General features: G+C 62.7%; 197 protein-coding genes, 3 tRNA genes, 3 rRNA genes and 1 riboswitch (1 of these 204 running past the window's edge). Of the genes, 102 read left to right on the top strand and 101 right to left on the bottom strand.

Annotation, left to right across the window (positions count from 1 at the left end; translation table 11 throughout):
* The 7 genes from PMI20_RS01015 to madM all read left to right on the top strand — a co-directional run.
* Positions 1-140 carry the 3' portion of a malonate decarboxylase subunit delta gene (locus tag PMI20_RS01015; RefSeq protein WP_007932573.1) on the top strand. Its footprint begins 160 nt before the window's first position, so only the last 140 of its 300 coding nucleotides appear in the window; the start codon falls outside the window, past its left edge; it ends in the stop codon at positions 138-140.
* The gene (locus PMI20_RS01010; protein ID WP_007932572.1) at positions 133-984 is read left to right on the top strand and encodes a biotin-independent malonate decarboxylase subunit beta; all 852 of its coding nucleotides are present in this window, start codon (positions 133-135) and stop codon (positions 982-984) included. The genes PMI20_RS01015 and PMI20_RS01010 overlap by 8 nt, the downstream gene beginning before the upstream one ends.
* Positions 981-1,784, top strand: a complete 804-nt coding sequence (gene mdcE, locus PMI20_RS01005) for a biotin-independent malonate decarboxylase subunit gamma (RefSeq protein WP_007932571.1) — start codon at positions 981-983, stop codon at positions 1,782-1,784. Before PMI20_RS01010 ends, mdcE begins: the two co-directional genes overlap by 4 nt.
* A 5-nt stretch (positions 1,785-1,789) precedes the next feature.
* On the top strand, positions 1,790-2,410 hold the full coding sequence (locus PMI20_RS01000; protein ID WP_007932570.1) for a malonate decarboxylase holo-ACP synthase: 621 nt from the start codon (positions 1,790-1,792) through the stop codon (positions 2,408-2,410).
* Positions 2,407-3,342, top strand: coding sequence for a malonate decarboxylase subunit epsilon (mdcH, locus tag PMI20_RS00995; RefSeq protein ID WP_007932569.1), 936 nt, complete (start codon positions 2,407-2,409; stop codon positions 3,340-3,342). Before PMI20_RS01000 ends, mdcH begins: the two co-directional genes overlap by 4 nt.
* A gap of 66 nt (positions 3,343-3,408) precedes the next feature.
* On the top strand, positions 3,409-3,825 hold the full coding sequence (gene madL / locus PMI20_RS00990) for a malonate transporter subunit MadL (RefSeq protein WP_007932568.1): 417 nt from the start codon (positions 3,409-3,411) through the stop codon (positions 3,823-3,825).
* A gap of 1 nt (position 3,826) precedes the next feature.
* Entirely contained in the window at positions 3,827-4,591 is a 765-nt protein-coding gene (gene madM, locus PMI20_RS00985; protein ID WP_007932567.1) for a malonate transporter subunit MadM, read from the top strand.
* A gap of 99 nt (positions 4,592-4,690) precedes the next feature.
* On the opposite strand, the gene PMI20_RS00980 is transcribed toward madM, so the two are convergent.
* Positions 4,691-5,608 carry a LysR family transcriptional regulator gene (locus PMI20_RS00980; RefSeq protein WP_007932558.1) on the bottom strand — a complete coding sequence of 306 codons (918 nt, stop codon included), beginning with the start codon at positions 5,606-5,608 and terminating at the stop codon, positions 4,691-4,693.
* Between the two features lie 153 nt (positions 5,609-5,761).
* Between PMI20_RS00980 and trhA the strand changes: the two genes are divergently transcribed.
* Positions 5,762-6,379 (top strand): PAQR family membrane homeostasis protein TrhA, encoded by a 618-nt coding sequence (gene trhA / locus PMI20_RS00975; RefSeq protein ID WP_007932543.1) that lies wholly within the window; start codon positions 5,762-5,764, stop codon positions 6,377-6,379.
* A 124-nt stretch (positions 6,380-6,503) separates the two neighbouring features.
* Here trhA and PMI20_RS00970 read toward each other — a convergent pair whose 3' ends face one another.
* Positions 6,504-7,418, bottom strand: a complete 915-nt coding sequence (locus tag PMI20_RS00970; RefSeq protein WP_007932541.1) for a LysR family transcriptional regulator — start codon at positions 7,416-7,418, stop codon at positions 6,504-6,506.
* A 107-nt stretch (positions 7,419-7,525) separates the two neighbouring features.
* Here PMI20_RS00970 and PMI20_RS00965 point away from each other — a divergent pair, with 107 nt between their 5' ends.
* The 3 genes from PMI20_RS00965 to PMI20_RS00955 are packed head-to-tail and all read left to right on the top strand — an operon-like array spanning position 7,526 to position 10,075.
* On the top strand, positions 7,526-8,767 hold the full coding sequence (locus PMI20_RS00965) for a D-amino acid dehydrogenase (protein WP_007932540.1): 1,242 nt from the start codon (positions 7,526-7,528) through the stop codon (positions 8,765-8,767).
* 27 nt (positions 8,768-8,794) lie between these two features.
* Positions 8,795-9,145, top strand: a complete 351-nt coding sequence (locus PMI20_RS00960) for a RidA family protein (RefSeq protein ID WP_007932539.1) — start codon at positions 8,795-8,797, stop codon at positions 9,143-9,145.
* Between the two features lie 27 nt (positions 9,146-9,172).
* Positions 9,173-10,075 carry a transporter substrate-binding domain-containing protein gene (locus PMI20_RS00955; RefSeq protein ID WP_007932538.1) on the top strand — a complete coding sequence of 301 codons (903 nt, stop codon included), beginning with the start codon at positions 9,173-9,175 and terminating at the stop codon, positions 10,073-10,075.
* A 109-nt stretch (positions 10,076-10,184) separates the two neighbouring features.
* Here PMI20_RS00955 and PMI20_RS00950 read toward each other — a convergent pair whose 3' ends face one another.
* Positions 10,185-10,904 (bottom strand): 16S rRNA (uracil(1498)-N(3))-methyltransferase, encoded by a 720-nt coding sequence (locus tag PMI20_RS00950; RefSeq protein ID WP_007932537.1) that lies wholly within the window; start codon positions 10,902-10,904, stop codon positions 10,185-10,187.
* A gap of 94 nt (positions 10,905-10,998) precedes the next feature.
* On the bottom strand, positions 10,999-12,405 hold the full coding sequence (locus tag PMI20_RS00945) for an adenosylmethionine--8-amino-7-oxononanoate transaminase (RefSeq protein ID WP_007932536.1): 1,407 nt from the start codon (positions 12,403-12,405) through the stop codon (positions 10,999-11,001).
* Between the two features lie 280 nt (positions 12,406-12,685).
* Here PMI20_RS00945 and PMI20_RS00940 point away from each other — a divergent pair, with 280 nt between their 5' ends.
* A complete protein-coding gene (locus PMI20_RS00940; RefSeq protein ID WP_007932535.1) occupies positions 12,686-13,237 on the top strand; it encodes a cytochrome b in 552 nt (183 codons plus the stop codon).
* Between the two features lie 32 nt (positions 13,238-13,269).
* Positions 13,270-13,869 carry a YceI family protein gene (locus tag PMI20_RS00935; protein WP_007932534.1) on the top strand — a complete coding sequence of 200 codons (600 nt, stop codon included), beginning with the start codon at positions 13,270-13,272 and terminating at the stop codon, positions 13,867-13,869.
* A gap of 107 nt (positions 13,870-13,976) precedes the next feature.
* On the opposite strand, the gene rhlE2 is transcribed toward PMI20_RS00935, so the two are convergent.
* The 5 genes from rhlE2 to ahcY all read right to left on the bottom strand — a co-directional run bounded on the left by rhlE2 (position 13,977) and on the right by ahcY (position 20,539).
* Positions 13,977-15,833, bottom strand: a complete 1,857-nt coding sequence (rhlE2, locus tag PMI20_RS00930; RefSeq protein WP_007932533.1) for an RNA helicase RhlE2 — start codon at positions 15,831-15,833, stop codon at positions 13,977-13,979.
* A gap of 225 nt (positions 15,834-16,058) precedes the next feature.
* Positions 16,059-16,874 (bottom strand): substrate-binding periplasmic protein, encoded by an 816-nt coding sequence (locus tag PMI20_RS00925; protein ID WP_007932532.1) that lies wholly within the window; start codon positions 16,872-16,874, stop codon positions 16,059-16,061.
* Between the two features lie 55 nt (positions 16,875-16,929).
* Positions 16,930-18,012, bottom strand: coding sequence for a hypothetical protein (locus PMI20_RS00920; protein ID WP_007932531.1), 1,083 nt, complete (start codon positions 18,010-18,012; stop codon positions 16,930-16,932).
* Positions 18,013-18,094: 82 nt separating this feature from the next.
* Positions 18,095-18,940, bottom strand: coding sequence for a methylenetetrahydrofolate reductase [NAD(P)H] (metF, locus tag PMI20_RS00915; protein ID WP_007932530.1), 846 nt, complete (start codon positions 18,938-18,940; stop codon positions 18,095-18,097).
* Positions 18,941-19,129: 189 nt separating this feature from the next.
* A complete protein-coding gene (gene ahcY / locus PMI20_RS00910; RefSeq protein WP_007932528.1) occupies positions 19,130-20,539 on the bottom strand; it encodes an adenosylhomocysteinase in 1,410 nt (469 codons plus the stop codon).
* 22 nt (positions 20,540-20,561) lie between these two features.
* A riboswitch (S-adenosyl-L-homocysteine riboswitch) is annotated at positions 20,562-20,668 on the bottom strand.
* 197 nt (positions 20,669-20,865) lie between these two features.
* On the opposite strand from ahcY, the gene PMI20_RS00905 reads away from it, so the two are divergent.
* Both PMI20_RS00905 and PMI20_RS00900 read left to right on the top strand, forming a co-directional pair.
* Positions 20,866-21,270, top strand: a complete 405-nt coding sequence (locus PMI20_RS00905) for an acyl-CoA thioesterase (RefSeq protein ID WP_007932525.1) — start codon at positions 20,866-20,868, stop codon at positions 21,268-21,270.
* 100 nt (positions 21,271-21,370) lie between these two features.
* Positions 21,371-22,258 carry a formate/nitrite transporter family protein gene (locus tag PMI20_RS00900; protein ID WP_037036221.1) on the top strand — a complete coding sequence of 296 codons (888 nt, stop codon included), beginning with the start codon at positions 21,371-21,373 and terminating at the stop codon, positions 22,256-22,258.
* On the opposite strand, the gene PMI20_RS00895 is transcribed toward PMI20_RS00900, so the two are convergent.
* Positions 22,252-23,511: a cation:proton antiporter gene (locus PMI20_RS00895; protein WP_007932521.1), complete on the bottom strand. Its 1,260-nt coding sequence runs from the start codon at positions 23,509-23,511 to the stop codon at positions 22,252-22,254. The genes PMI20_RS00900 and PMI20_RS00895 overlap by 7 nt on opposite strands.
* A 181-nt stretch (positions 23,512-23,692) precedes the next feature.
* Positions 23,693-24,862, bottom strand: a complete 1,170-nt coding sequence (locus PMI20_RS00890) for an MFS transporter (RefSeq protein WP_284171230.1) — start codon at positions 24,860-24,862, stop codon at positions 23,693-23,695.
* A gap of 209 nt (positions 24,863-25,071) precedes the next feature.
* On the opposite strand from PMI20_RS00890, the gene PMI20_RS00885 reads away from it, so the two are divergent.
* Positions 25,072-25,905 carry an EamA family transporter gene (locus PMI20_RS00885; protein ID WP_007922348.1) on the top strand — a complete coding sequence of 278 codons (834 nt, stop codon included), beginning with the start codon at positions 25,072-25,074 and terminating at the stop codon, positions 25,903-25,905.
* A gap of 36 nt (positions 25,906-25,941) precedes the next feature.
* Complete coding sequence (locus PMI20_RS00880) at positions 25,942-26,328, top strand: MAPEG family protein (RefSeq protein WP_007922347.1); 387 nt, start codon at positions 25,942-25,944, stop codon at positions 26,326-26,328.
* A 51-nt stretch (positions 26,329-26,379) separates the two neighbouring features.
* Here PMI20_RS00880 and mltA read toward each other — a convergent pair whose 3' ends face one another.
* Positions 26,380-27,555 carry a murein transglycosylase A gene (gene mltA, locus PMI20_RS00875; protein ID WP_007922346.1) on the bottom strand — a complete coding sequence of 392 codons (1,176 nt, stop codon included), beginning with the start codon at positions 27,553-27,555 and terminating at the stop codon, positions 26,380-26,382.
* Between the two features lie 128 nt (positions 27,556-27,683).
* Between mltA and PMI20_RS00870 the strand changes: the two genes are divergently transcribed.
* Positions 27,684-28,133, top strand: coding sequence for a c-type cytochrome (locus PMI20_RS00870; protein WP_007922344.1), 450 nt, complete (start codon positions 27,684-27,686; stop codon positions 28,131-28,133).
* Between the two features lie 52 nt (positions 28,134-28,185).
* Here the strand turns inward: PMI20_RS00870 and PMI20_RS00865 are convergent, their stop codons facing one another.
* From PMI20_RS00865 to PMI20_RS00850, 4 genes are all read right to left on the bottom strand, one after another.
* The gene (locus tag PMI20_RS00865; RefSeq protein ID WP_007922342.1) at positions 28,186-28,581 is read right to left on the bottom strand and encodes a DUF1090 domain-containing protein; all 396 of its coding nucleotides are present in this window, start codon (positions 28,579-28,581) and stop codon (positions 28,186-28,188) included.
* A gap of 97 nt (positions 28,582-28,678) precedes the next feature.
* Positions 28,679-30,364 (bottom strand): NAD-dependent DNA ligase LigB, encoded by a 1,686-nt coding sequence (ligB, locus tag PMI20_RS00860; protein ID WP_007922340.1) that lies wholly within the window; start codon positions 30,362-30,364, stop codon positions 28,679-28,681.
* A gap of 245 nt (positions 30,365-30,609) precedes the next feature.
* A complete protein-coding gene (metK, locus tag PMI20_RS00855) occupies positions 30,610-31,800 on the bottom strand; it encodes a methionine adenosyltransferase (RefSeq protein WP_007922339.1) in 1,191 nt (396 codons plus the stop codon).
* Between the two features lie 19 nt (positions 31,801-31,819).
* Positions 31,820-32,815 carry an ArsR/SmtB family transcription factor gene (locus PMI20_RS00850; protein WP_037033913.1) on the bottom strand — a complete coding sequence of 332 codons (996 nt, stop codon included), beginning with the start codon at positions 32,813-32,815 and terminating at the stop codon, positions 31,820-31,822.
* Positions 32,816-33,088: 273 nt separating this feature from the next.
* On the opposite strand from PMI20_RS00850, the gene tkt reads away from it, so the two are divergent.
* The 6 genes from tkt to fba all read left to right on the top strand — a co-directional run bounded on the left by tkt (position 33,089) and on the right by fba (position 39,453).
* A complete protein-coding gene (gene tkt, locus PMI20_RS00845; RefSeq protein ID WP_007922335.1) occupies positions 33,089-35,086 on the top strand; it encodes a transketolase in 1,998 nt (665 codons plus the stop codon).
* 184 nt (positions 35,087-35,270) lie between these two features.
* Positions 35,271-36,326 carry an erythrose-4-phosphate dehydrogenase gene (epd, locus tag PMI20_RS00840; RefSeq protein ID WP_009045982.1) on the top strand — a complete coding sequence of 352 codons (1,056 nt, stop codon included), beginning with the start codon at positions 35,271-35,273 and terminating at the stop codon, positions 36,324-36,326.
* Between the two features lie 42 nt (positions 36,327-36,368).
* Positions 36,369-37,532 carry a phosphoglycerate kinase gene (locus PMI20_RS00835; protein ID WP_007922318.1) on the top strand — a complete coding sequence of 388 codons (1,164 nt, stop codon included), beginning with the start codon at positions 36,369-36,371 and terminating at the stop codon, positions 37,530-37,532.
* A 31-nt stretch (positions 37,533-37,563) separates the two neighbouring features.
* Positions 37,564-37,782 carry a hypothetical protein gene (locus tag PMI20_RS00830; protein WP_007922316.1) on the top strand — a complete coding sequence of 73 codons (219 nt, stop codon included), beginning with the start codon at positions 37,564-37,566 and terminating at the stop codon, positions 37,780-37,782.
* Positions 37,783-37,842: 60 nt separating this feature from the next.
* Entirely contained in the window at positions 37,843-38,172 is a 330-nt protein-coding gene (locus tag PMI20_RS00825) for an MliC family protein (RefSeq protein WP_007922315.1), read from the top strand.
* 216 nt (positions 38,173-38,388) lie between these two features.
* The gene (gene fba, locus PMI20_RS00820) at positions 38,389-39,453 is read left to right on the top strand and encodes a class II fructose-bisphosphate aldolase (protein WP_003229012.1); all 1,065 of its coding nucleotides are present in this window, start codon (positions 38,389-38,391) and stop codon (positions 39,451-39,453) included.
* A gap of 166 nt (positions 39,454-39,619) precedes the next feature.
* On the opposite strand, the gene PMI20_RS00815 is transcribed toward fba, so the two are convergent.
* Positions 39,620-40,291, bottom strand: a complete 672-nt coding sequence (locus PMI20_RS00815; protein ID WP_007922313.1) for a polysaccharide lyase family 7 protein — start codon at positions 40,289-40,291, stop codon at positions 39,620-39,622.
* Positions 40,292-40,610: 319 nt separating this feature from the next.
* On the opposite strand from PMI20_RS00815, the gene PMI20_RS00810 reads away from it, so the two are divergent.
* From PMI20_RS00810 to PMI20_RS00800, 3 genes are read left to right on the top strand one after another with little or no spacing between them, the layout of a single operon-like run.
* Positions 40,611-42,734, top strand: coding sequence for a putative bifunctional diguanylate cyclase/phosphodiesterase (locus PMI20_RS00810; RefSeq protein WP_007922311.1), 2,124 nt, complete (start codon positions 40,611-40,613; stop codon positions 42,732-42,734).
* A 42-nt stretch (positions 42,735-42,776) separates the two neighbouring features.
* On the top strand, positions 42,777-43,289 hold the full coding sequence (locus PMI20_RS00805) for a M48 metallopeptidase family protein (protein WP_007922309.1): 513 nt from the start codon (positions 42,777-42,779) through the stop codon (positions 43,287-43,289).
* Between the two features lie 20 nt (positions 43,290-43,309).
* Positions 43,310-43,606: a winged helix-turn-helix domain-containing protein gene (locus tag PMI20_RS00800; RefSeq protein ID WP_007922307.1), complete on the top strand. Its 297-nt coding sequence runs from the start codon at positions 43,310-43,312 to the stop codon at positions 43,604-43,606.
* A gap of 66 nt (positions 43,607-43,672) precedes the next feature.
* On the opposite strand, the gene PMI20_RS00795 is transcribed toward PMI20_RS00800, so the two are convergent.
* A complete protein-coding gene (locus PMI20_RS00795; protein WP_007922299.1) occupies positions 43,673-44,125 on the bottom strand; it encodes a GNAT family N-acetyltransferase in 453 nt (150 codons plus the stop codon).
* Between the two features lie 275 nt (positions 44,126-44,400).
* Between PMI20_RS00795 and PMI20_RS00790 the strand changes: the two genes are divergently transcribed.
* Positions 44,401-45,138, top strand: a complete 738-nt coding sequence (locus PMI20_RS00790) for a substrate-binding periplasmic protein (protein WP_007922297.1) — start codon at positions 44,401-44,403, stop codon at positions 45,136-45,138.
* Between the two features lie 108 nt (positions 45,139-45,246).
* Here PMI20_RS00790 and yccS read toward each other — a convergent pair whose 3' ends face one another.
* The 9 genes from yccS to betI all read right to left on the bottom strand — a co-directional run bounded on the left by yccS (position 45,247) and on the right by betI (position 59,449).
* Positions 45,247-47,439, bottom strand: a complete 2,193-nt coding sequence (gene yccS / locus PMI20_RS00785) for a YccS family putative transporter (RefSeq protein ID WP_007922296.1) — start codon at positions 47,437-47,439, stop codon at positions 45,247-45,249.
* Positions 47,440-47,811: 372 nt separating this feature from the next.
* Positions 47,812-48,990 carry a BaiN/RdsA family NAD(P)/FAD-dependent oxidoreductase gene (locus PMI20_RS00780; RefSeq protein ID WP_007922295.1) on the bottom strand — a complete coding sequence of 393 codons (1,179 nt, stop codon included), beginning with the start codon at positions 48,988-48,990 and terminating at the stop codon, positions 47,812-47,814.
* 157 nt (positions 48,991-49,147) lie between these two features.
* Positions 49,148-50,485 (bottom strand): ATP-dependent RNA helicase DbpA, encoded by a 1,338-nt coding sequence (gene dbpA / locus PMI20_RS00775; RefSeq protein WP_238437657.1) that lies wholly within the window; start codon positions 50,483-50,485, stop codon positions 49,148-49,150.
* A gap of 213 nt (positions 50,486-50,698) precedes the next feature.
* A complete protein-coding gene (gene mdtD / locus PMI20_RS00770; RefSeq protein WP_349775292.1) occupies positions 50,699-52,219 on the bottom strand; it encodes a multidrug transporter subunit MdtD in 1,521 nt (506 codons plus the stop codon).
* 16 nt (positions 52,220-52,235) lie between these two features.
* Positions 52,236-53,573, bottom strand: coding sequence for a TldD/PmbA family protein (locus tag PMI20_RS00765; RefSeq protein WP_007925972.1), 1,338 nt, complete (start codon positions 53,571-53,573; stop codon positions 52,236-52,238).
* Positions 53,573-55,015 carry a TldD/PmbA family protein gene (locus PMI20_RS00760; protein ID WP_007925973.1) on the bottom strand — a complete coding sequence of 481 codons (1,443 nt, stop codon included), beginning with the start codon at positions 55,013-55,015 and terminating at the stop codon, positions 53,573-53,575. Before PMI20_RS00760 ends, PMI20_RS00765 begins: the two co-directional genes overlap by 1 nt.
* Positions 55,016-55,411: 396 nt before the next feature.
* Positions 55,412-57,115 carry a choline dehydrogenase gene (gene betA, locus PMI20_RS00755; RefSeq protein ID WP_007925974.1) on the bottom strand — a complete coding sequence of 568 codons (1,704 nt, stop codon included), beginning with the start codon at positions 57,113-57,115 and terminating at the stop codon, positions 55,412-55,414.
* A 154-nt stretch (positions 57,116-57,269) separates the two neighbouring features.
* Complete coding sequence (betB, locus tag PMI20_RS00750; protein ID WP_007925976.1) at positions 57,270-58,742, bottom strand: betaine-aldehyde dehydrogenase; 1,473 nt, start codon at positions 58,740-58,742, stop codon at positions 57,270-57,272.
* 113 nt (positions 58,743-58,855) lie between these two features.
* Entirely contained in the window at positions 58,856-59,449 is a 594-nt protein-coding gene (betI, locus tag PMI20_RS00745; protein ID WP_007925978.1) for a transcriptional regulator BetI, read from the bottom strand.
* A 425-nt stretch (positions 59,450-59,874) separates the two neighbouring features.
* Here betI and betT point away from each other — a divergent pair, with 425 nt between their 5' ends.
* Positions 59,875-61,872, top strand: a complete 1,998-nt coding sequence (gene betT, locus PMI20_RS00740) for a choline BCCT transporter BetT (protein WP_007925980.1) — start codon at positions 59,875-59,877, stop codon at positions 61,870-61,872.
* Between the two features lie 230 nt (positions 61,873-62,102).
* Here the strand turns inward: betT and choV are convergent, their stop codons facing one another.
* From choV to PMI20_RS00725, 3 genes are all read right to left on the bottom strand, one after another.
* The gene (gene choV, locus PMI20_RS00735) at positions 62,103-63,281 is read right to left on the bottom strand and encodes a choline ABC transporter ATP-binding protein (RefSeq protein WP_007925983.1); all 1,179 of its coding nucleotides are present in this window, start codon (positions 63,279-63,281) and stop codon (positions 62,103-62,105) included.
* Positions 63,278-64,123 (bottom strand): choline ABC transporter permease subunit, encoded by an 846-nt coding sequence (gene choW / locus PMI20_RS00730; protein WP_007925985.1) that lies wholly within the window; start codon positions 64,121-64,123, stop codon positions 63,278-63,280. Before choW ends, choV begins: the two co-directional genes overlap by 4 nt.
* A gap of 66 nt (positions 64,124-64,189) precedes the next feature.
* The gene (locus PMI20_RS00725; RefSeq protein ID WP_007925988.1) at positions 64,190-65,137 is read right to left on the bottom strand and encodes a choline ABC transporter substrate-binding protein; all 948 of its coding nucleotides are present in this window, start codon (positions 65,135-65,137) and stop codon (positions 64,190-64,192) included.
* A gap of 426 nt (positions 65,138-65,563) precedes the next feature.
* Between PMI20_RS00725 and PMI20_RS00720 the strand changes: the two genes are divergently transcribed.
* Together PMI20_RS00720 and gbdR are read left to right on the top strand one after the other, a co-directional pair.
* Positions 65,564-66,940: an L-serine ammonia-lyase gene (locus PMI20_RS00720; RefSeq protein WP_007925990.1), complete on the top strand. Its 1,377-nt coding sequence runs from the start codon at positions 65,564-65,566 to the stop codon at positions 66,938-66,940.
* 558 nt (positions 66,941-67,498) lie between these two features.
* Positions 67,499-68,593, top strand: coding sequence for a choline metabolism transcriptional regulator GbdR (gene gbdR, locus PMI20_RS00715; RefSeq protein WP_007925992.1), 1,095 nt, complete (start codon positions 67,499-67,501; stop codon positions 68,591-68,593).
* Here gbdR and aac(6') read toward each other — a convergent pair whose 3' ends face one another.
* The 7 genes from aac(6') to choX all read right to left on the bottom strand — a co-directional run bounded on the left by aac(6') (position 68,594) and on the right by choX (position 74,567).
* A complete protein-coding gene (gene aac(6'), locus PMI20_RS00710; RefSeq protein WP_007925994.1) occupies positions 68,594-69,040 on the bottom strand; it encodes an aminoglycoside 6'-N-acetyltransferase in 447 nt (148 codons plus the stop codon). It lies immediately after the preceding gene.
* Positions 69,041-69,102: 62 nt separating this feature from the next.
* On the bottom strand, positions 69,103-69,363 hold the full coding sequence (locus PMI20_RS00705) for a hypothetical protein (protein WP_007925996.1): 261 nt from the start codon (positions 69,361-69,363) through the stop codon (positions 69,103-69,105).
* 381 nt (positions 69,364-69,744) lie between these two features.
* Complete coding sequence (locus PMI20_RS00700; RefSeq protein WP_007925998.1) at positions 69,745-70,908, bottom strand: gamma-butyrobetaine dioxygenase; 1,164 nt, start codon at positions 70,906-70,908, stop codon at positions 69,745-69,747.
* A gap of 23 nt (positions 70,909-70,931) precedes the next feature.
* Complete coding sequence (locus PMI20_RS00695) at positions 70,932-71,408, bottom strand: thioesterase family protein (RefSeq protein ID WP_007926003.1); 477 nt, start codon at positions 71,406-71,408, stop codon at positions 70,932-70,934.
* Between the two features lie 147 nt (positions 71,409-71,555).
* A complete protein-coding gene (locus tag PMI20_RS00690; protein WP_007926344.1) occupies positions 71,556-72,521 on the bottom strand; it encodes an L-carnitine dehydrogenase in 966 nt (321 codons plus the stop codon).
* A 140-nt stretch (positions 72,522-72,661) separates the two neighbouring features.
* The gene (cdhC, locus tag PMI20_RS00685; protein WP_007926345.1) at positions 72,662-73,549 is read right to left on the bottom strand and encodes a 3-dehydrocarnitine:acetyl-CoA trimethylamine transferase CdhC; all 888 of its coding nucleotides are present in this window, start codon (positions 73,547-73,549) and stop codon (positions 72,662-72,664) included.
* 73 nt (positions 73,550-73,622) lie between these two features.
* Complete coding sequence (gene choX / locus PMI20_RS00680; RefSeq protein ID WP_007926346.1) at positions 73,623-74,567, bottom strand: choline ABC transporter substrate-binding protein; 945 nt, start codon at positions 74,565-74,567, stop codon at positions 73,623-73,625.
* A 193-nt stretch (positions 74,568-74,760) separates the two neighbouring features.
* Between choX and PMI20_RS00675 the strand changes: the two genes are divergently transcribed.
* Entirely contained in the window at positions 74,761-75,708 is a 948-nt protein-coding gene (locus PMI20_RS00675) for a GlxA family transcriptional regulator (protein WP_007926347.1), read from the top strand.
* Positions 75,709-75,797: 89 nt separating this feature from the next.
* On the opposite strand, the gene PMI20_RS00670 is transcribed toward PMI20_RS00675, so the two are convergent.
* The 4 genes from PMI20_RS00670 to PMI20_RS00655 all read right to left on the bottom strand — a co-directional run bounded on the left by PMI20_RS00670 (position 75,798) and on the right by PMI20_RS00655 (position 77,383).
* Positions 75,798-76,214 (bottom strand): DUF3010 family protein, encoded by a 417-nt coding sequence (locus PMI20_RS00670; RefSeq protein WP_007926348.1) that lies wholly within the window; start codon positions 76,212-76,214, stop codon positions 75,798-75,800.
* Positions 76,215-76,247: 33 nt separating this feature from the next.
* Positions 76,248-76,616: a helix-turn-helix domain-containing protein gene (locus PMI20_RS00665; protein WP_051003931.1), complete on the bottom strand. Its 369-nt coding sequence runs from the start codon at positions 76,614-76,616 to the stop codon at positions 76,248-76,250.
* Complete coding sequence (locus tag PMI20_RS00660) at positions 76,555-76,809, bottom strand: type II toxin-antitoxin system RelE family toxin (RefSeq protein WP_007926350.1); 255 nt, start codon at positions 76,807-76,809, stop codon at positions 76,555-76,557. Before PMI20_RS00660 ends, PMI20_RS00665 begins: the two co-directional genes overlap by 62 nt.
* 172 nt (positions 76,810-76,981) lie before the next feature.
* The gene (locus PMI20_RS00655) at positions 76,982-77,383 is read right to left on the bottom strand and encodes a lysozyme inhibitor LprI family protein (protein ID WP_007926351.1); all 402 of its coding nucleotides are present in this window, start codon (positions 77,381-77,383) and stop codon (positions 76,982-76,984) included.
* A gap of 227 nt (positions 77,384-77,610) precedes the next feature.
* Between PMI20_RS00655 and PMI20_RS00650 the strand changes: the two genes are divergently transcribed.
* The 8 genes from PMI20_RS00650 (at position 77,611) to PMI20_RS00615 (ending at position 87,594) form a co-directional block, all read left to right on the top strand.
* Positions 77,611-78,588, top strand: a complete 978-nt coding sequence (locus PMI20_RS00650) for a dipeptidase (protein ID WP_007926352.1) — start codon at positions 77,611-77,613, stop codon at positions 78,586-78,588.
* A 144-nt stretch (positions 78,589-78,732) separates the two neighbouring features.
* Positions 78,733-79,263 carry a DUF5943 domain-containing protein gene (locus PMI20_RS00645; protein ID WP_007926354.1) on the top strand — a complete coding sequence of 177 codons (531 nt, stop codon included), beginning with the start codon at positions 78,733-78,735 and terminating at the stop codon, positions 79,261-79,263.
* A gap of 15 nt (positions 79,264-79,278) precedes the next feature.
* Positions 79,279-81,339, top strand: a complete 2,061-nt coding sequence (dgcA, locus tag PMI20_RS00640) for a dimethylglycine demethylation protein DgcA (protein ID WP_007926356.1) — start codon at positions 79,279-79,281, stop codon at positions 81,337-81,339.
* A 163-nt stretch (positions 81,340-81,502) separates the two neighbouring features.
* Positions 81,503-83,452, top strand: a complete 1,950-nt coding sequence (dgcB, locus tag PMI20_RS00635) for a dimethylglycine demethylation protein DgcB (RefSeq protein ID WP_007926357.1) — start codon at positions 81,503-81,505, stop codon at positions 83,450-83,452.
* The gene (gene etfA / locus PMI20_RS00630) at positions 83,452-84,672 is read left to right on the top strand and encodes an electron transfer flavoprotein subunit alpha (protein ID WP_007926362.1); all 1,221 of its coding nucleotides are present in this window, start codon (positions 83,452-83,454) and stop codon (positions 84,670-84,672) included. The genes dgcB and etfA overlap by 1 nt, the downstream gene beginning before the upstream one ends.
* Positions 84,673-84,688: 16 nt before the next feature.
* Entirely contained in the window at positions 84,689-85,459 is a 771-nt protein-coding gene (gene etfB / locus PMI20_RS00625) for an electron transfer flavoprotein subunit beta (protein WP_007926363.1), read from the top strand.
* 1,212 nt (positions 85,460-86,671) lie between these two features.
* On the top strand, positions 86,672-87,292 hold the full coding sequence (locus tag PMI20_RS00620) for a hypothetical protein (RefSeq protein ID WP_007926364.1): 621 nt from the start codon (positions 86,672-86,674) through the stop codon (positions 87,290-87,292).
* A 23-nt stretch (positions 87,293-87,315) separates the two neighbouring features.
* Positions 87,316-87,594, top strand: a complete 279-nt coding sequence (locus PMI20_RS00615; protein ID WP_007926365.1) for a hypothetical protein — start codon at positions 87,316-87,318, stop codon at positions 87,592-87,594.
* A gap of 65 nt (positions 87,595-87,659) precedes the next feature.
* Here PMI20_RS00615 and gbca read toward each other — a convergent pair whose 3' ends face one another.
* Positions 87,660-88,955: a glycine betaine monooxygenase oxygenase subunit gene (gene gbca, locus PMI20_RS00610; protein WP_007926366.1), complete on the bottom strand. Its 1,296-nt coding sequence runs from the start codon at positions 88,953-88,955 to the stop codon at positions 87,660-87,662.
* 330 nt (positions 88,956-89,285) lie between these two features.
* On the opposite strand from gbca, the gene gbcB reads away from it, so the two are divergent.
* The gene (gene gbcB, locus PMI20_RS00605) at positions 89,286-90,386 is read left to right on the top strand and encodes a glycine betaine monooxygenase reductase subunit (RefSeq protein ID WP_007926368.1); all 1,101 of its coding nucleotides are present in this window, start codon (positions 89,286-89,288) and stop codon (positions 90,384-90,386) included.
* Between the two features lie 129 nt (positions 90,387-90,515).
* On the opposite strand, the gene PMI20_RS00600 is transcribed toward gbcB, so the two are convergent.
* The 4 genes from PMI20_RS00600 to PMI20_RS00585 all read right to left on the bottom strand — a co-directional run bounded on the left by PMI20_RS00600 (position 90,516) and on the right by PMI20_RS00585 (position 94,952).
* Positions 90,516-91,340 (bottom strand): SDR family oxidoreductase, encoded by an 825-nt coding sequence (locus tag PMI20_RS00600; RefSeq protein WP_007926369.1) that lies wholly within the window; start codon positions 91,338-91,340, stop codon positions 90,516-90,518.
* A gap of 137 nt (positions 91,341-91,477) precedes the next feature.
* On the bottom strand, positions 91,478-92,302 hold the full coding sequence (locus PMI20_RS00595) for a nitrilase-related carbon-nitrogen hydrolase (RefSeq protein WP_007926370.1): 825 nt from the start codon (positions 92,300-92,302) through the stop codon (positions 91,478-91,480).
* Positions 92,299-93,744, bottom strand: a complete 1,446-nt coding sequence (locus tag PMI20_RS00590) for a purine-cytosine permease family protein (protein ID WP_007926371.1) — start codon at positions 93,742-93,744, stop codon at positions 92,299-92,301. The genes PMI20_RS00595 and PMI20_RS00590 overlap by 4 nt, the downstream gene beginning before the upstream one ends.
* A gap of 167 nt (positions 93,745-93,911) precedes the next feature.
* On the bottom strand, positions 93,912-94,952 hold the full coding sequence (locus tag PMI20_RS00585; RefSeq protein ID WP_007926372.1) for a threonine aldolase family protein: 1,041 nt from the start codon (positions 94,950-94,952) through the stop codon (positions 93,912-93,914).
* A gap of 224 nt (positions 94,953-95,176) precedes the next feature.
* Here PMI20_RS00585 and PMI20_RS00580 point away from each other — a divergent pair, with 224 nt between their 5' ends.
* The 9 genes from PMI20_RS00580 to PMI20_RS00540 all read left to right on the top strand — a co-directional run bounded on the left by PMI20_RS00580 (position 95,177) and on the right by PMI20_RS00540 (position 106,306).
* Positions 95,177-95,920, top strand: a complete 744-nt coding sequence (locus PMI20_RS00580) for a TraX family protein (protein ID WP_007926373.1) — start codon at positions 95,177-95,179, stop codon at positions 95,918-95,920.
* Between the two features lie 447 nt (positions 95,921-96,367).
* Positions 96,368-97,621 carry a serine hydroxymethyltransferase gene (glyA, locus tag PMI20_RS00575; RefSeq protein WP_007926375.1) on the top strand — a complete coding sequence of 418 codons (1,254 nt, stop codon included), beginning with the start codon at positions 96,368-96,370 and terminating at the stop codon, positions 97,619-97,621.
* A 23-nt stretch (positions 97,622-97,644) separates the two neighbouring features.
* Positions 97,645-98,895 carry a sarcosine oxidase subunit beta family protein gene (locus tag PMI20_RS00570; RefSeq protein WP_007926378.1) on the top strand — a complete coding sequence of 417 codons (1,251 nt, stop codon included), beginning with the start codon at positions 97,645-97,647 and terminating at the stop codon, positions 98,893-98,895.
* 14 nt (positions 98,896-98,909) lie between these two features.
* Positions 98,910-99,239, top strand: coding sequence for a sarcosine oxidase subunit delta (locus tag PMI20_RS00565; RefSeq protein ID WP_007926380.1), 330 nt, complete (start codon positions 98,910-98,912; stop codon positions 99,237-99,239).
* Positions 99,236-102,253, top strand: a complete 3,018-nt coding sequence (locus PMI20_RS00560; protein ID WP_007926382.1) for a sarcosine oxidase subunit alpha — start codon at positions 99,236-99,238, stop codon at positions 102,251-102,253. The genes PMI20_RS00565 and PMI20_RS00560 overlap by 4 nt, the downstream gene beginning before the upstream one ends.
* A gap of 133 nt (positions 102,254-102,386) precedes the next feature.
* Entirely contained in the window at positions 102,387-103,019 is a 633-nt protein-coding gene (locus PMI20_RS00555) for a sarcosine oxidase subunit gamma (RefSeq protein ID WP_007926384.1), read from the top strand.
* A 114-nt stretch (positions 103,020-103,133) separates the two neighbouring features.
* Complete coding sequence (gene purU, locus PMI20_RS00550; protein WP_007926386.1) at positions 103,134-103,991, top strand: formyltetrahydrofolate deformylase; 858 nt, start codon at positions 103,134-103,136, stop codon at positions 103,989-103,991.
* 220 nt (positions 103,992-104,211) lie between these two features.
* The gene (fdhA, locus tag PMI20_RS00545; protein ID WP_007931017.1) at positions 104,212-105,411 is read left to right on the top strand and encodes a formaldehyde dehydrogenase, glutathione-independent; all 1,200 of its coding nucleotides are present in this window, start codon (positions 104,212-104,214) and stop codon (positions 105,409-105,411) included.
* Positions 105,412-105,733: 322 nt separating this feature from the next.
* On the top strand, positions 105,734-106,306 hold the full coding sequence (locus tag PMI20_RS00540) for a DUF2780 domain-containing protein (RefSeq protein ID WP_007926015.1): 573 nt from the start codon (positions 105,734-105,736) through the stop codon (positions 106,304-106,306).
* On the opposite strand, the gene yihG is transcribed toward PMI20_RS00540, so the two are convergent.
* On the bottom strand, positions 106,307-107,194 hold the full coding sequence (yihG, locus tag PMI20_RS00535; RefSeq protein ID WP_007926017.1) for a 1-acylglycerol-3-phosphate O-acyltransferase, YihG family: 888 nt from the start codon (positions 107,192-107,194) through the stop codon (positions 106,307-106,309). It lies immediately after the preceding gene.
* Between the two features lie 310 nt (positions 107,195-107,504).
* Here yihG and rloA2 point away from each other — a divergent pair, with 310 nt between their 5' ends.
* From rloA2 to creD, 4 genes are all read left to right on the top strand, one after another.
* The gene (gene rloA2, locus PMI20_RS00530) at positions 107,505-108,005 is read left to right on the top strand and encodes a retropepsin-like aspartic peptidase RloA2 (protein ID WP_007926027.1); all 501 of its coding nucleotides are present in this window, start codon (positions 107,505-107,507) and stop codon (positions 108,003-108,005) included.
* Positions 108,006-108,074: 69 nt separating this feature from the next.
* Positions 108,075-108,755: a two-component system response regulator CreB gene (gene creB, locus PMI20_RS00525; RefSeq protein WP_007926028.1), complete on the top strand. Its 681-nt coding sequence runs from the start codon at positions 108,075-108,077 to the stop codon at positions 108,753-108,755.
* Positions 108,755-110,176 carry a two-component system sensor histidine kinase CreC gene (creC, locus tag PMI20_RS00520; RefSeq protein WP_007926029.1) on the top strand — a complete coding sequence of 474 codons (1,422 nt, stop codon included), beginning with the start codon at positions 108,755-108,757 and terminating at the stop codon, positions 110,174-110,176. Before creB ends, creC begins: the two co-directional genes overlap by 1 nt.
* Before the next feature lie 274 nt (positions 110,177-110,450).
* Positions 110,451-111,827 carry a cell envelope integrity protein CreD gene (gene creD, locus PMI20_RS00515; protein WP_007926030.1) on the top strand — a complete coding sequence of 459 codons (1,377 nt, stop codon included), beginning with the start codon at positions 110,451-110,453 and terminating at the stop codon, positions 111,825-111,827.
* 203 nt (positions 111,828-112,030) lie between these two features.
* Here creD and PMI20_RS00510 read toward each other — a convergent pair whose 3' ends face one another.
* Complete coding sequence (locus PMI20_RS00510; RefSeq protein ID WP_007926031.1) at positions 112,031-112,660, bottom strand: glutathione S-transferase; 630 nt, start codon at positions 112,658-112,660, stop codon at positions 112,031-112,033.
* Positions 112,661-112,771: 111 nt separating this feature from the next.
* Here PMI20_RS00510 and PMI20_RS00505 point away from each other — a divergent pair, with 111 nt between their 5' ends.
* A complete protein-coding gene (locus PMI20_RS00505; RefSeq protein ID WP_007926032.1) occupies positions 112,772-113,194 on the top strand; it encodes a hypothetical protein in 423 nt (140 codons plus the stop codon).
* Here PMI20_RS00505 and PMI20_RS00500 read toward each other — a convergent pair.
* The 7 genes from PMI20_RS00500 to PMI20_RS00470 form a co-directional block, all read right to left on the bottom strand.
* On the bottom strand, positions 113,172-113,360 hold the full coding sequence (locus PMI20_RS00500) for a hypothetical protein (RefSeq protein WP_007926033.1): 189 nt from the start codon (positions 113,358-113,360) through the stop codon (positions 113,172-113,174). The genes PMI20_RS00505 and PMI20_RS00500 overlap by 23 nt on opposite strands.
* Positions 113,357-114,490 (bottom strand): PepSY-associated TM helix domain-containing protein, encoded by a 1,134-nt coding sequence (locus PMI20_RS00495; RefSeq protein WP_037034736.1) that lies wholly within the window; start codon positions 114,488-114,490, stop codon positions 113,357-113,359. Before PMI20_RS00495 ends, PMI20_RS00500 begins: the two co-directional genes overlap by 4 nt.
* A 63-nt stretch (positions 114,491-114,553) precedes the next feature.
* On the bottom strand, positions 114,554-116,983 hold the full coding sequence (locus PMI20_RS00490; protein ID WP_007926035.1) for a TonB-dependent siderophore receptor: 2,430 nt from the start codon (positions 116,981-116,983) through the stop codon (positions 114,554-114,556).
* Positions 116,984-117,151: 168 nt separating this feature from the next.
* Positions 117,152-118,138: a FecR domain-containing protein gene (locus tag PMI20_RS00485; RefSeq protein WP_007926036.1), complete on the bottom strand. Its 987-nt coding sequence runs from the start codon at positions 118,136-118,138 to the stop codon at positions 117,152-117,154.
* Positions 118,135-118,653, bottom strand: coding sequence for an RNA polymerase sigma factor (locus tag PMI20_RS00480; protein ID WP_007926037.1), 519 nt, complete (start codon positions 118,651-118,653; stop codon positions 118,135-118,137). Before PMI20_RS00480 ends, PMI20_RS00485 begins: the two co-directional genes overlap by 4 nt.
* Before the next feature lie 125 nt (positions 118,654-118,778).
* Entirely contained in the window at positions 118,779-119,486 is a 708-nt protein-coding gene (locus PMI20_RS00475; protein ID WP_007926038.1) for a 3'-5' exonuclease, read from the bottom strand.
* A complete protein-coding gene (locus PMI20_RS00470) occupies positions 119,483-121,423 on the bottom strand; it encodes a putative nucleotidyltransferase substrate binding domain-containing protein (protein WP_037034739.1) in 1,941 nt (646 codons plus the stop codon). Before PMI20_RS00470 ends, PMI20_RS00475 begins: the two co-directional genes overlap by 4 nt.
* A 253-nt stretch (positions 121,424-121,676) precedes the next feature.
* Here PMI20_RS00470 and PMI20_RS00465 point away from each other — a divergent pair, with 253 nt between their 5' ends.
* On the top strand, positions 121,677-122,123 hold the full coding sequence (locus tag PMI20_RS00465) for a response regulator (RefSeq protein ID WP_007926041.1): 447 nt from the start codon (positions 121,677-121,679) through the stop codon (positions 122,121-122,123).
* 113 nt (positions 122,124-122,236) lie between these two features.
* Here the strand turns inward: PMI20_RS00465 and PMI20_RS00460 are convergent, their stop codons facing one another.
* Positions 122,237-124,426, bottom strand: a complete 2,190-nt coding sequence (locus PMI20_RS00460; RefSeq protein WP_007926050.1) for a malate synthase G — start codon at positions 124,424-124,426, stop codon at positions 122,237-122,239.
* 550 nt (positions 124,427-124,976) lie between these two features.
* Here PMI20_RS00460 and PMI20_RS00455 point away from each other — a divergent pair.
* The gene (locus tag PMI20_RS00455; protein WP_007926052.1) at positions 124,977-125,495 is read left to right on the top strand and encodes a glycine cleavage system transcriptional repressor; all 519 of its coding nucleotides are present in this window, start codon (positions 124,977-124,979) and stop codon (positions 125,493-125,495) included.
* A 225-nt stretch (positions 125,496-125,720) separates the two neighbouring features.
* Here the strand turns inward: PMI20_RS00455 and rarD are convergent, their stop codons facing one another.
* The 5 genes from rarD to PMI20_RS00430 all read right to left on the bottom strand — a co-directional run bounded on the left by rarD (position 125,721) and on the right by PMI20_RS00430 (position 131,629).
* On the bottom strand, positions 125,721-126,608 hold the full coding sequence (gene rarD, locus PMI20_RS00450; protein WP_007926054.1) for an EamA family transporter RarD: 888 nt from the start codon (positions 126,606-126,608) through the stop codon (positions 125,721-125,723).
* Positions 126,609-126,830: 222 nt separating this feature from the next.
* Positions 126,831-127,805, bottom strand: coding sequence for a serine/threonine protein kinase (locus tag PMI20_RS00445; RefSeq protein ID WP_007926057.1), 975 nt, complete (start codon positions 127,803-127,805; stop codon positions 126,831-126,833).
* A 148-nt stretch (positions 127,806-127,953) separates the two neighbouring features.
* On the bottom strand, positions 127,954-129,855 hold the full coding sequence (locus PMI20_RS00440) for a PhoX family protein (RefSeq protein ID WP_007926058.1): 1,902 nt from the start codon (positions 129,853-129,855) through the stop codon (positions 127,954-127,956).
* Positions 129,856-130,059: 204 nt separating this feature from the next.
* Positions 130,060-130,824 (bottom strand): TOBE domain-containing protein, encoded by a 765-nt coding sequence (locus PMI20_RS00435; protein WP_007926060.1) that lies wholly within the window; start codon positions 130,822-130,824, stop codon positions 130,060-130,062.
* A gap of 64 nt (positions 130,825-130,888) precedes the next feature.
* A complete protein-coding gene (locus PMI20_RS00430) occupies positions 130,889-131,629 on the bottom strand; it encodes a ComFC family protein (protein ID WP_007926061.1) in 741 nt (246 codons plus the stop codon).
* 91 nt (positions 131,630-131,720) lie between these two features.
* Here PMI20_RS00430 and bioB point away from each other — a divergent pair, with 91 nt between their 5' ends.
* From bioB to PMI20_RS00380, 10 genes are all read left to right on the top strand, one after another.
* Entirely contained in the window at positions 131,721-132,776 is a 1,056-nt protein-coding gene (gene bioB / locus PMI20_RS00425; RefSeq protein ID WP_007926062.1) for a biotin synthase BioB, read from the top strand.
* A gap of 135 nt (positions 132,777-132,911) precedes the next feature.
* Complete coding sequence (bioF, locus tag PMI20_RS00420; RefSeq protein ID WP_007926064.1) at positions 132,912-134,090, top strand: 8-amino-7-oxononanoate synthase; 1,179 nt, start codon at positions 132,912-132,914, stop codon at positions 134,088-134,090.
* Entirely contained in the window at positions 134,083-134,814 is a 732-nt protein-coding gene (locus PMI20_RS00415) for an alpha/beta fold hydrolase (RefSeq protein WP_007926065.1), read from the top strand. The genes bioF and PMI20_RS00415 overlap by 8 nt, the downstream gene beginning before the upstream one ends.
* Complete coding sequence (gene bioC, locus PMI20_RS00410) at positions 134,807-135,619, top strand: malonyl-ACP O-methyltransferase BioC (RefSeq protein WP_007926066.1); 813 nt, start codon at positions 134,807-134,809, stop codon at positions 135,617-135,619. The genes PMI20_RS00415 and bioC overlap by 8 nt, the downstream gene beginning before the upstream one ends.
* Entirely contained in the window at positions 135,616-136,296 is a 681-nt protein-coding gene (gene bioD, locus PMI20_RS00405) for a dethiobiotin synthase (RefSeq protein ID WP_007926067.1), read from the top strand. The genes bioC and bioD overlap by 4 nt, the downstream gene beginning before the upstream one ends.
* Positions 136,297-136,403: 107 nt before the next feature.
* Entirely contained in the window at positions 136,404-136,700 is a 297-nt protein-coding gene (locus tag PMI20_RS00400; RefSeq protein WP_007926068.1) for a hypothetical protein, read from the top strand.
* A 301-nt stretch (positions 136,701-137,001) separates the two neighbouring features.
* Positions 137,002-138,807: a phenylacyl-CoA dehydrogenase gene (locus PMI20_RS00395; protein WP_007926069.1), complete on the top strand. Its 1,806-nt coding sequence runs from the start codon at positions 137,002-137,004 to the stop codon at positions 138,805-138,807.
* Between the two features lie 218 nt (positions 138,808-139,025).
* Positions 139,026-140,318, top strand: coding sequence for a GGDEF domain-containing protein (locus PMI20_RS00390; protein ID WP_007926070.1), 1,293 nt, complete (start codon positions 139,026-139,028; stop codon positions 140,316-140,318).
* 90 nt (positions 140,319-140,408) lie between these two features.
* Positions 140,409-142,205 carry an acyl-CoA dehydrogenase C-terminal domain-containing protein gene (locus PMI20_RS00385; RefSeq protein ID WP_007926071.1) on the top strand — a complete coding sequence of 599 codons (1,797 nt, stop codon included), beginning with the start codon at positions 140,409-140,411 and terminating at the stop codon, positions 142,203-142,205.
* A gap of 201 nt (positions 142,206-142,406) precedes the next feature.
* Positions 142,407-144,185 (top strand): acyl-CoA dehydrogenase C-terminal domain-containing protein, encoded by a 1,779-nt coding sequence (locus PMI20_RS00380; RefSeq protein ID WP_007926073.1) that lies wholly within the window; start codon positions 142,407-142,409, stop codon positions 144,183-144,185.
* A 237-nt stretch (positions 144,186-144,422) separates the two neighbouring features.
* Here the strand turns inward: PMI20_RS00380 and PMI20_RS00375 are convergent, their stop codons facing one another.
* Positions 144,423-145,352 carry a LysR family transcriptional regulator gene (locus PMI20_RS00375; protein ID WP_007926075.1) on the bottom strand — a complete coding sequence of 310 codons (930 nt, stop codon included), beginning with the start codon at positions 145,350-145,352 and terminating at the stop codon, positions 144,423-144,425.
* A gap of 102 nt (positions 145,353-145,454) precedes the next feature.
* Here PMI20_RS00375 and PMI20_RS00370 point away from each other — a divergent pair, with 102 nt between their 5' ends.
* From PMI20_RS00370 to PMI20_RS00350, 5 genes are all read left to right on the top strand, one after another.
* Complete coding sequence (locus PMI20_RS00370; protein ID WP_007926077.1) at positions 145,455-146,153, top strand: MOSC domain-containing protein; 699 nt, start codon at positions 145,455-145,457, stop codon at positions 146,151-146,153.
* Positions 146,150-147,433: an aspartate aminotransferase family protein gene (locus PMI20_RS00365; RefSeq protein ID WP_007926079.1), complete on the top strand. Its 1,284-nt coding sequence runs from the start codon at positions 146,150-146,152 to the stop codon at positions 147,431-147,433. Before PMI20_RS00370 ends, PMI20_RS00365 begins: the two co-directional genes overlap by 4 nt.
* Positions 147,434-147,709: 276 nt before the next feature.
* Positions 147,710-148,081 (top strand): type II toxin-antitoxin system RelE/ParE family toxin, encoded by a 372-nt coding sequence (locus PMI20_RS00360; RefSeq protein WP_007926081.1) that lies wholly within the window; start codon positions 147,710-147,712, stop codon positions 148,079-148,081.
* Positions 148,059-148,379, top strand: a complete 321-nt coding sequence (locus PMI20_RS00355) for a helix-turn-helix domain-containing protein (RefSeq protein ID WP_007926083.1) — start codon at positions 148,059-148,061, stop codon at positions 148,377-148,379. The genes PMI20_RS00360 and PMI20_RS00355 overlap by 23 nt, the downstream gene beginning before the upstream one ends.
* A gap of 132 nt (positions 148,380-148,511) precedes the next feature.
* Complete coding sequence (locus PMI20_RS00350) at positions 148,512-148,670, top strand: YqaE/Pmp3 family membrane protein (protein ID WP_003228885.1); 159 nt, start codon at positions 148,512-148,514, stop codon at positions 148,668-148,670.
* Positions 148,671-148,720: 50 nt separating this feature from the next.
* Here PMI20_RS00350 and PMI20_RS00345 read toward each other — a convergent pair whose 3' ends face one another.
* The 10 genes from PMI20_RS00345 to PMI20_RS00300 form a co-directional block, all read right to left on the bottom strand.
* Positions 148,721-150,562 (bottom strand): S9 family peptidase, encoded by a 1,842-nt coding sequence (locus tag PMI20_RS00345; protein WP_007926084.1) that lies wholly within the window; start codon positions 150,560-150,562, stop codon positions 148,721-148,723.
* Positions 150,528-151,700: a pyrroloquinoline quinone biosynthesis protein PqqE gene (gene pqqE / locus PMI20_RS00340; protein WP_007926087.1), complete on the bottom strand. Its 1,173-nt coding sequence runs from the start codon at positions 151,698-151,700 to the stop codon at positions 150,528-150,530. Before pqqE ends, PMI20_RS00345 begins: the two co-directional genes overlap by 35 nt.
* Positions 151,672-151,947 (bottom strand): pyrroloquinoline quinone biosynthesis peptide chaperone PqqD, encoded by a 276-nt coding sequence (pqqD, locus tag PMI20_RS00335; RefSeq protein ID WP_007926090.1) that lies wholly within the window; start codon positions 151,945-151,947, stop codon positions 151,672-151,674. Before pqqD ends, pqqE begins: the two co-directional genes overlap by 29 nt.
* Positions 151,944-152,696, bottom strand: coding sequence for a pyrroloquinoline-quinone synthase PqqC (pqqC, locus tag PMI20_RS00330; RefSeq protein WP_007926092.1), 753 nt, complete (start codon positions 152,694-152,696; stop codon positions 151,944-151,946). The genes pqqD and pqqC overlap by 4 nt, the downstream gene beginning before the upstream one ends.
* Positions 152,697-152,818: 122 nt before the next feature.
* Positions 152,819-153,730 carry a pyrroloquinoline quinone biosynthesis protein PqqB gene (gene pqqB, locus PMI20_RS00325; RefSeq protein WP_007926093.1) on the bottom strand — a complete coding sequence of 304 codons (912 nt, stop codon included), beginning with the start codon at positions 153,728-153,730 and terminating at the stop codon, positions 152,819-152,821.
* 71 nt (positions 153,731-153,801) lie between these two features.
* Positions 153,802-153,876 carry a pyrroloquinoline quinone precursor peptide PqqA gene (gene pqqA, locus PMI20_RS00320; RefSeq protein WP_009045898.1) on the bottom strand — a complete coding sequence of 25 codons (75 nt, stop codon included), beginning with the start codon at positions 153,874-153,876 and terminating at the stop codon, positions 153,802-153,804.
* Positions 153,877-154,032: 156 nt separating this feature from the next.
* Positions 154,033-156,495, bottom strand: a complete 2,463-nt coding sequence (gene pqqF, locus PMI20_RS00315; RefSeq protein ID WP_007926095.1) for a pyrroloquinoline quinone biosynthesis protein PqqF — start codon at positions 156,493-156,495, stop codon at positions 154,033-154,035.
* A 48-nt stretch (positions 156,496-156,543) separates the two neighbouring features.
* Positions 156,544-157,338, bottom strand: a complete 795-nt coding sequence (locus PMI20_RS00310) for a carbon-nitrogen hydrolase family protein (RefSeq protein ID WP_007926096.1) — start codon at positions 157,336-157,338, stop codon at positions 156,544-156,546.
* A 109-nt stretch (positions 157,339-157,447) separates the two neighbouring features.
* On the bottom strand, positions 157,448-159,130 hold the full coding sequence (locus PMI20_RS00305; RefSeq protein ID WP_007926097.1) for a flavin monoamine oxidase family protein: 1,683 nt from the start codon (positions 159,128-159,130) through the stop codon (positions 157,448-157,450).
* A gap of 236 nt (positions 159,131-159,366) precedes the next feature.
* A complete protein-coding gene (locus PMI20_RS00300) occupies positions 159,367-159,828 on the bottom strand; it encodes an Lrp/AsnC family transcriptional regulator (RefSeq protein ID WP_007926099.1) in 462 nt (153 codons plus the stop codon).
* Positions 159,829-160,049: 221 nt separating this feature from the next.
* Here PMI20_RS00300 and PMI20_RS00295 point away from each other — a divergent pair, with 221 nt between their 5' ends.
* The gene (locus tag PMI20_RS00295; RefSeq protein WP_007926101.1) at positions 160,050-162,416 is read left to right on the top strand and encodes a glucose/quinate/shikimate family membrane-bound PQQ-dependent dehydrogenase; all 2,367 of its coding nucleotides are present in this window, start codon (positions 160,050-160,052) and stop codon (positions 162,414-162,416) included.
* 82 nt (positions 162,417-162,498) lie between these two features.
* On the opposite strand, the gene PMI20_RS00290 is transcribed toward PMI20_RS00295, so the two are convergent.
* The 6 genes from PMI20_RS00290 to rpsU all read right to left on the bottom strand — a co-directional run bounded on the left by PMI20_RS00290 (position 162,499) and on the right by rpsU (position 172,094).
* Complete coding sequence (locus PMI20_RS00290; protein ID WP_238543430.1) at positions 162,499-163,284, bottom strand: WaaZ-like lipopolysaccharide core biosynthesis protein; 786 nt, start codon at positions 163,282-163,284, stop codon at positions 162,499-162,501.
* Positions 163,285-163,573: 289 nt separating this feature from the next.
* Positions 163,574-163,650, bottom strand: a tRNA-Ile gene (locus PMI20_RS00285).
* 15 nt (positions 163,651-163,665) lie between these two features.
* Complete coding sequence (locus tag PMI20_RS00280) at positions 163,666-167,409, bottom strand: bifunctional diguanylate cyclase/phosphodiesterase (protein ID WP_007926104.1); 3,744 nt, start codon at positions 167,407-167,409, stop codon at positions 163,666-163,668.
* A gap of 121 nt (positions 167,410-167,530) precedes the next feature.
* On the bottom strand, positions 167,531-169,378 hold the full coding sequence (rpoD, locus tag PMI20_RS00275) for an RNA polymerase sigma factor RpoD (RefSeq protein ID WP_007926106.1): 1,848 nt from the start codon (positions 169,376-169,378) through the stop codon (positions 167,531-167,533).
* A 67-nt stretch (positions 169,379-169,445) separates the two neighbouring features.
* Positions 169,446-171,410, bottom strand: coding sequence for a DNA primase (dnaG, locus tag PMI20_RS00270; RefSeq protein ID WP_007926107.1), 1,965 nt, complete (start codon positions 171,408-171,410; stop codon positions 169,446-169,448).
* A gap of 468 nt (positions 171,411-171,878) precedes the next feature.
* Positions 171,879-172,094, bottom strand: coding sequence for a 30S ribosomal protein S21 (gene rpsU / locus PMI20_RS00265; protein WP_002551877.1), 216 nt, complete (start codon positions 172,092-172,094; stop codon positions 171,879-171,881).
* Between the two features lie 200 nt (positions 172,095-172,294).
* Here rpsU and tsaD point away from each other — a divergent pair, with 200 nt between their 5' ends.
* Complete coding sequence (gene tsaD / locus PMI20_RS00260) at positions 172,295-173,320, top strand: tRNA (adenosine(37)-N6)-threonylcarbamoyltransferase complex transferase subunit TsaD (protein WP_007926109.1); 1,026 nt, start codon at positions 172,295-172,297, stop codon at positions 173,318-173,320.
* Positions 173,321-173,361: 41 nt separating this feature from the next.
* Here tsaD and plsY read toward each other — a convergent pair whose 3' ends face one another.
* Positions 173,362-173,931: a glycerol-3-phosphate 1-O-acyltransferase PlsY gene (gene plsY, locus PMI20_RS00255; RefSeq protein ID WP_007926112.1), complete on the bottom strand. Its 570-nt coding sequence runs from the start codon at positions 173,929-173,931 to the stop codon at positions 173,362-173,364.
* Positions 173,932-174,005: 74 nt separating this feature from the next.
* Here plsY and folB point away from each other — a divergent pair, with 74 nt between their 5' ends.
* Together folB and folK are read left to right on the top strand one after the other, a co-directional pair.
* On the top strand, positions 174,006-174,359 hold the full coding sequence (gene folB / locus PMI20_RS00250) for a dihydroneopterin aldolase (RefSeq protein WP_007926118.1): 354 nt from the start codon (positions 174,006-174,008) through the stop codon (positions 174,357-174,359).
* A complete protein-coding gene (gene folK / locus PMI20_RS00245) occupies positions 174,350-174,868 on the top strand; it encodes a 2-amino-4-hydroxy-6-hydroxymethyldihydropteridine diphosphokinase (protein WP_007926120.1) in 519 nt (172 codons plus the stop codon). The genes folB and folK overlap by 10 nt, the downstream gene beginning before the upstream one ends.
* A 67-nt stretch (positions 174,869-174,935) precedes the next feature.
* Here folK and PMI20_RS00240 read toward each other — a convergent pair whose 3' ends face one another.
* The 11 genes from PMI20_RS00240 to PMI20_RS00190 form a co-directional block, all read right to left on the bottom strand.
* A complete protein-coding gene (locus tag PMI20_RS00240; RefSeq protein WP_007926121.1) occupies positions 174,936-176,165 on the bottom strand; it encodes a multifunctional CCA addition/repair protein in 1,230 nt (409 codons plus the stop codon).
* Between the two features lie 64 nt (positions 176,166-176,229).
* A complete protein-coding gene (locus PMI20_RS00235; protein WP_007926122.1) occupies positions 176,230-177,792 on the bottom strand; it encodes a SpoVR family protein in 1,563 nt (520 codons plus the stop codon).
* On the bottom strand, positions 177,789-179,060 hold the full coding sequence (locus PMI20_RS00230) for a YeaH/YhbH family protein (protein WP_007926123.1): 1,272 nt from the start codon (positions 179,058-179,060) through the stop codon (positions 177,789-177,791). Before PMI20_RS00230 ends, PMI20_RS00235 begins: the two co-directional genes overlap by 4 nt.
* Before the next feature lie 188 nt (positions 179,061-179,248).
* A complete protein-coding gene (locus tag PMI20_RS00225) occupies positions 179,249-181,171 on the bottom strand; it encodes a PrkA family serine protein kinase (protein ID WP_007926124.1) in 1,923 nt (640 codons plus the stop codon).
* 295 nt (positions 181,172-181,466) lie between these two features.
* A complete protein-coding gene (glpE, locus tag PMI20_RS00220; protein ID WP_007926125.1) occupies positions 181,467-181,796 on the bottom strand; it encodes a thiosulfate sulfurtransferase GlpE in 330 nt (109 codons plus the stop codon).
* Between the two features lie 32 nt (positions 181,797-181,828).
* On the bottom strand, positions 181,829-182,710 hold the full coding sequence (locus PMI20_RS00215; protein ID WP_007926127.1) for a symmetrical bis(5'-nucleosyl)-tetraphosphatase: 882 nt from the start codon (positions 182,708-182,710) through the stop codon (positions 181,829-181,831).
* Positions 182,710-183,090 carry a Co2+/Mg2+ efflux facilitator ApaG/CorD gene (apaG, locus tag PMI20_RS00210; RefSeq protein WP_007926128.1) on the bottom strand — a complete coding sequence of 127 codons (381 nt, stop codon included), beginning with the start codon at positions 183,088-183,090 and terminating at the stop codon, positions 182,710-182,712. The genes PMI20_RS00215 and apaG overlap by 1 nt, the downstream gene beginning before the upstream one ends.
* Before the next feature lie 122 nt (positions 183,091-183,212).
* Positions 183,213-184,031, bottom strand: a complete 819-nt coding sequence (rsmA, locus tag PMI20_RS00205; protein WP_007926129.1) for a 16S rRNA (adenine(1518)-N(6)/adenine(1519)-N(6))-dimethyltransferase RsmA — start codon at positions 184,029-184,031, stop codon at positions 183,213-183,215.
* Complete coding sequence (gene pdxA / locus PMI20_RS00200; protein WP_007926130.1) at positions 184,028-185,017, bottom strand: 4-hydroxythreonine-4-phosphate dehydrogenase PdxA; 990 nt, start codon at positions 185,015-185,017, stop codon at positions 184,028-184,030. Before pdxA ends, rsmA begins: the two co-directional genes overlap by 4 nt.
* Positions 185,014-186,330, bottom strand: a complete 1,317-nt coding sequence (gene surA / locus PMI20_RS00195) for a peptidylprolyl isomerase SurA (RefSeq protein WP_037034744.1) — start codon at positions 186,328-186,330, stop codon at positions 185,014-185,016. Before surA ends, pdxA begins: the two co-directional genes overlap by 4 nt.
* Positions 186,311-189,112, bottom strand: a complete 2,802-nt coding sequence (locus tag PMI20_RS00190) for an LPS-assembly protein LptD (RefSeq protein ID WP_007926139.1) — start codon at positions 189,110-189,112, stop codon at positions 186,311-186,313. Before PMI20_RS00190 ends, surA begins: the two co-directional genes overlap by 20 nt.
* A 130-nt stretch (positions 189,113-189,242) precedes the next feature.
* Here PMI20_RS00190 and PMI20_RS00185 point away from each other — a divergent pair, with 130 nt between their 5' ends.
* The 3 genes from PMI20_RS00185 to PMI20_RS00175 are packed head-to-tail and all read left to right on the top strand — an operon-like array spanning position 189,243 to position 191,705.
* Positions 189,243-190,268: an aminoglycoside phosphotransferase family protein gene (locus tag PMI20_RS00185; RefSeq protein ID WP_007926143.1), complete on the top strand. Its 1,026-nt coding sequence runs from the start codon at positions 189,243-189,245 to the stop codon at positions 190,266-190,268.
* Positions 190,265-190,936, top strand: a complete 672-nt coding sequence (murU, locus tag PMI20_RS00180) for an N-acetylmuramate alpha-1-phosphate uridylyltransferase MurU (RefSeq protein WP_007926144.1) — start codon at positions 190,265-190,267, stop codon at positions 190,934-190,936. The genes PMI20_RS00185 and murU overlap by 4 nt, the downstream gene beginning before the upstream one ends.
* Position 190,937: 1 nt before the next feature.
* Positions 190,938-191,705: a TerB family tellurite resistance protein gene (locus PMI20_RS00175; RefSeq protein ID WP_007926146.1), complete on the top strand. Its 768-nt coding sequence runs from the start codon at positions 190,938-190,940 to the stop codon at positions 191,703-191,705.
* Between the two features lie 106 nt (positions 191,706-191,811).
* Here PMI20_RS00175 and PMI20_RS00170 read toward each other — a convergent pair whose 3' ends face one another.
* The gene (locus tag PMI20_RS00170) at positions 191,812-192,810 is read right to left on the bottom strand and encodes an alpha/beta hydrolase family protein (RefSeq protein ID WP_007926148.1); all 999 of its coding nucleotides are present in this window, start codon (positions 192,808-192,810) and stop codon (positions 191,812-191,814) included.
* A 74-nt stretch (positions 192,811-192,884) separates the two neighbouring features.
* Between PMI20_RS00170 and PMI20_RS00165 the strand changes: the two genes are divergently transcribed.
* From PMI20_RS00165 to trpE, 10 genes are all read left to right on the top strand, one after another.
* Positions 192,885-195,278, top strand: a complete 2,394-nt coding sequence (locus PMI20_RS00165; protein ID WP_007926149.1) for a PAS domain-containing sensor histidine kinase — start codon at positions 192,885-192,887, stop codon at positions 195,276-195,278.
* 55 nt (positions 195,279-195,333) lie between these two features.
* Entirely contained in the window at positions 195,334-195,963 is a 630-nt protein-coding gene (locus tag PMI20_RS00160) for a response regulator (RefSeq protein WP_007926150.1), read from the top strand.
* Positions 195,964-196,215: 252 nt separating this feature from the next.
* Positions 196,216-197,340, top strand: coding sequence for an ABC transporter ATP-binding protein (locus PMI20_RS00155; RefSeq protein WP_007926151.1), 1,125 nt, complete (start codon positions 196,216-196,218; stop codon positions 197,338-197,340).
* Positions 197,341-197,384: 44 nt separating this feature from the next.
* Positions 197,385-198,428 (top strand): ABC transporter substrate-binding protein, encoded by a 1,044-nt coding sequence (locus tag PMI20_RS00150; protein ID WP_007926152.1) that lies wholly within the window; start codon positions 197,385-197,387, stop codon positions 198,426-198,428.
* Between the two features lie 68 nt (positions 198,429-198,496).
* Positions 198,497-199,744 (top strand): ABC transporter permease, encoded by a 1,248-nt coding sequence (locus PMI20_RS00145; RefSeq protein WP_007926153.1) that lies wholly within the window; start codon positions 198,497-198,499, stop codon positions 199,742-199,744.
* A gap of 13 nt (positions 199,745-199,757) precedes the next feature.
* Entirely contained in the window at positions 199,758-200,582 is an 825-nt protein-coding gene (locus PMI20_RS00140) for an ABC transporter permease (protein WP_007926154.1), read from the top strand.
* Positions 200,583-200,714: 132 nt separating this feature from the next.
* Positions 200,715-201,863, top strand: a complete 1,149-nt coding sequence (locus PMI20_RS00135; protein WP_007926155.1) for an iron-containing alcohol dehydrogenase — start codon at positions 200,715-200,717, stop codon at positions 201,861-201,863.
* Between the two features lie 79 nt (positions 201,864-201,942).
* Positions 201,943-202,617: a ribulose-phosphate 3-epimerase gene (rpe, locus tag PMI20_RS00130; RefSeq protein ID WP_007926156.1), complete on the top strand. Its 675-nt coding sequence runs from the start codon at positions 201,943-201,945 to the stop codon at positions 202,615-202,617.
* Positions 202,614-203,432: a phosphoglycolate phosphatase gene (locus PMI20_RS00125; protein ID WP_007926157.1), complete on the top strand. Its 819-nt coding sequence runs from the start codon at positions 202,614-202,616 to the stop codon at positions 203,430-203,432. Before rpe ends, PMI20_RS00125 begins: the two co-directional genes overlap by 4 nt.
* 70 nt (positions 203,433-203,502) lie before the next feature.
* A complete protein-coding gene (gene trpE / locus PMI20_RS00120) occupies positions 203,503-204,984 on the top strand; it encodes an anthranilate synthase component I (RefSeq protein ID WP_284171073.1) in 1,482 nt (493 codons plus the stop codon).
* A 66-nt stretch (positions 204,985-205,050) separates the two neighbouring features.
* Here trpE and estP read toward each other — a convergent pair whose 3' ends face one another.
* Positions 205,051-206,961, bottom strand: coding sequence for an esterase EstP (gene estP / locus PMI20_RS00115; protein ID WP_007930169.1), 1,911 nt, complete (start codon positions 206,959-206,961; stop codon positions 205,051-205,053).
* A 408-nt stretch (positions 206,962-207,369) separates the two neighbouring features.
* Here estP and PMI20_RS00110 point away from each other — a divergent pair, with 408 nt between their 5' ends.
* From PMI20_RS00110 to PMI20_RS00095, 4 genes are all read left to right on the top strand, one after another.
* Complete coding sequence (locus PMI20_RS00110) at positions 207,370-207,963, top strand: aminodeoxychorismate/anthranilate synthase component II (RefSeq protein ID WP_007930170.1); 594 nt, start codon at positions 207,370-207,372, stop codon at positions 207,961-207,963.
* A 9-nt stretch (positions 207,964-207,972) separates the two neighbouring features.
* On the top strand, positions 207,973-209,022 hold the full coding sequence (gene trpD, locus PMI20_RS00105) for an anthranilate phosphoribosyltransferase (RefSeq protein WP_007930171.1): 1,050 nt from the start codon (positions 207,973-207,975) through the stop codon (positions 209,020-209,022).
* Positions 209,019-209,855, top strand: a complete 837-nt coding sequence (gene trpC, locus PMI20_RS00100) for an indole-3-glycerol phosphate synthase TrpC (protein WP_007930172.1) — start codon at positions 209,019-209,021, stop codon at positions 209,853-209,855. Before trpD ends, trpC begins: the two co-directional genes overlap by 4 nt.
* Positions 209,856-209,922: 67 nt before the next feature.
* Positions 209,923-210,624, top strand: coding sequence for a lipoate--protein ligase family protein (locus PMI20_RS00095; RefSeq protein ID WP_007930173.1), 702 nt, complete (start codon positions 209,923-209,925; stop codon positions 210,622-210,624).
* On the opposite strand, the gene crp is transcribed toward PMI20_RS00095, so the two are convergent.
* A complete protein-coding gene (crp, locus tag PMI20_RS00090) occupies positions 210,621-211,265 on the bottom strand; it encodes a cAMP-activated global transcriptional regulator CRP (protein ID WP_007930174.1) in 645 nt (214 codons plus the stop codon). The genes PMI20_RS00095 and crp overlap by 4 nt on opposite strands.
* A gap of 236 nt (positions 211,266-211,501) precedes the next feature.
* On the opposite strand from crp, the gene PMI20_RS00085 reads away from it, so the two are divergent.
* Entirely contained in the window at positions 211,502-211,924 is a 423-nt protein-coding gene (locus PMI20_RS00085; RefSeq protein WP_007930176.1) for an OsmC family protein, read from the top strand.
* An 82-nt stretch (positions 211,925-212,006) separates the two neighbouring features.
* Here PMI20_RS00085 and coq7 read toward each other — a convergent pair whose 3' ends face one another.
* The 6 genes from coq7 to hemJ all read right to left on the bottom strand — a co-directional run bounded on the left by coq7 (position 212,007) and on the right by hemJ (position 216,525).
* Positions 212,007-212,654 (bottom strand): 2-polyprenyl-3-methyl-6-methoxy-1,4-benzoquinone monooxygenase, encoded by a 648-nt coding sequence (gene coq7, locus PMI20_RS00080; protein ID WP_007930179.1) that lies wholly within the window; start codon positions 212,652-212,654, stop codon positions 212,007-212,009.
* Between the two features lie 125 nt (positions 212,655-212,779).
* Positions 212,780-213,118, bottom strand: coding sequence for a histidine triad nucleotide-binding protein (locus PMI20_RS00075; protein ID WP_007930180.1), 339 nt, complete (start codon positions 213,116-213,118; stop codon positions 212,780-212,782).
* Positions 213,119-213,197: 79 nt separating this feature from the next.
* Positions 213,198-213,986: an SDR family NAD(P)-dependent oxidoreductase gene (locus tag PMI20_RS00070; protein ID WP_007930181.1), complete on the bottom strand. Its 789-nt coding sequence runs from the start codon at positions 213,984-213,986 to the stop codon at positions 213,198-213,200.
* Between the two features lie 129 nt (positions 213,987-214,115).
* A complete protein-coding gene (locus PMI20_RS00065; protein WP_007930182.1) occupies positions 214,116-214,997 on the bottom strand; it encodes a DUF805 domain-containing protein in 882 nt (293 codons plus the stop codon).
* A 92-nt stretch (positions 214,998-215,089) separates the two neighbouring features.
* Positions 215,090-216,058 (bottom strand): NAD(P)H-dependent flavin oxidoreductase, encoded by a 969-nt coding sequence (locus PMI20_RS00060; RefSeq protein WP_007930184.1) that lies wholly within the window; start codon positions 216,056-216,058, stop codon positions 215,090-215,092.
* A gap of 35 nt (positions 216,059-216,093) precedes the next feature.
* Entirely contained in the window at positions 216,094-216,525 is a 432-nt protein-coding gene (gene hemJ / locus PMI20_RS00055) for a protoporphyrinogen oxidase HemJ (RefSeq protein WP_007930191.1), read from the bottom strand.
* A 134-nt stretch (positions 216,526-216,659) separates the two neighbouring features.
* On the opposite strand from hemJ, the gene argC reads away from it, so the two are divergent.
* Together argC and erpA are read left to right on the top strand one after the other, a co-directional pair.
* Positions 216,660-217,694 carry an N-acetyl-gamma-glutamyl-phosphate reductase gene (gene argC / locus PMI20_RS00050; protein WP_007930193.1) on the top strand — a complete coding sequence of 345 codons (1,035 nt, stop codon included), beginning with the start codon at positions 216,660-216,662 and terminating at the stop codon, positions 217,692-217,694.
* A gap of 167 nt (positions 217,695-217,861) precedes the next feature.
* Entirely contained in the window at positions 217,862-218,212 is a 351-nt protein-coding gene (gene erpA / locus PMI20_RS00045; RefSeq protein WP_007906865.1) for an iron-sulfur cluster insertion protein ErpA, read from the top strand.
* 67 nt (positions 218,213-218,279) lie between these two features.
* Here the strand turns inward: erpA and PMI20_RS00040 are convergent, their stop codons facing one another.
* On the bottom strand, positions 218,280-219,371 hold the full coding sequence (locus tag PMI20_RS00040; protein WP_007930195.1) for an anhydro-N-acetylmuramic acid kinase: 1,092 nt from the start codon (positions 219,369-219,371) through the stop codon (positions 218,280-218,282).
* Between the two features lie 2 nt (positions 219,372-219,373).
* Positions 219,374-220,804 carry a peptidoglycan DD-metalloendopeptidase family protein gene (locus tag PMI20_RS00035; RefSeq protein ID WP_007930198.1) on the bottom strand — a complete coding sequence of 477 codons (1,431 nt, stop codon included), beginning with the start codon at positions 220,802-220,804 and terminating at the stop codon, positions 219,374-219,376.
* A gap of 211 nt (positions 220,805-221,015) precedes the next feature.
* Here PMI20_RS00035 and tyrS point away from each other — a divergent pair, with 211 nt between their 5' ends.
* The 6 genes from tyrS (at position 221,016) to rrf (ending at position 227,933) form a co-directional block, all read left to right on the top strand.
* Positions 221,016-222,215 (top strand): tyrosine--tRNA ligase, encoded by a 1,200-nt coding sequence (gene tyrS / locus PMI20_RS00030; RefSeq protein WP_007930201.1) that lies wholly within the window; start codon positions 221,016-221,018, stop codon positions 222,213-222,215.
* A gap of 551 nt (positions 222,216-222,766) precedes the next feature.
* Positions 222,767-224,303, top strand: a 16S ribosomal RNA gene (locus PMI20_RS00025).
* Positions 224,304-224,368: 65 nt separating this feature from the next.
* Positions 224,369-224,445: transfer RNA gene (locus PMI20_RS00020), tRNA-Ile, on the top strand.
* Positions 224,446-224,471: 26 nt separating this feature from the next.
* Positions 224,472-224,547, top strand: a tRNA-Ala gene (locus PMI20_RS00015).
* 239 nt (positions 224,548-224,786) lie between these two features.
* Positions 224,787-227,678 (top strand): 23S ribosomal RNA (locus tag PMI20_RS00010).
* Between the two features lie 139 nt (positions 227,679-227,817).
* A 5S ribosomal RNA gene (gene rrf / locus PMI20_RS00005) occupies positions 227,818-227,933 on the top strand.
* Together the 16S, 23S and 5S rRNA genes with 2 tRNA genes alongside form the textbook arrangement of a ribosomal RNA operon.
* Positions 227,934-227,981 lie beyond the last annotated feature (48 nt).

The following is a 227,981-nucleotide window of genomic DNA, read 5'->3' as shown; positions in this document are numbered from 1 at the left end:
GCTGGCAGCATCTGTTCGAGCGCATGTTCGACGGCCAGACGCCGCCGGCCCTGAGCATCGATATCCATGATTTTGGCGCCACCCCGGGCGTGGTGCGCTTGCGCCTGGAGCAGGGCTTCGAGGAGATCGGCCATGACTGACAGCGCCCGTTTGCTCAACAAGCACAGTTTCGTCGAACTCGGCGCCCGGCAGCGCGCCAAGGCCCTGCTCGACGCCGGCAGTTTTCGCGAATTGCTCGACCCGTTCCAGCGCGTCATGTCGCCGTGGCTGGCGCGCCAGGGCGTGGTGCCCCAGGCCGATGACGGGGTGGTGATCGCCAAGGGCCGCATCGATGGCCTGCCGGTGGTGATCGCCGCCATCGAAGGCGCGTTCCAGGGCGGCAGTCTCGGCGAAGTCGGCGGGGCGAAGATCGCCGGCGCCCTGGAGTTGGCGGCCGAAGACAACCGCAAGGGCATTGCTACCCGCGCCGTACTGCTGCTGGAAACCGGTGGCGTGCGCCTGCAGGAAGCCAACCTCGGGCTGGCGGCGATTGCTGACATTCACGCGGCCATCGTCGACCTGCGCCAGTACCAGCCGGTGATCGGTGTGGTGGCCGGCAGCGTCGGCTGTTTTGGCGGTATGTCGATTGCCGCCGGGTTGTGCAGCTACCTGCTGGTGACCCAGGAGGCGCGCCTGGGCCTCAACGGTCCGCAGGTGATCGAACAGGAAGCCGGCCTCGAGGAATACGACTCCCGCGACCGACCCTTTATCTGGAGCCTGACCGGCGGCGAGCAGCGTTTCGCCAGTGGCCTGGCGGACCGCTATGTGGCCGACGATGTGGCGCAGATCCGCCAACAGGTCGGCGAACTGTTGGCCCAGGGCCTGCCCAGCGCGCAACGCAGCCGGCAGGCCGAGCTGTACCTGCAACGCCTGGCCCGGCTGGACAGCCATCCACAGATCGACCCGGCGACGGTTCGCCAGCTGTATCGAGGAGACCGCTCATGAGTGCTTATTCCCTGCGGGGCCTGCATTGGTTCACGGCTCTGAGCGCGGGCGCCGCCCCGGTAGCGGGTTTGCCGGCCTCGTTGAAGGTGGCGGACGCCACGCTGGAGCAGCAACCGGTACGGTTTATCGCCGTGGTCGCCGACCCGGCCAACCCTTTTGTGCGGGCGCGCAATGGTGAGGTCGGCCTGCTGGAAGGCTGGGGCCTGGCCAAGGCGGTGGACGACGCGATCGAGGCCGACCGTGAGCAGAGCGTCAAGCGCGCGCTGATCGCCATAGTCGACGTGCCGAGCCAGGCCTATGGGCGTCGCGAAGAGGCCCTGGGCATCCATCAGGCCTTGGCCGCGGCCGCCGACAGCTATGCCCGGGCCCGGCTGGCCGGGCATCCGGTGATCGGCCTGCTGGTGGGCAAGGCCATGTCCGGGGCCTTCCTGGCCCACGGTTACCAGGTCAACCGCCTGATCGCCCTGCGCGACCCGGGGGTGATGGTGCACGCCATGGGCAAGGCGTCGGCGGCGCGGGTCACCCTGCGCAGCGTCGAGGAACTGGAGGCCCTGGCCGCCAGTGTGCCGCCCATGGCCTATGACATCGACAGCTATGCCAGCCTCGGTCTGCTCTGGGAAACCTTGTCGGTCAGCCAGATCGAACAGCCGACCGCCGACGACCTGACCCTGGTACGGCAATGCCTGGGCCAGGCGATTGCCGATGCACGGGCCCATGGCCGCGATCTGTCGGGACGCCTGGGGGCCAGCAACCGCGGCGCTTCCAGCCGGGTCCGCCAGCTGTTGCGCGAGCAGTGGTGAGTGCCATGACCAGCGCCTTGCTGCCCCATGACCTGCTGTGGGGCCTGTCCCCTCGGCAGTTGCCCGCCGATGCCCCGGCCTGGGCGGTGGCGGCCATGGCCGCCGGGCAACCGGTGGTGGTGCGCCGTGCGTTGACCGCGCCCGGGCAGGTGGCGGTGGGCGTGCGTGGGCGGCTGCGGGAACAGCGCTACGGGACGCTGATGGCGGTGGCGGCCATCGAGCGCCGGGTGCGCCCGGAAGCGCTGTGCCATGTCGAGTCGGATCGGGCCTGGCCAGCACTCCAGGCACTGGCTCGGTTGCGTGAACCCCTGGATGCCCTCGGCCTGGCCTGGGGTGTCAGCGGCAGCGCCGGTTTTGAGCTGGCCAGCGGCGTGCCGGCGCTGCATCGACACAGCGACCTGGACCTGATCCTGCGCACTGCGCAGCCCATGGACCGGGTCGAGGCCCGGGCGTTGCTGGCGCTGCTCGACGCCGCCGTCTGCCCGGTGGACCTGCAATTGCAGACACCCAACGGCGCCGTGGCCCTGCGCGAGTGGGCCGGGACATCGGCGCGGGTGCTGCTGAAAAGCGCCAGCGGCGCGCGGCTGGTCGGCGATCCGTGGCAGGCCCTGGAGCAGGTGGCGTGAGCAGCCTGCTGGTGTTTCCGGGCCAGGGCGCGCAGCAGCCGGGGATGTTGCATCGGCTGCCGCCCAGCGCCCTGGCCGAGGCCTGCCTGCGACAGGCGAGCGAGGTCCTGGGCGAGGATGCCCTGGCCCTGGATTCGCCCCAGGCCCTGGCGACTACCCGGGCGGTGCAGTTGTGCCTGCTGATCGCCGGCGTGGCCCATGCCCGGGTGTTGCTGGAAAACGGGCCGGGCGCGGATTACGTGGCGGGCCTGTCGATTGGCGCCTATCCCGCTGCGGTGGTGGCCGGCGCCCTGGATTTCGGCGATGCACTGCGCCTGGTCAGCCTGCGCGGCGAGCTGATGCAGCAGGCCTACCCACAGGGTTATGGCATGACCGCGATCGTCGGCCTGCAACTGGCGACGGTGGAGGCCTTGCTGGCCCGGGTGCACCGCCCGGACAACCCGGTGTACCTGGCCAATATCAATGCCGATAGCCAGGTGGTGATCGCCGGCAGCGATGCCGCCATGGCCCAGGTCGCCGAGCTGGCCCGGGGCTGTGGTGTCGGGGTGGCCAAGCGTCTGGCGGTCAGCGTGCCGTCCCATTGCCCGCTGCTGGAGCAGCCGGCCCAGGCCCTGGCCGAGGCGTTCGCCAGGGTGGCGTTGCAGCCGCCGCGCCTGGGTTACCTGAGCGGCAGCCGGGCGCGGCCGCTGCGTACGCCGGAGCAGTTGCGCGACGACCTGGCGTTCAACATGTGCCGGGTGGTGGATTGGCGCGGCACCGTGCAAAGCGCCTATGAGCGCGGCGTGCGGCTGCAGATCGAACTGCCGCCCGGCGCGGTGCTGACCGTTCTGGCGCGCCGGGTGTTCGAACAGGGCACCGTGATGGCCTGCGACGGGGCCCGGCTCGACACCTTACAGGCGCTGTTGCGTGAGGAGGGAAACCGCCAACCCTAGACACCGACTCAAGCTGGCGAAGCACAAGAACAACAACTTCGACGATGCACTTTGAGGACTACAACAATGATTATTTACGGTGTGGCGCTGCTGGCGATCTGTACGTTGGCAGGGGTGATTATCGGTGACATGCTCGGCGTCCTGCTGGGGGTGAAATCCAACGTCGGCGGTGTCGGCATCGCGATGATCCTGCTGATCTGCGCGCGGCTGTGGATGCACAGGCACGGCGGCATGACCAAGGACTGCGAGATGGGCGTCGGCTTCTGGGGCGCCATGTACATCCCGGTGGTGGTGGCCATGGCTGCGCAACAGAATGTGGTCACCGCCCTGCACGGCGGCCCGGTAGCGGTGCTGGCGGCCATTGGTTCGGTGGTGCTCTGTGGTTGCACCATCGCCCTGATCAGCCGCACCAACAAAGGCGAACCGTTGCCGGACGAACCGGACGCTGTCGCCCCTGGTGCCGCTGCGGCAGGGGGACGCTGATATGTGGGATCTGATCGAGAAAGGCCTGGAACACAACGGCCTGGTCACCGCTTTCGCCTTCGTCGGCGTGATCATGTGGGTCTCGGTGCTACTGTCCAAGCGCCTGACGTTCGGCCGGGTGCACGGCTCGGCCATCGCCATCGTCATCGGCCTGGTGCTGGCCTGGGTTGGTGGCACTGTCACCGGTGGGCAAAAGGGCCTGGCGGACCTGGCGCTGTTCTCCGGCATCGGCCTGATGGGCGGCGCCATGCTGCGCGACTTCGCGATTGTCGCCACGGCCTTCGAGGTCCAGGCCACCGAGGCACGCAAGGCCGGGATGATCGGCGCTATCGCGCTGTTTCTCGGCACGGTGCTGCCGTTCATTGTCGGGGCGAGCATCGCCTGGGCCTTCGGCTATCGCGATGCGGTGAGCATGACCACCATCGGCGCCGGCGCGGTGACCTACATTGTCGGTCCGGTGACCGGGGCGGCGATCGGCGCCAGCTCCGATGTGGTGGCGCTGTCCATCGCCACGGGGCTGATCAAGGCGATCCTGGTGATGGTCGGCACGCCCATGGCGGCGCGCTGGATGGGCCTGGACAACCCGCGTTCGGCGATGGTCTTCGGCGGCCTGGCCGGCACCGTCAGCGGGGTGACCGCGGGCCTGGCGGCGACCGACCGGCGCCTGGTGCCCTATGGCGCGCTGACCGCGACCTTCCATACCGGGCTGGGTTGCCTGCTCGGGCCTTCGTTGCTGTATTTCATCGTGCGCGGGTTGGTGGGGTAGGGCGGCTGGCTTCATCGCGAGCAAGCTCGCTCCTACAGAGGTATACGGTCTCTGCAGGAGCGAGCCTGCTCGCGATAGCGCTCGTGTAAACACCGCGCTTTATGTGTCTTGCCGGTTGGCATACATCCGGCACTCGGCCAGCAGCGCCAGCAGGTTCGGGTCGCGCTCCTTGGCCTTGAGGAACACCACGCCGATATGCTGTTGCAGCCGGTAGCGCGCCTGCAGCGGAATCAACTTCACGCGGTTTTCGTACACCGCGGCAATCCTTCCCGGCAGCAGGGCATAGCCCACCCCCGAACTGACCATGCTCAGCAGCGTGAAGATGTCGTTGACCTGCATCGCCACCTTCGGCTCGAACCCCGCCTGCTTGAACACCCGCACCCCGTCCTGATGGGTGGCGAAGCCCTGGGTCAGGGTGATGAAGGTCGCATCGCGCACATCGCTGAGGTCGACTTCCGCCTGCCGGGCGAACGGCGAGTCGGCCGGCGTGGCGAGGAAGATATCGTCGGAAAACAGCGGGATCTGCTCGCAGTCCGGGTCGCTGACGCTGTCGTCCAGGGACACCAGGATCGCGTCGACCTCCATGTTCTTCAGCTTGTACAACAGGTCGATGTTGGAGCCCAGGATCAGGTCGATATTCAGCTCGCTACGGCGCAGCTTCAGGCCCATGATCAGCTGCGGCACGGTCTTCACCGTCAATGAATACAACGAGCCGAGCTTGAAGCGTTCCGCCGAGAACCCGGCTGCTTCGCGGGTCAGGCGCACGCTTTCGACCACGTCCTGGATCAGCTTCTGCGCCCGTTCTTCTAAGACGAAGGCGCTTTCCAGCGGTGTCAGGTTACGTCCTTCATGCTTGAACAGCGGGCAGCGCAGGGCGCTTTCCAGGGAGTGAATGGCCCGGTGCACGCTGACATTGCTGGTCTGCAACTCGGCGGCGGCGCGTGCCAGATTGCCGGTGCGCATGAACGCCAGAAACACTTCGAGCTTTTTCAGGGTCAACTCTTCATCGATCAGCATGATGGGCGCTCTTATTCGAATGCTTCGATTGTGCCTGCCGGGTCATGACTTGGCTGGAGGTTTTTTCGTCCATGGCTTTATTTGGAAACATTGCGCTTTCAGGCTACAGGCCTGAGCCTTGCGCAGATTTTCGCCTTGGGAGGTGAGTGGCACATGTATCACGGGGAAAGACTCAACGCCTGGACGCATCTGGTGGGCGCGATTGCGGCACTGGTCGGGGGGATCTGGCTGCTGGTGCTGGCCAGCCTCGACGGCAGCCCTTGGAAAATTGTCAGCGTGGCGATCTACGGCTTCACCTTGCTGGTGCTGTACAGCGCCTCGACCCTGTACCACAGCGTGCGCGGGCGGGCGAAAAGCATCATGCAGAAGGTCGATCACTTCTCCATCTACCTGCTGATCGCCGGCAGCTATACGCCCTTCTGCCTGGTGACCCTGCGCGGGCCCTGGGGCTGGACGCTGTTCGGGATCGTCTGGGGGCTGGCACTGATCGGCATCCTGCAGGAGATCAAGCCGCGCTCCGAGGCGCGCATCCTGTCCATCGTGATCTACGCGGTGATGGGCTGGATCGTGCTGGTGGCGGTCAAGCCGCTGCTGGCGGCCCTGGGCCCCGCCGGCTTTGCCTGGCTGGCCTCGGGCGGGGTGCTCTACACCGTGGGCATCATCTTCTTCGCCCTCGACAGCCGTTTGCGCCACGCCCACGGGATCTGGCACCTGTTCGTGATCGCCGGCAGCCTGCTGCACTTCGTGGCGATCTTGTTCTACGTGCTCTGATCGGCGACCGCGTTATCGTTCATCGCGAGCAAGCTTCGCTCCTACAGAAGAACGCGAAGTTTCAGGATCTGCGCCGTATCTGTAGGAGCGAAGCTTGCTCGCGATAAGGCCCGGCAGGGCCGCTTCAATCCCCGGTCATCAACCGATCCAGCTGCTCCTGCGCCCGGCCGCCGAAGATCTCCAGCAGGCTGCTCAAGGTGTGCGGCAACGCCTCCGCCACGCGGGTCACGGCATACAGGGTGATCGGCAGCGCCGGGGTCAGCGGGCGAATCGCGGTGCTGGCGGGCGAGGCGCCGAGGGCGGTGAAGGGGTCGATCACCGCCAGCCCGGCCCCGGATTCGACCATGGCCCGGGCCAGGGAGTAGGTCTGCACAGCGATGCTGACCCGCGGCGCCGGTTCCACGGCTTTCAGGTAACCGTCGAGTTTCGCCGCCAGCGGGTCGGCGCTGGACAGGCCGATCAAGGGCGCCCCCGCCAGCTCCATCAACGGCAGCGGCGTGCCCCTGGCCGCCTGGGGCCAGTAATCCAGCGGCGCCAGCGCCACCAGCACCCCGCTGGCCAGGGCCTGGGCGGTCAGTCCCGGATGATCCGGGCGTTGCAGGGTCAGGGCCACATCGATCTCGCGCATCAGCAGGTTCTGCACCAGCTCGCGGCTGTGGGCGCTGGACAGCTCGCAGACGATGTCCGGGTAGCGCCGGGTCCACTGGTTGATGGCCGGCGGCAACAAGGACAAGGCCAGCGCCGGCGTGGCGCCGATCCGCAGGCTGTGGCCCGGCTCGCGACGCAGGCTCTGGGCCAGGCGCCGCACCCCTTGCAGGCTTTCGCTGACCTTGTCGACCTCGCGCTCCAGCTCCAGGGCTTCCGGGGTGGCCTGCAACTTGCCCTTGACCCGCAGGAACAGCGGGAAGCCCAGCTGCTGCTCGGCGTGCTGCAAGACCTTGGTCACCGCCGGCTGGGAGACGTGCAGCAGTTGCGCCGCGCCGCTGATCGAGCCGGTCTGGCGGATGGCCTGGAAAATCTCGATATGGCGCAGTCGCATGATGAGTCCATAACCTTTGTTTATGGGTGGTCCATCTTTATTCATTGTCCCGGGCCTGTCACCTGGTCCTAACCTGAAGCCCGCTCAACAAGGCTTTAAGGACTGACATGGCACAGCGGGTTTGCATCATCGGCGGCGGGGTCATTGGCCTGGCCAGCGCCTACGCCCTGGTTCGCGAGGGGTTCGACGTCAGCCTGGTGGAGGCGCGCGACGCCTTCGCCAGCCAGACCAGCTTCGCCAACGGCGGCCAGCTGTCGTACCGCTACGTGGCGCCGCTGGCCGATGCCGGCGTGCCCTGGCAGGCCCTGGGCTGGATGCTGCGTGGCGACTCGCCGCTGAAGCTGCGCCTGCGCCTGGACCCGGCGCAGTGGCGCTGGATGGCCGGGTTCCTGGCGGCCTGCCGCGGCTCGGTCAACCGCCGCAACGGTGCCCATCTGCTGCGCCTGGCACTGCTGAGCCAGGCCACCTTGCAGAGCTGGCGCGAGGAGGACCGGCTCGACGGTTTTCACTGGCGGCGCAACGGCAAGCTGGTGACCTTTCGTGAAACCACGAGCTTCGAGCACGCCCGCCACGGCCTGGCCGATCCGCGCCAGCAGCAGGTGCTGTCCGCTGGTGAATGCACGGAACTGGAGCCGACCCTTGGTGGCGCGCCCTTTGTCGGCGGCATCTTCACCCCGGACGAAGAAGTGGCCGACTGCCACGCCTTCTGCCAGCAACTGGTGGCGCGGTTGCAGGCTTCCGGCCGCTGCCAGCTGCTGACCGGGCGTCAGGTCACCGGTATTCGTCAGGCCGGCGGCCAGGTGCAGGCCATCGAGCTGGGCGACGAGGTGCTGGCGGTGGACCAACTGATACTCGCCGCCGGTCATCGCAGTGGCGAACTGGCGTTGCCCGGGCTGAAGCTGCCGCTGTACCCGCTCAAGGGCTACAGCCTCAGCGTGCCGATCGGCGCGGGGCACCGGGCGCCGGAAATCAGCATCACCGACTACAACCGCAAGATCGTCTATGCGCGGATCGGCCAGCAGCTGCGGGTGGCGGCCATGGTCGATATCGTCGGTTTCGACCCGGCCCTGGACCCCAGGCGCCTGGCCCTGATACAGCGCCAGGCCCGGGAAACCTTCGCCAATGCCGGTGACTACGATGCCGCCATCGAGTGGGCCGGCATGCGCCCGGCGACCCCCAGCGGCGTACCGCTGATCGGCGCCACCGGCTACCGCAACCTGTGGCTCAACCTCGGCCATGGCGCCCTGGGTTTCACCCTGGCCTGTGGCAGCGGGCGCCTGCTGGCCGAGCTGATCGGCCAGCGCCGCACTTCCATCGACATGCAGGGGCTCGAGCCCCATGCCGCCTGATTTCTTTCGCGTACAAGGAGCTGTCCCATGACCATCCAGCGTCTCCACAGCAATGACCGCCTTAGCGCTGTCGTGGGTTTTGCCGATCTGCTGTTCCTGTCCGGCCAGGTGCCGGGCCAGGCCACCGATGCCGCCGGCCAGACCCGCGAAGTGCTGGCAAAGATCGACGCCTTGCTGGCCGAGGCCGGCAGCGACAAGGATCATCTGCTCAGTGCGACCCTCTACCTGAAAAACATCCAGCAGGACTTTGCCGCGATGAACGAGGTCTGGTCGGCCTGGCTGTCCCCGGGCCAGGCGCCAAGCCGCACCACGGTGCAGGCCGCCCTGGCGCGCCCGGACATCCTGGTGGAAATCACTGTCATCGCGGTTCGCCGCTAACGCCTTCACCCACAACGGAGAATAACAATGCAAAAAATCACGTTGCTCGGCTGCACCCTGGGCCTGTTGCTCGGCTCCCCGCTGTACGCCAGCGAGGCGCCGCTGACCGGCACCCTGGGTAAGATCGCCACTGCCGGCAGTATTACCCTGGGTTATCGCGATGCGTCGGTGCCGTTTTCCTACGTGGGTGACAACAGTGGCAAACCCATGGGCTATTCGGTGGACCTGGCGAGCAAGGTCGTCGAGCGCATCCGCGACAAGCTGGCGCTGCCGCAACTGGCGGTGAAGTACAACCTGGTGACGTCGCAGACGCGCATTCCGCTGGTGCAGAACGGCACCGTGGACCTGGAATGCGGCTCCACCGGGGTGACTGCCGAACGGCAGAAGCAGGTGGCGTTTTCCTACGGCTTCATCTACGTCAAAGGCCAGTTGCTGACCGCCAGGGACAGCGGGATCAAGAGTTTCGCCGACCTGCGCGGCAAGAACGTGGTGACCACCGCCGGCACCACTAACGAGCGTTTCCTCAAGAGCTACAACGTCGAGCACAAGATCGACATGTTCGTGATCAGCGCCAAGGACCACGGCGAAGCCTTCCAGATGCTGCAATCGGGTCGCGCCGCGGCGTTCTACATGGATGACGCGCTGCTCTACGGCGAACGGGCCAAGGCCCGCGATCCGCACAACTGGGTGGTGGTCGGCGAGGAGCAGTCGCGGGAAATCTACAGCTGCATGGTGCGCAAGGACGATCCGCAGTTCCTGGAGCTGGTGAACGCCACCCTGGCGGACCTGTACCGCTCAGGGGAAATCAACGGCATCTACCAGCGCTGGTTCGAGCAGCCGATTCCGCCCAAGGGCCTGAACCTGGAATTCCCGATGACCAGCGAGCTGAAGGCGATCATCGCCAAACCAGTAAGCGATCCGGTGGAGTAAGCGTTGAGTGGCCTCTGTAGGAGCGAGGCTTGCCCGCGAAGCGTTTTGTCTGACTCACCGCAGCGCCACCATCGCCGGCAAGCCTGGCTCCTACAGAGGCGGGGACGGGTTAGAAGTCGCCCCACAGCTGTTGGGCTACCGCCAGCGCTACCACTGGCGCGGTTTCGGTGCGCAGCACCCGCGGCCCGAGGCGCGCCGGCAGGAAGCCCGCACCCTGGGCCTGGTCCACTTCGGCATCGGACAGACCGCCTTCCGGGCCGATCAGGAATGCCAGGGTCGCAGGCTTGGCGTGGCTCACCAGCGGCTCGGCCACCGGGTGCAGCACCAGCTTGAGGTCGGCCTGGGTCTGCTTGATCCAGTCGGCCAGCAGCACCGGCGGATGAATCACCGGCACCCGTGAGCGCCCGCATTGTTCGCAGGCGCTGACGGCCACCTGGCGCCAGTGGGCCAGGCGCTTGTCGGCGCGCTCATCCTTGAGCCGCACCTCACAGCGCTCGCTGAAGATCGGGGTGATTTCATTCACCCCCAGCTCGGTGGCCTTCTGAATCGCCCAATCCATGCGCTCGCCCCGGGACAGGCCCTGGCCGAGGTGGATCTGCAGCGGCGACTCGACCTGCCCGGCGAAGCTTTCATCGAGCCGGACCACCACGCGTTTCTTGCCGACTTCCAGCAGCGTGCCGCGAAATTCGTTGCCCGAACCGTCGAACAGCTGCAGCGCGTCGCCCTCGGCCATGCGCAGCACGCGCCCGATGTAGTGGGCCTGGGCTTCCGGCAGCTCGTGCTCGCCGAGGCTCAGGGGGGCGTCGATAAAGAAGCGGGACAGTCTCATGGTGGTTCTCTGGGGAAAATTCGGTTCGAGGTGGGTCAATGGATCTTTGCGTCAAGCCCGCCTCTGCAAAACGGCGGGCTTGCCGGCGAGGGGCTCAACCCGGATCGCGGAAGCCTGGGTGGAAGTCCTTGGGTACCGCCACGCTGACCTTGTCGTTGGTAGCAATGTCGATGCCTTCGCTGGCAACGATGGCGAGGAAGTCGATCTGCTCCGGGGTGATCACGTAGGGCGGCAGGAAATACACCACGCTGCCCAGCGGACGCAGCAGGGCGCCACGCTCCAGGGCGTGCTGGAAGACTTTCAGGCCACGGCGTTCCTGCCACGGGTAGGCGGTCTTGCTGGCCTTGTCCTGGACCATCTCGATGGCCAGCACCATGCCGGTCTGGCGTACTTCGGCAACGTGCGGGTGATCCGCCAGGTGCGCGGTCGAGCTGGCCATGCGCTGGGCCAGCGCCCGGTTGTTCTCGATGACGTTGTCCTGCTCGAAGATATCCAGGGTCGCCAGCGCTGCCGCACAGGCCAGCGGGTTGCCGGTGTAGCTGTGGGAGTGGAGGAAGGCGCGCAGGGTCGGGTAGTCGTCGTAGAAGGCGCTGTAGACTTCGTCGGTGGTCAGGCACGCGGCCAGCGGCAGGTAGCCGCCGGTCAGGGCCTTGGACAGGCAGAGGAAGTCCGGGCGGATGCCGGCCTGTTCGCAGGCGAACATCGTGCCGGTACGACCGAATCCGACGGCGATCTCATCATGGATCAGGTGCACGCCGTAGCGGTCGCAGGCCTCGCGCAGCAGCTTGAGGTACACCGGGTGGTACATGCGCATGCCGCCGGCGCCCTGGATCAGCGGCTCGACTATCACCGCGGCAACGCTGTCGTGGTGTTCCGCCAGGGTCTGCTCCATGGCCGCGAACATGTTGCGCGAGTGTTCCTCCCAGCTCATGCCTTCGGGGCGCAGGTAGCAGTCCGGGCTCGGCACCTTGAGGGTGTCCAGCAGCAGGGCCTTGTAGGTCTCGGTGAACAGCGGCACGTCGCCCACCGACATCGCGGCGATGGTTTCGCCGTGGTAGCTGTTGGTCAGGGTGACGAAGCGCTTCTTGTCTTTCTGGCCGCGGTTGAACCAGTAGTGGAAGCTCATCTTCATCGCCACTTCGATGCACGACGAACCGTTGTCGGCATAGAAGCAGCGGGTCAGGCCTTCCGGGGTGATCTGCACCAGGCGCTCGGACAGCTCGATCACCGGCTGATGGCTGAAGCCGGCGAGAATCACGTGCTCCAGTTGATCGACCTGATCCTTGATGCGCTGGTTGATGCGCGGGTTGGCGTGGCCGAACACGTTGACCCACCAGGAGCTGACCGCGTCGAGGTAGCGCTTGCCTTCGAAGTCCTCCAGCCACACACCTTCGCCGCGCTTGATCGGGATCAGCGGCAGCTGCTCGTGGTCTTTCATCTGGGTGCAGGGATGCCATAACACCGCGAGATCGCGTTGCATCCACTGGTTGTTGAGGCCCATGTTCAGTCTCCTGGAGGCGGCTCGAAGTACGCGAGCAAACAATCGCGCAAGCCTATGCAATGCCAGGCCGTGTCACAACCCATTGCATGCCTGGAAGGGCGAATTGGTCGCGGTCGCAGGACGGTCTGTCACGTTTTTCCCCCGTAGACCTTAATGCCTGGTTAATTTAGTGTTCGTAGGATCAACATCGTATTTCTCGATATTTCAAAGCGAAAATTTCCGCTTTAATTCGATAGTTAAATCGATAGTCTTGGGCAGCAGTTCTTACAGGATTCAAGTGATGCAGCTAGGTAACTCTTCTTCCCGCTACGGCTGGGTAAGCATTTTTCTGCACTGGAGCGTGGCGCTGGCAGTCTTTGGATTGTTCGCCCTGGGCCTGTGGATGGTCGGCCTGGATTACTACAGTGCCTGGCGCAAAGATGCGCCGGACCTGCACAAGAGCATTGGCTTGACGTTGTTCGCGATCATGTTGCTGCGGGTGCTGTGGCGCTTTGTCAGCCCGCCGCCGCCGGCACCGGCCAACCACGGTCGCCTGACGCGCCTGGGCGCCACCTTCGGCCATGCCTTCCTTTATCTCAGTCTGTTCGCTGTGATGATTGCCGGTTACCTGATTTCCACCGCAGACGGTGTCGGGATTCCGGTGTTTGGCCTGTTTGAAATTCCTGCCCTGGTTTCCGGACTGCCGGACCAGGCAGATGTGGCCGGCGAGGTGCATCTGTACCTGGCCTGGGCCCTGGTGATCTTCGCCGGGGTGCATGCTCTGGCTGCCTTGAAACACCACTTTATCGATCGTGACGCGACCCTGGCTCGTATGCTGGGGCGCAAAGCCTGATGCTCAACCTCGACTCAAAAGGAATAGAAAGCATGTTGAAAAAGACTCTCGCCGCTCTGGCAATCGGTTCTGCTCTGCTGTCTGCCGGTCAGGCGATGGCCGCGGACTACGTGATCGACAAGGAAGGCCAGCACGCCTTCGTCGACTTCAAGATCAGCCACCTGGGCTACAGCTTCATCACCGGTACCTTCAAGGACCTGGACGGCAAGTTCAGCTTCGACGCGGCCAAGCCTGAAGACGCCAAGATCGAAGTCAACGTGCGCACCGCCAGCGTGTTCACCAACCACGCCGAGCGTGACAAGCACGTCAACAGCAAGGACTTCCTGGAGTCGGGCAAATTCCCTGACGCGAAGTTCGTTTCTACCAGCGTCAAGCCAACCGGCAAGAATGCTGATGGCAAGCAGACCGCCGATGTGGCTGGCGACCTGACTTTCCACGGTGTGACCAAGCCTATCGTGGTCAAGGCCACCTTCCTGGGTGAAGGCAAGGATCCATGGGGCGGCTACCGTGCCGGTTTTGAAGGTACCACCAGCATTAGCCGTAAAGAGTTCAACAAGGACGGGATGGATGTTGGCCCGCAGTCCGACACCGTTCAGCTGTACATCACCTTCGAAGGTGTGAAAGCGAAGTAATGCTTCGCCTGTAGCTGCAGCCTCGCAGGCTCGGCAGCGGCTACAGAGAACATAAAAAAACGCCCCTGATCGCGAGATCAGGGGCGTTTTTTATTGTCGCGAAAACTTCAGCGATTGCGGGTCAGCAAGGCTGGTTTCTCGCCACGTGGACGGCTTGGCAGTTGATCGAGCTGCTCGGGTGTTGGGAAGCGGTCGGCTTTCGACTCCTTGTGCATGATCTTCGGCTGGTTGCCGCGCGGGTTCTGCACCGCCGGCTCCTGGCGCGCCTGGTCGTCACGGGCCGGACGACGATTGCGCGACTCTTCGCGACGGGCCTGGCCGTCACGTGGAGCGCCGCTGCGTGGGCCGTTGCGCTTGGCAGGCGGGGTGCCGGTGCTGGCACCGTTGCTGGTGCGCGGACCGCCGGAGCGACCCTGGCCGCCGCTGCGTGGCGCGTTGCTGCTGGTTGCACCCTGGGCTGGCGCGCCAGGACGACGGCCGCGGCCCTGGTTGTTCTTGTTCTGGTACGGGCTGACGTAGTCGGCGCGATTGCCGAAGTTGTCCACGTCGTCGTCCAGGAACTCATCCGGGGCGCGGTCGGCGCGTGGCGTCGGCTGGCGCTGTTCGCGGGCCGGGGTGCCTTCGCGAGGCTTCTGCTCACGGGCCGGGCGGTCGCCGCGAGCGGCCGGTTTGTCCTTGCCCTTGTCCTTGCCTTTGTCTTTACGACCGCCGCCGCCACCGCCGCCATTCGGACCGTCGCCACGCGGGCCACGGGAGTTGCGTGGGTTACGCACGTCCGGACGCTCGCGCACTTCCGGTTTCTCGGCTTCCACGGCGCTGGCATCGAAGCCCATCAGATCGCCGTCGGGGATCTTCTGCTTGGTCATGCGCTCGATGCTCTTGAGCAGCTTCTCTTCGTCCGGCGCGACCAGCGAGATCGCTTCGCCCGAACGACCGGCACGGCCGGTACGGCCGATACGGTGCACGTAGTCTTCGTCGACGTTCGGCAGCTCGAAGTTGACCACGTGTGGCAGCTGGTCGATGTCCAGGCCTCGGGCGGCGATATCGGTGGCGACCAGGATCCGCACTTCACCGGCCTTGAAGTCGGCCAGGGCCTTGGTGCGGGCGTTCTGGCTCTTGTTGCCGTGGATGGCGACGGCGGTCAGGCCGTGCTTGTCCAGGTACTCGGCCAGGCGGTTGGCGCCGTGCTTGGTGCGGGTGAAGACCAGCACCTGTTCCCAGGCGCCGGCGGTGATCAGGTGGGCCAGCAAGGCGCGCTTGTGGCTGGCGGCCAGGCGGAACACCCGTTGCTCGATACGCTCGACCGTGGTGTTCGGTGGCGTGACTTCGATGCGCTCGGGGTTGTGCAGCAGTTTGCCGGCCAGGTCCGTGATGTCCTTGGAGAAGGTCGCGGAAAACAGCAGGTTCTGGCGCTTGGCGGGCAGGCGCGCGAGGACTTTCTTCACGTCATGGACAAAGCCCATGTCGAGCATGCGGTCGGCTTCGTCGAGCACGAGGATTTCCACGTGGGACAGGTCGACACTGCCCTGGCCGGCCAGGTCGAGCAGGCGGCCGGGGCAGGCCACCAGCACGTCGACGCCACGGGCCATGGCCTGAACCTGTGGGTTCATGCCGACGCCGCCGAAGATGCAGGCACTGACGAACTTCAGGTCGCGGGCATAGACCTTGAAGCTCTCGTGCACTTGCGCGGCCAGTTCGCGGGTCGGGGTCAGGACCAGTACGCGCGGTTGGCGCGGGCCATGACGCTGGGATTTGTCCGGGTGACCGTTGGGAAACAACCGTTCCAGGATCGGAAGGGCGAAACCGCCGGTTTTACCAGTACCTGTCTGTGCCGCGACCATCAGGTCGCGACCTTGCAACACGGCGGGAATGGCCCGCTGTTGCACCGGAGTAGGCTGGGTGTAGCCGGCGGCTTCGATGGCGCCGACTAAAGCCTCGGAGAGACCGAGGGAAGCAAAGGACATGAGTAATCCTGTTTTAGTGAGGGCTTGGCCCAGAGGGATAGTCTTGCCTGGCGCGAATGGCGTTTAAGAGGACGCAATCCCGTCCGGTCCTGCTGGCTCCTGAAGGCTCATCGGCGAGGGCTCGCGCGGGCCTTGTGGCTGCGCTGTAGCGGTATCGAGATGCCTTGAACAGGATCGAGCGTCCGGGCGTGAGCCTGGCGGGAAGGCCGGAGTATAACAGAGCAATCAGTGTGCGCTGCTTTCCTGCTGCTCAACGGTTTTGCGCGGTGTGCCGGGCGGCATTGCGCTTGAGTCGGCGATGGCCGGCGCCGCGCCATAGCGGGCGCTCAGTTCGGCGTAGGCCGGTTCGCGCTTGAAGCGCTTGAGTTCTGCGCCGAAACGCTGCACCAGCAAGTCCATGCCGGCATTGCGCCGCACGGCCAGAAACTGGCTCTGGCGGCTGATGACCACCGGATTCTCGGTGATCTGCTGGCGAATGTTCAGTTGGTCGAGCAGGTGCTGGCCGACCCGTCGATCGGTGATCAGCAGGTCGATACGGCCGCGCAGCAGCTTGCCGAAGTTGGCTTCGTGGGTCGGCGCCGGTTCGTGCTTGAACAGGGTGGATTCCCTGAAGTCCTGGCTGTACAGGTAGCCGGGGGAGGTGCCCACGGTCAGCCCGCGCAAGTCTTCCAGGGTACGGAACGGAAAGGGCCGGGCGTTGGTATAGAACATCACGAACTCGACGTCCGACAGCGGCTCGCTGGGGTAGAGCAGGCTGCTTTCGCGTTCGTTGCTGTGAAAGATGTCCAGGGCACCGTCGGCCTGGCCCTGTTCGAGCATGGCCAGGCAACGTTTCCAGGGCAGGAACTGCCATTCGACTTCGATCCCCAGGCGCTGGAAGACGATGGCCGTGGTTTCGTAATCCAGGCCCTGGGCCTTGCCCTGTTCCTCATAGACATAAGGGGCCCAGGGCTCGGTGACAATGCGCAGCTTCTCGCCATGGGCGGTGAGGCTCAGGCAAGCGCAGATAAAGGCTGTCAGCAGCTGGGCAATGACGGGCATCGCTGGAGATTACGACGGGAGGTCGTCCAATGCTAGAGGCCGTCTAGCTCAAGCCTCAGTCAGCCTTTGTCTCGATCAGATGCAGGTAGATGGCCTTGCGCCGCTGGCCCAGTACCAGGCGAATCACCGGGTGGTTGAACCAGCGCTCGAGTTGATGGCTGTTGAGCGGTTTTCTCAGGCGGCCTTCGGCGTTTTCCCGGGCTTTCTCCCACCAGACCGGGGCGCAGGCCTGGTCGAATTCGTTGGTGTGGCGGTAGCAGCCGTAGAGGATTTCACGCATGAACTGCCGCTGGTGCCCGGGCAGGGCCAGGGTCACGATCTTGTAGGCCAGGCGTTGCAACGCCGGCGGGCGTGGCAGGGTCGCGGTGACCAGGCGGGTTTCGTCCAGGGCGACGCCGCTGGTAGGCGCTGCGCCGTGCTTGTCCAGCCAGGCCTTGATCTTGGCGCGAAACAGCTGCTTGCGGCTCCAGTAGTGGTGGATCAGGTCGGGGCATTCGCGGACTTTCTTGGTGCGATAGGCCGCCACCGACAGGCAGAACTCTTCGAGGGTGTAGGCGCCGTTGGCCAGCGGGTACAGCTCGTCCATCAGGGCGATGGAGCGGTCCAGCACATCGGCGTCCGCGCGGTGCAGGCCGATCACGCCGGAGTTCAGCAATGGCATCTGGTCGTCGGCGAGTTTGCGTTCCTGCAGCAAGCTGGCCAGGGTCTGGTAGAGGCCGGACTCCTTGTTGGCGCCGTAGCACATGCCGAATGCGTTACACAGCAGGGTGCCGGGCTGGATGCGGCGAAACAGCTCCAGCGGCGAGCAGTGGAAAAAGGTATCGGTGTCGATCAGCAACGCCAGTTCGGACTCTTGCAGCACCTGCTGCATCACCACGTGCTTGGCGCGAAAGTGGTAGCCGTGTGGGGCGATCCAGGCCTGGCGGGTGTTTTCGTCCAAGGGGCGCACGCGCACAGGCAGGTCGCGGTAAGGCGCGGGATTGTCGGTGAAGACCTGGATATCGAGGGCTTTGCCCGGTGTTTCGCGCAGCCCGGCCAGAGCGCTGGCAATACTGAACGCGGCTTCCTGGTGATAGGTCGCGGCGCCGTAAACCAGATAGATCAATTGTGGGCGTGCTGCGGTGCTGCCTGTGGACATCTACGGCGATCCTTCGGATGTATGGGGGTTAAAAAAAAGGCCCTGGATTTCGCCAAGGCCTTTTTCCGATGCTGTCGGGCGGTTAACGCGGCAGCTTCAGGTTGTTCCAGACGGCCAGGCTTGGCTCGGCTTGGTTCAGAGTATAGAAGTGCAATCCTGGCGCACCGCCTTGCAACAAACGCTCACACATTTCGGTGATGACCTGTTCGCCGAACGCCTGAATGCTTTGGCTGTCGTCGCCGTAGGCTTCCAGTTGTTTGCGGATCCAGCGCGGGATTTCCGCGCCGCAAGCGTCGGAGAAACGCGCCAGCTTGCTGTAGTTGGTGATCGGCATGATGCCGGGCACGATCGGGATGTTCACACCCATTTGTTGCACGCGTTCGACGAAGTAGAAATAACTGTCGGCGTTGAAGAAGTACTGGGTGATCGCACTGTTGGCGCCGGCGTTGGCCTTGCGCACGAAGTTGTTGAGGTCGTCTTCGAAATTGCGCGCCTGTGGGTGCATTTCCGGATACGCCGCCACTTCGATGTGGAAGTGATCGCCAGTCTCTTCACGAATGAAGCTCACCAGGTCGTTGGCGTGACGCAACTCGCCGCTGGCCATGCCCATGCCCGAAGGCAGGTCGCCGCGCAGGGCGACGATACGGTTGATGCCGGCGGCCTTGTATTGGGTCAACAGGCCACGCAGGTCGGCCTTGCTGTCACCCACGCAAGACAGGTGCGGTGCGGCGGGGATCTTCACTTCGCTTTCGAGCTGCAGCACGGTGTTCATCGTGCGGTCGCGGGTCGAGCCACCGGCACCGTAGGTGCAGGAGAAGAAGTCGGGGTTGTAGCTGGCCAGCTGGCGGGCAGTGGCGAGCAGTTTTTCATGCCCAGCATCGGTCTTGGTCGGGAAGAACTCGAAGCTGTAGCGACGATCTTGGGACATGGAGGAAACCTCCAGCTACAAGCTGCAAGCCACAAGCTGCAAGAGTAGCGGAGGTGCGCTCAGCTCTTGTGCCTGGAACGGGCTGCTTGAAACTGTTTAAGCAAATAGGGACGAAGCCGAAAGCTTCGAGCGGCAAGCACGGCTTGTGGCCTTTGCTTGCCGCTTGAAGCTCAAGGCTTGCAACTGCTCTTAGTACCGGTAAGCGTGCGGCTTGAACGGGCCTTCGACGGTGACGCCGATGTAGTCAGCCTGCTGCTTGGTCAGTTGGGTGACCACGCCACCGAAGCCGCGGACCATTTCCAGGGCCACTTCTTCGTCGAGTTTCTTGGGCAGTACTTCAACGGTCAGGCGCTCGGCTTTCTGGGCTGGCGACAGGTCGGCGTACTTCTGGCCGAACAGGAAGATCTGCGCCAGAACCTGGTTGGCGAACGAACCGTCCATGATGCGGCTTGGGTGACCGGTGGCGTTGCCCAGGTTCACCAGGCGGCCTTCGGCCAGCAGGATCAGGTAGTCGTCGTTCTGGGCGTCGAAAGCGCCTGGGCCGGTGCGGTGAATCTTGTGCACCTGCGGCTTCACTTCTTCCCATGCCCAGTTCTTGCGCATGAAAGCGGTGTCGATTTCGTTGTCGAAGTGACCGATGTTGCAGACAACGGCGCGCTTCTTCAGGGCCTTGAGCATGTTTGCGTCGCAAACATTGACGTTACCGGTGGTGGTCACGATCAGGTCGATCTTGCCCAGCAGGGCCTTGTCGATGCTCGCTTCGGTGCCGGTGTTGATGCCGTCGATGAACGGCGAAACCAGTTCGAAACCGTCCATGCAGGCTTGCATGGCGCAGATCGGGTCGACTTCGGAAACCTTGACGATCATGCCTTCCTGGCGCAGGGACTGGGCCGAGCCCTTGCCCACGTCACCGTAGCCGATGACCAGCGCTTGCTTGCCGGACAGCAGGTGGTCGGTACCGCGCTTGATCGCATCGTTCAGGCTGTGACGGCAGCCGTACTTGTTGTCGTTCTTGCTCTTGGTCACCGAGTCGTTGACGTTGATGGCCGGGATCTTCAGCTCGCCCTTGGCCAGCATGTCCAGCAGGCGGTGCACGCCGGTGGTGGTTTCTTCGGTCACGCCGTGGACGCGATCCAGCACCTGCGGGTACTTCTTGTGCAGCAGCTCGGTCAGGTCGCCGCCGTCGTCGAGGATCATGTTGGCGTCCCAAGGCTTGCCGTCCTTGAGGATGGTCTGCTCCAGGCACCACTCGTACTCTTGCTCGGTCTCGCCTTTCCAGGCGAATACCGGGATACCGGCGGCAGCGATGGAGGCAGCGGCCTGGTCCTGGGTCGAGAAGATGTTGCAGGACGACCAGCGTACTTCGGCACCCAGGGCAACCAGGGTTTCGATCAGCACGGCAGTCTGGATGGTCATGTGGATGCAGCCGAGAATCTTCGCGCCCTTGAGCGGTTGTTCAGCGGCGTACTTGCGACGCAGACCCATCAGGGCCGGCATCTCCGATTCGGCGATGATGGTTTCGCGACGGCCCCAGGCGGCCAGGGACATGTCGGCGACTTTGTAGTCGGTAAAATCTGCAGGCGTGATGACAGCGCTCATGAAGAGCCTCCATTCGTAAGTATGCGAATGGGCGCCGTTGTGCGTTTAGTGACTGACCGAACCATCACGGCCAGACAACGCCCCATCCGAGCCTGACAGGTCGAACCTGCTGCAGCGCCCCTCGGACAGGTGGCGGGAAAACGGTATCAGGTGATCGTTACCGTTTTGAAACGGAGGCGATTATAGCCGTCTGCCAGCGACTTCCCAAGGATTTCTGTCGGACGATGATCGAACGGTTATCGCGACCATAGTAGAAGCTCAATAGAGCTCTGCGCCGGGGTCTGCCATGATGCCGGCATCAATCGGCAAGACGGTCAGGAGTGAGTATGAATTTCCACACCCGCAAATGGGTAAAACCCGAAGACCTCAACCCCAACGGCACGCTGTTCGGTGGCAGCCTGTTGCGCTGGATCGACGAAGAAGCGGCGATCTACGCCATCGTCCAGCTGGGCAACCAGCGCGTGGTCACCAAGTACATTTCCGAAATCAACTTCGTCAGCGCCTCGCGCCAGGGCGATATCATCGAGCTGGGCATCACCGCCACCGAGTTCGGCAGGACCTCGATCACCCTGACCTGTGAAGTGCGCAACAAGATCACCCGCAAGAGCATCCTCACCGTCGAGAAGATGGTCTTCGTCAACTTGGGCGAGGACGGCTTGCCGGCTCCTCACGGTCGTACCGAGATCCGGTACGTGAAAGACCAGTTCAAGGACGACGAGCCCATCGCCTGACCGCTGTGGGTGTGAGTCTGCCTGCTCCTGCATGAGGGCACTGAACGAGCCCTGAACCCCGGATGTCGTACCTGACAAGGTACCCACAGGTTCAGGAGCCATTAACGTGCAGACAGACGGCAAGACCCCGGGCCTTTCTCCCGAAGAGCAGCACGACGTAGACAAGAACCAGCCGCCCCGCGCGGCGGTCTTGCACGAGATCATCCGTACCCAGGGCGACAAGGAGCTGGAGCGCAGCGTCGCAGCGCTCTGGTGGTCGGCCCTGGCCGCCGGCCTGACCATGGGCCTGTCGCTGATGGGCATGGGCCTGCTCGACTCGCGCCTGCCCGACGGCGAAGGGTTCAAGGTGATTGCCAGTTTCGGTTACTGCGCGGGGTTCCTGGCGGTGATCCTGGCGCGCCAGCAACTGTTCACCGAAAACACCCTGACGGCCGTGCTGCCGATCATGAGCAAACCCACCCTGGGCAATTTCGCGCGCCTGTGCCGCTTGTGGGGCGTGGTCCTGGTGGGCAACCTGTGCGGCACGCTGCTGGTGGCCTACGTGATGCTGCACCTGCCGATTTTCGACGCCAGGACCGACCTGGCCTTCCTCGATATCGGGCGTAAGGTCATGGAGAACGATGCCGGGCAGATGTTCGCCAAGGGCATCGTCTCCGGCTGGATGATCGCCACCATGGTCTGGATGATCCCGTCCATGGAGAGCGCCAAGATGTGGATCATCATCCTGATCACCTACCTGATGGCCCTGGGGGACTTCACCCATATCGTGGTCGGTTCGGTGGAGGTCTCGTACCTGGTGTTCGCCGGCGAGTTGCCGTGGCGGGATTTCTGGTGGGTGTTCGCCGGGCCGACGCTGGCGGGGAACATCATCGGCGGCAGCTTCATCTTCGCCCTGATCAGCCATGCCCAGGTGCGCAGTGAAAGTGGCCTGCCAAAAACGACTGCGGACCCTGGGCGGGTCCGCGATCGATCAAAAAACGATCAGTGAGCGTCCTGGGTGACCGCCGGTGCATCCTGGGTGACATGGCGCACCAGTTTGCCGATGGTCAGGCCCTGCAGGAGGATCGACGACAGCACCACGATGTAGGTGATGCTCAGCACCAGGTCGCGCTCCGGGCCCAATGGCAGGGCCAGGGCCAGCGCCACCGAAACCCCGCCGCGCAGGCCACCCCAGGTCAGCACCCGGATAGTGCCGCGGGGCACGCTGCGCCAGCGGCGTAGCAGGACGATGGCCGGAGCCACGGTGAGCAGGCGCGACAGCACGATCGCCACCGCCAGCAGACTCGCGGCCAGCAGGTGCAGCCAGTTGAACGGCAGCAGTAACAGCTCCATGCCGATCAGGGCGAACAGCAGGGCGTTGAGCATGTCGTCGAGCAGTTCCCAGAAGCCGTCCAGATAACGCCGGGTCATGTCGTTCATCGCCAGGTTGCGCCCCAGGTTGCCGATGATCAGGCCCGCCACCACCATCGCGATCGGTGCCGAGACGTGCAGTTCGCTGGCCATCGCCGAGCCGCCGATCACCAGGGCCAGGGTCAGCATCACCTCGATCTGGTGTTGCTCGATGCTCTTGATCATCAGGTACACCAGGTAGCCGATCAGCCCGCCGAACACCACGCCGCCGATGGCTTCATGGGCAAACAGCAGGGCGGTGGCGCCGACGGTCGGGGTTTCGCCGAGCTGGGCGATACCCAGCAGCACGGTGAACACCACCACCGCGGTGCCGTCGTTGAACAGCGACTCGCCGACGATGGTGGTTTTCAGCGGCTTGGAGGCGTTGGCGGTACGCAGCACGCCAAGCACCGCGATCGGGTCGGTCGGCGAGATCAGGGCGCCGAACAACAGGCAATAGAGGAAGCTCACGTGCCAGCCGAACAGGCCGAAGATCCAGTAGGCCAGGCTGCCGATGACGAACGTGGCGATCAGTACGCCGACCGTGGCCAACAGGCCGATGGGCCAGCGATAGCTACGCAGGTCGTTGAGGTTGACGTGCAAGGCGCCGGCGAACAGCAGGAACGACAGCATCCAGTTCATCAGCAGGTCGCCGAAGTCGATCTGGCCGATCAGCTGTTGCACATGCTCTTCCAGGCCGGGATAGCCGAGGAAGCTCAAGCCTTGCAGCAGCAGGGAAAACAGCAGGGCGGTGACCATCACCCCGATGGTCGGCGGCAGGCCGATGAAGCGGAAGTTGACGTAGGTGAGCAGGGTGGTCAGGCAGATGAAGGCGGCAACGAGTTCAAGCATCCGGAGTCCCTTGGATAGAAACGTGAAAAGAAAGCCCGAAAGCCATCGAGCAAGGGTTTGATGGGCCACTGGCGGCCCGGGGCACACCGACAAGGAAAGTTCAGATTCTTCTGTCGGTGAGCCGGTCGGCCAGTGCGCGGTTCTGCAGGCGACCGTGGGTCAGTCGCGCGCTCGTCGGGGCTCAGCCGGATACATTGATCGCGGCCGCCTGGCGACGTTGCAGGTGAATGAACAGCAGTGCGGTCAGCACCGTCACTCCGCCGACCAGTGCGCCGGTCCACGGCAGGTCGGCCAGGTCGGCGCCGCTGGCGACGACCAGCCCGCCGATCCAGGCGCCGGCGGCGTTACCCAGGTTAAAGGCGCTCTGGTTCAGGGTCGAGCCCAGGTTGGGCGCTTCATGGGCCTGGTCGATGATCAGCAATTGCAGGATCGGGCACAGGGCGAAGGCGAAGATTCCCCACAGTAGCAACGTGATCGCCGCCGGGATCAGCAGATGGCTGGTCTGGCTGAACGCGGCCAGCACCAACACCACGGCCAGCGCCATGGTCACCAGCGACGGCAGCAGGCGGCTGTCGGCCAGGCGGCCGCCGAGCATGCTGCCGGCCGTCAAGCCGACGCCGAACAGCAGCAACATGATGGTCACGCCATGGGGGCTGACGCCGGTGACGTCCTGCAGGATCGGCGCGATATAGGTGAAGACGCTGAACAGGCTGGTGGAGGCCAGCACGCTCATGCCCAGGGCCAGCAGCACGTTGGTCTTGCCCAGGACCTTGAACTCGCTGGCCAGGTTGGCCTTGTCCATGGCGATGTGCCGGGGCAGCCAGAACCACTGGGCAATGGCGGCGAGTACCCCGATCACCGACACCGCCCAGAAGGTCGAGCGCCAGCCGGCGTATTGCCCCAGTGCCGTGCCCAGCGGCACGCCGAGCACATTGGCCAGGGTCAGGCCGGTGAACATCATGGCGATCGCCTGGGCGCGTTTGTTCGGCACCACCAGGCTGGCGGCGACCACCGAGCCGATGCCGAAAAACGCACCGTGGCACAGCGCGGTGATCACCCGCGCGGCCATCAGCGTGGCGTAGTTCGGCGCCAGCGCGCAGAGCACGTTGCCGAGGATGAACATCAGGGTCATGCCCAGCAACGTGGCCTTGCGCGGCATGTTGGCGGTGCCGACGGCGAGGATCGGCGCGCCGAACACCACGCCCAGGGCGTAACCGGTAATCAGCAGGCCGGCATGGGGAATGCTGACGGACAGGTCGCGGGCGACATCGGGCAGCAGGCCCATGATGACGAATTCAGTGGTACCGATGCCGAAGGCGGCAACAGCCAGTGCGAGCAAGGCGAGTGGCATGCGAGGATTCTCTGTCTGTAGTCTTGACGCCCTGATCAGGCATACGCATGCCGGCATTGCTCCTCCATCGGATCAGGTCCGGCGGATCGGGCAGCGGCAGGAATTATTGGAATGGATATGCGCAACTGAGTGCGGCGTGGTCGGCGTCAGTATAGACAGCCGAGGCCCTTAGGTGAATCGATTCTCTTATCGCAAACAGGGAGTGTGAGGTGCTGGCGACAACTCTGGTTCTGGTGGCGGCGCTGCTGCATGCGGCGTGGAATACCCTGATCAAATTCAGTGGCGAACGGTTATTGGTGGTGGCCTGCATGGACAGCGTCGCCTTGTTGTTCGTGGCATTGATGTTGAGGTTCGTCGAGTGGCCGCCGCTGCAGATCTGGCCGTGGATCCTGGCGTCGGCGGTTTTCGAGTTGCTCTACCGCTACCTGTTGATCCAGGCCTATCGAGTCGGCGACCTGGGTCTGGTCTACCCATTGATGCGCGGTCTTTCGCCCCTGGTGGTGCTGGCCCTGACCCTGATCTTCGCGGGCGAGGTGCTCAGCCCCCAGCAGATCCTCGGCATCCTGTTGATCCCTTTCGGCATGCTGTGCCTGCTGTGGCAGGGCGGTGGCGGCGACCGCCTGCCATGGTCGATGTTGCCGGTGGTGGCGCTGATCGGCCTGTGCATCGGTTGCTACACCTTTATCGACGGCCAGGCATTGCGCCGCTGGTCCCATCCGCTGGATTACCTGGTGTGGGTGACGCTGCTCAGCGCCTGGCCCTTTCCGTTGCTGGCGCTGCTGCGCAAGCGTGCGGCCTTCAGCCTGTTCTGGCGCGAACAATGGAGGCTGGGGTTGAGCGTCGGATTCTGCGTATTGTTCAGCTACGCTCTGGTGCTGTGGGCCATGCAGCTGGGATCGATCGCCGAGGCGGCGGCGCTGCGGGAAATCAGCGTGATCCTGGTGGTGTTGTTCGGTATGCGTTACCTGAAAGAACCTTTCGGCCGACCTCGGCTCTTAGCTTGTGGGCTGGTGCTGATCGGCATGCTGGTGATGAAGTTCTGACCCCGCTCCCCTCATGACTTTAAAAAGGACTCTGCCATGACCGTCGCTTTCTGGTGTGTATTGATCGCCATCTTCCTGCCGTACCTGTGCAACAGCATCGCCAAGTTCAGCGGGGGCAACTTTGGCCTGCGGCAGAACCATGACCCGCGGGCCTACCTCGAAACCCTCGAGGGTTTCGCCCGGCGGGCGCAAGCGGCGCAGCTCAACAGTTTTGAAGTGACCCCGGCCTTTGCCGCGGGGGTGATCATCGCCCACATCGCCAACGTCGCCGAACTGGTGACCATCGATGTGCTGGCGGTGCTGTTCATCACCAGCCGCCTGCTGTACATCATCTGCTACCTGGCGGACTGGGCGATCCTGCGGTCGCTGGTGTGGTTCGTCGGCATGGCGCTGATTGCCAGCTTCTTTTTCGTTTCTATCTGATCTTCGTCACTACTGCCGCCGCCTCTCGACGAGGCGGCAGCGGTGCCAGGGCTATTTGCTGTCGGTGACTTCAGGCACTTTCGGCAGCGTGGCGCCCTTGGGCCAGAGCATCCAGATCTGGCCCTGCTGTTTCATGTCTCCCGCCAGTTGCCCGGCCGCGTCGCCGGTACCCCAGAACAGGTCGGCGCGAACTTCGCCGGCGATCGCGCCACCGGTGTCTTGCGCCGCCACCGGACGGATCAGGCTGCTGCCATCCGGCCGGGTGGTGGAAAGCCACAACAGGCTGCCCAGGGGGATCACCTTGCGGTCCACCGCCACGCTGTAGCCGGAGGTCAGCGGTACGTTCAGCGAGCCGCGCGGGCCTTCATTGCTGTCCGGGTTGCGGTTGAAGAACACGTAGCTGGGGTTGCTGCCCAGCAGTTCCGGGATGCGATTGGGGTTGGCCTTGGCCCAGGCCGCGATGGTGCCCATGGTCACGTCTTCTTTCTTCAGCTCGCCCTGATCCACCAGCCAGCGGCCGATGGGACGGTACGGGTGGCCGTTCTGGTCGGCATAACCGATGCGCAACTGGCGCCCGTCTTCCAGCTGGATACGACCCGAGCCCTGGATCTGCAGGAATTGCAGGTTCATCGGGTCGGTCAGCCAGGCGATCACCGGCGCCTTGACCCCCTTGGTCTCGATGGTCGCGGCATCGTCGTAGGGTTTCAGCACCCGGCCTTCGAGGCGGCCGCGCAGGCGCTTGCCCTTGAGTTCGGGATAAATGCTGTCGAGGGCGACGATGATCATGTCTTCCGGCACGCCATATACCGGTACTGACGCGGCCTGGGTCTGGGTCAGGCTGCCCGGATAGACCGGCTCGTAGTAGCCGGTGATCAGGCCGTTGCTGCTGCCACTGGCCGAGCGCAGGCCGTAGACGTCCAGGTGCTGCTTGAGAAAGCTGCGGACATCGAGGGCGGTGAGTGGCACATTGGCCGCCGTCGCGCAGGTCGGGCCCCACACCGGGTCGGCTTTCAGCCGGGTGCAGGCACTGCGCCAGGAACCGAAGCCGGCCAGCAGGTCGTCGTCGGACACAGTGGGCAAGGCTTCCCAACTGGCGCTGGTATAGGTGGCGATAGCGTGAGGCTGGGGTGGCTTGCCGACTTCGCCGCCATTGCATCCGGCCAGCAGGATCGCGGTCGGCAAGGCCCAGGCCAGGTGTCGACGCCACAGCTTGAAACGGGTGTTCATTGGGTACTTCCTTTGCGGCTTGCCTGGGCGCATGGCAGCGTCAGGCAATCCATATTGTTAATAGGGCTATTGGTCTTTGCCGGACAGGCGAGGATACTGGCGGCCGTTTCCTGTGACCCGAAGCCACCATGACGCTTAAAAGACTCTCTGTTGTATTGCTGGCCTGCCTGACGTTGTCCGCCTGCGGCGGTGTCGACCCGAACTCCCCGCTGGGTCAGCGCAAGGCGATCTTCAAACAGATGCTCAAGACCGGTGAAGACCTGGGCGGCATGCTCCGTGGGCGTATCCCGTTCGACGGCCCGCGCTTTACCGAAGGCGCGATCAAGCTGGACAACCTGTCCCACGAACCCTGGAAGCACTTCCCGCAGGTCAAGGAACAGGAGCACAGCAGCGCGACTGACGATGTCTGGCAGAAGCAGGCACGTTTCCAGGAACTGGCCCGCACTCTCGAGGCGGCCACCGGTGAACTGGTCATCGCCAGCAAGGTCCAGCCGTACAAGGCCAGCAACCTGGGGCCGGCGGTACAGAAAGTCGAAGATGCCTGCAGCGCCTGCCATAAAGAGTTTCGCGATCACTGATCCTGTCGCCTGAGGTGTCTGCGGCGGGCACATCTGCCGCAGCGGCTCGAACTTACTTGTCCAGTTCGTCGAGGGCTTCCTGCAATTCCTTGCGGGACTCGGCCAGCTTGTCCTTGCGCTTGTTGATCTTCTCGGCGTCGCCTTTTTTCATGGCCTTGTCCAGGTCGGTCTGGCGCCGGCTGACTTCATGCTTGGCGTCCAGCACCTTGTTTTCGCGTTCCTTTTTCAGCGAGGCGTCGGTGCAGTTCGTGGTGGCTTCGCTCAGGGCTTTTTCCAGGCCGGCCTGTTGTTCGCTGTTGCCGTGGGCCTTGGCCTGTTCGAGCTGGGTGCTGATGGCCTGGCGCTTGGCGGCGCAGCCGGTGAGTTCCGGGGCCTGCTCGGCGGCCATCAGGGCTGGGGTTGTCAGGGCGAATGCGGCGAAGAGGGTGAGCGGTGCAAGAAATTTCATAAAGGCTCCATGTGAAAAGATGAATAGCAGGAGTGGGGCGACGGGCTGTTTGAGCCATCTGCGTCCCCGGGGTTCAACGCCGCCGGCTGTAAAAGCCTCAGAAGCCTTCGATTCCGGCGGCACGTAATTCTTCACTCAAGGCCAGGACCTGCGGATCGCGGAAAAAGGCGCTCAACTGAGCGGCGCGTCCCGGGCCGATAGCGCTTTGGGCCTGCCATTGCTCGGTGGTTCTGGCCGCCAGCGCCGCCCAGCCATCTTCGAGCCTGGCGTCGCCGGTCGGTGGCAGTCCAAGGGCTTTGAGCCAGCGATGAAACGGCTGCCGGCGGGCGCTGTGCAGGCTGCTCAGCAAACGCGCGATGCTGCGTTCGCCAAGGCCGGTAATGTTAGCAAGCTCTGCAGGCTCAAGGGTCAACCAATCGACCAAGCCGTTGATCAGTCCGGCGTCCACCAGCTTCTCCCAGGTGCCGGCGCCGACATGGGGCAGGTCCAGCCCGGATTTTCCGCTCAGCCAGGTCAAGCGTGCGAGGAACTGGCTCTCACAGCCGGGCAGGGGGTGCCAGCAACTGAGCGCATGGAAGGCCGAGGCATCCGGAACCTGCAGCGGAACACGCTGGGGCGTGCGCAGTATCACCGCGTTCAGGCGCGGGACGGTCAGGCCGGCGAGGCTGATCGACACCTGATCGCCAGGGCGGATATCCAGCTTTTGCCAGCGCGGCAGCGAGCCGACGCTGACCCGCCTGATCTGCCGGTCGTCGAGCAGGACCGGCTCCAGTTCGAGCATCGGGGTGATCCGGCCAGTGCGGCCGATCTTGAAGTCGACCTTGCGCACCCTGGCCAGGGCCTGGGCGAACGGGTACTTCCACGCGGCGATCCAGTAGGGCGCCTTGGCCTGCCAGCGTTGCGCCTCTGGATGTCGGCTCTGGCGCAGGACGATGCCATCGCTGGCGAAGGGCAGGGCCGAGCGATACCAGTGCTCTCGCCAGTGCCGGACCTCGGCGAACGTACTGACGCGCTGGCTGTATTCGCTGCTGTGGGCAAACCCCAGGGCCTTGAGGCCGGCCAGGCGCTGCGCCAGGGTGCTCGGGCCTTGGGGCCAGTCCCAGACGAACAGGCCGATCCGGCTGGCTTGCCGAGGGTCCAGCTGGTTGCGCGCCAATAGGCCGGCGACCTGGCCGCGGGCATTCAGGCTGCCGGCCTTGGCCTGTATGTGATCGTTCTGGCGCCAATAGAGCTCGCCCTGTAGCAGCAGGTCCCGCGGTTCGGGCAGGCGTTTGGGGATGGCGCTTATCAGTTGCGCGGGCCCGGTCCAGTCCTGGCCCTGAAGGCCATCCCCGCGGCTGATGGCTTGCTGAAAGCGTCCCTGGCGATAGATCAGGGTCACGGCCACGCCGTCGATCTTGGGCTGTACCCAGACCTCCTCGCGCCCGGCGAGCCACTGGCGTACGGCACTTTCATCGGCCAGTTTCTCCACGCCGGTATGGGGAATGGGGTGCGGGACAGTACCGCGTGCGGTGCGTAGCGGGTTGGCGCGGTCTGCACTGACGGTGGGGAAACAGCTTTGCCAATGTTCGAGCCGGGCGCGGGACTGGTCATAGAGCTCGTCAGTCACCGGCGACAGGCCTTCACGGTGGTAGCTGTCGTCCCAGCGATTGATTTGCTGTTGCAGGGTGGCCGTTTCGGTTTGCGCCTGGGCAGGTGTCCAGTCGGGGCACGGGCTGGCGGCGCTCGGCAGGGCGATGGCGCTCAGGAGGACTGCGGCCAATAGCGTGGCTCTGTAGGGCATGGGGAGCATCCTTGCTCGGGGAGTCAGGCTGCAGGCTAGAGGGGTGGGCGGGAGGGAGAAAGGGCGTATGGATTGCCGGGTATTTCGCGGGCTGGTTGGACGATGCGCCAGTTTTTTCGCGAGCCGCCTTATACCCCTGGGAATCAGGCTGACCCCGTAGGAGCGCCCTGCAAATCATGAAACCTTCAGCCACAAAAAAGCCCCGCAAGGCGAGCCGTGCGGGGCTTGGGTAAGCGCTGCCGGGATTACAGGTTGGCAGCGGCGCGCAGGGCTTCGGCGCGGTCGGTCTTTTCCCAGGTGAAGGTGGTGAAGGTGTCATCACCCACGGTCTTGGTTTGCGGGGTACGGCCGAAGTGGCCGTAGGCCGCGGTTTCGCGGTACATCGGGTGCAGCAGGTCGAGCATGGTGGTGATCGCGTACGGACGCAGGTCGAACACTTCGCGCACCAGCTTGATGATCTTGTCGTCGCTGATCTTGCCGGTGCCGAAGGTGTTCAGCGAGATCGAAGTCGGTTGCGCCACGCCGATGGCGTAGGACACCTGGATCTCGCAGCGCTCGGCCAGGCCGGCGGCGACGATGTTCTTGGCCACGTAACGACCGGCATAGGCGGCCGAACGGTCGACCTTCGATGGGTCCTTGCCGGAGAACGCGCCGCCGCCGTGACGGGCCATGCCGCCGTAGCTGTCGACGATGATCTTGCGACCGGTCAGGCCGCAGTCGCCGACCGGGCCGCCGATGATGAACTGGCCAGTCGGGTTGATGTGGAACTGGGTGTCCTTGGACAGCAGTTCGGCCGGCAGCACGTGCTTGACGATCAGTTCCATCACGCCTTCGCGCAGGTCTTTGTACGACACGTCAGGGTTGTGCTGGGTCGACAGGACCACGGCGTCGATGCCGACCACCTTGCCGCCTTCGTAGCGGCAGGTGACCTGGGACTTGGCATCCGGACGCAGCCACGGCAGCAGGCCGGACTTGCGGGCTTCGGCCTGGCGCTGCACCAGTTGGTGCGAGAAGGTGATCGGGGCCGGCATCAGCACGTCGGTTTCGTTGCTGGCGTAGCCAAACATCAGGCCCTGGTCGCCGGCGCCCTGGTCTTCAGGCTTGGCGCGGTCGACACCCTGGTTGATGTCGGGGGACTGCTTGCCGATGATGTTCATCACGCCGCAGGTCGCGCCGTCGAAACCGACGTCGGAGCTGGTGTAGCCGATGTCGGTGATGACGTCACGAACGATCTGCTCCAGGTCAACCCAGGCCGAAGTGGTGACTTCGCCGGCGACGATGGCCACGCCGGTCTTGACCAGGGTTTCCACCGCTACGCGGGCGTGCTTGTCCTGGGCAATGATGGCGTCCAGCACCGCATCGGAAATCTGGTCGGCGATTTTGTCCGGATGCCCTTCAGACACGGACTCGGAGGTGAAAAGGGAGTATTCGCTCATCTCGACGGTTTCCTAAAATTTACCGATGGTGAGTGTCGCCAGCCGGTCGCTGAAAGTGGCGGACCTGGATCTGGAAACCATTACGTAAACCTACATACAGACTTTCTCCGGGAACCAGTCCCGCAGCGGTGGCCCAGCGGGCCAGATCATCCTGGTCAAACCCCAGCCAGAGATCACCGCAGGCCTCCCTGGCCCAACTCTGGTTGTGGCTGCACAACTCTGTCACTAACAGGCTGCCGCCCGGTTGTAGCAAACCGGCCAGGCGCTTGAGCGCATCGGCCGGCGCGGCGAAATGGTGCAGGACCATGTTCAGCACCACGCAATCGGCCGCCAGGCTCACGCCATTCAGTGCATCGGCCAATTGCAGGCTGACGTTAGCCAGCGTTTCGCGTTCACAGACCTGGCGTGCCAGTTCGAGCATGGCCGGGCTGTTGTCCAGCGCGGTCACCCGGGCGAAACGACGGGCCAGTTCCGGCAGGAAACTGCCATCCCCGGGGCCGACTTCGATCGCCGTGGCGGTGTCCGTGAAGTTCAGTTTGTCGAGCAGCGCCAGCACGCTTTCGCGGTACTGGGGCAGTCCTGCGATCAGGTCCTGCTGGGCGCGAAACTTCTCCGCGACCCGTGAGAAAAAGTCCTGGCTGGCGGCCGCCCGCTGGCGGTGCACCAGGCCGATACGCGATTGCACTTCGCCGGGCAGCGTCAGGTTGTCCACTTCATCCAGCAGGGCGGCGTGCAGCCTGCCGCCCAGCAGTTCGGTGTGGGGCAGGGCGCGCCGGTAGAAGATCGCGTTGCCTTCGCGGCGGGTTGCCACCAGGTCGGCCTGGGCCAGGACCTTCAGGTGGTGGCTCATGCCGGATTGGCCGATGGCGAAGATCTGTGCCAGTTCCAGTACGCCGAACGAGTCGTTGGCCAGCGCGCGCAATACATTCAGCCGCAGCGGGTCGCCGCCGGCCTTGCACAGGGCTGCCAGCTCGTCGCAGTCGTCATGGTTCATGGAGGGCGCGCGTAAATTCATAAGGCCAGCAGTCTAGTGACGCACCCCCAACCTCGCAAGATCAATATCAAAAAGTTTTGATATTGCTCGATAGATGGCACTTAACGCAGGTCCCTGGGTTCTACAAACGAACTGCGGAATGGTTTCATCAGGCGATTGCCCCTTTATCGACCGGAAAAACGCGCCAGAGTCATTATCTGTCATTGCCCCCGCCTACCGGCTGAGGGAAAATGCACGCCTTTTTCCGATTCGTTTTTATTCAACCCGACTTAGATAACCCCCAGGAGATCAGCGATGCCAAGCCGTCGTGAGCGTGCCAACGCCATTCGTGCCCTCAGCATGGATGCCGTGCAAAAAGCCAACAGCGGCCATCCCGGCGCCCCTATGGGGATGGCTGATATCGCCGAAGTACTTTGGCGTGACTATCTGAAGCACAACCCGAGCAATCCATCCTTCGCCGACCGTGACCGCTTCGTGCTGTCCAACGGCCACGGCTCGATGCTGATCTACTCGCTGCTGCACCTGACCGGCTACGACGTCACCATCGACGACCTGAAGAGCTTCCGCCAGCTGCACAGCCGCACCCCGGGCCACCCGGAATTCGGCTATACCCCGGGCGTCGAGACCACCACCGGCCCGCTGGGCCAAGGCCTGGCCAACGCCGTGGGCTTTGCCCTGGCGGAAAAGGTCCTGGCGGCGCAGTTCAACCGTCCCGGCCACAACGTCGTCGACCACCACACCTACGTGTTCCTGGGCGATGGCTGCATGATGGAAGGCATCTCCCATGAAGTCGCTTCCCTGGCCGGCACCCTGGGCCTGGGCAAGCTGATTGCCTTCTACGATGACAACGGCATTTCCATCGACGGCGAAGTCGAAGGCTGGTTCACCGACGACACGCCAAAGCGTTTCGAAGCCTACAACTGGCAAGTGATCCGCAACGTCGACGGTCACGACCCGGAAGAGATCAAGACCGCAATCGACACCGCGCGCAAAAGCGAGCAGCCGACCCTGATCTGCTGCAAGACCACCATCGGTTTCGGCTCGCCGAACAAGCAAGGCAAGGAAGACTGCCACGGCGCGCCACTGGGTGCCGAGGAAATCGCCCTGACCCGCGCCGCGCTGAAGTGGAACCACGGCCCGTTCGAAATCCCGGCCGACATCTATGCCGAATGGGATGCCAAGGAAGCCGGTCGCGCCGTCGAAGCCGAGTGGGACCAGCGTTTCTCCGCCTACTCCGCCGAATTCCCCGAGCTGGCCAACGAACTGGTGCGTCGCCTGAGCGGCGACCTGCCGGCCGATTTCTCCGAGAAGGCCGATGCCTACATCGCCGAAGTCGCGGCCAAGGGCGAAACCATCGCCAGCCGTAAGGCCAGCCAGAATGCCCTGAACGCGTTCGGCCCGCTGCTGCCGGAATTCCTCGGCGGTTCGGCCGACCTGGCCGGTTCCAACCTGACCCTGTGGAAAGGCTGCAAGGGTGTCAGCGCCGAAGACGCCAGCGGCAACTACATGTACTACGGCGTTCGCGAGTTCGGCATGACCGCCATCATGAACGGCGTGGCCCTGCACGGCGGCCTGGTGCCTTACGGCGCGACCTTCCTGATGTTCATGGAGTACGCACGCAACGCGGTACGCATGTCGGCCCTGATGAAGCAGCGCGTGATCCATGTCTACACCCACGACTCCATCGGTCTGGGCGAAGACGGCCCGACGCACCAGCCGATCGAGCAGATCGCCAGCCTGCGCTGCACCCCGAACCTCGACACCTGGCGTCCAGCCGATGCCGTGGAATCGGCGGTGGCCTGGAAAAACGCGATCGAGCGCAAGGACGGTCCTTCGGCGCTGATCTTCTCCCGCCAGAACCTGCAGCATCAGACCCGCAATGCCGTGCAGATCGCCGAAATCAGCCGCGGCGGCTACGTGCTCAAGGACTGCGCAGGCGAGCCTGAGCTGATCCTGATCGCCACCGGTTCCGAAGTCGGCCTGGCGGTGCAGGCATTCGACAAGCTGACCGAGCAGGGCCGCAAGGTGCGTGTGGTGTCCATGCCATGCACCAGCGTGTTCGATGCCCAGGACGCCGGCTACAAGCAGTCGGTCCTGCCGCTGCAGGTCAGCGCCCGTATCGCCATCGAGGCCGCTCACGCGGACTACTGGTACAAGTACGTCGGCCTGGAAGGTCGCGTCATCGGCATGACCACCTACGGCGAGTCGGCGCCTGCGCCGGCCTTGTTCGAAGAGTTCGGTTTCACCCTGGAAAACATCCTGGGTCAGGCCGAAGAGCTGCTGGAAGACTAAAAAAGCGCGAATGCGGTGGCCTCTGGTCGCCGCATCACTTTGTAGGAGCGAGCTTGCTCGCGATGGTCGTCAACGATAACGCTAGCTATCTGGATAACCGCGTCGTCCTGAAGTCCATCGCGAGCAAGCTCGCTCCTACAATGGTTTTGTATCGCTCATGAAGTTGTCGGCTAACGAGAACCCCATGCCTCAACCGCGTCCCTACAAAGTTGCACTCAACGGCTACGGCCGGATCGGTCGTTGTGTCTTGCGTGCCCTGTTCGAACGGGGGGCTGCGGCCGGGTTCGAGATTGTCGCGATCAACGATCTGGCCGACATGGCCAGCGTGGAATACCTGACACGTTTCGACTCCACCCATGGCCGGTTTCCCGGCGAAGTGAAGGTCGACGGCGACTGTCTGCATATCAATGGCAACTGCGTGAAGGTCCTGCGCAGTGCCACCCCCGAAGGCATCGATTGGGCGTCCCTGGGCGTCGATCTGGTGCTCGAATGCTCCGGCGCCTATCACACCCGTGAAGACGGCCAGCGTTTCCTCGACGCCGGTGCGCCGCGGGTGCTGTTTTCCCAGCCGATGGCCAGCGAGGCGGATGTCGACGCCACCATCGTCTACGGCGTCAACCAGGACTGCCTGACCGGTGACGAGCTGCTGGTGTCCAACGCGTCCTGCACCACCAACTGCGGCGTGCCGCTGTTGCGCCTGCTGGACCAGGCCATCGGTCTGGAATATGTGTCGATCACCACCATCCACTCGGCGATGAACGACCAGCCGGTGATCGACGCCTATCACCATGAAGACCTGCGCCGCACCCGTTCGGCGTTCCAGTCGGTGATCCCGGTGTCCACCGGTCTGGCGCGCGGTATCGAACGGCTGCTGCCGGAACTTGCCGGGCGAATTCAGGCCAAAGCTGTGCGCGTGCCGACCGTCAACGTGTCCTGCCTCGACATCACGATGCAGACCGTGAGCGATACCGACACCGGCGAAGTCAACCGGATCCTGCGCGAGGCCGCCACCAGCGGCCCGCTCAAGGGCCTGTTGGCCTATACCGAGTTGCCGCACGCCAGTTGTGATTTCAACCATGATCCGCATTCGGCGATCGTCGATGCCAGCCAGACCCGTGTTTCCGGCCCGCGGCTGGTGAACATCCTGGCCTGGTTCGACAACGAATGGGGTTTTGCCAACCGAATGCTGGACGTTGCAGGACACTATCTGCAAACAGCCGCACCCAAAGCTGTCTCTTAACTTCCCGTTTCCAAAAAAACAGTAACCCAGGAATTGCGACCCATGACCGTGTTGAAGATGTCCGACCTCGATCTGCAAGGTAAGCGCGTACTGATCCGCGAAGACCTCAACGTCCCAGTCAGGGACGGTGTTGTCACCAGCGATGCGCGTATCCTGGCTTCGCTGCCGACCATCAAGCTGGCCCTGGAAAAAGGCGCGGCCGTGATGGTCTGCTCGCACCTCGGCCGTCCGACCGAAGGCGAGTTCTCCGCCGAGAACAGCCTCAAGCCAGTGGCCGACTACCTGAGCCGTGCCCTGGGTCGTGAAGTGCCGCTGGTGGCTGACTACCTGGGCGGCGTCGACGTCAAGGCCGGCGACATCGTGCTGTTCGAGAACGTGCGCTTCAACAAGGGCGAGAAAAAGAACGCCGACGAACTGGCCCGGCAATACGCCGCCCTGTGCGACGTGTTCGTGATGGACGCCTTCGGCACCGCGCACCGCGCCGAGGGTTCGACCCACGGCGTGGCCAAGTTCGCCAAGGTCGCCGCTGCCGGCCCGCTGCTGGCTGCCGAGCTGGACGCGCTGGGCAAGGCCCTGGGCGCCCCGGCCAAGCCGATGGCGGCCATCGTCGCCGGCTCCAAGGTGTCGACCAAGCTCGACGTCCTCAATAGCCTGAGCCAGATCTGCGACCAACTGATCGTCGGCGGCGGCATCGCCAACACCTTCCTCGCCGCTGCCGGTCACCCGGTCGGCAAGTCGCTGTACGAGCCGGACCTGCTGGATACCGCGCGCGCCATCGCCGCCAAGGTCAGCGTGCCGCTGCCGGTGGACGTGGTGGTGGCCAAGGAGTTCGCCGAAAGCGCGACCGCTACCGTCAAGCTGATTGCCGAGGTGGCGGCCGACGACATGATCCTGGACATCGGCCCGCAAACCGCGGCGAACTTCGCCGAGCTGCTGAAGTCGTCGAAGACCATCCTGTGGAACGGTCCGGTCGGCGTGTTCGAGTTCGACCAGTTCGGTAACGGCACCAAGGTGCTGGCCCAGGCCATCGCGGAGAGCGCGGCGTTCTCCATCGCCGGCGGCGGCGACACCCTGGCGGCCATCGATAAATATGGCGTGGCCGAGCAAATCTCCTACATTTCTACCGGCGGTGGCGCTTTCCTCGAATTCGTCGAGGGCAAGGTGCTGCCGGCGGTCGAAGTCCTGGAAAGCCGGGCCAAGGCCTGAAGCCCCAATGGCCAGGCAAGGGAGTGTTCATATGGTCAAGACGTTACCGCTGTTGATCGTCGCGGGCTTGCTGGCCGGTTGCGGTAGTCAGCCTGCCCAGTCGGAGCCCGAGTCGGGAGAGCCTGAGAGAGGTTGCTATCAGGCCGACTGGCAGGCCGAGACTGCGCCGGTGATCAACAAGCGCATGGGACCCGATGGTCTGGACAAGTACGAGACTCCAGCCAAGGCCAAGGAACATGGTTGCCCTTGACGGGTCTGATTCGATAACGCGTTGTGCTGGCGGCCGTGGGCCGTCAGCCGAGGAACACCGATGAAAGGCTTTATCGCCGTGGCTGCGCTGGGATTGCTGGCAGGTTGCGCCAACTTCGACCTGTTCAAGCCGGCCGAGACGGACAACTGGACGACCTGGGTATGCGACAGCCAGGCGCAAGTGGTCTGGCGCTACACCGACAGCAGCCGCAAGGAAGTCGATGTGCGGTTGGGCGGGGCCGATCAGGTCTATCGCCTGAAGCTGGAGCCGAGCGGTTCCGGTTCGCTGTACAGCAACGACATGCTGGCGTTTCACGAAAAAGGTGACGAAGGCCTGGTTTACTGGGTCGCCACCAACGATTTGATCGGCCGCGGCTGTAAAGCGCCGTAGGCCTGTAGGAGCGAGCTTGCTCGCGATGATCGTCAACGATAACGCCATCCGTCTGGATGATCGCGTTGTCCCGAAGCCCATCGCGAGCAAGCTCGCTCCTACAGTAGTAATAATGCCGGCAGGCCGGGTTGACCCCCGATCTGCAATCACTTGAATAGCAGCCGCCGCTACGGCAGGCTTGCACGATTAACGACCCTCGACCGGGAGAGATACACAATGGCACTCATCAGCATGCGCCAGATGTTGGACCACGCAGCCGAATTCGGCTACGGCGTTCCAGCCTTCAACGTCAACAACCTTGAACAGATGCGCGCCATCATGGAAGCAGCTGACAAGACTGACTCTCCGGTGATCGTCCAGGCTTCGGCCGGTGCCCGCAAATACGCCGGCGCGCCTTTCCTGCGTCACCTGATCCTGGCGGCGATCGAAGAATTCCCGCATATCCCGGTGTGCATGCACCAGGACCACGGCACCAGCCCTGACGTCTGCCAGCGTTCGATCCAGCTGGGCTTCTCCTCGGTCATGATGGACGGCTCTCTCGGCGAAGACGGCAAGACCCCGACCGACTACGAGTACAACGTTCGCGTGACCCAGCAGACCGTGGCCATGGCTCACGCCTGCGGCGTTTCGGTGGAAGGCGAGCTGGGCTGCCTGGGTTCCCTGGAAACCGGCATGGCTGGTGAAGAAGACGGCATCGGCGCCGAAGGCGTGCTGGACCACAGCCAGATGCTGACCGACCCGGAAGAAGCCGCGGACTTCGTCAAGAAGACCCAGGTCGACGCCCTGGCCATCGCCATCGGTACCAGCCACGGTGCCTACAAGTTCACCAAGCCGCCTACCGGCGACGTACTGGCTATCGACCGCATCAAAGAGATCCACAAGCGCATCCCCAACACCCACCTGGTGATGCACGGTTCGTCTTCGGTTCCGCAAGAGTGGCTGGCGATCATCAACCAGTACGGCGGCGACATCAAAGAAACCTACGGCGTGCCGGTTGAAGAAATCGTCGAAGGCATCAAGTACGGCGTGCGCAAGGTCAACATCGACACCGACCTGCGCCTGGCGTCCACCGGTGCGATGCGTCGCCTGATGGCCACCAACCCGAGCGAGTTCGACCCGCGCAAGTTCTTCGGCGCCACCGTGACCGCCATGCGCGACGTGTGCATCGCCCGTTACGAAGCCTTCGGCACCGCTGGCAACGCCTCGAAGATCAAGCCGATCTCCCTGGAAGCGATGTTCCAGCGTTACCTCAAAGGTGAGCTGAACGCCAAGGTCAACTAAGCCTTTGTGTTGAACGAAAAAGCCCGCAGCGATGCGGGCTTTTTTGTGTCTGTGGCAAACACCTCATCGTGCAGGAGCGAGGCTTGCCCGCGACGAGGGCCTGACATTCGCCATGGATGTCGCCAGGCAGACCGCTATCGCGGGCAAGCTTCGCTCCTACAGAAGATCAGGTTTCGTTGTGATCGATATCCAGCTTGTAGAAGGTCACCTTGCCGCCTTCGGTGGTGTAGCCGGTGTTGTCCTGCACGTACACCCCGGCCTTGAAGTACAGCGGCTTGTCGCGCCAGGTGCTGCTGAGCTGGGTGTCCCATTGATAGCCTGCGGCGCTGACGCCCAGGGCACCGCCCGGGCTCAGGTGGATCAGGTAGGAGAACTCGCGGTCCAGCGGCACGTTTTCGGCGACGATGATCACCCGGCTATCGGTATCGTCCGGATGCATGCGGACCTTGGCGACTATGTTGCCGCTCTGGGTGGTGGTCTTGTACTGGTACTCGACCTTCACCAGGGGCTTGGTGCTGTTGTAGGCGTGGATCTGGCCGATGACGATCTTGCCCGTGGACGGCACCTGGTTCACCGCCAGGGTGGCGTAGAGCAGGTTGTCGGCTTCCGGGTAGGTCCAGTTCTTCAGGGTGCCGTTGGAGTAGGTTTCCCGCAGCTCGCTGCGCGGGTAGATGGCGTTGGCGGTGCGGGAACCGGTGACGGGCGACCAGAAGAACAGGGTGCCGGTGTCGGAATGGAAATATTGATCCTTGAAGCCATCCACCAGTCGGGGGGTGTCGATAGTCGCCGGTGGACTGCCTTCGGGAATGCTCAGATTCCAGGTTGCGAGGTCGATCATAGTCAAAGCTTCCCGATTTGATGCCGGATAAAAAACCGACAAAGGCTTTAGCCTGCGCTTTTGAAGGCGATCTTTATAAGCGTAGAAGGGGCTTTTGTTAATGCCCGTCCGGCGGATAATTGGCGTCAACCATCTGTCGAAAAAACACATCCACCGGTTTCAGCAGCTATGGGGCTGACCGTTAGTCGGGTGCCTCGGGCTTTGGCTAAATGATGGCGCTGTGACAGCTTCTGCTTTGTTGGATCCAGGTCTAGAGTGAAGTCTCAGTATTTGTCCGGTCTTGTTCGCAGGCCGACCCTACACAGACAAGAGAAGCAGCATGGAATGCGCGCAAACTCGGCCAGGTGAAGCCCGCTCGGTCTTACTGATTGTTGATGATTACCCCGAAAATCTGCTCAGCATGCGTGCACTCCTGCAGCGCCACGACTGGCAGGTCATGACCGCCGCCTCGGGTGTCGAGGCCCTGGGTCTGTTACTGGAACACGACATCGATCTGGTGTTGCTGGATGTACAGATGCCGGAAATGGACGGTTTCGAAGTCGCCCGCTTGATGCGCGGCAGCCAGCGAACCCGGCTGACCCCGATCATTTTCCTCACCGCCAACGAGCAGTCCAAGGACGCGGTGATCAAGGGCTACGCCAGCGGCGCGGTGGATTATCTGTTCAAGCCGTTCGATCCGCAGATCCTCAAACCCAAGGTGCAGGCGCTATTGGAGCAGCAGCGCAATCGCCGCGCACTGCAGCGCCTGAGCCATGACCTGGAGAGTGCCAGGGCCTTCAATGCCTCGGTGCTGGACAACGCCGCGGAGGGGATTCTGGTGGTGGATGAGGGCGGGGTCATCCGCTTTGCCAACCCGGCGATTTCCCGCTTGCTCAACGCTCCGGTGAATGAGCTGGAGGGGGCGTGGCTGCTCGACTATCTGCAAAAGCCCCATGTGCCGCAGTGGGCCGAATCCGAGCTGTATGCCAGCTATCGCAAGGGCGAGACCTACCGCCTGCACGACGCCACGTTGCGTACGGCTCCGGGCCAGCAGGTGTCGGTGGCGTTGTCCTGTGCGCCGCTGCCGAGCGAGCAGAAGGCGATGGTGGTGACCTTGCTCGACATGTCGGAAGTCCGTCATCTGCACCAGCAACTGGAATACCAGGCAGTGACCGACCCGCTGACCGGCCTGCTCAACCGTCGTGGCTTCTACCAGACCGTGGAAAGCCTGTTGTTGCGCAGCGAGCGCTCCGACAAGTCGTTGGTGCTGCTGTACCTGGACCTGGACGGATTCAAGCGGGTCAACGATTCCCTGGGGCATGACGCCGGGGACCGGGTGCTGCGCTGGGTGTCCGAACAGATAAAGGCCTGCCTGCGCTCCTTCGACATCCTGGCGCGCATAGGCGGCGATGAGTTCACCGCTTTGCTGGAGCTGGAGTTTCCGGAACAGGCGGCGAAGATTTCCGAGAAGCTCATCGAGCGCATATCGATCTGTCAGCAGTTCGATGGCCTGGAGGTCGCGCTGGGGGCCAGTATCGGTATCGCCATCTACCCCGATTGCGGTTCCAATCTGGATGGCCTGATGCGCGCGGCGGACATCGCCATGTACGAGTCCAAGCGTGCCGGGCGCCAGCAATATCGTTATTACGACCACGAAATGAACGGCCGTGCCCGCTCGCGGCTGATGCTCGAGGAAAGCGTGCGCAGCGCGGTCGAGCACAAGGAGTTCAACCTGGTGTACCAGCCCCAGGTGGCGATTGCCGATGGGCGCCTGCGCGGTTTCGAAGCCCTGTTGCGCTGGCGGCATCCGAGTGTCGGCGATGTGCCGCCGGGGTTGTTTCTGCCGCTGCTGGAGGAGGCGCGGCTGATCAGCCGCCTGGGGAGCTGGATCTATCAGCAGAGTGCGAGCCAGCGGGCGTCCTGGAAAACGCTGTTCGCCGAGCAGACCGTGCTGGGCGTGAGCTTGAGCGGCACCCAGTTCGCCATGCCGAACCTCGCCACCGAACTGCGCCAGGTCCTGGAACGCCATGGCCTGGAACCTCGGCAGTTGGAGGTCGAGATCACCGAAGACGCCCTGACCCAGAACCTCGACGAGTCGCGCAAGCAGCTACGCCTGTTGCGCAGTCTCGGGGTGCGGGTGGCGCTGGATGACTTCGGTTCGGGCGCCTGTTCGCTGGCCCACCTGCGGGATCTGCAGCTCGATACCCTCAAGCTCGACCGTCACCTGATCGCCAGGTTGCCGGATTCGGCACGAGATGCGGCGCTGGCGCGCTGCGTGATCGACCTGTGCAAGGCGTTCGGCGTGCTGGTGATCGCCGAGGGCGTGGAGACCCTGGAGCAGTACCGCTGGCTGCAGGCCAACGGCTGCGAGTACGTGCAGGGCTTCCTGGTGGCCCGGCCGTTGATCGCCGCGGATGCCGAGCGCTTTGCCGAGCCTTTCGACTGGAGCGCGTTGCCGGGTTGAATTCGCTACACTGGCGGCCTTTCGTGATTGCGTTGCCGTCCCATGACCGCGTTGAAATACCTCCAGGCCTATCCCGCCACCCTGCAAGAGCAAGTGCGCCAGCTGATTGCGCAAGGGCGGCTGGGCGATTACCTGAGCCAGCGGTACCCCGGCAAGCACGGGGTGCAGAGTGACAAGGCGCTGTACGGCTATGCCCTGGAGTTGAAGCAGGAGTACCTGCGCAACGCCCCGGCCATCGACAAGGTGCTGTTCGACAACCGCCTGGACCTGACGCACCGCGCCCTGGGCCTGCACACCACGATCTCGCGGGTCCAGGGCGGCAAGCTCAAGGCCAAGAAGGAAATCCGCATCGCTTCGCTGTTCAAGGAGGCGGCGCCGGAGTTCCTGCGCATGATCGTTGTCCACGAGCTGGCGCACTTCAAGGAAAGCGAGCACAACAAGGCGTTCTACAAGCTCTGCGAGCACATGCTGCCGGGCTATCACCAACTGGAATTCGACCTGCGGGTCTACCTGACCTGGCGCGACCTGCAAGCCAGGGCAGGTGGTTCCGAGTAACCCTGCACAAGGAACGGGCGATGGACGTGAGCAAGACCAAGAGCAGCTTTTACCGCCGGCTGTATGTGGCGTACCTGATCGACAGCGGCCTGGCCAGCAATGTCCCGGCCCTGACCGAGGCCACCGGCATGCCGCGGCGCACGGCGCAGGACACCATCGCCGCCCTGGCGGATCTGGATATCGTCTGTGAGTTCGAGCAGCAGGACGGCGCGCGCAATCATGCCGGCAGCTATCGGATCAAAAGCTGGGGTGCGATCGACAAGGGCTGGATCGAGGCGAACCTGTCGCGGATCAAGACGGTGTTGGAGTATCCCTGAGGGAACTCGGCAGCCGATCGATGCGAAGGCGAACCTGCTGGCGCCAGCAGGTTCGCGATGACGCTATCAGCTTCGGCGCATGCCGATATGCGGAATATCGTCTTCCAGGTACTCCTCGCCCACGACGTTGAAGCCGTAGCGCCCGTAATACCCCTGCAAATGCGCCTGGGCCGACAGATAGATCGGCATCTGCGGCCAGCGTTTCTGCGCCTGTTTCAGGGCGTGCTCCATCAGTTCATGGCCCAGTCCCTTGCCCCGCGCTTGCGGGGCGATCACCACGCGGCCGATGACCACGTCGCCGCCCTGGGAGGTCGGGTCGAGCAGGCGCAGATAAGCCACCAGCTGGTCATCGTCCCAGGCCATCAGGTGGCAGGTGTCGCCTTCCAGGTCCTGGCCATCGACTTCCTGGTAGGCGCATTTCTGCTCGACCACGAAGACTTCGGTACGCAACTGCAGGATCGCGTACAACTGCTCCTTGCCCAGATCGGTGTGGTGTTTGCAGACCCATTCGATTGTCATCGTTTCATCCTTTGGAAAGCGGTGCCCGGATGTTAAGCGCCTGGCGGGTGGCTTGTCTTGTCTGGCGCTGGAGTGGCGTTTCTGTGAGGTGGGTCAAAATGCCATCATCGCATTGGTTCGTGGCGGTCTTCTTTGTGTAATCTGCGCTGAAGCGCTGTGCAGTGGCACCCATAAGCTACTGTTAGGAGCTGGGTCGTGGCCGTCCGCCGGCCGGAGAACCTCGAGTCTGGGCAAAAAAACACGCAGGGCTGTCCGCCCGCTAAGGATCTTTTAGCATGCCGCGATTGCATAGAGCCTTTGCTTTGATCGGATTGCTGTTGCTGGGCCAGAGCGCTTATGCGGAAAAATTGCGATTGGTCGCCGACGTCTGGCCGCCCTTCACGGATGCGACGCTGGTCAACGGCGGGCTGGCCACCGACATCGTCAGCACCGCGCTGGCCCGGGCCGGTTATGCCAGCGAGTTCGAACAGGTGCCCTGGGCGCGGGCCTTGCTTGGCGTCGGCGAGGGGCGTTACGACGTGCTGGTGAATGCCTGGTTCAATGAGGCCCGCACCCAGCTGGGGCAATTCTCCTCGGAGTATCTGGTCAATCGGGTGCGCTTCATCCGGCGCAAGGATGCCCCCATCGAATACACCAACCTCAAGCAACTGCACCAGTACCCCATCGCGGTGGTACGGGGTTATGCCTACTCCCCCGATTTCGACAGCGATCCAGAACTGCAGAAGGTTCTGGTGCACAACTTCGCGATGGCGGTGCGCATGCTGGCAGCCGACCGGGTCAAGCTGACCCTGGAGGACGAGTACGTTGCCCGCTATTACCTGGCGCGGGAGTCGCCGCGGGTGCGTAACGCGGTGGAGTTCCTGCCCAATTCCCTGAGCGAGAACGGCCTGCATATCCTGGTCAGCCTGAAGAACCCCGCACATGCGCAGATCGTGGCGGGGTTCGATCGAGAGATCGAGGCGATGAAAGCCGACGGCAGCTACGACCGCTTGCTGCGCCAGCACGGGATGTGAAACGGCGCCATTAAAGCTGCTGCAGCAGGCTGGGCGCCGAGGCCGAAACCTGTGGCGTTCTTGAAAGCTTGCGCCTCCTGCGGAGGCGATCGCAGCCTGCGGCAGCGGCTACGCGGCCTGTTCTTCGCCGGTGTCCTTGATCAGATGCGCCGCCAGGGTCCGCAAGGGGCCCAGTTGGCGGCAGATCAGCGCCAGTTGGGTCTGCACCAGCCGCTGGCCTTCATCGATCTCGTCCGGCATCTGCTCCAGCTCATTGGCCAGGGCCTCTTCGGCATCGCTCTGGATCGCCACCGGCTGCTTGCTCGCCAGGCCCTGGGCGATTTCATCGATGCTGCTGGCCAGGCTGACCCCGGCCCCGCCGATCAGGTGCTCGCGGACTTCCGCCGGCAGCTGGGTTTCCCGATGCGCGCCGAGGCCGGAGAGGTAACTGAGCAGGGTGTGCGAGAGCACCAGGAAGCGAAAGCCCACGTCCGCTTCCTTACGGAAATGCCCAGGCTCCATCAGCATATTGGCCAGGGTGGTGGACAGCGCCGCGTCGGCGTTGTGGGCGTTGCGCCGGGCCAGGCGGTAAGCCAGGTCGTCGCTCTTGCCGGCCGCGTACTGCTGCATGATTTGCCGCAGGTAGATGCTGTTGCAGGTCAGGGTATTGGCCAGCACCTTGTTCAGGCGTCGGCCCTGCCAGTCCGGCAGGAACAGGAACACCGCCAGGCCGGCGATCAGGCTGCCCAGCAGGGTATCGAACAGGCGCGGCAGCAACAGCCCGTAGCCGTCGCCCACCTGGTTGAAGCAGAACAGCACCATGATGGTGATGGCGCCGGTGGCCAGGGTGTAGCGGGTGGTGCGGTTGGTAAAGAACACCACCCCGGCGGCAATCGCGAACAGCGACTGCACCAGCGGGCTGGGGAACAGGTCGAATAGCGCCCAGGCGACCACCAGGCCGATGGCAGTGCCGATGATTCGCTGGCCTAGCTTGCGCCGCGTGGCGCCATAGTTCGGTTGGCAGACGAACAGGGTGGTGAGGATGATCCAGTAACCCTGGGAGGGGTGGATCAGGTGCACCATGCCGTAGCCGATGCTCAGGGCCAGGGGCAGGCGCAGGGCATGGCGAAACAGCAGCGACGTCGGGGTCAGCTGGGTGCGCAGGCGGGTCCAGACGTCCTTGAGGTTGCGCGGCGAACGGTCCAGCAGGCTGCTGTCGGTGGCGTCGGCGAGGGCGTCGGGGTTGCTGGCGTCACTGAGCAGGCGGTCGAGGGTGCCGAGGTTGGCGGCCAGCGCCCGCAGCGAACGCAGCAGGCCGCGCCAGGCCGGGTTGCTCTGGATGCGCAGGTGTTCCAGGGAGGCGTGCAGGTCGCTCAGGGCTTCGGCGAAGCTGGCGTCGTAGACGAAGGGCTGGCGCAACTGGATGGATTCGCCCAGGGCCCGGCAAGCCTTGCCCTGCTGGCGCAGCAGGCGTTGGCAGCGGAACAGTACGTCGCTGTGGAAGAACGCATCGGCCAGGGCGTTGTAGGGGTAGTGGGACGAGCTGGCGCGTTCGTGGATGTCCTGGGCGAGGAAGTACAGCTTCAGGTAGCGGCTGACTTTGGAGCCCGGCCGGCCGTTGCCGACCCGGTGCAGGATGATTTCCTTGGCGGCGTTCAGGGCCGCCACTACCCGGCCGTTCTGCTGCGCCAGTTCCAGCCGGCGCGCTTCCACGTCCAGCTGGCGGATCGGCTCGAACAGCGACGACTTGAGCTTGAGGTAATAGCCCAGCTCGCGGAACAGGCGCGCCAGGCTCTGCTGCACCGGTTGGTTGGAAAACATCGCCTGCCAGAGTACCGACAGCAGGCCGTACCAGGCGGCACCGGCCACCAACAGCAGCGGTTCGTGCCAGAAGTCGGTGACGGCGCCGCCGCGCTGGTCCACGCCGATCATGGTGTAGACCGACAGGATCAGGGTCGCCGAGGCGATCGCCCCGTAACGTTCGCCCAGGGCGCCGAGCATGGTCAGGCCAAAGCTGGCCAGCGCCAGGGCGATGACGAAGATCCAGGGGTAGGGGAACAACAGTTCGACGGAAAGGGCGGCGACGCTGAAACACACCAGGGTCACGGCCAGGGCATTGATCCGGCCTTGCCAGCTGTCGTCGGTCTCGGCCAGGGCGCTGGCGATAATCCCCAGGAACAAGGGGATCAGCAAGGCCATTTCGTCCTGGTACCAGCACAGCGCCATGCTCCCGGTCAGAGCGATGAACACCCGCACGCTGTAGCTGAATTTATCCAGCGCCCAAAGGCGCCGCAGTGACTGACGAAAGCTGGTCGATGACATGAAGTGAGAAAGCCTTCCGGGGCGATGCCGCTAAATTGAGCCAGTATTGACGACCGCGCAATGGGGTCGTCACATCCGACAGCAAATTCTGTTCCCGCTGATCTTCATCGGTACCTGTAGCCGCTGCCGAAGGCTGCGATCGACCCGAAGGGGCGCAGCGATCTGGCGTCCCCCCGAGGTCCTGCGGACCTATCGCAGCCTGCGGCAGCGGCTACAGGAAATGGGGAAATCTTGTAGCCGCTGCCGAGCCCCGCGAGGCTGCGATCGGGCGCGCAGCGGCCGCATAACAGGCGACCGTGTTCGGCCTATCCCACCGCAGTGGCCGGTTCTGCGGCTCCTGGGGCAGCGGCTACAGGCCAGGTGAACGGCGGATCAGACGTACTGCGCGGCCGCGTAGCCGGAGGCCCAGGCCCACTGGAAGTTGAAGCCGCCCAGGTGGCCGGTGACGTCCAGCACCTCGCCGATGAAATACAGCCCCGGGCTCTTCAGCGACTCCATGGTCTTGGACGACACCTCGCGAGTGTCGACGCCGCCCAGGGTCACTTCGGCGGTGCGATAACCCTCGGTGCCGGCCGGGACCACTTTCCAGCACGCCAGTTGCTCGGCGATCTGCGCCAGTTCGGCGTGGGTGTACTGCTTCATCGGTTTGGAGACGAACCAGTTGTCCGCCAGCAGGCCGGCCATCTTCTTGGTGAAGATCTCGCCAAGCAGGGTCTTCAGCTCGCTGTTCGGGCGTTCGGCCTGTTGCTGTTGCAGCCAGCTTGCGGCGTCGTGGTCCGGCAGCAGGTTGATCTCCACCGTGTCGCCGGATTCCCAGAACGAGGAAATCTGCAGGATCGCCGGACCGCTCAGGCCTCGGTGGGTGAACAGGATATTCTCGCGAAAGCTCATGTCGTTACAGCTCACCAGGCAGTCCACCGAGGTGCCGGACAGCTCGCCGCACAGCTCCTTGAGCTGGTCGGTGATGGTGAACGGCACCAGGCCCGCGCGGGTCGGCAGCAGCTCGTGGCCGAACTGCCTGGCCACCTGATAGCCGAAGCCGGTGGCGCCCAGGGTCGGAATCGACAGGCCGCCGGTGGCGATCACCAGGGATTGGCACTGGAGCTGGCCGAGGGTGGTTTCCAGCAGGTAGCCGCTGTCGAGCTTCTCGATCTGCTGGATCGAGGTGTCCAGGTGCAGTTGGACGCCGACCTGGTCGCACTCGTCGAGCAGCATGCCGAGGATGTCGCTGGACTTGTTGTCGCAGAACAGCTGGCCGAGTTTTTTCTCGTGGTACGGCACGCCGTGCTTGGCCACCAGGCCGATGAAATCCCACTGGGTGTAGCGGGCCAGGGCCGACTTGCAGAAATGCGGGTTGTGCGAGAGGAAATTGCCCGGCTCGGTGTACATATTGGTGAAGTTGCAGCGCCCGCCGCCGGACATGAGGATCTTCTTGCCGGCCTTGTTGGCGTGGTCCAGCAGCAGCACCTGGCGGCCACGGCCGGCCGCGGTCAGCGCGCACATCAACCCTGCGGCGCCAGCGCCAATGATCACGACTTCGGTAGAGCGCAAAACGGTGTCCTCACACAAGTGTCGAGGCAACCCCGTTCCCGTAGGAGCGAGGCTTGCCCGCGATGAACGATGATGCGGTTGTACCTGGCAGACCGCGGTGCCTTGATCGCGGGCAAGCCTCGCTCCTACAGGAGAGCAGGCATTGGCCGCGGTGGTATTACAGGATGCGCACGCGCAGCGAACGGCCCTTGATCTTGCCGCTGTTCAGGCGTTGCAGGGCCTGCTTGGCGATGCCGCGGTCCACGGCGACATAGGCCTGGAAGTCGAAGATCGCGATCTTGCCGACCTGGGTGCCGGGGATGCCGGCTTCACCGGTCAGGGCGCCGAGGATGTCGCCCGGACGCACTTTGTCCTTGCGCCCGGCGCCGATACACAGGGTGCTCATGGCCGGCAGCAGCGGGCCGCCGCCCTGGGATTTCAGGCTGTCGATCTGTTCCCAGTTCAAGGGCGACTTCTGCAATTGCTCGATGGCCTGGGCGCGGTGCGCCTCGGACGGCGCCACCAGGCTGACCGCCAGGCCCTTCTCGCCGGCGCGGCCGGTGCGGCCGACGCGGTGGATGTGGATTTCCGAATCCCGCGCCAGCTCGACGTTGATCACCATGTCCAGGGCATCGATGTCCAGGCCGCGGGCGGCTACATCGGTGGCCACCAGCACCGAGGTGCTGCGGTTGGCGAACATCGCCAATACCTGGTCGCGGTCGCGCTGTTCCAGGTCGCCGTGCAGGCCCACCGCGGACATGCCCTTGGCGGTCAGGTGGTCGACGGTTTCCTGGACCTGCTGCTTGGTGAAGCAGAAGGCCACGCAGGACTCTGGACGGAAGTGGTTCAGCACCTTGACCACCGCGTCGATGCGTTCTTCCGGCGAGATCTCATAGAAACGCTGCTCGATCTGACTGTCGGCGTGCAGGGCTTCGGCCTTCACCTGCTGCGGGTCGCGCATGAATTTGGAAGCAAGCTGCTTGATACCCACCGGGTAGGTGGCGGAGAACAGCAGGGTCTGCCGGCGCTCGGGGGTGTAGGCGATGATCTCTTCGATCGGGTCGTAGAAGCCCATGTCCAGCATGCGGTCGGCTTCGTCGAGGACCAGGGTGTTGAGGCCGTCGAGTTTCAGCGAGCCCTTGCGCAGGTGCTGGGACAGGCGGCCCGGGGTGCCGACGATGATGTGCGCGCCGTGTTCCAGCGAGGCGATCTGCGGGCCGAAGGACACGCCGCCGCACAGGGTCAGGACCTTGATGTTGTCTTCGGCGCGGGCCAGGCGGCGGATTTCCTTGGCCACCTGGTCGGCCAGCTCGCGGGTCGGGCAGATCACCAGGGCCTGGCAACCGAAGTAGCGCGGATTGATCGGGTTCAGCAGGCCGATGCCGAACGCGGCGGTCTTGCCGCTGCCGGTCTTGGCCTGGGCGATCAGGTCCATCCCCTTGAGGATCACCGGCAAGCTTTGCGCCTGGACCGGCGTCATCTGGGCATAACCGAGTGAGTCGAGGTTAGCCAGCATGGCGGCGGACAGCGGCAAAGTATTAAAAGCGGTGGCAATGGTGGTCACGGGACGGGCCTGCAAAACAAAATGTCGCGCAGTGTATCAGTCCCGCTCCCTTTACCTGCAATTTCTGGACGAGCGAGCCATCGCTCGCTCCTGTAGCCGCTGCCGAAGGCTGCGATCGGCGGCGCAGCCGACGTCAATCGAGCTGCATGCTTTATCCGATGCGGCTCAGTGCTCGATATGCTCCTGGACCTTCTTCGCCCGTCGGCCGTCCCTGGACGACAGCTGCAGGAAGATCGCCGCCGCCAGCATTGCCATGATCCCCACCGTGAGGAAGGTCAGCTGGAAGGCGCCGAGCACGGTGTTCACGCCATCGTTGCCGACTTCGGCGGTGAAGCCGCCGAGCAGCGCGCCGGCGCAGGCCACCCCCAGGCTCAGGGACAGTTGCGCCACCACCGACAGCAGGCTGTTGCCGCTGCTGGCGGAAGCGTCGTCGAGGTCGATCAGGGTCACGGTGTTCATCGCCGTGAACTGCAGCGAGTTGATCGCCCCCAGCACCGCCAGCATGCCCAGCAGTAGCGGGTAGGGCGTCTGTTCCGTCACTAGACCCATGCTGGCGAGCATGATCCCCAGCGCCAGGGTGTTGCCGGTGAGGACGATGCGGTAGCCCAGGCGTTCGATCAGCGGACGGGCGATGGACTTGGCGAGCATCGCCGCGGCGGCCAGCGGCAGCATGCTCATCCCGGCCTGGGACGGTGAATAACCGAGGGCCACTTGCAGCAGCAGCGGCACCAGGAACGGCAGGGCGCCGCTGCCGAGGCGGGCGAACAGATTGCCGAGGATGCCTACGGCAAAGGTCCGCACCTTGAACAGCGAAGGCGCGAACAGCGGGTTGTCGATATGCCCGGCCCGCAGCCAGTAGGCCGCGAGGCAGGCCAGGCCGCCGAACAGCAGCAACATCACCCGCAGGTGCGGCAGGTGCAGTTCGCCCAGGCCCTCCATAGCGATGGTGATCAGCACCATCGCCGCGCCGAACAGCAAAAAGCCCAGGCCGTCGAAACGCGTGCGCTCGCTGCCGCGCAGGTCGGGAATGAAGCGCCAGACGGCATAACAGCCGATCGCGCCCACCGGCAGGTTGATCAGGAAGATCCAGTGCCAGGTCAGGTACTGCACCATCCAGCCGCCCATGGTCGGGCCGATCAGCGGGCCGAGCAGCCCGGGAATGGTGATGAAACCCATGATCCGCACCAGTTCCGAGCGCGGGTAGGCGCGCAGCACCACCAGCCGGCCGACGGGCAGCATCAGGGCGCCGCCCAGGCCCTGGATCACCCGGGCGCCGACCAGCATGCTCAGGGAGTTGGACAGGGCACAGAGCAACGAGCCGATGCTGAACAGCAGGATGGCGCCGAAGAAGATCTTCTTGGTGCCGAAACGGTCGGCGATCCAGCCGGAAGCCGGGATCAGCAGCGCCACGGTGAGCATGTAGGCGATGACCACGCCCTGCATGCGCAACGGATCTTCCGCCAGATCGCGGGCCATGGCCGGCAGGGCGGTATTGAGGATGGTCCCGTCGAGGGATTGCATGAAAAAGGCGATGGCCACCACCCACGGCAGCCAGCGGGCGGTGGTGGCGTCAAGTTCGGCACGGTTGGGCATGGGACCTCTTTCTTGTTGTGAACACCTATCCCCCCTGCAACCGCATCGCGGGCAAGCCTCGCTCCTACAGACGCCATCCCGTAGGAGCGAGATTTGCGTGCGACAGCGGTTACAAGGTCAACGTCAGCCGGCTCACCAGCGCGCCCGGCAATTGCGCCGAGGCAGTCTGGCGCTGGCTGTAGGTACTGGCCGACAGCAGCAGCTCGCGCTCCCGGGTCAGGCCTTCCAGGTGCGAACCCAGCAGGCTGTAGACGCTGTCATCGAAACGCATGGTGCTGACCGGAGCCTGGATCTCGCCGTTCTCCACCCAGAAGGTAGCGAAGCGGGTCATGCCGGTCAGGCGCGCCGCCGGCTGGTCCGAGTAGTTCAGGTACCACAGGTTGCTGATGTACAGGCCGGTGCCCAGTTGCTTGAGAATCTCCTGCTGCGACAACTGCCCGGGCGCCATGTTCAACGCGCTGGGGTATTCGCCGCTGCCGGCACCGTTGGTGGCCAGGCTGTATTCGGCGGCGCTGCGCGAGTTGATCAGTTGCCCTTGGGCGACGCCGCCGGCGATCAGCGACAGGTCGCTGCGCGGGTAGCCTTCGTCGGAAAACGCCGGGCTCAACGAGTCGCTGACCTGCTCGTCCAGCGACACCAGGGGACTCAGGCTGGCATCGCCGGCATAGAGCTTTTGCAGCGGGCTGTGCTTGCTGGCGATGGACTGTGCGGAAAACCCGCCCCAGCTCAGCATGCCCATGATTTCTTCCAGGGCCGCCGGCGCCAGGTAGGCGCGATACTGCCCGGGCGCCAGGGTGCGCAACGGTCGTCCGAGAAACGCCAGCTGTTCCCGGGCCTGCTGGAAGCGCTGGGCGAAGCCCTGGCTGCTCCATTCGTGCCCGGCGTAGCTGGCTTTGACGGCCTGGCCATTTTCGTGGAACAGGCTGAAATCGAAGTTGAAGCTGTTGGCCTGGTGCCAGCCAAAGGCTCCCGAGGAACTGGCAAAACCACGGCTGATGGGACCTGCCGCATAGAACCCCACCAGGTCCAGCCCGGCGGCGGCCTGGCCGATTTCGGCCACCACCTGCTCGCTGCTGGGCAGCGGGTGCTCCTGCACATTGTGGGTGTTCCAGGCATCGGGGTTGAGCAGCAGGTACGGGTCCCGGGGCAGCAGCGGCAGGGTCTCGCGCAACTGTTGCAGGCCTTCGGCCAGGCGCTGGATATCGACCTGCGGGTCGCCGGCGAGGGTGATCTCGAGGTCGGCATGGCGCCCGTCGTCGATCAGTTTGAAGCCGAGGCTGGCCTGCTGCACTTGCCCGGCCTGGCGCACCTTGGCGTGGTTGAAACGGATGAACTGCGAAGACTCGGCGGCGTAGCTCAGGGTGAACTGTTCGGGCCCGCGCACGGCATCGCGCAGCCAGCCCACCAAAGCCTGGAACTGCTCGGCCTGATTCAGGGACGTACTCATCAGGCATCTCCTCCAAATACATCGACATGGCTGAACACACAGGCCGGCGAGGCATGGCCGACGCGGATCACCTGGTTCGGTTCGCCCTTGCCGCAGTTCGGCGTGCCCAGGACCTTGAAAGTGCTGGCGTCGCCGACGGCGCTGAGGTTTTTCCAGAAGTGCGCGGAAATCGCCCGGTAGTTGGGGTTTTTCACCACGCCCTTGAGTTCGCCGTTCTCGATCAACTGGCCCCACTCACAGCCGAACTGGAACTTGTTGCGCGCATCGTCGATGGACCAGGAACGGTTGGTGGACATCAGGATGCCGTTCTCGATACCGCCGATCAGTTGCGCCAGCGGCTGGTCGCCGGGCTCGATATTGAGGTTGGCCATGCGGTCGATGGGCGGGCGGTTCCAGCTGCAGGCGCGGCTGTTGGCCACGCCGTCGAGGCCGGCGCGAAATTGCGAGAGCGCGCCGCCCAGCGGGCGCAGCAGCAGGCCCTGCTTGATCAGAAACTGCTTGCTGGCGGGCGTGCCGTCGTCGTCATGGCCGTAGCTGGCCAACTGCTCGGGAATGTCCGGGTCGAAGGTCACGTTGAGCAGGCTGGAGCCATATTGCAGGCTGCCGAAGTCGCTGCTTTTCACGAAGCTGGTGCCGGCGTAGTTGCGCTCGTCGCCGAGGATACGGTCCAGCTCCAGCGGGTGGCCGATGGATTCGTGGATCTGCAGCATCATCTGGTCCGGCATCAGTAACAGGTCGCGCGGGCCCTGGGGCGTATTGGGCGCCAGCAGCAATTGCAGCGCCTGGTCGGCGACCTGGGCTCCGGCGCCGATCAGCCCGCAGCGGCTGATCACGTCGGCGCCGCCCTGCTGGCCGAAGTTCTCGCGACCCAGGCTGCGGGTCTGGCTGTCGCTGCCGTCGTAGGCGGTGACGTCCATGCCCGGGTAGACGAAGCGCTGGGCCTGGCGCAGTTCGGCGCCGGCGCTGTTGAGGTAGATCTGCTCGACGTGGGTGAGGCCGAGGCTGACCTGCCAGTTCACCAGGCGCTCGTCCCTGGGCACGGCCGCGGACTCGTCGCCAAGCAACTGGTAGCAGTCGCTCAGGGAGGGAAAGGGCTGGTCGAGGTTGGGCGAGAAGTAGTCGCCGCGGTCGCTGGACACCGCTTGTTCGCGCAGGTCGAGCAGGGCATGGGCGGCGATCAGCCGGGCCTGTTGCTCGGCGCGTTGCAGCGCGGCCTGCAGACCGCTTTGCGACAGGTCGTTGGTGGCGGCGTAAGCCTCGACGCCATTGACCCGCACGGTGAGCATCGCGCCCTCGTCGCGGCTCAGGCTCGGCGGCTCCGCGACGTTCTTGCGCACCGACAGGTACTGGCCGGATTCGCGCACGTAGCGCAGGGAAAAGAATTCGGCGCCCGTGCGCAAGGCAGCGAAGCGCTGCTTGAGCTGGGGGTGGAAATCGAACATCTGAGGAGCCTCCATGTGAACAGTCTGGCTGTTGCAGGCCTTATCGAGAGCAAGCGGGCGTCGGGCCAGGGTTTTTCTGTAGGAGCAGCCGGTCGACGCTCGATTGCTCGCGATAAAGCCCGAAGGGCTTTGAAGCCAGGTCGGAAAAGGTGCTGGGGAATGCTGCGAGCGCCTAGATTAGGCCCGTGCGGTGCGCGGTATCAAGCAGGGAGGCGCAGGGAAATGTTGGAGAACTGTAGTCGTGGCCAAGGGCTGTGATTCGGCAATCGGGTTCTTGCCTGGTGAACCGTGGTGGCTGGTTTACGTCGGCTGCGCCGCCGATCGCAGTCTGCGGCAGCGGCTACAGGCCGGATACAGCAAAAAGGCGCCGATCGTTGCGATCGGCGCCGTTCGAAGTTACTGCGCGGTAGCGCTCACTTCACGTACCGGCTTGCCACGTACCGGGGCATCGCCCGCCACGTAGTAGGCGGCCTTGCTGCGTGGCAGAGGCTGACGGCCACGGATCTTGTCGGCGATTTTCTCGGCCATCATGATCGTCGGCGCGTTCAGGTTGCCGGTGGTGATGATCGGCATGATCGAGGCATCGACCACGCGCAGACCCTGCATGCCATGCACGCGACCCTGGCCATCGACCACGGCCATTTCGTCGGTGCCCATCTTGCACGAGCAGGATGGGTGGAACGCGGTTTCGGCGTGCTCGCGGATGAATTTATCCAGCTGCTCGTCGGTCTGCACCTCGATGCCCGGGCTGATTTCGCGGCCGCGGAAGGCGTCCAGCGCCGGCTGTTGCATGATTTCCCGGGTCAGGCGGATGCCGTCGCGGAATTCCTGCCAGTCCTGCTCGGTGGCCATGTAGTTGAAGAGGATGCTCGGGTAGTCGCGCGGGTTCTTCGACTTGAGCTGGATCCGGCCGCGGCTTGGCGAACGCATGGAGCCCATGTGCGCCTGGAAGCCGTGCTCTTTCACACCGTTGCTGCCGTTGTAGTTAATCGCCACCGGCAGGAAGTGGTACTGGATGTTCGGCCATTCGAACTCTTCGCGAGTGCGGATGAAGCCGCCGGCTTCGAACTGGTTGCTGGCGCCGATACCGGTGCCGTTGAACAGCCACTCGGCACCGATGGCCGGCTGGTTGTACCAGAGCAGCGACGGGTACAGCGAGACCGGCTGGGTGCAGGCGTACTGCAGGTACAGTTCCAGGTGGTCTTGCAGGTTCTCGCCGACGCCCGGCAGGTCGTGGACTACCGGGATGTCCAGGCTTTCCAGGAGCTTGGCCGGGCCGACGCCGGAACGTTGCAGGATCTGTGGCGAGGCGATGGCGCCGGAGCACAGCAGCACTTCCTTGCGGGCACGGGCTTCGACGCGCTCTTCGGCGGAGCCGACCAGGTAACGCACGCCAACGGCACGCTTGCCTTCGAACAGGATCTTGTCGGTCAGGGCGTGGGTGACGATGCTCAGGGTCGAACGTTTTTTCGCCACGTCGAGGTAACCGCGGGCGGTACTGGCGCGACGGCCTTTAGGCGTCACGGTACGGTCCATCGGGCCGAAACCTTCCTGCTGGTAGCCGTTGAGGTCTTCGGTACGCGGGTAACCGGCCTGCACGCCGGCTTCGACCATGGCGTGGAACAGCGGGTTGTTGCCGGCTTTCGGCGTGGTCACGCTGACCGGGCCTTCGCCGCCGTGGTAGTCGTTCGGGCCGATGTCGCGGGTTTCGGCTTTACGGAAGTACGGCAGGCAGTCCAGGTAGGCCCAGTCTTCCAGGCCTGGCAGTTTTGCCCAGCCGTCGTAGTCCATGGCGTTGCCGCGGATGTAGCACATGCCGTTGATCAGCGAGGAGCCGCCCAAGCCCTTGCCACGGCCGCATTCCATCCGGCGACCGTTCATGTGTGGCTCTGGGTCGGTCTCGTAGGCCCAGTTGTAGCGACGGCCTTGCAGCGGGAACGCCAGGGCGGCCGGCATCTGCGTGCGGAAGTCGAAACGGTAGTCCGGGCCGCCGGCTTCGAGCAGCAGCACGGTGACGCCTTCGTCTTCAGTCAGACGGGTCGCCAGGGTGTTACCGGCGGAGCCGGCACCGATGATGATGTAATCGTATTCTTGGGACATTGAATGCACCCTCTTTGGAGTTGGTCAGGTCTGGCCATGGCGAGTGCTGAGCACTCGATCGCGGGCAAGCTCCGCTCCTACAGGAGATTTGCGTGCTTCTGTAGGAGCGAGGCTTGCCCGCGAAGGCGGCCTCGCAGGCGAAGCGAATTTCGCCTTAGAACACCGAGGCGTAGTCGCCCAGCTCGACCTGTACCGATTTGATGCGGGTGAAGTTGTTCAGCGAGCTGATCCCGTTCTCACGGCCAACACCCGACTGCTTGTAGCCGCCGACCGGCATCTTGGCGTCGGATTCGCCCCAGGCGTTGATCCAGCAGATACCGGCTTCGAGCTGATGAATCACGCGGTGCGCGCGGTTCAGGTCACGGGTTACCACACCGGCGGCCAGGCCGAAGTCGGTGTCGTTGGCGCGACGGATCACTTCTTCTTCGGTTTCGTAGGTCAGGATGCTCATCACCGGGCCGAAGATTTCTTCGCGAACGATGGTCATCTCGTCGGTGCAGTCGGTGAACACGGTCGGCGCCACGAAAGCACCTTTGGCGAATGCGCCGTCGGTCAGGCGTTCGCCGCCGCACAGCAGGCGGGCGCCTTCTTCCTTGCCCTTGGCGATGTAGCCCAGCACGCTTTCCATGTGGGCGAAGCTGACCAGCGGGCCGAAGTTGGTGTTTTCATCTTCCGGGTTGCCAACGCGAATGCGCGCGACGCGCTCGACGATCTTGGCTTCGAAAGCGGCTTTCAGGTGGCTCGGTACGAAGACGCGGGTACCGTTGGTGCAGACCTGGCCGGAGCTGTAGAAGTTGGCCATCATCGCGGTGTCGGCGGCGCGATCCAGGTCGGCGTCGTCGAAGATGATCAGCGGCGACTTGCCGCCCAGTTCCATGGTCACGTCTTTCAGCGAGGAGCTGGAAGCGCTGGCCATGACCTTCTTGCCGGTGTCGGTGCCGCCGGTGAAGGAGACTTTCTCGATGCGTGGGTGTTCGGTCAGCCAGGTGCCGACTTCGCGGCCGCTACCGGTCAGGACGTTGAACACGCCAGCCGGAACGCCGGCTTCGGTGTAGATCTCGGCCAGTTTCAGGGTGGTCAGCGAAGTGACTTCGCTTGGCTTGAAGATCATCGCGTTACCGGCCGCCAGGGCTGGCGCGGATTTCCACAGGGCGATCTGGATCGGGTAGTTCCACGCGCCGATACCGGCCACGACGCCCAGCGGCTCGCGACGGGTGTAGACGAACGAAGTGGTGCGCAGCGGGATCTGCTCGCCTTCGATGGCCGGTACCAGGCCCGCGTAGTATTCCAGCACGTCGGCGCCGGTGACGATGTCGACATACTTGGTTTCGGAGTAGGCCTTGCCGGTGTCCAGGGTTTCCAGGGCAGCCAGTTCATCGTTGCGCTCGCGCAGGATGTCCACGGCGCGACGCAGGATGCGCGAACGCTCCATGGCGGTCATCGCGGCCCAGATCTTCTGGCCTTTCTCGGCGCTGACGACAGCGCGCTCGACGTCTTCTTTAGTCGCACGTTGCACTTGAGCGAGGACTTCACCGTTGGCCGGATTGATGGCGTCGAAGGTGGCGTCGCTGCCGGCGTCGGTGTAGCCGCCGTCAATGTAGAGTTTTTGCAGTTCGAAACGGGCCATGTTGATAGTCCTCGCAAGTGCATGAGTGGTTGGCGTTGACCACTGGGCGCGCCGTGTAGCCTGGGCGCGCTGGTCAGTGGCGGTTCAGGGGGCCGAGCGTCTTGTAATGTGCTCTAGCGCTCCTGCTTAGCCAGTTGGAAATCCATGTATTCGTAAGCGATCCGGTGCGCCTGCTCGGTGTCGAAAGCGTCTCCCGACAGCGCGCCGCGCAACCACAAACCGTCGATCAGGGCTGCCAGGCCTCGCGCCGCGCTGCGTGCATCATCCAGCGGCAGGACGCGGCGGAACTGACAGCACAGGTTGGAATACAGGCGGTGATCGTTGATCCGCTGCAACCTGTGCAAAGACGGGTGGTGCATGCTGGTGGCCCAGAAGGCCAGCCAGGTTTTCATTGCCGGGCCATTGACCTGGCTGGCGTCGAAGTTGCCTTCGATGATCACCTGGAGGTGCGCCCGCGGGCTGCTGTCCTCCAGCGCCTGACGGCGCGCGGTGACGTTCTCGCTGAGGACACTCATCAGATACTGCGCCGTGGCGGCGATCAGGCCGTTCTTGTCCTGAAAGTAGTGACTGATGATGCCGTTCGAGACACCGGCCAAACGGGCGATCAGCGCAATGCTGGCGTCCCCCATCCCGACCTGATCGACCGCCAGCAACGTGGCTTCGATCAACTGCTGGCGGCGTATGGGTTGCATACCGACCTTGGGCATCTTGCACATCTCCTTAGGCCTGCTGGCAGTCGTGAAACGGCTACCGGCGTGAGGGCCAGTCTATTTTGTTTTGATTGAACGTTCAATCAACAAAGAATAAGATCTGCGACAAATCGTCGCTGCCTCCAGGTCCTTCCTGCGTGTAGATGGCGGAAAAGCGACCTCCGAAAAAGTCTGAAACCCAAGCAGGGCATAGCGTGAGCCAGCGAGGACGGATGTGTTGAATGGGCAAGACGCTTAAGGCCAGGTGACGAACTGCACGTTTGCACAAGGCCTTCGACGCTGGTTCTCAACGCAACCCCTGCGGGTTCGGGCTTTTTTCGGGGTGTCTTTATATCACCCGTCGGTCGGCTGCCAACTAACCGATTGGTCGGGTGCCGTGTTGCCTTGTGTTCTTCTCTCGCACTGCCTGGAGCATCTGTGCCATGAGTTCTGCCTCTCTTATAAAGACCCCACCGGAAAAGGTGCGGGTCAACGGTTGGGTGTTCTACACCTCCACCGCGCTGATCCTGCTGCTGACCGCCATTCTGATCATCGCCCCGCAAGAGGCCGGCAGACTGCTCGGCATTGCCCAGGCCTGGTTGTCCCGCAGCTTCGGCTGGTACTACATGGTGGTGATCGCCGCCTACCTGGTCTTCGTCGTCGGCCTGGCGTTTTCCTCCTACGGCAAGCTCAAGCTGGGGACCAAGCAAGACACTCCGGATTTCAGCTATGGCGCCTGGGCCGGCATGCTGTTCTCGTCCGGTATCGGCATTTCGCTGCTGTACTTCGGTGCTTCCGAACCGCTGGACCACTACTTCAATCCGCCTGAAGGCGTACCGGGCAGCAACCAGGCCGCGCGTTCGGCGCTGCAACTGACGTTCCTGCACTGGGGCCTGCACGGCTGGGCGATCTATGCCCTGGTCGGCCTGGCCGTGGCCTACTTTGCCTACCGCCACAACCAGCCGCTGGCGCTGCGTTCGGCGTTGTACCCGCTGGTGGGCGAGCGCTGGGTCAAGGGCGCGGCCGGCCACGCGGTGGACGGTTTCGGCATGTTCGTGACCCTGCTGGGCCTGGTGACCAACCTGGGCATCGGCTCGATGCAGGTGTCTTCCGGCCTGGAAAACCTGTTCGGCATGGAACACAGCAACACCAACCTGCTGATCGTGATCATCGTCATGAGCACCGTGGCCACCATCGCCGCGGTATCCGGTGTGGAAAACGGCATTCGCCGCCTGTCCAACCTGAACATCGTACTGTTCAGCGGCCTGCTGATCTTCGTGCTGCTGTTTGGTCCGACCCTGCACCTGCTCAACGGTTTCGTGCAAAACGTCGGCGATTACCTCAACGGTGTGGTGCTCAAGACCTTCGACCTCTATGTGTACGAAGGCGACAGCGCCAAGTCCGACCGCTGGCTGGGCCTGTGGACCCTGTTCTACTGGGCCTGGTGGATTTCCTGGGCGCCATTCGTCGGCATGTTCATCGCGCGTATTTCCCGCGGCCGTACCGTGCGCGAACTGGTGGCGGGCGTGCTGCTGATTCCGCTGGGCTTCACCCTGGCCTGGCTGTCGGTGTTCGGTAACTCGGCCTTGGACCTGGTGATGAACCATGGCGCGGTGGAGCTCGGCAAGACGGCGCTGGAACAGCCGTCCATGGCGATCTACCAACTGCTGGATCATTACCCGGCGTCGAAGATTGTCATCGGCGTGTCGATTTTCGTCGGCTTCGTGCTGTTCCTGACCCCGGCCGACTCCGGCGCGGTGATGATGGCCAACCTGTCCTGCAAGGGCGGCAACGTCGACGAAGACGCCCCGCACTGGCTGCGGATCTTCTGGTCGGTGGTGATCACCCTGGTGACCGTCGGCCTGCTGTTCGCCGGTAACTTCGAAGCCATGCAGACCATGGTGGTGCTGGCCGGCCTGCCGTTCTCGGTGGTGCTGGTGTGCTTCATGTTCGGCCTGCACAAGGCCATGCGCCAGGACACGCAGATCGAACAGGAACAGGCGGAACTGGCGGCCCGTGGTCGTCGTGGTTTCAGCGAGCGCCTGACCCAGCTGGACCTGCAGCCGACCCAGGCGGTGGTCCAGCGTTTCATGGACAAGCACGTGACGCCGGCACTGGAAGAAGCCGCGACCCAGCTGCGCAACCAGGGCCTGGATGTGCAAACCCTGCTGGGCAAGTCCAAGCGTTGCATGGGCGTGCGGATCGAGATGGAAGAGGGCAACCCTTTCGTTTATGAAGTGAGCCTGGACGGCTATCTGGCGGCGCCGAGCGAATCGGCCGATGCGCCCGAAGAGCGTGCGCGCTACTACCGCGCCGAGGTCTACCTGCACAACGGCAGTCAGGAATACGACTTGATGGGCTTCACGCAGGAGCAGATCACCCGTGACGTGCTCGATCAGTTCGAAAGCCATCGGCAGCTCCTTGGCCGGGTCTACAGCTAAGACGTGAGAGGCGCGGTGTAGCCCTGTTACACCGCGTCGCCTGTATCGCGAGCAAGCTCGCTCCTACAAGGATTGCATTTGACCTGTAGGAGCGAGCTTGCTCGCGAAGCGCCATCTCTGACCCAGCGCAACACCCGCTCCCGCAACAGGGAGCAAACCTGCACCCTTTATTCCCGATAAAACAAAAACGCCGCGATTGATGTCGCGGCGTTTTTGTTTGCGTGTCGCTATTACCCCAGGTTCTTGCCGAGCAGCGCGTGGTAGAGCTCGCTGTCGCCGAGGATCCCCACCACCTTGTTGTTGTCGTGCAGCACCAGCTTGTTGCCGGTCTGGTAGCGGATCTGCAGCGCGTCGCGCATGCCGATGTTGGAGTCCACCAGGGTCGGCTTGCGGCCCAGGCCTTCCACCGCCTGGCCCGGGATCCAGTTCTGCAGGTCGAGGCTGGCGCCGTTCTGGCGTGCGCCCTTGATGGTGTTGCCCTCGGCCAGGTCGAGCCAGGAGTCGCCACCCGGGTCCAGGCACACCGAGCCGTTGATGCGTTTGCAGTTGTCCAGGGTGCGCATCAGGCTGCGGCCGCAGAGCACGTTGAGCGGGTTGGTATGGGCGACGAAGGTGCGCACATAGTCGTCCGCCGGGTTCAGCACGATTTCTTCCGGCTTGCTGTACTGGATGATCCGCCCGTCTTTCATGATGGCGATGCGGCTGCCCAGCTTCAGGGCCTCGTCGAGGTCATGGCTGACGAACACGATGGTCTTGCTCAGCTTGCGTTGCAGCTCCAGCAGTTCGTCCTGCAGGCCCTGGCGGATCAGCGGGTCGAGGGCGGAGAAGGGTTCGTCCATCAGCAGGATGTCGGCGTCCATCGCCAGGGCGCGGGCCAGGCCGACACGTTGCTGCATACCGCCGGACAGTTCGTCGGGCTTCTTGTTGCGCCACTGGGTCAGGCCCACCAGCTCGAGTTTCTCGTCCACCAGCTTGCGCCGTTCCTTTTCCGGCCGGCCCTGCATTTCCAGGCCGAAGCTGATGTTCTCGCGAACGGTCAGCCAGGGCATCAGGGCGAACTTCTGGAACACCATGGCGATGCGCTTGGTGCGCATCATCTTCAGTTCCGCCGGGGTACAGGAAGCGATGTCGATCTGCTTGCCCTCATGCTCGACGAACAGCTTGCCACGGCTGACGGTGTTGAGGCCGTTGATGCAGCGCAGCAGGCTCGACTTGCCGGAACCGGAGAGGCCCATCAGCACGCAGATTTCGCCTTTCTCGATGTCCAGGCTGGCCTTTTCCACACCGACGATCAGGCCGGTCTTTTTCAGGATCTCGTTGCGGGTCATGCCCTGATCCAGCAGCTTGAGCGCCTCGCGTGGATCCTTGGAGAAGATAACGTCGACGTTATCGAAGCGGATTATGCTCATGCGTCACCCCCTACTTTGGCTTCGGGTTGTTTGCAGATACGGTCGAGCATGATCGCCAGCAGTACGATTGCCAGGCCTGCTTCGAAGCCCAGGGCGATATCGGCGGTGTTCAGTGCGTTGACCACGGGTTTGCCCAGGCCATCGGCGCCCACCAGGGCCGCGATCACCACCATCGACAACGACAGCATGATGCACTGGGTGATGCCGGCGGCGATGCTCGGCATGGCATGGGGCAGCTCGATACGCGACAACAGTTGACGGCGGGAGCAGCCAAAGGCCTTGCCGGCGTCCATCAACTCTTGTGGTACATCGCGGATGCCCAGGTAGGTCAGGCGGATCGGCGCGGCAATGGCGAACACCACCGTGGAAATCAGGCCTGGTACCACGCCCAGACCGAACAGGGTCAGGGTAGGAATGAGGTAAACGAAGGTCGGTACGGTCTGCATCAGATCGAGCACCGGGCGCATCATGGTGTAGAACATCGGCTTATGCGCGGCGACGATGCCCAACGGCACGCCAATGAGCACGCAGACCAGGGTGGCGAACAGCACCTGGGCCAGGGTTTCCATGGTTTCCTGCCAGTAACCCAGATTGAGGATCAGCAGGAAGGACAGCACGACGAAGGCGGTCAGGCCCCATTTGCGTTGAATGATATGCGCCAGCAAGGCAATCAGGCCGATCAAGGCCAGTGGGTTGAACCAGGTCAGCGCAAACGTCACGCCGTGGATCATCGTTTCCAGGGTCGATGCGATCGCATCGAATGTGTTGGCGCCGTGTTGCGTCAACCATTCGACGAAGGCAGCGATGTACTGGCCTAAAGGGATTTTCTGATCAATGAGCATGGTATTGAACGTCCGCATGCAAGGAATAAACAGCCCGGGCGGGCGACCCCGCCCGGCATAAGCGACTTACTGTGCAAGCTTGGCTTTCACGGCCTCCAGGCCAGGTTTTCCGTCAATGGTGGTCACGCCAGCGAGCCAGGTATCGAGTACCTCGGGGTTTTTCTTCAGCCAGGCCTTGGCGGCCGCCTCGGGCTTCATCTTGTCGTCCAGGACGTTACCCATCAGGGTGCTTTCCATGTTCAGGGTGAACGACAGATTCTTCAGCAACTGACCGACGTTGCTGCATTCCTCGGCGTAGCCCTTGCGGGTATTGGTGTAGATGGTCGCCTGGCCGTAGTTGGGGCCGAAGAACTCGTCGCCGCCGGTCAGGTACTTCATCTTGAAACGGGTGTTCATCGGGTGCGGTTCCCAGCCCAGGAACACCACCGCGGTGCTGCGCCGTTGCGCGCGCTCGACCTGGGACAGCATGCCCGCCTCGCTGGACTCGACCACCTTGAAGCCGGCGTCCTTGAGGCCGAAGGCGTTCTTGTCGATCATGCTCTGGATCATGCGGTTGCCGTCGTTGCCCGGCTCGATGCCGTAGATCTTGCCGTCCAGTTCTTTCTTGAACTTGGCGATGTCGGCGAAATCCTTCAGGCCCTTGTTGTACAGCTCTTCCGGGACCGCCAGGGTGTACTTGGCGTTCTCCAGGTTGGCGCGGATGGTTTCCACGGTGCCGGCATCGCGGTAGGGCTTGATGTCGTTTTCCATGGTCGGCATCCAGTTGCCGAGGAACACGTCCATGTTCTTGCCGTCGGCCAGGGACTTGTAGGTCACCGGCACGGAAATCATCGTGGTCTTGGTCTTGTAACCAAGGGCATCGAGCACGACGCTGGTGGTCGCGGTGGTGACGGTGATGTCGGTCCAGCCGACATCGGAGAAGTTTACGGTGCTGCATTGCGCCGGTTCTGCGGCGTGCGCCAGAAGCGGCAGACTCAGCATGGCGGCCAACAACAACGACGGGGAACCTTTCATGGGGTGGACTCCTGGGTGTTTTCTGGCGGTGTGTCTGACCGCACTTATAAGTGTTGCGGTTGGGGCGAGTGGGACAGCTCTACCACAGTGCCTTGCAATCGAGTCGAGACTGATCATGTACCAGTGAAAATCTGACGCCTACAGGGTGCGTCGTATCCAGTACAGGGAGGGTCGCATCCAGTGTCGGTGAGGTCGCTTACAGCTTTTTTCAGCACTTTTTGCCCATCTGAACCGCAAAAAAACGGCCAGAACCGCAGGTCCGCGGGCCACGACGTTGGTGGGCATGAGTGAGTCGGTGTGAGACGTCGAACGACACTGCAAAAGCCTGATGATGCGCGTATCTCGGCGGATTACTGCTTGAGCGTAGCAGCTTCGCCACCGGGCGTTTTGGCGCCCGGCGTGTGCTCATCGAGGAGTTTCGCAGTCATGGCTATCAGTGTTTTCGACCTGTTCAAAATCGGCATCGGCCCCTCCAGTTCCCACACCGTCGGGCCCATGCGCGCCGCGGCGCTGTTCGTCCAGGCCCTGCGCGAGAAAGACCTGCTGGGCCAGGTGCGCCGCGTCGAGGTAAGGCTCTACGGTTCGCTGTCGGCCACCGGCATCGGCCACGGCAGCGACAACGCGGTGATCATGGGGCTGATGGGCGAATGGCCGGATGCGATCGATCCGTCGCAGATTGGCTGTCGCATCGAGACCCTGCGCGAAACCAATACCCTGCTGCTCGACAACCGCCTGCCGATTCCCTTCGTCTGGGCGCGCGACATGCTGCTGATCGATGAAAACCTGCCGTTCCATCCCAACGCCATGACCCTGGTGGCCGAAGGCGACTCCGGGGAGCTGCACCGCGATACCTACTATTCCGTGGGCGGCGGTTTTGTCGTCGACCAGGCCCAGGCCAGCAGCGGCGTGGTGGACCTGGATCGCACCGAATTGCCTTATGACTTCTCCAGCGCCGTGGAGCTGCTGAGCCTGTGCCAGAAGCACAACCTGCGGGTGGCCGAACTGATGATGGCCAACGAGAGGGTCTGGCGTTCGGAGGAGGAGATTCGCGCCGGCCTGATGAAGCTCTGGCAGGCCATGCAGGATTGCGTCGAGCAGGGCCTGAAACACGAAGGCATCCTGCCCGGCGGGCTCAATGTGCGGCGCCGCGCGGCCAAGCTGCATCGCAGCCTGCAGGAACTGAACAAACCCAATGTGATCGGCTCGACCCTGAGCGCCATGGAGTGGGTCAACCTGTTCGCCCTGGCGGTGAACGAGGAAAACGCCGCCGGCGGACGCATGGTGACGGCGCCGACCAACGGCGCGGCGGGGATCATCCCGGCGGTGCTGCATTACTTCATGCGCTTCAGCGAGGACGTCACCGACGCCAACGTGGTGGACTTTTTCCTCGGTGCGGCGGCGGTGGGCATCCTCTGCAAGAAAAACGCCTCGATCTCCGGCGCCGAAGTCGGCTGCCAGGGCGAGGTGGGTTCTGCCTGCGCCATGGCCGCCGCCGGCCTGGCGGAGATTCTCGGGGCGTCGCCGGAGCAGCTGTGCAATGCCGCGGAAATAGGCCTGGAGCATAACCTCGGCCTGACCTGCGACCCGGTCGGCGGCCTGGTGCAGGTGCCGTGCATCGAGCGCAACGCGATTGCCGCGGTGAAGGCCATCAACGCCGCGCAAATGGCCCTGCGCGGCGACGGCCAGCACTTCATTTCCCTGGACCGGGTGATCCGCACCATGCGCGATACCGGCGCCGACATGCACGACAAATACAAGGAGACATCCCGCGGCGGCTTGGCGGTCAGCGCTGTGGAGTGTTGATGCTTTAACAGCGGGACTGCTGCGCAGTCCATCGCAGGCAAGTCGGATCGCCGCCCGCTCGCTCCTACAGCAAAACGCATTCCGTAGGAGCGAGGCTTGCCCGCGATGACGCCGGATCATCCACCGCCTGTTTCCAGCCTACTGCTCATAAATTGAACACCCCGCGGCGCCCTCGCCACCTTTTGGAGCGTCGCAAACAGGTAAGTCCCAAGGCTCATCGGTCAGGTTTTTCGCTGACCTCGGCTGAGCGCCCACCTGTGCTTGCGGTGACACTCTTTTCCCGGGACGTTTCTCGCCGTTCCCACAAGTGCTACCGATTTGCTCACAGCCACCGGGCCAGGGCCCTTCCAGGCCGATTCGACACTGATAACCCGCACATTGCGCACGGCTTATATAGACGCATCGCGACGTCGTTTTCAGGAGTTATTGAATGGCCATTCAATTTTAGGCATGGCAATTGCTCTGTCCTCACAAAGCCCGTCTCCCACGTGAGAACGATGGCAATAACAAGAGCCTCCGCCTGAGGCCATCACCTGCTTTGTGTGAGGAGATACCGCGATGACGTCGTTCAACTCCGGGGCTCAACCCCAGAACCGTGCGCCTCAATCCATCGGCTTTTTGCTGCTGGACAATTTCACGCTGATTTCCCTGGCGTCCGCGGTCGAGCCGCTGCGCATGGCCAACCAGTTGTCCGGTCGCGAGCTGTATCGCTGGACCACCCTCAGCGTCGACGGTGGCCAGGTCTGGGCCAGTGATGGCCTGCAGATCACCCCCGACGCCTCCATGCACAAAGCCCCCGCCCTGGACACCGTGATCGTCTGCGGCGGCATCGGCATCCAGCGCACCGTGACCCGCGAACATGTGTCGTGGCTACAAAGCCAGGCGCGCCAGTCCCGCCGCCTCGGCGCGGTCTGCACCGGCAGCTGGGCCCTGGCCTGCGCCGGCCTGCTCGACGGTTTCGATTGCAGCGTGCACTGGGAATGCCTGGCCTCGATGCAGGAAGCCTTCCCGCGGGTGGCCATGAGCACCCGCCTGTTCACCCTCGACCGCAACCGCTTCACCAGTTCCGGCGGCACCGCGCCGCTGGACATGATGCTGCACTTGATCAGCCGCGATCACGGCCGTGAACTGTCGGCGGCGATCTCGGAAATGTTCGTCTACGAACGTATCCGTAACGAGCAGGATCACCAGCGCGTGCCGCTCAAGCACATGCTCGGCACCAACCAGCCGAAACTGCAGGAAATCGTCGCGCTGATGGAAGCCAACCTGGAAGAGCCGATCGACCTCGACGAACTGGCGGTCTACGTTTCGGTATCCCGTCGCCAGCTGGAGCGGCTGTTCCAGAAATACCTGCACTGCTCGCCATCGCGTTACTACCTGAAGCTGCGGCTGATCCGCGCCCGGCAACTGCTCAAGCAGACGCCGATGTCGATCATCGAAGTGGCTTCGGTCTGCGGTTTTGTCTCCACGCCGCACTTCTCCAAGTGCTACCGCGAGTACTTCGGCATTCCACCGCGTGACGAACGCGTGGGCTCCAACACCGCCCAACAGGTGGCGATGATGCCGATTCCGCAGGCGCTGGTGCTGGCCGGCCCGATGTCCTCGCTGAGCCAGGCGCGCAACGAATCGACCTTCGCCAGCGTCAGGCTGTAATCACAGGCTTTTCCTGAAGTACACGACGCGCTCGGTTTCCTCGAAACCGAGCGCCTTGTGCACGGTCTGGCTCACCAGGTTTTCCAGGCCGGTATCCGAAGCCATTTCCACGCAGCCCTGATCCCGCCCCCATTGGGCGACGGCATCGATCAGCCGTTCGGCAATGCCCTGGCGCCGCTGTTCGGCGCTGACGTACAAACCCTCCAGAAACACCACCGGCGAATGCTCGGTGCCGTTCACGTAGTCGTGGCGTAACGAAGCCTCGGCCAACCCTACTGGCCGCCCATCGGCGGTATAAGCGAGCAGGTTGATATAGCGCTGCGGGTCGTCCAGCAAACTGGCGATTTCGTCCCGGTGTTCCTCGGCCGGACAGTCGGGCCACAGCGCCTGGCGCAACGGCAGCCAGTCCGCTTGATGGGCTGGCTGGCAGGGTTCGATTCGAATCATGGGGGCGGCTCCTTGGTGTGCAGGCACCGCACTCTACTCCGCGATCCGCTCCCGGCGAAGGCTCAGGCGCGGCTGTTCTGGAATTGGGCCAGGGCCGGCAACAGTTGTTTGTCGATGGCCTGGCGCACGGCCGGCAGGATGGTGGCATTGCCGGTGAGCATCTGCTCGACCATGCCCTTGAGGGCCTTGGCCCGGGCATCGCTCAAGCCGCGCACCGCACACTCGCAGGCCTGGTCGGCCGTGGCGCCGGCCGGCATTTCAAAACCCAGGGCCCTCAGTTGGCCGAGCAGGTCGTCCTGGTCAATCAGATCCGCGTGCATCATGACTCTTATCCTTGTTCAGGGAGTGTGGTCGTGAGCCGATTCTGGTAGCCACCCGGACAGTCGGCAAGGGCGAATTGTCGCAATGGCCGGGATGCCTATGAACAGGTCGTTTTCGGCTAACTTGGCTTGAAGGCGACTGGGCACACTGGATTCCAGCTCGGTCATCGAAGGTTTGGTCACCCTCGTGTCGGCTCCTCAGAAAACCTCCTCTGCCCCGATCCTGTCACGGCTTGATCGGGGATTTTTTTGCCTGGAGAAAGGTGGTGTCTGGGCCATTTTTTCGCGAGCAAGCTCGCTCCTACAGAGGCGATGTCGTACCCAGCATCGTGCTACGACGCGAACCTGTAGGAGCGAGCTTGCTCGCGATTGACGCGACGCGGTCTAGCGCTGCAACACCAGGATCCGCGACAGCAACTCGTCGCGGTCGATGTAGCAACCCTGGAAATGCCGCGCGCCGGTGGCGGGGTCGAAGGCGTTGCGGGCGTGCAGGGTGCGACGGTTGTCGAAGCACCACAGTTCGCCCGGGTTGAGGCGCTGGATCAGGCGAAAGCGCGGCTCGCGGGTCATGGCGATAAAACGTCGATAAGCGCGGTAGAGCCGGGGCATGTCGTCCACCGAGGCCTCGAATGGCCCGCGCAGGAAGTTGGCCATGCGGATCTCCGTGACCTCACCCAGCGCATCCAGGGCGATCACCGGCGCCAGGCAGCGGTAGTCGCTGTGGCGGTCCTTGTTGCGAAACTCCACGGGGATCTCGCACAGCGCGCGAAACGCCTCGGGGTCTTCGCGGCGCAAGGCGTCGGCGATAGCAAAACCGTCGACAAAGATGCTTTCGCCGCCTTCGGCGTCGTTCACCAGGCAATGCAGGAACTGCAGGCCCGGTTGCAGCTCGCGGGTTGGCAGGTCGGTGTGCAGCGGCAGGTTGAAAGCGGTGTAGGCGTTGCTGTCGGCGTCGGCCTTGGATTGCACGTTGAACAACACGCCGAAATTGCTCTCGCGGATAAAGGCGATGCGCTTGGCGACCTGGGCCAGCGACCCCGGTTCGGTGGGCACGCCGCGGACCTGCGTCAGGCCGATATCGCGCACCGCCAGCAGCCATTGCAACAGCGCCAGCGGGTCCTCCATCAGCACCTGGTACTCGAACACCGGCAGGTGCAGCCGGTTGTCCCACAACTGGCTGTGCGGGCGACGCGCGCGGCGCTCGGCGCGGCTTTCATCGTCGTAGGCGTGGGCCCGCAGCCAGCCCGGATCGAAGCGGCTGAGGTGGCCGTCCTGCCAGTCGATGCTCAGGCAGCCCTGGGCGTCGATCCGGCTGACGGTCGGGGCCAGGTCTTCGGCGACGTCGACGATCTCCAGCACCTGCTCGCGGGTCACGCTGTACACGCAGTGCGCGCAGGGGCAGTTGTCGCGCAGCCACTGATGATGAAAGGGGCTCGAGCGACCGTCGGCCCACTGCACCTGAACACGGTCCGCCTGGGCTTGTACGGCGGTCAACGCGCTGATCAACGGGTAGCTGCGGAAGTCGGCAAAAGCGGTGGAGGTATTCACGGTGCGCTCCTGTTTATGGGCGGTTATTTTTCCGGCGGCAGGGCAATCACCCGACCGATCCAGGCGGGGGCGGGGAGGTTGGCCTGCTCGGCGGCGATGGCTCGCAGTCTGTTCAGCACCGGCTCGCTGAACGGCGCCGAGCGCGGGCCGGCGAGGTCGACGTGGAGCAGCATCTGCTCGTTGCCGGCCAGTTCCAGGTCGTCACCGACCTTGTGCAGGCTGTGGTACAGGTGCAGGCGCTTGCGGTCGTGGCCGATGATTTGGGTGTGTACTTCGACCTCGGTATCGAGCTTCACTTCATGCAGGTAATTGAGGTGCAGCTCCAGGGTGAATAGCGAGTTGCCGCTGGCTTCGCGGTGGTTGCTGTCCATGCCCAGCCGGTCCATCAGGGCGTCGGTGGCGTAGCTGAAAATCAGCAGGTAGAAAGCGTCCCGCAGGTGGCCGTTGTAATCGACCCAGTCGGGGCTGATGCGGGTGGTGTAGGTGGTGAGTGCGGGCATGTCATGGGCTCACGAAAATGGCGGGCTGAACCTGTAGCCGCTGCCGAAGGCTGCGATCGGCTCCGCAGGAGACGCGCTCTTGCGGCCCCTGGAAGGCTCTTCGAGCCTTATCGCAGCCTGCGGCAGCGGCTACAGGGGGCGTCAGGGTTACTCGCTGAAGCTCATGCCGTGTTTGGCCTTGGTGGTTTTAACCGCTTCGAGCACGGCGAGCAGGCAGTCATCACGATAGCGCTCCAGCGCCGAAATGCTGTGGGTGCCGAGCTGCTCGGCGGTGCCTTCGACCACGTCGTCGATCAGCTTGTCGGTCAGTTCCGGGGCCGGCAGGTAGGTCCACGGCAGCTGCAGGGCCGGGCCGAACTGGGCCATGAAGTGGCGCATGCCGGCATCGCCCCCGGCCAGGGTGTAGGTCAGGAAAGTGCCCATGAACGACCAGCGCAGGCCGGCGCCAAAGCGGATCGCATCGTCGATTTCGCCGGTGGTGGCGACGCCGTCGTTGACCAGGTGCAGGGCCTCGCGCCACAGCGCCTCCAAAAGACGGTCGGCGATAAAGCCCGGGACTTCCTTGCGCACATGCAGCGGGCGCATGCCGAGGGATTCATAGACCTTGATCGCGGCCTGCACGGCTTCTGGCGCGGTGTTCTTGCCGCCGACCACTTCCACCAGCGGCAGCAGGTACACCGGGTTGAACGGGTGGCCGACCACGCAGCGCTCCGGGTGGGTGGAACTCTCGTAGAACTCGCTCGGCAGCAGGCCGGAGGTGCTGGAGCCGATCAGCGCATTGGGCTTGGCCGCGGCGCTGATCCTGGCGTGCAGCTCGAGCTTCAGCTCCAGGCGTTCCGGGGCGCTTTCCTGGATAAAGTCGGCGTCTTTCACGCACTCCTCGATGGTCGCGACAAAGCGCAGGCGATCCTGGGACGCGCCCGGTGCCAGGCCCTGCTTCTCCAGGGCGCCCCAGGCATTGGCCACGCGCTTGCGCAGGGCCGCCTCGGCGCCGGGCGCCGGGTCCCAGGCCACCACGTCCAGGCCGTGGGCGAGGGCGCGCGATACCCAGCCGCTGCCGATGACACCGCTGCCCAGGGCGGCGAAGGTTTTGATCTCGGTGATAAAGCTCATGGTCATTTCCTGAAAGAGTTCACGGTCTTCCTGTAGGAGCGAGCTTGCTCGCGATGGCAATCTTCCAGACGCAGAAATTGCATCGGATGCAGCCATTTTTCGCGAGCAAGCTCGCTCCTACAGAAGAAGGGATATCGGGGTCAGCCGCGCTTGCGCAGGCCCATCTTGGCCCGGCCCTCGGCCGGGGTCAGGACGCGGGCGCCGAGGCGGCTGAGGATCTCGCCGGCGCGCTCCACCAACTGGCCGTTGGTCGCCAGTACGCCCTTGTCCAGCCACAGGTTGTCTTCCAGGCCGACCCGCACGTTGCCGCCCAGCAGCACCGCCTGCGCGGCCATCGGCATCTGCATGCGGCCGATACCGAAGCCGGCCCAGACCGCGCCGGCCGGCAGGTTGTCGACCATGGCCTTCATGGTGGTGGTGTCGGCCGGCGCACCCCAGGGAATGCCCAGGCACAGCTGGAACAGCGGGTCGTCCAGCAGGCCTTCCTTGATCATCTGCTTGGCGAACCACAGGTGGCCGGTGTCGAAGATTTCCAGCTCGGCCTTCACCCCCAGCTCCTGGATGCGCTTGGCGCCGGCGCGCAGTTGCGCCGGGGTGGACACGTAAATGGTGTCGCCGTCGCCGAAGTTCAGGGTGCCGCAGTCCAGGGTGCAGATTTCCGGCAGCAGTTCCTCGACGTGGGCCAGGCGGGTCAACGGGCCGACCAGGTCGGTATTGGGGCCGAACTCCATCGGGTTTTCGCCGGCGCCGATCTCCAGGTCGCCACCCATCCCGGCGGTGAGGTTGACGATGATGTCGACGTCCGCCTCGCGGATACGCTCCATCACTTCGCGGTACAGCGCGACATCGCGGCTGAACTTGCCGGTTTGCGGGTTGCGCACGTGGCAGTGGACCACGGTGGCGCCGGCCTTGGCCGCTTCCACCGCGGCGGCGGCAATCTGTTTCGGGGTGACCGGCACGTGGGGGCTCTTGGCGGTCGTGTCGCCAGCACCGGTGAGTGCGCAGGTGATGATGACGTCGTGGTTCATGGTGCGGGTTCCTTACAGGCGTGGTGGGTCGCTGCGCAGGCGTTTGGCGCTGCGCAGAGGGAGTTCGGGGTGGTTATTGGCTGGTCAGTTTCAGGTTGTCGGCGGCCGGCTTGCCGTCGAAGGTGGTGACCCCTTCGAGCCAGCGCGCCTTGTCCTGCGGATGCTCGGCCAGCCATTGCCTGGCCGATTCCAGGGCGTCCTTGTGGTCGAGCAGCGGTTGCATCATGCGGCTCTCGTCCTCGGCGCTGAAGGTCAGGTTGCTCAGCAGCCGGCTGACATTCGGGCACTGCTCGGCGTAGGTCGGCGCGGTGACGGTCCACACCGTGGCCATGCCTTCGTTCGGGCCCAGGGCGTCGTCGCTGCCGGTGAGGTAGGTCATCTGCACATTGACGTTCATCGGGTGCGGCGCCCAGCCGAAGAACACCACGGCTTCCTTGCGTCGCACGGCGCGATCCACCGCCGCGAGCATGCCGGCCTCGCTGGATTCGACCAGCTGGAATTTGCCCAGGCCGAACTGGTTCTTGGTGATCATCGCCTTGATCTGGGTATTGGCGCCCGAGCCGGGCTCGATGCCGTAGATCTTGCCGCCCAGTTCCTTCTCGAATTTGGCGATGTCGGCGAAGGTTTTCAGGCCCTTGTCCGCCAGGTAGGTGGGCACGGCGAGGGTCGCGCGGGCGTCCTTGAGGCTGGGCTCGGCCAGCACCTTGACCCGCTTGGCGTCGACGAAGGGGGTGATGGTCTGGGTCATCAGCGGGTTCCAGTAGCCGAGGAACAGGTCCAGGCGCTGGTCGCGGATGCCGGCGAAAATGATCTGCTGCGAGGCGCTGGTCTGCTTGGTCTTGTAGCCGAGGCCGTCGAGCAGCACCTGGGCCATGGCGCTGGTGGCGATCACGTCGGTCCAGTTGACCACGCCGAGGCGCACGTTCTGGCAGCTGGCGGCGTCGGCGGCCATGGCGCCGGAGCTGAGAAAGACGGTACCGCTGAGTGCAAGGACGCAACTGCTGATCAGTCGTTTCATGAAGGTTTCCTCGGCAGGTCGTTATTGTCGGTTCCGGCGTCTATGTGCGCCGGTGATGCCACGTTACGCAGCCGGCGGGCGCTGAAAACGCACAGCGGCGACCGGCTCTTGCACTGCAGCGACCTTCGTCTTGAACCCGGCGTGGAAACGGCGTATCACAGTGGCCACGCTGCCCGTCATCCGAGTGCGTTCCATGTCCCAGGATTTCTATTTCTTGCTGATGCCGGGCTTCTCGGCCATCGGGTTCATCTCGGCCATCGAGCCGCTGCGCGTGGCCAATCGCTTTCGCGGCGAGCTGTATCGCTGGCATGTGCTGAGCGCCGATGGCGGCGCGGTATTGGCGAGCAACGGCATGTCGGTCAACGCCGACGCGGCGCTGGAGCCGTTGAAGAAGGGCGCGACCCTGTTGGTGGTGGCCGGCTTCGAACCGTTGAAGTTCGTCACCCCGGCGCTGGTGCACTGGTTGCGCCGCCTGGATGTGGAGGGCGTGACCCTGGGCGGCATCGACACCGGCAGCGTGGTCCTGGCGCAAGCCGGGCTGCTTGAAGGCCACCGCGTGACCCTGCACTGGGAAGCGATCGAGGCGTTCAAGGAGTCCTATCCGCAGCTCAGCGTGACCCAGGAGCTGTTCGAGATCGACCGGCGGCGCATCACCTCGGCCGGCGGCACCGCGTCCATCGACATGATGCTCGACCTGATCGGCCAGGCCCACGGCCCGGAACTGGCGATCCAGGTCAGCGAACAGTTCGTGCTCGGGCGCATCCGCCCGCGCAAGGACCACCAGCGCATGGAAGTCGCCACCCGCTACGGCATCCGCAACAAGAAGCTGGTGCAGGTGATCGGCGAGATGGAACAGCACAGCGAGCCGCCCCTGAGCACCCTGCAACTGGCCGAGTCGATCAAGGTCACCCGGCGCCAGCTCGAACGCCTGTTCCGCCTGCACCTGAACGACACCCCGAGCAACTTCTACCTGGGGCTGCGCCTGGAAAAGGCCCGGCAACTGCTGCGCCAGACCGACATGAGCGTGCTGGAAGTCAGCATCGCCTGCGGCTTCGAATCACCCTCGTATTTCACCCGCAGCTATCGCGCCCGGTTTGCCCAGTGCCCGCGGGAAGACCGGCGCCAAAGCCTGAAGGCCTGAGCTGCTGATTCTGTAGGAGCGAGGCTTGCCCGCGATGGCGGTCTGCCTGACCCAGCGCGTTGCCTGCGTCGCGAGCAAGAGAGACAGGATTACTTTTTCAGCAACGCCGCACAGGCGGTCTTGTACGCTTCATGCTGATATTTGTTCAGCGTCGCCGGCAGGTCGAAGTTGTGCTTCTTGTTCTGCGCGTTGATGGTCTGCGGCGACAGCAGGGTCACCTCGCAGTTGTCCAGCAGTTGGAACACGCCTTCGATCTTGAAGGTGGTCGGGCCGCCGGCGAATTCGCCTTTTTTGCTGCGTTTCTTGATGGCGATGCGGCTGATGCCGTTGTCGCGGACGAAGGCGGCCACCTGGGCTGCGAAGGCTTTGACGTTGGCGGCTTCGTCATCGTCGTCCAGGGCGATTTTCTTGCAGGTGTTGGCCAGGTGTTGCGCCGTGCCGTCTTGCAGGGTGGCCAGGGCGAAGATGGCTTCGCTGCCTTTGATTTCGATGCCGCAGATGCTCATGGGAAAACCTTTTCTCGATGAATGGCGTGCAGCTTACAGTTCCAGCTGGTCGGCGCGAATGCCAAAGGCCGCGGCGATCTTCTCGCGGGTGGCGCGGCGGGGCTTGGCGACGCTTTCCTGCTGGGCGAAGGCCGGCTGGGAAATGCCCAGGCGCTTGGCGACCTCGTCCTGGGTCAGGTGCAGGTGCTCGCGCCAGGCGCGGATCGGCGTGGCGCCGTCAACGATGCGGCTGACCACGTCATGGGGGATCAGGTCCGGCTCCTGGCGTTGCGCCACATAGTCCGCATAAGGGATCACCACGAACGCCGGCTTGCCGTCCGTGCCGTTGATGATCTGGATGTCAGTAGGTGCGTTCGTCACGTTTCTTGACCTCTTGGATACTGACCACTCTGATAGCGCCATCCCAGTCGAACAGGATTCGATAGCTGCCTACTCGCAGGCGGTAGGCATAGGCGTAGCCGCTGAGCGCCTTGACGTTGCCGGTGTCGGGCATGTCGCCGAGCAAGGTCACCGCGTCACGGATCTGTACCTGATGGGCGCTGTGCAATCGCAGCAGTTGTTTGACGGCCTTACGGGTCCACAGGATGCTGTTCATGAACGAATATAAGCCTTTTATAAGATTAATCAATCTTTGCTTATATTCGCTCGCGGGCCAAGGCGAGAACCTTGTCCGGGTATTGCTCATGCTTCTGTAGGAGCAGGGGGGACGCCCAGTCCTTGCCCGCGATTGCGGTATTCCTGTTGTAGAAAAACTTGCGGCCGACTCGTTACTCCTGCCCGATCGACTCAAGAAATTCCGACCGTTCATCGCTCATGCGCGCCAGGCAATCGGCCTGGGCAATGGCGTAGGCCTTGCTGCCGGGTTTGGCGGGGAAGGTATCGACGGCGCAGTCGGCGTCGCGCTGTTTCTGCCACAGCTGCTGGGCGTTCTGCACCTTGGCGGTGATGTCGGCCAGCTGCGCCTTGTCGCTGCCGTATTGCGTGCCCAGGCGTTCGAGCAGGCCCTGCAGGTTGTCGCTCAGCAGTTGCTCGGCGGTGGTTTTGTTGAAGGTGGCGCATTCCAGAGTCTGTTGATCCTGTTCGACGCTGTCGCACGGGGAGTTGTCGGCCTCTTCAGCCGCCTGTGCGCCCGCCGCCAGCAGTGCCAAAGCCAGGAAGATCGATTTCATTGCGTCGCAGCCCCCTCTAATCCAGTGATGCGGCGGATTCTGGCCCATGCGCATGACAAAGAACAGATGGGGCAAGGGACGCCCGGCAGACCCTTTGTCGCGGATTGACGCTTTCGGCAATTCCCCTGTCGTTTTTGCACCCGGCTGCCCGGGCACCGAGGCATATGCTGACCCCAAAGCGCCGGCAGACGATTCGGCGCATGAATTGCCAATAAGGGGACTGCCTGATGAGCCCAGCCGAATTGCACGCCGACAGCATCGTTATCGACGGGCTGATCATTGCCAAGTGGAACCGTGAGCTGTTCGAAGACATGCGCAAGGGCGGCCTGACCGCAGCCAACTGCACCGTGTCGGTGTGGGAGGGCTTCCAGGCCACGGTCAACAACATCGCCTCCAGCCAGAAGCTGATCCGCGAGAACAGCGACCTGGTGATGCCGGTGCGCACCACCGCCGACATCCGCAAGGCCAAGGAACTGGGCAAGACCGGCATTCTGTTCGGCTTCCAGAATGCCCATGCCTACGAGGACCAGATCGGCTACGTCGAGGTGTTCAAGCAGCTGGGCGTGGGTATCGTGCAGATGTGCTACAACACCCAGAATCTGGTGGGCACCGGCTGCTACGAGCGCGATGGCGGCCTGTCGGGCTTCGGTCGCGAGATCGTCGCCGAGATGAACCGCGTCGGCGTCATGTGCGACCTGTCCCACGTCGGCTCCAAGACCTCCGAGGAAGTCATCCTCGAATCGAAAAAGCCGGTCTGCTACTCCCACTGCCTGCCGTCGGGCCTCAAGGAACACCCGCGCAACAAGTCCGATGAAGAGCTGAAATTCATCGCCGACCACGGTGGTTTCGTCGGCGTGACCATGTTTGCGCCGTTCCTGGCCAAGGGCATCGATTCGACCATCGACGACTACGCCGAGGCCATCGAATACACCATGAACATCGTCGGCGAAGACGCCATCGGCATCGGCACCGACTTCACCCAGGGCCATGGCCAGGACTTCTTCGAATACCTGACCCACGACAAGGGCTACGCCCGTCGCCTGACCAACTTCGGCAAGATCATCAACCCGCTGGGCATCCGCACCGTGGGCGAGTTCCCCAACCTCACCGAGACCCTGCTCAAGCGCGGTCACTCCGAGCGTGTGGTGCGCAAGATCATGGGCGAGAACTGGGTCAACGTCCTCAAGGACGTCTGGGGCGAATAACGCCAACCCTCCACAGCACACACCTGTAGCCGCTGCCGAAGGAGACGCGCTCCTGCGGCCCTCGGAAGGCTCTTCGAGCCTTATCGCAGCCTTCGGCAGCGGCTACGGATGCACCAATCCAAAAGAATTCCGGAGTTTTGAAACATGGCCAAGATCGCCCCGCAACTGCCCATCGAAGTCGACAGCGAAACCGGTGTTTGGACCTCCGACGCCCTGCCGATGCTGTACGTGCCGCGTCACTTCTTCGTCAACAACCACATGGGCATCGAGGAAGTACTGGGCGCCGACGCCTACGCCGAGATCCTCTACAAGGCCGGCTACAAGTCCGCCTGGCACTGGTGTGAAAAAGAAGCCGAATGCCACGGCCTGGAAGGCGTCGCGGTGTTCGAGCACTACATGAAGCGCCTGTCGCAGCGCGGCTGGGGCCTGTTCAAGATCCAGGACATCGACCTCGACAAGGGCACCGCCAGCGTCAAGCTCGAACACTCGGCCTTCGTCTATGTGTACGGCAAGGTCGGACGCAAGGTCGACTACATGTTCACCGGCTGGTTCGCCGGCGCCATGGACCAGATTCTGGCCGCCCGCGGTAGCAAGATCCGCACCGTCGCCGAACAGGTCTACGGCGGTTCCGAAGAAGGCCACGACGATGGCCTGTTCACCGTCAAGCCGTTGTAAGCGGAGTTAAGAAAAATGGCTTTCGAAGCGATGTTCCAGCCGATCCAGATCGGCAAACTGACCATCCGCAACCGGGTGCTCAGCACCGCGCACGCCGAGGTCTACGCCACCGATGGCGGCATGACCACCGACCGCTACGTGAAGTATTACGAAGAGAAAGCCAAGGGCGGTATCGGCCTGGCGATCTGTGGCGGTTCGTCCGTGGTGGCCATCGACAGCCCGCAGGAATGGTGGAGCTCGGTGAACCTGTCCACCGACCGCATCATTCCGCACTTCCAGAACCTGGCCGACGCCATGCACAAGCATGGCGCCAAGATCATGATCCAGATTACCCACATGGGCCGCCGCTCGCGCTGGGACGGTTTCAACTGGCCGACCCTGATGTCGCCGTCGGGCATCCGCGAACCGGTGCACCGCGCCACCTGCAAGACCATCGAGCCGGAGGAGATCTGGCGGGTGATCGGCAACTACGCCCAGGCCGCGCGCCGGGCCAAGGCCGGCGGCCTGGACGGCGTCGAGCTGTCCGCCGTGCACCAGCACATGATCGACCAGTTCTGGAGCCCGCGGGTCAACAAGCGGACCGACGAATGGGGCGGCAGCTTCGAAGGCCGGATGAAGTTCGGCCTGGAAGTGCTCAAGGCGGTGCGCGCCGAAGTCGGCGACGATTTCTGCGTGGGCATGCGTATCTGCGGTGACGAGTTCCACCCGGACGGCCTGTCCCACGAGGACATGAAGCAGATCGCCAAGTATTACGACGACACCGGCATGCTCGATTTCATCGGCGTCGTGGGTTCGGGTTGCGATACCCACAACACCCTGGCCAACGTGATTCCGAACATGAGTTATCCACCGGAGCCGTTCCTGCACCTGGCCGCCGGGATCAAGGAAGTGGTCAAGGTTCCGGTACTGCACGCGCAGAACATCAAGGACCCGAACCAGGCCACCCGCATCCTCGAGGGTGGTTACGTCGACATGGTCGGCATGACCCGCGCGCACATCGCCGACCCGCACCTGATCGCCAAGATCAAGATGGGCCAGGTCGACCAGATCAAGCAGTGCGTGGGCGCCAACTATTGCATCGACCGCCAGTACCAGGGCCTGGATGTGCTGTGCATCCAGAACGCCGCGACCTCCCGTGAATACATGGGCGTGCCGCACATCATCGAGAAGTCCACCGGGCCGAAACGCAAGGTGGTGGTGGTCGGTGCCGGCCCGGCCGGCATGGAATCGGCGCGGGTGGCGGCCGAACGTGGCCACGACGTGACCCTGTTCGAGAAGAAAGAGGCCATCGGCGGACAGATCACCACTGCGTCGAAAGCGCCGCAGCGCGACCAGATCGCCGGTATCACCCGCTGGTATCAGCTGGAGCTGGCGCGCCTGAAGGTCGACCTGCGCCTGGGCACCGCGGCCGATGCCGAGACTATCCTCGACCTGCGTCCGGACATCGTGGTGCTGGCCGTCGGCGGGCATCCGTTCCTTGAGCAGAACGAACACTGGGGCGCCGCCGAAGGGCTGGTGGTCAGCAGCTGGGACGTGCTCGACGGCAAGGTTGCGCCGGGCAAGAACGTGCTGGTCTACGACACCATTTGCGAGTTCACCGGCATGTCGGTGGCCGACTTCCTCGCCGACAAGGGCAGCCAGGTCGAGATCGTCACCGACGACATCAAGCCAGGCGTGGCCATCGGCGGTACGTCGTTCCCGACCTACTACCGCAGCATGTACCCCAAGGAAGTGATCATGACCGGCGACATGATGCTGGAAAAGGTCTACCGCGAAGGCGACAAGCTGGTAGCGGTGCTGGAGAACGAATACACCGGCGCCAAGGAGGAGCGGGTGGTCGACCAGGTGGTGGTGGAGAACGGCGTGCGGCCCGACGAAGCGATCTACTACGCGCTCAAGGAAGGCTCGCGCAACAAGGGCCAGGTCGACGTCGAAGCGCTGTTCGCGATCAAGCCGCAGCCTTCGTTGAGCCAGGCGGGCGACGGTTATCTGCTGTTCCGCATCGGTGACTGCGTGGCGCAGCGCAACACCCACGCGGCCATCTATGACGCCCTGCGGATCTGCAAGGATTTCTAAGCGCTTGTGGATAACCCTGTAGGAGCGAGGCTTGCCCGCGAAGACGTACTGACATTCACCATGGATGTCGGCAGATCCATTGCTTTCGCGGGCAAGCCTCGCTCCTACAGAGGACGAGCAAGTCATCCAGGTAGTTAAGCCCGAGGTCTTTGGGAGCTCCACCATGTTGAACACCCTTCTTCCCATCCTGCTGTTCGCAGCCATCGGCCTGGCTGTCCTGGGCGCGTTGCGGCGGGTGGCCATGTGGCGCCGGGGCCGTGCGTCCAAGGTCGACCTGATCGGCGGCCTGCTGGCCATGCCCAAGCGCTACATGGTCGACCTGCACCATGTGGTGGCGCGGGACAAATACATCGCCAACACCCACGTGGCCACGGCCGGTGGCGCCGTGGCGTCCATCGTGCTGGCGATCCTGGTGCACGGTTTCGGCCTGCATAACCGCATCCTCGGCTACGCCTTGCTGCTGATGTCGGCGGTGATGTTCGTCGGTGCAATCTTCGTTTACCTGCGCCGTCGCAACCCGCCGGCGCGCTTGTCGAAAGGCCCGTGGATGCGCCTGCCGAAAAGCCTGCTGGCGTTCTCGGCGTCGTTCTTCCTGGTGACCCTGCCGGTGGCCGGGATCCTCCCGGAAAACTTCGGTGGCTGGGTATTGGCCGCGATCCTCGGCCTCGGTGTGTTGTGGGGCGTGTCCGAGCTGTTCTTCGGCATGACCTGGGGCGGCCCGATGAAACACGCCTTCGCCGGTGCCCTGCACCTGGCCTGGCACCGCCGTGCCGAACGCTTCGGTGGCGGCCGCTCCACCGGCCTCAAGCCGCTGGACCTGGAAGACCCGAACGCGCCGCTGGGCGTGGAAAAACCCAAGGACTTCACCTGGAACCAACTGTTGGGCTTCGACGCCTGCGTGCAGTGCGGTAAATGCGAAGCCGCGTGCCCGGCCTTTGCCGCCGGCCAGCCGCTGAACCCGAAAAAGCTGATCCAGGACATGGTCGTTGGCCTGGCGGGCGGTACCGATGCCAAGTTCGCTGGCAGCCCGTATCCCGGCAAAGCCATCGGCGAACACAGTGGCAATCCGCACCAGCCGATCGTCAACGGCCTGGTGGACGCCGAGACCCTGTGGTCGTGCACCACCTGCCGCGCCTGCGTCGAGGAATGCCCGATGATGATCGAGCACGTCGATGCCATCGTCGACATGCGCCGTCACCTGACCCTGGAAAAGGGCGCCACCCCGAACAAGGGCGCCGAAGTCCTGGAAAACCTGATCGCCACCGACAACCCGGGCGGTTTTGCCCCGGGCGGGCGGATGAACTGGGCGGCGGACCTCAACCTGGCGCTGCTCGGCGAGAAAAAAACCACCGACGTGCTGTTCTGGGTGGGCGACGGTGCGTTCGACATGCGCAACCAGCGCACCCTGCGCGCCTTCGTCAAAGTGCTGAAGGCGGCCAAGGTCGACTTCGCGGTGCTGGGCCTGGAAGAACGCGACAGCGGCGACGTGGCCCGGCGCCTGGGCGACGAGGCGACCTTCCAGCTGCTGGCCAAGCGCAATATCCAGACCCTGGCCAAGTACAGCTTCAAGCGCATCGTTACCTGCGACCCCCACAGTTTCCATGTGCTGAAAAACGAATACGGCGCCCTCGGCGGCGAGTACGTGGTGCAGCACCACAGCACCTACATGGCCGAGCTGATTGGCGCCGGTGCCCTCAACCTGGGCCAGCACAAAGGCAACAGCGTGACCTATCACGACCCGTGCTACCTGGGCCGCTACAACGGCGAGTACGAGGCGCCGCGCGAGGTCCTGCGCGCCCTGGGGATCGAGGTCAAGGAAATGCAACGCTCCGGTTTCCGCTCGCGCTGCTGCGGCGGTGGCGGCGGCGCGCCGATCACCGACATTCCGGGCAAGCAGCGGATCCCCGACATGCGCATGGACGACATTCGCGAAACCGGTGCCGAGCTGGTGGCCGTGGGTTGTCCACAATGCACCGCGATGCTCGAAGGTGTGGTCGAACCACGACCGCTGATCAAGGACATCGCCGAACTGGTGGCCGACGCCTTGCTCGAAGACGCCGCGCCTGGCAAGCCGGTGACCCCGGCCAAACGTGAACCTGCGGAGGCCCACTGATGAGCGACATTATCCGCCGCGACCCACGGGCCGAATGGATCGCCCGTAACCGCCTGCACCCGCTGCACGCGGCCATGCAGCCGGCGCAGCACAGCTGGATGGGGCCCAACGGCATCCTCCGCAAGAACCCCCACGGGATCGGTTTCATCGGCCCCAACGGTATCAAGCGCATCGACCGCAGCGGCGCCCAGCAGGGCGGGGCGGTCAAGCGCAGCGCCGCGGTCGAAGTCCAGCTGCCGCTGCATCAGGTGGCGCAGCCGGCGTTCTACATCAGCGTGGTGCCGGACATGGTCGGCGGCCGCCTGAGCAGCCACGACCGCGACCTGCTGGGCCTGGCCCATCAGCTGGCCGGCAAGGACGGCGCGGTGCTGGCGGTGGTGTTCGGCGAGCACAAGGAAAACGCCTTCGCCACGGCCGGCGTCGACCGCCTGCTGGTGCTCGAAGGCAACGAATTCAGCGGTTATGCACCGGAACAGCGAGTCCAGGGCCTGCGGGCTGTGGATAACCAGTTCAGCCCACGCCACTGGTTGCTGCCCGACAGCCGCACCGGTGGCGGCGAACTGGGCCGGCGTTTTGCCGCGGCCCTGGGCGAACGCCCGGCCACGCGGGTCTGGCAGGTCAAGGACGAGCAATGCATCGGCCGCGCCGGTGCCGGCTTGCAGGACCTGGCGCGACCGTTGGCGCGGCTGATCCTGGCCGCCGCCGAATGCGCGGAACCGGTCAGTGAAACCCGCCACGAAGCCCTGCCGGTGGAGTTATCCACAATGGTGGCGCGCAGCCTGGCGCGAATCGAGGATCTGGGCGCGGTGGCGGTGGACCCGGCGGCGATTCCCATGGCCGAGGCCGAATTCATTTTCTCTGGCGGCAACGGGGTCAAGGACTGGGAGCTGTTCCACAAAACCGCCGCGGCCCTGGGCGCCACCGAAGGCGCGTCGCGGGTGGCGGTGGACGATGGCTTCATGGCCCGCGACCGTCAGGTCGGCGCCTCGGGCACTTGGGTCACAGCCCGGGTGTACGTGGCGGTGGGGATTTCCGGGGCGATCCAGCACCTGCAGGGCATCGGTGCCTGCGACAAGGTGGTGGCGATCAACCTCGATCCGGGCTGCGACATGATCAAACGCGCCGACCTGTCGGTGATTGGCGAAAGCGCCGAGCTGCTTCAAGCCTTGATCGCGGCGGTAGAGGCCTACCGCAACGGCGCCAAGCGCGATGCGGCTTAAGGGAAGGACAGAGCTTATGAGTACCAATGTGATCAGCCTGGTGTCCATCGGCGCCCACCCGACTTCCGGCCGGCCCCGGCGCGCCGAGCAGGATGCGCGGGCGGTCGAGCTGGGGCTGCAACTGGCCGGGGACAGGCTGCAGGTGCTGCACGCCGGCGATATCGCCGAGCCGGCCCTGCGCGCGTACCTGGGCATGGGCCTGGAACAGATGCACGTGCTGGAGCAGTCGGCCGGTGCCGATGCGCTGCCGGCGCTGACCGATTATCTGCGCGATGCCGGGGCGCAAGTGGTGCTCACCGGCAGCCAGGCGGAAACCGGCGAAGGTTCGGGCATGCTGCCGTTCCTGCTGGCGGAAAACCTCGGCTGGCCGCTGGTGGTGGGCCTGGCCCAGGTGGAATCCATCGACGGCGGCGTGGCCCTGGTGCTGCAAGCCCTGCCGCGCGGCCAGCGCCGTCGGCTGAAGGTGCGCCTGCCGTTCCTCGCCACTGTGGATAACGCCGCGCCCAAGCCACGGCAGAGCGCCTACGGCCCGGCCCGGCGTGGGCTGCTGCAGGCGCGGCAGGTGGAAGTGCTCGACGATGAGTTATTCACCAGCGCCACCCTGCAACCGGCCAAACCGCGGCCCAAGCGCCTGAAAGTGATCAAGGCCAAGAGCGGCGCCGACCGCATGAAAGCCGCGACCGCCAAGGCCAGCGGCGGTGGCGGCCAGGTGCTCAAGGGCGTCAGCGCCGAAGCCGGGGCCGAGGCCATCCTCAAGCTGTTGATCGAAGAAGGCGTGGTCCGTTAGGGCTTGGCCTGTCGCACTATCGTTATCGCGAGCAAGCTTCGCTCCTACAGGGGCGCGGCTTGCCAGCGACTGATTTCCCTCCTGTATCCACGGTTACCCACAATCCCTGTGCGCGCCTCTGTGGATAAGATGTTCGTCCCTCTCTGCAAGCCTCGCCAATCAAGCGCTACAGCGCGTTGTACGAAAAAACGATCAAGCTAAGTCGAGGTTTTTCCGAAGGTTTTTCTGTGGATAAGGAATTCCCTCGGTCCTCTGCCGCTGCCGAGTTGCCCCCAAAGTCTGTTGGCCTCTTTGTGGATAAGATGTTCGCTATCCGCTAAGAACCTTATAAACAGTGGCTTGCAGAGGTCTGATCAAAAAACAGGCAAATCCGAAGTTTTGCTCCGCCGGCGGCACTCAAGCCTCGATATTTCGTGCTATTCGGCGGTTTTCCACAGCTCGCTGCCCTTGGCCGCAAAGTTGCCCCCAAAGTCTGTTGGCGCTTCTGTGGATAAGGTGTTCGCCTTTATCTGCGGGCCTTTAAAAACGTGGCTTACAGAGCGCTGTTCAAAAAATGAACAAAGTCTTGTGGAAAAGGCCTTTCCGGATAAGTCACGGATTTTCTTCAGGTTCTGCCAGTGAATCCGCCGGCTGAAAGCCGAGTTGCCCACATTTGCTGTGGGTGGAGGTGTGGATAACTTGTTCGCGGTCTTCTGTAAGCCTTGGCGGGTGGTATCTCGACGGGGGCGATCATTTTTTATACAGCTTGGGGGTGACCCTCTCGTTTGTTTCGGGCTCGGATAAAACCTGAGTGAGGTTTGGTTTATATATTCAGCCTGCATAAATGCAGTTTCCTATGGGTATAAGTGGCTGTTTGACGCCTGATGGGCACGCGGCTTTACTCTTTCAAACAAAAGGAGTGGGGCGGATTTTCAAGGGCAATAGTCGAGTTCTTCGGCTGCACTTCAAGATAATCCATGACAGGAGTCAAACATGAAAAGCATGTTTTTGTTTCTGCACTTCCCTAATAGCTGATACCGAGTCTGGTTGATCGGTGAAAGTGCTATCTCCAACGTCCTTCCGGTTGATGAAGTCCACGATTGATTTTTGGAATTAATAAAGGCTGATTCTGAATGATGGACTCGGGAGAATTGCGGGCGTTATGAACGTTACCGTTCCCGCGAGTGAAAGGCACAAGAGTGCCGGTTGTTTAAATTACAAGGAGTTATTGAAATGTCCGAAGCATCCAAAGCAAAAACCAAGGCCAAGCCTGTCGCTGCACAAGGCAAGGAAGCCTATGTCGAGTTACTCAACGAAATGCGTGTGCATGCGAAAAGACGATTGTCGGGCGAGGCCAGGGGCCTGCTGATGGCTTCGCCGCACCTGCAGCAGATTCACCTGCGCAGTCTCTACGTCACCAAGAGTTCCAATGATCCTGCGGTGCGGAACCTCGAGCCTCAGGCCCGGGAAGTGGGGGAAAGCCAAGCTGATCAGTCGGAGTCCGAGCTGGTCAAGGCTACGGAAAGTTTTCAGAACTCGGGTTCGACCGACACCACGGACTACAAGAAAAAGCTCGAAGAGTTGCGTAAGCGGGACAAGGAATCAGCAGATAAACGCATCGACAAGATGTATGACGCGGCGATCGAGCAGTTGGACCAATACCCCCAAAGCGCTGATGCGGTGGTTGGGTTCATGGAAACTTTCGGTGGCCTGTTCAATACCGTGCTGGACAAGGTCAGCGAGTTTTTCACCGAGATTGGCAAGAATATCCTCAATTGGTTGAAGAACGTCTGGGAGAAAATCACTAATACATTCAACTCGATCGTCAGTTGGGTCACTGGCTGGTTCTCTTGACCAGCTGAAATAGTGAGGTGGCTATGAACAAACCTGTCGGTCCACCGCCTTTTATTGATAATCACCAGCCTGAGTGGGACAGGGCTTTTTATATCGAGGAAGGTAGAGCGCTGGCTGCTAACAAGGCCCGGCTCGATGTACTTCGGCAGCACGATAAAAAGAAAACCCAGGAAAGAATTGACGGCTTGTATGACGATTTGCAACGACGTATCGATCCGAATTACAAGCGTGCGCCCAATATCGAAGACTTGGGAAATATCTTTGATACAGCGCAGGACATCATTCACGCCTGGAACTGGTAGTAGCCACTTCACGTCATAAAAAACCGCGAGTATGCTCGCGGTTTTTTATGGCCGGGACAGCGCGTTTAGCCGTGAACCGGCACGCCCTTGAGGTACGGAGCCGGTTCGGCGCCGAGGTTGCTCAGCATGCGTTCGCTGTACCAGTCCACGAAGTTGACCACGCCGAACTCGTAGGTCTTGGAGTACGGGCCTGGCTGGTAGGCGGTGGAGTTGATGCCGCGCTGGTTCTCTTCGGCCAGGCGACGGTCCTGGTCGTTGGTGGCGTCCCACACCTGGCGCATGCGCGCGACGTCGTAGTCCACGCCTTCGACCGCGTCCTTGTGCACCAGCCACTTGGTGGTGACCATGGTTTCCTGGGCGCTGATCGGCCACACGGTGAACACAATGATGTGGTCGCCCATGCAGTGGTTCCACGAGTGCGGCAGGTGCAGGATGCGCATCGAGCCCAGGTCAGGGTTCTTGATCCGGCCCATCAGCTTGGCGCAGCCCTGCTTGCCGTCCATGGTCATGGACACGGTGCCCTTGAGTAGCGGCATGCGCACGATGCGGTTGCGCAGGCCGAAGCTGGCGTGGGCGTAGGGGATCTTCTCGGCTTCCCAGGCAGCGGCCGAGGCGGCCACGTGGTCCTTGAACGCCTGGTCGGCGCGCGGGTCGGTGACGTCGTCCCACTCCAGCAGGGTCTTCAGCAGTTCCGGGTGCGAACCGCCGCAGTGGTAGCACTCGCGGTTGTTTTCCAGCACCAGCTTCCAGTTGGCCTTTTCCATCAAGGTGGTCTGCACCGCCACCTTGGTGTTCTCCATGTCGTAGGGTTCCATGTAGTGCGTCAGGGTCGCCAGGAAGTCATCGATGGCCGGCGGGTTCTCGGCCAGCGAGATGAAGATGTAGCCACCGGCGGTCTTCACGTTCACTGGCTTGAGGCCGTACTGCTTCATGTCGAAGTCGGCGCCCATCTCGGTGCCGGCGAACAGCAGGCGACCGTCCAGCTCGTAGGTCCACTGGTGGTAGTGGCAGACCAGCTTGGCGACCTTGCCCTTGTCGCTGGTGCACAGGCGCGAACCGCGGTGGCGGCAGACGTTGTGGAAGGCATGGACCACGCCGTCGGCGCCACGGATCACGATGATCGGGTTCTTGCCGACCTGCAGGGTCATGTAGTTGCCCTTGGTCGGAATCTCGCAGGTCATGCCGGCGATCAGCCATTCCTTCTGGAAGATCTCCTGCATGTCGATATCGAACAGGCGCTCGTCGCAGTAGAACGGCTGCGGCAGGGAAAAGGTCCGCTCGCGTTCTTGGAGCATTTGCGCGGTGGCCTTGCGTGCGGGTTCCAGCGGATCGCCCAGGCTCAGGGTTGCGGTGACGTCCATCGTTTTGGTCCTCATGGCCATCTGTGTGGCCGGCGAAAGTGGCAGTGTGGCCGGTGTAACGGGCTTGCTCCGCACAAGCCCGTCACACCGGCCACGGTTACGACGCAAGGCTGAAAAATCAGCGGTTCTCAGTTGAGGCGAGTGTGGGGCCGGCGCGGCCCGGAACCTTATCCATGGGCGACATGGCCCAATCTGTTCCCGACGCGCAAGCCCCGGTGGTTGGGGGCTGGTCGCGATAAGTATGTGAATGTCGCAGATAGGTAAATGGGCGTTTATGGGCCTGCGCACAATCGCCACCATAAAGGCCGGCAGTCGGCCGTGGAGATCAGCATGTCCAACAACTTCCTGAACCCGGTAACCACCCAGACCTGGGCCAATGGCCGACACATCGTCCGTTGCGTCAAAGTCATCCAGGAAACCTGGGACGTGCGCACCTTCTGTTTCATGGCCGACCAGCCGATCATGTTCTTCTTCAAGCCGGGGCAGTTCGTCACCCTGGAGCTGGAGATTGAAGGCCAGCCGATCATGCGTTCCTACACCATTTCCAGCTCGCCCTCGGTGCCGTACAGCTTCTCGGTGACCATCAAGCGCGTCCCGGGCGGCAAGGTCTCCAACTGGCTGCACGACACCCTGCACGAAGGCCAGGAGCTGGCGGTGCACGGGCCGGTGGGGCTGTTCAACGCCATCGACTTCCCAAGCCCGAAAGTCCTGTACCTCAGCGGCGGCGTCGGCATCACCCCGGTGATGTCCATGGCGCGCTGGTTCTACGACACCAACGGCAATGTCGACATGGTGTTTATCCACAGCGCCCGTTCGCCGAAGGACATCATTTATCACCGCGAGCTGGAGCACATGGCGTCGCGGATCGACAACTTCAGCCTGCACCTGATCTGCGAGAAACACGGCCTGGGCGAGCCCTGGGCCGGTTATCGCGGCTACCTGAACCACAAGATGCTGGAGCTGATGGCGCCGGACTTCCTCGAGCGCGAGGTGTTCTGCTGCGGCCCGACGCCGTACATGAACGCGGTCAAGCGCCTGCTCGAAGCCAGCGGCTTCGACATGTCGCGCTACCACGAGGAGTCCTTCGGCGCGACGCCGGCGGAAGCCCGCGCCGACGCCGTGGAACAGGCCGAGCAGGCCGCCGAGGCGCCGGAAATCGACGTCGCCGACCTGCACCAGGTGGAGTTCACCGCGTCCGGCAAGAGCATCCGCGTGGCGCCGGGCGAGACCGTCCACGCCGCCGCGGCCAAGCTCGGCCTGATGATCCCCAAGGCCTGCGGCATGGGCATCTGCGGCACCTGCAAGGTGCTCAAACTGGGCGGTGAAGTGGAGATGGACCACAACGGTGGGATCACCGAGGAAGACGAAGCCGAAGGCTACATCCTGTCCTGCTGCAGCGTGCCGAAGGGGGATGTGCGGGTCGAGTATTGAGCGAACGTTTCCGGTCCCGGGCATGGCTTGGAACCGCGTTATCGTTCATCGCGAGCAAGCTCGCTCCTACAGGTTCTGCACCTGACCTGTAGGAGCGAGCTTGCTCGCGATTGGGCGCATCGCCTTTTTTCAATCGATAAACAGATCCGTCATCAACGTTTCGCTGCTGTCGGGATCGAAGCGGTAATGGGCGAAGTCGCTCACCCCCTGTTCGCGCAGTATTTCTTCGTCGATCAGCAAGCGCCCGGTGATGCGGCGCTGGCTGCTGGAGAGGATCGCGTGGGCCGCATCGGCCATGATTGCAGGCGTGCGGGCATGCTTGAACGACTCGCGCGAACCCAATTGGAACTCGATGGCGGCGGTGGCGATCATGGTCTGCGGCCACAGCGAGTTGACGCTGATGCCGTAGTTCTTGAATTCCTCGCTCATGCCCAGGGTCAGCATGCTCATGCCGTACTTGGTCACGGTGTAGGGGCTGTACTGGGCGAACCATTTGCTCGCCAGGTTCAGCGGCGGCGACAGGTTGAGGATGTGCCCACCGCTGGTTTTCAGGTAGGGCAGGGCCGCCTGGCTGCACAGCAGCACGGCGCGGGTGTTGATCTGGTGCATCAGGTCGAAGCGCTTGAGCTCGATGTGCTGCACCCCGGTCAGCTTGATCGCCCCGGCATTGTTGACCAGGGCATCGATGCCGCCGAACTGCTCGGCGGCCTTGGCCAGGGCCTGACGCACTGTCTCTTCGTCACGCACGTCCACCTGCAACGCCAGGGCCTTGCCGCCCGCCGCCTCGACTTCGCGGGCCACGCTGAAGATGGTGCCGGGCAGCTTGGGATGGGGGTCGGCGCTTTTCGCCGCGATCACGATATTGGCCCCGTCCCGCGCCGCCCGCAGGGCGATTTCACGGCCGATGCCACGACTGGCGCCGGTGATGAACAGGGTCTTGCCTTGTAAGGACATGGATGCGCTCCTGATTATTGTCGTTATCCGAGCGGGTACAGCGGCTCGCCAGACAATCTAGTTCATGTCTGGCGGCGCGCGCGGATCAGGGGCGAAAAGGCGAAGGGCCGCGAGTGTTGCCCGCGGCCGGGGAGGGCTCAGTACAGCGCCGGGCGGCGGTCCAGATGCACGTGGTTATGGGCGCTGATGTGCTTGTCCCGGGCGTCCGCCAGGGGCAGCTCCGCCAGCAGCAGTTGCTGCTGGGGATGACGGGCGCTGCCGGCCAGCGGATATCCGTCGGCGTCGACGATCAGCGAGCCACCGACCCAGGCCACGCCACGCTCGTCGCCGCAGCGGTCGCAAGCGGCGATGAACATGCGGTTGACCGCGGCGTTGGCCTGGACCCGGACCATTTCCGCCGGGCGTTCGCCCGCCGGACGCGGCCCGTCCGGCCAGTTGACCGGGGCGCAGAGCAGGGCGGCGCCGGCCAGCGCGGGCAGGCGCACCCATTCCGGGAACTCCAGGTCGTAGCAGATCAGCATCGCGATCGCGCCAAAGCGGGTTTCGACCACCGGTGGCGGCTGCTCGCCCACGGTGAAGACCCGCTTCTCCCGGTCCCACAGATGCACCTTGCGATACACCGTCACCCGCCCCTCGGGCTCGACCAGCGCGGCGCTGTTGGCCACTTGCCCGGCATTCAGGCGCTCGCAGAAACCGCCGACGATCACCACCTGCAGCTCTGCGGCCAGGGCCTTCCACAGGGTCAGCGTCGGCCCGTCGAGGGCCTCGGACAGCGCCAGCGCTTCCTGCCGATCGGTGAACACATAACCGCTCTGCACCAGTTCCGGCAGCACCACCACCTGGGCGCCCTGGGCAGCGGCCTGGCGAATGGCCCGCTGGCCCAGCTCGCGGTTGTAGTCGAGCTCGCCCACCCGTGGGGCGATCTGCTGGCAGGCGACTTTCAGGGTGGGCAATCCAGTCATTGGCCGGCTCCTTCCAGTTGGCGTTCGCTGGCCTGAATCGCCAGGCGCTCGGCGTCCAGGTCCAGGCCCCGGGTCAGCGCCCAGTAGGCCACACCGGCCACGGCCAGGCCGATGACAAAGGCAATGTCCGCGCCCTCCAGCGCCTGGGCCACAGGGCCCTGGTAGAAGCTCAGGGACATGAACGGAATCATCGCGACCAGGCCGAGGAAATAGGCGATGAGCCCGGGCATGGCCCAACGGCCATAGATGCCGGCCGGGTTGAAGATGTCGCTGATGGCGTAGTGACCTTTGCGCACCACGTAGAAGTCCGCCAGGTTGACCGCGGTCCAGGGCACCAGGAAATACAGCATCAGCAGCACGAAGGTATTGAAGCTCGCCAGGTAGCTGTCGGGAATGTTCATGGCGATCAGGAAAATCACCACCGCCACCAGGGCGATGCCCACCACCCGGCTCTTGAGGTTCGGCTGGATCTGCAGGAAGCCGTCGATGGCGCTGATGCCGGTGAGCATCGCGCCGTAGCAGTTGACTGCCATGATGCCGACCAGGGCGGGCACGGCGATCAGCACGGTAAAGGTGCCGAAGCCCGGGATCATCTGGTTGCCGACTTCGCGGACGCTGCCGATGGCGTCGGGGGACGGCAGGGCGGACGCGAGGAAGGCACCCAGGGACATCAGCCACAGCGCCGAGCCCGCGGCGCCCAGGTAGGTCCAGAAAATCACCTGGCGCGACGAGGTCTTGTGCGGCAGGTAGCGCGAATAGTCCGAGACATACACCGAGTAGCTGATCTGGTAGCCGGCGGCCGCCGACAGCTGGATCAGGAACGCCGACCAGGAGAAGTGCGCGTCGGCCACGGCGGCGTCGGCCTGCAGGGTCATCAGCGCGCTGATGGTCAGCACGGTGAACACGCTGATCATGATGTAGGTCAGCCAGCGCTGCACCGCGTGCAGCAGGTCATGCCCGACCACGGCGATGATCACCGCGAGGATGATCATCAGGCTGTACCAGGGGGGCCGCGCGCCGGGCACCACGGTGTTGATGGCGTCGGTGGCGAGGATCACGTTGAACACGTTGAAGCCGATGTAGACGAAGACCACCGCGGTAAAGGGCACGATGGCCCCGCGCAGGCCGAATTGCGCCCGCGACTGGATCATCTGCGGCAGGCCCATGCGCGGCCCCTGGTTGGCGTGGAAGGCCATGCAGAAGGTGCCCAGGCACACGCCGAGGACGATGGCCAGGATCGAGTAGTGCAGGCTCAGGCCGAGGGCGGCGCCGGTGAAGCCGGTGACCATGGTGGTCAGGACGAAGTTGCCGGTGAACCAGAACGGACCCTGGTGCCAGACCTTGCCGTGGCGCTCGTGGCGCGGCACGTAGTCGATGGAGCGGGTTTCGATCTTGAGGCTGGGGGACGGGGCTTTTTCCGTTGCCGCGGGCAGGCTGGTCATGGGGCAGTGCCTTGTTTTTATAAATTGACCCCGGAGTCTCGGATATACGCCTGTGATGTTGAATCAGTGGAGGGAAATAATCAGTTCAGGAATTTGTGAACTGATGTCACGCAGCGCCGGCCCACCGCTCCCGATCTCGACAGGAGGCGGCAGGCCGGCGAGGGCATTCAGCCGGCCATGACCTGGCGAATGTCCGCGGCCAGTTCACGGACCCGCGCTTCTTCGGTGTCCCACGAGCACATGAAGCGCGCGCCGCCTTTACCGATGAAGGTGTAGAAGCGCCAGCCCTTGGCGGTCAGCGCGGCGATGGCCGGTTCCGAAAGTTGCAGGAACACGCCGTTGGCCTGCACCGGGAACATCAGCTCCACCCCTGGAATGTCCGCCACCAGCTCGGCCAGCAATTGCGCGCAATGGTTGGCGTGGCGGGCGTACTTGAGCCAGGCGTCGTTTTCCAGCAGGCCGACCCAGGGCGCCGACAGGAAACGCATCTTCGAAGCCAGCTGGCCGGCCTGCTTGCAGCGGTAGTCGAAGTCTTCGGCCAGCTTGTGGTTGAAGAACAGGATCGCCTCGCCCACCGCCATGCCGTTTTTCGTGCCGCCGAAGCACAGCACGTCGACCCCGGCTTTCCAGGTCAGGTCGGCGGGCGAGCAGCCAAGGAAGGCGCAGGCGTTGGAGAAGCGCGCACCGTCCATGTGCAGGTTCAGCCCCAGCTCCTTGCAGGTGGCGCTGATGGCGCGGATTTCTTCCGGGGTATAGACACTGCCGACCTCGGTGGCCTGGGTCAGGGTCACCACCCGTGGCTTGGGGTAGTGGATGTCCTGGCGCTTGAGGGCGATGTCGCGGATCGAGTCCGGGGTCAGCTTGCCGTTCTCGGTGCCGGCGATCAGCAGCTTGGAGCCGTTGGAGAAGAATTCCGGCGCGCCGCATTCGTCAGTTTCGACGTGGGCGGTTTCCGAGCAGATGACGCTGTGGTAACTCTGGCACAGCGACGACAGGGCCAGGGAGTTGGCGGCGGTGCCGTTGAAGGCGAAGAACACCTCGCAGTCGGTCTCGAACAGCTTGCGGAAATAATCGGCGGCGCGCGCGGTCCACTGGTCGTCGCCATAGGCGCGTTCGTGGCCGCGGTTGGCCTGGTCCATGGCCGCCCAGGCCTCGGGGCAAATGCCGGAATAGTTGTCGCTGGCGAATTGTTGGCTCTTGTCGGTCATGGCCGTCTTCCGTGCTAAGGGTCCGAGAGGGGAGTCCTTCGATAAAGGGCTCCGGATAAGGCGCTCCTGGGTAAGGAGCCCTTGGGTAAAGCGTCCGCAACGAGGTCTGGGCCGGCAGGACAGCGCAGGCCCCGCAGAGATCGGTGGAGCGCCACTTTACCCAAGATTGAGGGGGGAGCACACGCTCTGTTTATGGGTGAAAAATGCACAGGCCATGAGGATATATGCCAGAACCGATGCTGACCCCGCTGGCCGCCCGGCGCGATGGCGCCCTGGACCTGCTCAAGTGGCTGGCGCTGCTGAGCATGCTGCTCGATCACCTGCGCTACGTCGGCTGGAGCCTCGATCTGCTGTATGTGCCCGGGCGCCTGGCGTTTCCCTGGTTCTGCCTGGCGCTGGCGGCCAATGTGGCGCGGGCCGGCGCGGTGAGTCGCGAGGGCGTAGGGCAATGGCGTTACCTGGGCTGGCTGCTGTTGTTCAGCCTGCTCAGCGAGGTGCCGTACCGGCTGTACATTCCCGACCCCGACACCCTGAATGTGCTGCCGACCCTGGCCCTGGGCCTGTTGGTGGCCCGCGCCTGGCAGCGTCGTGGCGGGCTGGCGCTGTGGCTGGGGATCGGAGCGGCCTTGCTCGGCGGGCTGTTCGACCGGTACCTGATGTTCGGCCTGTTCGGCGTCTTGCTGCCGCTGGCGATGTTGCTGGTGCTCCAGCGCCGCTGGTACTGGGCGCTGCTGCCGGGGCTGCTGTGCCTGGCGGCCAACCAGTGGCAAAGCCTGCTGCCGGCGGCGTGCCTGGGTAATCAGGTGGCCGCCTGGGCGCTGTTCGCCTGCGTGCTGGCGCCGTGGCTGGGGCTGGCGATCCTGCGCCGGATGCGCGGTTTTTCGCCGCCACCGATGCGGCGCTGGGCCTATCTGCTGTACCCCGGGCATTTCCTCCTGCTGCTGATGCTGCGCAACCTGCTGGCCTGACGGCGAACCGTTGTCGTTGCGAACGCCCTGTAGCCGCTGCCGAGCTGGCGAGGCTGCGCTCGGCCGCGAAGCGGTCGTAAAACCAGGCAACCTGTTCTTCCAGGCATATCGCGTGCTGAGGTTTTGCGAGGACTGCGTCCTCGAGCGCAGCCTCGCCAGCTCGGCAGCGGCTACAGATGCGACACGCCAACCCGAAACCCGTCGCGCCACTGGTCGGTGGCGGGGGCTGGCGGGCGCGGGCAAGCCACCGACATAGAGCCTTCGGCGCGTGGCGCCCGCAAGCATTTGTCTCTCTGCGCCAGGCCATGTCGTAAACGCACCTTTGCGTGGCGTCCATAGGCATTTGGCCGGTCAGCGCCGGTCATACCATCGCATCCAAAGGGCACTACCGCAGGGTACGTGCCTCACCGAGACGAAAGGCGCACCGCCGCCGCTGGGAGAGACGCGATGTTCAGCAAGCAAGACCAAATCCAGGGTTATGACGATGCACTGCTGGCGGCCATGAATGCCGAGGAGCAACGTCAGGAAGATCACATCGAGCTGATCGCGTCGGAGAACTACACCAGCAAGCGCGTGATGCAAGCGCAAGGCAGCGGCCTGACCAACAAGTACGCCGAAGGTTATCCGGGCAAGCGCTACTACGGTGGCTGCGAGCACGTGGACAAGGTCGAGGCCCTGGCCATCGAACGCGCCAAGCAGCTGTTCGGCGCCGACTACGCCAACGTCCAGCCGCACTCCGGCTCCTCGGCCAACAGCGCCGTGTACCTGGCCCTGCTGCAAGCCGGCGACACCATCCTGGGCATGAGCCTGGCCCACGGCGGCCACCTGACCCACGGCGCCAAGGTGTCGTCCTCGGGCAAGCTGTACAACGCCGTGCAGTACGGCATCGACACCAACACCGGGCTGATCGACTACGACGAAGTCGAGCGCCTGGCCGTCGAGTGCAAGCCGAAGATGATCGTCGCCGGCTTCTCGGCCTACTCCAAGACCCTCGACTTCCCACGCTTCCGCCAGATCGCCGATAAGGTCGGCGCGCTGCTGTTCGTCGACATGGCCCACGTCGCCGGCCTGGTCGCCGCTGGCCTGTACCCGAACCCGCTGCCTTACGCCGACGTGGTCACTACCACCACCCACAAGACCCTGCGCGGTCCGCGTGGCGGCCTGATCCTGGCCAAGGCCAACGAAGAGATCGAGAAGAAGCTCAACGCCGCGGTCTTCCCGGGCGCCCAGGGCGGCCCGCTGATGCATGTGATCGCCGGCAAGGCGGTGTGCTTCAAGGAAGCGCTGGAGCCTGGCTTCAAGGCCTACCAGCAGCAAGTGATCGACAACGCTCAGGCCATGGCCGGCGTCTTTATCAAACGCGGCTACGATGTAGTGTCCGGCGGCACCGACAACCACCTGTTCCTGGTCAGCCTGATCCGTCAGGGCCTCACCGGCAAGGAGGCGGACGCCGCCCTGGGTCGCGCCCACATCACCGTGAACAAGAACGCCGTGCCGAACGATCCACAGTCGCCGTTCGTGACCTCCGGCCTGCGTATCGGCACCCCGGCGGTGACCACCCGCGGCTTCAAGGTTACCCAGTGCGTGGAGCTGGCCGGCTGGATCTGCGACATCCTCGACCACCTCGGCGATGCCGATGTCGAGGCCAATGTCGCTCGTCAGGTATCGGCCCTGTGCGCGGACTTCCCGGTTTATCGCTGAGTGCGGTTTTGGAGTAAATGACTATGCAACGCTACTCGGGCTTCGGCCTCTTCAAGCACTCCCTCAGCCACCATGAAAACTGGCAGCGCATGTGGCGCACGCCGACCCCGAAAAAGGTCTACGACGTGGTCATCGTCGGCGGTGGCGGGCATGGCCTGGCGACCGCCTACTACCTGGCCAAGGAGCACGGCATCACCAACGTCGCCGTGGTCGAGAAAGGCTGGCTGGGCGGCGGTAACACCGCGCGCAACACCACCATCGTGCGTTCCAACTACCTGTGGGACGAGTCGGCGCACCTGTACGAACACGCGATGAAACTGTGGGAAGGCCTGTCCCAGGACCTCAACTACAACGTGATGTTCTCCCAGCGCGGCGTCTACAACCTATGCCACACCCTGCAGGACATCCGTGATTCCGAGCGTCGGGTCAGCGCCAACCGCCTCAACGGCGTGGACGGCGAGCTGCTCAACGCCAAGCAGGTGGCGGACGAGATTCCGTACCTGGACTGCTCGAAAAACACTCGCTACCCGGTGCTGGGCGCCACCGTCCAGCGCCGTGGCGGCGTGGCCCGTCACGACGCCGTGGCCTGGGGCTTCGCCCGCGCCGCCGACGCCCTGGGCGTGGACCTGATCCAGCAGACCGAAGTGATCGGCTTCCGCAAGGAAAACGGTGTGTGCATCGGCGTGGAAACCAACAAGGGCTTCATCGGCGCCAAGCGCGTCGGCGTGGTCACCGCCGGTAACTCCGGGCACATGGCCAAGCTCGCCGGTTTCCGCCTGCCGATCGAATCGCACCCGTTGCAAGCGCTGGTGTCCGAGCCGATCAAGCCGATCATCGACAGCGTGATCATGTCCAACGCGGTGCACGGTTACATCAGCCAGTCCGACAAGGGCGACCTGGTGATCGGCGCCGGTATCGACGGCTGGGTCGGCTACGGCCAGCGCGGTTCGTACCCGGTGATCGAGCACACCATCCAGGCCATCGTCGAGATGTTCCCGATCCTTTCGCGGGTGCGCATGAACCGCCAGTGGGGCGGCATCGTCGACACCACCCCGGACGCCTGCCCGATCATCTCCAAGACCCCGGTGCCGAACATGTTCTTCAACTGCGGTTGGGGCACCGGAGGCTTCAAGGCAACACCTGGCTCGGGCAACGTATTCGCCGCGAGCCTGGCCAAGGGTGAAATGCACCCGCTGGCCGCACCTTTCTCCATCGACCGTTTCCACAACGGTGCGCTGATCGACGAACACGGCGCTGCAGCTGTCGCCCACTAACAGGAGAAATCCCTATGTTGCACATCTTCTGTCCTCACTGCGGCGAACTGCGCTCCGAAGAGGAATTCCATTCGTCCGGCCAGGCGCATATCCCGCGTCCACTGGACCCGAACAACTGCACCGACGAGGAGTGGGGCGACTACATGTTCTTCCGCGACAACCCTCGCGGCCTGCACCACGAGCTGTGGATCCATGCCGCCGGCTGCCGTCAGTACTTCAACGCCACCCGCGACACCGTGACCTACGAGATTCTCGAAACCTACAAGATCGGTACCAAGCCGCAATTCACCGACAAGACCGATAGCCCGAAAGCGGCCACGCAGGCTCTGGGAGAGAAGGTATGAGCCAGTCCAATCGCCTGTCCAACGGCGGACGCATCGACCGCAACAAAGTCCTCAGCTTCACCTTCAACGGCCAGACCTACAAAGGCTTCGAAGGCGACACCCTGGCCGCCGCCCTGCTGGCCAACGGCGTGGACATCATCGGTCGCAGCTTCAAGTATTCCCGGCCGCGCGGGATCTTCGCCGCCGGTGCCGAAGAGCCGAACGCGGTGCTGCAGATCGGCGCCACCGAAGCCACCCAGATCCCCAACGTGCGCGCCACCCAACAGGCGCTGTACCAGGGCCTGGTCGCCACCAGCACCAACGGCTGGCCGAGCGTCAACAACGACATGATGGGGATTCTCGGCAAGGTCGGCGGCAAGCTGATGCCGCCGGGCTTCTACTACAAAACCTTCATGTACCCGCAATCGTTCTGGATGACCTACGAGAAGTACATCCGCAAGGCCGCGGGCCTGGGTCGCTCGCCGACCGAGAACGATCCGGACACCTACGACTACATGAACCAACACTGCGACGTGCTGATCGTCGGTGCCGGCCCCGCCGGCCTGGCCGCGGCCCTGGCGGCTGCGCGCAGCGGTGCGCGGGTGATCCTCGCCGACGAGCAGGAAGAATTCGGCGGCAGCCTGCTGGACAGCCGCGAAAGCCTGGACGGCAAGCCGGCGGCCGAGTGGATTGCCACCGTGGTCGCCGAGCTGAAGTCGCTGCCAGACGTGACCCTGCTGCCACGGGCAACCGTGAACGGCTACCACGACCATAACTTCCTGACCATTCACGAGCGCCTGACCGACCACCTCGGCGACCGCGCACCAATCGGCCAGGTGCGCCAGCGCATCCACCGGGTGCGTGCCAAGCGCGTGGTGTTGGCCACCGGCGCCTGCGAGCGTCCGCTGGTCTACGGCAACAACGACGTGCCGGGCAACATGCTGGCCGGCGCGGTCTCGGTCTACGTGCGCCGCTACGGCGTGGCACCGGGCAAGAAGCTGGTGCTGAGCACCAACAACGACCACGCCTACCGTGTGGCCCTGGACTGGCTCGACGCCAGCCTGCAAGTGGTGGCCATCGCCGATGCCCGTCACAACCCACGCGGCGCGCTGGTGGAAGAAGCCCGTGCCAAGGGCATTCGCATCCTCACTTCCAGTGCGGTGATCGAAGCCCGTGGCAGCAAGCATGTGACCGGCGCCCGCGTCGCGGCGATCGACGTCAAGGCTCACAAGGTCACCAGCCCAGGCGAGTGGCTGGAGTGCGACCTGATTGCCAGCTCCGGCGGCTACAGCCCGGTGGTGCACCTGGCTTCGCACCTGGGCGGCAAGCCGATCTGGCGTGAAGACATCCTCGGTTTCGTACCGGGCGAAGCACCGCAGAAACGCGTGTGCGTCGGCGGCATCAATGGGGTCTACAGCCTCGGCGATTCCCTGGCCGACGGTTTCGAAGGGGGCGTGCGTGCCGCCAGCGAAGCAGGTTTCAAGGCCGTGGAAGCGGTACTGCCCAAGGCCCTGAGTCGTCTGGAAGAACCGACCCTGGCGCTGTTCCAGGTGCCCCATGAGAAAGGCACCGCGCGGGCACCCAAGCAATTCGTCGACCTGCAGAACGACGTCACCGCCGCCGCCATCGAACTGGCGACCCGCGAGGGCTTCGAGTCGGTCGAGCACGTCAAGCGCTACACCGCCCTGGGCTTCGGTACCGACCAGGGCAAGCTCGGCAACGTCAACGGCCTGGCCATCGCGGCCCGTTCGCTGAACGTGAGCATCCCGCAGATGGGCACCACCATGTTCCGTCCGAACTACACGCCGGTGACTTTCGGCGCCGTGGCCGGCCGTCACTGCGGGCACATCTTCGAGCCGGTGCGTTTCACCGCGCTGCATGCGTGGCACGTGAAGAACGGCGCCGAGTTCGAGGACGTCGGCCAGTGGAAGCGCCCCTGGTACTTCCCGAAGAATGGCGAAGACCTGCACGCCGCGGTCAAGCGCGAGTGCAAGGCGGTGCGCGACAGCGTCGGCCTGCTCGACGCCTCGACCCTGGGCAAGATCGATATCCAGGGCCCGGACGCCCGTGAGTTCCTCAACCGCATCTACACCAACGCCTGGACCAAGCTCGACGTGGGCAAGGCGCGCTACGGCCTGATGTGCAAGGAAGACGGCATGGTCTTCGACGACGGCGTGACTGCCTGCGTCGGCGAAAACCACTTCATCATGACCACTACCACGGGCGGCGCGGCGCGCGTCCTGCAATGGCTGGAGATCTATCAGCAGACCGAATGGCCGGACCTCAAGGTGTACTTCACCTCGGTCACCGACCACTGGGCGACCATGACCTTGTCCGGGCCGAACAGCCGCAAGCTGCTCAGCGAAGTCACCGACATCGACCTGGACAAGGACGGCTTCCCGTTCATGACCTGGAAAGAAGGCCTGGTGGGCGGTGTGCCGGCGCGGGTGTTCCGCATTTCCTTCACCGGCGAGCTGTCGTACGAAGTCAACGTCCAGGCCGACTACGCCATGGGCGTGCTGGAGCAGATCGTCGAGGCCGGCAAGAAGTACAACCTGACCCCGTACGGCACCGAAACCATGCACGTACTGCGGGCTGAGAAGGGCTTCATCATCGTCGGCCAGGACACTGACGGCTCGATGACCCCGGATGACTTGAACATGGGCTGGTGTGTCGGTCGCACCAAACCGTTCTCGTGGATCGGCTGGCGTGGCATGAACCGCGAAGACTGCGTGCGCGACCAGCGCAAGCAACTGGTGGGCCTGAAACCGATCGACCCGAACCAGTGGCTGCCGGAAGGCGCGCAACTGGTGTTCAACACCAAGCAGGCGATCCCGATGAGCATGGTCGGTCACGTGACCTCCAGCTATGCCCACAACTCCCTGGGTTATTCGTTTGCCATGGGTGTGGTCAAGGGCGGCCTGAAGCGGATGGGCGAGCGGGTGTTCGCGCCATTGGCCGACGGCACGGTGATCGAGGCGGAAATCGTTTCTTCGGTGTTCTTCGATCCGAAAGGCGATCGCCAGAACGTTTAACCCTACAACCTTGTAGGAGCGAGGCTTGCCCGCGATAGGCATCACGCGGTGCCTCAGACAGACCGCGACGTATTCATCGCGGGCAAGCTCCGCTCCTACGGGTGTGATGCAAGAATTTGAAGACAGGTGCTCTATGACCGCAGTCAACGTTTACCAACAGCGCCCGACCACTGGCGCCAAAGCCGAGTCGTCGCTGCACCATGCCGACCTCGCCAGCCTGGTGGGCAAGGGCCGCAAGAACGCAGGCGTGACCCTGCGCGAGAAGAAACTCCTCGGCCACCTGACCCTCCGTGGCGATGGCCATGATCCGGCCTTTGCTGCCGGCGTGCACAAGGCCCTGGGCCTGGAGCTGCCAGTGGCCCTGACCGTGGTCGCCAAGGGCGAAACCAGCCTGCAGTGGATGGGCCCGGACGAATGGCTGCTGGTGGTGCCGAGCGGCGAAGAATTCGCCGCCGAGAAAAAACTGCGCGAAGCGCTGGGCGACCTGCATATCCAGATCGTCAACGTCAGTGGCGGCCAGCAGATTCTCGAACTGTCCGGCCCGAACGTGCGCCAAGTGCTGATGAAGTCCACCAGCTATGACGTGCACCCCAACAACTTCCCGGTGGGCAAGGCCGTTGGCACTGTGTTCGCCAAGTCGCAACTGGTGATCCGCCGCATGGGCGAAGACACCTGGGAACTGGTGATCCGCCGCAGCTTCTCCGATTACTGGTGGTTGTGGCTGCAGGATGCCGCCGCCGAATACGGCCTCAGCGTCCAGGCCTGAGATTGCCTTCGCGGGCAAGCCTCGCTCCTACGGTTCGTTGCGGACCTGTAGGAGCGAGGCTTGCCCGCGAACAACCGCGAAGCGGTTACCCATAACAAAAGGAGCCACTGCATTATGAGCCGCGCCCCCGACACATGGATTCTCACCGCCGACTGCCCCAGCGTGCTCGGCACGGTGGACGCGGTGACCCGCTTTCTGTTCGAGCAGGGCTGCTACGTCACCGAGCACCACTCCTTCGATGACCGGCTTTCGGCGCGCTTCTTCATTCGCGTGGAATTCCGCCAGCCCGAGAATTTCAACGAGCAGGGCCTGCGCGACGGTCTGGCCGAACGCGCCCGGGCCTTCGACATGAACGTCGAGCTGACCCCACCGCAGCATCGGCCGAAAGTGGTGATCATGGTCTCCAAGGCCGATCACTGCCTCAACGACCTGCTCTACCGCCAGCGCATCGGCCAGCTGGCGATGGACGTGGTGGCGGTGGTGTCCAACCACCCGGACCTCAAGCCCCTGGCCGACTGGCACCAGATCCCGTACTACCACTTCCCCCTGGACCCCAATGACAAGCCGTCCCAGGAGCGCCAGGTGTGGCAGGTGATCGAGGACTCCGGCGCCGAACTGGTGATCCTTGCGCGCTACATGCAAGTGCTGTCGCCGGAGCTGTGCCGCAAGCTCGATGGCAAGGCGATCAACATCCACCACTCCCTGCTGCCCGGTTTCAAGGGCGCCAAGCCTTATCACCAGGCCTACAACAAGGGCGTGAAACTGGTGGGCGCCACCGCGCACTACATCAACAACGACCTGGACGAGGGCCCGATCATCGCCCAGGGCGTGGAAGTGGTGGACCACAGTCATTACCCCGAGGACCTGATTGCCAAGGGGCGCGATATCGAAGGCCTGACCCTGGCGCGGGCCGTGGGTTATCACATTGAACGGCGGGTGTTCCTGAACGCCAACCGGACGGTGGTTCTATGACCTGTAGCCGCTGCCGCAGGCTGCGATCGACCCCGTAGGGGGCGCCGCTCTTGAGGGCCCTGGAAGGCCCTTCGACCAACGTGGCCCGGACTTATCGCAACCTGCGGCAGCGGCTACAGCGAAGCGATTTTGAAGACGAAACAGCATCTGTACCCGAGCACTCTACGCGCTGCCTTTTTCCGGCAACGCGGTTTCATAAAAACAACAGCGAGGTGAAAGCATGTCTGGTAATCGTGGTGTCGTGTATCTCGGCAATGGCAAGGTCGAAGTACAGAAAATCGACTATCCAAAAATGCAGGACCCGCGCGGCAGGAAGATTGAGCACGGCGTCATCCTGCGCGTGGTATCCACCAATATCTGCGGCTCGGACCAGCACATGGTGCGCGGCCGTACCACTGCCCAGGTCGGCCTGGTCCTGGGTCACGAAATCACTGGCGAGGTGGTGGAGAAGGGCAGCGACGTCGAGAACCTGAAGCTCGGCGACCTGGTCTCGGTGCCGTTCAACGTGGCTTGCGGGCGCTGCCGTTCCTGCAAGGAGCAACACACCGGGGTCTGCCTGACCGTCAACCCGGCTCGCGCCGGCGGTGCCTACGGCTACGTCGACATGGGCGACTGGACCGGCGGCCAGGCCGAATACGTGCTGGTGCCGTACGCTGACTTCAACCTGCTGAAACTGCCGGACCGCGACAAGGCCATGGAGAAGATCCGCGACCTGACCTGCCTGTCCGACATCCTGCCGACCGGCTATCACGGCGCGGTGACGGCCGGCGTTGGCCCGGGCAGCACCGTCTACATCGCCGGTGCCGGCCCGGTGGGTCTGGCCGCGGCTGCGTCCGCCCGCCTGCTGGGCGCGGCGGTGGTGATCGTTGGCGACGTCAACCCGGTGCGCCTGGCCCACGCCAAGGCCCAGGGTTTTGAAATCGCCGACCTGTCCAAGGACACCCCGCTGCACGAACAGATCGCCGCGCTGCTCGGCGAGCCGGAAGTGGATTGCGCGGTCGACGCGGTGGGCTTCGAGGCTCGCGGCCATGGCCATGCCGGTGCCCAGCACGAAGCGCCGGCCACGGTGCTCAACTCGTTGATGGGCGTGGTGCGGGTTGCCGGCAAGATCGGTATTCCCGGCCTCTACGTCACCGAAGACCCGGGCGCGGTGGATGCCGCGGCCAAGATGGGCAGCCTGAGCATCCGCTTCGGACTCGGCTGGGCCAAGTCCCACAGCTTCCACACCGGCCAGACCCCGGTGATGAAGTACAACCGCCAACTGATGCAAGCCATCATGTGGGACCGCATCAACATCGCCGAAGTGGTCGGCGTGCAGGTCATCAGCCTGGACGACGCCCCGCGTGGCTACGGCGAATTCGACGCCGGCGTGCCGAAGAAATTCGTCATCGACCCGCACAAGCTGTTCAGCGCGGCGTAAGGCTTTGACGCAGTAAAAAGGGCGACCCTCGGGTCGCCCTTTTTTATGCCTGGCTCGAGCAAAACCCGATCATGCATCCTGTAGCCGCTGCCGCAGGCTGCGATCGACCTCGAAGCGGGCGTCGCTCTTGGTATCGCAGCCTGCGGCAGCGGCTACAGACATCGGCGTTGGAATAACGGTTGCCCGTCCGCGAGGTTCCGGGTATATCCGGGCCGGCTAAATATGGATGGGCCGATGCGGAACATTGCTCCGGTTTTCCCGGTCAAATCCGCAGCTTTCCCGCCGTTGTCACGGTGTCTTTCTGGTTCAAGAGGTTGTCTCGATGAAAATTTCCCGCAGTGTTGCACTGGCTACGTTGCTGACCCTGGGAGCCAGCCCGGTTTTTGCCGCAGGCTTCAGCCTGAGCGATGCCGCCAATGCGGTGTCCAGCATGCAGGGTGGCGACAAGGCCGCCGCTGCAGCTCCAACTTCGCAGACCGCCAATCTGCTCAGTGCCCTTTCGCAACTGGATGTCACGCCGGAGCAGGCCATCGGCGGTACCGGCGCGATGCTGGGCCTGGCGAAGAACCAGCTGAGCAGCACCGACTACTCGCAACTGAGCAAAAGCGTTCCGGGGCTGGACAAGCTCTCGGGCGGCAACGCGCTGGGCAGCCTGGGCGCCTTGAGTGGCCTGCTCGGGCAGAGCGGTGGCGGCAAGACCGCCGGTCTGGAGAGCGCGCTGGGTAACGTGCAGAACACCAATGACCTGAACAGCGCGTTCAGCGCCCTGGGCATGGACAGCGGCATGATCGGCCAGTTCGCCCCGGTGCTCCTGCAATACCTGGGTCAGCAGGGCGTGGGCGGTTCGCTGCTCAACAGCCTGGGCGGGATCTGGGGTGTCGGCAGCGGCAGCTGATCAACGGCGCTCGGCGCGCAAGGCGTCGATGCGCTGGTCCTTTTCGGTCCAGAGCTGGTTGACCCAGTTCTGGACGGTCTGGCGAAACGCCGGATCGTTTTCGTAATCCCCCTGCCACAACGCCGGGTCCAGCTCACGGGTCTGGATATCGACGATCACCCGCGGCACGTTGCCGCTGATCAGGTCCCAGAAACCGGGAATCTTCTGCTGCGGATAGACCACCGTCACATCGAGGATGGCGTCGAGCTGTTCGCCCATGGCCGCCAGCACGAAGGCCACGCCGCCGGCCTTCGGCTTGAGCAACTGCTTGAAAGGGGATTGCTGTTGCTCACGCTTGGCCGGCGTGAAGCGGGTGCCTTCCAGGTAGTTGACCACCGTGACCGGCTGGCGTTTGAACAGCTCGCAGGCGGCCTTGGTGATTTCCAGGTCCTTGCCTTGCAGCTCCGGATTCCTGGCCAGGAACGCCTTGCTGTAGCGCTTCATGAAGGGGTAATCCAGGGCCCACCAGGCGAGGCCGAGGAAGGGCACCCAGATCAGCTCTTTTTTCAGGAAGAACTTGAAGAAGGGGGTACGGCGGTTGAGGGTCTGGATCAGCGCCGGGATGTCGACCCAGGACTGGTGGTTGCTGATCACCAGGTAAGAAGTGTCGCCCCGCAGCTCGTCACCGCCGCGGATATCCCACTGGGTGGGAATGCACAGGGCGAAGATCAGCTTGTCGATTTCGGCCCAGGTTTCGGCAATCCACATCACCGCCTTCGACGCATGGTCGCGCAGGCGCCCTGGCAGGACCAGCTTGAGCAGGGCGAACACCATCAGCGGCCCGAACAGGACCAGGGTGTTGAGCAACAGCAGCAGGGTAACGAAACAGCCGGTGAGCAGGCGGCGCATAAGGAACTCTTGAAAGCCTTTGGGCGCGCCATGATAAGCACCTTCGCCGGGCAGGCCAAATCCTGATGTGCTGACGAATGTTTCACCTGTACCCGGTTATCCTTGCGCCATGTCGCCCGTGGCGGCTCCGTCGCCACGGTGTCCTGTAGGCGCGAGGCTTGCCCGCGATGCAGACGCCCCGCTCTGCCTGACCGGGCGCCATCGCGGGCAAGCTCCGATCCTACAGACGCATAGCCAGTAAACGAGACCGAACCAATTGCCCGGCCACGGTCTAAAATCCTGCTGCCCATTTTCCAAGGAACCTGCTCACGTGAAATCCGTCCTTGCACTCCTGTCCCTGCTGGCGCTGCCGGTCATGGCCGCCGAGCCGACCCTCTACGGGCGCTACGAATACATTCAACTGCCGGAAATCGGCGAAACCCTCAAGGCCAAGATGGACACCGGCGCCCTGACCGCCTCGCTGTCGGCCAAGGACATCGAGACCTTCACCCGCGATGGCGAGGAATGGGTACGTTTCCGCCTGGCGACCAAGGATGCCGACGGCAAGGTCTACGAACACAAGGTGGCGCGGATCAGCAAGATCAAGAACCGCGCCGATGAAGACGAAGACAAGGAAGAGGCCCAGGTGGCCAAGCGTCCGGTGGTCGACCTGGAAATGTGCCTGGGTAACGTCAAGCGCACCGTCGAGGTCAACCTGACCGACCGCAGCAGCTTCAACTACCCGCTGCTGATCGGCGCCAAGGCCCTGCGCGAGTTCGGCGCCGCCGTGAACCCGGCCCGGCGTTACACCGCGGACAAGCCCGACTGCTGATCAGACCTGATTGACGGCGCATGAGGCATCCGGCACCGTTCTGGCACCTACCTCCCGTGCTTGGATGCCATGCCTCATATCCTGATTGTCGAAGACGAAGCGGCGATTGCCGATACGCTGATTTTTGCCCTGCAGGGTGAAGGTTTCAGCACCACCTGGCTGAATCTCGGGCAGGCGGCGCTGGACTATCAGCGCCATACACCGGCGGACCTGCTGATTCTCGATATCGGCCTGCCGGACATCAGCGGCTTCGAAACCTGCAAACAGTTGCGGCGCTTCAGCGAGGTGCCGGTGATGTTCCTCAGTGCCCGGGACGGGGAAATCGACCGGGTGGTGGGCCTGGAAATCGGCGCCGACGATTATGTGGTCAAGCCCTTCAGCCCGCGTGAGGTCGCCGCAAGGGTCAAGGCCATCCTCAAGCGCATGGCGCCGCGGGTGGCGGTCGAGACGCCGGCTTCGCCGTTCCAGGTCGATACCGACAAGTTCCAGATCAGCTATCGCGGCCAGTTGCTGAGCCTGACCCGCCATGAGTTCCGCCTGCTGCATTGCCTGCTGGAGCAACCCGAGCGGGTGTTCAGCCGCGAGCAGTTGCTCGACGCCCTGGGGGTGGCGGCGGATGCCGGCTACGAGCGCAGCATCGACAGTCATATCAAGAGCCTGCGGGCCAAGCTGCGCCTGGTGGCGGCCGATGCCGAGCCGATCCAGACCCATCGCGGCCTGGGCTACAGCTACAGCCCGGGGCACAGCTGATGCCGTTGGGAATCCGGATTTTCCTGGTCTACGTCCTGTTCGTCGGCCTGACCGGCTATTTCGTGCTCAGCACGGTGATGGAGGAGATCCGCCCGGGCGTGCGCCAGTCCACCGAAGAAACCCTGGTGGACACCGCCAACCTGCTGGCGGAAATCCTGCGCGATGACTTCAAGGCCGGCACCCTCAGCGAGAACCGCTGGCCGCAATTGCTCAAGGCCTATGGCGAGCGGCAGCCGGCGGCGACCATCTGGGGCCTGCCGAAGAACCAGGTCAACCACCGCATCTACGTCACCGACGCCCAGGGCAAAGTGGTGCTGGACTCCAGCGGCCTGGCGGTCGGCCAGGACTATTCACGCTGGAACGACGTGTACCTGACCCTGCGCGGCCAATACGGCGCGCGCTCCTCGCGCAGCGTGGCCGATGACCCGAACTCCTCGGTGATGCATGTCGGCGCGCCGATTCGCGACAACGGCCGGATCATCGGCGTGGTCACCGTGGCCAAGCCCAACAGTTCCCTGCAACCCTATGTCGACCGCACCGAGCGCCGCCTGCTGTGGTACGGCGCCGGCCTGATCGGCCTGGGCCTGCTGTTCGGCGCCTTGCTGTCCTGGTGGCTGAGCGCTGCCCTGCGCCGCCTGACCGGTTATGCCCAGGCGGTCAGCGAAGGCCGTCGCGCCGAGCTGCCGCACTACCGTGGCGGCGAGCTGGAACAGCTGGCCACGGCGGTGGAGGACATGCGCACCCAACTGGAGGGCAAGGCCTATGTCGAGCGTTATGTGCACACCCTGACCCACGAACTGAAAAGCCCGCTGGCGGCGATTCGCGGGGCGGCGGAGCTGTTGCAGAGCGAGATGCCCGGCGAACAGCGCGCACGTTTCGTCAGCAATATCGACAGCGAAAGCGCGCGCATGCAGCACTTGATCGAGCGTTTGCTGAACCTGGCGCTGGTCGAGCAGCGTCATGGCCTGGAAGAGCGGGAGGCGGTGCCGCTGGCGGACCTGGCGAACCAGGTGCTGGACAGCCAGAGGGCACGGATCGAGGGCAAGGGCCTGCAGGTCGAGCAGTGTATCGACCCAGGGCTGAAGCTGTCGGGAGAAGCGTTCCTGTTGCGCCAGGCCCTGGGCAACCTGCTGGAAAACGCCCTGGATTTCACCCCCGCCGGTGGTGTGCTGCGCCTGAGCGCCAGCAGAACGGGCGACCAGCTGCGGTTGAGCCTGTTCAACCAGGCCGAGCCCATCCCGGACTACGCCCTGGCGCGCCTGACCGAACGCTTCTACTCCCTGCCACGGCCTGATAGTGGGCGCAAAAGCACCGGCCTGGGGCTGAACTTCGTCGAAGAGGTGGTGCAGCTGCATGGCGGCCAGATGCGGATCGGCAATGTGGAAGGCGGCGTTGAAGTGACCTTGCAGTTCCCGGCCTGATTCCCTGCGTGTACCGTTTTGCGGCTGCCTCGCAGACCGATCGCAGCCTTCGGCAGCGGCTACACAGACTCCGTGCATCCTGTAGCCGCTGGCGCAGCCTGCGATCGGGCGCGAAGCGGCCGCCAGATCTGCCAGCCACCCCATCTCTATGGGGCCACCGATAGACGCTCCTGCAAAGGGCGAGGGGCAATCTCCACACAGTCTCCACACAGCCCCCATAAAACCCCCACATGGGCTGCCCAGACTCTCCCTCATTCGAACAGGGAGAGAACCCATGAATCGCAATCTGACCATAAAGCTGGGGGCTATCGCCCTTTTGATCCTGGGGCTGCTGGTCCCGCTGTTGATGATCGACGGGCTGATCCAGGAGCGCCAGGAACTGCGCGACGGTGTGCTGACCGATATCGCCCGCAGCTCCAGCTACAGCCAGCAACTGAGCGGCCCGCTGCTGGTGGTGCCTTATCGCAAGGTGGTGCGCACCTGGAAAACCAACGAGAAGACCAACAAGCGTTACCAGGAGCTGGGAGAAGAGCGCGGGCAGCTGTACTTCCTGCCGGAGCATTTCGAACTCGATGGCCAGGTACGGACCGAATTGCGCGCCCGGGGGATCTACCAGGCCCGGCTGTTCCATGCCAACAACCGCATCAGCGGCCAGTTTGCGCTGCCCGAGCAATTGGGGATCAAGGAAGACTTCGTCGACTACAAATTCGAGCAGCCGTTTCTCGCCGTGGGCATCAGCGACATTCGCGGTATCGAACAAGCGCTGGCCCTCGAACTGAACGGGCAGAACCTGCCTTTCGCGCCCGGCACCCGGATTGATTGGTTGGGGGAAGGGGTACACGTCAACCTGCCGTTGCTGGACGGCAAGCGCAGCACCGACCTGGACTTCGCCTTCGATCTGCAATTGCAAGGCACCGGCCAGTTGCAGGTGCTGCCGGTGGGCAAGACCAGCAAGGTGCGCCTGCGTGCCGACTGGCCTCATCCGAGCTTTATCGGCAACTACCTACCGGCCCAGCGTGAGATTTCCGACCTGGGCTTCGCCGCCAACTGGCAGACCTCGTTCTTCTCCACCAACCTGGAAAGCGCCTTGATCAATTGCCTGGCCAGCGGGCAGTGCAAGGAGTTCAAGAACCGCTCCTTCGGCGTGAGCTTCATCGATCCGGTGGACCAGTACCTCAAGAGCGACCGGGCGATCAAATACACGCTGCTGTTCATCGCCCTGACCTTTGCCGGCTTCTTCCTCTTCGAGGTGCTCAAGAGCCTGGCGGTGCACCCGGTGCAATACGCCCTGGTGGGCGTGGCCCTGGCGTTCTTCTATCTGTTGCTGCTGTCGCTGTCGGAGCACATCGGCTTCGCCCTGGCCTACCTGCTGTCGGCCGGTGCCTGTGTGGCGCTGATCGGCTTCTACGTCAGCCATGTGTTGCGCAGCCTGGGCCACGGCCTGGGTTTCGCCGCCGGCCTGGCCGCTTTGTATGGCCTGTTGTACGGCTTGCTCAGCGCCGAGGATTACGCGCTGCTGATGGGTTCGCTGCTGCTGTTCGGCCTGCTGGGTGTGTTCATGGTGCTGACCCGCAAACTCGACTGGTACGGCGTAGGCCAGGCCAAACCGGCCCAGCCGCTGACGTTCGAGGCGCAGGTGGCCCATGAGTAGGTCGTTGGGATTGCGCGAGGACCAGCAGGCAGCGGAAGCCTTGCTGGCATGGATAGTCGGGTTGCTGCCTGAAGCACCGTGGGGCGGCCATCGCGAGCAAGCTCGCTCCTACAGGTTTCGCGGTGTCCCATGTAGCGAGCTTGCTCGCGATAGGGCCGGCCCGGCCACCACCGTACTTCAGGTGATGACCGCGCCCGGGGCCTTCAAACCGGCGGCTGGGTCGCCAGCATCGAAGGGCGTCGACTGACCTCGGCGTACCAGGCCGCCAGTTGGGGCTGGGCGTCGCGCCACCGCAGGTCGGGGTGGCGGAAATCGAGGTAACCCAGGGCACAGGCGACGCCGATGGAAGCGACGTCGAAGTGGCTGGCCAGTTCGGCGATTGCATCGGCCTCGAGCACGGCCAGGGCGCGGCGGATCTTGTCGCGCTGGCCGTCGAGCCACTGCTCCCAGTGTTTCTCGGGCGCGCGCAGGGCCAGTTCGTAACGGATCAGCACCGAGGCATCGAGGATCCCGTCGGCCAGCGCCGCCAGGGTCAGGCGCCGCCAGCGGGCCGAGCCTTCGCGGGGGATCAGCGGGTTGCCGACATGCTGCTGGTCGAGGTAGTCGAGGATCACCCGGCTGTCGTACAGCACGTTGCCGTCGGCCAGGCGCAGGGCGGGAATCTTGCCCAGCGGGTTGTCCTGGTTGAGGGCGGTGTCCGGGTTCACCGGGGTCAACTGGCTGGCTTGCAGGGCCACGCGGTCCAGCTGGCCGGTCTCGTGCAGCAGCACCATGACTTTGCGCACATAAGGTGATGCCGGGTTGTGGAACAGCGTCATGCTGGGGGTGGACATGAATATTCCTCGAAGGTGGAAGTGGAGCGCAGGCTCGCCGCCCCGGGGATCTTAACGCAGCCCCTGGCCCCGGCCACAGGGGCGGCATGCAGGACAGACAAGGAGTGATGAATGCGCAGGTGTTATTTTCGGCACGGGTTGTACAGCCTGGTCCTGACGCTGTCGGGCGCGCTGGCGGTGTACCTGGCCTTGCAGTATGAGTTTCGCCGCCAAGGCGAGGGTGAGCCGGAGCTGATCATGGCGTTCGCCTACATGGCCCGGTACTGGGCGCTGCCGGCGCTGGCCTTGCCGGCTTTGGGCTGTGCCCTGCTGAGCCTGCGGGGCCCCGGCCCGGTGACCCGGCCCTGGCGCTGGGGCCTGGCGGCGAGCTATGTACCGCTGCTGGGGCTGGCGCTGTTCTGCGTACTGGTGGCCGCCGAGGCGCAGCAGGAAAACCGCGTATTCATCCCGGTGCTGCCGATCGGCCTGGGGCTGGCGCTGTACCTGTGGCGCGGTTTCCCCGCCGCCGGGGTCAGGCCGGTGGCGGGCGGTTGAACAGACCCCGCAGGGCGATCAGGGCCGGGGCGCACAGGCCGAGCCAGCTCAGGGCGTCCCAGATGCCGTCGCCGAGCAGCGCGGAGAACAGCCCTGCGGCACAGAGCACGGCAATGAACAGCGGCGCGCCGAAGACCTTCCAGAAATTCGATTGCCGCGGCCTCATGGCGCCACCGCGGCGGGTTCGCCCAATGCCGGCCGGGCCGCGCGGCGCCGCACCAGCCACAGGTACACCCCGCTGCCCAGGACAATGATGGTCAGCACATCCAGGGTCGCCCAGAGGATCTTCATCGGCATGCCGCCGTAGTCGCCGAAGTGCAGCGGTTGCGACATGCCCATGGCGTCCATGTACCAGGGACGTTCGGCCACCGCGGTGACCTCCAGGGTGCTGGCGTCGATCAGCACCGGGGTCAGCAGGTGCGAGGTCAGGTGGGTGCTGCCTTTCATGAACACCGCGTAGTGATGCTCGCTGGAAAAACGTGTGCCGGGGAAGGCGATGAAGTCTGGCTGCATGCCCGGCGCCACTTCCTTGGCGATCTCCAGCAGGCGGCTGGCCGGGGCCAGTCGGGTCAGTGGCGGGGCCTCGCGGTAAGGCTCGATCATCGCGCTGAGGCTGTCGTTGCGCCAGGCCGCGATCAGCAGGTCGGCGCAGGCGCTGATCACCCCGGTGACGCCGACCACCAGGGCCCAGGTCAGGGTCACCACGCCGATCAGGTTATGCAGGTCCAGCCAGCGCAGGCGGGTGGACTTGTCCTGGCGCACCGTGGCGAATTCCAGCCGGCGCATGAACGGCAGGTACAGCACCACGCCGGAGACGATCGCCAGCACGAACAGCAGCCCCATGAACGCCAGCAGCAGCTTGCCTGGCAGGCCGGCGAACAGGTCCACGTGCAGGCGCAGCATGAACATCATCAGCCCGCCGTTGGCCGAGGGCGTTTCCACGGCCTCGCCGGTGCGCGCGTCGAGCATGAAGGTGTGGGACGAGTTGGGTTCGGTGCCGGCGGTCCTGGCCATGATGGTGAGCACGCCGTTGGGGTCTTCCTCGTCCCAGCCGAAGTACTGCATGACCTCGCCCGGGCGATGGGCCTCGGCGGCGCGCACCAGTTGCTGCAGGTCCAGCTGCGGGGTGCCGGCAGGCATTTCCCGCAGCTGCGGCGCGTCGCCCAGCAGGTGATCGATCTCGTGGTGAAAGATCAGCGGCAGGCCGGTCAGGGCCAGCATCAGCAGGAACACCGTGCAGATCAGGCTGGTCCAGGTGTGGATAAAGGACCAGCGGCGGATGGTTTTGCTTTTCATTTCTTCGCCTTCAGACACAGCAAAGCCGTCCTTGCAGGACGGCCTGGTTGTTAACTCAGCCGATTACCACTGATAGGTGGCACTGGCGACCACGCTACGCTGATCGCCGAAATAGCAATAGGAACCATCGCAGGTGGACAGGTAATCCTTGTCGAACAGGTTGGTGGCGTTGAGTTTCAGCGACGCGCCTTTGAGGCTGCTGTCCAGGCGGCCCAGGTCGTAATGCACGGAGGCATCGAACACTGTGTAGGCATTGGCCTTGCCCAGCCAGGTATTGGCCTGGTCGCCGTAGGTGTTGCCGGTATAGCGGGCACCGGCGCCAATGCCGAAACCGTCGAGCACACCGCTGTGCCAGGTGTAGTCGGTCCACAGGGAGGCTTGCTGGTTGGGCATCAGTTGCAGGCGGTTGCCTTTATAGATGCCTTTTTGCACCTCGGACTTGGCCAGGGTGTAGGCGGCGATGACCTTGAGGTTGTCGGTCACGTCGGACACGGCTTCCAGTTCCAGGCCTTTGACCTTCACTTCGCCGGTCTGGTTGGTGACCGACTCGCCACCGGCACCGATGCTGGTTACCAGCACGTTTTTCTGGGTCAGGTCGTAGACCGCCGCACTCAGCAGGGTGTTGGAGCCCGGCGGCTGGTACTTGATGCCCAGCTCCCATTGCTTGCCTTCCGTGGGCTTATACGACTCGGTCGGGGAGACGCTGGCGTTGCTGGCGGGCTGGAAGGATTCGGCGTAGGACAGGTACGGCACCAGGCCCGAGTCGAACACATAGCTCAGCGCCGCGTTGCCACTGAAGTTCTTGCTGCGGTCGGTGTTGGTCACGTCGTTCTTGTTGAAGTACGTGGTGCCCTGGTGCACCCAGTCTTCACGCCCGCCCAGGGTCAGGCGCCATTTGTCCAGGGCCATCTGGTCCTGCACGTAGAGACCGGTCTGTACGGTTTTCTGGTTGTAGTCGTAGTAAGCGCTGGAGCGCTCCGGGCGCACGATAGGCTGGCCATAGATCGGGTTGAAAATGTTGGTGGTCCCGCCGTCGCCGTAAATCGACAGGTAGGAAGTGTCGGTCCGTTGGTGATCCAGGCCGATCAGCACGGTGTGGGTGATATCGCCGGTGGCGAAGTCGGCCTGGAAGTTGTTGTCGACCGCGAACTGGCTGATGTCCTCGTCCACGTTGGTCGAGGTACGGCTGATATTGCCTGCCGCGTCAGCCGGGGAGTAGGCATAGGAACCCACGGTCAGTTGCTGGAAGGACAGCTCCGATTTGGTGTAGCGCAGGTTCTGGCGGAACTGCCAGACATCGTTGAAACGGTGTTCGAAGGCATAGCCCAAGGCGTAGTAGGTACGGTCGTAGAACTCGTAGTCCGGGTCGCCGAGGTTTTTGTGATGGGAGACGTCGCCCAGTGGCGATTTGATCTTGGTGCCCTGGATCGGCATGAACTGGCTGGTCGCCCCGGTGTCGTCGCGGGTGAACTGCGAGAGCAGGGTCAGCTTGGTATCGGTGTCGATGTTCCAGGTCAGGCTGGGGGCGATGTTGTAGCGCTTGTTGTCGATGTGATCGACCTGCGTACCGGCATCCCGCACCACGCCGCTGAGGCCGTAGAGGAACTGGCCTTCATCGTCGATCTTGCCGGTGCTGGCGAAGTTGATCTGGCGGTAGTTGTCGCTGCCGTACTGCAGCTGAATGGCATGGCTCGATTCCGCGCTGGGACGCCGGCTGACCATGTCCAGCAGGCCGCCCGGAGGGGTCTGGCCGTAGACGGAGGAAGCCGGGCCGCGCAGCAGGGCCAGGCGGTCGAGGTTCCAGGTCTCCGCTTTCGGGTTGGCATACACACCGCGGGGCAGCGGCAGGCCGTCGAGGAATTGGGTGGGCTCGAAGCCGCGCACGCGCATCCAGTCATAACGGGTGTCGCTGCCGTAGCTGGCGGAAACGATACCGGGCATGTAACGCACGGCATCGTCCAGATTCTGCACGTTGCGGTCTTCCATCTGCTGGCGGGTCGCGACGGAAATCGAACGCGGCGCTTCGACCAGCGAGGTGTCGGTCTTGGTGCCGGCGGCGGTGCGCGTGGCGAGGTAACCGTCCACCGGCCCCCAGGCACTCTCATAAGCCTGCTGGCCGGTGATGCTGGTTTCCGGCAGGGCCACCACACCGTCGGGAATCGCCACCAGGCTGTAGGTGCCGGCACTGCTTTGTTCCAGTTGCAGGCCGGTGCCGCGCAGGGCTTCGCGCAGGGCGCCGGCGGCGTCGAACTGGCCCTTGACCGGGGCCGAAGTCTTGCCGGCGGCCAGGCTCGGGTTGAGGCTCAGGGCCAGGCCCGCCTGGCTGGCGATCTGGTTCAGGGTGCTGGCCAGGGGGGCGGCCGGCAGGTTGTAGGCGCGCACGCTGGACGCCTGTTCGGCGGCGATCAGCGGGGGGCTGGCCAGCGGGGCGCAAAGGGCAATCGCCACGGCCAACAGGCTGGGGCGCAACAGGGTGTCTAGCGAGCGGGACATACGGCGGCTCCTGGATGGAAACATTTCTCAATTGCCTATGTGCCGGACGAGATTCAAAAAGTGATAGGGCGGACTGAAAATAATTTCGATTCACGAAAATAAGAGGGATATTTCAGATTGGGGCAGGCGGCGTCAGTTGGAGCTTGCTCGCGATAAAAATCGTGCCGCCTAGGGCTTGGCCTTGCTCTCGGCCCGCGCCACCAACGTCACCCACCAGGGCGTATGCCGCTCGATGGCCACGGGCAGCGTCGGCAGCAGCGCGCTCAGGGCCAGGTCGGTGTCGTGCAGCGGGAAGCTGCCGGTGATGCGCAGGTCGGCCACCTCGTCGGCCACCCCCAGATGGCCGCGGCGGTAGCGCCCCAGTTCGCTGACCAGGTCCGCCAGGCGTGCGTTGTCCACCACCAGCATGCCGCGGGTCCAGGCGTCGGCGCCGGGGTTCAGGGCCAGCAGCGGGCCGAGGCCGTCGCGGCGCATCAGCGCCTGCTGGCCTTCCTTGAGGATCTGCTCGTCCTGGCTGGATTCCGGCCGCACGGCCACGGCCGATTGCAGCACGCTCAGGCGCGTGCCCTGTTCCTCGCGCTTGACCAGGAAGCGCGTGCCCAGCGCGCGCATATGGCCTTCGCGGGTTTCGACGATAAAGGGGCGGGCGTCGTTGTGGCCGGTCTCGACCAGGATCTCGCCTTCCTGCAACACGATGCGTCGCTGCTTTTCGTCGAAACGCACATCCACGGCGCTGTGGGTATTGAGGTTGATCACGGTGCCGTCGGCCAGGCGCAGGGTGCGTTGTTCGCCGGTGGCGGTGCGCTGGTCGGCGAGCCAGTAATCCAGCTGGCCGTAACGGTCGCCGGCGAACAGGGCCAGGCCCAGCAGCAGGGCGACGCTGGCCAGCCCGCTGCCGAGCTTGCGCACGCGCCGCCGGATGCCGTCCCGCGATTGCAGCAGGGCGCTGCGGGCCGGGCCGCTGGCGACGCTGAAACGCTGGTCGAGCATGCCCAACTGGCACCAGGCGCGGGCGTGTTCTTCATCGGCAGCGTGCCATTTGGCGAATTCTTCGCGGGCCATTGGGTTGCCTTCGCCGGAATCCAGCGACAACTGCCAGGCAATCGCCGCGTCCAGCACCCGGGCGGACACCGGTTTGGCGTTGAGCGGGCTCATGCCGGCTCACCGTACAGGGCGACGTAGCACTGGCGAATGCCCTGGGCCAGGTACTGCCTGACCCGCGGCACGGACACCCCGAGGCGTTCGGCGATTTCGGCGTGGCCGAGGCCGTCGAGGCGGTTATAGAGGAAGGCGGCGCGAGCCTTGCTCGACAGCTTGCCCAGCAGGCGGTCGATGGCCTTGAGGTCTTCGAGGATCGATTGCTGTTCTTCCGGGGAGGGGTGTTCCTCTTCCGGGATCAGCATCAGTTCGGTGAGGTAGGCCTGCTCCAGCGCGGCGCGACGGAAGTAGTCGAACAGCAGGCCCTTGGCGATGGCCACCAGGAACGCCCGCGGCTCGCGCGGGGCTTTCAGTTCGTCGCGGCCCAGCAGACGGACGAAGGTGTCCTGGCTCAGGTCCTCGGCCCGTTGCGGGCAGGCCACGTTGCGCCGCAGCCAGGCCAGCAGCCAGCCGCGATGGTCGCGATACAACGCACCAACGAGGTCACTGTGGGGGCTTTGGGCTGACGGCACCTGGGTATCCCAATCGAGAAGTTGAAACTAACGAGAATTATTCGCGATTGTGGCAGGGCGCAAAGAGCCGCGCAATGGGCGCCGGTCGGCGGGGTGGATAGCCAATGTTTCGGGCCGATACAGGGTCAGAAGGAGTGGCTCTGCTGCCGGCGTTTCCATTGGCTGAGCCGTTGTTGCAGGTTCAGCGGGCTGTGGATCTGCTGCTGGCGGGCGCGGCTGAACAGGATCAGCACCAGCTCGGCGGTGGCCAGGGCGTCGGCGGCGGCATGGTGGCGTTCGCCGGCGTGCAGCTTGAAGTAGCCCATCCAGTCATCCAGCCCGGCTTCGCGGATATGCGCCTGGGGGCAGAGCAGCGGGGCCATTTCGGCGACGTCGAGGAACGGATGCTGCAGGCGATAACCCAGGCTGTCCTTCAGCGCCCGGCCGAGCATGTGCTGGTCGAACGGCGCATGGAAGGCCAGCAGCGGGCTGTCGCCGACGAACGCCATGAAATCCAGCAAGGCTTCCACCGGGTCGCTGCCGGCGGCGATCGCGCTAGGGCCGAGACCGTGAATCAGCACGCTGGGGCTGAGCTTGTGATCGGTACGCTGCAAGATGCGCTCGAATTGCTGGCTGAAGTCGATGGCGCCGTCTTCTATCACCACCGCGCCAATGGACAGCACCTGGTCGCGATTGAGGTTGAGCCCGCTGGTTTCCAGGTCCAGCACCACCCAGCGCTGTTCGCGCAGGCTGCATTCACCCAACGCCGGGGCGACGGGCAGGCCCTCGCGGCGTTGTTGCTGTTCGGCGCTGAGTACCGCGCTGGCCGGGCGCAACCAGGCGAACAGGCTCATAGCTGATACCTCAGCGCCAGGCTGCTTTGCAGGCGCTGGGCCTGGCGCATCGACTCGCGCAGGATCCGCCGGTCCAGGTGGTTGAGGCTGTCCGGGTCGACGCGGTTGGAGTAGGGCAGGTTCTGCCGGGTCTGCAATTGGTGCTGTTGCATGCGGGTCTGCTGGATGAAGTGATAAGCCTCTTCATACGCGGCGCCGTCGAGGGTTTCGATGACTTCCCTGGCCACCAGCTGGCGCAGGCGCTCCAGGGTGTTGTTGGCATCGATGCCATTGGCCAGGGCCAGCAGGCGCGCACCGTCGACAAAAGGGGTGAGGCCCTGGACCTTGAGGTCGAGGGTGGCTTTTTCGCCATTTTTCCTGGCCAGGACGAACTCGCGAAAACGCCCCACCGGCGGGCGCTGGCGCAGCGCGTTCTCGGCCATCATGCGCTGGAACAGGCGGTTGTCGCCGACCTGGTCGAGGATGCCGCGGCGCAGTTGCGCGCAGCCCTGCTCGTCGCCCCAGACCACCCGCAGGTCGAAATAGATGCTCGAACCCAGCAGGTTCTCTGGCGTGGCCTCGCGAATGAAGGCGGCGAAGCGTCGTGCCCATTCGGCGCGGGACAGGCACAGCTCGGGGTTGCCGGCCATGATGTTGCCCTTGCACAGGGTGAAGCCGCACAGCGCCAGGCTCTGGTTGATCTGTTGCGCCAGGGGCAGCAGCTTGCCGCGAATCTCTGCCGCATGAGCGGCGTCGCGCGCTTCGAACAGGATGCCGTTGTCCTGGTCGGTGTGCAGGGTTTGCTCGCGCCGGCCTTCGCTGCCGAAACACAGCCAGCTGAACGGCACGCCCGGGTCGCCCTTGTCGGCCAGGGTCAGTTCGATGACCCGGCACACGGTGTGGTCGTTGAGCAGGGTGATGATGTGGGTGATCTGGGTCGAGGACGCGCCGTGGGCGAGCATGCGCTCCACCAGTTGGCCGATCTCGCCGCGAATCGCCACCAGGTTGTCGATCCGCGGCGCGTTGCGGATGGTCCGCGCCAGGTGCACCAGGTCGACCCGTTGCAGGGAAAACAGGTCGCGCTCGGAAACCACGCCGCACAGGCGCTGCTCTTTGACCAGGCAGACGTGGGCGATGTGCCGTTCGGTCATGGCGATAGCGGCGTCGAAGGCGCTGTGGTCCGGCGACAGGGCGAACGGCGCTTGGGTCATGTGCCGTTCGATGCTCTGGTTGAAGTCGCTGGTGCCGTCGGCCACCACCTGGCGCAGGTCGCGCAGGGTAAAGATGCCGAGCGGCGCCTTGTGTTCATCCACCACCACTATGCTGCCGACCTGCTGTTCGTGCATCAGGCTCACGGCTTCGCGCAGTGGGGTGGACGGGCTGCAGGTCACTGGGTGGCGCATCGCCAGTTCGCCCAGCCGGGTGTTGAGGGAGTACTGGGTGCCGAGGGTTTCCACGGCTTTTTGCTGGACCTGCTGGTTGACCTGGTCCAGCAGGCTGCTGACGCCGCGCAGGGCGAAATCGCGAAACACCGCGCAAAGGGCGAACAGCTTGATGAAGGCCGGCTTGTTCAGTTGCAGGCAGAAGGTGTCCTCGGCCGCCAGGTGTTCGGTGCGGGTGGCGCGCTCGCCCAGCAGCGCGGCGAGGGGGAAACACTCGCCGGCGGTGATCTCGAAGGTGGTTTCGGTACCGCCCTTGAGGGCGTGCTGGCGCTCGCCGACCACCCGGCCCTGCTTGACGATATAGAAGTGTTCGACCGGTCCGTCGGCGGGTTTGATGATGCTTTCGCCGGGGCCGTAGAAACGCAGTTGGCATTGCTCGACCAGGTACGCCAGGTGAGCGTTTTCCATCTGATTGAAGGGGGGGAACCGCTGGAGAAACTGCATCGTGCCGTGGATGTTCTGCAACACCGCGGTTTTCCCTGCCTGGGTGAAGGCATCCGCTTTACTCATAACCATTACCGCAGTCTTTTTGGATTTGTCGTGGTCGGGTCTTCGGTCATGGTCGGTCCCACGCTGCCAGGTGCCCATTGGACGTAAGTCTAGGTAGCGGCTCTGCACCTGTTAATTCGCTTCAAAGAGGTGTCAAAACCGTGAAAAAAGTACTTATCCGGCCTCTTGGAAAAAAATCCGACGAAGTGCACATTGGAGTCCTGCTTAGCGATGTCTGACCACTGTGCTAGGGGATCGATTTGAATATGTAGAGAAAGCCATGTCCGACCACGATATTTTGAGTGATGCCGAGCGCGAGGCGTTGAACGCCGTGATGCTCGAGCCCGATCTGCCGCCCCAGCGCGTGTTGATCGCCGATGATGACAAGGATGCCCGTGAGTTGCTGTCGGAGATTCTCGGACTGGATGGCATTCGCTGCATGACCGCAGCCAGTGGCAAGGCAGCACTGGAACTGTTGAACTCGAACAAATCGATCGGACTGCTGATCACCGACCTGCGCATGGCCCCCTGCAACGGCCTGGATCTGATACGCCAGGTGCGCGAATCGGAGCGGGCGGCGTTGCCGATCATTATCATTTCCGGGGATGCGGATGTGCGCGACGCCATCGCGGCCATGCACCTGAGCGTGGTGGACTTCCTGCTCAAGCCGATCGACACCGGCAAGCTGCTGGCGCTGGTCAAGCATGAGCTGGGGGTGGTGCCCTAGGAGCAGGGTGTCCCCTGTAGGAGCGAGCTTGCTCGCGATAAGATTCCCCGGCAGAAACACAAAAGCCCTGGTCTCGCGACCAGGGCTTTTTCTTTTACCGCGTCAACGCAGGATCACAGGCCGTTGCGGGCCTTGAACTCGCGACGACGACGGTGCAGCACCGGCTCGGTGTAGCCGTTGGGCTGCTTGGTGCCTTCGATCACCAGTTCGACCGCGGCCTGGAAGGCGATGTTGCTGTCGAAGTTCGGTGCCAGCGGACGGTACAGGGTGTCGCCGGCGTTCTGCCGGTCCACCACGGGCGCCATGCGCTTGAGGCTTTCCATGACCTGGGCTTGGGTGACGATGCCATGGCGCAGCCAGTTGGCGATGTGCTGGCTGGAAATACGCAGGGTGGCGCGGTCTTCCATCAGGCCGACATCGTTGATGTCCGGCACCTTGGAACAGCCGACGCCCTGGTCGATCCAGCGCACCACGTAACCGAGAATGCCCTGGGCGTTGTTGTCCAGTTCGTTCTTGATCTCTTCGGCCGACCAGTTGGTGTTGCTGGCCAGCGGGATGGTCAGGATGTCGTCCACCGAGGCGCGGGCGCGCTTGGCCAGCTCGGCCTGGCGGGCGAACACATCGACCTTGTGGTAGTGCAGGGCGTGCAGGGCCGCGGCGGTGGGCGAGGGTACCCAGGCGGTGTTGGCGCCGGCCAGCGGGTGGGCGATTTTCTGTTCGAGCATGGCAGCCATCAGGTCCGGCATGGCCCACATGCCTTTACCGATCTGCGCACGACCTTGCAGACCGGTGCTCAGGCCGATATCGACGTTCCAGTTCTCGTAGGCGCCGATCCACTTGGCGGCCTTCATCTCGGCCTTGCGCACCACGGCGCCGGCTTCCATGGAGGTGTGGATTTCGTCGCCGGTACGGTCGAGGAAGCCGGTGTTGATGAACACTACGCGCTCGCTGGCGGCCTTGATGCAGGCCTTGAGGTTGACCGTGGTGCGGCGCTCCTCGTCCATGATCCCGACTTTCAGGGTGTTGCGCGGCAGTTCCAGCACGTCTTCGATGCGCCCGAACAACTCGTTGGTGAAAGCGGCTTCTTCCGGGCCGTGCATCTTCGGCTTCACGATGTACACCGAGCCGGTGCGGCTGTTGGTGCGCGAGGTGTTGTCGTTGAGGTTGTGGATCGCCGCGAGGCTGGTGACCAGGCCATCGAGGATGCCTTCCGGCACTTCGTTGCCTTGGCTGTCGAGGATCGCGTCGATGGTCATCAGGTGACCCACGTTACGCACGAACAGCAGCGAACGGCCGTGCAGCTTCACACTGCCGCCGTTGGGCGCGGTGTATTCGCGGTCGGCGTTCATGGTGCGGGTGAAGGTCTTGCCGCCCTTGGCCACTTCTTCGGCCAGGTCGCCCTTCATCAGGCCGAGCCAGTTGCGGTAGATCACCACCTTGTCGTCGGCGTCGACGGCGGCGACCGAGTCTTCGCAGTCCATGATGGTGGTCAGGGCGGCCTCCATCAGCACGTCTTTTACGCCGGCGGCGTCGGTCTGGCCGACCGGGCTGCTGGCGTCGATCTGGATTTCGAAATGCAGGCCGTTGTGTTTCAGCAGGACCGCGGTCGGTGCTGCGGCATCGCCGTGGTAGCCGATCAGTTGGGCGTCGTCGCGCAGGCCGCTGTTGCTGCCACCCTTGAGGGCGACCACCAGCTTGCCGTCGACGATCTTGTAGCCGGTGGAGTCGACATGGGAGCCGGCAGCCAATGGCGCGGCTTCGTCGAGGAAGGCGCGGGCGAAGGCGATGACCTTGTCGCCGCGCACCTTGTTGTAGCCTTTGCCTTTTTCCGCGCCGTCGGCTTCGCTGATGGCGTCGGTGCCATAGAGCGCGTCGTACAGCGAGCCCCAGCGGGCGTTGGAGGCGTTGAGGGCGAAGCGGGCATTCATCACCGGGACCACCAGCTGCGGACCGGCCATGCGGGCGATCTCGTCATCGACGTTTTGCGTCGTCGCCTGGAAGTCCGCCGCTTCTGGCAGCAGATAACCGATGTCTTGCAGGAAGGCTTTGTAGGCGATCGGGTCGTGGGCCTGGGCTTTCTCAGGAGCTCTACGGGCTTGGTGCCAGGCATCGATACGCGCCTGGAAATCGTCGCGTTTGGCGAGTAGGGCTTTGTTCTTCGGTGCCAGGTCGTGGATGACCTTGTCGGCGCCGGCCCAGAACGTGTCGGCGGTGAGGCCGGTACCGGGAATGGCTTCGTTGTTCACGAAGTCGAACAGGACTTTGGCGACCTGCAGGCCACCGACTTGAACGTGTTCAGTCATTGCTTGCCTCACTCTGCTCAGCTATTTCGCTTTTCAGCTCTTCAAATTGACAATGAAGCCTCTGGCCATTTAAACCACAAACCCCTCTACCAGTACATGCCATCGCGGGCGGCTGGGATGGTTCCAATCAACGGCTCGGAGCCTTGCTGACAGGGCTTTCAGGGTTGCGACTGCGCCTTGGCAGACATCGATCCAACGTTATGTAGTGCGCGCTGCGGCATACTACATGATGAATTGCGGTTGTGAAAATTAGACTAAATACGTCGTTCCGCGACTCAAGTTCGCAGCACGGTCACGCTGGGGAACGGGATGTTCTCAAAAAACTTGCGGATTGTTCCATAGAATTCTAAAAACATGTACACGATTTGTCTCAAGCCCCTTTTTTCCTTGTAGGAGCGAAGCTTGCTCGCGATGGCATCCTGACAGTCCCAACGATGCCGGCCGGGTGATTCTTGTCGCAAGCAGGCGTCGCTCCTGCCGGGCCGCGGCGACCCTGCGGCTTGCCTATACTTGACCTTCTACAACAAAAGTCCTGACAGAGGGTTGCGCCATGGACCACCTCGTACTCACCGTATTCGCCCCGGACAAGCCCGGACAGGTCGAGCGCATCGCCCAATGCATCGCCGCGCACGGCGGCAACTGGCTAGAGAGCCGCATGTCGCGGATGGCCGGGCAGTTCGCCGGCATTCTACGGGTCGGCGTGCCGGCGGAAGCCTATGACGAGCTGGTGGACGCGCTGCAAGGCTTGGCGGCCCAGGGCATTCGGGTGCTGATCGCCGAAAGCGGCATCGAACAATCCTGCACCTGGAAGCCGATCGCCATGGAACTGGTGGGCAACGACCGGCCGGGCATTGTGCGCGACATCACCCGCCTGTTGAGCGAGCAGGGGGTGAACCTGGAGCGGCTGGTGACCGAAGTGCGCCCGGCCCCCATGAGCAGCGAGCCGCTGTTCCACGCCGAAGCGATCCTGGCGGTGCCGCTGACCTTGTCCCTCGATGTCCTGCAGTCGCGCCTGGAAACCCTGGCGGATGATTTGATGGTGGAGTTGGTGCTGCGCAGCGAGGTGTGAACCTGAAAGGGCGGGTTATCCAGTTTTAGCGTGCATGCGCCTGTGGATAACCTGTAGAGACCTGGCGCCAGCCCAAGCCGGCCAAGGCTTTGCGGAATCTGATCAAAAAACCAGCAGTTTCAAGGGCTTGTGCACAAACGGCGGGGATCACGCTGTGGATAACCTTGGGAAGGATAGATGCAGGCCACGCCAACCGTGGCCTGCAGCGCTTTGTACGTTTAATGATCAGTTGCGTTTGCGCAGGCTCAACCAGGCATCCACGCTGTACACCGCCAGGCCGGCCCAGATAAACATGAATGCCACCAGGGTGCTCGACGACAGGTGTTCGCCGAACAGCAGTACCGCCTGCAGCAGCACCAGGGTCGGCGCCAGGTACTGCAAGAAGCCCAGGGTGGTGTAGGGCAGGTGACGGGCGGCGGCATTGAAGCACACCAGCGGCACCAGGGTGACCGGGCCCGCCGCCACCAGCCACCAGGCCTCGGAGCTGGTCCAGAAGGCCGCCTGGGCACTGGTGGCGGTGGGGTTGAACAAGAGCCAGGCGAGGGCGATCGGCACCAGCATCCAGGTTTCCACCACCAGCCCCGGTAGCGCCTTGACCGGTGCCTGCTTGCGGATCAGTCCGTAGAAACCGAAGGTCAGCGCCAGCACCAGGGAAACCCAAGGCAGGCTGCCGACCTGCCACACCTGCTGCGCCACGCCCACCGCCGCCAGGCCCACCGCGAGCCACTGCATGCGCCGCAGCCGCTCACCGAGGATCAGCATGCCCAGCAGCACGTTCACCAGCGGGTTGATGTAGTAACCCAGGCTGGCTTCGAGCATGCGCCCGTTGTTCACCGACCAGACATAGGTCAGCCAGTTGGCCGCGATCAGGGTGCCGCTCAGGGCCAGGATCGCCAGGCGCCTGGGGTTGTCCCGCAACTCGCGCCACCAGCCGGGATGCTTCCAGACCATCAGCAGCAGCGCGCCGAACAGCGCGGACCAGAGCACTCGGTGGATGATGATTTCCACGGCGGGCACGTTGGCGATGGCTTTGAAGTAGATCGGGAACAGGCCCCAGATGATGTAGGCGCTCAGGCCCAGGATGTACCCGCGACGCGGGTTGGCGGCTTGCATGCAGAATCCTTGCTTAGGCAGCTAACAAAGAGAGGGATTGTAAGGAGGTTTGTCAGGCCGTGTCTTTCTCGGCGTCATTCCGGTGACCCCGCTGTTGTGATCGATCCGGCTTCTGCAGGAGCGAGGCTTGCCCGCGATCAAGACGCCGCGGTGCATCAGACTCATCGAGGCGAGGCTATCGCGGGCCAGCCTCGCCCCTACAGGTCGGATCAGGGCTTGGGGTCAGAACAGCTTCAGCGGTTCTTCGTTGAGCGCCGAGAGTTGCTCGCGCAACGCCAGCACCTGATCGCCCCAATAACGCTCGCTGCCGAACCAGGGGAAGCTGCGTGGGAACGCCGGGTCGTCCCAGCGCCGGGCCAGCCAGGCGCTGTAGTGCATCAGGCGCAGGGCGCGCAGTGGTTCGATCAATGCCAGTTCGCGCGGGTCGAAGTCGTGGAACTCGCTGTAGCCATCCATCAGTTCCGACAGCTGCCCCAGGCATTCCTGGCGATCGCCGGCGAGCATCATCCACAGGTCCTGCACCGCCGGGCCCATGCGGCAGTCGTCGAGGTCGACGATATGGAACACCTCGTCGCGGCACATCATGTTGCCGGGATGGCAGTCGCCGTGCATGCGGATGTTCTGGTGCGGCGTGGCCTGGTAGACCTCTTCCACCCGCTTGAGCAGGTCGCGGGCCACCGACTCATAGGCCGGCAGCAGGCTCTTGGGCACGAAGTCGCCTTCCAGCAGGGTGGTCAGCGAATCGTGGCCGAAGTTCTTCACCCCCAGCGCTTCGCGATGCTCGAACGGGCGAGTGGCGCCGACCGCATGCAGGCGGCCGAGCAATTGCCCCAGGCGATACAGCTGGTCGAGGTTGCCGGGTTCCGGCGCCCGGCCGCCACGGCGTGGGAACAGGGTAAAGCGGAAGCCTTCATGCTCGAACAGGCTTTCGCCCTGGTGAATCAGCGGCGCCACTACCGGTACTTCGCACTCGGCGAGTTCGAAGGTGAAGCGGTGTTCTTCGAGGATCGCCTCGTTGGTCCAGCGCTGCGGGCGGTAGAACTTGGCGATCAGCGGCTCGCTGTCTTCGATGCCGACCTGGTAGACACGGTTTTCGTAACTGTTGAGTGCCAGGACACGGGCGTCGCTGAGAAAACCGATGCTTTCGACGGCATCGAGGACTAGATCAGGGGTAAGGGTTTCGAACGGGTGAGACATGCTGACTCCTGCGCGCAGCAGGCTGCTGCGTCCGGCCAAGCATGGTAGCGCACGAAGGATGACAGGTGGTGACTGTGAGGGCGCTATCGCGGGCAAGCTCGCCCCTACACGGATCTGTAGGAGCAAGGCTTGCCCGCGAAGCGGTCTATCAGGCGCCGACGATACCGCCGTCTTCCCGGGTGATCACCATTACCGAGGAACGCGGCTTGCCGTTGGGCAGGTGCTCGGGGAAGGTCGAACCGCCGTTCTCGCCCGGGTGCTGGATGCCCACGAACAGGCTCCGCTGATCCGGCGAGAAGGTGATGCCAGTGACTTCGCAGCCCACCGGCCCGACCATGAAGCGACGGATTTCACCGGAGTCCGGGTCAGCGCAGAGCATCTGGTTGTTGCCCATGCCGGCGAAGTCGCCGGTGTTGCTGGAGTCGCCGTCGGTGAGGATCCACAACCGGCCGGCCTTGTCGAAACCCAGGCCGTCGGGGCTGTTGAACATGTTCTGCGGGGTGATGTTCGACGAACCGCCTTTGGGCTGGCCGGCATGCACGGCCGGGTTGCCGGCGACCACGAACAGGTCCCAGGTGAAGTCCATCGAACCGTGGTCGCCACGGGCGGTCTGCCAGCGCAGGATCTGCCCGTAGACGTTTTTCTCCCGCGGGTTGGGGCCGCCCACTGGCTGGCCGTCTTCACCACGTTTGGAGTTGTTGGTCAGGGTGCAGTAGACCTGGCCGTCCTTCGGGCTGACCACGATCCATTCCGGGCGGTCCATGCGGGTGGCCTTGACCACGCTGGCCGCGAGGCGGGCGTGGATCAGCACTTCGGCCTGGTCGGCGAAACCGCTGCTGGCGTCGATGCCGTTCTTGCCATGGCTCAGCTCGACCCATTTTCCCTTGCCTTTCGGGTGGTCCGGGTTGCCGTCGCCGTTGTCGAAGATCGCCACGTACAGGGTGCCGTGGTCCAGCAGGTCGCGGTTGGCCTTGGGGTTGCGGTGGTTGATGCGGTCGCGGCTGACAAACTTGTAGATGAACTCGCCACGCTCGTCGTCGCCCATGTAGACCACGGCGCGTCCGTCGCGGGTTTCGGCCAGGGCGGCGTTTTCATGTTTGAAGCGGCCCAGGGCGGTACGCTTGATCGGTTTGGACTGCGGGTCGAATGGGTCGATCTCCACGACCCAGCCGTGACGGTTGAGTTCGTTGGGGTTTTTCGCCAGGTCGAAGCGCGGGTCGAACTGATGCCAGTTGATGTCGCGGCTGCTCGCCGAGGCGCCATAGCGTTTCTGCGCGGCATCGAAGGTCTGCTGGGCGTTGCTGCTGCCGAAGCAGTCGGTGAAGTTCTCTTCACAGGTCAGGTAGGTGCCCCATGGCGTCTTGCCGTTGGCGCAGTTCTGGAAGGTGCCGAGGACTTTGCGGCCGCTCTTGTCGGCGCTGGTTTTCATCAGTGCGTGGCCGGCGGCCGGGCCGCTCAGGCGAATCGGCGCGTTGCCGTGGATGCGCCGGTTGTAGCGCGAGCCCTGGACGAACTGCCATTGGCCGCTGCGGCGCTGTACTTCGATCACCGACACGCCTTCGCTGGCCAGGGCCTTGCGCACGTCTTCCGCCGACTGCGGCATGCCGCCGTGGGGGTAGAGGTAGCGGTAGTTGGTGTATTCGTTGTTGATCGCCATCAGTGCGCGATTCTTGTCGTCCGGGAAGGCGAACAGGCTCATGCCGTCGTTGTTGTCACCGAACTGGACCTCCTGGGCCGCGGCGGTGCCATTGCCACTCGGGTCGAACGCCGGGCCGTTCTTCTGCAGGGGCTGGCCCCAGCTGATCAGCACCGAAGACTTGTAGCCCGGCGGCAGGGAGATGGTGTCGCTGGTGGCGGCGGCAATGCCTTCAAAGCCCAGCAGCTTGCTGGAACCGGCGCTGACGCTGGCGGCCAGCACGCTGCGGCTCAGCAGGTTGCCACCGAGGAACATGGCCGCGCCGCACAGGGCACCGGCGCTGATGAAACCACGGCGGCTGAGGCCGACCATCTTTTCGAGGTCGGTAGGTTGGTCTTCTTCTAATAGGCTCATCACAGGCTTCCTGCAGGGTTTTGCAGCCACCTTAATCAGCGTCGATGACGAACATGTTGCAGCGCCGCAAGCATTGCGCGGCTTTGTGTAGCCGCTGCCGAAGGCTGCGATCGACCCGAAGGGGCGCGAGGACCTTGAGTCCGTCGAGGTCCTGCGACCAGCGTGGCCCGGACTATCGCAGCCTGCGGCAGCAGCAAAAAAAAACTAGAGCGGCGTGCCGAGTAGCACGTTGGACGGCGAGAACTGCACCCGTACCGGCTGGCCGGCGCTCAAGCCAAGGTGTCGCAGGTGCAGCGGTTCGGCCAGGGCACAGAGCGTCTGGCCGCTGGGCAGGGCGATTCTGATTTCGCTGGGGCCGTCTTCGGCGTCGAGGATCGCTTCCAGGGTGCCCTGCAGACAATTGTGTCCGGGTGTTGCGGATTGATCGATGGCCAGCAATTCCAGCCAGCCGGCCTTGATCAACGCCACGACGCCTGTGCCGGGCTCCAATTCCAGGTGCAGGGTGCTGTCATGGGTGATCTGCGCCTGGATCGCCAGGTCTTCTGCGAGCGCCAGTCGTATCAGATCGTTGCGCCCCTGCGCTTCGATCGCCAGAACCGTGCCGTGCAGCTGGTTGCGGGCGCTGGTGCGGAGCATTAGGCGTCCCAGCAGATCGAGGTCGGCGGCGTCTTCGGCAGCTTCCAACACTTGGGCTTGCAAGGCCTGCAAGCGCTGGTAGAGGCGCAGCACCCGTTCGCCTTCGACGGAGAGCCTGGCGCCACCGCCGCCTTTGCCGCCGACACTGCGTTCGACCAGGGGCTTTTGCGCCAGGTTGTTCAACTCGTCGATGGCGTCCCAGGCCGCCTTGTAACTCAGGCCGGCGCTTTTCGCGGCACGGGTGATCGAGCCCTGTTCGGCGATGTGCTGCAGCAGGGCAATGCGCTGCGGGCGACGGGCGATGTGCTGGGTCAACAAGGTGGGCAAGGGCATGGCTGAACGCTTTGAACGCTGGGAATGGAAAGGGAGTTTGCGGCTTGAGGGGCGAGAGTCAAGTTCAGTCGGGCTCGCCGGGTTTTGGCGTGCGTGCCAGGCAATAGACGTCTACCCGCCGCGCCCCGGCCTTGAGCAGCAGCCGCGCCAGGGCGTGGGCGGTCGCGCCGGTGGTGAGCACGTCGTCCACCAGCGCCAGGTGCCGGCCATGGACCGCCGCCTCGGGCATCAGGGCAAAAGCATGGTGCAGGTTGCGGTGCCGCGCCCTGGCATCCAGGCCCTGCTGCGATGGCGTGTCCTGGGTGCGCTGCAACGAGGTTTCGTCACAGGGGATTTGCAGGATCTCGCCCAGCCAGCGTGCGAGCATCGCCGCCTGGTTATAGCCGCGCTGGCGCAGGCGCTTGCGGGCCAGGGGCACCGGCAGCAGAGCGTCGGGTTGCGCCAGGTCCTCGGCAAAGCGATGTTGCAGCGATTGCGCGAGAAGTTCGGCCAAAAGACGGCCAAAGGGCCATTTGCCGTTGTGCTTGAAGCGGCTGACCAGGCTGTCGACGGGAAAGCTGTAACGCCAGGGCGCCACCACCTGGGCGAAGGCGGGCGGTCGCTTGAGGCACTGGCCGCAGGTCAGGCCGGCCGCGGGCAGGGGCAGGGCGCACACCTGGCAATGATCGCCGAGCCACGGCAGTTCGGTTTCGCAGGCGGTGCAAATGGCTTGGGGGGTGTCGGTCGGCTCGTCGCAGAGCAAATAGGTTTGTTTGTTTTTTAACCAGATGTAAACCTGTCCTTTGTAATGTGGTTGACACTGCATGGCGCTTCCTTAAATATGCCCAACATCCGTGTCGCGGCTGTGGGTATTGCCTTCCCGCAGCCGCTTGCCAAGCATAATCAAGGAATCGCCCATGAGCGCCAGCACCACCGCCAATCTGCGTCATGACTGGACTTTGGCTGAAGTCAAAGCCCTCTTCGTCCAGCCGTTCAATGACTTGCTGTTCCAGGCGCAGACGGTGCACCGCGCGCATTTCGACGCCAACCGCGTCCAGGTTTCCACCCTGTTATCGATCAAGACCGGCGCTTGCCCGGAAGATTGCAAATATTGTCCGCAGTCCGGTCACTACAACACCGGCCTGGAAAAAGAAAAACTGATGGAAGTGCAGAAGGTCCTCGAAGAGGCCGCGCGCGCCAAGGCCATAGGTTCGACCCGTTTCTGCATGGGTGCGGCCTGGAAACACCCGTCGGCCAAAGACATGCCGTACGTGCTGGAAATGGTCAAGGGCGTGAAGGCCATGGGCCTGGAAACCTGCATGACCCTCGGTCGCCTGGACCAGGACCAGACCGAAGCGCTGGCCAAGGCCGGCCTGGACTACTACAACCACAACCTCGATACCTCGCCGGAGTTCTACGGCAGCATCATCACCACCCGCACCTACAGTGAACGCCTGCAAACCCTGGCCTACGTGCGCGATGCCGGGATGAAGATCTGCTCCGGCGGCATCCTCGGCATGGGCGAGTCCCTCGATGACCGCGCCGGCCTGCTGATCCAGTTGGCCAACCTGCCGGAGCACCCGGAGTCGGTGCCGATCAACATGCTGGTGAAAGTGGCCGGCACGCCGCTGGAAAACTCCGAGGACGTCGACCCGTTCGACTTCATCCGCATGCTTGCCGTGGCTCGTATCCTGATGCCGAAATCCCATGTGCGCCTGTCCGCCGGCCGCGAAGCGATGAACGAGCAGATGCAGGCCCTGGCGTTCTTCGCCGGTGCCAACTCGATTTTCTACGGCGAGAAACTGCTGACCACCGCCAACCCGCAGGCCGACAAGGACATGCAACTGTTCGCGCGCCTGGGCATCCAGCCGGAAGCCCGCGAAGAGCATGCCGACGAGGTGCACCAGGCCGCCATCGAGCAGGCGCTGGTGGAGCAGAAGAGCAGCGAGCAGTTCTACAACGCCGCCGTCTGATCTGCTGCCTCTGTAGGAGCGAGGCTTGCCCGCGAATGGTTCACCGCGTGAGCCCAGGGACACAGAGGTGTCTGGATCGCGGGCAAGCCCCCCTCCTACAAGGATGATGTTCCTTTTCTTGCCTGCGAGGCCTGCATGTCTTTCGATCTCCGCGCGCGTCTCGCTGCCCGTCGTGCCGAAAATCTCTATCGTCAGCGCCCACTGCTGGAAAGCCCGCAAGGGCCACAAGTAGTGGTCGACGGCCAGCCGTTGCTGGCGTTCTGCAACAACGATTACCTGGGCCTGGCCAATCACCCGCAAGTGATCGAAGCCTGGCGTGCTGGCGCGTCCCGCTGGGGCGTGGGCGGTGGCGCTTCGCACCTGGTGATCGGCCACAGCACGCCCCACCATCAGTTGGAAGAAGCCCTGGCCGAGTTCACCGGCCGCCCGCGGGCATTGCTGTTCACCACCGGTTACATGGCCAATCTCGGCGCGGTCACCGCGCTGGTGGGGCAGGGCGACACGGTGCTGGAAGACCGCCTCAACCACGCGTCATTGCTGGATGCCGGCCTGCTGTCCGGTGCGCGCTTCAACCGTTACCTGCACAACGATGCCGAGAGCCTGGCCAAGCGCCTGGAGAAAGCCACCGGCAATACCCTGGTGGTCACCGATGGTGTGTTCAGCATGGACGGCGACCTGGCCGACCTGCCGGCGCTGGCTCGCGAAACCCGGGCCAAGGGCGCCTGGCTGATGGTCGACGACGCCCATGGTTTCGGGCCGCTGGGGGCCAACGGCGCAGGGATCGTCGAGCACTTCGGCTTGAGCCAGGAAGAGGTGCCGGTCTTGGTGGGCACCCTCGGCAAGGCGTTCGGCACCGCTGGCGCCTTTGTCGCGGGCAGCGAGGAACTGATCGAAAGCCTGATCCAGTTCGCCCGTCCCTACATCTATACCACCAGCCAGCCGCCGGCCCTGGCCTGCGCCACCCTGAAAAGCCTGGAGCTGTTGCGCAGCGAGCACTGGCGGCGTGAACACCTGAATACCCTGATCCGCCAGTTCCGCCAGGGCGCCGAGCAGATCGGGCTGACCCTGATGGACAGCTTTACGCCGATCCAGCCGATCCTGATCGGCGACAGCGCGCGGGCGATTCGCCTGTCGCAGATGCTGCGCGAGCGCGGCCTGATGGTCACCGCGATTCGTCCGCCTACCGTGCCCACGGGGAGCGCCCGCTTGCGGGTGACCCTGTCCGCCGCCCATAGTGAGGCTCAGGTCCAGCTATTGTTGAATGCACTGGCGGATTGTTTTAGCGAACCGGGACCGGAGCCAAGCCATGCGTGATCGACTGATTCTGCTGCCCGGTTGGGGTCTCGGTGTATCGCCGCTCGAACCCTTGGCGGCGGCTCTGCAGGGGCTGGACGAACACCTGCGGGTCGAGATCGAGCCATTGCCGGAGCTGGAGTCCAGCGACCTGAATGAGTGGCTCGACGAACTGGACGCCAGCGTGCCGGACAACGCCTGGCTCGGTGGCTGGTCACTGGGCGGCATGCTGGCTTCCGAGCTGGCGGCGTGTCGTGGTGAACGCTGCTGCGGTCTGCTGACGTTGGCCAGCAACCCCAGTTTCGTGGCGCATGCCGAGTGGGCAAGCGCAATGCCGGGGGAGACCTTCGACGGGTTTCTGGCCGGCTGTAACGCCGACCCACGCACCACCCTCAAGCGTTTCAGCCTGTTGTGTGCCCAGGGCGCCGAAGATCCGCGCGGCCTGTCGCGCCTGCTGTCGGGCGGCGCGCCGCATACTTCGGGTGCTGTGTTGATGGCTGGCCTGGAGTTGCTGGCGCAGCTGGATACCCGCCATGCCTTGCAGGCGTTTCGTGGACCGCAGTTGCATCTGTTCGCCGGGCTTGATGGCCTGGTGCCGGCCGAAGCCGCGGGCGAACTGCTGGCGTTGTTGCCCGATGTCGAAGTTGGCCTGATTGAGCAGGCCAGCCACGCGTTTCTTCTGGAGGATCCCCACGGTGTGGCGGGGGCGATCCAGGCTTTTTTGCATGAGTCCGGTGATGACTGATCTGTCCCTTCCCAAGCCCCCCGGCAGCTTGCCCGACAAGCGCCAGGTGGCGGCTTCCTTTTCTCGCGCGGCGTCCAGTTACGACAGCGTGGCGCAACTGCAGCGCGACGTCGGTAACGAGTTGCTGGGCCGCCTGCCGCAAGACCGCGAGCCCGGCCGGTGGCTGGACATGGGCTGTGGCACGGGTAATTTCAGCCGCCTGTTGGGCGAGCGTTTCCAGGCCAGCGAAGGGCTGGCGCTGGACATCGCCGAAGGCATGCTCGAGCACGCCCGGCCGTTGGGCGGGGCGCGGTATTTCATTGCCGGCGATGCCGAGCGTTTGCCGTTGCAGGGGCAGAGTTGCGAACTGATTTTCTCCAGCCTGGCGGTGCAGTGGTGCGCGGATTTCCGTTCGGTTCTCAGCGAGGCGCATCGGGTGCTGAAGCCGGGCGGCGTGCTGGCCTTTGCCAGCCTGTGCGTCGGTACGCTGTACGAATTGCGCGACAGTTGGCGTCAGGTCGACGGCATGGTGCATGTCAATCGCTTTCGTGAGTTCAGTACATATCAACAGCTGTGTGCGGCGAGCGGCTTGCAGGTGCTGAGCCTGGAGACCCGTCCTCATGTGCTGCACTACCCGGATGTGCGCAGTCTGACCCATGAGTTGAAGGCCCTGGGGGCGCACAACCTCAACCCTGGACGGCCCGGCGGGCTGACAGGGCGGGCGCGGATCAAGGGCCTGATCGACGCCTACGAACAGTTCCGTCAAGCGCAGGGATTGCCCGCGACCTACCAGGTGGTCTACGCCGTATTGGAGAAGCCGCTATGAGCCAAGCCTATTTCGTTACCGGAACAGACACCGATGTTGGCAAGACCACCGTCGCCGCCGGCTTGCTGCATGCCGCGCGGCTCTCGGGATTGAACACCGCGGCCGGGAAACCTGTGGCTTCGGGCTGCGAGCTGACCCCCGCGGGGTTGCGTAACGCCGATGCCTTGGCCCTGTTGGCTGAATGTTCATTGCCGCTGACCTATGACGAGGTCAATCCGCTGGCTTTCGAGCCAGCCATCGCTCCCCATCTGGCGGCCCGCGAGGCTGGCGTGGCGTTGACTGTTCAGGCCTTGCTGGCGCCCATGCGTCAGGTGCTGGCCAAGGGCGCGGATTTCACCCTGATCGAAGGGGCCGGTGGCTGGCGTGTGCCGCTGGCCGATCAGGACAACCTGTCCGACCTGGCCATGGCCCTGGGCCTGCCGGTGATCCTGGTGGTGGGCGTGCGCCTGGGCTGTATCAACCATGCCCTGCTGACGGCCGAGGCGATTGCACAGGACGGATTGCAGCTGGCCGGCTGGGTGGCCAATATCATCGAGCCGAAGACTTCGCGGCTCGAGGAGAACCTCGCCACGCTGGCGGAGCGCCTGCCCGCACCTTGTCTGGGGCGGGTCCCGAGATTGAAGGCGGTCAGCGCCGAAGCGGTGGCCGAGTATCTGCAACTGGACCTGCTTGACTAGATTTTGCCTATGGTGAGGCACTGTGCCATTAGTGTTTTTGACGGGTCTTTTTCTGACGCGTCTGGTTCAATAGCCGCTGTTCATTCCTTGCAGGGTCGAATTCTCCCATGGAAATTTCCGGGAATACCGCTTTCTACGCCGGCCTGAGTACCGTGCAGACCGGGCAGAATCGTGTCGATCAGGCGGCCAGCCAGATCGCCAATACGACCATCGAACGTTCTGTCGCCAGCCAATCCTCTGAGGTACAAGTCGAGCGCCTGCGATCTGTCGATCGCAGCCAGCAATCGGACCTGGCCAGCAACATGGTCGAGATGGCCATGGGCAAGGTTCAGGCGGAGCTGGGTGTGAAAGTCGCCAAGGCCGCCGATGAAGTGCTCGGTACGCTGATCGACACCTACGCTTGACCCTCCTTCGGTAGCCCTGCCCATTTTTGCGGGCAGGGTGACCCGCGCAAGAACGCCCTGCAAAACCCATCTTCCGTCTTGCTGGCCTGCCAGCTCCTACACTCTATTCAGCTTCCGAATATTTCACGGCATTCGCTGTGGGCCTTTGCGTGCAAGGCCTGCAGAGGATCGATGACGAACGGTGTTTGCGTGGCGCTTGACAAGGTTTGGGCGTAAACGTATGTTTCAAACAACTGTTTGACCGCCACAATAAATCAACGCGGTCGTTCATTCCCGGTTACATCAGCAGAGGTTTATCGCTATGCCTGACTACAAGGCCCCCTTGCGTGATATTCGCTTCGTTCGTGACGAGCTGCTCGGCTATGAAGCGCACTATCAGAGCCTGCCGGCTTGCCAGGACGCTACTCCAGACATGGTTGACGCCATCCTCGAGGAAGGTGCGAAGTTTTGTGAGCAGGTACTGGCCCCTCTGAACCGTGTGGGTGACCTGGAAGGCTGCACCTGGAGCGAGTCCGGCGTTAAGACCCCGACTGGCTTCAAAGAGGCCTACAAGCAATTCGTCGAAGGCGGCTGGCCAAGCCTGGCTCATGATGTCGAGCATGGCGGTCAAGGCCTGCCGGAGTCCCTGGGCCTGGCTGTCAGCGAAATGGTCGGCGAAGCCAACTGGTCGTGGGGCATGTACCCAGGCCTGTCCCATGGCGCGATGAACACCATTTCCGAACACGGCACGCCTGAGCAGCAAGAGGCTTACCTGACCAAGCTGGTATCCGGCGAGTGGACCGGCACCATGTGCCTGACCGAACCGCACTGCGGCACCGACCTGGGCATGCTGCGCACCAAGGCCGAACCTCAGGCCGACGGTTCCTACAAAGTTACCGGCACCAAGATCTTCATCTCGGCCGGTGAACACGACATGGCCGACAACATCGTCCATATCGTTCTGGCCCGCCTGCCGGATGCACCGGCTGGCACCAAAGGCATCTCGCTGTTCATCGTGCCGAAGTTCCTGCCGAACGCCGATGGCACTGTCGGCCAGCGCAACGCCGTGAGCTGCGGTTCCCTGGAACACAAGATGGGTATCCACGGTAACGCCACCTGCGTGATGAACTTCGACGCGGCCACCGGTTTCCTGATTGGCCCGGCGAACAAAGGCCTGAACTGCATGTTCACCTTCATGAACACCGCTCGCCTGGGCACCGCGCTGCAAGGCCTGGCCCACGCCGAGATCGGTTTCCAGGGCGGCCTGAAATACGCTCGCGATCGTCTGCAAATGCGTTCCCTGACTGGCCCGAAAGCGCCGGACAAGGCCGCCGACCCGATCATCGTGCACCCTGACGTACGTCGCATGCTGTTGACCATGAAGGCTTTCGCCGAAGGCAACCGGGCCATGGTCTACTTCACTGCCAAGCAGGTCGACATCGTCAAGTACGGCGTGGACGAAGAGGAGAAGAAGAAAGCCGACGCACTGCTGGCCTTCATGACTCCGATCGCCAAGGCCTTCATGACCGAAGTCGGTTTCGAATCCGCCAACCACGGCGTGCAGATCTACGGTGGCCACGGTTTCATCGCCGAGTGGGGCATGGAGCAGAACGTTCGCGACAGCCGCATTTCCATGCTGTACGAAGGCACCACCGGCATCCAGGCGCTGGACTTGCTGGGCCGTAAAGTGCTGATGACTCAAGGCGAGGCTCTGAAAGGTTTCACCAAGATCGTCCACAAGTTCTGCCAGAGCAACGAAGGCAACGAGTCGGTCAAAGAGTTCGTCGCACCGCTGGCTGCACTGAACAAGGAATGGGGTGAGCTGACCATGAAGGTCGGTATGGCGGCCATGAAAGACCGTGAAGAAGTCGGTGCTGCGTCCGTGGATTACCTGATGTATTCCGGTTATGCCTGCCTGGCTTACTTCTGGGCCGACATGGCACGCCTGGCTGCCGAGAAGCTGGCTGCCGGCACCACCGAAGAGGCGTTCTACACCGCCAAGCTGCAGACCGCGCGCTTCTACTTCCAGCGCATCCTGCCGCGTACCCGCACTCACGTGGCGGCCATGCTGTCGGGCGCCAACAACCTGATGGACATGAAAGAGGAAGATTTCGGCCTGGCTTACTAAGCCCTACCGGCATCTCTTCAGAGGCCGCTTCTCCTTCGGGAGAAGCGGCTTTTTTGTGCGCGGGATGAACCTGAAAATAATCCGACTAAAACGTTAAGAAGAAGCCGATCCCTGCCGTTACAGAAGTGGCAATGTGACATGCATCACATTTGTGCTGTTTAACCATGCCAGGTGAAGGCATAGTGCCATCTACTGTTTAACCGCGTCGGAGCTTTACCTTGCCGCGTTCTTCTGCTGTACGTTTCAGCCATTTTCTACCGTCATTGTTACTCTTGCTTGCGGGGCTCGCGGCTGCCTACGTCAAGGATCTCAACGTTTTCTTCACCTCGCTGTTCAACGTCTTGCCGACCCTGGTGCTGCTGCTCGGCGGCGCTTATTGCGCGGTGTACCGGCGCCAGCGTGAACTGTTCCTGATGGTCACGGTGTACATCGCCTATTTCCTTCTCGATACCCAGACCGACTATTACCGCGACAACGGCAAGGTCCGCGAGGATGCGGCCGTGGTGTTCCACTTGGTCTGCTTGCTGCTGCCGCTGCTGTTTGGCCTGTTTGCGGCCTGGCAGGAGCGTACCCACCTGTTCCAGGACATGGTGGCGCGGTTTGCCGTATTGCTCGCCTTTGGCAGCGTGGCGCTGGGCCTGGAGCAGAGTTATCCCCAGGCGCTGCTGGCCTGGCTGGCGGAAATCCGTTGGCCGGCCCTGCACGGCGCCTGGATGAGCCTGATCCAGTTGTCGTACCCGGTGTTTATCGCCGCCTTCCTGTTGCTGGCGATCCAGTACTGGCGCAATCCACGCCCGCTGCATGCGGCGCAGTTGGTGGGGCTGCTGGGGCTGTTCTGGATGCTGCCCAAGACCTTCATCCTGCCGTTCACCCTGAACATCATGTGCAGCCAGGTGATGCTGATGATCGCCGCGGCCGTTGCCCATGAGGCGTACCAGATGGCTTTCCGCGACGAGCTGACCGGCTTGCCGGGGCGCCGCGCCTTGAACGAGCGCATGCAGCGCCTGGGGCGCAACTATGTGCTGGCGATGAGTGACGTCGATCACTTCAAGAAATTCAACGACACCCACGGCCACGATGTGGGCGACCAGGTGCTGCGCCTGGTGGCCAGCAAACTGTCGAAAGTCAGTGGCGGCGGTCGAGCCTACCGTTATGGCGGTGAGGAGTTTGCGGTGGTGTTCGCCGGCAAGACCCTTGAGGAATGCATGCCGCACCTGGAGGTCATTCGCGAGACCATCGCCAACTACAACATCCAGTTGCGCAATCAGGAGAACCGGCCCCAGGACGACCAGCAAGGACGTCAGCGCCGGGGGGTGGCCGCGGCGTCCAGCGTATCGGTGACCGTCAGTATCGGCGTCGCCGAGCGGCAGATGGAGCACCGCTCGCCCGAGGAGGTGCTCAAGTCTGCCGACCAGGCGCTGTACAGCGCCAAGGGCGCGGGGCGTAACTGCGTCATGGCCTTCGGTCAGAACCGCCGTGGCGCGGTGCGCATGGACACCGCTGCGGGTTGAGTGATAGCGGCGCATTCAGCGTCTGGACTGTGATTGGCAGGTCGGATTAGCGGCAGTAGGTTGGATTGATCTGCTGCCGGAGAAACGACCATGCCCGAGTACAAAGCTCCCCTGCGCGACATGCGCTTTTTGATCGATCACGTCTTCGACTTTCACACCAGCTATGCCGCCCTGGGGGCCATCGATGCCAGCCCGGACATGGTGGCCGCGATCCTAGAAGAAGGGGCGAAATTCTGTGAAAACGTGCTGGCGCCGTTGAACCGCCCGGGCGATGAAGAGGGCTGCCATTTCGACAATGGCGTGGTTACTACGCCAAAAGGCTTCAAGCAGGCTTTCGCCCAGTATGTAGAAGGCGGCTGGCACGGCCTGGCGGCGGACCCGAACTACGGAGGCCAGGGCCTGCCGCATTCGCTGGGGCTGGTGATCAGCGAAATGGTTGGCTCCAGCAACACTTCCTGGGGCATGTACCCGGGCCTGACCCACGGCGCCATGTCGGCGATTCACGCCCATGGCAGCGAAGAGCAGAAGCTGACCTACCTGAGCAAGCTCACCGCCGGCCAATGGACCGGCACCATGTGCCTGACCGAAGCCCATTGCGGCACCGACCTGGGCATCATCAGGACCCGCGCCGTGCCCCAGGCCGACGGCAGCTATGCGGTCTCCGGCAGCAAGATTTTCATCTCGGCCGGCGAGCACGACATGAGTGAAAACATCATCCACCTGGTGCTGGCCAAGCTGCCGGATGCGCCGGCCGGTACCAAGGGCATTTCGCTGTTTATCGTGCCCAAGTTTTTGCCCAACGCCGATGGCGAGGCGGGTGAGCGCAATGGTGTGAGCTGCGGCTCCATCGAACACAAGATGGGCATCAAGGCTTCGGCCACCTGCGTGCTCAACTTCGATGGCGCCAAGGGATTCCTGATCGGTGAGGCCAACAAGGGCCTGAATTGCATGTTCACCATGATGAACCACGCGCGCCTCGGTACCGGGATGCAGGGCCTGTGCCTGGGCGAGGCAAGCTTCCAGGGCGCAATCAAGTACGCCAACGACCGTCTGCAGATGCGCTCCCTGACCGGGCCGAAGGCGCCGGACAAAGCCGCCGACCCGATCATTGTCCACCCCGATGTGCGGCGCATGCTGCTGACCATGAAGGCCTTCAACGAAGGTAATCGCGCCCTGGCCTATTTCACTGCGCAGTTGCTGGATGTGGCGCACCTGGCCGCCGACGAGACCCAGCGCCAGGATGCCGAGAACCTGTTGGCTTTCCTGACGCCGATCTGCAAGGCCTTCATGACTGAAACCGGGCTGGAGGTGACCAACCACGGCATGCAGGTGTTTGGCGGGCATGGCTTCATTCGCGAATGGGGCATGGAGCAACTGGTGCGCGACTGCCGCATCGCCCCGATCTATGAAGGCACCAACGGCATCCAGGCCCTGGACCTGCTGGGGCGCAAGGTGCTTGGCAGCCAGGGCAAGTTGCTGACGGGTTTCACCAAGATCGTCCACAAATTCTGCGCGGCCAATGCCGAGCATCCACAACTCAAGGGTTATGTGACGCAACTCGACGGGCTCAACCGGCAGTGGGGCGTGCTGACCACCAAGGTCGGGATGGCGGCGATGAAGAACCCCGACGAAGTCGGCGCCGCGGCGCTGGATTACCTGATGTACAGCGGTTACATCATCCTCGCCTACCTGTGGCTGCGCATGGCGCTGGTGGCCCAGGCCCGGATCGACGCCGGTGAAGAGGATGCCGATTATTGCCAGGCCAAGCTGGCGACCTGCGAGTTCTACTTCAAGCGCTTGCTGCCGCGTACCGCAGCCCATCTGGCGGCGATCGAGGCGGGCAGTGACTGCCTGATGACGTTGCCGGCGGAGCTGTTTGCGCTCTAGGTTTTCATGTAATCGTCCATTGCGGGCAAGCCTGCTCCTGCAGATATTTGCAGGAGTGAGTTTGCTCGCGATCTTTGATGACTAAAAATTACATTAAAGTCATGAGTTGACCCTATGTGTCGCAAAAGTTGTTCGGGTACACTCGAGCTTTCGTAACTGGGGCCGTTCGGGTCCACTTGTTTAGATCTTGCGAGGTTTGCCATGGCTGACTACAAAGCGCCCCTGCGCGATATGCGCTTCGTCCTCAATGAAGTTTTCGAGGTCGCCAAACTCTGGGCCGAACTGCCTGCTCTGGCCGACACCGTCGACGCTGAAACCGTCGAAGCGATTCTTGAGGAAGCCGGCAAAGTCACCGGCAAAAGTATCGCCCCGCTGAGCCGCGGCGCCGATGAAGAGGGCTGTCACTGGAGCGACGGCGCGGTGACTACGCCAGCAGGTTTTCCACAGGCCTATCAGACTTACGCCGAAGGCGGCTGGGTCGGCGTCGGCGGCGATCCAGCCTACGGCGGCATGGGCATGCCCAAGGCGGTATCGGCCCAGGTCGAGGAAATGGTCAACTCGGCCAGCCTGTCGTTTGGTCTGTACCCGATGCTGACCGCGGGCGCCTGCCTGTCGATCAATGCCCACGCCAGCGAAGAATTGAAGGCGGCCTACCTGCCGAACATGTATGCAGGCGTCTGGGCCGGCTCCATGTGCCTCACCGAGCCGCATGCCGGTACCGACCTGGGCATCATTCGCACCAAGGCCGAGCCGCAGGCCGACGGCTCCTACAAGGTCAGCGGCACCAAGATCTTCATTACCGGCGGTGAGCACGACCTGACCGAGAACATCATCCACCTGGTGCTGGCCAAGCTACCGGACGCACCGGCGGGACCGAAGGGCATTTCGTTGTTCCTGGTACCGAAGTTCCTGGTCAACGCCGACGGTAGTCTGGGCGCGCGCAACCCGGCCAACTGCGGTTCGATCGAACACAAGATGGGCATCCAGGCCTCGGCCACCTGTGTGATGAACTTCGACGAAGCCGTCGGTTACATCGTTGGTGAGCCGAACAAGGGCCTGGCGGCAATGTTCACCATGATGAACTACGAGCGTCTGGGCGTCGGTATCCAAGGCCTGGCCTCGGGCGAGCGTTCCTATCAGAACGCCGTGGAGTACGCCCGCGATCGCCTGCAAAGCCGTTCGCCGACCGGCCCGCAAGCCAAGGACAAGGTCGCTGACCCGATCATCGTGCACCCGGATGTGCGTCGCATGCTGTTGACCATGAAAGCCGCGAACGAAGGCGGCCGCGCGTTCTCCACCTATGTGGCGATGCAACTGGATACCGCGAAGTTCAGCGAAGATGCGCTGGTGCGTAAGCGCGCGGAAGATCTGGTGGCCCTGCTGACGCCGGTGGCCAAGGCCTTCCTCACCGACCTGGGGTTGGAAACCACGATTCACGGCCAGCAGGTTTTCGGCGGCCACGGCTACATCCGTGAATGGGGCCAGGAGCAGCTGGTGCGCGATGTGCGCATTACGCAGATTTATGAAGGCACCAATGGCATCCAGGCGCTGGACCTGGTCGGGCGCAAGATCGTCGGCAGCGGCGGGGCGTTCTACAAGCTGTTCGCTGACGAGATTCGCCATTTCACCGCGACCGCCAGCGCCGATCTGGCCGAGTTCACCAAGCCGTTGAACGACGCACTGGATAACCTGGACGAACTGACGGCCTGGCTGCTGGACCGGGCCAAGACCAATCCGAACGAAATCGGCGCGGCCTCGGTCGAATACCTGCAAGCATTCGGATACACGGCGTACGCCTACATGTGGGCGTTGATGGCAAAAGCGGCCCAGGGCAAGGAGTCGCAAGACGATTTCTACGCCAGCAAGCTGGGTACCGCGCGCTTCTACTTCGCCCGTCTGCTGCCGCGTATCCACTCGCTGAGCGCATCGGTGAAGGCGGGTAGCGAATCGCTGTTCCTGCTGGATGCGGCGCAGTTCTGAGCACGGCCACGTCATGTAAGCATTCTCTTACATGACGTGCTGCTAATCACCCATATCGGCAGATTGGATCCAGAGCTAATCTACTTCACATGGACGTCGCGCAGGAAGCGCAAAGCAATAACACGGACACGTAGGATTCCGCCAGGATGGTGGAGTGAAAAGGATGTCAGGGAAACAGTCTGCAAAGCCCCGCTTCGGCGGGGTTTTCTTTTGCCCGCGTTTTTTATCTGCGCTGCTTCAACCCAGCCCTTCCAGCGTCACCGGGCCTGTCATCCGTCCATCTGGACCGCTCATCTCTTCTTCCAGCAAGGTTCGCAGCAATTCCAGGGTTGCCTGCTGACGCTGCACATCACGACATACCAGCCCCACTTTCAACGGCACCCTCGGTTCGCTCAGCGGTTTCCATAACAGGTCCGTATGGCTGTGGGTCTGCCGCGAGCGCCCCGGCAAGACCGTCGCCAGGCGGGTGTTGGGCAAGCTGTCGAGAATCCCCGCCATATTGTTCAGTTCCGCCTGTACCTGCGGCCGGCGTCCGAGGTTGGCCAGTTGCGCCTGCCAGATCTGGCGTATCTGGAACTCCTCGCCCAGCAACAGCATGGGTAGCTCCGCGGCCTGGCTCATGGAGACCTTCTTGAATTCGCGCAGGGGATGTTCGGCAGGAATCACCAGGGTCAACTCGTCTTCGTAGAGCTGCACGCCATGCAACCCTGGCTGGCGCGGCGGCAGATAACTGATGCCGATATCCAATGAGCCATTGAGCAGGCGCCGTTCGATTTCCAGGCCGGTCAGTTCGTAGATCTGCACCACCAGATGCGGCTGGGCCTTGCGCACCCGCTCAAGCATTTGCGGCACCAGGCTGCTGTGCACAGTTTGCAGTACGCCGATCGCCAGCGTGCGCAGGGCCTGGCCCTTGAAGTTGCCCAGGGCTTCACGAGCCCGTTGCATGCCGTCGAGCAAGGGCAGGGCATGGTTGTACAGGGTATGGGCCGCCAGGGTCGGCAACAGGCGCTTGCTGCTGCGCTCGAACAGGCTGACATCGAGGTTCTGTTCCAGCTGACGGATCTGTTGCGAGAGCGCGGGTTGGGAGATCGACAGGCGCTCGGCGGCTCGTCCCACGTGACCTTCTTCATACACCGCGACGAAATAACGCAGTTGTTTAAAATCCATAAGTTTTACTTATCGAAAAAGCTGGAAAATCGAAATGGCCCGATATGCTGCAGAAGCCTAGTCTAACCCCTATTCACAGGGCTTACAGGGCCAGAAGGCGAGATGAATACCGTTTACGTGGATGGTGTTTACATAGGCAAGGCAAAAAACCTCGGACAGGGTTTGATCAGTGATACGGACAAACGTCCGGTTGCAAACCGACTCTGGTTATGGCCGCAGGGCCTGGGCAGCGACGAACACGGCGACCCGCGCTTTCATACCGGCCCGGAGCGGGCGCTGCACCATTACCCCGCCGAACACTACAGCTACTGGCGCAAGCGTTATCCACAGATCGACTGGTGTGCCCCGGCCTTTGGCGAAAACCTGTCTACCCACGGCCTGACCGAGGAACAGGTCTGCCTCGGCGATATGTTCCGCTGGGGCGGCGCGCTGCTGCAGGTCAGCCAGCCGCGTTCGCCCTGTTATCGCCTGAGCCACCGCTGGGGCATCCCCGACCTGCCGCAACAGGCGCAAAACAATGGTCGCTGCGGCTGGTTCTACCGGGTGCTCAAACCCGGTTTCGTCAGTGCCGATCAGCCCTTCGAGCTGATCCAGCGCAGTTACCCGGGGTTGACCGTGGCCTGGGCTCTGCGTTGTTTTTATCGAGAACCTCTGGAGCATGCGGGCTTGAAGAAACTGGTGGACTGCCCGGCACTGGCGTCGCGTTGGCGCGACATCGCGATCAAGCGCATGCGCACCGGCCTGATCGAGGATTGGTCCGCGCGCCTGCTGGGCCTGCCGCTGCAGGGGTTGAGCGCATGAACCTGTTCAGCCTGCGCCGCCCTCAGCCGAGCCTTGATGATCTGGCGGCCGAGCCCTGCCTGTCGCCGATGAGCGACAACCTTTCCAGTGAGTGCCTGATGCCCAGCGTGCAGCGACCCCATCCAGTGTTTGTACGTGGCCAGGGCTCATGGCTGTGGGACAGCGATGACCGCGCCTACCTCGACTTCGTCCAGGGCAACGCCGCCAACAGCCTTGGCCATAGCCCGTCAGCGCTGGTCAAGGCGCTGACGGCCCAAGCCCAGTCACTGATCAACCCCGGCTCGGGCTTTTACAACCGCGGCATGCTCAACCTCAGCGAGCGCTTGTGCCGCAGCACCGGCAGCGACCAGGCCTATCTGCTGAGCAGTGGCAGCGAAGCCTGCGAAGCGGCGATCAAGCTGGCCCGCAAATGGGGCCAGCTGCACCGCGGTGGGGCCGCGAAGATCATCACTGCCAGCGGCAGCTGTCATGGTCGCAGCTTCGCGGCAATGTCGGCGTCGGCAAGCACCCATATCGCCAATCGCTTCGAGCCACAGCTGTCGGGTTTCAGTCATGTTCCCTTCAATGACCTGCCAGCCTTGCATGCCGCGGTGGATGCGCAGACCGTGGCGATCATGCTCGAGCCGATCCAGGGCGAGGCCGGGGTGATTCCGGCGACCGAGCATTACCTCAAGGGGGTCGAACGCCTGTGCCGCGAGCTGGGCATCCTGCTGATCCTGGATGAAGTGCAAACCGGCATCGGCCGCTGCGGCACCTTGCTGGCCGAACAACTCTATGGCGTGCGCGCCGACATCGTGGCCCTGGGCAAAGGCCTCGGTGGTGGCGTGCCCTTGGCGGCCTTGCTGGCGCGTGGCAAGGCCTGTTGCTTCGAGGTGGGTGAGCTGAACGGCACCCATCACGGTAATGCGCTGTTGACCGCCGCGGGCCTGACGGTGCTCGATAGCGTACTGGACAACAGCTTTCTCGAGCATGTGCGGGACAACGGTCAGTACTTGCGCGAAGGGCTGGCCCGCCTGGCGAATCGTTATGCCCAGGGAGAACTGCGTGGGCAGGGATTGTTCTGGGGGCTGAGCCTGGCCGACGACTCGGCCGAGGCCGTGGTCAAGGCGGCCCGTTACGAAGGTCTGTTGCTGGCCGCAACCCAACCGGACTGCCTGCGCTTTACCCCGGCGTTGACGGTGAGCAAGGCCAACATCGACGAAATGCTGCTGCGCCTGGCGCGGGCCTTTTCGCGAGTACGCACCGCGCAGCTGCAATGCCGCAAGGGGCTGGTGGTTTGAGGCCTGGCTTGGTCCCGCCACACCCGATCTTGCACTGACAGAAATTCCCGAACCGTCTCGCGGTATAACGCATCGCCCCGTGTCCGATCTTTCGCACGGGGCGTTTTTTTGTCTCGGGCTTTTGCAAAACCGCCATCAGGCCTTGAAGGCCATCATCCAGGCAAGGTTCCTTAGGCTCATCCACCAGGACGGTGGGGCTGCTGGGGCGCAAGACCACCGGGCAGCTTGGGTTGAATACATATACCACTGGGTGGTATGTTTTTGGGAAGGGAAGCCATGACAATCAGGTTGTTCAAAACCAAAGGTTTTGCTGTTGCGGCTAAAAAAGCCTTGATCCATGACGACCAGTTGCTGGCCGCATTCAGTGAGTTATACAAAGGCCAGGCTGATGACTTGGGTGGCGGGGTCTGGAAAAAACGCCTGAACGCCAACCGCCATCGTTCGATCGTCCTGGCCAGGGGCCGGCGTTACTGGGTGTTCCAGTTCCTGTTCGCCAAGCAGGACCAGAGCAATATCAGCCACCAGGAACTGCAGGCATTCCGCGCGTTGGCCAAGGCCTACGAAGGACTGGATGGCTGGCAGGTCCAGCAGCTACTCGAGATGAAAGCGTTTGTGGAGATCAGACATGAGCAAGCCGTTCAAGACTGAAGCCCTTGAATCGATACATGAGTCGGCCAGTGCCCTGCACGCCATCGGCGCCATCGGCAAAACCACCATGCGCCAGTTCGATGAGGCGTGTATCGCGCCAGTACCGGCGAATATTCCTGCGGAGCAGATCAAGCTGCTGCGCGAGCGTAGTAACGTCAGCCAGCCGGTCTTTGCCCGTTACCTGAACACCAGCGCGTCCACGGTGAAGCAGTGGGAGTCTGGCGAGAAGCACCCGAGCGGCATGGCGTTGAAACTGCTGAGCATCGTGCAGAAGCACGGCCTTGAAATACTGGCGTGAGCCGGCACTGAAACACCGCCCGGCCTGGGGATAAAAACTGGCCCTTGGCCAGAATCAATTGAACCCTGCCGAACGCCATGGGTCGATTAGCGGTGAGGCTCGTACGAGTCGATTGCTATCAGAAGCTGCCCCATGGACTTTATCCGCATCATCATCGCCATTCTGTTGCCGCCATTGGGCGTGTTCCTGCAAGTGGGGTTTGGCGGTGCGTTCTGGCTGAATATCCTGCTGACCCTATGCGGTTACATCCCGGGGATCGTGCATGCGGTGTACATCATCGCCAAGCGCTGAGCCTGGCGCCCGCTCCGCAGAGGAGCGGGCTGGTTCCCCTTGGACGCCGATTATTCCGGTGCGTCCGTCTGTTCCATTACCTGCCGATAAAACAGCCATTCCTGTTCCAGGGCGTGAGCCTGATTGGCGGCCTTGCGAAAACCGTGGCGCTCGTCCGGGTAATAGTGCGCTTCGGCCGCAATGCCGTTGTCTTGTAACGCCTTGAGCATGTCCCGGGTCTGCTGGGGCACTACCACGGCATCGAGTTCACCCTGGAAGAAAACCACCGGCACGCGGATATTGCTGGCATGCAACAGCGGGGTGCGGGCCTTATAGCGTTCGGCATCCTGTTCGGGGTCGCCGATCAGCCAGTCGAGGTAGTCGCCTTCGAACTTGTGGGTATCTCGCGCCAGGGCCACGGGGTCACTGACGCCATACAGGCTGGCGCCGGCACGGAACACATCGGCGAAGGCCAGGGCGCAAAGGGTGGTGTAGCCGCCGGCGCTGCCACCGCGGATGAACGCCCGGCCGCCATCGATCAGGCCTTGTCGGGCCAGATACGCGACCACCGCACAGGCGTCCTCCACATCCACTTCGCCCCAGCTCAGGTGCAGGGCTTGCCGGTACTCGCGGCCATAGCCGGTGCTGCCGCGATAGTTCAGGTCGGCCACGGCGAACCCCCGTTGCGCCCAGTACTGGATACGCGGGTCGAGTATCGGATAACAGGCCGAGGTCGGGCCGCCGTGGATGAACACCACCAGCGGCGGCCGGTCGTCATCGCTCATGGCCGGGTAGAAAAAGCCGTGGGCCTCGCCCTGGCCGCTGGGGTAACGCAGGGTTTGCGGACGGCTGATCTGCTCGGGCAGCAGGGGCGCCACGCCGCCAGCCAGGACCTTGACCTGCTGCGATTGGCGGTCAATGGCGATCACCGCGGACGGACTCACAGGTGACGCCGCGATGCAGTAGATAAACCGTTCATCCAGCGCCAGGTTGCGGAAGCGGCTGTAGTCGCCGCTGAAGTCCTGTTGCTCACCCTCGGCCAGGCGCAGCCCCAAACGGCCAAAACCGGCTTGCGTCCAGGTACCCAGCCAGCTGTCGCCGCCCAGCGGCAGCCAGGTGCAGCAGCCCAATTGCCAGGGTGCCGGGGCGTGATCGGCGGCGGCGCAGGGCAGCGCCTGCAGGCCGTTAGGGGTTTCACCCCAGGGTTGCCAGAAGCCGGCGCGGTCGGTCAGGCAATACAGGCGGCCGCTGTCATCGAAGCGCGGCTGTTGCAGCGACTCTTCCGCGCGGTCACCAGCCAGGCACCGAGGGTCATCCCAGCGGCCGTTGGCCAGGCGCTCGGCGACCATCAGGCGGGTCGAGGTCCAGGGCTGATGCGGTCGATCCCATTCGATCCATGCCAGGCGCTGGCCGTCCGGGCTCAAGGTGGGAGCCGCGTAGAAGTCCGCCCCTTCGGCCAGCAGCTGGCGTTTTCCGCTACCGGAGTCGATGGTCACCAGGCAATGCCGGTTGTTGTGCTCTTCCACTGCCAGCACCTGGCCGGCGGCGAACTGCAGGTCGCCATAACGACACTCGCCGCAGGTCAGGGCTACCGGTGCTTCGCCTTGCAGCGACTGTCGGTAGAGCTGCTGATCCGCCTCGTTGACGAACACCAGCCCGTCATCGCTCAGGCAAAAGGCGCCGCCGCCGTATTCATAGACCCGGCTGCGCACGCTGAAGCCTTGTGGCGTCAGGCAGCGGGCCTGGTTGTCGCGCCAGTGCCAGATCCGGCAAGCGGCATCTTCGGGGCGGTATTCGTTCCAGAACAGGCCGTTGGCGCCGAGCCGCAGCTCGGCGAAATCGATGCCGGCGGCGACGGCTTGGGCGGCGCTGAAGGATTCAGCCCTTGGCGATGAGGCGCGAGTTTCGTTCATTACGGAAGGCCAGTTGTTCGATGGTCTGAGTGGCGTGCTCGGCTTCTTCGCGGGCCTTGAGGATCACGCCGTGATGGGGCGACTTGCTGCACACCGGGTCGGCATTGCTGGCATCGCCCGTGAGCATGAAGGCCTGGCAGCGGCAGCCACCGAAGTCCTTTTCCTTTTCATCGCAGGAGCGGCAGGGCTCGGGCATCCAGTCATAACCACGGAAGCGGTTGAAGCCGAAGGAGTCATACCAGATGTGCTGCATGCTGTGGTCGCACACATTGGGGAATTGCACGGGCAGTTGCCGGGCGCCGTGGCAGGGCAGGGCGGTGCCGTCCGGCGTGACCGTGAGGAAGATGCTGCCCCAGCCGTTCATACAGGCTTTCGGGCGTTCCTCGTAGTAGTCCGGGGTGACGAAAATCAGTTTGCACGGATGCCCTTCGGCTTCCAGCCTGGCGCGGTATTCGTTGGTGATGCGTTCGGCGCGTACCAGTTGTTCCTTGGTCGGCAGCAGGCCGACGCGGTTGAGCTGGGCCCAGCCGTAGAACTGGCAGGTGGCGAGCTCGACGAAGTCGGCTTCCAGGGCGATGCACAGTTCGATGATGCGGTCGATTCGATCGATGTTGTGCCGATGGGTGACGAAGTTCAGCACCATCGGGTAGCCGTGGGCTTTCACCGCCCGGGCCATTTCCAGCTTCTGGGCGAAGGCTTTCTTCGAGCCGGCCAACAGGTTGTTCACCTGCTCGTCGCTGGCCTGGAAACTGATCTGGATATGGTCGAGCCCGGCCTTCTTGAAGTCGCTGATCTTCTGCTCGGTCAGGCCGATGCCGGAGGTGATCAGGTTGGTGTAGAAACCCAGCTTGCGCGCCTCGCCGATCAGCTCGGCAAGGTCCTGGCGCACCAGCGGTTCGCCACCGGAAAAGCCCAGCTGCGCGGCGCCCATCTCCCGGGCTTCGCGAAATACCTTGAGCCACTGCTCGGTGCTCAGCTCCTTGCCCTGCTCGGCGAAATCCAGCGGGTTGGAGCAGTACGGGCATTGCAGCGGGCAGCGGTAGGTCAGCTCGGCCAGCAGCCACAGCGGCAGGCCGACTTCCGGCTTGGGCGGTATCGGCGCTGGCGAATCAGCCAAGTTCGATCCAGTGCTGTGCACGGGCGACCTCCATGAATTGCTCGATGTCGTCACCGAGTTCGGGCACGTCGGGGAACTGGACTTGCAGCGTCTGGATGATCGCCGCGACATCCCGTTCGCCGTCGATCAACCCGCCGATCAGCGCGGCGCTCTCGTTGAGCTTGATCATGCCTTCAGGGTAGAGCAGTACATGGCCCTTCTGCGCCGGTTCGTACTGGAAGCGGTAGCCGGGACGCCAGGTCGGGGTCTTGCTGCGATCGAAGCTCATAGGGTGATTCCTTTATGCCAGACCCGTTCTGTGGTGACGCTGTGATACGGCGGACGATTGAGTTCATAGGCCATGCTCATGGCGTCGAGCATGCTCCAAAGGATGTCCAGTTTGAACTGGAGAATTTCCAGCATGCGCTCCTGGCCGGCGCGGGTAGTGTAGTGCTGCAGAGTGATTGCCAGCCCGTGCTCGACATCGCGCCGCGCCTGGCCCAGGCGGGTGCGGAAGTATTCATAGCCGGCCGGGTCGATCCACGGGTAATGCTGGGGCCAGCTGTCGAGACGCGACTGGTGGATCTGCGGTGCGAACAGCTCGGTCAGCGAGCTGCTGGCGGCCTCCTGCCAGCTGGCGCGGCGGGCGAAGTTGACGTAGGCGTCGACGGCGAAACGCACGCCCGGCAGCACCAGCTCTTGCGAGCGCAGCTGGTCCGGGTCGAGACCGACCGCTTGCCCCAGGCGCAACCAGGCCTCGATGCCACCGTCTTCGCCGGGGGCGCCGTCGTGGTCCAGCAGGCGCTGAATCCACTCGCGACGAATTTCCCGATCCGGGCAGTTGGCGAGAATCGCCGCGTCCTTGAGCGGGATGTTCACCTGGTAGTAGAAGCGGTTGGCGACCCAGCCCTGGATCTGCTCGCGGGTCGCCCGGCCCTGGTACATCGCCACATGATATGGGTGGTGGATGTGGTAATAGGCGCCCTTGGCCCGCAGGGCTTGCTCGAATTCGGCGGGGGACATTGCTGTGTCAGTCATTGCGGTTCTCCGGGGAACAACCGTGGATAGTGTTGCCTCATCGGGCCTCATCGCGGGCAAGCCTCGCTCCTACAGGTAGCGCTGTCCGTAGGAGCGAGGCTCGCCCGCGATAGCTCCTGTGGTTACAGCTCGATACTCATGCCGTCGTAAGCCACTTCAACGTTACGCCGCGCCAGCTCCGCGCGTTCGGCGGAATCCTCGTCGAGGATCGGGTTGGTGTTGTTGATGTGGATAAGAATCTTGCGCTGCTCTGGCAACTGTTCCAGCACTTCCAGCATGCCGCCGGGGCCGTTCTGCGCCAGGTGGCCCATTTCCCGCCCGGTCCGGGTGCCGACGCCGCGACGCTGCATCTCGTTGTCTTCCCACAGGGTGCCATCCACCAGCAGGCAGTCGCTGCCGCTCATGATTTCCAGCAGCGCCGCGTCGACCTTGCCCAGCCCCGGGGCGTAGAACAGCTTGCCGCCGGTGCGCAGGTCTTCGACGATCAGGCCGATGTTATCGCCCGGGTGCGGATCGAAGCGATGGGGCGAATAGGGCGGCGCGGCGCTGCGCAGCGGCAGCGGGCTGAAGCGCAGGTTCGGGCAGGCCGGGATGGTGAAGCTCCGGTCGAGTTCGATGCGGTTCCAGTCCAGCCCACCGTTCCAGTGGGTGAGCATGGTGAACAGCGGGAAACCGCTGCTGAGGTCTTCATGGACCATGTCGGTGCACCAGACCTGATGCGGGCAGCCTTCGCGCAGGCTGAGCAGGCCGGTGGTGTGGTCGATCTGGCTGTCCATCAGGATGATTGCGCTGATCCCGGTGTCGCGCAGGGCGCGGCCCGGTTGCATCGGGGCGAAGCCCTGGAGCTGGGCGCGGATGTCCGGCGAGGCGTTGCACAGGACCCAGTTCACGCCGTCATCGGAAATGGCGATCGACGATTGGGTGCGAGCCTTTGCCCGCAGGCTGCCGTCGCGAAAGCCCGCGCAGTTCGCGCAGTTGCAGTTCCACTGCGGAAAACCGCCACCGGCGGCGGAACCTAGAATCTGGACAAACATGGCCGCTCCATCAGGTTAAGGCTGAAAATAAAAACGCCCCGGCGAGCCGAGGCGTTGCACTGCACGAGCAATCAACGGCTGGCGAAGTACATGGTGACTTCAAAGCCGATACGCAGGTCGGTGTAAGCCGGTTTGGACCAGGACATAGAGGTGCTCCTTCAGGTGGGTGGGACGGTTGAGATCTATACATATAGTCCACCTCCAACCGGAGATGTTCAGATGCTTAGGGGGCTATCTTACTAAATTCCCTTCGGGGAATGACCGCAATTGTTGAAGAAAGCTCGTTGCAGCCAGGGTAACGATCATTTTCCCGCTTGCCAGGGTTCGCCCGGGCAGGCACCGCTGGCCAGGCAGCGCCAGCCGCCTTGCGCCTGCTGCAACTGTTCGGCCGCGAGCAACAGCTGTGGCCGGGGCGCCGCCATGATTTCCTGTTGCAATTGCTCCAGGTAATCCGACGGATGGCCGGCCAGTCGGCCCTGCCAGAGCAGCTCGGCCAGTTGTGCCACGGGCAATGCACGGGCATCGAACTGGGCGGCCAGGTTAGCTTTCAAGTCGTCCAGGGAGGCGTCATCCAGTGCCGCGATCAACTCGGGCAACTGCGCCAGGAACGCCCGGATATGCTCGAGGATCTCGTTCAGTGGGGCACTGGGCGACTGCACGCCGAACAGCAGGCCGGTCTGGCCATTGATCTGTCGCACACCGCTGAACACCGCATAGCCCAGTTGCAACTCGACCCGCAGGCGCTGATAGAACGGCATCTGGCCAAGCTGCCCCAGCAGCCGCCAGCTGGCTTCCTGCTGAAGGGTGGTGTCCGCTGCCGGGCAAAACAGCAGCAGGGCCTGCTCGCCGGAGCCGGTTGCGAGCTCATGCCAGTGCTGCTGCGCGGTTATCGAGGGTGGCGCAGAAAGCTGGCTGTCGGCGGTGCCTGGGGCTTTGCTCAATGCTGCGCCGATTGCGCTTTGGGCATGGGCCAGGCCGATGGCCAGGCCATCCCAGTGGGCGCCTTCCCACAGCGTTTGCCAGCCTTGTTCATCCAGTGGATGCGGTTCCTCGTAGGCGGGTATGTCCAGGCAGCGCTCGGGCAGTTCCTGGAGCAATTGGCGGATCGGCAACAGCGGCGTGGGAGTCGCCGGGGGCATCTGCCAGAATGCCGCGCCGGGTTCGCTCAGTTCCAGCAGAGCCTGCTGGAGCATGGCCGGAATCGGTTCGGGAAGACCCTTCAGCGTCAGCAAACACTGGTTACCCGAGACACCGAGGGACAGCTCGACGCCCGCCTGAAGTCCGTCGTCCCGCAGGTTGCGCAGGTGGTTTTGCAAGCGGCTGCGCAGTTCCTGCGGCAACACGCTTTGCAGACGCCAGCGCAAGTACAGGGCCGCCTCGCCAGCGTCGTCGGCGATGGCTTGGCTGAAGGTCACCGCCGAGGATTCGCGACGCTGCCGCAAGCGGTCCTGGGCGAAGGTGCGCAAGCCGCGGTGGGCGCTGGTTTGCCCGCGAATCAGGCCGGCCCGGGCGGTTGGCGCCGAGCTGCGCAGGAACGGATTGGGCGCAGGCAGTTGCCAGCCGATGCCGCTGGCTGCCGACGGGGCTTGAAGTTGCGACAGCAGGGCCTTGAGGACCGTGGCGCCGCGGTCGGACAGCTGCGGTTCCAACTGCTCGTTATTCAGTCTTGCCAACGCCAGTGCGCTGGCGACCTGGCGTTGGCGCTGTTGCAGCAGGGCATATTCATCACGCAATGCCGGCCAATCGTCCTGGCTGCTGAAAAACGCCAGCCAATCGAAGAGCAACTCACTCACCAGCTCCGGCTGTTGGGCGCCTTGCTCGGTCAAGTCGAACTGGATATGCAGCAGCGCCTGGCCGGCAAACTGATACAGCGGCGCGGCCTTCAACCCTTCGACCAGCTTGCGCTCCTTGAGCATGGCCAGCAGCCCGCCGGATTTGCCGCAGGCCAGCCAGGTGCAGAGAAAATCCAGCGCTTCACGGGCGGCCGTGGGCAGTTGCTCGCAGGCGAACAGCAGGTTCAGGTGGCGCCCGTCGAGCTGCTGATAATGCTGCGGTGCAGATGTCAGCAAGGGCACCGGGGCTGCTTGCGGTTGCGCTTTACCGACGGCGAGGACGGCGCCAAAACCCTGGGCTAGGGCTTTCAGCTCTTCCAGGGATTGGGGCCCGGCCAGGCTCAGGGACATTTGCCCGCTGTGGTAGTGAGCCTGATAGAAGGCCTGCAACGCCTGTTGAAACGCCGGGCGCGGTACGTTGAGGCTGTAGCGATTGCCGGCGTGGAACGCCCGCAGGGGATGCTCCGCGGACAGGCCGTCGAGCAAGGCCAATTGCCGTTGCGTCGCGGCATCCCGCGACCAGGCGATGAACTCCGCGTGCAGCACCTCGCGCTCGCGCAACTGGTCTTCCTGGCTCATGCGCGGGTGGGTGAGCATGTCGGCCAGGCGCTCCAGCCCGCCGACGAAATCCGCGAGGGGCAGTTCGAAGAAAAAGTCGGTGTGGCGTTCGCCGGTGCTGGCGTTCACCTGGCCGCCGTGGCGTTGCACATAGGCCATCAGGCCCTGTTGTGCGGGAAAACGCTCGGTGCCGAGAAACAGCAGGTGTTCGAGAAAGTGCGCCAGCCCGGGCCAGGCCAGCGGTACGTCGTGACTGCCGGCCGAGACCCGCAGGGTCGCCGCGCAGCGTTTCAATCGAGGGACGTGGTGCAGTGAAACCCGCAGGCCGTTGGCCAGGGTTTCCCGATGAGGCAGAGGGTGGTTCAGCGCGGGCATGAGCACTTCCAGAACAGTGAAGCGCCCATGCTAGCGGATAACCCCGGATCAGCGCTTGTTCAGGTCGTCGTAAAGCTCCGGGCGACGGTCATGGAAGTAGCGGTTGGCAGCGCGGGAATCGAGCATCAACTGGCGGTCCAGCGTGCCGGTTATCAGGGCTTCGTCCAGCCCGGCGAGGGCAATCCGCTGGCCGTCGGGGGCGGCGATGCTGCTTTGGCCACAGTAGTGGATCTCGTCTTCGTGGCCGCAGTAGTTGGCGTAGGCCACATAACATTGGTTTTCGAAGGCGCGCGAACGCACGGTGACATCGGCGATGAAGTCGTAGGGCAGCATGTTGGCGGTGGGCACCAGAATCAGCTCGGCCCCGGCCAGCGCCAGGCGCCTGGCGTTCTCCGGGAACTCGATGTCGTAGCAGATCAGGAAACCGAGCTTCCAGCCATTGAGTTCCACCAGGGGGAAATCGTCTGGACCTGCGCTGAACATCGAGCGGTCGAGATCGCCGAACAGGTGGGTCTTGCGGTAATTGCACAGGCGTTGGCCGTTGCGGTCGATCAGTTGCACGGCGTTGTAGATCTGGCCATCGTCGGCGCGTTCCGGGTAGCCATACAGGATCGCGATACCCGCCGACTGGGCGACATTGGCGATGTATTGCGCCGACGGGCCATCCTGGGCCTCGGCCAGGGCGCCCACCGCTTCTACGCCGATGTTGTAGCCGCTCAAGAACATCTCCGGCAGCACCAGCAGGTCGGCGCCGGAAGCTTCCACGGCGACTTTCTGCAGGCGTTGCAGGTTGCCGGCGACATCCAGCGGTTGTGGGGCACATTGATAAAGCGCTACACGCATGGCGATGACTCCTCTGTGCGCGGGACTGTCACTGTAGCCGTTGCCGCGGGCTGCTCAAAGGCCACGAGCGTTGCGCTCGATCGCCGCCTGCGGCAGCGGCTACAGGGTTTCAGTCGGCCAGGGCGATGGGGCCGATTTCGTGGAACACGTCGCCCGGTCCCGGGTTTTCGGCGTGGGTCTGCCCGTCGAAGTGCTTCATGATGCCCCAGACCGCGTTGAGCGAGGTCTGTACCGCGCCCTCGACCCAGGCCGGAGTCCAGGACACATCGTCGCCGGCGATGAAGATCCCGCGCTGCTCGGCGGGCAGGTCGTCCTGCATGAAGTGCGCGTACATGCGCTGGTTATAGCGGTAGTGGCCGGGCAGCGCGCCCTTGAACGCGCCGAGGAAGTGCGGATCGGCCTCCCAGGACACAGTGATCGGATCGCCGATGATGCGCCCGGCGATATCGACTTTCGGGTAGATCTTCTTCAGGGCGTCGAGGGCCAGCTTGACCCGTTTTTCCACTGGGTGCGGCAGCATCTTCAGGGCGTCGCTCATCCACGAATAGGACAGGCAGATGACCCCCGGCTTGTCGTCGCCGTTATCGAACAGGTAGGTGCCGCGAGTCAGGCGGTCGGTGAGGGTCATGCTCATCAGGTCGCGACCGGTTTCCGGGTCTTTGTCTTTCCAGAACGGCCGGTCGACCATGACGAAGGTCTTCGACGATTGCATGTAGCGGGTGCGGTCCAGGGCCATCCACATCTTCTGCGAGAACAGCGACTCTTCGCATTCGATCTGGGTGGTCAGCAGCCAGCTCTGGCAGGTGGTCAGCACTGCTGCGTATTCGCGGGTATCGCCCCAGTTGTCGGTGACGCTGAAGCGGCCATCGGCGGCCCGGGCGATACGTTTCACCCCGGGACGCGGTGCGCCATGGTGCAGCGAGCTGAGGCTGGTGCCTTGCGGCCAGTGAGCGCAGCGCTCCGGCACATGGCGCCAGATGCCCAGCGGCACCTGCTCGACACCGCCGACCACCAGGTGCTGGTGATCGTCGCAGTTGGTCATCACCACACGGAAGATTTCCAGCATCGAATTGGGGAAGTCCGAATCCCAGCCGCCGGTGCCGAAACCGACCTGGCCGAACACTTCGCGGTGATGGAACGACAGCTTGGCGAAGGCCTTCGAGGTGGCGACGAAGTCATAGAAGGTGCGGTCGTCCCACAGCGGCACCAGGGTGTTCCACAGTTCCTTGAGGCGCGGCACGTCGCGGTCGCGAATGGCCTGCTGGATTTCGCCGAAGCGCGAACCGTCTTCCAGGGCATCGGCCCAGGCGTCAGCCACTTCCTGGAACAGCGCCGGCAGGTCGGCGAGCTTCTGCGCGTAGTGAGTCTGGCCTTCGAGGTCGATCACCGTGCTGCCGGAAGCCGGGGTCAGCGGGTTGGGAAAGGGTTTGGTCTCCAGACCCAGCTTGTCGACGTAGTGATAGAAGGCCGTGGAGGACACCGGAAAGCGCATGCCACCCAGTTCGGCAATGATCCCTTCGGCGCCTTCGAACGCCTGGGAGCGCAGCCGGCCGCCCATTTTCGAGGCTTCGTACACCACGGGCTTGAGGCCCAGCTTCATCAGCTCGTAGGCCGCCACCAGCCCGGCGATACCGGCACCGACAATCGCCACTTCGGCGCCATGGTTGGCTTCGGGAATGCTGCCCAGGCCGGCGGGGTGCTCGATCCAGTCGTCGAAGGCGAACGGGAAGTCCGGGCCGAAAATGGTGATGGGTTTCTTACCGTCTGCAGGATGGCGATTGTTCTTGTTCATGGCTGACCTTGCTGGCGACTCGAGCAGAGCGCTGAGTATAGGAAAAGATGGCAGCCATTCTAGGGAGCGTTGCGCACGTTAATAAGACGCAAAGTGTCGTCGTTTTGGATGATCTTATTTCAATCTGACGATGTTTTTTAACTAACTGACGAAAGATTCTCTGTAGCCGCTGCCGAAGGCTGCGATCGAGCGCGAAGCGCTCGCAAAACAGCAGGATACCGTGCCTGGAAAAACCTTCAGACGGGCTGCCCACGGTCGATCTTGCTGCTGAGAATGATCGAGGTGGTGGTCTTTTCCACACCGTCGACGCTGCCGATCTGGTCAAGCAACTGGTCCAGCTGTTCCGGTGAATCGGTGCGCAGCCAGGCGACATAGTCAAATTCTCCACTGACCGCGCAGAGCTGCTGGACCTGGGCCATGGCGCTCAGGCGCCGCAGGACCTCCTTGCCGGAACGCGGCTGCACCTTGATCCCGACGTAGGCCTGCAAGCCGCCATCGATGACCCGCTGACCCAGGCGCACGCCATAACCGGTAATCACCCGCGCCTTTTCCAGCCGCGCCAGGCGCGAGGTCACGGTGGTACGGGCGATCCCCAACTGCCGGGCGAGCATGGCCACGCTTTCGCGGGCATTGATCTGCAGGGCCGCGATCAGTTGGCGGTCGATTTCGTCGAGGACGGGAGGGCGGCTGTCAGACAAGGTGAACTCCGGCGCGGGCAACGGTGGCCGAGCATGTTACAGGCTCGCTCCAGGCGATGCTTGCGGCATGGCGTCAGTTGTATTGGCTGCCGGCCCTGTTGTGACGGCCAGGCTCAACAGCGCGGATGACATTTTTTGCCACGAATTGCCTGCGACAAGTTGTCATAAGTAACTGGTTAGTACATTCTTGCGCCACGTAAAGAATGGGAGAAATTTCCGACATGAATAATTCTGGGGCTGCCACCGGCGGCAAATGGCTGCTGGGGGCGCTGGGTTTGCTGATCGCATTGATCGGCCTGGGGCTGGCCGGCGGGGGCGGGTACCTGGTCAGTCTGGGCGGCAGCTGGTTCTTCCTGCTGATGGGCCTGGCGATGATCGTTTCTGGGCTGCTGATCGCCCGGCGTAACCCGCGTGGCGCCTGGCTGTATGGAGGGGCGCTGGTGCTCACGGCGATCTGGGCGGTCTGGGATGCCGGGCTGGAGTACTGGCCGCTGGTTTCGCGGGTGCTGACCTTCGCCGTTATCGGCCTGGTGGTGGCGCTGATCTACCCGACCCTGGTGCGTGCTTCGGGAGCGACCGCTGGGCGTGGCGCTTATGGCCTGGCCGGCGTGCTGGGCATTGGTGTCGTGGCGACCCTGGCCTACATGTTTGTGCCGACCCACGTGGTCAAGGCCAGCAGCGAGCCGGCGATCAAGCCTGTGGCTCCAGGTACCGAGCAGAAAGACTGGGCCCATTGGGGCAACACCACCGCCGGCAATCGTTTTGCCGCGCTGGACCAGATCAACAAGGGCAACATCGACCAGTTGCAGGTGGCCTGGACTTTCCGCACCGGCGACATTCCGCAAAGCACCGGCGCGGGCGCCGAAGACCAGAACACACCGCTGCAGATCGGTGACACGGTCTATACCTGCACCGCCTACGGCAAGGTGTTCGCCCTGGACGCCGACACCGGCGCCGAACGCTGGAAGTTCGATCCGCAAGGCTCGGCGCCTAACTGGCAGCGGTGCCGCGGCCTGGGTTACTTCGATGCTTCCGCCGAGCCTGGCGCCGAGGCAGCGGCCGCTCCGGCCGCCTGCACCAAGCGTTTGTTCCTGCCGACCGGCGATGCGCGCCTGATCGCGATCAACGCGCAAACCGGCAAGCCGTGCGAAGACTTCGGCGACAAAGGCACGGTCGACCTGAAAACCGACATGGGCGAAGTGAAGCCTGGCTACTACCAGCAGACCTCGACCCCGCTGGTGGCCGGCAATGTGGTCATCGTCGGCGGCCGGGTGGCGGACAACTATTCTATCGGCGAGCCGCCGGGCGTGGTCCGCGCCTTCGACGTGCGCAGCGGCGAACTGGTGTGGGCCTGGGACCCGGGTAACCCGAACACCACCAAGCGTCCACCAGCAGGCGAGACCTATACCCGTGGCACGCCGAACGTCTGGTCGGCCATGTCCTATGACGCCAAGCTCGGTCTGGTCTATCTGCCGACCGGCAATGCCACGCCAGACTTCTTCGCCGGCCAGCGCACGGAGTTCGACGACAAGTGGAGTTCGTCCATCGTCGCCCTGGATGTGAAGACCGGTCAGGTGCGCTGGCACTTCCAGACCACTCACCACGACCTGTGGGACTTCGACCTGCCGGCGCAGCCGCTGCTGTACGACGTGCCGGACGACAAGGGCGGGGTGCAGCCGGCGCTGGCACAGGTCACCAAGCAGGGTGAGATCTTCCTGCTCAATCGCGAAACCGGCGTGCCTATCGCCCGGGTGGAAGAGCGTCCGGTGCCGCAGGGCAATATGCCGGGCGAACGCTACTCGCCAACCCAGCCGTTCTCGGTGGAGATGCCGTCGATCGGCAACCAGACCCTGACCGAGTCGGACATGTGGGGTGCCACGCCATTTGACCAGTTGATGTGCCGTATCCAGTTCAAGGGCATGCGCCATGAAGGCGTCTACACCCCGCCGGGCCTGGATTATGCCTTGCAGTTCCCGGGCTCCCTGGGCGGCATGAACTGGGGCAGCGTGTCGGTGGACCCGAACAGCAACTATATGTTCGTCAACGACATGCGCCTGGGCCTGGCCAACTACATGATCCCGCGGGCGAAGATCGCGGCCGGGGCCAGCGGTATCGAAATGGGCGTGGTACCCCAGGACGGCACGCCGTTTGGGGCGATGCGCCAGCGTTTCCTCTCGCCTGCCGGTATTCCGTGCCAGAAGCCACCGTTCGGCACCATGTCGGCCATCGACCTGAAAACCAGAAAGCTGGTGTGGCAGGTGCCGGTCGGTACCGTGCAGGACACCGGTCCCCTGGGCATTCGCATGCACATGCCAATCCCGATCGGCATGCCGACCCTGGGGGCGTCCCTGGCAACCCAGTCCGGCCTGTTGTTCTTCGCCGGCACCCAGGATTTCTACCTGCGCGCCTTCGATACCGGCAACGGCAACGAAATCTGGAAAGCCCGCCTGCCGGTGGGCAGCCAGTCGGGGCCGATGACCTACGTTTCGCCCAAGACCGGTCGGCAGTACATCCTGCTGACCGCGGGCGGCGCGCGTCAGTCGCCGGACCGTGGGGACTATGTGATCGCTTATGCATTGCCCGAATAACGGCTGATCCTGGCCTTACAGAAAAACCGCGCAAGGCGCGGTTTTTTTGTGGGCGAATACAATCCGTCCGAGCATGGAGTGCTCAGCGATTAACCAGCTTGTCGAGTTCGTCGAGACTGATTTTGGGAATGATCGAAGTAGGGATGCTCGACATGGGGGACAGGTTGTAGACCGAAAAATCCTTGCCCATGACCTTATCCGACATCAGTTTCAAGGATGGCAGGATCCGCGATTGCAGGTGCTGGTCCAGGCCGCAGGGCGACTTGAAGGTATCTAGCGTTTCATAAAAACGCCCTTGGGCAGGATTCAGGTCGACGCCCACCAGGATCGCCGTATTGAAGCCGGCGTGATAGGCGAGTTGCAGTGCCAGATAAGCCACCGTGCGGGCGTCGAAGAAACCCAGTTCGAGATTCTTGCTGAAGCCGATGGTCCGGCTCCTGTTACCCCAGAGCAGGGGAGGGCGAACCAGATCGCGGTTGCTCCTGAGCAATCGCTGCATCCAGGTCTGTCGTGGCGCCTTCTTCAGCAGAAACAGCTCGCCGCGAGGCTGGATCGGAATCGTGCGGGCATGTTCTTCCCAGAGCGCCACGCGCTGACTGACAGCCATTGCCTGGACGAAGAGCTCAGGTTGCTGGAGGGAGAAGCTGGTGTCGGTGCAGGCATAAAAAAAGGGCTGTATGCCGGTGCCGCGGAACATCGAGATGGCCCCGTTCATGGTGATCATCGGGATGTTCGAGAAGGCTTCGATAGGGAAGTCCTTTGCCGAACTACCGGATGCAATGATGAAAACAGGGCCTTGCTGAATATTTCGGCAACGTGCAAAACCCGTTGCCCGGCCAGGCGAAGGCGCCGTAGATACTACTTCCATGTGTTGTGTCCGAATCATCAGGCCACTCTGATTATTATGGGGTGGCTTAAGTGGTGCATCACGCCGGGGAAAGGACAGGCTCTCCCCCATTGATAGAAGTGCAGTCTAGGACCAAACAAAGGCCATGCACGACTTCCGAACGGTTATGACCGTCGCGTTTTTTAATAGTTGTGCGGTAAGGCTGATTTCTTGGAAAAAACGATCGGGCGTTTTGCCGGCCTGGCGGCCGAATGGAGGGATTTGCAGCGCGTTGAATACGCGAAAGCCGCGCAATGCGCGGCTTTCAATGTGGTGGGCCCACACGGACTCGAACCGTGGACCAAAGGATTATGAGTCCTCTGCTCTAACCGACTGAGCTATAGGCCCTCAGTAGGCCGCGGATTATAGCGACGGTTTCTCGGCTGTGCTATCCGAAAAATCCGAAACGGGAAGGCGCAGAAAGGTTGCGGCGAATTCGTCGGCGCTTAGCGGCAGGCTGATGATGTAGCCCTGGATCTGTTCGCAGCCTTCGTTCCCGAGGAATACCTGCTGGTCATGGGTTTCCACGCCTTCGGCGATCACGGTGAATTGCATGCTGCGGCCCAGGGCGATGATGGCCCGCACGATCGCCACATCGTGGGGGTCGTCGGGCAGGCCGCGGACGAAAGATTGATCGATTTTCAGGAAATCCAGCGGCAGGCGCTTGAGGTAGCTCAGGGACGAGTAGCCGGTACCGAAATCGTCGATGGCCAGCTGGACGCCCAGGCGCTTGAGCTGGTGCAGGACCGCCAGGGCTTCCTCGGCCTGGCTCATGATGAAGTTTTCGGTAATTTCCAGTTGCAGGAAGCCGGGTTTGAGGCGGTTGTCTTTCAGCAGTTGTTCAATCCGCCCCAGCAGGTTCGGCTGGCGCAACTGGGCGCCGGCGAGGTTGACCGAGAGCGGGCCGAAGCTGTCGTAGCGCTCGTTCCACTTGCGCAACTGTTGGCAGGCGTGTTCCAGCACCCAGTCGCCGATCTGCAGGATCATGCCGTTCTCTTCGGCCAGGGGGATGAAGTGTTCGGGTGGGACATCGCCGAAGGTCGGGTGATGCCAGCGAATCAGGGCTTCGGCGCCCACCAGCTCCTGGTCGCCCAGCCTGATCTTGGGTTGATAGTAGAGATACAGCTCGTTGCGTTCGATGGCCCGCCGCAGTTCATGTTCCAGGGCCACGCGCTCGCTGGCCTGGGCGGTCAGGTCGCGGGTATAGCTTTCGACCCGGTTGCGGCCCTTGGCCTTGGAGCGGTACATGGCGGCGTCGGCATTCTTGACCAGGGTGGCCACGTCGCAACCATCCTTGGGGTAGAGGCTGGTACCGATGCTGGCACTGATGAAGAACTCGTGCTCGCCGGCCTGGAACGGCGCGGTGAAGCAGTTCAGCAGCTTGTTGGCGATGTGCTCGGCATCGCTGGGCTGCTGCAGCCCGGGTAGCAGGATGATGAACTCGTCGCCACCCAGGCGGGCCACGGTGTCGATATCCCGCAGTTGTTCTTTCAGGCGCACGGCAATGCCCCTGAGCAGCAGGTCGCCGACCGGGTGGCCGAGGCTGTCGTTGATGTGCTTGAAGCGGTCCAGGTCGAGAAACAGCACGGCGCCCTGGCCACCATTCTCCTGCTGGTTGTTGAGGGCAGTCAGCAGGCGGCTTTCGAACAGGGTACGGTTCGGCAGGCCGGTCAGCGGATCATGGTGCGCCTGGTAATCGAGCTTGGCCTGGGCGTGCTTGAGGCTGGAGATATCGGCGAATACCGCGACGAAGTGGGTGATGAACCGGTCTTTGTTGCGCACCGCGCTGATGGTCAGCCAGCTGGGGTACAGCTCGCCATTTTTGCGTCGATTGCAGATTTCCCCTTGCCAATGACCTTCGGCGGTCAGTTGGTGCCACATGGCGGCGTAAAAGGCGCTGTCATGCAGGCCGGAAGCCAGCAGGCGCGGGGTGTGGCCCAGGGCTTCGGTTTCGCTGTAGCCGGTGATTTCGGTGAACGCCCGATTGACTGCGCTGATGTGCTGCTGGGTGTCGGTGATCAGTACGCCTTCAGCGGTGCTTTCGAACACGGTGGCGGCCTGTTGCAGCTTCTCCTGCATCAGGTGGCGCTCGGTGATGTCGCGGGCGATGGTCAGCATGCAGTCTTCGTCGCCGATCGGTAGCGGCCGGCTCGAGAGCTCGCAGAGGCGGATCTGACCGTCATTGCGGCGAATATGGCAGCTGAAGTCGCGCACGAAGCCATCCCGTTGCATCAGGTCGAGCATCTGCCGGCGCTCGTTGAGGTTGACCCAGATGCCCAGCTCCAGCGTGGAACGGTCGACGGACATGGCGCTATTGAAGCCGGTGATACGACTGAACCCTTCGTTGACCTCTATCAGCAAGCCATCGCGCTGGCGGCTTAGCAGCAGGCCGTCCGGCGAGGCGTGAAAAGCCTTGGCGAACTTCTCTTCTGAGGTTTGCAGCTGCTGTTGGGTTTCCTTCAACTGGCTGATGTCGCGAACCACCACGACCAGGGCGGGCGTAGTGTCGAGGTCGAAGGGTTCGGCGGAGATCAGCCCGGTGAACAGCTGGCCGTTGCTGCGCCGAAAGGGCATTTCCAGGTTACGGATACTGCCGGCCTGCAAGCGTTGCAGCAGCCCCGGGCCGACGCCCTGAATACCCCAGATATTCAGCTCGGTGGCCGTCTGGCCCACGACTTGCGAGGCACTCAGGCCGATCTGTTCTTCGAACGCCTCATTGACCTCCAGCAGGCAGCCATCCGACAGGCGGGCAATGACCAGGATGTCAGGGCACTGTTGGAAGACCGAGGCGAATTTCTGTTCCGAGAGCTGCAGCGCCTCTTCGGTGCGTTTTGTCTCGCTGATGTCGATCATCAGGCCGCGCATGATCGGTTCATGCCCATGCTCGATCAGGCTGACGATGTCGCGAACCCACAGGCAGCGGCCATCAGCGGTGATCACTCGGTAATCCAGGCTGTGATCGCGCCCGGCCAGGACTTCGTGGTCGCAGAAGTGCTGGGCGCGCGTCAGGTCGGCGGGGTGGATGATGTTTCTCCAGAACCCGGGAATCAGCCAGTGCGAAAGGGGATAACCCAGCAATTGCTCGGCATGGGGCGACACGTAGCTGTAGGTGAAGTCGCTGATGCGCGCTTCCCAGGCGATTGCCGACAGGCTTTCGACCAGGCCGCGGTAATGGTATTCGCTGCTGCGCAGCTCCTGTTCCAGGGCCACGCGCCTCGCGATCTCGGAGCTCAGCCGGCGATTGATGCGGATCACTGCCGCCAGAATGGCAAACAGCAGGAGCAGCCCTGGCAGGCCATAGAACAGCAGGTCCGACCAGAACGAACGATGGTCGAGCACATTGCCCACCCAGCGCTGCTGGATCTCGTTGACCTCCGCCGGGCTTATGTCAGCCAGCACCTTGTCGAGAATGCCTACCAGTATCTTGCTGTCGCGGGGGACGCCCATGGCCAGCTGATAGCGGTAGGGCGTCTCGCCGCTGACATAGAGCCCGTCGAGCTTCAACTGCCGCAGGCTCCAGACACTGGAAGCCAGGTCGCCGACCACGGCATCGACCTGATTGAGGGCCAGCGCCTGCAAGGCCGAACTCACATTGGGCAGGGCGACCAGATTCAGGTCGGGATGGTGGGTGCGCAGCAGTTCATGGGGGGCGTAATTCTCCACGACGGCGATCTTCAGGCCGTACAGGTCCTGGAGCTTGCGAGGTTGCGCGCCGCCTTTATGGGCCAGGATCACGATGGGGAAATCGAGGTACGGACGGGTGAAGGCCAGATAGTTTTGCCGTTCCGGGGTCGACATGATGCCTGGCAGCAGGTCCAGCTTGCCCTTTTTCGCGGCCTCGAGCACTTCGCTCCAGCTGGCGGGTTCTATCGGCTTGAGCGTGATTGCCAGGCGATCCTGGATCAGATGGATATAGTCCGCCGCCAGGCCCTGGTAGCGCCCTTCCTCATCGCGATATTCGAAGGGCGGCCACGAAGCGTCGACGCCCAGGCGCAATTCCGGATGGGCGGAAAGCCAGCCACGTTCTTCATCGGTGAGCGTCAGTGCGCCAGCCGTTGCGGTCCAGGCGAGCAGCGACAGCACCAGCACGGTCGGCAGTCTGGGCATAACGGTCTCGTTATGACACGGGGAATGTTTCGAGTGTAGACGGGCAATCCGGAGGGAGTGAGGCGCGGGGAGTTTTAAGCTGCACAAAACAAGACCCCCAGCAGGGCTGGGGGTCTTGGTATTACTCGTCGAGGAAGGAGCGCAGGTGCTCGCTTCTCGTCGGGTGGCGCAGCTTGCGCAGCGCCTTGGCTTCGATCTGGCGAATCCGCTCACGGGTAACGTCGAACTGCTTACCGACTTCCTCGAGGGTGTGGTCGGTATTCATGTCGATGCCGAAGCGCATGCGCAGTACCTTGGCTTCACGGGCAGTGAGGCCGGAGAGTACTTCGCGAGTCGCTTCCTTGAGGCTCTCAACGGTGGCGACATCGATTGGCGACTGCATGGTCGAGTCTTCGATGAAGTCACCCAGATGGGAGTCTTCGTCATCACCGATCGGGGTTTCCATGGAGATCGGCTCTTTAGCGATCTTCAATACCTTGCGGATCTTGTCCTCAGGCATTTCCATGCGTTCGCCCAGCTCTTCCGGGGTCGGTTCGCGACCCATTTCCTGCAGCATCTGCCGGGAAATACGGTTGAGCTTGTTGATCGTCTCGATCATGTGCACCGGAATACGGATGGTGCGTGCCTGGTCGGCGATCGAGCGAGTGATCGCCTGACGGATCCACCAGGTGGCATAAGTCGAGAACTTGTAGCCGCGACGGTATTCGAACTTGTCTACCGCTTTCATCAAGCCGATGTTGCCTTCCTGGATCAGGTCGAGGAACTGCAGGCCACGGTTGGTGTACTTCTTGGCGATGGAGATCACCAGACGCAAGTTGGCTTCGACCATCTCTTTCTTCGCGCGACGGGCCTTGGCCTCGCCGATCGACATGCGACGGTTGATGTCCTTGATCTCGGCGATCGTCAGGCCGGTCTCGGTCTCGAGCGCGGTCAGCTTCTGCTGGCAACGGATGATGTCCGGTTGCAGGCGACCGATGGCTTCGGCGTACTTGGCCTTGCCTTTGGCCAGTGCGTCGGACCAGCTTTCGTCCACTTCATTGCCAGGGAACTGGCGCAGGAAGTCGGCGCGTGGCATGCGAGCATCACGAACACAGAGCTGCATGATCGCGCGCTCTTGCTGACGCAGGCGATCCAGGGCACTACGAACGCGTTCAACCAGGCCTTCGAATTGCTTCGGAACCAGTTTGATCGGCATGAACAGTTCAGCCAGGGCCAGCATTTCAGCCAGGGCTTGCTTGTGTTCACGACCGTGCTTTTTCAGCGCCTTGCGGGTGATTTCCATCTGGTCGGCAACGGCGCCAAAGCGCTGGGCTGCGATGACCGGATCCGGACCGCTTTCGGCTTCTTCTTCGTCATCACTGGCTTCGGCGTCATCGTCGTCGGTGTCGTCGTCCGCTTTCGCGGCCTTGGCATCGACAGGCGGTGGTACTTCGGCGGCAGGCGGCGCGATGCCGTCGTCCGGGTCGATGTAACCGCTCAGGACGTCGGACAGGCGACCACCTTCGGTGGTGACGCGAGTGTATTCGGAGAGGATGTGCTCAACCGTGCCAGGGAAGTGCGCAATCGCGCCCATCACTTCACGGATGCCCTCTTCGATACGCTTGGCGATTTCGATTTCGCCTTCACGTGTGAGCAGCTCTACCGTACCCATTTCGCGCATGTACATACGCACTGGGTCGGTAGTGCGACCAATGTCGGTTTCCACTGCCGCCAACGCTGCGGCGGCTTCTTCAGCTGCTGCTTCGTCGGTATCGGCTTCGGCCAACAAAAGGGCATCCGCATCCGGAGCACTCTCGAATACGTTGATCCCCATGTCGTTGATCATGCGGATGATGTCTTCCACCTGTTCCGGATCTGAAATATCCTCCGGCAGGTGGTCGTTGACCTCCGCGTAAGTCAGGTAACCCTGCTCACGACCACGGCTGATCAACTCTTTGAGGCGAGACTGCTGTTGCGCTTTTCCGGACATAACACCCTATCCACTGAAGGTCTTGGCGGGCAAAAAACAAGCCGAGGATTATACCCGAGCTATGACCTCACGCGCCAGTTGAGGTCGGGTTTGATGCGGGAACATTGCGTTTTAAAAGCTCAAGTAGCTGAATTTTTTCTTCGCCACTCAATTCGCTTTGACGCGATTTCCTGAGAAGTTGTTCCAAAGCACGCTCACTTTGGCGAGCGGACAAGCTTTTAATGGTGTCGAAAAACTGTTGTTCAAGGTTATCGCCCTCAATCAACCATTCCTTTTCTGCCAGCGCCTTGATCAGGCGGCCCTGTTCGGTGCCGTGCCAACGCGCCATCAGCTGATGAATAGAGCGTAGCTTAGGATTTTTCTGCACGGCTTCGATCAGGGCGACCAGCAACTGGGTATTGGTGTTGTCGTCGGCGGCGAAATGCCCGGCGTCTTCAACTTTCTCGGCCAGTTGCGGGTGATGCAGCAATGTTCGAAGGGCTGACAGTGTAGGAGGTTCGACGGCGGCCGGAACGCGCGGGGCACGTGGTTGATCGCGATCGCCATTGCGCTTGCCCTTTTTGTCCCACGGCTTGTTCTCCCACTTCTTGCCGCCGGCACCGCTTTTCTTCGGCGTCCATTCCTGCTGCGGCACATAGGCTTCTTGCGGCTCGTGGTAGTCGGCATAGTCCGGCATGGCGTCGTAATCGATGCCGGCGTCGTACGCCGGCGGCGCTTCTTGTGGGGCGCTGTGCACCAACTGGTTGACGGTTTCGTTGTTGAGCCCGGTAATTTCACTGAGGCGCTGGCGCATCAGGGTCCGCAGGTTGGCTCCGGGGACCTTGTCGATCAGCGGTGCAGCCAGGGTGGCCAGGTGGGCCTTGCCCTCGAGCGAGCGTGGATCGGCTTCGTCCGTCAGTTGCTGGAAGAAGTAGTCGGCCAGCGGTTGAGCGTGTTGATTGATACGTGCGCGAAAGGCGTCGGTGCCTTCAGAGCGGACCAGGGTATCCGGATCTTCCCCTTCGGGAAGAAACAGAAAACGCGCCCGGCGACCGTCCTGCAGGCTGGACAGGGTCGCCTCCAGCGCGCGCCAGGCGGCCTTGCGCCCGGCCTGGTCGCCGTCGAAACAGAACAGGACGCTGGGCACGATACGGAACAGGCGCTTGAGGTGTTCTTCGCTGGTGGCGGTACCCAGGGTCGCAACGGCGTTACGCAGGCCTTGTTGGGCGAGGGCAATCACGTCCATGTAGCCTTCGACGACGATGATTTCGTCGAGGTTGCGGTTGTTCTTGCGGGCTTCGAACAGGCCGTAAAGCTCCTGGCCCTTGTGAAAAACCGGCGTTTCCGGCGAGTTCAGGTACTTCGGTTTGTCATCGCCCAGTACCCGGCCACCAAAGGCGATGATCCGACCGCGGCTGTCGCGGATCGGAAACATCACCCGGTCGCGAAAGCGATCGTAGCGTTTGCCGGTTTCGGCATTTTCGATCAGCAGGCCGGCGTCGATCATGGCTTTCTGCTGCAGGGTGTCGCTGCTCAGGTGCTTGAACAGGTTGTCCCAGCCGGGCGGTGCAAAGCCGAGGCCGAAGTCGCGGGCGATCTCGCCGGTCAGGCCGCGCCCCTTGAGGTAGTCGACCGCGGCCTTGCGGGCCGGATGGCTTTTCAGGGCCTGGCGATAGTAATCGGCGGCGGCGATCAGCAGCGGGTAGAGCGGCGAGTCGGTTGGCTGTCGGGGTTTGTGCGAGCGGCCGCTTTCCTCGCGCGGGATCTCCATGCCGGCGGCTTTGGCCAGTTCCTCGACTGCCTGGGGGAAATCCAGGTTGTCGTGGTCCATGATGAAACCGAGGGCGTTGCCGCCCGCGCCACAGCCGAAGCAGTAGTAAAACTGCTTGTCGGGGCTGACGCTGAAGGAGGGGGTCTTTTCCTTGTGGAACGGGCAGCAGGCGGTGTAGTTCTTGCCGGCCTTTTTCATCTGCAGGCGCGAGCTGACAACATCGACGATGTCGGTGCGGTTCAGAAGGTCGTCAATAAAGCTCTGGGGAATCAGCCCGGCCATGGCGTTCTCGTCATCACTGCGCGAAAGAATTGGACCAATGCGAAGGCTTCGAAAGTGGGCTGTTCGAGACGCAACGGCTGCGCGTTCGACCATCTGTCGTCGGCTTGATCGCTATCGGGAAGTGTATCTGCCGAAAGTCCACTGACGTTAGTTTCAATCAGTCTTCGACTATTTGAAGATATTGCTCTGAGTCCGACAGGTCTCGGATGGCTCATAAGCGGGCGCTGGAGAAAGGCGCCTTGGACTGAGTCTGTTGAGGAATCAGAATAAAGTGTGCTCGTCAGTAGCCTTGGAAGGCTCGTCAGAAGAGACGTGCACCGCTGGCAGGAAGCCAGGTCTGACGTGGTGAAGCGGATTGTCTCGGTCGCATGCGCGGCGTTGACGGTGAAGCATCAAGCGTTGTCCGCAAATGCCATTAGCCCGGCTGAGGGCCGGGCTTGGCAGAAGCTTGCAGCGAACGTCTGTGTATTAGTACAGACGTACGGCGCGGCGCTGTTCGCGCTGAACTTTCTTGGCGTGACGCTTAACAGCAGCAGCTGCTTTGCGCTTACGCTCGGAAGTCGGCTTCTCGTAAAATTCGCGGCTACGAACTTCAGCCAGAACACCGGCTTTTTCGCAGGAGCGCTTGAAACGACGCAGAGCTACGTCGAAGGGTTCGTTCTCTTTAACTTTGACGGCTGGCATCCAGAGCTACCTTCATTCATTACCGGGGTCAACGTTCTCGTCGCAAAAATCGCGGCTGAGGTCGTCGGTTTTTAAGGGTTGCGGATGTTAACCCCTCATCGCTCGGAATGCAAAGCCTCTGATCGAAAACCGCTGGTCGGCTGAGGGAGTGGCGACTATTATGCGCGCCTTCGAATTTAGCCTCTACAAGGCGCAAACCCATGCTAGTACTGGGATTAGAAACTTCCTGCGACGAAACCGGCGTCGCGCTTTACGACAGCGAGCGGGGCCTGCTGGCCGATGCGCTGTTCAGTCAGATCGACCTGCATCGGGCCTATGGTGGCGTGGTGCCGGAGCTGGCCTCTCGCGACCATGTCAAGCGCATGCTGCCGCTGATTCGCCAAGTTCTGGCCGAGGCGGACTGTGTGCCGACCGAAATCGACGCCATTGCCTATACCGCTGGCCCGGGCCTGGTCGGAGCCCTTCTGGTGGGCGCTTCCTGTGCCCAGGCGCTGGCCTTCGCCTGGGGTATCCCGGCGCTGGGTGTGCACCACATGGAAGGGCACTTGCTGGCCCCTATGCTGGAAGAACAACCGCCGGAATTTCCGTTCGTCGCTTTGTTGGTTTCCGGTGGTCATACGCAGCTGGTGCGGGTCGATGGCATCGGCCAATACGAACTGATGGGCGAAACCCTGGATGATGCTGCCGGTGAAGCCTTCGACAAGACGGCGAAGCTGATCGGCCTGAATTATCCGGGCGGCCCGGAAATCGCTCGCCTGGCCGCCCAAGGCGTGGCCGGGCGCTTTGTTTTCCCGCGGCCGATGACCGATCGTCCAGGGCTGGATTTCAGTTTCAGTGGCTTGAAAACCTTCGCCCTGAATACCTGGCAGCAATGTGTCAGCGCTGGGGACGACGGCGAACAAACCCGTTGCGACATCTCGCTCGCCTTCCAGCAGGCGGTGGTGGAAACTCTGACCATCAAATGCAAGCGAGCCTTGAAGCAGGCCGGACTCAAGCGTCTGGTAATTGCTGGTGGCGTGAGCGCCAACAAGGCGCTGCGCGCGTCGCTGGAAAAAATGCTCGGCGAGATGAAGGGGAATGTGTTTTACGCCCGTCCTGAGTTCTGCACCGATAACGGCGCGATGATCGCGTTTGCCGGTTGCCAGCGTTTGCAGGCCGGTCAGCAGGAGAGCCTGGCGATCAGTGTGCAGGCGCGTTGGCCAATGGAGCAGTTGTCGCCGTTGTGAGTCGGTAATTGCCCGACCTGAGCCCGGTTCATCTTCAGGATTCAGAAATGCCGTTCGCGCCCGGCAAACAGGTCGCGTAGATTGCCGCGGTGGCGCCAGACGATGAGCAGTGTGAGGACGCTCATCGGCAGTAGCGCCGCCGGCGCCTGCCAGGCCAGCAATGGCAGGGTCAGGGGCGTGGCGATCAAGGCCGCCAGCGAGCTGGTGCGGGTCAGGTAGAAGGTCAGGAGCCAGGCGGCAATGGCCAGGAGCGCCGCTGGCGGATACAGTCCCAGCAGCATCCCGGCGGCGGTGGCGACACCCTTGCCGCCGCGAAAGCGAAAGTACACCGGAAACAGATGGCCCAGTACGGCGTAGAGCCCGATCCAGGCCTGTTGTTGGAGCGAAAGGCCTGCGAGACTGGCGATCAGCACGGGCAACAGCCCTTTGAGCAGGTCGCCGAGCAAGGTCAGTACCGCAAGTTTCTTGCCGGCCAGGCGCAACATGTTGGTGGCGCCGGCATTGCCCGAGCCACTCATTCGCGGATCGGGTTTACCGGTCAGGCGGCTGAGCAAGATGGCGAAGGACAGCGAGCCGAGCAGGTAGGCGAAGATCGCCAGTAACCAAAACATGCTAACTATTCCGGGCGAGGACGCCCTGATTCTAACGGCGCATTGCGCCCTTGTCGTGCTGCGGAGAAGAGTGCTTGGACAGAGTGTTTATCGAGGGTCTGGAAGTCGACACGGTGATCGGTGCCTACGACTGGGAGCGAGGCATCCGACAGTGCCTGCGCCTTGACCTGAGCTTCGCCTGGGACAACCGCCCGGCCGCGGCTGGTGACGACCTGACCCTGGCGCTCGACTACGCCAGCGTGTCTTCGCGGATCCAGGCGTTTGCCGAGCAAGCACAATTCCAGTTGGTGGAAACCTTTGCCGAGCGTCTGGCTGAAGTCCTGATGAGTGAGTTTCATATTCCCTGGTTGCACCTCAAGCTGACCAAGCCCGGTGCTGTTGCGGCCGCCAAAGGTGTGGGCGTGGAGATCGAGCGCGGATGTCGCTAACTCAGGTATTTCTTGGGCTCGGCAGCAATATCGAGCGCGAAACCCATCTGCTGGCTGGGCTCGATGCCCTGGCGGGCTTCCTGCAGGACATGCGCTGCTCGGCAGTGTTCGAAAGCCAGCCGGTCGGGATCAAGAGCGGGCCTTTCTTCAATCTGGTGGTTTCGGCCTTTACCGATCTGCCGCTGATGGAACTGGACCGTCGGTTGAAGTTCATCGAAGCGGATAACGGTCGTTATGCCCCGGACCGCAAGGGCCTGCCGCTGGATATTGATGTGCTGCTGTACGGCGATCTGGTGGGCAATTTCGACGGCTTGATCCTGCCGCGCGCCGAGATTCTGAAGAATGCCTTTGTGCTCTGGCCCTTGTCGCTGATGGCACCGGAAAGGGTTCATCCGCTGGCCGGACAGGACTTCGCCACCCTCTGGCGCGAAGCCCAAATCGACCAGGTGCTGGCGCCCGTGGCCTTTGAGTGGCGGGGCAGGCAGCTGACGCCGCCGGAGTTGGGATAGCTCTGGCTGATTGCTATCGGCTTGCGAGCAAGCTAGCTCCTACAGTGGAGCTAGCTCGTGATGTTTCTTACCGCGGGTGCTGTTCCTTGTAGGCTTTCAGCGCCTTCAGTCGCTCCCGTTTCAGCGCCTCTCCCAACTCCGGCCCCTTGAATCCCTGCTCCAGCAGCGGCTGCACCGCTACCGTTCGTGCTGCGGTGGCCGCGCCGCGCAAATAGTCCGCCTGGGGATAGGCGCTCTCCTCCAGTCCGAGACGACCGCGAGCATCCATTTCACAGGCGGCGATAAACTCCTCGAACCGCTGCGGCCGACGGTACACGTCAAAGCTTTGCAGCAGCTGCGCCAATGTCGAAGGTTTCAGTTCGAGGGCGCGATGGCCGTGGGTGTGGTACTGCCCCACCAGCAGCGCCAGTTCCTGGCAGTCGCGTGGCGCCTTGAAGCGTTCGTTGACGCACTTGATCAGCTTCAGGCCCTTGTGCTCGTGTGCGATGTGCTGTGGCCATTCGCTTTGCGGTGTCAGGCCTTTGCCTAGGTCGTGCAACAGGCACGCCCAGCGCACGCTCAATGGCTGCTTGTGCAGTGCCGCCTGCTCGAGAACGCTCAGTGTGTGCACACCGCTGTCGATCTCCGGGTGATGGGCGGCGGGTTGCGGAACGCCGAACAGCGCCTCCACTTCGGGCAGCAGGACCTTGAGCGCTCCACAGTCGCGCAGCACCCGGATGAACACTTGGGGGTGATCTTCCATCAGTGCGCGGGAAATTTCCTTCCAGCTGCGCTCCGGCGTCAGGGCTTCCAGTTCGCCTGATTCGCTGAGCTGGCGCATCAATTCGAGGGTGTCAGGCGCCACCCGGAAACCGAGCCCAGCGTAGCGAGCAGCAAAGCGGGCAACGCGCAGGACACGCAGCGGATCTTCGGCGAATGCGGGGGAAACGTGGCGAAGCAGGCGGTTCTCCAGGTCCTGCTGGCCGTGATATGGATCCGTCAGCACGCCATGGTCGTCTTCCGCCATGGCGTTGATTGTCAGGTCGCGGCGGATCAGGTCTTCTTCGAGGGTGACCTCGGGGCTGGCGTGAAAGGTGAAGCCGCCATAACCCCGACCGCTTTTGCGTTCGGTGCGGGCCAGGGCATATTCCTCGCCGCTCTTGGGGTGAAGAAAGACCGGAAAGTCCGAGCCTACCGGCCGAAAGCCGTTGGCGAGCATTTCTTCGGCCGTGGCACCGACTACCACCCAGTCGATGTCGGTTACCGGTTTGCCCAGCAGGCGATCGCGTACCGCACCGCCGACCTTGTAAATCTGCATAAAAAACCTCCGTTAGCCCGACAGAATAACCCTTGCGCCGAGCTTTCGGAGGTTTGTCATGCGTTCAGAGGTGGATGACAGCCAGGTCCAGGCGGCCGTAGTCCCCTTCGTTGTGATCGCTTCTTGGCGGTACGTGATGGGTTTTCATCACCTGGTCGCCCTGCAGGGTTTCCAGATGGATGTCGAACCCCCACAGCCGATGCAGGTGCTTGAGGACTTCGTCGGTGGAGTCACCCAATGGTTTGCGGTCGTGCTGTTGGTGGCGCAGGGTCAGCGAGCGGTCACCCCGTCTATCGATGCTCCAGATCTGCACGTTGGGCTCGCGGTTACCCAGGTTGTACTGGGCCGCAAGGGTTTCGCGGATGACTCGATAGCCGCTTTCGTCATGAATGGCCGGTACCAGCAAGTCGTCTTTCTGGTCGTCGTCCAGGATACTGAACAGCTTGAGATCGCGGATCACCTTGGGCGACAGGTACTGCAGGATGAAACTCTCGTCCTTGAAGCTGCTCATGGCGAACTTGATGCTGGAAAGCCAGTCGGTCCCGGCCAGTTCCGGGAACCAGCGACGGTCTTCCTCGGTCGGCTCTTCGCAGATGCGCCGGATATCGCGGTACATGGCGAAACCCAGGGTGTAGGGGTTGATGCCGTTGTAGTAAGGGCTGTCGAAGCCAGGCTGGAAGACCACGCTGGTGTGGGAGGCGAGGAATTCCATCATGAAACCGTCGGTCACCAGGCCTTCGTCATACAGGTCGTTCATCAGGGTGTAGTGCCAGAATGTTGCCCAGCCTTCGTTCATCACCTGGGTCTGGCGTTGCGGGTAGAAATACTGGGCGATCTTGCGCACGATCCGCACGATTTCCCGCTGCCACGGCTCCAGCAGCGGCGCGTGTTTCTCGATGAAGTACAGGATGTTTTCCTGCGGCTCGGCGGGGAAGCGCGCGTTGTCCTTGTCGCTGAACTTGTCCGTGCCTTTGGGAATGGTGCGCCATAGGTCGTTGATCTGTTTCTGCAAGTGTTCTTCCCGGTCCTTTTGCCGGCGTCGTTCTTCTTCCGCGGAAATCGGATAAGGACGTTTGTAGCGGTCCACCCCATAGTTCATCAGGGCATGGCAGGAGTCCAGGAGGTCCTCCACGGCGTCGATGCCGTGGCGCTCTTCGCACTGCATGATGTACTGCTTGGCGAACACCAGGTAATCGATGATCGAACTGGCATCCGTCCAGGTGCGGAACAGATAGTTGCCCTTGAAGAAGCTGTTATGGCCATAGCAGGCATGGGCCACCACCAGTGCCTGCATACAGATGGTGTTTTCTTCCATCAGGTAGGCAATGCATGGGTCCGAGTTGATCACGATCTCGTAGGCCAGCCCCATCTGGCCGCGGCTGTAGGACTTTTCGGTGCTAAGGAAGTGCTTGCCATAGGACCAGTGGTGATAACCCAGGGGCATGCCGACAGAGGCGTAGGCGTCCATCATCTGTTCGGCGGTGATCACTTCGATCTGGTTGGGATAGGTATCCAGGGCGTAACGCGCCGCGATACGGCTGATTTCGCGGTCGTAGGCCTGGATCAGCTCGAACGTCCATTCCGAACCGGTGGAAATAGGCTGGCGTTTCTGCTCTCTGGCGGTCATGTCACTAACCTGCGCTGGAAGAGTTCACGGAAGACCGGATAGATATCTCCGGCCGAGACCAGTTGCTGCTGGGCGAAAGTATCGGAAAAGGCTTCGGCGATGCGCTCGTATTCGAACCACAGGGCCTGATGTTCGCGCGGGGTAATCTCCACGTAAGTGTAGTACTGCACGAAGGGCATGATCTGGTTGATCAGGATGTCGCGGCAGATCGGCGAGTCGTCGTTCCAGTTGTCGCCGTCGGAAGCCTGGGCGGCGTAGATGTTCCACTCGTTGCTCGGATAACGCTCGGCCATGATCTCCTGCATCAGTTTCAAGGCGCTGGAGACGATGGTGCCGCCGGTTTCCCGGGAGTAGAAGAACTCCTCCTCATCCACTTCACGCGCACTGGTGTGGTGGCGAATGAACACTACGTCGATCTTGTCGTAGTTACGCTTGAGAAACAGGTACAGAAGGATGAAGAAGCGCTTGGCGATGTCCTTGGTGGCCTGGGTCATGGAGCCGGAAACGTCCATCAGGCAAAACATCACGGCCTTGGAGCTGGGGTTTGGCTGTTTGACCAGCAGGTTGTACTTGAGGTCGAAGGTGTCGAGGAACGGCACCCGATGGATACGGGCGCTGAGACGCTCGATTTCCGCTTCCATTTCCTGAATATCGCCGAAGTTGTCCGGTTCTTCGCGTTTCAGGCGTTCAAGTTCCTCTTTGACTTCGCGCAGTTTTGCCCGGCTGCTGCCGGACAGGGCGATGCGTCGGGCATGGGCCGAGCGCAGGGTCCGAATGATGTTGATGCGCGAGGGATTGCCTTCGTTGCTGATCCCGGCTCGAACGGTCTTGAAGGTGTCGGTCCCGCTCAGGTTGCGTTTGACCAGGTTCGGCAACTCCAGGTCTTCGAACATGAACTCGAGGAATTCTTCCTGGGTAATCTGGAAAACGAACTCGTCCATGCCTTCGCCGGAATTGCCGGCCTTGCCCCGGCCACCTCCGCCACCACCGCCTTGAGGGCGTGCGATGTGCTCGCCGGCCGTGAACTCCTTGTTTCCCGGGTGCACCACGGTCTGTTTGCCGCCGCGCCCATGATGGAGCACCGGTTCATCAATATCCCGGCCTGGAATGCTGATTTGTTCGCCATGCTCCATGTCAGTGATGGAACGGCGGCTGACCGCCTCTTCGACGGCCTTCTTGATGTGGTCACGATAGCGCCGCAGAAACCGCTGACGGTTTACCGTGCTTTTGTTCTTGCCATTGAGACGTCGGTCGATCACATAACTCATGACTGCTCCTTAGAAGCGGTCTTGAAGCTCGCAAGCGGCCCGGGCGGGGGGAGGGGGCGACAAGGTGTCCTGCCGCCGGTCCTCTGCCCGAGCCTCGCTGCGAACGTTCAAACGCGCTTCCTGAAGCCTGTGTAGCAGAAATCGCTAAGACAGGCTCCTGGCTAACGACAACCGGTGCAACCGGCGGGTTACTGCGATTTTCTGACCCGCAGATACCACTCGGACAGCAGTCGTACCTGTTTGTCGGTGTAGCCGCGCTCGACCATTCGGGTAACAAAGTCGTTGTGTTTCTGTTGATCCTCTTTGCTGGCCTTGGCATTGAAGCTGATGACCGGGAGCAGGTCCTCGGTGTTGGAGAACATTTTCTTCTCGATGACCACCCGCAGTTTTTCGTAGCTGAGCCAGGTCGGGTTCTTGCCGTTGTTGTTGGCTCGGGCCCGCAATACGAAATTGACTATTTCGTTGCGGAAGTCCTTTGGATTACTGATGCCGGCCGGTTTCTCGATTTTCTCCAGCTCTTCGTTGAGCGCGACCCGATTGAGGATCTCGCCGGTTTCCGGATCGCGGTATTCCTGATCCTGAATCCAGAAGTCCGCATACAGCACATAGCGGTCGAAGATGTTCTGACCGTATTCGCTGTAGGACTCCAGGTACGCCGTCTGGATTTCCTTGCCGATGAACTCGATGTACCGCGGAGCCAGGTATTCCTTCAGGAAGCGCAGATAGCGTTCGCGGGTTTCCGCCTGGAATTGCTCCTGTTCGATCTGTTGTTCGAGCACATAGAGCAGGTGTACCGGGTTGGCCGCGATCTCGTGGGGATCGAAGTTGAAGACTTTCGACAGGATCTTGAAGGCGAAGCGGGTCGACAGACCGTTCATGCCTTCATCCACGCCGGCGGCGTCGCGGTATTCCTGGATCGACTTGGCTTTCGGATCGGTGTCTTTGAGGTTCTCGCCGTCGTAGACGCGCATTTTCGAGTAGATGTTCGAGTTCTCCGGTTCCTTGAGGCGCGAGAGCACGGTGAACTGAGCGAGCATTTTCAGGGTGTCGGGAGCGCAATGCGCCTTGGACAGGGAGCTGTTGAACAGCAGTTTGTCGTAGATTTTGACTTCGTCGCTGACCCGCAGGCAGTACGGGACTTTGACGATATAGATCCGGTCGATGAAGGCTTCGTTGTTCTTGTTGTTACGGAAGGTGTGCCATTCCGATTCGTTGGAGTGAGCCAGCAGGATGCCGGTGAAGGGGATCGCGCCCAGACCCTCGGTACTGTTGTAGTTGCCTTCCTGGGTGGCCGTCAGCAATGGGTGCAGCACCTTGATCGGTGCCTTGAACATTTCGACGAACTCCATCAGGCCCTGGTTGGCCCGGCACAGTGCGCCCGAATAGCTATAGGCGTCGGCGTCGTTCTGCGGGAATTCTTCCAGCTTGCGAATATCGACCTTGCCCACCAGTGCGGAAATGTCCTGGTTGTTCTCGTCCCCCGGTTCGGTCTTGGCGACGGCGATCTGGTTGAGGATCGAGGGATAGAGCTTGACCACCCGGAACTGGCTGATGTCGCCACCGAACTCGGACAGGCGCTTGGTGGCCCAGGGCGACATGATGGTGTTCAGGTAGCGCCGTGGGATACCGAAGTCTTCTTCGAGGATCGCGCCATCTTCCGTGGCGTTGAACAACCCAAGAGGCGACTCGAATACCGGAGAGCCCTTGATGGCGTAGAAGGGCACCTTCTCGATCAGTTGTTTGAGTTTCTCGGCCAGGGATGATTTGCCGCCACCGACGGGGCCGAGGAGGTAGAGGATCTGTTTCTTTTCTTCCAGGCCCTGAGCGGCATGGCGGAAGTAGGAGACGATCTGGTCGATGCATTCTTCCATTCCATGGAAGTCTTCAAAGGCCGGATAGCGACGGATCACTTTGTTGGAGAAGATCCGTGACAGTCTCGAATTGGTCGACGTGTCCAGCAGCTCCGGTTCGCCGATAGCCAGAAGCAGGCGTTCAGCGGCCGACGCGTAGGCGCTACGGTCCTTTTTGCAGAGCTCCAGGTACTCCTGTAGCGAGAACTCTTCCTGGCGTGTGGATTCGAAGCGTTGTTGGAAGTGGCTAAAAATACTCATGACGTCACCTCGCTCGATACGTGGAGCCGACGCCGGATCAGTCAGTCAAGTGCTGGCATGCAGCCGGGAATCCGGCTGATGTTTACCCCCCAGAACACTTTCAAAGCTATCGACCTTGAAAGCTAGTACCGATGACCCGCACGCCGGTGTACCGGCTCTCCCCTGATTGGATGGCCTGAGGCTAAGGATAGTTCGGAATCGGGGAGGTAAAGGTGGAATACGCAATTTGTTCAAGTGACCGTTCGTCGGTCGTGGCGCCAGCCCGCGAATGACGCGGGCTGGCGCACAGAAAAAATTATTCGCTACCACCCTGGGCAATTTCCGCAGGGTAGGTAGTCCGCCACAGTTCGAAGCCACCGTCCAGGCTGTAGACATCGGAGAACCCCTGGCTGATCAGGTAGGCCGCCGCGCTTTGGCTGGAGTTACCGTGATAGCAGACGACCACCAGTGGGGCGTCGAGATCGGCGTTGCGGATGAAGTCGGAGATGGAGTGGTTGTCCAGATGCAAGGAGCCGCTGATGTGGTTCAGGGCAAAGGTCTGCGGATCGCGGATGTCGACCACCACGGCGCCTCGCTCGCGCAGTGCCTGGGCCTGTTCTGGGGGGATGCGTTTGAGTTCGCTCATGGCGGGCTCCTGGGCCTGGTGGCAAGCGCCGTCTAGCGCTTGGCGGTGATTGGCATGGGTTCAGGGGAAGGTTGATTGGCCTGGGGCTTGATGTGGCCGTGGGCGTCGCACTCACATTCGAGGCGTTGGCCGGTGTCGACGTTCAGCAAGGTCAGGGCGCCGCCCCAGACGCAGCCAGTGTCCAGGGCGACGACGCCGGGCTGGTTGCAGTTGCCTTCGAGGGCGGCCCAGTGACCGAAGATGATTTTCACGTCCCGGGTCTTGCGTTCCTTGTGCTCGAACCACGGCGCGTAACCTGGTGGGGCGGTGTCCGGCCCTTCCTTACCCTTGAGGTCGAGCTTGCCATCGCTGGTGCAGAAACGCATGCGGGTGAAATAGTTGGTGATTACCCGCAGACGGGTCACGCCTTTGAGTTCGCTGTCCCATTTTGTCGGGTCGTTGCCGTACATACCGTCCAGATAGGGCTCGAAGCGGTTGTCGTCCCGCAGTGCTTCTTCGACTTCGGTGGCGCACTTGAGGGCTTTTTTCAGCGACCACTGTGGCGGTATCCCCGCGTGCACCAGGGCGACGTTGCGCTGTTCGTCATAGTGCATCAGTTTTTGCTGGCGCAGCCACTGGAGCAACTCCTCGCAATCCGGCGCGTTGAGGATCTCGCGCAGGGTGTCGGCTTTCTTCAGGCGCTCGATATTGCGCCAGACGGCCAGCAGGTGCAGGTCGTGATTGCCCAGCACGCACACTAGGGAGTCGCGCATGGCATAAAGAAAGCGCAGGGTTTCCAGCGACTGCGGGCCGCGGTTGACCAGGTCGCCGACCAGCCACAGGCGATCCTTGGTCGGGTCGAAAGCGACCTTTTCAAGCAGGCACTGCAAAGGTCCCAGGCAGCCTTGCAGGTCACCGACGGCGTAAGTCGTCATCAGTGCAGGGCTCCGGGCACGGCCAGGCGGAAGGGGGCGATGATGGCGTCGAAGTGTTTGCCGTCTTCGGCGAGCATCTGATAGCTGCCCTGCATATTGCCGACGCGTGTGGTCATGACCGTGCCGCTGCTGTAGGTGTGGCTTTTGCCCACGGCGATCAGCGGCTGCTGGCCGACGACGCCGGCACCGCGAACTTCTTCGACGTGCCCGTCGCCATCGGTGATCACCCAGTGCCGCGAGAGCAATTTGGCGGGCAGCAGGCCATTGTTCTGTACGGTGATGGTGTAGGCGAAGGCAAAGCGGTTCTGCTCGGGTTGCGACTGTTCTGCGAGAAAGCGGGTGACGACGCTGACGTCGATCTGATAACGGGGATCGGACATGCAAGGGGCCTTAAAACGAAGCGGGACGCGGGACAAAGCTGATGGAGGTCAGTCTAGGCCAAATATCGGGTAGTAAACCAGACGTGGAGCCTGGCGTCTTACCCGATAACGCTGGTGGCGTGTCAGCTGGCGCTGGCGGTGTCCGCGGCTTGTTCGCTGAGCTTGTCGGCCAGGCGAACGAAGGCTGCCAGGTCCAGTTGCTCCGGACGCAGGCTGCCATCGACGCCGGCGGCTTCGATCTCGGCGCTTGTGAGCAGAGCCTTGAGGGTATTGCGCAGGGTCTTGCGGCGCTGGTTGAAGGCTTCGCGGACGATGCGCTCCAACAGGCGATGATCCTTGGCTGGATGCGGCAGCACGGCGTGTGGCACCAGGCGGACGATTGCCGAGTCGACTTTCGGTGGCGGATTGAATGCGCCAGGACCGACGTTGAACAGATGCTCCACTCGGCAGTGGTACTGGACCATGATCGACAGACGGCCCCAGTCACCGCCGCCCGGGCCTGCGGCGAGGCGCTCGACCACTTCTTTCTGCAGCATGAAGTGCATGTCGCGGATCAGCCCGGCGTTCTGCAGCAGGTGAAAGATCAGCGGAGTGGAGATGTTGTAGGGCAGGTTGCCAACCACCCGCAGGCTGCCAGGCGCGGCATTCAGGCTGTTGAAGTCGAACTTCAGGGCATCGCCCTGGTGCAGGCTGAAATTGTCCCGGCCAGCAAACTGCTGGTTGAGGATCGGCACCAGGTCCTTGTCCAGCTCGACCACATCCAGCTGGGCGCCGCTGTTGAGCAGGCCCTCGGTCAGGGCGCCCTGGCCAGGGCCGATTTCCAGCATGCGGTCGCCGGATTTGGCATTGATGGAGCGCAGGATGCGGTCGATCACGCCGGCGTCATGCAGGAAGTTCTGGCCGAAGCGCTTGCGCGCCCGGTGTTGGTATTGCTCGGTCATAAACGGGTCTCGGCCATCTGGTAGGCGGTTTCCAGGGCGACTTTCAGGCTGCCGGTATCGATCTTGCCGCTGCCGGCCAGATCCAGGGCTGTGCCGTGGTCGACCGAGGTGCGGATGATCGGCAAGCCCAACGTCACGTTGACCGCGGCGCCGAAGCCTTTGTACTTCAGCACGGGCAGCCCCTGGTCATGGTACATCGCCAGCACTGCGTCGCAGTGCTCCAGATATTTGGGGGTAAACAGAGTGTCGGCGGGCAGGGGGCCGCGCAGGTCCATGCCTTCGTTGCGCAGACGCTCCAGGGTGGGTTCGATGATATCGATTTCTTCATGGCCCAGATGTCCGCCTTCGCCGGCATGCGGGTTGAGCCCGCAGACCAGGATGCGTGGCTGGGCGATGCCGAATTTGTTGCGCAGGTCCGCATGCAGAATGCGCGTAACCCGCTCCAGGCGCTCCGGGGTAATGGCGTCGGCGATGTCCCGCAGGGGCAGGTGAGTGGTCACCAGTGCCACGCGCAGGCCATGGGTAGCCAGCATCATCACCACTTGTTCGGTGTGCGTCAGGTCGGCGAGAAACTCGGTATGGCCGGAAAAGGCGATGCCGGATTCGTTGATCACACCCTTGTGCACCGGGGCGGTAATCATGCCGTCGAAATGCCCGTCCAGGCAGCCTTGGCCGGCCCGGATCAGGGTTTCCAGAACGAACGCGGCGTTGGCCTTGTCCAGCTGACCAGTGACGACTTTGGCCGCCAGCGGGGTATCCCAGACATAGAGACTACCGGCGGCAGCCGGCTGGTTCGGCCAATTGTCGGGGCCGACCGCAATCAGGCTGACGGCCACACCCAGCTGCGCGGCCCGCTCGATAAGCAGGTCGCGGCTGGTGATGGCAATCAGGGGGTGTGGCTGTTGTTGCGAGGCGAGCAGCAGGCACAGGTCGGGACCTATACCGGCTGGCTCGCCGGGGGTGAGCGCGAAACGCTTGGGTTTCACTGTGCCGCCTGGTCGGCGCCAGGAAGTTTGATCTCGACGTAGGCTTCATCACGAATCTGGCGCAGCCAGGTTTGCAGCTCTTCGTCGTATTTACGGTTGCGCAGCACGGTCATCGCTTGCTGTTCGCGGGCCTGGCTGGTGCTGTCAGTGGCGCGGCGGCCAAGGACTTCCAGTACGTGCCAGCCATATGGGCTCTGGAACGGCTTGGATAGCTGACCTTGCGGGGTCTTGGCCATCACCTCGCGGAACTCGGGAACCAGGGCGTTCGGGTCGATCCAGCTGAGGTCGCCACCGTTGAGGGCGGAACCCGGATCTTCCGAGTAGCTTTTCGCCAGTTCGGCAAAGTCTTCGCCGGCTTCGATGCGCTCGTAGAGCTTCTGGGCCAGGCGTTTGGTTTCTTCTTCGCTGCGAATTTCACTTGGCTTGATCAGGATATGACGGACATGCACTTCGTCACGCATCTGATTGCCGCCGCCGCGTTTTTCCAACAGCTTCAGGATGATGAAGCCGCCTGGAGTGCGAGCTGGCTGGGTGATATCGCCCACTGCCATGGCACTCAGTTCGCGGTCGAACGGAGGGGGCAGTTGAGCGGCTTTACGCCAGCCCATGTCACCACCTTCCAGGGCGTTGTCGCTGCCTGAGCGGGCGATGGCCAGCTGAGCGAAGTCGGCGCCTTGCTTGAGTTGCTGGTAGATGTCCATGGCCTGGCGCGCGGCGCTCTGAATCGCTTCGGAGTTGGCGCTTTCCGGGGTTGGAATCAGGATATTGGCCAGGTGCAGCTCTTCGGACAGTTGCATCTTGCCCAGGTCGGAGGCGAGGAAGTTCTTCACTTCCTGCTCGGAGACCTGAATGCGTTCGGCAACACGGCGCTGACGCACGCGACTGATGACCATCTCGCGGCGAATCTGCTCACGGGCGTCCTGATAGGACAGGCCATCACGAGCCAGGGCGGCGCGGAATTGATCAGGCGTCATGTTGTTGCGCTGGGCGATGGTGCCGACGGCCTGGTTCAGCTCTTCATCGGTGATGCGGATGCCGGAGCGCTCGCCGATCTGCAGTTGCAGGTTTTCGACGATCAGGCGTTCCAGTACCTGCTGGTTGAGGACCTCGGCGGGTGGCATGCCGCTGCCGCGCTTGGCGATGGTTTGCTGAACTTCGTGAACCCGTTGGTCCAGCTGGCTCTGCATGACTACGTCGTTATCGACGATGGCCACCACTTTGTCGATGGGTTGTACTGCGGCGTTGGCCGCGGTACCCAGGAACAGCGCGCCCAACATCAGCGGGCGCAGACAATCAGAAAGCTTGGTCTTCACGTTCACGGTAACCTTGAATGCCTTTGTCGAGGAAGCTCTCTACCTTGGCGCCAGTCAGGCCGCCGAGTCCTTTCAGGACTATTTGCAGGAAGATGCCATGGTCGCCTTTCTCGTTCTGCGGGGCGTCTTGACTGGTTTCGTCATACTTGACCCAGTAACGGTTGATCAGGCGCAGTTTCCAGCAGCAGTTGTCGTATTCGAAACCACCGAAGGCATCGAGGGTACGGTTGCGGTTGTAGTCGTACTGCCAGCGGCTGATCAGGTTCCATTGCGGCACGATCGGCCAGATCACCGAGAAGTCATGCTGCTTGATCTTGTAGTAGTCCTTCACATAGCCAGGTTGTCCTGGAGTGCCGTAGTCACCGCCACCCACCGACCATTTACCCGTGGACTGGTCGTAACGAACCAGGTCGTTGCGATAACGATAACCGGCGTTGATGACCTTGTTCGGGTTGTCTTCCGGTTGGTAGTGGAACATCGCGCTACCGGAGCGAGGGCTGTGGCTGTCCGGATCCCAGTTGTAGTCGGCAGTGGTACGCCAGTCGCGGTTCCAGCGGTACTCGTATTCCAGTGCATAAGGCGAAACATTGGAGTGCGCGTCGTCGCGGGTTTTCGCATCGATACCCGGCAACTGGACTTCGCGGTCCTTGAAGTACAAGGCCTGACCGATGCTGATGCGTTGACGTTCAAAGCCGTTCTCTTCGATCCAGCGGTTGGTGACGCCGAGGGACAATTTGTTCTCGTCGCCTACACGGTCGGAGCCGGTGAAACGATTATCACGGAACAGCGACGAGTAGTTGAACGTAGACTCGCTGGTATCGAATACCGGGATGTCGCTCTGGTCTTTCTCCGGTACATAGAGATAGTACAGGCGTGGTTCCAGGGTCTGACGATAGTTCTTGCCGAACCATTGGGTGTTGCGGTCGAAGTACAGGCCGCTGTCGATACTGGCGATAGGCACGCCACGGTTCTGATTGCTGCTGTAAGTACCGTTCAGGCGATTCTGTTCCGCGGTCTGTGCAGCAACCTGGCTCTTGCCGATACTGTCCAGATCCAGATCGTACTGGGTGTATTGATACTTGAGAGACGGCTTCAGGAAGCCATAGGTCCAGTTAAGCGGAAGGCTTACCGACGGTGCAAGATTCAGGCGGTTGCCATTGGCACGCGCCAGACCCTGGATGTTGCGATCGAGTCGTGGTGTGCCAACACCGTCCTCATCAAAGTATGTGCCGTTTTCCAGGTCCCGATCAAAACGAACAATTTCTGTTTCGTAATTGAAGTCCAACCCGCCCGGATGCTGCGGTAAGAAACCATTCAAGGTGAGTTGTGGCAAGCGGTTGTAAGGCGTGATGTTTGATACGGTCGCCAGTTGGTAAGCCTGGGCATTAAGCCGTGCGGTATAGGTATCGCCGCGATAGCTCACTGCACCTTGCTGGTTCACGTAATCACGGCTTTCCACGCCAATCTGGTCGCTCTGCAGATCCTGGAAGTAGTACGGATCGCTGATCTTGGTGTAGTCGACCTCGGTCATTACCCGCGAATCGAGCCCGCCCTTGTGCTGCCAGTTGTACATGTAGCGGGTTTTTTCGTAGTCCGACTGCAGTTTGCGGTCATCGTTGTCGTCGTTGAGGTACGCCGCGCCGAACTGACCTTCACTGGACTTGGTCAGGTAGCGGAATTCGCCTTCCATCAACATACCGCGCTTGCTCATGTAGCGCGGGTACAACGTGGCGTCGTAGTTCGGCGCCAGGTTGAAGTAGTACGGAGTGACCAGCATGAAGCCGGTGTCGCTGCCGCTGCCGATGGTCGGCGGCAGGAAGCCGGACTGGCGACGGTCGTCGATCGGGAAGTAGATGTACGGCGTGTACAGGACCGGAATGTCCTTGACGCGCAATGTCACGTTGGTCGCTGTGCCGAAGCCGGTCGCCGGGTTCAGGGTGATGTTGTTGCCCTTGAGCTGCCAGGCGTTGCTGCTCGGTTCGCACGTGGTGTAGGTACCATCCTTGAGGCGGATGATCGCGTTCTCGGCACGCTTGGCGTACAGCGCGTTACCGCGGATGCGCGATTTGTGCATCACGTATTCGGCGTTGTCGACCTTGGCTTCGCCGGTGTCCAGCTGCACGTCGGCGTGATCGCCGACCAGCAGGGCGCCGTTGTCGCGCAGGCGGACGTTGCCGTTCAGCTCGCCACGGTTCTCGGCCTGGTACAGGTTGGCCTCGTCGGCCTCGACCTGCATGCTGCCCTGGCGCATGACCACATCACCGGCCAGGGTAGCGATCTGCTGCTCCTGCTGGTAACGCGAAGCCTTGGCGCCGATAAAGGTCGGCGCGTCACTTTTATTCGTCTTGTCATTCATGCCAGGACGAATCGGTTCGATATAAGCACCAGCACAGTAAGGACCGGTCTCGGCCAATTGGGCGGCGGTGAGCTTCTCGCGCGGAACCCAGTCGAGGTGACTGTAGTCTTCGCTGCGGGACTTCAGGCCGCGGCCCTTGGACTCGGTAACCAGCATCGGCTTGGCGCCGGTGTCTTCGCTGGTTTCGCCGCCTTCGGCCGATGCAGCGGTGCTCGAGCTGACCGCACTCGCGTCATGCACGGGGCGCGGAGGCAGTTGAGCGGCGCTGGTTTTCGGCGCGCAGTCCCAGCCACCCGAAGCAGAGACTGAGCAGTCATACTGTTCTGCGGCGACCACGAACGAAGTGGCTAGGGGTTGCAGGGCCAGCAGACTGCCAGTAACCAACAACGGAAATTTTTTACGAAACGCGGGGGATTTCAATGCCATCTTATTAGTCCGGGCTTCCTGCGTGCCATCTGCCCGCGGTGTGGGCCGCACGCCTCTCGATGGTCTGAAAAAGATGCTGGATAATAAAGCATGACCCGCTTGACGGCTAGCGCCGTCGGAGACCCTTGCAATGCCTGACCAAGATGTACGCTTGCAACACCTGAAAGTTTGGCTCGATGAACAGTTGTCGATTGTTTATGCCTCCAACGGTTGGGGCCCCGTGCCCCCGGCCACATTGACCGCGGCCAGCAGCGACGCGAGTTTTCGGCGGTATTTCCGCTGGGAAGGCGAAGGCCGCAGCTTTGTTGTGATGGATGCTCCACCGCCCCAGGAAAACTGCAAACCCTTCGTGGATATCGCCCATCTGTTGGCAAAATCCGCAACCAATGTGCCGAAAATTTATGCAGAAGATTTGCCGCGCGGCTTTCTTTTGCTCAATGACCTGGGCAACAAAACCTATCTGGACGTGATCGACGGCGAAAATGCCGACGCTCTGTTCAAGGATGCGCTGCAAACCTTGCTGGCTTTCCAGCAGTTGCCGATGGATGCGCCGTTGCCCAGTTATGACGTCGCTTTGCTGCGCCGTGAGCTGGAACTGTTCCCCGAGTGGTACGTGGGGCGCGAGCTGGGCGTCGAGCTGAATGAGCGCCAGCGCGGCCAATGGCAGCGGGTCAGCGAGCTGCTGATCGAAAGCGCCCTGGCCCAGCCCAAGGTGCTGGTGCATCGTGACTATATGCCGCGCAACCTGATGCTCAGCGAACCCAATCCGGGCGTGCTGGATTTCCAGGACGCGGTCTATGGCCCGGTGACCTATGACGTCACCTGCCTGTTCAAGGATGCTTTTCTCAGCTGGCCCGAAGCGCGGGTGCGCGGCTGGCTGGAAGACTACTGGCAGCAAGCGTCCCGGCTCGGGATCGCGGTACAACCCGATTTCGAGGATTTCCTGCGCGCCAGCGACCTGATGGGCGTACAGCGCCATCTCAAGGTGATCGGGATCTTCGCGCGGATCTGCCACCGCGACGGCAAGCCCCGCTACCTGGGCGACGTGCCGCGTTTCTTCGCTTATATAGAGGCCGTCCTGGCCCGTCGGCCGGAGCTGGCGGAGTTGGGCGAACTGTTGGCCAGCCTGCGTCAACCGGTCGGAGCCTGTGTATGAAGGCAATGATTCTGGCCGCGGGCAAGGGCGAACGGATGCGCCCCTTGACCCTGACCACGCCCAAGCCATTGATCCGCGCCGCCGGTGTGCCGCTGATCGAGTACCACCTGCGGGCACTGGCCCGGGCGGGCTTTACCGAAATCGTCATCAACCATGCCTGGCTGGGGCAGCAGATCGAAGATCATCTGGGCGATGGCTCGCGCTTCGGCTTGAGCATCCGCTATTCGCCGGAGGGCGAGCCGCTGGAAACCGGCGGCGGTATTTTCCGCGCCTTGCCATTGCTGGGCGACGAACCCTTTGTGGTGGTCAATGGCGATGTCTGGACCGATTACGATTTCCGCTCGTTGAACCGTCCGCTGGATGCGTTGGCGCACCTGGTGCTGGTGGACAACCCGGCTCACCACACCGCCGGGGATTTCATCCTCAGCGATGCCCGGGTGCGGGACGCCGAGCCGGGCGCGAAGACCCTGACCTACAGCGGCATCGCGGTGTTGCACCCGGACCTGTTCCAGGGCTGCACACCAGGTGCGTTCAAGCTGGCGCCCCTGTTGCGCAAGGCCATGGCCGATGGACAGGTCAGTGGCGAGCGTTTGCAGGGACACTGGGTCGATGTCGGCACCCATGAGCGTCTGGCGGAAGTCGAAACCTTGTTAGAAGCGAGTCGTTGATATGTTGTGGCCAGGGACTCTGATCGGAGCCGGGGCTGGCTTTGCCATAGCCAGTATCCCGGGGGCCATGCTGGGAGCGTTGCTGGGACAGGCGCTGGACCGGCGTTTGCAATTGCATAGCTGGGCCCAGGTGCGTGAGCGGCTGGGCGGTCGACCGGCGTTGCGCAACGATGAACTGCTGTTCGTGCTCTTGGGGCGGCTGGCGAAAAGCGATGGCCGGGTGGTCGATGGGCATATCCAGCAGGCGCGTCTGGAAATGCGCTCGCTGGATATGAGCGAAGCCGCGCAGCGCCGGGCCATTGCCGCGTTCAATCGGGGCAAGTCGGGTAACGATCGGCTACGGGGCTACCTGCGACGCCTGGCGACGCAGCCTCATGCCGCCGAGGGTGTGTTGCGCGCTTGCTGGCGGATGGTCTGGGCCGATGGCCGGGCCGGCCCCTCCGAGCGCGAGCTGATCCAGCTCTGGGGCAAGTGGCTGGGCTGGACTGTGCAGCAGGTGCAGGCGTTGGCGGCGGACTACGAGCCGAGCAAAAAGCCGTTGGCCAACAGCAGTGGCACTTATCAGGACGCGTTGCGCCTGCTGGGTGTCTCGGCGACCAGCGAGCCTTCGCAGATCAAGCGCGCCTACCGGCGCCTGCTCAGTCGCCATCACCCGGACAAGATTGCCGGCAGCGGCGCAAGCCCCTTGCAGGTGCGTGAAGCCACGGAGAAAACCCGCGAGCTGCACAGCGCTTACGCACTGATCCGCGAGCGTCGGGATTTTCGTTAGAGAGGCTCGTTAGAGGGATGCGTTAGAGATATTCGCTAGAGGGAAATGCCCCACGCCCGGCCCCGCACCTTGCCAAAAACAGGAGCGGGACCGGGCACGGCGGGATTCAGTCTTGCGCGGGTTGCGGGCTCAGCCAGCCGCGTACGCGTCTGAACAGTTGCTCGTTTTCAGCCGTGCTGTTGCCCGGCAGGGCGTTGAGCGAGACCTGGGTGAAGTTGGCGTTCTTCTGACGCTTGCTCGCCTGCAGGCGTTCCAGGGCGTTCTTGCGAGCCTGCGCGTTGTCCTTGTAGAAAAAATCGGCGGTCGCCAGCTTCAGGGTCGGCGTCAGTTCCGCCAGTCCGGGTTTGCCGATGGACGGGGTCTGGGCAGCCACCAGCACCAGCTTTTGAATCTCCGGCGGCTGTTTTTCGCTCAGGTAGCGCGTGGCCCAGTAGGCGCCGCTGCCATGGCCCAGCAACACAATGCTGCGGGCGTTCTGCTGCTGGGCGTAGGTCACCGCGGCGTCGATACGGGCAAAAATCCGCTCGGCGTCGGCCTTGGCCTGTTCTTCGCTACTCTCCACCACCGCGCGATCGGCAATCTCGGCTTCGCCACCGGCGGCCTGTTCGATCGGTTTGGGCGCTGCCGTGGCGGCATCTTTGCTGCTAGTGTCGGCGGTCGCGGGCGCAGGTTCGGCCTCGACGATGCGGGGTTGCGCCGCATCGCTTTGCAGGTCGGGCAAGGTCAGGCTCAGGCTGCTCCAGTCGGCATCCGGCAATCTGTTGCGCAAAGGGCCGATTGCCTGAGGCCAGTCAGCGGTTTCGCCAGCGCCAGGGATGATAATCACCGCGCCTTTGGGGTCGCTGGTGTTGGCGGGTTTCCACAGGGCCAGAAAGCTCTCGCTGTCGGCTTGCAGTGACTGTTGTTCGCTGGATGGCAGGACTCGTTCGAGGGCCGCTGCATCTTCCTGGCTACGCTCAAGGAGCGGCTGGCGTTCGGCCGGTTTTTCCGCGGCAGGCTGTTCTGCCGGGGCGGCTTGCGGATCGGCGGCCTCGACCGAAAAGGCACAAGGCAGGATCAGCGACAGGCACAATGCGGGCAGTGCCGTGCGGTGGACAAGGGACATCGGTTATTCCAGGCCAGAAGTAATCCCGGCAGCCTAATGGGTTGGTCAGTATTTGTCAGTGTGTGAGACTTCAGATGATGCGTTTTCGCTGCCTGTTGGTTATCGGCTGTATCTGCCTTCCCTTGATGGCCCGGGCGGTGCCTGCGCCACATATCGCCCAGGCGCAGTGGAGCCCCGCACAACAGCAGTGGCTGGAGCAGCACCGGGAATTGCGGGTCGGCGTGGTGCTCCAGGCTCCCTATGCCCAGTACGACCGACGGCTGCAACGCTTGTCCGGCGCCAATATCGAACTGATGCAGTGGCTGGCCCAGGCGATGAAGGTCGAGCTGAGCTGGCGCAACTTTGCCGATCAGGCGCAACTGGAGGCGGCGGTGCGTGCCGGTGAAGTGGATATGGCCCCGGGCCTGAGCCAGACCCCGGCCGGTCTGCGGCTCTGGCAGTTTTCCGACCCCTATATGCGCGTGCCGCAACTGGTGGTCGGCGAGCAGAAGGGCGCTGGCGCGGTGGAGCTGGAAAAGCTCGACAGCCAGACCCGCGTGGCGGTGCGCATGCCCAGTGCGGTGGCGGACTACCTGCGGGCGACCTATTCCAACCTCAATCTGCAGGGCGTGCCCCTGGAGCGCCAGGCCCTGCAATTGCTGCTCAGCCAGCAGGCGCGTTATGCAGTGATCGATGAAGCGCAGCTCAGTCGTTTGTCGGCGGAGCCGGAGTTCGCCGGCCTGGCGGTGGTGGGCGATATCGGCCTGCCGCAACTGTTGCGGGTGGCGACCCGGCGCGATTGGCCCGAGCTGGCGGACATCGTGCAGCGCGCCTTGCACGGTATCGCCGCCAAGGACCTGGAGCAGTTGCATAATCGCTGGCTGCAGCCCAAGTATCCGCGGTTGAGCGAGTCCCGCGGTTTCTGGCAGAACCTCAGCCTGCTGCTGGCCGTGCTGCTGTTGGCGAGCATGGCCATCGTTATCTGGCAGCGCCGCCAGCAACAGACGCTCGAGCAGCGGCTGCTGACCACCCGCGAGGACCTGGCCCGGCGCGAGGCCAGTGAAGAAGCCTTGCGCCTGACCCAGTTTTCCATCGACCAGAGCACGGTGGGCATTCTCTGGGTCAACTGGGACAGCCATGTGCGTTACGCCAATCGCGCGGCCGAAAGCATGCTGGGCTATGCGCCGGGGGCGGTGGTCGACCGGCCGTTGAGCGACTTCGAACCCAACCTGCACATGGACCGCTGGCTTGGCCTGTGGAAGCGCGCCCGGGCCAGCGAGGACGCGCCGCCCAGCTTCGAGACCCAGTGTGTCCGCGCCGACGGCAGCATTCTGCCGGCCGATGTGTCGCTGAGCTTTCTGCGTTTTCGCGATGGCGAGTACCTGGTGGTTTATCTCACAGACGTCACCGAGCGTCGTCGCGCCCTGGCCGCCCTGCAGGAAAGCGAGGCGCGATTGCAGGGGATCGCCGCCAATGTGCCGGGGCTGGTGTTCCGCCTGGAACGGGCACCGGTGACCGGGCAGATCGATTTCGCCTACATCAGCGAAGGCAGCGAGAGCCTGGTGGGTTATTCCCCGGCGACCCTCAGCCACCGCGACATAGGGCTGCGCAGCCTGGTGCATCCTGAGGACCGGGCCAGTTATCACCAGACCCAGGACCATGCCCTGGACACCGACAGCGACTGGTCCTGGCAGGGGCGGATCCTGACCCGCCAGGGCGAACAGCGCTGGGCGGAAATCAAGGCCATCACTCGCCAGCTTGAGGACGGCGCCTATGTCTGGGACGGCATCGTCTGGGACATCAGCGAAAGCAAGCGCATCGAACTGGAGCTGGCCAGTTCGCGCGAACAACTGCGCGAGCTGTCGGCGCACCTGGAAAGCGTGCGCGAAGAGGAAAAGGCCCGCATCGCCCGGGAGGTGCACGACGAGTTGGGGCAGATGCTCACGGTGCTCAAGCTGGAGACCTCGATGTGCGAGCTGGCCTACGCGCAGCTCGATCCGGGGCTGCACGAACGCCTGAACAGCATGAAGCGCCTGATCGCCCAGTTGTTCCAGTTGGTGCGCGATGTGGCCACGGCCTTGCGCCCGCCGATTCTCGATGCCGGGATCGCGTCGGCCATCGAGTGGCAGGCGCGGCGTTTCGAGGCGCGCACGCAGATTCCTTGCCTGGTGCAGGTGCCCGACAATCTGCCGGTGCTCAGCGACGCCAAGGCCATCGGTCTGTTCCGCATCCTCCAGGAGGCGCTGACCAACGTGATGCGCCATGCACAGGCGCATACTGTCGAACTGACCCTGAGCCTCGAACACGACCAGCTGTGCATGACCATCAGCGACGATGGGCAGGGTTTCGTGGTCGAGACCGGGCGGCCGACGTCCTTCGGCCTGGTGGGCATGCGCGAGCGGGTGCTGATCATGGGCGGTAGCCTGACCCTGGACAGTCAGCTGGGCGAAGGCACCACCCTGAGCGTGACTGTGCCGCTGGACCTGTAGGCGCGAGCAGATTCACTGCTGCAGAGATCATTACCAATCAGAAGAGGTACGAGCTGTGATCCGTGTACTGGTAGCCGAAGACCACACCATCGTTCGCGAAGGCATCAAGCAGTTGATCGGCCTGGCCAAGGACCTGACGGTGGTGGGGGAGGCGAGCAATGGCGAGCAGCTATTGGAAACCCTGCGCCATGTGCCTTGTGAGGTGGTGCTGTTGGATATTTCCATGCCTGGCGTCAACGGCCTGGAGGCGATCCCGCGGATCCGCGCGCTGAACAATCCGCCGGCGATCCTGGTGCTGTCGATGCATGACGAGGCGCAGATGGCGGCCCGGGCGCTGAAGGTGGGGGCGGCCGGTTATGCCACCAAGGACAGCGACCCGGCGCTGCTGCTGACGGCGATCCGCAAGGTGGCGGCGGGCGGGCGTTATATCGACCCGGAGCTGGCCGACCGGATGGTCTTCGAAGTGGGCCTGACGGACACCCGGCCCCTGCATTCCCTGCTGTCGGAGCGCGAGTTTTCCGTGTTCGAACGGCTGGCCCAGGGTGCCAACGTCAACGATATCGCCCAACAGCTGGCCTTGAGCAGCAAGACCATCAGTACCCACAAGGCGCGGCTGATGCAGAAGCTCAACATCACCTCCCTGGCCGAGCTGGTGAAGTACGCGATGGAGCACAAGCTGCTCTGAATGGATCTGTAGCCGCTGCCGCAGCCTGCGGCAGCGGCTACACGTACCTATTTGCGACACGAAAACCGGCTTATGGCCATGATCCTCGCCGGGCTTGTGCCGGGACTTGTCCAATCGCGCCATCCTTGTAGGGGGATTCCTACAAGGAACCTTCCATCCGGCTGAGGCCAATCTCTCATACCCCCCGATTTGCGCGGCTTGTGGCCTCCACTAGGCTTAGTCCACAGCCGTCAAAAAACAAAAGGTGTGGGTATGAGCGAGGTCGATTCAAGCGCTGGGACGAGTGATGTACTGGTCAGTTTCCGTGGTGTGCAAAAGAGCTACGACGGCGAAAACCTGATCGTCAAAGACCTCAACCTGGACATTCGCAAAGGCGAGTTCCTTACCCTGCTCGGGCCATCCGGCTCCGGCAAGACCACCAGCCTGATGATGCTGGCTGGCTTCGAGACCCCGACCGCCGGGGAGATCCAGCTGGCCGGGCGGGCGATCAACAACGTGCCGCCGCACAAGCGCGATATCGGTATGGTGTTCCAGAACTATGCGTTGTTCCCGCACATGACCGTGGCCGAGAACCTGGCGTTCCCGCTGTCGGTGCGCGGCCTGAGCAAGACCGATATCAGCGAGCGGGTCAAACGCGTGCTGAGCATGGTCCAGCTCGAGTCCTTCGCCCAGCGTTATCCGGCGCAGCTGTCCGGTGGCCAGCAGCAGCGGGTGGCCCTGGCCCGGGCGCTGGTGTTCGAGCCGCAGCTGGTGCTGATGGACGAACCTCTCGGCGCGCTGGACAAACAGCTGCGCGAACACATGCAGATGGAAATCAAGCACCTGCACCAACGCCTCGGCGTGACCGTGGTCTACGTGACCCACGACCAGGGCGAAGCCCTGACCATGTCCGACCGGGTCGCGGTGTTCCACCAGGGCGAGATCCAGCAGATCGCCCCGCCTCGGACCCTTTACGAAGAGCCGAAGAACACCTTTGTCGCCAACTTCATCGGCGAGAACAACCGCCTCAACGGCCGCCTGCACAGCCACAGCGGTGACCGCTGCGTGGTCGAGCTGGGACGCGGCGAGAAGGTCGAGGCGCTGGCGGTCAATGTCGGCAAGACCGGCGAGCCGGTGACCCTGTCGATTCGTCCGGAGCGTGTGAGCCTCAATGGCTCCAGCGAAAGTTGTGTCAACCGCTTCTCAGGGAGGGTGGCGGAATTCATCTATCTGGGCGACCACGTCCGGGTTCGCCTGGAAGTCTGTGGCAAGACCGACTTCTTCGTGAAACAGCCGATTGCCGAGCTCGATCCGGAGCTGGCGGTGGGCGATGTGGTTCCGCTTGGCTGGCAGGTCGAGCACGTTCGCGCGCTCGACCCACTTCTAGAGGCGCATTGATCGCCCCCTTGCTTCACCAACCCTGCACGTGGAGAGAACAATAAATGTTGAGATCCCTGAAATTCACCGCTTTGACATTGGGCCTGATGGGCGCATCGCACGCGATGGCGGCGGGCCCGGACCTGACCGTGGTGTCCTTTGGCGGGGCGAACAAGGCGGCCCAGGTCAAGGCCTTCTATGCCCCGTGGGAAGCCGCGGGCAACGGCAAGATCGTCGCTGGCGAATACAACGGTGAGATGGCCAAGGTCAAAGCCATGGTCGACACCAAGAGCGTGTCCTGGGACCTGGTGGAAGTCGAGTCGCCGGAGCTGTCCCGCGGTTGCGACGAAGACATGTTCGAGCAGCTCGACCCCGAGCTGTTCGGCAAGCCCGAGGATTACGTCAAGGGCGCGATCCAGCCTTGTGGCGTGGGGTTCTTCGTCTGGTCGACCGTCCTGGCCTATAACGCCGACAAGCTGAAGACCGCGCCGACCAGCTGGGCGGATTTCTGGGACACCCAGAAATTCCCGGGCAAGCGCGGCCTGCGCAAGGGCGCCAAGTACACCCTGGAATTCGCCCTGATGGCCGACGGCGTCGCGCCCAAGGATGTGTACAAGGTGCTGGCCGGCAAGGACGGCCAGGATCGTGCCTTCAAGAAGCTCGATGAACTCAAGCCGAGCATCCAGTGGTGGGAAGCCGGCGCCCAGCCGCCGCAGTACCTGGCTTCCGGTGACGTGGTCATGAGTTCGGCCTACAACGGCCGGATCGCCGCGGTACAGAAGGAAAGCAACCTGAAAGTCGTGTGGAATGGCGGTATCTACGACTTCGACGCCTGGGCCATTCCGAAAGGCCTGGACAAGACCCGCGCCGAAGCGGCGAAGAAATTCATCGCCTTCTCGGTGCAGCCGCAGCAGCAGAAGACCTACTCGGAAAACATCGCCTACGGTCCGGCCAATACCCAGGCGGTTCCGCTGCTGGCCAAGGACATCCTGAAAGACATGCCGACCACCCCGGAAAACATCGCCAACCAGGTGCAGATCGACGTCAGCTTCTGGGCTGACAACGGTGAGCAACTGGAACAGCGTTTCAACTCGTGGGCGGCCAAGTAAGGCGTCATGCATGGGCGGCGTCACCCGCGGGTGACGCCGTTACCGTTTAAAGATTTGCGGAGTTCGTCATGGCCATTAGCGTTCCCCTGAACGAGGTCACCAGCCCCAGCCTCAAGCAGCGCCTGGCGCGTGCCGAGCGGGTCAACCGCTGGAAAGCGCAAGCGTTGATCGCGCCGCTGGTGCTGTTCCTGCTGCTGGTGTTTCTCGTGCCTATCGCCGCGCTGCTGTACAAGAGCGTCGGTAACCCGGAAGTGGTCGAAGGCATGCCGCGCACCGTGGTCGCCGTGGCCGGTTGGGACGGACGTGGTCTGCCGGCCGAGCCGGTGTACAAGGCGCTGAGCGAGGATTTGGCCGAAGCGCGCAAGCAGCAAACCCTGGGCGATCTGTCCAAGCGACTGAACATGGAGTTGGCCGGCTATCGCAGCCTGCTGACCAAAACCGCCCGGGCCCTGCCGTTCAAGGAGGAACCGGCTTCCTATAAAGAAGCGCTGGAGGCCATCGACGAGCGTTGGGGCGACCCGGCCTACTGGCAGGCGGTACGCCGCAACACCAGCAACCTGACGCCGTTCTACCTGTTGGCCGCCGTCGACCATCGGATCGACGACCTGGGGGAGATCGCCCCGGCGACCCCTGACCAGGCCATCTACCTGGATATCTTCGCCCGGACTTTCTGGATGGGCCTGGTGATTACCGGTATCTGCCTGGTGCTGGCCTATCCCCTGGCTTACCTGCTGGCCAACCTGCCGGCGCGCCAGAGTAACCTGCTGATGATTCTGGTGCTGCTGCCGTTCTGGACTTCGATCCTGGTGCGCGTGGCGGCGTGGATCGTGCTGCTGCAATCGGGCGGCCTGATCAACAGCGCGCTGATGGCCATGGGCGTGATCGACAAGCCGCTGGAACTGGTGTTCAACCGCACCGGGGTCTACATCTCCATGGTGCACATTCTGCTGCCGTTCATGATCCTGCCGATCTACAGCGTGATGAAAGGCATCTCGCCGACCTATATGCGTGCGGCGATTTCCCTCGGTTGCCATCCGTTCGCCAGCTTCTGGCGGGTGTATTTCCCGCAGACCTATGCCGGCGTCGGCGCCGGTTGCCTGCTGGTGTTCATCCTCGCCATCGGCTACTACATCACCCCGGCGTTGCTGGGCAGCCCGAACGACCAGATGGTCAGCTACTTCGTCGCCTTCTACACCAACACCAGCATCAACTGGGGTATGGCGACCGCGCTGGGCGGCCTGCTGCTGTTGGCGACCATCGTGCTGTATCTGATTTACAGCTGGCTGGTGGGCGCCAGTCGCCTGCGCCTGAGCTAAGGAGAGAATCGAAATGCTGAGCCCTTACATGTCGCCCGTCGAGCGGGTCTGGTTCTACAGCTTGCGGATTCTCTGCGGCGTGATCCTGTTGTTCCTGATCCTGCCGGTGCTGGTGATCATTCCGCTGTCGTTCAACTCGGGCAGCTTCCTGGTGTACCCGCTACAAGGTTTCTCGCTGCAGTGGTATCACGACTTCTTCGGCTCGGCGGAGTGGATGCGCGCCCTGAAGAACAGCATCATCGTCGCCCCGGCGGCCACGGTGCTGGCGATGGTCTTCGGCACGCTGGCGGCGATCGGCCTGACCCGCGGTGACTTCCCCGGCAAGGCGCTGGTGATGGCGCTGGTGATTTCGCCGATGGTGGTGCCGGTGGTGATCATCGGCGTGGCCAGCTACCTGTTCTTCGCGCCCCTGGGCATGGGCAACAGCTTCTTCTCGCTGATCATCGTCCACGCTGTACTAGGCGTGCCGTTCGTGATCATCACGGTCTCGGCCACCTTGCAGGGCTTCAACCAGAACCTGGTGCGGGCCGCGGCCAGCCTTGGCGCTTCGCCGCTGACGGCGTTCCGCCGGGTGACCCTGCCGTTGATCGCGCCGGGGGTGATCAGCGGCGCGCTGTTCGCCTTTGCCACCTCGTTCGATGAAGTGGTGGTCACGCTGTTCCTCGCCGGCCCCGAGCAAGCCACCTTGCCCCGGCAGATGTTCAGCGGTATCCGCGAAAACCTCAGCCCGACCATCGCCGCCGCGGCGACACTGCTGATCGCATTCTCGGTGATTCTGCTGCTGACCCTGGAATGGCTGCGTGGCCGCAGCGAAAAACTGCGTACCGCTCCGGTCTGATCGCCACTGACAGATCGCTCCCGCGCCGGCCGTGGGGGCGATCTGCTCCGGCATTCATCGCTGAAATAGCAGACAACCCTCAATCCCCAGCTACTCTTGTGCCAGCTCCCACCTATATAAGAGGCCGCGCCCATGAGTCTTTCCTCTTTCAAAATCGCCCACAAACTGCTCACCGGCTCCGCCGCGATCGAGCAACTGTCCACCGAACTGAGCCGCCTGGATATCGATAACCCGCTGATCGTCACCGATGCCGCGCTGGTCAAGTCCGGTACCGTGGAGCTGGCACTGGCACAACTGGGGGGGCGGGATTACGAGATTTTCGACCGGGTGCTGCCCGACCCGGAAATCGCCATCGTCGAAGATTGCATGCAGGTTTACCGCGAGGGTGGGCACGACGGGCTGATCGGCCTGGGCGGCGGCAGCGCCATCGATATCGCCAAAAGCGTCGCGGCCTACGCCGGTTATCACGGGGCGCTGGAAGACCTGTTCGGGATCGACCAGGTGCCGCGCAAGGGGCCGCCGCTGATTGCCATTCCCACCACGGCGGGCACTGGCTCCGAAGTCACCAATGTGGCGATTCTCTCGGACAAGGTCGCGCAGCTGAAAAAGGGCATTGTCAGCGATTACCTGTTGCCGGATGTGGCGCTGGTCAGCCCGCAGATGACCCTGACCTGCCCGCGCAGTGTGACTGCCGCCAGCGGTGTCGATGCCCTGGTGCATGCCATCGAGTCGTATCTGTCGCTCAACGCCTCGCCCATCACCGACTCCCTGGCCCTTGGCGCCATCAAGCTGATCGCCCAGGCGCTGCCCAAGGCGTACGCCAATCCTGCCCACCTGCAGGCCCGCGAAGACATGGCCACCGCCAGCCTGATGGCCGGCATGGCCTTCGGCAACGCCGGGGTCGGCGCGGTGCACGCGCTGGCTTATCCACTGGGCGGGCGCTTCAACATCGCCCATGGCGTCAGCAATGCCTTGCTGCTGCCGTACGTCATGACCTGGAACAAGATGGCCTGTGTCGAGCGCATGCAGGATATCGCCGAGGCCATGGGGGTGAAGACCGCTCATCTGAGTGCGGCCGAGGCGGCCGACAAGGCCGTCGAGGCCATGACCCAGCTCTGCGCCGCGGTGGAGATTCCCTCGGGGCTGCGCAGCTTCGGGGTGCCGGAGGAGGCCATTCCGTCCATGGCGGTGGAGGCCGCGGGGATCGAGCGTCTGATGCGCAACAACCCGCGCAAACTGAGCCCGGGCGATATAGAGAAGATCTATCGCGCGGCTTACTGATCATCGCGGTCACGGTGCGCGCGCCAAAGCATGAGGTATACAATGCGCGCCACCGTGATTCTGCTCAAAAAGGTGCGTCATGCAGCCCTTCGCAATTGCTCCGTCGATCCTCTCCGCCGATTTCGCCCGCCTGGGCGAGGAAGTGGACAATGTTCTCGCCGCTGGCGCCGATATCGTGCACTTCGATGTCATGGACAACCATTACGTGCCCAACCTGACCATCGGTCCGATGGTCTGCGCTGCCCTGCGTAAGTACGGCATCACCGCGCCGATCGACGCCCACCTGATGGTGAGCCCGGTGGATCGCATCATCGGCGACTTCATCGAGGCCGGTGCGACTTACATCACCTTCCACCCGGAAGCCACGCTGCACGTCGACCGTTCCCTGCAGATGATTCGCGAAGGCGGCTGCAAGGCTGGCCTGGTGTTCAACCCGGCCACCCCGCTGGACGTGCTCAAGTACGTCATGGACAAGGTCGACATGGTCCTACTGATGAGCGTCAACCCGGGTTTCGGCGGCCAGAAGTTCATTCCGGGTACCCTCGACAAGCTGCGTGAGGCCCGTGCCCTGATCGACGCTTCCGGTCGCGATATCCGCCTGGAAATCGACGGCGGGGTGAATGTGCACAACATTCGTGAAATCGCTGCCGCGGGTGCCGATACCTTCGTCGCGGGCTCGGCGATCTTCAATGCGCCGAACTACCGGGACGTGATCGAGAAGATGCGCGCCGAACTGGCGCTGGCCCGTCCATGAGCGGTTTCGAGCAGCTGTTCCCGGGGCGTCTGCCGCGGCTGGTGATGTTCGACCTGGATGGCACCCTGGTCGATTCGGTTCCCGACCTCGCGGCGGCCGTGGACGACATGCTGCTCAAACTGGGGCGCCCGCCCGCCGGTATCGAGGCGGTGCGCGAGTGGGTCGGCAACGGCGTGCAGATGCTGGTGCGTCGGGCCCTGGCCAACGACATCGCGGCGCAGGGCGTCGACGATGTCGAGGCTGAGCGCGGGCTGGAGCTGTTCAACAATGCCTATGAGGATGGCCACGAACTGACCGTGGTCTACCCTGGCGTGCGCGACACCCTCAAATGGCTGCACAAGCAGGGCGTCGAAATGGCGCTGATCACCAATAAGCCGGAGCGTTTCGTCGCGCCCTTGCTGGATCAGATGAAGATCGGCCGTTATTTCCGCTGGATCATCGGTGGCGATACCCTGCCGCAGAAGAAACCCGACCCGGCAGCGCTGTTCTTCGTCATGAAAATGGCCAGTATCCCTGCCTCGCAATCGCTGTTCGTCGGTGACTCGCGCAGCGACGTGCAGGCGGCGAAAGCCGCGGGTGTAAAGTGCGTGGCATTGAGCTATGGCTACAACCACGGACGGCCGATTGCCGAGGAAATGCCGGCCCTGGTGATCGACGATCTGCGCCAGCTAATTCCCGGTTGCCTGGATCCGGCCGCTGAGATAACGTTGCCCGACGCTGTTCAATCCCCTCCTGGAAACGCCATCGTGGTGGTCACTCGCAAACTCTGGATGAAAGTCATCAAGGCCCTGGCCCGCTGGCGTTGGCGCGCCTGACTTGTTCCTGGCCGGTCTTCCGGCGCGTTTGCATACCTGACTGTCAGAACCTCAAGCCACGAGGCACCTCATGATCCGCGAAGAATTCCTGCGTTTGGCCGCTGCCGGCTACAACCGCATCCCGCTTGCCTGCGAAACCCTGGCCGACTTCGACACGCCGCTGTCGATCTACCTGAAACTGGCCGACCAGCCCAACTCCTACCTGCTGGAGTCGGTGCAGGGCGGCGAGAAGTGGGGCCGTTATTCGATCATCGGCTTGCCCTGCCGCACCGTGCTGCGGGTGCATGACCACCATGTCAGCATCACCGTCGATGGCGTCGAGACCGAAAGCCATGACGTGGCCGATCCGCTGGCGTTCGTCGAAGAGTTCAAGGCGCGCTACCAGGTGCCGACCATCGCGGGCCTGCCGCGCTTCAATGGTGGCCTGGTCGGCTACTTCGGTTACGACTGTGTGCGTTATGTGGAGAGGCGCCTGGGCAAATGTCCGAACCCGGATCCGATCGGTGTGCCGGACATTCTGCTGATGGTCTCCGACGCTGTGGTGGTGTTCGATAACCTCGCCGGCAAGATGCACGCCATCGTCCTCGCCGACCCGTCCCGGGACGATGCCTTCGAGCAAGGCCAGGCACGCCTGCAAGCGTTGCTGGAGAAGCTGCGCCAGCCCATCACCCCGCGTTCTGGCCTGGACTTCAGCAAGCAGCAGGCGGCCGACCCGGTGTTCCGCTCCAGCTTTACCCAGGGTGACTACGAGCGTGCCGTCGATACCATCAAGGAGTACATCCTGGCGGGCGACTGCATGCAGGTGGTGCCGTCGCAGCGCATGTCCATCGATTTCAAGGCGGCGCCGATTGACCTGTATCGCGCCCTGCGTTGCTTCAATCCGACGCCTTACATGTACTTCTTCAACTTCGGCGACTTCCATGTGGTCGGCAGTTCGCCGGAAGTGCTGGTGCGGGTCGAAGACAACCTGATCACCGTTCGCCCGATCGCCGGCACCCGTCCACGCGGCGCCAGCGAAGAGGCGGATCTGGCACTGGAGAAGGACCTGTTGTCCGATGACAAGGAAATCGCCGAACACCTGATGCTGATCGACCTGGGGCGCAACGACACCGGGCGGGTTTCCGAGATCGGTTCGGTGAAGCTCACCGAGAAGATGGTGATCGAGCGTTATTCCAACGTGATGCACATCGTTTCCAACGTCACTGGCCAGTTGAAGGCCGGACTGACCGCGATGGACGCGCTGCGGGCGATTCTGCCAGCGGGCACCTTGTCCGGCGCGCCGAAGATCCGCGCGATGGAAATCATCGACGAGCTGGAGCCGGTCAAGCGTGGTGTGTATGGCGGGGCGGTGGGGTATTTCGCCTGGAACGGCAACATGGACACCGCCATCGCCATTCGTACGGCGGTGATCAAGGACGGCGAGCTGCATGTGCAGGCCGGTGGCGGTATCGTCGCCGACTCGGTGCCTGCGCTGGAATGGGAAGAAACCCTGAACAAGCGTCGCGCGATGTTCCGCGCGGTGGCCTTGGCTGAGCAGACTCCCGATAGCTGAGTCGGACAACGAGCCATAAAAAAACGCTGCCTCCTCACGGGGGCAGCGTTTTTTATGGCCTGCGGTTCAGAAGTCGAGGCTGACCCCGACGTTGATGCCTTGCTGGGTGAAGTCATCGTCCTTGCGGATGTTGTAGCTGGCGCGCAAGGCCAGGTCCTGGGTGAGCTTGTGGCTGACTCCGAGGTTCAGGCGGTTGAGGTTGGTCTGCGGGGTATAGCCTTCGAGGGTGTAGCGGTTATCCGGCAGGCTGTTGAGGGCCATGGTCAGCTTCTGGGTATCGTCCTCGTATTCCTTTTCGTGGGCGATTTCGCCGAACACCTGGGTTTGCCGGGTGATCTGGTACTTGCCCTGCAGGCCGATGCCCAGGCGCCGCGACGTGCGTTTCTGGTCATCGAAGGTCAGCGCGGTGGAGTCGTTGCCGTCCTCGGAATAGCCGTCGACCTTGACCCGTGCATAGTCGGCGCTGATGAACGGCGACAGGTGCCACGGGCTGCTGGCCTGCTGCGCGATGTCGTAGCCCAGGCGAGCACTGAAGGCCAGGACATCGCCGCTGGTGTCGCCTTTTTCCCCGCGCTCATTGGGCCCCAGGTCGAATTTGCGCTTGAGGTTGTCGTAGTCCAGGTGCCCGGCGGTGGCTGCCGCGTCGGCCCACCAGCGGTTTTGCTGGTACTGGATGAAGGCGGTGCCCAGGTAGGTGTTGAGTTTGTAGTCCGAGTCGTTGTTGCCCGCCTCGAGCTTCTGCCGATAGGCGCCGGCCAGCACGCCGACTCGCCAGGCCTCGTCGAGCCGGTAGCTGCCGCCGATGTTCAGATTGAAGCCGTTGCCGTCGGCGCTGGCGCCGCTGCGCTGGCTGTTGAAGTCCTGGTGCTGGCCGCCCGCGGCAACTATCGCCCGCCATTGACCCACGCCCTGCCAGTTTTCCCAGTCGGCCTGCCATTGGTTGCGCAGCTCATCCTGGTGCGCGCGCAGGGTGCTCTGGGCCATTTCCGGGAGCAGGGTTATTTCCCAGGGCGCCGCCAGCAAGGAGTACGCGTAATCGGCGATCAGCCGTTGGCCGGCTTCGGTGGGGTGGACCGAGTCGTTGTAGATCAGCTTGCTTGGGTCCGGCGTGGCGCTGTGAATGCCATAGCGGGCGTTTTCCGTGCAGCCATTGCCACTGAAGCAGGTGGCGGTGAGGTTCTGGTCGGTGGCCAGGCCGAACTGTGCCGGGTTGGCGAAGCTTTCCTTCAACAGGACGGGAATGTTGAGGGGAATGACTTCGGCATCGACCGTTTGCAGCTGTCGGACCAGTTCGGTATTGAATTGGGCACTAAGCTGGGAAGTGAACCCTTGCAACGGGCTGCCGTTGATTGCCGGGGTCAGGCCGATATCCGGCAACAGCCAGACCATGATGTAGCGGGCGCCGGCCTGTTGCAGAGTTTGCACGCTGTCGACCAGGCGGCCGGCCGCGGCGTTGGCCTGGTCAAGGCTGGTGACGCGGCCCTGGAGGAAGTCGTTGCCGCCGCCCGACAGGTAATAGAGGGCATTCGGGTCGGCGCGGAAATCGTTGGCCACCAGATAGCCAGGGCGGCTGCGGCTGCCGGCGGTCGAAGTGGTGGTAATCGAGTCGAGAATCTGGTCGGTGCGATAACCGCCGACTGCCCAGTTGTTGCCATCAGGCAGGCCTTCGCTGGCGCGGGTCGCCGAGGTCGACGCGGCGAGCTGGTCGTCCGAGAAGCCCAGTTTGGCCCCCAGCAATTGCGTCGAGTTGGCGGAGCGGACTTCCCCGCTACCATCCAGGTAGACCGGGCCGGTGCGGTTGGTAAAGCGCTGGGTCGCGCCCGCGGGACCGCCGGGATCGGCGAATTGCCCGGCATCGCTGAGGCTGTCGCCGAACACGATAAAGCTGGAATAGGGGGAGGGGGCTGCGATCGCTTGAGCGCAGGCCAGGGACAAAAGACTGCCGGCGAGTGGTACGAACAACGTCTTTTTGATCATGAGCAAGTCCGTTTTATTTATTGTTGTAGAGAACGAAACGACAGTACCAAAAACTTTTGCGTTTCAGTTATGGCGATAAGCCATATCGCTTGTTTATCCGGGCGCGGGCCCCGCCATATTGCACCCTCTGCTCAGCTAAGTTACTGTGCCTGAACGTATGAATGAGACCTTCCCCGTGTTGATCGTCAGCAAACTCTTGATGCGAGTTGTTAAGGCACACGCCCGTTGGCGTTGGCGCGCCTAACTTTTCTCTGCCGGCCCGGCCGGACCTGTACCGTTTTGCCTTCTTTACCCCTGTTCGACTCCGCTTGTGCTGGTTGAGTGATTGCAACCTCCGGCGGGCCTGCCAGCGGGCAATCCACTGAAGGCTGTATTAAAAGTCAGTGAGTTCAAGAGGTTGTAATCCCCATGTTGCTGATGATCGATAACTACGACTCCTTTACCTATAACGTTGTGCAATACCTTGGCGAGCTGGGTGCCGAGGTCAAGGTGGTGCGCAACGACGAACTGACCGTGGCTGAAATCGAAGCGCTCAACCCTGAGCGGATCGTCGTGTCGCCCGGTCCTTGCACGCCGACCGAAGCCGGTGTGTCCATCGAAGCGATCAAGCATTTCGCCGGCAAGCTGCCGATCCTGGGCGTTTGCCTGGGCCACCAGTCCATTGGCCAGGCCTTTGGCGGCGACGTGGTGCGCGCGCGGCAGGTGATGCACGGTAAGACTAGCCCGGTATTTCACCAGGACAAGGGTGTATTCGCCGGTCTGAACCATCCGTTGACCGTGACCCGTTACCATTCCCTGGTGGTCAAGCACGATACGTTGCCGGACTGCCTCGAACTGACCGCCTGGACCCAACTGGAAGACGGCTCCGTCGACGAGATCATGGGGCTGCGCCACAAGACGCTGAACATCGAGGGTGTGCAGTTTCACCCCGAGTCTATTCTCACCGAGCAGGGCCACGAGCTGTTCGCCAACTTCCTCAAACAGAGCGGCGGCACGCGCTAAGGACTTTCCATGGATATCAAGACTGCCCTGAGCCGTATCGTCGGCCACCTCGATCTGAGCACCGATGAAATGCGCCAGGTCATGCGTGAAATCATGACCGGCCAGTGCACCGATGCACAGATCGGCGCCTTCATGATGGCCATGCGCATGAAAAGCGAAAGCATCGACGAAATCGTCGGCGCTGTTTCGGTCATGCGCGAGCTGGCGGACAAGGTCGAGCTGAAAACCCTCGACGGTGTGGTCGATGTGGTCGGCACCGGCGGTGACGGTGCGAACATCTTCAACGTGTCCACGGCTTCTTCCTTTGTGGTCGCCGCAGCCGGTTGCACGGTGGCCAAGCACGGCAACCGCGCGGTGTCCGGGAAAAGCGGCAGTGCCGACCTGCTCGAATCCGCCGGTATCTACCTGAACCTGACGCCGGTACAGGTCGCCCGCTGTATCGACAACGTCGGTATTGGTTTCATGTTCGCCCAGTCCCATCACGGTGCCATGAAGTACGCCGCTGGCCCGCGTCGCGATCTCGGCCTGCGCACCCTGTTCAACATGCTTGGCCCGCTTACGAATCCGGCCGGCGTTAAACATCAGGTGGTGGGTGTGTTCACTCAGGCGTTGTGCCGGCCGTTGGCCGAGGTTTTGCAACGCCTGGGCAGCAAGCATGTGCTGGTGGTGCACTCTCAGGATGGCTTGGATGAGTTCAGCCTCGCCGCGCCGACCTTCGTTGCTGAGCTGAAGGACGACCAGATCACTGAATATTGGGTTCAGCCCGAAGACCTCGGCATGAAGAGCCAGAGCCTGTTCGGCCTGGTGGTCGAAAGCCCGGCGGCATCGCTCGAGCTGATTCGCGATGCCCTGGGGCGGCGCAAGACCGAGCACGGGCAGAAAGCGGCGGAGATGATCGTGCTCAATGCCGGTGCCGCGCTCTATGCGGCGGACCATGCCAGCAGCCTGAAAGAGGGCGTGGCCCTGGCCCATGATGCTTTGCACACCGGGCTGGCTCGCGAGAAGCTTGAGGAGTTGGGTGCCTTTACCGCGGTATTCAAGCAGGAGAATGAAGGATGAGTGTGCCGACGGTTCTGGAAAAAATCCTCGCCCGCAAGGTCGAGGAAGTGGCTGAGCGTAGCGCACGAGTAAGCCTGGCCGAACTTGAAGGCCAGGCCCGTGCCGCGGATGCGCCGCGCGGCTTTGCCAAGGCGCTGCTTGACCAGGCCAGGCTCAAGCAGCCGGCGGTGATCGCCGAAATCAAGAAAGCCTCGCCGAGCAAAGGCGTGATCCGCGAGCATTTTGTGCCGGCAGAGATCGCCAAGAGCTATGAGAAGGGCGGCGCGACCTGCTTGTCGGTACTCACTGATATCGATTACTTCCAGGGCGCCGATGCCTATCTGCAACAGGCGCGTGCCGCCTGTTCGTTGCCGGTGATTCGCAAGGACTTCATGATCGATCCGTACCAGATCGTCGAAGCCCGTGCCTTGGGGGCCGACTGCGTGCTGTTGATCGTGGCCGCGCTGGATGATGCCAGGATGGCCGAACTGGCCGCCGTGGCCAAAGGCGTGGGTCTTGATGTGTTGGTCGAAGTGCATGATGGCAACGAGCTGGAGCGTGCCCTGAAAACCCTCGACACGCCGCTGGTGGGCATCAACAACCGTAACCTGCACACCTTCGAGGTCAATCTGGAGACCACCCTCGATCTGTTGCCGCAGATTCCGCGCGATCGTCTGGTGATCACCGAGAGCGGTATCCTCAACCGGGCCGATGTCGAGCTGATGGAAATCAGCGACGTTTACTCCTTCCTGGTGGGCGAGGCCTTTATGCGGGCCGAGAGCCCAGGCCTGGAACTGCAGCGCCTGTTCTTCCCGGAACGCGGCGTACCGGTGAGCGGTTCGACCCTGGACTGAACCTGAGTTGATGAAGAAGCCGGCGCCGCCGGCTTTTTTATACCTATCGCAAAGGACCTTTACTGCCATGACCCAGCCCCTTTCCCTGACCGTCGAAGCCGGCCTGCAGGCCGAACAGGATCTGCTCGCCCAGGTATGCACCGGTGACCAGGAGTACGGTTTGTTGTTCTGGCAGCCGAGCGACAGGGCCTTGGTGATGCCGCGACGCTTGAGCCGTTTGCCGGGGTTCGAGCAGGCCTGCGACGCGCTGGCCGCCAGTGGCTGGCCGGTGTTGCTGCGAGAAACCGGTGGGGAGCCGGTGCCGCAATCGGCGGCGACGGTCAATATCGCGCTGGTTTATGCGCCGCCTCGCAGCGAGGGTGATCAGAATCGGATCGAAACCGGCTATCGCCGTTTGTGCCAGCCGATCTGCGACCTGCTTTCCGAGCTGGGAGGCGAGCCCTCCCTGGGTGAAGTCGAGGGCGCTTTCTGCGATGGCCGGTTCAACGTCAATCTCAACGGGCGCAAGATGGTCGGCACCGCCCAGCGTTGGCGCCAGAGCAAGGGTGGGACGCGTCCGGTTGGATTGGTGCATGGCGCGCTGTTGCTGGATGACGAGCGGGAAACCATGGTGGCGGCGGTCAATCGTTTCAATCAGGCCTGTGGCCTGGAGCAGCGTTGCCGCGCCGAGAGCCATATCGCCTTGCATGAGGCATTCGCCGCGCCGAATGCCATCGAGCGCCTGGATGCCCTGTACCGGCAGACGCTGGCGCAGTTCCTGCCGCTCTAACGGGTGCCGAACACCACCATGGTCTTGCCTTTGACATGGACCAGGTTGCGTTCTTCGAGGTCCTTGAGCACCCGGCCGACCATCTCCCTTGAGCAGCCGACGATCCGCCCGATTTCCTGGCGAGTCACCTTGATCTGCATGCCGTCCGGATGGGTCATGGCATCTGGCTGCTTGCACAGTTCGAGCAGGCAGCGGGCCACTCGCCCGGTGACATCGAAGAACGCCAGGTCGCCGACTTTGCGGGTAGTGTTGCGCAGGCGTTGGGCGATCTGGCCGCTGAGCACGTACAGAATGTCTGGGTCCTGTTGAGACAGCTCACGGAATTTTGCATAGCTGATCTCCGCGACTTCACATTCGACCTTGGCCCGTACCCAGGCGCTGCGTTGCTGCTCATGCCCGGCTTGTTCGAACAGGCCCAGCTCGCCGAAAAAATCCCCGGCATTGAGGTAGGCGATGATCATTTCCCGACCGTCGTCATCTTCGATCAGGATGGTGACTGAGCCTTTGACGATGAAGAACAGCGTGTCCGACTGGTCGCCGGCGCAGATGATGTTGCTCTTGGCCTGATAACGGCGGCGCTGGCAGTGCATCAACAGCTTGTCGAGGTTCTTGATCTTGGGTGTAGGGGCAAGAGCAACCATGGTTGTATCCCGAAAAGACAGCACGGTGTGATTTGGTTTTTTTATGGGGCGGTCAAGCTGGATCGCCGATAGCTGGCAATGCGCCAGTGATTTGGCGCCAGCTTAACAGACGCTTCCTTTGGGTAATTAAGAATTTTCCTATCAGAACTGAGTGTGGCACCCGAACAGGCAAAGCGCTGCCATCCCGGGCCCCTGTGCTAAGCTGGCGACCCTTTTTTAGCAGTGGAGTCTTGGCGATGAAGGCACGCATCCAATGGGCTGGCGAAGCCATGTTCCTCGGGGAATCGGGCAGCGGTCATGTGGTGGTAATGGATGGCCCGCCGGAAGCCGGTGGTCGTAACCTGGGCGTGCGCCCGATGGAAATGCTCCTGCTCGGCGTAGGCGGTTGCAGCAACTTCGACGTGGTCAGCATCCTGAAGAAATCCCGCCAGGCTGTCGAAAGTTGCGAAGCCTTCCTCGACGCCGAGCGTGCGACAGAGGATCCCAAGGTCTTCACCAAGATCCACATGCACTTTGTGGTCAAGGGCCGCGGGTTGAAAGAAGCCCAGGTCAAGCGCGCCATCGAGCTGTCGGCGGAAAAATACTGCTCGGCATCGATCATGCTCGGTACGGCCGGGGTTGCCATCACTCACGATTACGAAATCGTCGAGCTCGGTTGAGTCGCCATTCAACCCTTCTGAATTCGCGGCAAAAGAAAGGGCGCTGAAAAAGCGCCCTTTTTTTGCCTGCGATTTGTATCGCTCAGATCCGGTAAGTGCTTTTGGTCATGACCTTGGCCAGTAGGCTCATGCCGAATTTTACCGGCGCCGGGAAGCGGAATCCGCCCGCGTCCAGGGCGCTTTCGGCGTGTTGTTCTTCGTCGATGCGCATCTGCTCGAGAATCGCCCGGGATTTTTCGTCCTCGGCCGGCAATTGCTCAAGGTGTTCGTTGAGGTGTTTGCACACCTGATCTTCAGTGGCGGCCACGAACCCCAGGCTGACCTTGTCGCTGATCAGCCCGGCCACTGCGCCGATGCCGAACGACATGCCATAAAACAGTGGGTTGAGCACGCTGGTGTGGCTACCCAGTTGGTGAATGCGTTGCTCGCACCAGACCAGGTGATCGATTTCTTCTTCCGCGGCATGCTCCATGGCTGCGCGCACTTGCGGCAGCTTGGCGGTCAGTGCCTGGCCCTGGTACAGCGCCTGGGCGCAGACTTCGCCGGTATGGTTGATGCGCATCAGGCCGGCGACATGCTTGGTGTCCTCTTCGCTCATCTGCACGTCCGGCTGCACGATGGCAGGGGAAGGGCGATAAGGCTGGCCGCTGAAGGGCAGCAAGGTACGCATTGCCGCATCTGCCTGCAGCAGTAGACGGTCAATCGGCGAGTAGTGACGTTGGGTAGTCATGCTTACCTCCGGGAAGAATCACGGCGGCCAGTTTACCCCAATCGATGGGCTGAGGCCTGCGCTGGATCAGCACACTCTCGGCAAAAGCGGGCGAGAAGTGTGCTGTCGCGCATTCTGGATGGGGATCAGCCCGGCGGCCAGTGCATCTGGCGTTGACCCAGAACGTGCATGTGAATGTGATACACGGTCTGGCCGCCGAGCTCATTGCAGTTCATGACGACCCGGAAGCCTTCTTCGCAGCCCAGCTCCCTGGCCAGACGCTGGGCGGTGAACAGGATATGTCCGGCCAGCAGCTTGTCGTCTTCGGTCAGGTCATTGAGGGTGCGTACCGGCTTTTTCGGAACTACCAGGAAATGCACGGGGGCCTGTGGGGCGATATCGTGGAAGGCCAGAACCTGGTCGTCCTCATAGATGATCTTCGCCGGTATTTCCCGGTTGATGATCTTGGTGAACAGAGTATCCACAGCTGTTTCTCCGTTGTGTTGGTCCGGGCTGAGTGTACTCAGGCAAGCCGAGTGCGCCCAGCCTTAGATGGTTGCCAGGTCAGCGCGGGCAATAGGCTTTGTTGACGGCGCCGGAAATCTTGCGGGTCAGCCAGCGCGAACCCAGGCGCGGGCTGAACGCAAACCAGCGGTTGCGGCGGCCGGGGATGATAATGGCGCGATTCTTGTCCAGGGCGCGCACGGTGTACAGCGCGACTTCCTCCGGGCTCATCAGCAGTTTGCTGTCGTTAAGCTTGCTGGTGTTCAGCTGGGCGGTATCAAAGAAACCGGTACGGGTCGGGCCGGGGCAGAGCACGGAAACCTTCACTGCATTGTTTTTCAGCTCTTCGCGCAGGCCTTCGGAGAAGTGCAGCACATAGGCCTTGCTGGCGTAGTAGGTGCTCATCCAGGGGCCGGGATAGAAGCCGGCGATCGAGGCGACGTTGAGAATCTGCCCGCCGCCCTGCAAGGCCATGCTGTTGCCCAGGGCATGGCACAGCCGGGTAAGGGCCAGAATATTCACTTCGATCAGGTCCTGCTCGGTCATCCAGTCCTGGGCGAGGAAGGGGCCGCAGGTGCCGATGCCGGCGCAGTTCACCAATAGATCGATCTGCCGGTCGCCTTCCTCCAGCTCCAGCAGGAAACCCGAAAGCCGCAAAGGCTCGGACAGGTCGCAGGCTCGGAACAGCACCTCCACACCAAAGCGTTGGGTCAACTCGATGGCGATGCTTTCCAGCTGATCACGCTGACGGGCCACCAGGATCAGGCTGCGGCCGCGCCGGGCCAGCGCTTCGGCCAGGGCCAGGCCTATGCCGCTGGAGGCGCCGGTGATCAGAGCGTAACGGGTCATGCGGTTCTCCATTGCAACGGCCGGTTGCCTGTGGGGAAAAGTCCCAGGCAGCGGCGCGTTAATTCAATCCGATAGTCTACAGGTGGCCGGGGCGGGCTTGCTGCTTTCACTGCTCCTGTTCTCGGCGCCCTAGACCGAGCTGAGACCACCGATGAAGGACAGCAGCAAAACGATTATCCACAGCGCGGCAAGTCCCTTGACCACTCCGCTGTTTGGCGGAGGCGGCGCGCCGTAACGATTGGCGCCGGTGTTGCCCGGCAGGATCGCCAGTAGCAGCGGAAACACTGCGTACACAAAAGGCAGCAAATTCAGCAGCCAGAGCCAACCCGACCAGCCCAGGTCATGCAGGCGCTGAACGGAAATGGTGATGTTCAGATAGGCGAAGGCCAGTGCTACGACGCCGAGGAAGATCATTCCCGTCAATTGCAGACTGTTGCCGACCAGAGCCGCGGTCAGGAAGCCGCCGGCCAGGGTAGTCAGCAGGATCAGCACCAGGGTCCAGGCGAGATAGCGCAGGCGGCCGATGCGTCCATCGACGGTGTAGAACTTCAGCTCGCCAAACTCGGGAAGGGGATCGCCCACTGTGGCTTGAGGCGGGGTGTAGGGCGAAGTACCCGCGCCGGCCATGGGGTCTGGCGTCGGCGTAGGGGCCGGGCGTTGCCAGTCATTCGTCATGCTGGGTTCTGCCTGGGGTGAGGCTACAGAAGGCGAAGGGGCGGGTGCTGGTGCTGGTGCTGGGGGAGCAGGCTGAGGTGCAGGTTGGCTGGCGCCTGGGGCAAGATCCGGTTCGATGCGTGGGGCGATCCCGGCCTGGTTCAGCGCAGCGAGATAAATGTCCGCGTCCTGTTGGGAGAGGTCGCGTTTGAGGGTGATGTTTTGTCCCTTGAACAGAGGCTCGATCGCGGCGATATCGCTTTTGAACAGCTTGGCGATTTTCTGCTTGGCATGTTCGATGTCGACACCCGGAAGCAGAGCCCCGTCAAATACGATCTTGAAACGGTCTTGGCTCATGCAGGGCGTCCTTGTCGGCTATATAGAGAGGGCTTTCGCAGGGCGATAGTTTAAGGCCAGCCGTCCGTTGCTGGCCAAAAAACATCAGCGATTCAGCGCGGCCAGCGTTGCGGTAGCCGGGCGGCCAGTTCCTGCGCGGCACGGTATTCGGCGTCCAGACGGGCGATCAGTTGATCGACGCTCGGTAAGTCATCGATTTCACCGACGCCTTGTCCGGCGGACCACACGGTTTTCCAGGCTTTGGCTTCGTCGCTGAGCGGCTTGAGTTTCGAGCCGAAGTTGACTTCGCCTTTGCCCTGCAGGGCGGCAAGGTCGAAGCCTGCGTTTTCCAGGCTCTGGCGCATGAAGCTTGCCGGAACCCCGGAGACTGCCGCGGTGTGCACAATGTCGGCGGCCTTGGCGCTCAGCAGCATCTCCTTGTAGGCCTCCGGTGCATGGCTTTCCGTGGTGCCGATAAAACGCGTGCCGAAGTAGGCGAGGTCGGCGCCGAGCAACTGTGCGGCGAGGATCTCGTGGCCGTGGTTCAGGCAGCCAGCCAGCAGCAGCGTCTTGTCGAAGAACTGGCGGATTTCGGCGATCAGGGAGAACGGGCTCCAGGTCCCGGCGTGGCCACCGGCGCCGGCGGCTACGGCGATCAGGCCATCGACCCCGGCCTCGGCGGCTTTTTCCGCGTGGCGCCGGGTGGTGACGTCATGGAAGACCAGGCCTCCATAAGCATGCACCGCATCGACCAGTTCCTTCACCGCGCCCAGGCTGGTGATGACGATAGGCACCTTGTGTTCGATGCAGATCGCCAGGTCGGCGTTCAGGCGTGGGTTGCTGTGATGCACGATCAAATTGACGGCATAGGGCGCAGGGTTTTCCAGGGTCGCAAGGCCTGCTTCGATTTCTTCCAGCCAGGCTTTGAAGCCACTGCTTTCACGCTGGTTGAGGGCAGGGAAACTGCCGACCACACCATTGCGGCAGCACGCCAGAACCAGTTGTGGATTGGAAATCAGGAACATCGGCGCGGCCACGACAGGCAGGCGCAAGCGTTGTTCGAGCAGAGCGGGCAGCGACATTGGAAGTACCCCGAATAATGAACGGCTAGTAGGAATTAGAACGGCCGGACGACGACCAGAATTACGATAGCCAGCAATACCAGAACTGGCACTTCATTGAACCAGCGGTAAAAGACATGGCTGCGGGTGTTTTCGCCACGGGCAAAACGCTTCACCTGGGCGCCGCACATATGGTGGTAGCCAATCAGGATGACCACCAGGGTCAGCTTGGCATGCATCCAGCCGCCCTGGCCGAAGTAGGCGCTGGGGTTCAGGCTCAGCAGCCAGATACCGAAAATCAGCGTGGCAATCATCGCCGGCCCCATGATCCCGCGGTACAGCTTGCGCTCCATGATGCTGAAGCGTTCCTTGCTGATCGTGTCTTCGCTTTGAGCGTGATAAACGAACAGGCGCGGCAAGTAGAACAGCCCGGCAAACCAGCAGACCAGACTGACGATGTGAAAGGCTTTGAGCCACAGATAGAGCATTTCGGTTATTCCCAGGTTCACGGTAGCGAAGATAGTAGTGGCAGGAGTGTCCGCGCGTCACCTTGACGGTTGTCGCAGGGTCTTTCGGCCCCTATCATCGACGGCTTTCCAGTGGGTTCGTTGAGGGCAGGTTTATGGTCAAGGTCGGTATCGTCGGCGGCACGGGTTACACCGGTGTCGAATTGCTGCGTCTGTTGGCACAGCATCCGCAGGCTGAAGTGGTGGTCATCACTTCCCGATCCGAGGCGGGCCTTGCCGTTGCCGATATGTACCCGAACCTGCGAGGCCACTATGACGGCCTGGTATTCAGCGTTCCGGACATCAAGACCCTCGGTGCCTGCGATGTGGTGTTCTTCGCGACTCCGCACGGTGTTGCCCATGCCCTGGCGGGTGAGCTGCTGACTGCCGGTACCAAGGTCATCGACCTGTCGGCGGACTTCCGTCTGCAGGACGCCGATGAGTGGGCCAAGTGGTACGGCCAGCCCCATGGGGCCCCTGAGTTGCTCGACGAAGCCGTCTATGGCCTGCCGGAGGTCAATCGCGAACAGATCAAGAAGGCCCGCCTGATCGCTGTTCCGGGTTGCTACCCGACCGCAACCCAGCTCGGCTTCCTGCCATTGCTGGAGGCTGGGCTGGCCGATACTTTGCGCTTGATCGCCGACTGCAAGTCGGGTGTCAGCGGCGCGGGTCGGGGCGCCAGCGTCGGTTCCCTGTACTCCGAGACCTCGGAAAGCATGAAGGCCTATGCGGTCAAAGGTCATCGTCACCTGCCGGAGATTCGCCAGGGCCTGCGCCGTGCGGCGGGCAAGGATGTCGGCCTGACGTTCGTGCCGCACCTGACGCCGATGATCCGTGGCATTCACTCGACGCTCTATGCCACTGTCGTGGACAAGTCGGTAGACCTGCAGGCGCTGTTCGAGAAACGTTATACCAACGAGCCGTTCGTGGATGTGATGCCGGCGGGCAGCCATCCGGAAACCCGCAGCGTGCGGGGCGCCAACGTATGCCGGATTGCCGTGCACCGTCCGCAGGATGGCGATCTGGTGGTCGTGTTGTCGGTGATCGACAACCTGGTCAAAGGCGCGTCGGGCCAGGCCGTACAGAACCTGAACATCCTGTTCGGTCTGGACGAGCGTCTGGGCCTGTCCCACGCCGGCATGCTGCCTTAAGGCGTCTGCCTGCTTCAGCAAAAGGCCCGTTACGGGCCTTTTTGCATTTTTGCGGTAAGCCCTGGGCTTATTGATATACCGTAACAATAGTTGACCGCTTTTCTGGGAGAAGCGGATAATGCGCGTCATCACGCATTATGGCGGCGTAACGCCGGGAGATAGTCAGCATGAGCGTCGAATCCTTCACCCCCACGGCTTTGCAATTCACCCACGGTGCCGCGCACAAGGTGAAGAGCCTGGTCGATGAAGAGGGTAATGATCGCTTGAAGCTGCGCGTATTCGTTACGGGCGGCGGTTGTTCAGGGTTTCAGTACGGCTTCACTTTCGATGAAGAAGTCGCGGATGACGACACCATCGTCGAGCGCGAAGGCGTCAGCCTGGTGGTCGATCCGATGAGCTTCCAGTACCTGGCGGGTGCCGAGGTGGATTATCAGGAAGGTCTGGAAGGTTCGCGTTTCGTGATCAAGAACCCGAATGCCACGACCACCTGCGGTTGTGGTTCTTCGTTCTCGATCTGATCGCTGAATAAGGTTTTACCAAGCGCCGCAGGGCTTTCGGGCTCTGCGGCGTTTTGCTGTCTGGCGATCAGGCGGGGTAGATCGCGCCCAGGACACGCAAGCCGCGGGCGCCGGTGACACTTGGGCGGTTGGCGGCTATGCCTTCCAGGCAGCAGTGGGCCAGCCAGGCGAATGCCATGGCTTCAACCCAGTCCGGATCGACGCCGTGGGTGGCGGTACTGCTGACCTTGGTGTTAGGCAGCAGGCTGGACAGGCGATTCATCAAGGCCGAGTTGTGAGCGCCGCCACCGCAGACCAGCAGCTCCTGGGTATCGGTCTGCGCCACCTGCAGCGACTCGACGATGGTCAGCGCGGTCAGCTCCAGGAGCGTTGCCTGTACGTTTTCGGGGGGCAAGGCTGGCAGGCGAGCCAGATGCTCCTGTAGCCACTCCAGGTTGAATACCTCGCGACCCGTACTCTTCGGGCCTTGAGTGGCAAAGAATGGGTCGCTGAGCAGCGCGTTCAGCAGCAGCGGCTCAACCTGACCGCTGGCAGCCCATTGGCCGTCGCGATCGTAGTTTTCTCCGCGCTGGGCATTGATCCAGGCATCCAGCAGGACGTTACCCGGGCCGCAGTCGAAGCCGGCAACCGGCTTGTTGCTCTCGATCAGGCTCAGGTTGCTGAAGCCGCCGACATTGAGGACCGCGCGCTTGCCGCAGCTTTGATCAAAGAGCGCTTCATGAAAGGCCGGTACCAGTGGAGCGCCCTGGCCGCCGGCGGCGACGTCGCGGCTGCGGAAGTCGCTGACCACCGTGACTCCAGTCAGCTCTGTCAGTAATGCCGGGTTGCCGATCTGGACCGTGAAGCCGCGAGCGGGCTCATGGCGGATGGTCTGGCCATGACTGCCAATGGCGCGGATGTCCGCGGGTTTCAGTTTCTGTTGGGCAAGTAGGCTATGAATACCCTGGGCGGCCAGTTTTACCCAGTTTTGCTGGGCGATGGCGGAGCGGGCGATTTCATCGGGACCGCTGGCGCACAAGCCAAGCAGCTCGGCGCGCAGGGATTCAGGCATGGGAATGTAATGCGTGGCGATCAGCCTGATCGCCGGTGTTTGCTCGATGAGCGCGATATCCAGGCCATCAAGACTGGTCCCGGACATCACACCTATATAGAGCGCCATGCTTAACGCTTGTTCGAAGCGAGCAGGGTGGCTTTTTCCTGATCCATCCGCGCCATCAGTGGCTGGCTTTGTTGCAGGAAGCGTGCGCGTTCCGCTTTGGCGATCGGATCGGCCATTGGCAGCTTCTGGCCCAGTGGATCGACGTGAACGCCGTTGACCTGGAACTCGTAATGCAAATGCGGGCCCGTGGAAAGCCCGGTGGTGCCGATGTAGCCGATCACCTGGCCCTGCTTGACGGTTCCGCCGGTCTTGACGCCTTTGGCGAAGCCTTGCATATGGCCGTACAGCGTGCGGTAAGCATTGCCGTGCTGGATGATCACGGTGTTGCCGTATCCGCCACGACGCCCGGCCAGGAGCACCTTGCCATCGCCGGCTGCCTTGATTGGCGTACCGCGAGGGGCTGCGTAGTCGACGCCTTTGTGAGCGCGGATCTTGTTCAGGATCGGGTGTTTGCGGCCCATGGAGAAGCGCGAACTGATACGTGCGAAGTCCACCGGCGTACGGATAAAGGCCTTACGCATGCTATTGCCATCAGCGGTGTAATAACTGCTCATGCCTTGTTTGTTGGTGTAGCGCACCGCGGTGTAGGTCTTGCCACGGTTGGTGAAGCGGGCGGAGAGAATGTTGCGGGTACCCACGGCTTTACCATTGACGACGGTCTGTTCGTAGATCACGTCGAACTCGTCACCGGGGCGAATATCCTGGGCGAAGTCGATGTCGTAGCCAAAGACGTTGGCCATGTCCATCGTCAGACTGTGAGACAGGCCGGCACGTGCTGCGGATTGCGACAGCGAGCTGTTGATCACGCCATGAACGTAGGCCGTGCGCACCATGGGCTTGGCGGTGATACGGCTGAAGGCGAAGCCTTTTGGCCCTTTGGTCAGGGTGATGCTTTCCAGGTCATTGACCTTGCTGTGCAGATTGTTCAACTGGCCGTCCGGACCCAGTTCGAACTCAAGTTTCTGGCCGCGCTTCAACTGGGTGAACTGCTTGGCTTGCTTGTCGCTGGCCAACACGTCATGCACCGAAGTGGCAGGTAGGCCGACCTTCTCGAATAGCGTGGAAAGGGTGTCGCCCTTGGCAACAATGACTTCCCTGTGATTCGCTGCCTTCTTTTCTTCCGCCACGGCCGGAGCAGGCTGCTCTTGAGCGGTTTCAGTGGTTTTCGCAGTGTCTTCGGGGCTGTTTTCGATTTGTGCGAACGGGGACGCTACGGCTTCATTTGTGGCTTGTGCGGCGTCTGCGGCGTCTTGATCTTGTGTCAGTTGCTCGGCCGGGCTTTCCAGGTCGAGGCTTAGAGTTGTTCTTTTGGCTTCTACATCGCTGGAAGGGAATACCAGGAGCGCCAGGCTGAGGAGGGCGGCGATACCACTTGCGGCGAGCAGGTGGGTCTTCGGATAAAGCGGCGGGGCTTTAGGCGGTTCTGTGGTCATAAGTAATTTTGACTTTGAAAAAGATGAATTGGAAAAGATGAATGACATGATGAAGATGAAATAACTGTATAAAATATAACCAAATCATCTGTTAAGCAAGCCTGCGGACCTCCTGTTCGCGGAAAGCCATCCGTACGCCGGGCAAAACTTGTAATTGGGCGCTGATCTTGTATGGTTGGTTCCCTTTGAATCTGAGCCTTGCGGGTCTGTTATGAAGTCGGTTGAAGAGCAGCTAGCGCTGATCAAACGTGGTGCAGAAGAGTTGTTGGTCGAGTCCGAGCTGATCGAAAAGCTCAAGCGCGGCCAGCCGCTGCGCATTAAGGCTGGCTTCGACCCAACGGCGCCGGATTTGCACCTGGGTCATACCGTGCTTATTAATAAGCTGCGCCAGTTCCAGGATCTGGGTCATCAGGTGATCTTCCTGATCGGCGACTTCACTGGGATGATCGGTGATCCGAGTGGCAAGAGCGCAACCCGCCCGCCACTGACTCGCGAGCAGGTCCTCGAAAATGCCGAGACCTACAAGAGCCAGGTGTTCAAGATTCTCGACCCGGCGAAAACCGAGGTGGCCTTCAACTCCACCTGGATGGACAAGATGGGGCCTGCGGACTTCATTCGCCTGACTTCCCAGTACACCGTTGCCCGCATGCTCGAGCGTGACGACTTCGACAAGCGCTATTCCACCAATCAACCCATTGCCATTCACGAGTTCCTCTATCCGCTGGTTCAGGGTTATGACTCGGTGGCGCTGCGTGCCGATGTGGAATTGGGCGGTACCGATCAGAAGTTCAATCTGTTGATGGGGCGTGAGCTGCAGCGCGGTTATGGTCAAGAGGCTCAGTGCATTCTGACGATGCCGTTGCTTGAGGGGTTGGACGGCGTCAAGAAGATGTCCAAGTCTCTGGGTAACTATGTAGGTATCCAGGAAGCGCCGGGTGTTATGTATAGCAAGCTGGTTTCCATTCCAGATGCGTTGATGTGGCGTTACTTCGAGCTGCTGAGCTTTCGCTCCATGGATGAGATTCTTTCCTTTAAGGCAGATGTCGAGGCGGGTGCGAATCCGCGGGATATCAAGATCAAGCTGGCTGAAGAAATCGTTGCGCGTTTCCATGGTGAGGAAGCTGCAGCGAATGCTCATCGTGCTGCGGGCAACCGCATGAAGGATGGTGAACTGCCGGATGATCTGCCTGAGATCGAGCTGGCTGCTGCTGAAGATATGCCGATCGCGGCTGTCCTTAATAAGGCGGGCTTGGTAAAGAACTCGGCAATGGCGCGTGACCTGCTCGGCTCGGGTGGTGTGCGTGTAGATGGTGAGGTTGTTGAGCGTTCCTTTATATGGGCTGTCGGCTCGACTCATGTTTGCCAGGCCGGAAAGAAGGCTTTTGCACGTATTACGCTTAAATCCGAATAAAACTGAAAATAGGTGTTGACGGCGAATTATATCTCTCTATAATTCGCCCCACTTCCGGCGCAGTCGAAACGGAAAACTCCTTGAGATTCAATGAGTTACGCGGTTTTCGACAGTGGTTACGCTTCAGTTCATCGAGGCCCGAAGGAGTTGATTCGGCAGTAAGTTTTCGCCGAGTTAACGATTCGATCTTCTCGGTCGAAAGCGGAGAAAAAGAGGTGTTGACAGCAGCGTGTAACGCTGTAGAATTCGCCTCCCGCTGACGAGAGATCGGAAGCGCAAGTGGTTGAAGTTGCAAAGGAAACTTTGAAAACTTCTTAAAATAACCGCTTGACAGATACAGAGGCTGCTGTAGAATGCGCGCCTCGGTTGAGACGAAAGACTTAACCAACCGCTCTTTAACAACTGAATCAAGCAATTCGTGTGGGTGCTTGTGGAGTCAGACTGATAGTCAGAAAGATTATCAGCATCACAAGTTACTCCGCGAGAAATCAAAGATGTAACCAACGATTGCTGAGCCAAGTTTAGGGTTTTCTCAAAACCCAAAGATGTTTGAACTGAAGAGTTTGATCATGGCTCAGATTGAACGCTGGCGGCAGGCCTAACACATGCAAGTCGAGCGGTAGAGGGGTGCTTGCACCTCTTGAGAGCGGCGGACGGGTGAGTAATGCCTAGGAATCTGCCTGGTAGTGGGGGATAACGTTCGGAAACGGACGCTAATACCGCATACGTCCTACGGGAGAAAGCAGGGGACCTTCGGGCCTTGCGCTATCAGATGAGCCTAGGTCGGATTAGCTAGTTGGTGAGGTAATGGCTCACCAAGGCGACGATCCGTAACTGGTCTGAGAGGATGATCAGTCACACTGGAACTGAGACACGGTCCAGACTCCTACGGGAGGCAGCAGTGGGGAATATTGGACAATGGGCGAAAGCCTGATCCAGCCATGCCGCGTGTGTGAAGAAGGTCTTCGGATTGTAAAGCACTTTAAGTTGGGAGGAAGGGTACTTACCTAATACGTGAGTATTTTGACGTTACCGACAGAATAAGCACCGGCTAACTCTGTGCCAGCAGCCGCGGTAATACAGAGGGTGCAAGCGTTAATCGGAATTACTGGGCGTAAAGCGCGCGTAGGTGGTTCGTTAAGTTGGATGTGAAATCCCCGGGCTCAACCTGGGAACTGCATCCAAAACTGGCGAGCTAGAGTATGGTAGAGGGTGGTGGAATTTCCTGTGTAGCGGTGAAATGCGTAGATATAGGAAGGAACACCAGTGGCGAAGGCGACCACCTGGACTGATACTGACACTGAGGTGCGAAAGCGTGGGGAGCAAACAGGATTAGATACCCTGGTAGTCCACGCCGTAAACGATGTCAACTAGCCGTTGGGAGCCTTGAGCTCTTAGTGGCGCAGCTAACGCATTAAGTTGACCGCCTGGGGAGTACGGCCGCAAGGTTAAAACTCAAATGAATTGACGGGGGCCCGCACAAGCGGTGGAGCATGTGGTTTAATTCGAAGCAACGCGAAGAACCTTACCAGGCCTTGACATCCAATGAACTTTCCAGAGATGGATTGGTGCCTTCGGGAGCATTGAGACAGGTGCTGCATGGCTGTCGTCAGCTCGTGTCGTGAGATGTTGGGTTAAGTCCCGTAACGAGCGCAACCCTTGTCCTTAGTTACCAGCACGTCATGGTGGGCACTCTAAGGAGACTGCCGGTGACAAACCGGAGGAAGGTGGGGATGACGTCAAGTCATCATGGCCCTTACGGCCTGGGCTACACACGTGCTACAATGGTCGGTACAGAGGGTTGCCAAGCCGCGAGGTGGAGCTAATCCCACAAAACCGATCGTAGTCCGGATCGCAGTCTGCAACTCGACTGCGTGAAGTCGGAATCGCTAGTAATCGCGAATCAGAATGTCGCGGTGAATACGTTCCCGGGCCTTGTACACACCGCCCGTCACACCATGGGAGTGGGTTGCACCAGAAGTAGCTAGTCTAACCTTCGGGAGGACGGTTACCACGGTGTGATTCATGACTGGGGTGAAGTCGTAACAAGGTAGCCGTAGGGGAACCTGCGGCTGGATCACCTCCTTAATCGACGACATCAGCTGCTTCATAAGCTCCCACACGAATTGCTTGATTCATTGAAGAAGACGATTGGGTCTGTAGCTCAGTTGGTTAGAGCGCACCCCTGATAAGGGTGAGGTCGGCAGTTCGAATCTGCCCAGACCCACCAATTACTGGTGCACCCTGTAGCGATACGGGGCCATAGCTCAGCTGGGAGAGCGCCTGCCTTGCACGCAGGAGGTCAGCGGTTCGATCCCGCTTGGCTCCACCATTACAGATTGGTGTCCATCGTTTAAAGCTTAGAAATGAGCATTCCATCAAGTTGATGGTGAATGTTGATTTCTGATCTTTATCAGAATCGTTCTTTAAAAATTTGGGTATGTGATAGAAAGATAGACTGGATAGCACTTTCACTGGTGTTGTTCAGGCTAAGGTAAAATTTGTGAGTTTAATCGCGAATTTTCGGCGAATGTCGTCTTCACAGTATAACCAGATTGCTTGGGGTTATATGGTCAAGTGAAGAAGCGCATACGGTGGATGCCTTGGCAGTCAGAGGCGATGAAAGACGTGGTAGCCTGCGAAAAGCTTCGGGGAGTCGGCAAACAGACTTTGATCCGGAGATGTCTGAATGGGGGAACCCAGCCATCATAAGATGGTTATCTTGTACTGAATACATAGGTGCAAGAGGCGAACCAGGGGAACTGAAACATCTAAGTACCCTGAGGAAAAGAAATCAACCGAGATTCCCTTAGTAGTGGCGAGCGAACGGGGACTAGCCCTTAAGTGGCTTTGAGATTAGCGGAACGCTCTGGAAAGTGCGGCCATAGTGGGTGATAGCCCTGTACGCGAAAATCTCTTAGTCATGAAATCGAGTAGGACGGAGCACGAGAAACTTTGTCTGAATATGGGGGGACCATCCTCCAAGGCTAAATACTACTGACTGACCGATAGTGAACTAGTACCGTGAGGGAAAGGCGAAAAGAACCCCGGAGAGGGGAGTGAAATAGATCCTGAAACCGTATGCGTACAAGCAGTGGGAGCAGACTTTGTTCTGTGACTGCGTACCTTTTGTATAATGGGTCAGCGACTTATATTCAGTGGCGAGCTTAACCGAATAGGGGAGGCGTAGCGAAAGCGAGTCTTAATAGGGCGTTTAGTCGCTGGGTATAGACCCGAAACCGGGCGATCTATCCATGGGCAGGTTGAAGGTTAGGTAACACTGACTGGAGGACCGAACCGACTACCGTTGAAAAGTTAGCGGATGACCTGTGGATCGGAGTGAAAGGCTAATCAAGCTCGGAGATAGCTGGTTCTCCTCGAAAGCTATTTAGGTAGCGCCTCATGTATCACTGTAGGGGGTAGAGCACTGTTTCGGCTAGGGGGTCATCCCGACTTACCAAACCGATGCAAACTCCGAATACCTACAAGTGCCGAGCATGGGAGACACACGGCGGGTGCTAACGTCCGTCGTGAAAAGGGAAACAACCCAGACCGTCAGCTAAGGTCCCAAAGTTATGGTTAAGTGGGAAACGATGTGGGAAGGCTTAGACAGCTAGGAGGTTGGCTTAGAAGCAGCCACCCTTTAAAGAAAGCGTAATAGCTCACTAGTCGAGTCGGCCTGCGCGGAAGATGTAACGGGGCTCAAACCATACACCGAAGCTACGGGTATCACGTAAGTGATGCGGTAGAGGAGCGTTCTGTAAGCCTGTGAAGGTGAGTTGAGAAGCTTGCTGGAGGTATCAGAAGTGCGAATGCTGACATGAGTAACGACAATGGGTGTGAAAAACACCCACGCCGAAAGACCAAGGTTTCCTGCGCAACGTTAATCGACGCAGGGTTAGTCGGTCCCTAAGGCGAGGCTGAAAAGCGTAGTCGATGGAAAACAGGTTAATATTCCTGTACTTCTAGTTATTGCGATGGAGGGACGGAGAAGGCTAGGCCAGCTTGGCGTTGGTTGTCCAAGTTTAAGGTGGTAGGCTGGAATCTTAGGTAAATCCGGGGTTCTAAGGCCGAGAGCTGATGACGAGTTACCTTTCAGGTGACGAAGTGGTTGATGCCATGCTTCCAAGAAAAGCTTCTAAGCTTCAGATAACTAGGAACCGTACCCCAAACCGACACAGGTGGTTGGGTAGAGAATACCAAGGCGCTTGAGAGAACTCGGGTGAAGGAACTAGGCAAAATGGCACCGTAACTTCGGGAGAAGGTGCGCCGGTGAGGGTGAAGGACTTGCTCCGTAAGCCCATGCCGGTCGAAGATACCAGGCCGCTGCGACTGTTTATTAAAAACACAGCACTCTGCAAACACGAAAGTGGACGTATAGGGTGTGACGCCTGCCCGGTGCCGGAAGGTTAATTGATGGGGTTAGCTAACGCGAAGCTCTTGATCGAAGCCCCGGTAAACGGCGGCCGTAACTATAACGGTCCTAAGGTAGCGAAATTCCTTGTCGGGTAAGTTCCGACCTGCACGAATGGCGTAACGATGGCGGCGCTGTCTCCACCCGAGACTCAGTGAAATTGAAATCGCTGTGAAGATGCAGTGTATCCGCGGCTAGACGGAAAGACCCCGTGAACCTTTACTATAGCTTTGCACTGGACTTTGAATTTGCTTGTGTAGGATAGGTGGGAGGCTTTGAAGCGTGGACGCCAGTTCGCGTGGAGCCATCCTTGAAATACCACCCTGGCAACTTTGAGGTTCTAACTCAGGTCCGTTATCCGGATCGAGGACAGTGTATGGTGGGTAGTTTGACTGGGGCGGTCTCCTCCTAAAGAGTAACGGAGGAGTACGAAGGTGCGCTCAGACCGGTCGGAAATCGGTCGTAGAGTATAAAGGCAAAAGCGCGCTTGACTGCGAGACAGACACGTCGAGCAGGTACGAAAGTAGGTCTTAGTGATCCGGTGGTTCTGTATGGAAGGGCCATCGCTCAACGGATAAAAGGTACTCCGGGGATAACAGGCTGATACCGCCCAAGAGTTCATATCGACGGCGGTGTTTGGCACCTCGATGTCGGCTCATCACATCCTGGGGCTGAAGCCGGTCCCAAGGGTATGGCTGTTCGCCATTTAAAGTGGTACGCGAGCTGGGTTTAGAACGTCGTGAGACAGTTCGGTCCCTATCTGCCGTGGACGTTTGAGATTTGAGAGGGGCTGCTCCTAGTACGAGAGGACCGGAGTGGACGAACCTCTGGTGTTCCGGTTGTCACGCCAGTGGCATTGCCGGGTAGCTATGTTCGGAAAAGATAACCGCTGAAAGCATCTAAGCGGGAAACTTGCCTCAAGATGAGATCTCACTGGAACCTTGAGTTCCCTGAAGGGCCGTCGAAGACTACGACGTTGATAGGTTGGGTGTGTAAGCGCTGTGAGGCGTTGAGCTAACCAATACTAATTGCCCGTGAGGCTTGACCATATAACACCCAAGCAATTTGCGCTTAACAGCCAGATTGCGGTGTGTGAAGACGAAACGAACCGAAAGTTCGAGAAAACACACAAACTATCGCATACCCAATTTGCTGAAGCGTCGAAAGACGAGTCGGCACACCGAATTTCTTGACGACCATAGAGCATTGGAACCACCTGATCCCATCCCGAACTCAGCAGTGAAACGATGCATCGCCGATGGTAGTGTGGGGTTTCCCCATGTGAGAGTAGGTCATCGTCAAGATTAAATTCCGAAACCCCAATTGCGAAAGCAGTTGGGGTTTTGTTTTTG

This window comes from Pseudomonas sp. GM17 (assembly GCF_000282175.2).
In the GTDB taxonomy this organism is placed as follows: Bacteria; Pseudomonadota; Gammaproteobacteria; order Pseudomonadales; family Pseudomonadaceae; genus Aquipseudomonas; species Aquipseudomonas chlororaphis.
This window is presented reverse-complemented; position numbering and strand designations above follow the sequence as displayed.

What these genes read in the sequence shown, in the direction of transcription:
- PMI20_RS01010 (WP_007932572.1), top strand. Translation starts at nt 133, where the DNA reads ATGACTGACAGCGCCCGTTTGCTCAACAAGCACAGTTTCGTCGAACTC.
- mdcE (WP_007932571.1), top strand. Translation starts at nt 981, where the DNA reads ATGAGTGCTTATTCCCTGCGGGGCCTGCATTGGTTCACGGCTCTGAGC.
- PMI20_RS01000 (WP_007932570.1), top strand. Translation starts at nt 1,790, where the DNA reads ATGACCAGCGCCTTGCTGCCCCATGACCTGCTGTGGGGCCTGTCCCCT.
- madL (WP_007932568.1), top strand. Translation starts at nt 3,409, where the DNA reads ATGATTATTTACGGTGTGGCGCTGCTGGCGATCTGTACGTTGGCAGGG.
- madM (WP_007932567.1), top strand. Translation starts at nt 3,827, where the DNA reads ATGTGGGATCTGATCGAGAAAGGCCTGGAACACAACGGCCTGGTCACC.
- PMI20_RS00980 (WP_007932558.1), bottom strand. Translation starts at nt 5,608, where the DNA reads ATGCTGATCGATGAAGAGTTGACCCTGAAAAAGCTCGAAGTGTTTCTG.
- trhA (WP_007932543.1), top strand. Translation starts at nt 5,762, where the DNA reads ATGTATCACGGGGAAAGACTCAACGCCTGGACGCATCTGGTGGGCGCG.
- PMI20_RS00970 (WP_007932541.1), bottom strand. Translation starts at nt 7,418, where the DNA reads ATGCGACTGCGCCATATCGAGATTTTCCAGGCCATCCGCCAGACCGGC.
- PMI20_RS00965 (WP_007932540.1), top strand. Translation starts at nt 7,526, where the DNA reads ATGGCACAGCGGGTTTGCATCATCGGCGGCGGGGTCATTGGCCTGGCC.
- PMI20_RS00960 (WP_007932539.1), top strand. Translation starts at nt 8,795, where the DNA reads ATGACCATCCAGCGTCTCCACAGCAATGACCGCCTTAGCGCTGTCGTG.
- PMI20_RS00955 (WP_007932538.1), top strand. Translation starts at nt 9,173, where the DNA reads ATGCAAAAAATCACGTTGCTCGGCTGCACCCTGGGCCTGTTGCTCGGC.
- PMI20_RS00950 (WP_007932537.1), bottom strand. Translation starts at nt 10,904, where the DNA reads ATGAGACTGTCCCGCTTCTTTATCGACGCCCCCCTGAGCCTCGGCGAG.
- PMI20_RS00945 (WP_007932536.1), bottom strand. Translation starts at nt 12,405, where the DNA reads ATGGGCCTCAACAACCAGTGGATGCAACGCGATCTCGCGGTGTTATGG.
- PMI20_RS00940 (WP_007932535.1), top strand. Translation starts at nt 12,686, where the DNA reads ATGCAGCTAGGTAACTCTTCTTCCCGCTACGGCTGGGTAAGCATTTTT.
- PMI20_RS00935 (WP_007932534.1), top strand. Translation starts at nt 13,270, where the DNA reads ATGTTGAAAAAGACTCTCGCCGCTCTGGCAATCGGTTCTGCTCTGCTG.
- rhlE2 (WP_007932533.1), bottom strand. Translation starts at nt 15,833, where the DNA reads ATGTCCTTTGCTTCCCTCGGTCTCTCCGAGGCTTTAGTCGGCGCCATC.
- PMI20_RS00925 (WP_007932532.1), bottom strand. Translation starts at nt 16,874, where the DNA reads ATGCCCGTCATTGCCCAGCTGCTGACAGCCTTTATCTGCGCTTGCCTG.
- PMI20_RS00920 (WP_007932531.1), bottom strand. Translation starts at nt 18,012, where the DNA reads ATGTCCACAGGCAGCACCGCAGCACGCCCACAATTGATCTATCTGGTT.
- metF (WP_007932530.1), bottom strand. Translation starts at nt 18,940, where the DNA reads ATGTCCCAAGATCGTCGCTACAGCTTCGAGTTCTTCCCGACCAAGACC.
- ahcY (WP_007932528.1), bottom strand. Translation starts at nt 20,539, where the DNA reads ATGAGCGCTGTCATCACGCCTGCAGATTTTACCGACTACAAAGTCGCC.
- PMI20_RS00905 (WP_007932525.1), top strand. Translation starts at nt 20,866, where the DNA reads ATGAATTTCCACACCCGCAAATGGGTAAAACCCGAAGACCTCAACCCC.
- PMI20_RS00895 (WP_007932521.1), bottom strand. Translation starts at nt 23,511, where the DNA reads ATGCTTGAACTCGTTGCCGCCTTCATCTGCCTGACCACCCTGCTCACC.
- PMI20_RS00890 (WP_284171230.1), bottom strand. Translation starts at nt 24,862, where the DNA reads ATGCCACTCGCCTTGCTCGCACTGGCTGTTGCCGCCTTCGGCATCGGT.
- PMI20_RS00880 (WP_007922347.1), top strand. Translation starts at nt 25,942, where the DNA reads ATGACCGTCGCTTTCTGGTGTGTATTGATCGCCATCTTCCTGCCGTAC.
- mltA (WP_007922346.1), bottom strand. Translation starts at nt 27,555, where the DNA reads ATGAACACCCGTTTCAAGCTGTGGCGTCGACACCTGGCCTGGGCCTTG.
- PMI20_RS00870 (WP_007922344.1), top strand. Translation starts at nt 27,684, where the DNA reads ATGACGCTTAAAAGACTCTCTGTTGTATTGCTGGCCTGCCTGACGTTG.
- PMI20_RS00865 (WP_007922342.1), bottom strand. Translation starts at nt 28,581, where the DNA reads ATGAAATTTCTTGCACCGCTCACCCTCTTCGCCGCATTCGCCCTGACA.
- ligB (WP_007922340.1), bottom strand. Translation starts at nt 30,364, where the DNA reads ATGCCCTACAGAGCCACGCTATTGGCCGCAGTCCTCCTGAGCGCCATC.
- metK (WP_007922339.1), bottom strand. Translation starts at nt 31,800, where the DNA reads ATGAGCGAATACTCCCTTTTCACCTCCGAGTCCGTGTCTGAAGGGCAT.
- PMI20_RS00850 (WP_037033913.1), bottom strand. Translation starts at nt 32,815, where the DNA reads ATGAATTTACGCGCGCCCTCCATGAACCATGACGACTGCGACGAGCTG.
- tkt (WP_007922335.1), top strand. Translation starts at nt 33,089, where the DNA reads ATGCCAAGCCGTCGTGAGCGTGCCAACGCCATTCGTGCCCTCAGCATG.
- epd (WP_009045982.1), top strand. Translation starts at nt 35,271, where the DNA reads ATGCCTCAACCGCGTCCCTACAAAGTTGCACTCAACGGCTACGGCCGG.
- PMI20_RS00835 (WP_007922318.1), top strand. Translation starts at nt 36,369, where the DNA reads ATGACCGTGTTGAAGATGTCCGACCTCGATCTGCAAGGTAAGCGCGTA.
- PMI20_RS00830 (WP_007922316.1), top strand. Translation starts at nt 37,564, where the DNA reads ATGGTCAAGACGTTACCGCTGTTGATCGTCGCGGGCTTGCTGGCCGGT.
- PMI20_RS00825 (WP_007922315.1), top strand. Translation starts at nt 37,843, where the DNA reads ATGAAAGGCTTTATCGCCGTGGCTGCGCTGGGATTGCTGGCAGGTTGC.
- fba (WP_003229012.1), top strand. Translation starts at nt 38,389, where the DNA reads ATGGCACTCATCAGCATGCGCCAGATGTTGGACCACGCAGCCGAATTC.
- PMI20_RS00815 (WP_007922313.1), bottom strand. Translation starts at nt 40,291, where the DNA reads ATGATCGACCTCGCAACCTGGAATCTGAGCATTCCCGAAGGCAGTCCA.
- PMI20_RS00810 (WP_007922311.1), top strand. Translation starts at nt 40,611, where the DNA reads ATGGAATGCGCGCAAACTCGGCCAGGTGAAGCCCGCTCGGTCTTACTG.
- PMI20_RS00805 (WP_007922309.1), top strand. Translation starts at nt 42,777, where the DNA reads ATGACCGCGTTGAAATACCTCCAGGCCTATCCCGCCACCCTGCAAGAG.
- PMI20_RS00800 (WP_007922307.1), top strand. Translation starts at nt 43,310, where the DNA reads ATGGACGTGAGCAAGACCAAGAGCAGCTTTTACCGCCGGCTGTATGTG.
- PMI20_RS00795 (WP_007922299.1), bottom strand. Translation starts at nt 44,125, where the DNA reads ATGACAATCGAATGGGTCTGCAAACACCACACCGATCTGGGCAAGGAG.
- PMI20_RS00790 (WP_007922297.1), top strand. Translation starts at nt 44,401, where the DNA reads ATGCCGCGATTGCATAGAGCCTTTGCTTTGATCGGATTGCTGTTGCTG.
- yccS (WP_007922296.1), bottom strand. Translation starts at nt 47,439, where the DNA reads ATGTCATCGACCAGCTTTCGTCAGTCACTGCGGCGCCTTTGGGCGCTG.
- dbpA (WP_238437657.1), bottom strand. Translation starts at nt 50,485, where the DNA reads ATGCTGGCTAACCTCGACTCACTCGGTTATGCCCAGATGACGCCGGTC.
- PMI20_RS00765 (WP_007925972.1), bottom strand. Translation starts at nt 53,573, where the DNA reads ATGAGTACGTCCCTGAATCAGGCCGAGCAGTTCCAGGCTTTGGTGGGC.
- PMI20_RS00760 (WP_007925973.1), bottom strand. Translation starts at nt 55,015, where the DNA reads ATGTTCGATTTCCACCCCCAGCTCAAGCAGCGCTTCGCTGCCTTGCGC.
- betA (WP_007925974.1), bottom strand. Translation starts at nt 57,115, where the DNA reads ATGTCCCAAGAATACGATTACATCATCATCGGTGCCGGCTCCGCCGGT.
- betB (WP_007925976.1), bottom strand. Translation starts at nt 58,742, where the DNA reads ATGGCCCGTTTCGAACTGCAAAAACTCTACATTGACGGCGGCTACACC.
- betI (WP_007925978.1), bottom strand. Translation starts at nt 59,449, where the DNA reads ATGCCCAAGGTCGGTATGCAACCCATACGCCGCCAGCAGTTGATCGAA.
- betT (WP_007925980.1), top strand. Translation starts at nt 59,875, where the DNA reads ATGAGTTCTGCCTCTCTTATAAAGACCCCACCGGAAAAGGTGCGGGTC.
- choV (WP_007925983.1), bottom strand. Translation starts at nt 63,281, where the DNA reads ATGAGCATAATCCGCTTCGATAACGTCGACGTTATCTTCTCCAAGGAT.
- choW (WP_007925985.1), bottom strand. Translation starts at nt 64,123, where the DNA reads ATGCTCATTGATCAGAAAATCCCTTTAGGCCAGTACATCGCTGCCTTC.
- PMI20_RS00725 (WP_007925988.1), bottom strand. Translation starts at nt 65,137, where the DNA reads ATGAAAGGTTCCCCGTCGTTGTTGTTGGCCGCCATGCTGAGTCTGCCG.
- PMI20_RS00720 (WP_007925990.1), top strand. Translation starts at nt 65,564, where the DNA reads ATGGCTATCAGTGTTTTCGACCTGTTCAAAATCGGCATCGGCCCCTCC.
- gbdR (WP_007925992.1), top strand. Translation starts at nt 67,499, where the DNA reads ATGACGTCGTTCAACTCCGGGGCTCAACCCCAGAACCGTGCGCCTCAA.
- PMI20_RS00705 (WP_007925996.1), bottom strand. Translation starts at nt 69,363, where the DNA reads ATGATGCACGCGGATCTGATTGACCAGGACGACCTGCTCGGCCAACTG.
- PMI20_RS00695 (WP_007926003.1), bottom strand. Translation starts at nt 71,408, where the DNA reads ATGCCCGCACTCACCACCTACACCACCCGCATCAGCCCCGACTGGGTC.
- PMI20_RS00690 (WP_007926344.1), bottom strand. Translation starts at nt 72,521, where the DNA reads ATGAGCTTTATCACCGAGATCAAAACCTTCGCCGCCCTGGGCAGCGGT.
- cdhC (WP_007926345.1), bottom strand. Translation starts at nt 73,549, where the DNA reads ATGAACCACGACGTCATCATCACCTGCGCACTCACCGGTGCTGGCGAC.
- choX (WP_007926346.1), bottom strand. Translation starts at nt 74,567, where the DNA reads ATGAAACGACTGATCAGCAGTTGCGTCCTTGCACTCAGCGGTACCGTC.
- PMI20_RS00675 (WP_007926347.1), top strand. Translation starts at nt 74,761, where the DNA reads ATGTCCCAGGATTTCTATTTCTTGCTGATGCCGGGCTTCTCGGCCATC.
- PMI20_RS00670 (WP_007926348.1), bottom strand. Translation starts at nt 76,214, where the DNA reads ATGAGCATCTGCGGCATCGAAATCAAAGGCAGCGAAGCCATCTTCGCC.
- PMI20_RS00665 (WP_051003931.1), bottom strand. Translation starts at nt 76,616, where the DNA reads ATGGCGCTATCAGAGTGGTCAGTATCCAAGAGGTCAAGAAACGTGACG.
- PMI20_RS00660 (WP_007926350.1), bottom strand. Translation starts at nt 76,809, where the DNA reads ATGAACAGCATCCTGTGGACCCGTAAGGCCGTCAAACAACTGCTGCGA.
- PMI20_RS00655 (WP_007926351.1), bottom strand. Translation starts at nt 77,383, where the DNA reads ATGAAATCGATCTTCCTGGCTTTGGCACTGCTGGCGGCGGGCGCACAG.
- PMI20_RS00650 (WP_007926352.1), top strand. Translation starts at nt 77,611, where the DNA reads ATGAGCCCAGCCGAATTGCACGCCGACAGCATCGTTATCGACGGGCTG.
- PMI20_RS00645 (WP_007926354.1), top strand. Translation starts at nt 78,733, where the DNA reads ATGGCCAAGATCGCCCCGCAACTGCCCATCGAAGTCGACAGCGAAACC.
- dgcA (WP_007926356.1), top strand. Translation starts at nt 79,279, where the DNA reads ATGGCTTTCGAAGCGATGTTCCAGCCGATCCAGATCGGCAAACTGACC.
- dgcB (WP_007926357.1), top strand. Translation starts at nt 81,503, where the DNA reads ATGTTGAACACCCTTCTTCCCATCCTGCTGTTCGCAGCCATCGGCCTG.
- etfA (WP_007926362.1), top strand. Translation starts at nt 83,452, where the DNA reads ATGAGCGACATTATCCGCCGCGACCCACGGGCCGAATGGATCGCCCGT.
- etfB (WP_007926363.1), top strand. Translation starts at nt 84,689, where the DNA reads ATGAGTACCAATGTGATCAGCCTGGTGTCCATCGGCGCCCACCCGACT.
- PMI20_RS00620 (WP_007926364.1), top strand. Translation starts at nt 86,672, where the DNA reads ATGTCCGAAGCATCCAAAGCAAAAACCAAGGCCAAGCCTGTCGCTGCA.
- PMI20_RS00615 (WP_007926365.1), top strand. Translation starts at nt 87,316, where the DNA reads ATGAACAAACCTGTCGGTCCACCGCCTTTTATTGATAATCACCAGCCT.
- gbca (WP_007926366.1), bottom strand. Translation starts at nt 88,955, where the DNA reads ATGGACGTCACCGCAACCCTGAGCCTGGGCGATCCGCTGGAACCCGCA.
- gbcB (WP_007926368.1), top strand. Translation starts at nt 89,286, where the DNA reads ATGTCCAACAACTTCCTGAACCCGGTAACCACCCAGACCTGGGCCAAT.
- PMI20_RS00600 (WP_007926369.1), bottom strand. Translation starts at nt 91,340, where the DNA reads ATGTCCTTACAAGGCAAGACCCTGTTCATCACCGGCGCCAGTCGTGGC.
- PMI20_RS00595 (WP_007926370.1), bottom strand. Translation starts at nt 92,302, where the DNA reads ATGACTGGATTGCCCACCCTGAAAGTCGCCTGCCAGCAGATCGCCCCA.
- PMI20_RS00590 (WP_007926371.1), bottom strand. Translation starts at nt 93,744, where the DNA reads ATGACCAGCCTGCCCGCGGCAACGGAAAAAGCCCCGTCCCCCAGCCTC.
- PMI20_RS00585 (WP_007926372.1), bottom strand. Translation starts at nt 94,952, where the DNA reads ATGACCGACAAGAGCCAACAATTCGCCAGCGACAACTATTCCGGCATT.
- PMI20_RS00580 (WP_007926373.1), top strand. Translation starts at nt 95,177, where the DNA reads ATGCCAGAACCGATGCTGACCCCGCTGGCCGCCCGGCGCGATGGCGCC.
- glyA (WP_007926375.1), top strand. Translation starts at nt 96,368, where the DNA reads ATGTTCAGCAAGCAAGACCAAATCCAGGGTTATGACGATGCACTGCTG.
- PMI20_RS00570 (WP_007926378.1), top strand. Translation starts at nt 97,645, where the DNA reads ATGCAACGCTACTCGGGCTTCGGCCTCTTCAAGCACTCCCTCAGCCAC.
- PMI20_RS00565 (WP_007926380.1), top strand. Translation starts at nt 98,910, where the DNA reads ATGTTGCACATCTTCTGTCCTCACTGCGGCGAACTGCGCTCCGAAGAG.
- PMI20_RS00560 (WP_007926382.1), top strand. Translation starts at nt 99,236, where the DNA reads ATGAGCCAGTCCAATCGCCTGTCCAACGGCGGACGCATCGACCGCAAC.
- PMI20_RS00555 (WP_007926384.1), top strand. Translation starts at nt 102,387, where the DNA reads ATGACCGCAGTCAACGTTTACCAACAGCGCCCGACCACTGGCGCCAAA.
- purU (WP_007926386.1), top strand. Translation starts at nt 103,134, where the DNA reads ATGAGCCGCGCCCCCGACACATGGATTCTCACCGCCGACTGCCCCAGC.
- fdhA (WP_007931017.1), top strand. Translation starts at nt 104,212, where the DNA reads ATGTCTGGTAATCGTGGTGTCGTGTATCTCGGCAATGGCAAGGTCGAA.
- PMI20_RS00540 (WP_007926015.1), top strand. Translation starts at nt 105,734, where the DNA reads ATGAAAATTTCCCGCAGTGTTGCACTGGCTACGTTGCTGACCCTGGGA.
- yihG (WP_007926017.1), bottom strand. Translation starts at nt 107,194, where the DNA reads ATGCGCCGCCTGCTCACCGGCTGTTTCGTTACCCTGCTGCTGTTGCTC.
- creB (WP_007926028.1), top strand. Translation starts at nt 108,075, where the DNA reads ATGCCTCATATCCTGATTGTCGAAGACGAAGCGGCGATTGCCGATACG.
- creC (WP_007926029.1), top strand. Translation starts at nt 108,755, where the DNA reads ATGCCGTTGGGAATCCGGATTTTCCTGGTCTACGTCCTGTTCGTCGGC.
- creD (WP_007926030.1), top strand. Translation starts at nt 110,451, where the DNA reads ATGAATCGCAATCTGACCATAAAGCTGGGGGCTATCGCCCTTTTGATC.
- PMI20_RS00510 (WP_007926031.1), bottom strand. Translation starts at nt 112,660, where the DNA reads ATGTCCACCCCCAGCATGACGCTGTTCCACAACCCGGCATCACCTTAT.
- PMI20_RS00505 (WP_007926032.1), top strand. Translation starts at nt 112,772, where the DNA reads ATGCGCAGGTGTTATTTTCGGCACGGGTTGTACAGCCTGGTCCTGACG.
- PMI20_RS00500 (WP_007926033.1), bottom strand. Translation starts at nt 113,360, where the DNA reads ATGAGGCCGCGGCAATCGAATTTCTGGAAGGTCTTCGGCGCGCCGCTG.
- PMI20_RS00495 (WP_037034736.1), bottom strand. Translation starts at nt 114,490, where the DNA reads ATGAAAAGCAAAACCATCCGCCGCTGGTCCTTTATCCACACCTGGACC.
- PMI20_RS00490 (WP_007926035.1), bottom strand. Translation starts at nt 116,983, where the DNA reads ATGTCCCGCTCGCTAGACACCCTGTTGCGCCCCAGCCTGTTGGCCGTG.
- PMI20_RS00485 (WP_007926036.1), bottom strand. Translation starts at nt 118,138, where the DNA reads ATGAGCCCGCTCAACGCCAAACCGGTGTCCGCCCGGGTGCTGGACGCG.
- PMI20_RS00475 (WP_007926038.1), bottom strand. Translation starts at nt 119,486, where the DNA reads ATGAGCCTGTTCGCCTGGTTGCGCCCGGCCAGCGCGGTACTCAGCGCC.
- PMI20_RS00470 (WP_037034739.1), bottom strand. Translation starts at nt 121,423, where the DNA reads ATGGTTATGAGTAAAGCGGATGCCTTCACCCAGGCAGGGAAAACCGCG.
- PMI20_RS00465 (WP_007926041.1), top strand. Translation starts at nt 121,677, where the DNA reads ATGTCCGACCACGATATTTTGAGTGATGCCGAGCGCGAGGCGTTGAAC.
- PMI20_RS00460 (WP_007926050.1), bottom strand. Translation starts at nt 124,426, where the DNA reads ATGACTGAACACGTTCAAGTCGGTGGCCTGCAGGTCGCCAAAGTCCTG.
- PMI20_RS00455 (WP_007926052.1), top strand. Translation starts at nt 124,977, where the DNA reads ATGGACCACCTCGTACTCACCGTATTCGCCCCGGACAAGCCCGGACAG.
- rarD (WP_007926054.1), bottom strand. Translation starts at nt 126,608, where the DNA reads ATGCAAGCCGCCAACCCGCGTCGCGGGTACATCCTGGGCCTGAGCGCC.
- PMI20_RS00445 (WP_007926057.1), bottom strand. Translation starts at nt 127,805, where the DNA reads ATGTCTCACCCGTTCGAAACCCTTACCCCTGATCTAGTCCTCGATGCC.
- PMI20_RS00440 (WP_007926058.1), bottom strand. Translation starts at nt 129,855, where the DNA reads ATGAGCCTATTAGAAGAAGACCAACCTACCGACCTCGAAAAGATGGTC.
- PMI20_RS00435 (WP_007926060.1), bottom strand. Translation starts at nt 130,824, where the DNA reads ATGCCCTTGCCCACCTTGTTGACCCAGCACATCGCCCGTCGCCCGCAG.
- PMI20_RS00430 (WP_007926061.1), bottom strand. Translation starts at nt 131,629, where the DNA reads ATGCAGTGTCAACCACATTACAAAGGACAGGTTTACATCTGGTTAAAA.
- bioB (WP_007926062.1), top strand. Translation starts at nt 131,721, where the DNA reads ATGAGCGCCAGCACCACCGCCAATCTGCGTCATGACTGGACTTTGGCT.
- bioF (WP_007926064.1), top strand. Translation starts at nt 132,912, where the DNA reads ATGTCTTTCGATCTCCGCGCGCGTCTCGCTGCCCGTCGTGCCGAAAAT.
- PMI20_RS00415 (WP_007926065.1), top strand. Translation starts at nt 134,083, where the DNA reads ATGCGTGATCGACTGATTCTGCTGCCCGGTTGGGGTCTCGGTGTATCG.
- bioC (WP_007926066.1), top strand. Translation starts at nt 134,807, where the DNA reads ATGACTGATCTGTCCCTTCCCAAGCCCCCCGGCAGCTTGCCCGACAAG.
- bioD (WP_007926067.1), top strand. Translation starts at nt 135,616, where the DNA reads ATGAGCCAAGCCTATTTCGTTACCGGAACAGACACCGATGTTGGCAAG.
- PMI20_RS00400 (WP_007926068.1), top strand. Translation starts at nt 136,404, where the DNA reads ATGGAAATTTCCGGGAATACCGCTTTCTACGCCGGCCTGAGTACCGTG.
- PMI20_RS00395 (WP_007926069.1), top strand. Translation starts at nt 137,002, where the DNA reads ATGCCTGACTACAAGGCCCCCTTGCGTGATATTCGCTTCGTTCGTGAC.
- PMI20_RS00385 (WP_007926071.1), top strand. Translation starts at nt 140,409, where the DNA reads ATGCCCGAGTACAAAGCTCCCCTGCGCGACATGCGCTTTTTGATCGAT.
- PMI20_RS00380 (WP_007926073.1), top strand. Translation starts at nt 142,407, where the DNA reads ATGGCTGACTACAAAGCGCCCCTGCGCGATATGCGCTTCGTCCTCAAT.
- PMI20_RS00375 (WP_007926075.1), bottom strand. Translation starts at nt 145,352, where the DNA reads ATGGATTTTAAACAACTGCGTTATTTCGTCGCGGTGTATGAAGAAGGT.
- PMI20_RS00370 (WP_007926077.1), top strand. Translation starts at nt 145,455, where the DNA reads ATGAATACCGTTTACGTGGATGGTGTTTACATAGGCAAGGCAAAAAAC.
- PMI20_RS00365 (WP_007926079.1), top strand. Translation starts at nt 146,150, where the DNA reads ATGAACCTGTTCAGCCTGCGCCGCCCTCAGCCGAGCCTTGATGATCTG.
- PMI20_RS00360 (WP_007926081.1), top strand. Translation starts at nt 147,710, where the DNA reads ATGACAATCAGGTTGTTCAAAACCAAAGGTTTTGCTGTTGCGGCTAAA.
- PMI20_RS00355 (WP_007926083.1), top strand. Translation starts at nt 148,059, where the DNA reads ATGAGCAAGCCGTTCAAGACTGAAGCCCTTGAATCGATACATGAGTCG.
- PMI20_RS00350 (WP_003228885.1), top strand. Translation starts at nt 148,512, where the DNA reads ATGGACTTTATCCGCATCATCATCGCCATTCTGTTGCCGCCATTGGGC.
- PMI20_RS00345 (WP_007926084.1), bottom strand. Translation starts at nt 150,562, where the DNA reads ATGAACGAAACTCGCGCCTCATCGCCAAGGGCTGAATCCTTCAGCGCC.
- pqqD (WP_007926090.1), bottom strand. Translation starts at nt 151,947, where the DNA reads ATGAGCTTCGATCGCAGCAAGACCCCGACCTGGCGTCCCGGCTACCGC.
- pqqC (WP_007926092.1), bottom strand. Translation starts at nt 152,696, where the DNA reads ATGACTGACACAGCAATGTCCCCCGCCGAATTCGAGCAAGCCCTGCGG.
- pqqB (WP_007926093.1), bottom strand. Translation starts at nt 153,730, where the DNA reads ATGTTTGTCCAGATTCTAGGTTCCGCCGCCGGTGGCGGTTTTCCGCAG.
- pqqF (WP_007926095.1), bottom strand. Translation starts at nt 156,495, where the DNA reads ATGCCCGCGCTGAACCACCCTCTGCCTCATCGGGAAACCCTGGCCAAC.
- PMI20_RS00310 (WP_007926096.1), bottom strand. Translation starts at nt 157,338, where the DNA reads ATGCGTGTAGCGCTTTATCAATGTGCCCCACAACCGCTGGATGTCGCC.
- PMI20_RS00305 (WP_007926097.1), bottom strand. Translation starts at nt 159,130, where the DNA reads ATGAACAAGAACAATCGCCATCCTGCAGACGGTAAGAAACCCATCACC.
- PMI20_RS00295 (WP_007926101.1), top strand. Translation starts at nt 160,050, where the DNA reads ATGAATAATTCTGGGGCTGCCACCGGCGGCAAATGGCTGCTGGGGGCG.
- PMI20_RS00290 (WP_238543430.1), bottom strand. Translation starts at nt 163,284, where the DNA reads ATGGAAGTAGTATCTACGGCGCCTTCGCCTGGCCGGGCAACGGGTTTT.
- PMI20_RS00280 (WP_007926104.1), bottom strand. Translation starts at nt 167,409, where the DNA reads ATGCCCAGACTGCCGACCGTGCTGGTGCTGTCGCTGCTCGCCTGGACC.
- rpoD (WP_007926106.1), bottom strand. Translation starts at nt 169,378, where the DNA reads ATGTCCGGAAAAGCGCAACAGCAGTCTCGCCTCAAAGAGTTGATCAGC.
- dnaG (WP_007926107.1), bottom strand. Translation starts at nt 171,410, where the DNA reads ATGGCCGGGCTGATTCCCCAGAGCTTTATTGACGACCTTCTGAACCGC.
- rpsU (WP_002551877.1), bottom strand. Translation starts at nt 172,094, where the DNA reads ATGCCAGCCGTCAAAGTTAAAGAGAACGAACCCTTCGACGTAGCTCTG.
- tsaD (WP_007926109.1), top strand. Translation starts at nt 172,295, where the DNA reads ATGCTAGTACTGGGATTAGAAACTTCCTGCGACGAAACCGGCGTCGCG.
- plsY (WP_007926112.1), bottom strand. Translation starts at nt 173,931, where the DNA reads ATGTTTTGGTTACTGGCGATCTTCGCCTACCTGCTCGGCTCGCTGTCC.
- folK (WP_007926120.1), top strand. Translation starts at nt 174,350, where the DNA reads ATGTCGCTAACTCAGGTATTTCTTGGGCTCGGCAGCAATATCGAGCGC.
- PMI20_RS00240 (WP_007926121.1), bottom strand. Translation starts at nt 176,165, where the DNA reads ATGCAGATTTACAAGGTCGGCGGTGCGGTACGCGATCGCCTGCTGGGC.
- PMI20_RS00235 (WP_007926122.1), bottom strand. Translation starts at nt 177,792, where the DNA reads ATGACCGCCAGAGAGCAGAAACGCCAGCCTATTTCCACCGGTTCGGAA.
- PMI20_RS00230 (WP_007926123.1), bottom strand. Translation starts at nt 179,060, where the DNA reads ATGAGTTATGTGATCGACCGACGTCTCAATGGCAAGAACAAAAGCACG.
- PMI20_RS00225 (WP_007926124.1), bottom strand. Translation starts at nt 181,171, where the DNA reads ATGAGTATTTTTAGCCACTTCCAACAACGCTTCGAATCCACACGCCAG.
- glpE (WP_007926125.1), bottom strand. Translation starts at nt 181,796, where the DNA reads ATGAGCGAACTCAAACGCATCCCCCCAGAACAGGCCCAGGCACTGCGC.
- PMI20_RS00215 (WP_007926127.1), bottom strand. Translation starts at nt 182,710, where the DNA reads ATGACGACTTACGCCGTCGGTGACCTGCAAGGCTGCCTGGGACCTTTG.
- apaG (WP_007926128.1), bottom strand. Translation starts at nt 183,090, where the DNA reads ATGTCCGATCCCCGTTATCAGATCGACGTCAGCGTCGTCACCCGCTTT.
- rsmA (WP_007926129.1), bottom strand. Translation starts at nt 184,031, where the DNA reads ATGACCGAGCAATACCAACACCGGGCGCGCAAGCGCTTCGGCCAGAAC.
- PMI20_RS00190 (WP_007926139.1), bottom strand. Translation starts at nt 189,112, where the DNA reads ATGGCATTGAAATCCCCCGCGTTTCGTAAAAAATTTCCGTTGTTGGTT.
- PMI20_RS00185 (WP_007926143.1), top strand. Translation starts at nt 189,243, where the DNA reads ATGCCTGACCAAGATGTACGCTTGCAACACCTGAAAGTTTGGCTCGAT.
- murU (WP_007926144.1), top strand. Translation starts at nt 190,265, where the DNA reads ATGAAGGCAATGATTCTGGCCGCGGGCAAGGGCGAACGGATGCGCCCC.
- PMI20_RS00175 (WP_007926146.1), top strand. Translation starts at nt 190,938, where the DNA reads ATGTTGTGGCCAGGGACTCTGATCGGAGCCGGGGCTGGCTTTGCCATA.
- PMI20_RS00170 (WP_007926148.1), bottom strand. Translation starts at nt 192,810, where the DNA reads ATGTCCCTTGTCCACCGCACGGCACTGCCCGCATTGTGCCTGTCGCTG.
- PMI20_RS00165 (WP_007926149.1), top strand. Translation starts at nt 192,885, where the DNA reads ATGATGCGTTTTCGCTGCCTGTTGGTTATCGGCTGTATCTGCCTTCCC.
- PMI20_RS00155 (WP_007926151.1), top strand. Translation starts at nt 196,216, where the DNA reads ATGAGCGAGGTCGATTCAAGCGCTGGGACGAGTGATGTACTGGTCAGT.
- PMI20_RS00150 (WP_007926152.1), top strand. Translation starts at nt 197,385, where the DNA reads ATGTTGAGATCCCTGAAATTCACCGCTTTGACATTGGGCCTGATGGGC.
- PMI20_RS00145 (WP_007926153.1), top strand. Translation starts at nt 198,497, where the DNA reads ATGGCCATTAGCGTTCCCCTGAACGAGGTCACCAGCCCCAGCCTCAAG.
- PMI20_RS00140 (WP_007926154.1), top strand. Translation starts at nt 199,758, where the DNA reads ATGCTGAGCCCTTACATGTCGCCCGTCGAGCGGGTCTGGTTCTACAGC.
- PMI20_RS00135 (WP_007926155.1), top strand. Translation starts at nt 200,715, where the DNA reads ATGAGTCTTTCCTCTTTCAAAATCGCCCACAAACTGCTCACCGGCTCC.
- rpe (WP_007926156.1), top strand. Translation starts at nt 201,943, where the DNA reads ATGCAGCCCTTCGCAATTGCTCCGTCGATCCTCTCCGCCGATTTCGCC.
- PMI20_RS00125 (WP_007926157.1), top strand. Translation starts at nt 202,614, where the DNA reads ATGAGCGGTTTCGAGCAGCTGTTCCCGGGGCGTCTGCCGCGGCTGGTG.
- trpE (WP_284171073.1), top strand. Translation starts at nt 203,503, where the DNA reads ATGATCCGCGAAGAATTCCTGCGTTTGGCCGCTGCCGGCTACAACCGC.
- estP (WP_007930169.1), bottom strand. Translation starts at nt 206,961, where the DNA reads ATGATCAAAAAGACGTTGTTCGTACCACTCGCCGGCAGTCTTTTGTCC.
- PMI20_RS00110 (WP_007930170.1), top strand. Translation starts at nt 207,370, where the DNA reads ATGTTGCTGATGATCGATAACTACGACTCCTTTACCTATAACGTTGTG.
- trpD (WP_007930171.1), top strand. Translation starts at nt 207,973, where the DNA reads ATGGATATCAAGACTGCCCTGAGCCGTATCGTCGGCCACCTCGATCTG.
- trpC (WP_007930172.1), top strand. Translation starts at nt 209,019, where the DNA reads ATGAGTGTGCCGACGGTTCTGGAAAAAATCCTCGCCCGCAAGGTCGAG.
- PMI20_RS00095 (WP_007930173.1), top strand. Translation starts at nt 209,923, where the DNA reads ATGACCCAGCCCCTTTCCCTGACCGTCGAAGCCGGCCTGCAGGCCGAA.
- crp (WP_007930174.1), bottom strand. Translation starts at nt 211,265, where the DNA reads ATGGTTGCTCTTGCCCCTACACCCAAGATCAAGAACCTCGACAAGCTG.
- PMI20_RS00085 (WP_007930176.1), top strand. Translation starts at nt 211,502, where the DNA reads ATGAAGGCACGCATCCAATGGGCTGGCGAAGCCATGTTCCTCGGGGAA.
- coq7 (WP_007930179.1), bottom strand. Translation starts at nt 212,654, where the DNA reads ATGACTACCCAACGTCACTACTCGCCGATTGACCGTCTACTGCTGCAG.
- PMI20_RS00070 (WP_007930181.1), bottom strand. Translation starts at nt 213,986, where the DNA reads ATGACCCGTTACGCTCTGATCACCGGCGCCTCCAGCGGCATAGGCCTG.
- PMI20_RS00065 (WP_007930182.1), bottom strand. Translation starts at nt 214,997, where the DNA reads ATGAGCCAAGACCGTTTCAAGATCGTATTTGACGGGGCTCTGCTTCCG.
- PMI20_RS00060 (WP_007930184.1), bottom strand. Translation starts at nt 216,058, where the DNA reads ATGTCGCTGCCCGCTCTGCTCGAACAACGCTTGCGCCTGCCTGTCGTG.
- hemJ (WP_007930191.1), bottom strand. Translation starts at nt 216,525, where the DNA reads ATGCTCTATCTGTGGCTCAAAGCCTTTCACATCGTCAGTCTGGTCTGC.
- argC (WP_007930193.1), top strand. Translation starts at nt 216,660, where the DNA reads ATGGTCAAGGTCGGTATCGTCGGCGGCACGGGTTACACCGGTGTCGAA.
- erpA (WP_007906865.1), top strand. Translation starts at nt 217,862, where the DNA reads ATGAGCGTCGAATCCTTCACCCCCACGGCTTTGCAATTCACCCACGGT.
- PMI20_RS00040 (WP_007930195.1), bottom strand. Translation starts at nt 219,371, where the DNA reads ATGGCGCTCTATATAGGTGTGATGTCCGGGACCAGTCTTGATGGCCTG.
- PMI20_RS00035 (WP_007930198.1), bottom strand. Translation starts at nt 220,804, where the DNA reads ATGACCACAGAACCGCCTAAAGCCCCGCCGCTTTATCCGAAGACCCAC.
- tyrS (WP_007930201.1), top strand. Translation starts at nt 221,016, where the DNA reads ATGAAGTCGGTTGAAGAGCAGCTAGCGCTGATCAAACGTGGTGCAGAA.